Source organism: Peribacillus sp. 05N428 (genome assembly GCF_056397085.1).
Map to the genome: position 1 here is coordinate 115,343 of NZ_JBFTMS010000001.1, position 230,686 is coordinate 346,028.

The window sequence follows — 230,686 nt, forward strand, 5'->3', positions numbered from 1 at the left end:
TGTCCGTTAATGGTTTAGGCAATACGACAACACCTATGCGTAATCCTGGAAACATTATTTTAGAGAAGCTTTTTAAATAAATGACCATATTATGGGTGTCCTCGGAAAAAATAGGGTCTACCTTCATATTTTCTTCGAAATCTGCTAAATAATCATCTTCTACAATATAGACACCATACTTTACCGCAAGTTTTAGTATCTCCACTCTTTCCATTTTAGAGTAAGAAGTCCCTAACGGATTATGAAAACGTGGCATCGTATAAAAGAATTTAATTTCCTGATCACTAAAAATCCGTTCTAACTCCTCTAAATCAATACCTTCTGCTGTTCGTTCGATTCCTAGCACGGAAATCTTGTACGCTTTCAATTGCTCCACAAATAGATGATAACTAGGCTGCTCAACAAGTATATGAGTACGTTCATTTGGAAAGGGGATTAACGTTAATAAGGAAAGTGCTTGCTGCACGCCAGAAGTAATGAAAATCTGTTCTTCTTTTGCGAAAACCTGATACTGCTCTAATTGTTTTTGTATCACTTTAATTAAAGAGGGCAGTCCTTTTGGAGTACCATAGATAAACAATTCTTGCTGATAGGTATCGATGGCTTTGTTAATGCAATGTTGAAAGTCATGATACGGAAATTGATGCCAAGCGGGAGCGGAGGTAACAAAGTCGATGTCCGTTGTGGGTTCGCTTTTACCATCAAATTCTTTTTGTACGACATAATATCCGCTTTTAGGAACCGCGTAGATTAAATGCTTCTTTTCCAATTCTTGCAGGGCTTTCAAGACTGTACTTTTACTACATTGATGTTTATCGCTTAATTGACGAATAGATGGGAGTTTAAAGCCCGCTTTGAGCCGTCCATTCTGGATGAGAGATTCAAATTCATTAAACAAAGCTACGTATTTTAGCATGAATACCTCCTAAAACTGTACCGTTACAGATGCTTCATATTTGTATTGTATCGTAGTGGAACTTTTAATACGATACTAACAACCGGCCGGGTGTTGAAAAGGAGGATTACTCAATATGCCAGAAAATAAAAAAGCCTATCTTGCGGCGATACTATATGCCATTATTATTGGATTTTCATTTTTCTTTACAAAAATATCATTAATGGAAGCTAGTCCGCTAGATACATTGGCACATCGATTTACGATGGCTTTGTTGATCGCCATAATTATTAATCTATTTAGGAGGACATCAGTGAAAATGAGTGCAAAGGATTCTGTGAAAATTCTTCCGTTGGTGTTCCTTTATCCAATTTTATTCTTTACATTTCAAGTGTTTGGTCTCATTTATACCTCATCTTCAGAAGCGGGTATTATCCAAGCGACCATACCAATTTTTACGTTATTATCAGCTTCATTATTTTTGAAAGAATACGCAGGTAGAGGTCAGAAATTTTTTCTTTGTTTATCTGTGCTGGGAGTTATCTTTATCTTTGTCATGAATGACTTGCAACATGCGGCTCACAGTTTGAAAGGAACGATCCTGATCTTATTATCCTCGATTGCTGCCGCTCTCTATAATGTGATAGCGAGGAAGGTAACAAAGCAATATTCACTATTTACGTTAACGTATGTGATGACATTCTTTGGTTTTGTGACTTTTAATAGTATGGCCGTCATCAACCATATAATTAACCAATCTATCAGCAGCTTTTTATTACCCTTCACAAGTAGTGCATTCCTCATTTCAATCGTATATCTTGGGGTATTATCGTCTCTGCTTACTGCTTTTTTATCAAACTATTCATTATCTATATTACCAGCATCTAAAATGAGCGTTTTTAGTAATTTAGCGACTCTGATTACGATAATAGCCGGGGTGATTTTCTTACATGAATCGATTCATTATTATCATGTAATAGGTGCAATGATTATTCTTGCTGGGGTAATCGGCACGAATTATTTTGGTGGAATTCAATCCAAGCATAATAGTAAGACTTTTGCCGACCCATTGCTGAAAAGGGAGGGAAAGTAATGAATAAATATTTGTTGTTACTCTTGATTAGTGGTATATGGGGATCTCAATTCTTCTTTATTGCATTAGTCATAGAAAATGTTGGGGTTATTACATTGTCAGCCATCAAAGCATGCATCGGCGGTATCTGTTTACTCTTCTTTGGTTTGTTTTTATCAAAAGAAGAGCGAAAAGTACCCAGGAGTTATTATAAATGGTATATTATCATTGCTTTTTTCGAGGTTGTACTACCATTCGTCTTTATTGCACAAGGCCAGAAATCGGTGCCTAGCAGTATCGCAGCGGTGCTGATTGGAATGGTTCCCATCTTTACCATCCTTTTTTTACTAGCATTTTTCAAAAGAAAAAGCACAAGGTCGGAGATTACAAGTATCTTATTCGGATTTGCAGGTATTGTCTTCCTTTCCTGGCCGACACAAGGAATCCAAGACCTTTCTAACAGTATCCAGGGGAACATCCTCATGATATTGGCTGCTATGAGTTTTGGATTATCATTAATTTTCATGGAGAAATTAAACGAGGGATCTTCCGTCATTCATATGAGAAATGTATTACTGATTGCCAGTGCATTGCTCATACCCATGTCCCTTTTGTTAGAGCGATCTTTCAAAATGGATATAGCACGATCTCAATCTATCTACTTAGCGATTTTAGGCATTTTCCATGCAGGTGTTGTTTATGCATTATTTAACAGGCTGATTCGGCAAGAAGGCGCATTATTTACTTCATATAGTAATTATATAGTGCCTGTCATCGGAATGATTTTAGGCTTTTTCTTTTTACATGAAGCGTTGTCTATTCATCAATTGATTGGAATGGGTATAATAATGCTGTCATTAGTTTTTTTAGAAGAAAAAAAAATTATCAAATTGAAAAGAAAGTAGTATTTTATTATATGTGCTAATGTCCGTTATCTTTAATTGTACTAATATTCATATATATAACGAAACCAAATTGAAAAATGGGCAGCAGGTTTAATATTTTTTGTAAGATCATTTTTAGTTTTTTGATCAGCAAATGAATATATGGTAAAAGAAGCATCTGCTGATGTTAATGCAAATGCTTTTCTTTTAAAAGGGGTAACTGATTTATTGGCGCTACCAGTAATAAATGCATTGGCGCTACCAGTAATAAATGCTTATATTTTTAGTTATTCTGCATTAGATAGTGATGTATTTTTCTCCATCTTCATTATAATAAATCCACTCCAGGCAAACATAAGGGAGGCTATGTAAAAGATGCTGCCGATCGTTAAAAAGTCGACTAAATATCCGGTTGCAATCACCGCAGCTGCAGCACCGACGGATGGCCAAACATGGTAGTTCCCGATTTCCGCACCCGCGGTTTTCTTCGTTACATATCTTGCCAGTACCGTTTTTTCAGTGTTTCTTTGTACTGCCCCAAGTACTCCCATAATGATTTGCAGGAGATAGACATGCCAAATTTCATATGCGAGAGGAAAGGCAAGCAGGATAAGTGCCATCCCCCATGAATAGATAAGGAGAAATGCTTTGTCACCTGTTTTGTCAGTGAATTTTCCGATTAAAGGATAGCTAAGCGCTGCAGTCAATGAGAATATTCCATATGCCCACCCGAATTGCGAATAACTGGTGCCCACATTTTTGATTAGCAAAATATAAAAGGGGAAAATCATGCTGGCAGCCATTCCAACAGTGCCTTGGTAAAAAACAAAACGTTTATAATTCATGGATGATACTCCTCATAGAAAAGATTCATGAAGCGATTATCAGGATCATATTTCTTCTTTAATCGAAAGAATTCCTCAGTACGCGGATACGCTTCAAATAATTGTGTCTTGGTTGGATACCCATAATAGGGCAGATAGTAGCTGCCGTTATGGTCAAGCGTCACATCGATCATGTTACGGATGACCCTTCCTGTATTATCCTTGCTTTCGTCATCTGTCCCTTGATTGATGAGCATCACTAAAGCGAACATATCATCCTTGGCATAGGACATGAGTGATTCATCATTATGTTCCACATAACGAATTGTGATATTTAATAAATTAAAATCTTTCTCATCAGATAAGGTTCTTCTTAAGTCATCGATATAATCAGCAAATTGTTCAATCGGAACGAAGTATTCTTGCAGCACTTCCGTTTTGGTGGGGTTGCTGTAATCCATGAATGCTGAATCCGACCGCATCACATTATTCCTCGAAACCAAGTTGCCATCAATATTGGCCGTGTAGGCTTTTTGAGTTTCCCAAAACCTTTTTTTACCCCAGTCATTAAAACGTGAGAGGCCAAGAAAGAATTTAGGCACGGCAATGATCGTTTCCCGTTTGAGAGTATTGTAGTCAGATAGCCTTGTTTGGTCATTTGCCCTATAATAATCCGTTACATACATTTCATCCAAATAGGAGCCAGGAGCAACAGATATTCTTGCAAGATGCATTTTAACATCATCGTTTTGAAGAACTTCTCTTTTAAAGTACGACGTATATTCATCATAATGAAGTGATTTAGTTTTAATGTTATAAAGTTCGTCATCGGTAAGGTGGAGTGTTACATCGAGTATGACTCCAAATAATCCATACCCGCCAATAACCGTATGGAAGAGCTCCGAATTTTCTTCGCGGCTCACTGTTAGGATTTGTCCTTTTGCGTCAAGCAATCTAAAAGATTCCACGGTTTCTATCAAGGCATGATGACGGATATCCCGGCCATGGACATTAACGCTCAAAGAACCGCCAATGGTAAAAATGTTTTGAGATTGACTGACCTTCAGTGCAAGTCCATATGGGTTGATGTATTCCTGAAGAGCAGCCCAGGTTGCTCCGCTTTGGACCGTGATGCGTTTTTCTTTTACATCCAAATCAAGTATTTTATCATAGTTCTTCATATCGAGCAGGATCCCGTTTGGATATAATGTCTGCCCTCCTTGGCTATGCTGCATTCCGGCAATGGAAATGGGATCATCGTTTTTTTCGGCATCCAAAACGACTTTTTTGATTTCTTCTTCACTATCTTCTGCCTTTATCACTTTCATTTTAACTGGCATCAGACGGCTTATATCTTTGGCAATAGGGTGGTCAAGCTTGAAATTAAAAGCCTGCAGCGATAATCCAAATAATAGTGCATATAGGGTGATAAATAAAAATCGTTTCATGATATCTGGCATTCTACTCCTCGTTTACTTTGTTTGACACTTAATTGAAATAAAGAAAATGTATGAACCTTATATATTAATGGAGTTTCCCTGACTATTCAGTAAGGTTGGGGTTAATATTGAATTAAATGTCAGATTTTTAGAAATGAATCTTTTGATTTATGTATTAGTTCTTGGTTTTCAGCCCATTAATGATTGTTTTGGTTAGCGGTATGGATAGTGATTCCAAGCTTTGTTCTGAGTTGTTTAATCCCCAATGATAGATGATTCCCATCAGGCTTTGGATGATAAGTTGTGAAATTTCGTTAACTGATTGGTCAGTGCCAATGTCGTTTTGTTCTTTCGCCTCTTCAATTAATGAACGAATGATTTTGAAGAGTGAGCGGTTTGAATTTAAAAAGTAAGTATGTTCTTTCGAATCTAAAGCGGAACTGTAAATCACTTTCATTAAATCTTTGCCCATTTCTACTTCCAGAAAACGCATCAATTTGCGAATGAAAATAAACAATTTCTCGGTAGCGTCCATATCGACTGGGAACGAACGGAAGACTTCGCGATAGTAATCATCGACTTCTATGAATCTCACTAAAAAAATGTCCGATTTCGCTGAAAAGTGTTGGTAAAATGACCCTTTTGATGTGCCGCTTTTTTTCACGATTTCGTCAACGGTAACTTTATCGTAACCTTTTTCGCTAAATAGCTTTAGAGATATTTGTAAAATTTTTTCACGAGTCTTTTCTCCCCTAAGTTGTTTTTTTCTGGGTTCAATCATAAAAAACCTCCAAATGATAATTGACAGAATATTCCTATATAGTTTAATATCAGACTACAGTCTAGTTAAATGATTGCTGGTCTATTTAATCTAACGTAGATCATGAATAATCACAACGCTATTTTAAATGGTTTTCGCGCATTTGGAAAGCGCTTACAATGATTTGGGGTCAAGTATTGGGAAGGTTAATTCAGTTTAAATAGGAGGTTTTTCAAGGATTCCTATACAATCGGTTACTGTCTTGCAGAAAGGCTTATTCCTCTTTAGCCCTGAGTATATGGATTGTATTTATATAATATTGTTGGATTCAGTATATGTAAATGGAGGGTGGTGGTTTTCAGGATAAATTGAGAGCTAGGAATGAACCAGAGTGTCGGGAAGCTGGAAAAGAGTTGTAGTAAACTTTTTTGGGAAATAGTAGCATGAAAAGGGAGGAAATAATCTTGAATCATTCCAGTGGTGAAATAGAGAAACGAACGATCAGTAAGACGATGAAACGCATTCTTCCATTTATCCTGCTTTTGTATATCATCGCTTACTTGGACAGGGTCAATTTAGGCTATGCTGCTTTACAAATGAATGCAGAATTAGCCTTATCCGCTGAAGTTTTTGGATTGCTTTCTGGTATTTTCTTCATCGGCTATTTCTTTTTTGAAGTTCCTAGCAACATGATCATGCATAAAGTGGGAGCTCGGATATGGATTGCCCGTATAATGATTTCGTGGGGGCTTGTGGTAATATTAACAGGTTTTGCCCAAACAACGATGCATTTATATATTCTCCGTTTTTTATTAGGTGTTGCCGAAGCTGGTTTTTTCCCTGGTATAATTTTGTATTTAACTTATTGGTTCAGGGCCCGCGAAAGAGGACGGGCAACAGCGGTTTTGCTTTTAGCCCTTCCGATTGGCGGATTGATTGGTGCGCCTGTGTCCACCTGGATTCTTGACAATATTTCCTGGTTCGGTATGGCTGGGTGGAGATGGATGTTCATTCTTGAAGGCATTCCGGCCATTATTATAGGAATTGTTGTTGTTTTCTATTTAACTAATAGACCGTCTAACGCTAAATGGTTATCAAAGGAAGAAAGTGATTGGTTAGAAGGCGAATTGAGTGCGGAAAGAAAAGTTAGCTCGAAAATAAATAAAGTCACGAAGCTTGATATGCTGAAAGATTCGAAAATCTGGAAGTTGGCCCTTTTCTATTTTGCAGGATACACATCTATCTATGGATTGTCATTTTGGATGCCAACCATCATAAAATCTTTATCGGAAAACGCAACAACTAATTTAGAAATAGGCTGGTTAGCGATGATTCCATCTTTAGTCGGTATACCTGCGGTTATGTTTGTAGGCTGGAATTCAGATCGGACCAATGAACATAAAACACATTTGCTCGTTTGCCTCATGATAGCGGTAGTCGGATTTATCGGATGCGGCTTTTCAAATAGTGTTTTTATGATGGTGCTTATGTTAACGATTACATCTTTCGGGTTATACGGGTTCAGTGGATGTTTCTTTGCCTATATGACATTTTTCTTCACTGAGTCCACTGCCCCAGTTGGAATAGCCATAGTCAATTCATTTGCGGCTTTAGGCGGTTTTGTAGGACCGATGATTCTCGGAACTGTTGCATTTACTCAAGGGATGTTTATTTTATCTGGATTACTTATAATAGGTGTCATCACCCTATTATCATTAAAATTGACGGATGCTTCGGAAGAAAACATAGGTAAAGAAGTTGATGTCAATATTAATTGATTATAAAGGTTCTAAATGTATTGAAGATTAAAATGATAAAAAAAGAAACATCATTGGAAATCACAGCGTTTCCACGATGTTTCTTTTTTTATTTAAGCACATATATATGGGGTGAAAATATCAGTTGAGAATGTCAAAGTTTAATCTAAATCGCAGGTTCTGCCTAATAAGACTTGTTTGTAGTTTTCGGCGGGATTAGAATGGAGATGAGATGAAAGTGCTTTCGAAAAGATCAGGGATCCCTTTTCTATTCATGTGCTGACTTCATATTATTCATTAGGGGAATAACAGCAGAAATGAGGTGATGATGTGGAAATTCATTTGGTGGCAAAAGATGAGATTGAGGCTCAAGGAATTCGTTGGATCGTGGAGTCCCACCTAACGGGAGTTAGATTGATCTTATGGAAAACGATTGAAGAATTCGAAAAGGGCATACGCAATCAGCAACCTGAATTCGTTATTTTGGATATGGATATTTGGACGGATGAAAGTGAGGCGATGGGTGTTTCGTTAAAGCGGAGGGGAATTCGATGGTTAGGGATTTCATCTGAGCGAATCTTCCAAACCGCTTATCGAGCCTTACGTTTTCGTGCTGAAGATGTTTTATTCCGTCCTTTTTCTTCGGCAGATTTGGTAAAACATATCCAACAATTACGTTTTCAATTGAGAAATGGTCCAGGTCATATCTCTTCAAACACCATGGGTGATGAGAATGCTCTGGATATTGGGTATCCAGATTTCTTCTTGACAGACCGGAAGCATGAAAGCCGAATAACCATGGTCGCTTTCTTGACACCTGATAACAAGACCCTTCCATTAGTTTATGATGAACTGCAACGATATTCTTTTACTGGGAAGAATCAAATCTTCGCATTATCGGATTTTATTTTATGTGTCCAGGAAACAAAGGAAATGGAGATATATAAGGAAGAGTATCAGGCCTTCCTTGCCCATTGGAAAGAAAGAATGGATGAGCCCCTTGCCATCATAATAAAGGCGGCAACTTCAGATGAGTCTTTAAAAAGGATGTATCAGCAAACTCGTGAATTTACGAGACAAATCTTTTTCGATGGATATGATATCATCTTAGCCGAAAGTCAACAGACTTCGCATCGAGAGATGGATCCATTCCTCACACCTCTTGAACAAAGACTATGGATAGAAATGCTCGAACGACGGGATGCGAAGGCTATCAGGAACTGGATTGAACGTGAATTCCTTACCTTCGAACGACCATACCCCGACCCGGAAATCGTTCGTATCCGCCTTACAAGCGTACTTGCACAGATTCGCAGGCATATGAAATCATACAACTTGCAAAATGCTTCCCTGGAAGCCATATACTATGATGTATTTCAGCAAATTGTACATAAACCTGTCATACATCAAATAGTGAAAGAGCTGCATGCGTTCACCACCCATATGCTTCTGCAGGATCATGGACAATTACAGGAAGGGGCACGCACAATCAGCGAAAAGGCAAGGGAGCTGATCGAGTCCAACTATTGGGACGCCCAGTGGAATCTAGCGAGTTGTGCAGATACTCTGCGAATCAATAAAAGTACACTCAGCCGTCGATTTGCGGCTGAATCCGGCGAGTCTTTTCGAAATACGCTGCACCAAGTTCGAATTAGGGAAGCTAAACGTTTATTAAAGGAAACGGATTTATCATTGGAGGAAATCTCACAATTGGCCGGCTATTCACATCAAACCTATTTCAATGCCAAATTCAAATTGCTTGAAGCCTGTACACCATCAGCATATCGGTCTGGCTTATAAAAAAGGACGATTCAATAAATGAATCGTCCTTTTTTATTTATTTCATAACAATGTAATTGATGGAATTATTCATAAAAAAATAAAGTTAACTACAAAATAGTGAAACAAATTATAAAATTATCATTAAATTATAATAAATTATTCTGAATTTTTCTTATAGAATGAAAATATAACAAAAACAAGGGGGAAATGAGAATGAATACGATTACAAATAAGGTTATACGCTATAGAGGCACTGATTTGAATACGAAAGGTTGGCAACAAGAGGCAGTGCTTAGAATGCTGATGAATAATTTGGATCCTGAAGTCGCCGAACGTCCTGAGGATTTGGTGGTATACGGAGGGATTGGGAAAGCAGCACGTAACTGGGAATGCTTTGATGCAATCGTCAAATCACTAAAAGAGCTTGAAGAAGATGAAACTTTACTTGTCCAATCAGGGAAACCGGTAGCAATTTTTAAAACGCATACGGATGCACCGCGTGTCCTGATTGCCAATTCAAATATCGTCCCGGCGTATGCGAACTGGGAAACATTCCATGAACTTGATAAAAAGGGATTGATGATGTATGGGCAAATGACAGCAGGGAGCTGGATATATATTGGCTCTCAAGGCATCGTACAGGGTACATACGAGACATTTGCCGAGCTAGCAAAACAACATTTCAATAACTCGTTGAAAGGCACTATCACTCTTACGGCTGGTCTAGGCGGCATGGGTGGGGCACAGCCACTGGCAGTTACGATGAACGGCGGGGTCTGTATCGGAATTGATGTTGATGAAACAAGAATTGACCGGAGAATCGAGACTCGTTATACCGATGTGAAAACGGATTCTTTGGATGAAGCCATTCGTTTAGCCAAAGAAGCTAAACTTGCAGGAAAAGCATTATCGATTGGTTTGATTGGGAATGCTTCAGATATTCTTCCAGAAATGATTGCAAGGAACTTCATTCCGGATGTCTTGACGGATCAGACTTCCGCCCATGATCCGCTTAATGGATATACACCTTCAGGTATGTCAATGGTGGAAGCGGCAGAATTAAGGAATGCCAATCCAGAAGAGTATATTAAACTCTCTAAAGCTTCAATGGCCAAACATGTAAGAGCGATGCTTGAAATGATGGAAAAAGGAGCCGTGACGTTTGATTATGGCAATAATATCCGTCAAGTTGCGAAAGATGAAGGCGTAGAAAATGCTTTTGACTTCCCTGGCTTCGTTCCAGCATATATCCGTCCACAATTTTGTGAAGGAAAAGGTCCATTCCGTTGGGTCGCTTTATCTGGTGATCCAGAAGATATTTATAAAACAGACCAAGCCATTTTACGTGAATTCGCTGATAATGAGCATTTATGTAACTGGATTAGAATGGCTCAAGACAAAATCCAGTTCCAAGGTCTTCCTTCCCGTATTTGCTGGCTTGGTTATGGGGAGCGTGCCCGTTTTGGTAAAATCCTTAATGATATGGTTGCAAGCGGTGAATTGAAGGCTCCGATCGTGATTGGACGTGACCATTTGGATTCAGGATCTGTCGCTTCGCCGAATCGTGAAACGGAAGCCATGAAGGATGGTTCGGATGTAGTGGCTGACTGGCCGATCTTAAATGCAATGGTGAACGCAGTGGGCGGTGCAACCTGGGTATCCGTACATCATGGCGGTGGCGTAGGAATGGGATACTCCATGCATGCTGGCGTGGTAATTGTGGCAGACGGAACCGAAGAAGCAGCAGCCAGGATTGAGCGAGTGCTGACAACGGACCCTGGGATGGGCGTTGTACGCCATGTTGATGCAGGATATGAACTTGCAGAGGAAACAGCCCGTGAAAGAGGTATTAATATCCCGATGCTTGGTAAAGGAATTGATAAAAAATGACAAAGCCAATTTGGATAAAACATGCCACTCAACTTGCTACCCTTACCTCTGAAAGGAAAGGGCCGCGTTCCAAAGAGGGAATGTCGGAGCTTGGTTTGATAGAGGATGGAAGTATATGGATGGAGTCAGGGTTAATCCAAGCTGTCGGGACAACCAAGGAATTGGAAAAACTCTATGCTGATAGAATGCATGAAGCTGAAGTTTTCGATGCAACTGGCCATTTGGTGACACCAGGGCTTGTCGATCCCCATACACATGTTGTATATGGGGGAAGTCGTGAGCGTGAATTCGAAATGCGTCTGGAAGGTGCAACATATATGGACATCATGAACGGGGGAGGGGGCATTCATGCAACCACCCGCATGACAAGGGAAGCAAGTGAAGAAGAGTTGATGGAACAAACCATACGACGCCTTGATTCGTTTCTCGCTCATGGTGTGACTACAGTAGAAGGTAAAAGCGGCTATGGAATGAATTTGGAAACCGAATTGAAGCAGTTGCGGGTGATGAAGAAGTTACAGGAAGAGCATCCGATTGATCTAGTTCCTACCTTCATGGGAGCCCATGCGGTTCCAAAGGATTATAAAGGCCGTGAGGATGAATTTGTCGATCATCTGATTAATGATATGCTTCCAATCGTCGCTGAAGAAAAGCTTGCTGAATTCAATGATGTGTTTTGTGAAAAAGGGGTTTTTACCCCTGAACAATCAGAGCGGATATTAAAGGCGGGGAAAAAGTACGGCTTGATCCCTAAAATTCATGCTGATGAAATTGAGCCTTACGGGGGAGCCGAACTAGCTGCTAAAATCGGGGCTATATCAGCCGAGCATTTATTAAAGGCCTCCGAAGAGGGAATTCAATCCATGGCTAAGTCAGGAACCATTGCCTGCTTGCTTCCAGCCACAGCTTTGTATTTAAGGGAAGATGCGGCCCCAGGACGGCGAATGGTTGATGAAGGTGTAGCTGTTGCCATTTCGACCGATTGCAATCCCGGATCCTCGCCGACGACTTCCATGCCGCTTGTCATGAACCTGGCATGCATCTCGATGCGGCTGACCCCTGCTGAAGCGCTTACCGCGGCAACATACAATGCTGCTTGTGCAATCAACAGACAGGAAAAGATAGGTTCACTTGAAGTGGGAAAACAAGCGGATGTCGTTTTATGGAATGTTGAAAACTATCAGGAGTTGCAATATTTATTTGGGGTTAACCATGTTAAGACAGTATGGAAAAACGGTGTTCAAGTTGTGAATGATAAAGTGAAGTCTGATTCCAAAAGCCTTACGGGCCTTTAAAAATCAGTATTCTCAATCAATGTCTACCCATTCCATCCGCTGAAAAATTCAGGGGATGGAATGGGCTTTTGGAAGTATTAACTAATGTAATGGTGCTGAATAGTAGGATGAAATTTATCATCCTACGCATTTTCAGCATTAAACACTTTACCACTTTACAGTGAGATTTAATGAAAGGATTTTAAGGAGTTCGTGGAAATGAATCTTCCATGTGGAGGGAATTTTATGTGGATAATCACTATCCATTCGAAAAAAGGCATAAAAATGTTTGAGTTTAGCACAGAAAAGGAAGCAAGGGAAAGATTTGAGGTAATGGAAGGCTGTAAAATCCTTAGTGAAGTCATTTATTTCAATGATAAACAATTGATTGAAACTTAAACTATATTTTCATATATAAAATAGAAATTAAAAGGTAGAATGATTTGATATAGTTTATAAAAAGAGTATATTTCATAATATTCTTTGCTCAATTTTTTTATAGTATTAAGCTTATTCGTTCCATTCAATTTCAGCGCCACTCACGGAGTGTTACAGTTCTAGTGTTTTTTTTTGAATCAATATATCTGATAAATCAAAATATGGAGGGGATTCTTTGAACGAACAAAAATTCACGATTGACGATGCCCCATTTAATAGGTTTCATTTTCGAATTTCAGGACTTACATTCGGTTCCAGCTTTTGTGATGGCTATTCTCTAGGAATCATTGCGATGGCCCTGACAGTATTCGGGCCTCAGATGAATATGAATTCATTGTGGACAGGGCTGATCGGCAGCTCTGCTTTAATCGGTCTGTTTGCGGGATCTTTAATACTTGGAAGACTTTCTGACCGTGTAGGAAGACAGAAAATCTTTCTCGTAAACTTTTTACTCATCACGGTAGCTACTATTTTACAATTTTTTGTTAGCAGCCCGGAAGAGCTTTTTATTTTACGGTTGCTGATTGGTTTTGGACTTGGAGGGGATTACGCTGTAGGTACGACCTTGCTTGCCGAGTTTTCTCCCAAAAAGTATCGCTCCTCGCTCCTCGCGTCTATAAACGTAGTGTGGACGCTTGGTTATGTTGCATCAAACTTTGTTGGTCATTACTTGGGCCAGATTGGTTCAGATTCATGGCGTTGGATGCTTGTCAGCGCTGCCATTCCGGCAATTGTGGTTTTGATTTTAAGAATAGGGACGCCTGAATCACCAAGGTGGCTTGTCAGCATGGGGCGTGTCGAAGAAGCTCGCCAGATTGTAAAAAAACACCTTGGAGCGAACGTTGAAATGGGAGAAACGACGACTGGTACAGAAAACCAAAAGACTCTGGGGTTTCGTGGGCTTTTCAGTAAAAGGCTTCGTAAGCGGTTGGCTTTTGGTGGAATATTCAAATTGACTCTTGTTATTCCCTACTTTGCCATTTACACTTTCCTGCCTTCCATACTTAGTACAATGGGTTTTGAACAGAACTTTTTTGCCGATACCATGTTAAATCTATTCTTGCTTGTTGGGGCAATTATTGGTCTTTGGCTGCTTGCAAAATTTTCTCGTAGAGGATTTACCATCGGGGCTTTCACGATCCTTACTGTTTCATTGTTTTCACTCAGCATCTTACACAATGGTTCTCAATTCTTAATGTTGGTAGCCTTCTTGATCTTTACTTTTTTCATGTCAGCAGCATCGAACCTTACATTAGTATACCCAGCAGAGCTTTTTCCAACTGAAATCCGTGGCTCGGGAATAGGTATGGTTACGGCAATTAGTCGGATTGGTTCTGCAATTGGAACATTTCTGCTGCCTGTTTCTTTAAGTTCATTCGGATTAAGTGCCTCAATGGCAGGAATGGCAGCCATTCTACTGGTGGGCTTGATCGTATCGATCGCCTGGGCACCTGAAACGAAGAATCTTTCATTACATGAAGCAAGTGACCCATTGCTAGAAACGGAGAATTCTCCGAAAGGAACCGCTATTCCCTTTACAAAAAATGAAAAAATAACATAAGATAACTTCCAGTAAATAAATGAGAAGGACCAAAACTTTTTTCTCCTTCTTTGATGAGTCATAAGAGAGGAGATGTATAAGGATGACAACTGCCGATTGTTTACATCCTATGGATATTAAAGAGGTTGTACTAGGGGATGACGCCATCTCAATCCAAGAGGTAATTGCGGTTGCAAGATATGGGGCGATGGTTTCCTTTACACAAACATATTGTGATAGGGTGAATAAATCACGTAGCTTAATAGACAAGTTTTTAGATGAAAATCGATTGATTTATGGTGTAACTACGGGTTTTGGCAGTAATATGACCGAGGTGATTTCTCCAAAGGACGCAGAAACCCTTCAACGGAATATTGTTCGTTCACATGCCGTTTCTGTTGGGGAAACTCTTGAAAAAGAAGTCGTAAGGGCCATTCAATTGATGATCCTAGTAAATTTAGGCCAAGGGTATTCAGGAGTTCGTTTACAGTTATTAAATCTTATTGCTTCACTATTAAATCACGATATCATTCCGTTTGTTCCAGGTGATGGGTCAGTGGGGTATCTTTCTCCTGAAGCTCACATGGCCTTAGTGGTGATGGGAGAGGGGAAGGCATGGTATGAAGATGAGCTCATACCTGGCATGGAAGCTTTAGGGAAAGCGGGATTAGCACCTGTTACGTTGGGTGCTAAAGAAGGATTGGCACTTACAAGCGGGACTACTTCCGTCACCGCGATGGCTGTCCTGGCTTTATACAATAGCATGCAGGCGGCGAAAACCGCTGACATTACGGGAGCGATGTCCTTAGAAGTGCTGAAAGGTACTATAAAAGCATTTGATCCCCGTCCACACTCATTGAAAAAACATGAGGAACAGGCTAAGACAGCCAGAAATGTATCAAGGATTCTTGAAGGCAGCCAAATCATTGATACATACAAGGAACATAGATTACAAGATGCACTTAGCTTACGATGCATTCCACAAGTCCATGGAGCCATAAAAAGAGTATTGAAAGATGCTGCTGTATCAATCGAGAATGAAATGAACTCTGTAAGTGACAATCCTCTGATTTTTCCTGAAGAGGAAGATGGAATTGGCCTGATGGCTGGGAATTTTGATGGTTCATTTGTTGGGATTTATGCGGATGCGATATCCATAGCGTTAGCAAACTTAGCAAAAATAACAGAACGCAGAATAGATCGCCTTGTAAACCATCACCTAAGTGAATTACCTAATTTCTTAGTGGTTAATCCTGGTTTAAATAGTGGCTACATGATTCCACAATATACAGCTGCCGGGCTATTAAATGAAATCAGGGTGCTCTCGCATCCAGCGACAATAGATAATATCCCTACATGTGCAAATCAAGAAGACGTGATAAGTTTTGCCTATTTTGCTTCGAGGAAAGCATATCGGATTTCGAAGAAACTTGAATATATTTTAGCCATTGAACTGATGACGGCAACACAAGCAATGGATTTTCATCTACCTTTGAAACCGTCACCGGTTACGGAGGAGGTATATCATTTAGTTCGGAGCGAAGTCCCGATGGTTGAAGAAGATCGCTTTTTTCATCCTGACATTGAAGCGATTTATAGGCAAATTCATGAAGGGGAAATAGTGAAGCTCGTTGAAAGGGCGATTGGGGAAATAGAGTTCTAAAACCATGTTGAAGCTGTTTTACTTTATTTTATAAGGTAAAATGGCTTCCTTTTTTTAAAATGAAGGACCATATTTAAAGGAGGAGGGATGAAAGATGCATTATGATGTAATTGTAATTGGAGCTGGATCCATGGGAATGTCTTCAGGTTATTATCTATCAAAAAAAGGACAAAAAGTATTATTATTGGATTCCTTTGCTCCTCCTCATAATAAGGGGAGCCATCACGGGGAAACAAGAATTATTAGGCATGCTTATGGTGAAGGCAGGGAGTATGTTTCTTTGGCACTAAAATCACAAAAGCTTTGGGGTGAATTGGAAAGAATTTCGGGTCAACCATTATTTCTTCCAACGGGGGTCCTGAATGTTGGAAGCCAAAATTCCACTTTCATTAAACAAGTGAAAGCAGGATCAAAGGAATATGGTTTACCTATGAAAATATTGGATTACCATGAAATTCATGATAGGTGGCCAGGAATAACACTGCCGGAAGACTACATTGGGTGCTATGAATCGACTTCGGGCGTGTTGAAAAGTGAAGAGTGCTTAAGGGCGTATCAACAACTTGCGAAATCCCATGGTGCCGACATCATTGTAAACAGTGAAGTAAGGAATATAGTTGCTCATAGTAACGGGGTCACGGTTATAACGGATGAACAGACATTCCACTCGGAATCTTTAGTGGTTGCAGTTGGGGCGTGGGCACCGAAAATATTGGCGATGTTAGATTTGAATCTCCCGCTGGAACCCATCAGAAAAACATTTGCCTGGTTTCATGCAAATGAAAAATTATATAATCATAATGATTTTCCGGCTTTTACTTTTGATACTTCACTTGGTACATACTATGGCTTCCCTAGTATAAATGGTTCTGGACTGAAAATAGGGAGACATGATGGAGGACAGCGGATCAATCCTGATGGCTGTATCAAGGGTTTTGGTGAATTGGATGAGGATGAGGGAGATTTGATGAGGTTTTTAGGGCAATTTATGCCTGCTGATCAAAAAATGAAATATGGGAAAACTTGCATCTATACCATGACCCCTGATGAGCATTTTATAGTGGATAAACATCCTTATTATCCACATATTGCTATTGCGGCAGGTTTCTCTGGACACGGTTTTAAGTTCAGCAGTGTCATGGGAGAAATTTTGAGTGACTTGATTATCTCCGGTACGACCAAGGAAGATATTTCATTGTTTTCGATTAACCGATTTTGAATTAACTCCAAACTTAAAAACTGTAATCATGGCCGTTGCTTCCTTTCAAAGGAAACAACGGCTTTTTTGTATCAAACTGTAATGTTAGGTTTTCTAACAAAATATTGTCGAAATAATTAAAATATGCTAGAATGAGAATATTCCGAAATATGAAACTAAGGTTCCGAATTTCGGAACATAAGCATTTGAATGATTGAAAGAGTAATTACATATTTTTATGGTTTACTAAAATTTCCGTTATTAAAGGAGAGGGTAGTATGAACAAGGTTGATTTGAATTGTGATTTAGGAGAAAGTTTTGGCGCTTACCGGATGGGTAATGATCAAGAGATTTTAGATTATGTAACATCTGTTAATGTAGCTTGTGGATTCCACGCTGGTGATCCGACAGTCATGAGAAAAACGGTTCAGCTTGCTTTAGGGAAAGAAGTCAAAATCGGAGCCCACCCAGGTTTACAGGATTTAATAGGATTTGGCAGACGCAATATGAATATTTCTCCACAGGAAGCTTATGATATTGTCGTCTATCAAATTGGAGCATTAAATGGCTTCCTGCAATCCGAAGGCGGAAGTATGCAGCATGTGAAACCGCATGGGGCTTTGTACAATATGGCCGCAAAGAACAAAGAGTTATCCATGGCCATTGCCGAAGCGGTTTATAAAGTGAATCCCGAGCTTATCTTATTTGGTTTGTCGGGCAGTGAATTAATACGAGCCGGACAGGCTATCGGATTGCAAACAGGGAGTGAAGTATTTGCCGATCGCACCTACCAACATGATGGTTCATTGACTTCCCGATTGGAAAAGGACGCACTGATTGAAAACGATGATGTTGCAGTTGCCCAAGTCATTCGCATGGTGAAGGAAGGGAAGGTACTGTCCCGGCAAGGCTCAGATGTGGCTTTAAAAGCAGATACCATTTGTATTCACGGGGACGGGGCACATGCTTTATCCTTTGCACGGCATGTTAGGGAATCTTTACAATTATCTGAAATAACAGTCAAGTCCTTTTCTTGAAAAAAACTAAACAATCAGGAGGCAGATTCCATTGGAGCCAATCAAAAATACAACAGCACAGAAAAAGAATTTGACTAAGCCAAAAACGAACCGCACTTTATTGTTAGGTGCAGCATTCCTAATGGCAACATCGGCAATAGGACCAGGTTTTTTAATGCAAACGACCGTTTATACCCAAAGTCTTGCGGCAAGTTTCGGTTTCGTTATCCTTATTTCGGTCATTCTTGATATATTTGCCCAAACTAATGTATGGCGGATTATTGCTGTATCCGAAAAGCGGGGTCAAGAGATTGCAAACATGGTCCTTCCTGGGCTGGGTTATGTACTGGCAGCACTGATCGTCATGGGCGGGCTGGCATTTAATATTGGAAATATCGCAGGAGCCGGATTAGGTCTAAATGCGATGACGGGAATATCCCCAACTACGGGGGCGGCAATAAGCGCAGTCATCGCCGTACTGATTTTTGTAGTGAAAGAAGCAGGAAAAGCGATGGACCGTTTTACGCAAATCGCTGGATTTTTCATGATTTGTTTGATGATTTACGTTGCATGGACAACCTCTCCTCCTGTAGGGGAAGCGGTAGTGAAGACCTTTGTCCCTGATAAAATCGATATTATCGCCATCGTTACATTAGTGGGCGGATCAGTTGGCGGCTACATTACTTTTGCGGGAGGCCATCGTCTATTGGATGCAGGCGTGAAGGGCGTTGACTCATTACCACAGGTCACGAAGAGCTCGGTAATGGGGATATTGATCACGACAGTCATGCGTGTTGCATTATTTTTAGCAGTACTTGGTGTTGTATCGAAAGGTTTACAAATTGATCCGGATAACCCTGCAGCATCCGTTTTTCAGCTCGCTGCCGGTGATATAGGATATAAAATCTTTGGTGTCGTCATGTGGGCTGCAGCGATCACGTCTGTTGTTGGAGCGGCATATACTTCGGTTTCATTTGTCAGAACCTTCAGCGAAAAGATAAATAATAAGGCAAACTGGATAATCATTGGCTTTATAGCCGTATCGACCATTTGCTTTCTATTGATTGGTCAACCGGTTAAAGTATTGCTTATAGTTGGTGCCATTAATGGACTCATCTTACCAATTGCTCTTGGAACATTGCTGATTGCCGCATATAAGAAAAATATCGTGGGTGATTATAAGCATCCTTTATGGTTAACGATTTCCGGTGTATTCGTGGTAGTCATCATGGCGTTGATGGGCGTATATACATTAATGAAACAACTGCCAGCACTTTTTTAATGATCAATGAATGAAAATCCAATAAATAAAGGTGGAAGTGGCGTGCCAGTTTGTCACTTTCTGCCACTTCGTAATAGGAGATGAATACTAATGATCGACCTTTCTCAAGCTACCCCGGCTGAGTTGCGTTCAATGATTCGAAACAACGAATTGATAAAACCGACTGCTGGCATGGCTAACGGTTATGCACAAGCGAACCTAGCCATCTTAAAAAAAGAGCATGCTTTTGATTTCTTATTATTCTGTCAGCGTAACCCTAAATCCTGTCCATTGCTGGATGTTACGGAAATTGGTTCACCCATTCCCGCATTTGCAGCAAAGTCTGGGGATATCCGCACCGATATTCCGAAATATAGGGTATATAAATATGGAGAATTAGTGGAAGAAGTAACGGATATCTCAAACTACTGGGAAGACGATATGGTTGGATTTTTAATTGGGTGCAGCTTTACATTCGAACACGCCCTATTAAATAATGATATATCGATTCGTCATATTGAAGAGGGATGCAATGTACCCATGTATAAAACCAATATCCCTTGTATTGAAGCAGGGATTTTTCATGGGAAAATGGTGGCTAGCATGAGGCCGATTCCACAAAAGGATGTGGTGAGGGCAGCTCAAGTGACATCGCGGTTTCCGGCCGTTCATGGCGCTCCAATCCATATTGGCGACCCTGAAGCGATCGGTGTTTCCAGCATTCAGCATCCGGATTTTGGTGATCCAGTAACGATTCGTGAAGGGGAAGTCCCGGTATTTTGGGCATGTGGTGTAACACCTCAATCCATTGCTATGGAAACTAAACCGGAGATCATGATCACGCATGCACCTGGACATATGTTCATAACGGACATTCGTGATGAAAAATTAGGAGTTTTATAACTGACAGAAAGAGATGATTCCTATGCCGGAAAAGCTTTTGAAAAAAACTGCATGTACACTTTCTCCATTAGGCGATTCCGCAATCGTGATAACATTCGGGAATGGAATGGAATACAGCGTTCACAAAAAAATAAAATTGTTAAAGGATTTGCTGGAAAATGAACCTTTTGTAGGGTTTATAGAATGTGTACCGGCTTATACCAATTTGACGGTTTTTTATGATCCACTCGTTATTTATAAGGAACAAAATAAAAGCAATGGTAATGAAACCATATCTCCCTTTGAAGTGGTCCGTTCCATCTTGGAAATGAAATTACAGGATTTAAAAGAAGATAAGAAACTGATACATCGAACGGTTACTATTCCCGTGTGCTATGGGTATGAATATGGACCCGATTTGGAATATGTCGCCCGCTATAATGATTTGACTACTGATGAAGTCATTCATATTCATTCAACCGGTGAATATTTGGCTTATATGATCGGGTTCGCACCGGGTTTCCCGTTTCTTGGCGGACTTTCAGAGAACATCGCGACACCTAGGCGTTCCTCTCCCCGAATGACCATTCCGGCAGGGGCAGTAGGGATTGCCGGTATGCAAACGGGAGTATATCCCATATCAACGCCTGGTGGATGGCAATTGATCGGACAAACGCCAACCAAACTATTTTTACCAAATGTAAATCCTCCAAGTCTATTACAAGCAGGGGACATTGTGAAGTTCCATCCGATTACGGATCAAGAATATAAAGAAATGATTCTTAAGGAGGGGGTACAGTGAGCCTGCGCGTAATCAAACCGGGATTATTGACCAGTATACAGGATCTTGGAAGAAAAGGATTCAAGCAACATGGGGTGATTGTAAGCGGGGCGATGGATGCACATTCTTTACGAATTGCCAATATGTTGGTTGGTAATGAAGAAGGAGAAGCGGCCTTGGAAATTACATTAATGGGTCCGACCATTAAAGTAGAGAAAAATTGCCTGATTTCGATAACAGGTGGAAATTTATCACCTACACTTGATAATAAGGTGGTACCGATGTGGAAGCCCATTCTTGTGAAAAATGGATCGATTCTTCGATTTGAAGGGTGTAAATCAGGATGCAGGGCGTACTTAACTGTAGCGGGAGGCTTTGCTATTCCTGAAGTTATGGAGAGTAAAAGCACATATCTAAGGGCTGGGATTGGCGGCTATTTGGGGAGGGCACTAAAGGCTGACGATGTCTTGGAGTTGAATGAACCTTCGAAAAATCTTGGTGATCGAACGTTCAAAGGTTCATTTTACTTCCCAAAGTGGTTTGTCAATGAGAAGGAGTTCATGCCAGGAGGAAAACCTCTCATCCGTTTCATCGATGGAAGCCAATATGAATATTTCACAGACTCAAGTAAAGATAGTTTTGTAGAGAGGTTATTTAAAGTTTCCAATCAATCCGACCGCATGGGATATAGAATATCGGGCCCTGCACTGAAATTAAAGAATAATGGGGAGTTATTATCCGAAGCGGTTACAAATGGGTCCGTTCAGGTTCCTCCAGATGGAAATCCGATCATCCTCCTTTCAGATAGCCAAACAACGGGCGGATATCCTAAGATAGCTCAGGTTATTACGGCGGATTTACCAATTATCGCTCAGGTTAAACCAGGGGAATCGATTCAGTTCTCACGGGTGAATTTAAAGGAGGCTGAACGGCTGTTCCTTCAAAAAGAACGGCAATTGAAGGAATTGCAAATTTCAATTTCATTGGCCTTGAAAAAATGGCTGGATATATAATGCTTCTGCAATTATCGCAAAAGATGAGAAAGTACTCTTAAAGAGTGCTTTCTTCAGACTATAGACAAACTCGGTGAAAGTCGAGTTTGTCTACATTTTTTTATAGCTTGTACAATTTGGACGTTGATTTCCACTCCAGGCACTCGCTTTCCGCGGGCGGTCCGGGAGCCTCCTCTGCTTTCGCCTGCGGGGTCTCCCCTGGACACGCTTTTCCCGCAGGAGTCTCGTACCTTCCGTTCCAATCAACTTTGTTTTAACTTTTAGATAGAACACTTTTGCTTAGAGTCGTTTTTGTTTTAAAATAGATCTATAAAAACTTGAGGTGATCAGGATGCTTTCTAAACATGATTCTATTCAGCGAGATCAACTTAAAATGATTACTTTAGATCAACTGGTGCCACCGAACCATTTGGTTGGTAAAATTGAGGCTTCCTTGACTTCACTTTCATTTATGACTTGGTGAAAGATATGTATGCAGAGGTAGGACGCCCAATTATTGATCCTGTTATTTTTCAATCATTATACCTTCGATATTCGTTCTATGTGTAAAACGATTGAAGAAGCTGAAACACATATGGATTATCGTTGACCTTTTGTCTACAAACTGGAGAAAGTACTCTTAAAGAGTGCTTTCTTTTTTTATTTCATTAAACGAAGTCCATAATAAAGACGCTTCCTTTCTTCCACTATGTCCAATAATGTCTTCCAAAACCGGTTTGCAATTTCGAAAGAGAGGAGACGTTGAAATGCATTTTTTCTCCAAAAAATCTTGAAACCCAACATCCTCATACGTACTTATTTACATTTATTACCCCAATCCCAAATAAGAAGTTATGAAATCGGAATGATGGAAATTCGAACTAATCACCATTCTGACGTCTGAATTTCTGTTTATTTTCAAAGGTTAAGGGGATTTTTCCAATAGGATGGGGAAGTTCCCCGATATCGAACAATCAGGCAAGATCTTACAATAAGGGTATGGTAATTGTTTGTAATGAGGAGGAATAATAATGCAGGCAAAAGTCGCCGTAAATCAAAAAACAGGAAAATCGATTGATGATGCTTTTGCATCACATTTTGCCAAGTCTATGTTTCTAGCAGTTTGCGGACTTGTATTCTTATCGTTTATTGGTACGAGAATGTTTACACACGTGGATTTAAACCTTTATGGCTATATGGTGGGGACGTTTATTTTTATTGGGGGTTTCTTTTACAGATTTATCGCTTGGGGGGAAAGGCCGCCAACAAAGGTTTTTATAAAAAAAGGAATTAAAATTCTCTTAAGAAGATCAACGCCCAAAACAACAGTTGAACATTTAGCAACATACAATTTCATCTGGAACAGGGGAATTTACCGATGGACTCAGCACGTTCTAATGGGCTGGGGCTGCATTCTCTCCTGCTTCGTGACTTTTCCTCTAGTATTTGGATGGATGTACTTCACAATGGACGAGAACGGTTACTACAACATCATCGCCATGGGGATCCAGGTAATGACAGTACCAGCTGATGGGCTTATAGCGACGTTATCATATAACGCACTGAACATTACAGCAGTGATGGTCATTTCCGGTGTATGCATGGCCCTTTATCGCCGTTTGAAAAATATGCAGGCAAGGGCAGAACAACAATTCATGTATGACTTCCTTCCATTATTTATGCTGTTATTGGTCAGCGTTACAGGACTGGCACTAACCTTCATGAACATTTTTATGCATGGTGCAGGACAGCCAGCCATGTCCCTGATACACCAATGGTCAGTCATCATTACATTGATTTATCTTCCGTTCGGAAAACTTGCGCACATACCTTTTCGCCCAATGAGTGTATTCGCAAGAAATTACAGAGAGCATTATGCGGAACAATCCATGAAAGGATGCAAAGTATGCGGTAATGAGTTTGTTTCAACAGAACAATCAAAAGATGTCATTGAGGTTCTCGGCAGGAATGATATAGAATTCCAAGCGAAAGAAGGCCACCATCTCGCTGAAATGTGCCTTCCTTGTCGAAGAAAATACAGGATTGCCCAATTTTCCGGGTTCCCCATCCATGAAGTAAAAGTTAAGGAGGCAAACCAGGATGCAAAAGGATAAGTTTTTTAAAACAGAAAGTAATGTGATGCACCCGAATGAAACATTGGTCAAAACCCATTGTGCTTATTGCGGAATGCAATGCGGAATGAATTTAAGGGTAAATGTAGCGACGAATAAAATCATTGGGGTTGAACCCCGTTATGATTGGCCTGTAACCGTTGGGAAAATGTGTCCAAAAGGGGTTACAGCTTACCAGCAGACGAATCATGAAGATCGTATTTTAAAACCGCTTATTCGGGATGATGCTTCACTAAAGGGAACAAAGGAAGGCTTCCGAGAAGCAAGCTGGAATGAGGCGTATGATTTAATCGCAAATAAGTTCAGGGAACTTCAAGCTAAATATGGAAAAGATTCATTATCCGTTTTCAGCGGGGTATCAATGACAAATGAAAAATGCTATTTAACAGGGAAATTTGCACGTGTGGCTCTTGGAACTCGCTACATTGATTATAATGGCCGATTTTGCATGTCAAGTGCAGCCGGGGGATTCCTTCGTTCTTTTGGAGTTGATAGAGGTTCAACATTACCTTGGACTGATATTCATGAAACAGATTGCTTATTTATTGCAGGAAGCAACACAGCAGAATGCCATCCAACTTCTATGTTCCGTGTTTGGAACGTACAAGAAAGAGGAGGATACATTATCGTGGCAGATCCCCGTGAAACTCCTATTGCAAGAAGAGCAGATGTTCATCTTGACTTGAAACCGGGAACGGATCTTGCCCTTGCTAATGGAATCTTAAATCTATTAATTCAAAACGGGTATGCTGACGAAGATTTCATTAATAATCATACGAACGGGTTTGAAGAAACAAAAGAACTTGTAAAAGAATTTACACCGGAATATACGAGTGAGCTTACAGGTGTGGCACCGAAAAAAATCATTCGTGCAGCAGAAATTTATGGGAAATCACCAAATGCAGTTGTCATGTTTGCCCGTGGAATCGAACAGCAGCATAAGGGTGTTGACAATGTATCTGGATATACAAACTTGGCGCTTGTGACAGGTAAAATCGGACGGCCCAAGTCTGGTGTAGCGACATTCACTGGTCAAGGAAACGGGCAGGGGGGACGGGAGCATGGCCAGAAAGCCGATTTATTGCCAGGATACCGTAAAATTACAAACCCTGAACAGGTAGCAGAAGTTTGTAAAGTATGGAAAATCACTCCGGAAGAAATGCCCCAGCCGGGTGTTTCTGCATATGAAATGTTTGAATTGATGGAACAAAAAACGATTCGCGGATTGTATCTGCTATGTTCTAATCCTGCAGTGTCTGCGCCGAATCTGAATTTCGTCAGAAGTGCGATGAAAAATCTTGATTTTATGTTGTGTTCGGATTTCTATCTTTCTGAATCAGCAGAGTTTGCGGATGTGATCCTGCCATCTGTAACGTGGTCAGAAGATGAAGGAACAGTTACAAACCTTGAAGGAAGAATTATTAAGATAAATAAGGCACAAGAACCAATCGGTGAATCTAAGCCCGATTGGCAAATACAAGTAGAACTTGCAGAACGTCTTGGAAGAGGAAAATACTTTTCCCATTTGAAAACAGCAAAAGATATAGCTGATGAATTCAGACTGGCTAGTAAAGGAGGAAATGCCGATTATTATGGTGCTACATGGGATAAAATCGACAAACAGGACGGAGTATTTTGGCCTTGTAAGGATGAAAATGATATGGGAACGCCCCATATGTTCCTGGATAAGAAATTCTATCACGCAGACGGCAAAGCGAAAATTTGTGCGCTTCCTTACCGTCCCCCTGCTGAGGAGCCAGATGAAAAATATCCACTTCGTTTAACAACCGGGCGTGTCGTTTACCACTACTTATCTGGAAACCAGACGAGAAGAATCCAGTTCCTGCGTGATATGTGTCCGGAGCCATACGTCGAAGTACATCCGGAAACAGCAAAAAAATACAATATGGACCATGAGGATAAGGTCCGCCTGTACACCCGGAGAGGCGAGGCAATCTATAAAGTGAAAATTACAAAAGCAATTCGTGAGGACACTGTATTTGTTCCATACCACTTTGGGCACGAGCAATCTATCAACCTATTAACGATTGCAGCGCTTGACCCAATATCCCGTATGCCGGAGTTTAAGGTCTGTGCGGCTCAATTGGAAAAAGTCGAAATGAAGAAGGTGTAATAAATGAAAAAGAGGCTCTATTTAGAACTTGAAAACTGCATAGGATGCCGGTCATGCCTTGCTGCTTGTACACAATGCGGAGGGCATGAAGAGCGGAACAGGAACTACGTTTATGATGTAAACCCTCTGGTCAATCGGCAGACGATGCCTCTTATGTGCCTCCATTGTGTGAATCCGGCCTGTGCAAGAAGTTGTCCTGCCCAGGCAATCCAAATACATGAGACAGGGGCCGTCTTATCAGCTCTAGTTGAAAAATGTATTGGCTGCCAAAACTGTACGATCGCTTGTCCATATGGCATACCAAAATTTGACATAGAGCAAAACTTAATGTACAAATGCGATTTATGTATTGACCGGACAAAAAAAGGTATCCCGCCAATGTGTGCAAGTGTTTGTCCATCCAATACACTTCAGTGGCTCACCGATGAGGAAATTGGAAATAGAAAAAAACAATTTAATCTAGATAATGGAAAATGGGTGAGTAGCCTGCCTTATCTTGAAAGTGAAACGAACGTTAAGGTAAATTTGCCTGGTATTTTACAAGGAATTGAAAAGCTATTTTAGGAGGGATTTATATGCCGTCGGATAAAAATAATAAAATCCCCTTTAATGAAGATAATTACACCCATAATATTGAACGGGATAATGAAAGAAAGCTCGACAGACGGGGGTTCATGAAAACACTAGTGGGAGCTGCAGGAGTATTCGCGATTTCATCCCTTCCTTGGGGAGCGATTGCGGCTAAAGAATTGATGGGTCTTGGGGAAAAGGAGTATCCTCACAAAAAAATAACTAATGTAAGCGAACTTCCAATTGGTGACGCAGTGGAGTTTAAATTTCCAGGGGATCATGATGATGCCATTTTGATCAGATTGTCTGAAACGAAATACGTAGCATACCAAAATGCATGCACACATCTTCGTTGCCCGGTGTTTTGGGTGAAAGAAGAAGGTGAAATGATCTGTCCTTGCCATCATGGGAAATTTGATGTTGAAACAGGTGCTCCAACTGCTGGACCGCCAAGGAGGCCCCTGCCTGAAATTCAAGTGAAAGTTGAAAATGGCGCAGTATACGCTGTAAGGGTGAAGCGTTATGAAGTTTAAGTACATCGGTGTCGCGTTGCTTTGTGCCTTCTTTATGATGAATATTGTATTTACCCAATTTATGGTTCATCAATATTATTATGAAAATTATGTAAATGTTCTAATGTTTGGGGGATTAAACATAGTGGTGTTTCCCTTAGCGTTATTTACTTATAAAAAAACGAAAAACGAAAAGGCGTGAATCAAATGAACAGTGAAACATACTTTGATTTTTGTTTTGTAAAAGAAGCATCTGGAAATTTTGCTGCTGAAATCGATAAGCTCCTTTCAGACCTTTTTAAAGATGTCCGTCTTAACTGGTATTTAGATGAAAAGTCAATAGATGGGGCCGATATTGTAGTTGCCGAAGTAAAGGGAATGAGCAATTGGGAGTCTGTAGTGGAAACAATTGAATTTATCGAGAATCATGCAGAAGATACATTCTGGGAATATTTGCAGGGTTTTCAAATGAATGTATACAGTGCAAAGAGAGGGTGCAATACATGTGGAACACATTAATTTGGAAGGTTTACAATCATTAGTCTCGGAAAAAGCCAGAGTGGCAATCTTGGATGATGATGGGCAGGATAAAGCGCTTTTTGTTACTAAAACGATAGATAAGGTGGAGATTTGTCCTGACATGACCCATCTACGCATTTATTTTGATCACCTGAATTTTTTCGCTGTTCCCCTGACATGCAATATGGTACGAAACAAAAATGAGTGGTCAGCTTTTGACGCAAACACGGGTTTACAATATGTAATTAGAAGAGAGAGTGATCAGAATGATTAAGAAAATACAGCTTCCATTACAGACTTTAAACTTAGTAGTCGGATTTATGGTATGGGTATTAATTTCTTCCCTGATGCCCTTTATTAAAGAAGATATTGCTATACCGGAGAGTCAGCTTGCCCTGGTGACAGCCGTTCCGGTCATTTTGGGATCTGTACTTCGTATCCCCCTTGGCTTTTACGCCAATCAGTTCGGAGCCAGGAAAATTTTCCTGATTAGCTTTATGTTACTATTGTTCCCTGTTTATTATATCAGCATTGCCGATTCCCTTGTCGATTTGTTGATTGGAGGACTTTTCCTTGGTATTGGAGGAGCCGTATTCTCAGTTGGTGTAACCTCTTTACCTAAGTATTATCCAAAGGAACGTCATGGTTTTATAAACGGAATTTACGGTGCTGGAAACCTTGGTACGGCAGTATCGGCTTTTGCAGCACCCGTTGTAGCTGAGAATTTTGGCTGGTCAACAACTGTACAGCTTTACCTTGTGATTTTGGGGGTCTTTATCGCAGGTAACTTTCTGTTAGGGGATAAAAAAGAGCTGAAAGTAAAAACACCGCTATTAGAACAAGTGAAGAGTGTCTACAAAAATGAAAAACTATGGCTGCTAAGTTTATTTTACTTTATAACATTCGGTTCTTTTGTTGCATTTACTATCTATCTGCCAAATTTTCTTGTAGCTAACTTTGGATTGGATAAGGTTGATGCCGGTTTAAGGACAGCGGGCTTTATTGTACTTGCTACCCTTATGAGACCAATTGGCGGATGGCTTGCAGATCGTTTTCATTCTCTCATTCTGCTCATGTTCGTTTTTGGAGTGTATACAGTTTCAGCGATGATCCTATCCTTTGCTCCATCAATTGGCTGGTACACTATTGGCTGTTTGAGTATTGCCCTATGTGCCGGAATGGGAAATGGTGTTATTTTTAAACTGGTGCCGATGTATTTCCAAAAGCAGGCTGGTATTGTGAATGGGATCGTTTCCGCTATGGGCGGTTTGGGAGGGTTTTTTCCGCCATTAATTTTATCCTTGTTATTCAATATCACAGGACATTATGCAATCGGGTTCATGGCGTTGTCAGAAGTTGCCCTTGCAAGTTTGATTTTAGTTGTTTGGATGTATTTCCAAGGCAAAATGGGGCTTGCCAAAGAAGTGATCGATCATACAATAGAAGGGATTCTAATTACCGATACCACCGGTAAGATCATTTCAGTAAACCCGTCGTTTTGCAGTATTACGGGTTATCAGGAAAATGAAGTAATTGGTAAGAACCCTAGTATACTTAAGTCGGGTAAACAGTCTCGAACTTTTTATGAGGATTTGTGGGAATCCATTGAGATAAATGGATTTTGGCAGGGTGAAATCTGGAATAGCCGAAAGGATGGGCAGCAATATCTGCAATGGCTGACCATAAGTTCGATAAAGAATGATGCGGGGGATGTCGTTCAATATGCAGGTATGTTTAGTGACATTTCAAGTCATAGAGTGAAGAAAGCATAAAATGGACTGCGCGCATGAAATGATTGGATTTGAAGGCTGAATTGAGATTTCAAAAACAAGAAGTTCTAATGCTAGGTTTCTGGTGGGAAAGAAGGTATACGTCAGTTTTCTCACCACTTTGCCGAAAGTGTAATTGGGGGAGCATGCCGCACTTTGAATGGCCAATAATCAGCGACAATTGAAGAAGGAGGGTGGGAATGAATACTAAGCCACTTAAAAACAACATCAGTTCTTATATCATACAAACACATGAAGAAGAGATTAAAAGAATTGCGATGGAGCTTCATGAAGGTGTGGGGCAGTCCCTTTCCAGTCTCTTTTCCGGAATGCAGCTCATTGAAACGGCAATCGAACAGCCTGCCATGAAAATCTATGCAGGTGATATGAAACAGCTATTGGAGAAGGCAATTCAAGAAATCAGGCTTTTGGCTGTAGAATTGCATCCTCCTACCCTTACGACTTTTGGGCTTATTTCAGCTATTAAAAGCTACATAAAAATATACACCTCAACCTATGGAATTGAGGTTGAGATGGAGAATCTGGGAATTGAATCGCAAATCTCTGATAGAGATAGCATTACACTTTTCAGGGTCTGCCAAGAAGCATTGGTGAATATAGCAAGGTATGCTGATACAACAAAAGCAAGCATACTATTCAAATGGGAAAAAAGCATGTTATTAATTATGATAAAAGATTCAGGGAAAGGATTTGAGGTTGAAGCTGCCATGAATAAGCTGAGCGGGCTTGCTGCCATGTGTGAAAGAATGCATTTGATTGGCGGGAATTGTACCATTTTTTCAAAAATAGATCATGGGACTTCTATAGAGATTTCTCTGCCATTATATTAAAATGCTAAACAAGGGGCTTGCGAATTGTGCAATCCCCCTTGTTGTTTCATATAACGATACAAACAAGAACAATGCTAGGGGGAGCTGCTTTGATAAAAATTTTGCTTTGCGATGATCACGCCGTTGTAAGAATGGGCTTAAAGATGCTACTAAATAATCATCCTGATATGGAAGTCATAGGGGAAGCTTCAGAGGGGAATGAAGGTATACAACGAGCACTAGAGCTTCAGCCTAATGTGGTAGTCATGGATTTAAGCATGCCACATGGGAAAGATGGCTTATCGGCTACTTCCGAACTGAAGAAACTAATGCCTGAGGTAGCCATATTAATACTTACCATGCATGATGATGATGAATATTTGTTCAGAACCATTCAAGCCGGGGCTTCAGGCTGTATTTTAAAAAGTGCTCCCCATGAAGAACTATTGGTGGCCATCCGATCTTTATCAAACGGAGATGCTTACCTTCATCCATCTGCAACAAAAAGGGTAATGGAAGAATATTTAGGCAGTGTGAAGCAGGGAACCGCTGATTCTATCAATCTGTTGTCTGACCGTGAAAAAGAGGTGCTTACATTGATTGCGAAAGGGTTTTCCAATAAAGAAATTGCCGGACAGCTTGTCATAAGCGTGAAAACGGTTGAAAGCCATAAAGGAAACCTAATGGAAAAGCTCAAGATGAAAACAAGGCATGAACTTGTTGCATTCGCTTTAAAAAAGGGGTTATTAGGGTATGGAATTTAACTTGGACAGTAAATCGAAAGAGGATCAACCATTTAAAAAAGCGTGTGAACATGTATTAGAAGAAATGAACGGTGATTTTGTAGGCCTTGCCTTACAAAACAGAGAAGGTCCTGACATATGCTGGCATTATGCAGCCGGAAACAGAAATGATAAGTACAAAAGGATAACTGTTCGATATGGAAAAGGAATAGCAGGCAGGGTCATATCAACGGGGGCGCCGATGAAAATTGAAGGTTTCCCCAATAATATCCATGGCAAAGCTTTAGATTATCCCATCATGCTTGCGGAAAATCTCAGTTGCGCCTTCGCAGTTCCGATTCAATTTAAAGGTGTTCCCAAAGGGGTATTATTAGTAGGTAAACGAACAGCTCAGCCTATTTCTGAAAGCGACCAGCATAAGATCCTTGATGCAGCGAAAAAATTGGAAAAGGAATTGAACAGCTCAATTTAATGGCAACAAGGAGGATTATGTATGGACTTGAATAAACATTTGGAAATGGAAAAAGGGGTTACACCTGGAACTAGCGATGCGACAATCCTTGTCAATGAATCTGGAGTCATCTCTTTTGCGAATCAACAGGTATATGAAAACTTTGGTTATGAACATCATGAATTGAACGGGGAAAAGCTTCTTAAACTTATACCAGGGGCAAACCTGCAGCACAGCGGGGAAGGGGAGATTATCCACCAGTTGGGGATCCACCGGGATGGTCATGCTTTTTCGCTTTTTTTCAGGGTGAACTCCTTTCAGCTTGCGAAAGAGCTTTATTACTTAATTGTAGTCCATAAAGTGAAAGACCAATCACGGATTAACCAGCAGCAATCCTATCCGATCAATGAACTGGTTGATTTAATTTACGCACTTGATGAATCAACGATTGTTGCATTTACGGATGAAAAGGGCAAGATAATAAACTTTAATAAGAAATTTTGTGAGGTATCCAAATATTCGGCAACAGAGCTTATCGGGAAGGACCACCGAATTATCAATTCAGGTTATCATTCAAAGGAATTTATGCAAGAGCTTTGGAGGACAATTTCATCAGGAAGCGTTTGGCGGGGTGAAATCAAGAACAAAGCGAAGGATGGAACTTATTATTGGGTCGATACCACAATTGTCCCTTTCTTAAATGAAAAAGGGAACCCTTATAAATACCTGGCAATTCGCAAGGAAATTACCGAATATAAACGAGTTTTAGAGGAATTGGGGAAATTCGTAAATAAAATGGCCGATTTCCAATTTGCTTTGGATGCTTCCTCGATTGTAGCAATAACAGATCAAAGCGGGACGATCAAATATGTCAATGATCAATTTTGCAGGATTTCAAAGTTTTCAAAAGAAGAGCTGATCGGACAGGATCATCGAATTATTAACTCGGGATTTCACTCGAAAGAATTTTTCAACAATCTTTGGAAAACAATATCATCAGGGGAAGTATGGAAAGGCGAGGTTAAAAATAAGGCCAAGGATAATACTTATTATTGGGTGGATACGACAATCGTTCCATTTCTTGATGATTTTCAGAAACCTTACCAATATTTAGCGATTCGTTATGAAGTGACCCAGCGTAAGCTTGCGGAAGAAGAGATTCAGAAAATGACCGGGAAAATCATTGATGTGCAGGAAGAAGAAAGAAAACGCATTTCCCGAGAGCTTCATGATGATATCGGACAAAACTTATACAGCCACCTCATAACGATTAACAGACTGCAGACAGAAATGGATCATCCCTTGTTAGATCAAATGCAAGATGAAGCGACCGAAATTATCGAATCACTCCGGCATCTATCCTGGGAATTAAGGCCATCGGTACTTGATGATCTTGGACTGTTCCCTGCCATACGCTCTTTAGTGGGGCAATTTTTAGAGCATCATCATATCAAGGTCCATTTTGAATGCTATTTGAATTGCCGTTTGAATGCAAACAAAGAAATTACCATTTACCGTATTATTCAAGAGGCATTAACAAATATTAGGAAGTATGCTGAAACCGAAGAAGCTACAGTAACGATCCAGGAAATAGAGGAAGAAGTTCGTGTAGAAATAGAAGATAAAGGAAAGGGCTTTGATATCGAAAAAGTTACCCGTGGAGTTGGCTTATTCAGTATGGAGGAAAGAGCCAGAGTTTGCGGCGGAAACCTTATCCTTCATTCTCGTGAAGGGAAAGGGACAAAAGTAATATTGAAAATGCCTTTGTAGTGGATGGATGATCAAGTAACTTTATCCTTAAACGCTTCAGCATTTGACATTATTACTCGTTCTATGGGCTTGCGGGATGATAAAATGATTCGATTAATTTTAAAAAATGCCGGTAAATCAAATGAGAATACAGACAGAGCATTTCGAAAAACAATCAATACGGTTATTTTCATTACATCCTTTCTTCCATGTTTTATAATAGAATGATAGTTAAGGAAAACATGTATCATGAAAGGAGACATTGTATGCAGGCACATAACAAAACGGTCGTGAAATCCATGCAAATCCTAACCCTTTTCATAAATCATCCAAAACTGACCTTTAATGAAATGATGGAACTATCCAATTTGCCGAAAACGTCGTTACACCGTATGGTGGGATCTTTGGAGGAAATGGGGTTTTTAACAAAGGACGATGATGGGCACTATTCACTTGGATTGATATTCCTGCAGTTTGGTCAACTGGTAGGGGAGCGTTTGGATATCAGGTCAATCGCCTATCCGATCATGAGAGACCTACGGGATGAAGTTGAAGAAGCAGTGAATTTAATTGTGAGGGATAAGGATGAAGCGATGTATATTGAAAAGGTGGACACCCTGCATCCTGTTCGACTTTATACATCCATTGGAAGGCGTTCGCCATTGTACGCTGGCGATTCTCGAATCATCCTGGCATTTTTGCCACAAGAAGAGCGTGAAAATTATTTGGAAAACATCCAATTAAAACCAATCGCCATGGGAACGATTACGGATAAAACTAAACTCCGTCATGCAATGGATGAAGCGAGATCGAATGGTTACACGATAACTTCATCAGAACTTGAGGATTATACGAAAGCGGTGAGTGCACCGATACTCAATGGTAAAGGTGAAATAGTAGCTGGTATTAGTGTCGCTGGGATTGAAGCAAGATTTCAGGAAGATCGCTTGCCTGAATTGATTGACAAAGTAACGAAAGCTGCCAAAGCCATTTCCGTGAAACTTGGTTCTCAAACACATTAATGAAAATAGAAAAGTCATTTCATTTTCGGAATATATTTTTCTGAAATAAGATAACTTACATAAGATAGTCGATTCTTGCATAGGGAGTAAAGCCACCGCTTATGGTGGTTTTTTGTCATGTTTGCATGCCCAGCTGAACCAAAACGAAAAGGTGAACCATTCCGGGTTCAACTTTCAGACTGTAGACAAACTCGATGAAAATCGAGTTTGTCTACTTTTATGGCTTGTACAATTTGGACGTTGATTGGAACGTAGGGCACTCGCTTTCCGCGGGCGGTCGGGGAGCCTCCTCGGCTTTCGCCTGCGGGGTCTCCCCTAGACGCGCTTTTCCCGCAGGAGTCTCGTACCTTCCGTTCCAATCAACTTTGTCTTACCTTTTAGATAAAATCAAACAAGATCGTGAAAACCATGGAAAAAAGCCTTTTCCACCAGATAAATTTGATAAAGAAGAGACCAAAGAGATTAAAGAAAGTATAACGGATTCTGAGAGTTGCAACTATGTGAAAGATGAACGAACAAAACAGTTTGCCTATTCATTCCACGCGGCAGCAGACCGCAACGGTTTTGTATTGGGAACGATTGTAACACCTGGAAATACACATGACAGTCAGATCTTAGAGCCACTAGTTGAACAAGTGATTGAGAAAGTTGGAAAACCGGAAGCCGTTGCCGCAGATGGAGCTTATAAAACACCAGCGATTACAAGCTACCTATTTAACAAAGAAATCATACCGGCTTTACCTTATACATGTCCTCGCACCAAAGAAGGATTTTTCCGCAAACAGGACTATGTATTCGATGAACATTTTGATTGTTACCTTTGCCCTTCGGGCGAAACTTTAAAGTACTCAACAACTAATAAAGAGGGCTATCGCGAGTACAAATCGCCAAAACAAATTTGTACAACATGCTCATTTTTATCTCGGTGTACAGAAAGCAAAGACTGTCAAAAAGTGGTGACCCGGCATATCTGGCAAACACATGTGGAAGAAGCAGATCATCTGCGTTATCATCAAGATGTAAAACCTATATATGCAAAACGTAAAGAAACGATTGAGCGTGTATTCGCAGATGCAAAAGAAAAGCATGGTATGCGTTGGACWACTTTAAGGGGACTTAAAAAATTGTCRATGCAGGCGATGCTTACTTTCGCTGCCATTAATTTAAAGAAGATGGCCAATTGGACATGGCGAGGTCCAAAAATGGCCTAACATGTGGGCTCGTAGAGYCSCAATCTCTTAACTTTAGGCTAAAATTCAAAGGGAATTTCAAAAGGGGTTCAGAATTTTTTAATTCCGAACCCCTTTTGTCTACAAACTGAAAGGTGAACCATTAGGGGTTCGCCTTTTCCTATATCGTAATACTTTATCGCAAAATTGTTAGTCACCCACTTAAATACGCACAAAGTGTGATTGATTTATATTTCTTGGCACCCCGATGTCAGCCATTGTAAGTAAACCTGGTTTACGGAGGGCATCAATTTGCTTAGCGGTATTGATGATCATTGCTGCGGTTGCAGTATCTCCAAAAATGCCGTTTGGAACAATCAACCTTTGGGTTTCGTTCCCCTCAATAACGATTTCATCTTCCTGTTTAATACCTGCAGACATCGTTAAATCCAAGGAAATTTCCTTTCCGTCCACAGTCTTGCCTGTGGAAATTTGATGAAGCCCCATAACATCCCCTCGTTTTAAGGTAGTTAGCGGAACGGTCATATTTTCGCTTGCAATCGTTGGTTTAATTGTATTGATAACATTTGAAAGTTTCCAATTCAGCCCGTAAGCGATTAACCTTACAGACTCCTCAAGACCTACATGCCCAATTTCATTCCGTTGGGCCAATAATTCAAACTCTTCTCTGGTCATCCCGATTCCGACCTTTTTTTGTAAAGGGAGGCGCCTTTTCGAAACATCAACTTTACGAATGACCTTAATTTGGTTAACAGTGGTCAATACTGTTGTAAAAGAAATGGCCATAGTATCCATGATGTACCCTGGATTGATTCCGGTCCCGATGACACTAAGTCCTTTTGCTTTAGCATAATCATCTATTTCCTTTGAAAGTAAAGGGTAGCGATGCCAAGGGAAGGAAAGCTGTTCACAGGTGGATACAACTGAAAAGCCGTGATCTAGCAGCTCTTTGATTTGAGGCCATACTAGTTGTGCATTGGAACCGGTTGCATGTAGGGCGATAGGGTGGTCAGCTTCAGTATGTACTTCCTGGATATGTGGAACTACACATTTGTTCGTTTCCTTTTCATTGATCAGGAAGCCAATTTCCTTCCCTACCTTATCGGGATCAATATCGACAACACCGATAATCGATTGAGGATTCGTTTGATAAGCACTGCGTAGAATTTCAATTCCGATGGGACCGAGCCCGAATACTGCGAATTCAGAATATTGGATAGTCATTTATCTCTCATCCTTTCAAATAACTTATAACAAAATGCTAACATTGAGTGATAAATAATAAAAATAGTTAATTTTTATATATTTATAAAGAATCGTTATAAAAGGAAAGACGGCAACCGAATGAGCGGAAGAAGAATCATTCTTCAATTTTGAGTTTACCTATCTAAGGAATCGTTGGTTGGCGTCACGAATTGTATGCCTTTTTCATCTTCTACTTGAACGGAACTAGACTTAGCAGTGCTTCAGTCTCATGATGGACATTTTTATTGCTGCAGATAATGATGTTTCAAATAATTATGGAGTTATTACGAGGATTTGCAGAAACGTTATCCGGTTTTATGTGATAGATGGGCAAGGTATTGTTTCGGGTTGTTTTCATCGAAACAATACCTTATTTAGTTTTGTATATAAAACTACTTTTTCTGTTGGAAAAATATTATTCTGAATATTATTGACTATTACGAAAATTCAATATAACATTAAATATTGGTAACAATGTTTTTTATATGAAACAAGAGTTGCTGTTATCTTTTGAAAGGGGGAGTTGGTGAAGTTTGATAGCATGATAGTCATTTTCGTATCGAAAATCATGAAAGCGCATTCAAATGAGCCTATTATAAGGGGGAAATAACATGTTACAAGGTCAAAAAAGATGGTTGTACATTGCGATTCCTATTTTTTTCTTCTGGTTTTTCGGTCAGATTGATAAAGTAGGTATCTCTGTTATCCAAACCGATCCGGGATTTTTAAGTGATCTTGGTCTGACTGGTCCGGATAAAAATGCGAAAATTGGCTTGATCTCCTTTATATTCATGATTTCATACTCCTGTTCCAACATTTTTTGGGGAGTTATTATCGACAAGTTAGGGGCGCGGAAAACAGCAGTTTTAGGTTTACTGGTATGGACTGCGACAATGGTCATGGGAGGACTGTCCACTTCATACGAAATGTTTTTAATTAGTAGGGTCATCCTCGGAATCGGGGAAGGCATGATGATCCCGATATCGGGTAAATTCATATCGAATTGGTTTAATAAAAGGGAGCTTGGCAGGGCACAGTCATTCTGGATTACTGGAAACTATCTTGGCCCGGCAGTGGGTACCGTTATGCTGATCCTCATTATTTCAACATTTCATTGGCAGGCCGCGTTCTTTGCTCTCGCCGCCTTTAACTTGTTTATAAATATTCCAATGTTCTTGTATTTGGCTCGTAATACGCCAGAAGAACATCCACGCATGAGTAAAGAGGAAGTCTCCTATATTCGCCAAAAGGACGAAGCGCATGATGTGCAGTTGAAGCAATTCTTCGCAAAGGATTATCGTTATTGGATTGTCTGGTTTGGCAATTTGATGTCGTCCTTTCTTTTCTTTGGAATCAGTATTTGGCTTCCTACCTATCTCGTGGAGGCCAAAGGCTTTGAAAGAGATGCAATGACTGGGATTACCTCATTATCATGGCTATTCGCGCTAGGATTTGTCCTGGCTGGCGGATTTCTGGCGGACAAAACGAAACGCCCGAGTTTGCTTGCGACGATTCTTTTCATACTAACAGCTGTATTTTTGACAATTGCTGTCCTTGCACCTAGTCCTATTATGGCCGGGGTTTCAATGGGGCTCGCCATGGGAACTCAGGGAGGAATGTTTCATCTGACCAATTTCTTCATCATCAAATTTTCAACACCTGAAACAGCGGGACGTGCTGCCGGTTTAATGGGATTCACGAATATTATGGGTGGATTTTCAAGTTATATCATGGGGTGGAGCCGCGATATGTCTGGCGGTGATTTTGGTCCCTCCATTGCCATGCTGATTGTAGCAGCCACCCTGGGGTTTGTCGCGTACTTATTTATGATTAAACAAGAAGTTGCCGAAAATCACCTAAGTAATACGACAGGAAACAAAGTAACTTTATAGAGAGCAAAAAAGGTACTTATCATACATTTTTTAGAAAGTGTTTCTTAGTAAGAAGGGACGCTAGATTCTTACTGAGAACCACAATAAATCTTGAATAACTCATTGACGTGTACACAGGAATAAGAATGACCACAGCTTGATATAGAACAAGGCACGTATTCCCGAACGATGGTTTCAGTTTTTTTACAGCTTACATTGACAATGAAGCGATTACATTTTAGAATTGTTTATATAAAAAAACATAGTTTTATATATGAAACGTTTATTGGGGTTATGTCCTCGCTACAAGACCGTATACTTGAATTGAACCGATCTTTGGATAACCGTTCATCATGTTTGAGAGATATTAGAAGGGGTGGAGACAATGGGCATGGCCTTAAAAGATAAAGTCGTTTTGATTACAGGGGGAGCTTCTGGAATAGGAGAAGCTGTCACGCGTCGTTTTATACAAGAAGGAGCAAAAGTGAGCATTATCGGCCGCTCTAAAGAGACATTAGCGAAAATGAAAGGAGAATTTGGTGAAAATATCCTTACTTATCAGGGAGATGTAAGCAAATACGAAGACAATGAGCAAGCGGTCCAAGCTACTGTTGAGCAATTCGGAAAGTTAGATGTCTTCGTTGCGAATGCAGGCGTGTTCGATGGATTTGCCAAATTTGCCGATGTGACTCCCGAGGCGCTTTCCGAAGCGTATGATTTTCTATTCAATATTAACGTAAAAGGCTCTTTTTTCGGAGCTAAAGCTGCTCTTGAAGAACTGAAAAAAACAAATGGCAATATTATTTTTACCGTGTCCGGTGCAAGTTTTTATCCAGATGGCGGCGGTGTTTGGTATACAGCGAGCAAACACGCCCAAATTGGATTGATGCGCCAGCTTGCGTTCGAACTATCGCCTTCCATCCGGGTAAATGCCGTAGCCCCAGGGGGTACATTGACAGCACTCACGGTGATTCCACCGCTGCGTCCATTTGTGAAAATCGTAGATAATGATACGAAAGCAAGCAGCATTAAAAAACGGAATATTCTTCAACTTGCCCAGATGCCGGAAGATCACGTTGCGGCATATGTACTGTTAGCTTCTGACGAATCACGAGCAATCACCGGTGAAGTCATTTCCAGCGACGGCGGATTGTCAGTGCGGGGCCTTGGCTAAGCTGGCAAGGTATTTGAATACGTTAGCTAAATTGTAAGTCGGGAAAGAAAGCACTTTCTTTATAGGGTTTTCAAGCAAAATATAAAAATAGTAAATCATTCTCTAATTTAAGAAAGTTATATCAAGTTTGGGGGCTTTAAGAGTTAGAGACTTACCTTTAGAAGGGGACTGATCGTATGCCATTCGTAAAAGTAGAAGATTTAAGTATTCATTATGAAATAGAAGGTAATGGAGAACCTTTAGTATTATTACATGGTATGAGCAATAATTCACAGTCATGGAAGGAACAAATCCAGGAATTAAAGGAGCATTATACAGTAATCGCATGGGATGCTCCGGGTTATGGGAAAAGTTCAGATCCATCAGAAGAATATAGAAATTTTAAAGAGTTCGCACGTATTCTGAACGGTATGCTAGATCAGCTAAAGCTGGAAAAAATCGATCTGCTCGGCCATTCAATGGGAGCGGCAATTGCGATAGAGTACTGCAGCCTGTACCCTAATAAGGTTAATAAACTTATATTAGCAGATTCGACAAGGGGGGCAGCTGCTTTATCCCCAGAAGAGAACGAGACGAAATTGAAAAATCGATTATTTTCAATTGAAAACCTTTCTACTAAGGAGATAGCGGAAAAGAGGATACAAGCACTGCTATCTCCCCATGCTTCAGAAAATGTCCATACACGAGTCAAAGAGATTATGACACAGATAAGACCGGCAGGATATCGTTCGGTAGCATATTCACTTTATCATCTAAATCAAATGAGTATGTTATCTCATATAGTTGTTCCTGTTCTTGTGATTTGTGGTGAGTTGGATACTGTAACTCCCATTAAGGAATCAGAAGCCATTCATGAAAAGCTAATGAACTCCCGGCTAGTGATTATTCCAGATGGCGGTCATTTGTGTTACCAGGAAAATCCAAGGAAGTTTAATTCGAGCATATTGGAATTTTTGAACGGGAATGAGTAAGGAAAAAACAGGACTGAGATTTAAGAGGGGAATGAATAGGAAAAATGGCTAATTATACAATCGTGGATAAAGAAACGTGTATTGCTTGCGGGGCTTGTGGTGCTTCAGCTCCGGATATTTATGATTACGATGAGGAAGGGATTGCGTTCGTTTTATTGGATAATAATGTTGGGGCAGCGATTATACCTGAAGAACTCGAGGAAGATATGATAGATGCTTCAGAAGGATGTCCAACCGATTCTATAAAAGTGGCTCAAGCATCCTTTGATGGTAACCCTAATAAATTTGAATAATAATTTTAGGTGCGTTTGTGACTAGTAGCTATATAGATTTTTAATGTGGTGACATATCCAGATTGTCTTTGAAAGGGTGGATATTCAATTGCTTTTATCCATCATTTCTGAATCAAAGGAAAAGGAAGAATTACTTGTGAAAACATTACAAGTCGATCTCTTACAACCTGTAGATCATGTTCAGTATGAACAACCAACCTAGAAGAACAAGGAGTGATTGCATTGACAAAAGAAAAGAAGGTCTATGACATAACTATTATTGGCGGCGGCCCAGTTGGCTTGTTTACTGCGTTCTATGGCGGAATGAGGCAAGCGAAGGTGAAAATCCTCGAAAGTCTGCCTCAATTGGGTGGACAGCTTTCGGCTCTTTACCCCGAAAAATTCATTTATGATATAGCTGGTTTTCCAAAAGTAAGGGCGCAGGAATTGATAGAGAATTTAAAAGAACAAATGAAAGTATTCGAACCAACCATTTGTCTTGAAGAGGCAGTTGAACAAATGGAAAAGCAAGCAGACGGAACATTTAAGATCACCACAAACCTCGATACTCATTTCTCTAAATCAGTGATCATTACTGCTGGAAATGGGGCCTTTCAGCCTCGTAAACTAGAATTGGAAGATTCAACACAGTTCGAGGATAAGAATTTGCATTATTTCGTGAATGATATGAACCGATTTAAAGGAAGAAAAGTGGCGATTCTAGGCGGTGGGGATTCTGCTGTTGATTGGGCCCTTATGTTAGAGCCGATTGCTGAAAAGGTAACATTGATACACAGAAGAGATAAATTCCGTGCCCATGAGCATAGTGTAGAAAAATTAGTGAATTCCTCTGTTGAGGTCAAAACACCTTATATTCCCTCCGAATTGGTAGGAACAGATCACATTACGCAAATAGTTTTAGAACACACTAAGACTCAACAAAAAGAAGTGGTTGACGTAGATGATTTAATTATTAATTACGGCTTTGTCTCTTCTCTTGGAGCGATTAAAGAATGGGGTCTAAACATCAATAAAAATGCAATTATCGTTAATTCCAAACAAGAAACAAATATTTCAGGCATTTACGCAGCCGGGGATATTTGTACGTATGATGGAAAGGTTAAATTAATTGCTTCCGGATTCGGTGAAGGTCCTACGGCAGTTAATAATGCCAAAGCCTATATTGATCCTTTGGCGAAAGTTCAGCCGCTGCATAGTACATCATTATTTGGATGACCTCTTTCTAACAACAAAACTTCTGAAGAAAAGAATCTAAAGTACATAGGCGGGGTCCCTGAGATAAAAGTGATGGATAGTGGGTTTCGATTGTCCAGGTTTAAATCGAAAAAAAGTAAAGTTGATATATTTCGAGGCTTTACATGTTTTGTTACTTAATAAGGGAACAGGTTAATATGACTGTTAAAATTAAAAGTCGAATTCCTCCACAGTTAGGAATTCGACTTTTTAGATTGGTTTAAGTAACGCCCCTATAGCGATTTTTGGATAATGTTAATCTTTATTAAAGTTACAGGAAATACGGATCAAATAAGCACAAGGGTCCTTTGATAAGGTTTTCATAAGTTATATAAGGGTGAACGCCCCATCGCCAATAAGAAGTTTAAAAGGTGAAATGATCCAATATTAACAGCCCCGTTTCGCGGCATTTCTCCAACCAAGAATCTTATATATTGTTAAAATCATCATCATTCTCTAACGTTTCCAAAATATGCTTAGTCAGAATTGAGGCATCCGTGTTTTTCCAAACTGCCGATATCGAACTGGTTAATTCCGAGTTATCGATGTTCAAGGATTTTACTTGGCTTTTTCCCAACAAACTCACCATATCTTTCGGCATGAGGGCTACGCCTAAGTTATTGGATATTAGATTGGCAATCGTCAGTAATTCAGAGCCTTTACATAATTCTTTAGGTGAAAATCCAGCCGTCAGACAAGCCTTTTCCAAAAGGAATTGAAGGGAGTGTGCTTGAACGGCATCATAATGGATAAAAGGTTCGTCTTTTGCTTCGTATAAATGTATAGCGTCTTTTTGGGCTAGTGGATGATTCGTGGAGACGACTAATTGTAAAGGGAACCTCATGAATTCAATCATGCTTAATCCTTCATTGGCGATGATGTTACTGTGAATGGGCGTTCGGATGAAACCGATGTGATAATTTTGTTGGTTTACGAGTTTTACTGCTCTTGAAGATGTTGTTTCATGCACGTAAAACTCTGTTTCCGGGTATTGCCCCACGATCTTTTTCAATAACTTCGGGATATATATACTAGCTGCAGAGGGTACGGTAGCAATCTTCAGTTTAGGCTTGGGGATGGTTTTGTTTTCAACTATGTAATTCACTGTTTTCTCGATATCTTCAAAGGAGGGCGCAAGCTTTTTATAGATGTATTCTCCTTCTTCCGTTAATGTAATTTTTCTTGTCGTTCGATTCAATAGTTTAAAGCCTAATTGTTTTTCGAGGGATGAAATCTGTTGGCTAAGTCCGGGCTGGGATATATGCAGGGTTTTGGAAGCCTCACTGAAACTAAGATGGTTGGAAACCTCTATGAAATAGCGGAGGGATAGGTAATTCAAACAATCACCCACTTCAGTCGGATTTGAAAATACAAGGTTAAGAAAATTCCCTCTCAAACAAAAGCTGTAATTTTATAACATCTACTTATAAGTTTATAACAATAATATATTTCTAAAATGGAAGAGTCAATATTATCCTTAAAGAAAGGAAGAATAGGTAATAAACGGTAAAATATTACTATTGGATAGCAGATTTCCCCTGTTTTTAATAGGTTTTTGTACACATTTAAGCTTGGTGATTTAATTTCTATAAAACTTATTAATGTATTACTAGTTCTTATGGGTGATGTGTCTAATTTTGTAAAAAAAGGGAAAGTGAGTCGGTCGGTAGAATAATAACATAATCATCTTTTGCAGATGATGAATATACATGAGGGGGGATTTTTATGAAAAAATTTCATAAGTGCTTTTTATTGGTCATGATTTTGACGGTCACCGGTATTATCACGGCTTGTAAAGACAGTAATGAAGGTGCCTCAGGAAGCGGTAACCAAAACTTGAGCCTGTTGACTGGTGGAACGGGAGGTACATACTATCCGCTTGGAGGACAAATTGGAAAAATCATTTCCGATAAAACAAAAGCAAACATAACACCTCAGACATCTGGCGCCTCCGCTGAAAATATGGAAACGTTAAGGGTTGGAGAGGCTGAAATCGCATTTTCGCAAACGGATATCGCCGCGTATGCAATTGAAGGAACAGAAATGTTCGACGGGAAGCCCATTGACAATATAATGGCGATCAGCTCTTTATATCCTGAAACTGTTCAAATTGTAACGACTGCAAAAAGCGGAATTAAATCAATCGAGGATTTAAAGGGTAAAAAGGTATCGGTAGGTGCTCCGGGTTCAGGTGCTTACATTAATGCCATGCAAATCTTGGAGATTCATGGGTTGTCTGAAAAGGATATTAAAGGGCAGAATCTATCTTTTGATGAGTCGACCGAAGGAATCCAAGCAGGCAATATTGATGCAGCTTTCATCACGGCAGGCACGCCTACTGGTGCAGTTGAGGCGCTATCCGTCCAAAATGATATTTTGGTTCTGCCTATTGCAGATGACAAAATTCAAGCATTGGTTAAAAAGTATCCATACTATGCTGAAGATACCATTCCAAGTGGTACGTACAAAATCAAATCCGAGGTGAAGACAGTTGCTGTTAAAGCGATGTTAGTGGTTACAAAGGATCTTGATGAAGATTTAGTTTATGAAATGACTAAAGCTGTATATGAAAACACAGATCAAATCACACATGCAAAAGGCAAGTTCCTTACAGCAAAGACTGCACTTGAAGGATTAGGGGATATGGAAGTGCATCCTGGAGCAGCAAAATACTTTAAAGAAAAAGGTGTTTCCAAGTAATGCAATTGGGTCGGTAGCTCGCTTTATGTGGCCTATCGGCTTCATTTTTTTCTAAATGGGACACTGGTTGTGAAAGGGGTACCTATGATATTCAAGAAATTCATGGCTTTTGGTATACCTCTGCTCATCGCTTTTTTATTCTTTTTTCCTTATAAGCATGTAATAGCCTTTTCCTTCGAGGATCAAGGGGAATTAGTGGCATACTTTCCTTTGAAAAAAGAAAAAGAATTCAAGATTAAATATACACACTCCATCCACCTCACAGATGTTGTGGAATCATACCGGTTATCGGATAAGCAAATCGAACAAACCGAACTTGCCTATGATGATTTTGCGGTCGGTATGCCTTCCAATGCAGAGGGTGAGGAAGTGTTTGAAGTAAAAGACGATACCTACTTCATAAAAAATATGCAACGCACTTTCACCTATATAGATTTACGGGTAGGACAAGTTAAAGCCAATCATCGATTAATATATGATGAAAAAACATACACATTGGCAGACTTCATGAAACCAGGGACATGGGTCAGGATTTCATCGGAAAGGATTTCATTGTGGGAACAGTTGAAGGGAGTGAAGATTAGTGGCTGATAATGAAAAAATCAAATATTTAACCGAAGCAGAGCAGCAGGAGTTATTGGAAAAATATGATCCAGAAGCCGGGACAAGGAAATTAACTGGTGTCTTGGGCCACATTGCGTTTTTTGGACTCCTGGCTTTTTCGCTATTCCAATTATATACTGCCATATTTGGTGTTTTTACAGCACAAATCCAACGGACGATACATTTAGGGTTTGCACTCTCCTTAGTATTTTTACTATTTCCTGCAAACCGGAAGAAGCGTCAAAAAGGAAAGTTTCAAATTGCCTGGTACGATATCATATTAGCAATCCTTAGTATTGGGGTTGGTGCATATTGGCCCTTATTTTTCGAAGATATCGTCATGAATGTAGGGCGTTTAGGCGTATTGGATTTTGCTGTCGGTTTTATGGCCATTCTGCTGGTTTTGGAAGCAACCAGGCGTGCAGTTGGTCTTCCTATCATGGTCATTGCTATATTATTCATTTTCTATGGGATTTTTGGACAGTATATGCCAGGATTCCTTGCTCATCGCGGTTTGACTCTGGAGCGTCTGGTGCAAACGATGTTCTTCTCGACAGAGGGCATTTTGGGTACTCCGTTAGCGGTGTCATCGACATTCATCTTCCTATTTTTACTGTTTGGATCATTTCTGGTCCGAACAGGCGTCGGTCAATACTTTAATGATCTCTCTACCGCCATTGCCGGCAGAAGGATAGGAGGACCTGCAAAGGTTGCGATTTTTTCAAGTGCTCTTCAAGGAACGATTAGCGGGAGCTCTGTGGCTAATGTTGTCACATCAGGAGCATTTACGATACCGATGATGAAAAATCTTGGATATAAGAAGGAATTTGCCGGGGCAGTGGAGGCGGCTGCTTCAACAGGGGGGCAATTGATGCCTCCGGTAATGGGGGCAGCGGCATTCTTAATGGTTGAGTTCATTGGGAATGGAATTACGTATTGGGATATAGCAAAGGCGGCTGCGATTCCAGCTATCCTTTATTTTTCAGGAATTTGGATCATGACCCATTTTGAAGCGAAACGACTTGGGCTGCGAGGGTTAACTCAAGAAGAGATGCCAAGTAAAAAGGAAGTGTTCGGCAAGCTTTATTTATTAATACCGATCCTTGCCATTATTTTATTGCTCATGATGAATATCACGGTTACACATGCAGCATTATATTCCATTGCCATCTCGGTTCTTGTAGGTTTCATTAACAAGGATGTCCGCATGAAATTCATCGATATCATTTATGCATTGGTGGATGGAGCCCGGACAGCACTTGCGGTTGCAGCTGCAACCGCAGCAGCGGGCATTATTGTCGGTATCGTCACGAAAACTGGACTAGGACTTAAGCTGGCTAATGGCCTGATCGATTTATCTGGTGGATATTTGATTCCAACTCTGATGCTCACTATGGTAGCAGCACTTATATTAGGAATGGGTTCACCTACGACCGCCAATTATGTAATCACATCGACGATTGCAGCGCCTGCGATAATTTTGCTTGGTGTTCCCGATTTATCTGCACATTTATTCGTTTTCTATTTTGGCATTATAGCAGATATAACTCCTCCTGTTGCTTTAGCGGCATTTGCAGCGGCAGGGGTAGCGGGAGGCGAGCCAATAAAAACGGGGATTGAGTCATCGAAACTTGCCATCGCTGCATTCATCATTCCATATATTTTTGTTCTCTCCCCGCAAATGCTAATGATCGATACAACATGGATGGAGGTTGCGTGGGTAGTACTTACTGCAATGGCAGGTATGATTGCGATTGGGGCGGGTGTCATAGGTTACTGGATGAGGGGAATGAACTGGTTAGAAAGAGCCCTCGCCATAATCGTAGGTTTACTATTGATCTACCCTGAAACGGTATCGGACATCATTGGGATATCCGCTTTTATCGTGTTGCTGGCTTTACAATATCTTTGGAAAAATGACAATCACGACAGCTCCAAAATCTTGGAAAATAACCAAAGCATTGAGAAAAATTGAGCCTGCGGATATCGATCCGGAAGTAAAGGGTAGAGCTGTACCATTCAGGGGGGTGATTTCTTGAAGTGAAGCATCATTGAGAACGCAACGCCAAATGGGAATGTGCAGACTGCTTTTTATCGAGACAACCAGCATATTCCTACTAGAGACATCTGCTTGTATATCCACCCGCCTTATGATAAAACCCTAATTTGTTCTATTTTGAAAGGAGACTAATTCATGAAATTTTTAAAAAGTTTTATTTTAGTTACTTTCAGTTTCTTTTGTATGATCACACCGGCTTTTGCAAGTGTCCCTGGAGTGGATGGGTCAATGGGAAAGGGTTTTACAAATGGAATCGTCTCAGTTTCTCATCCGTTAGCAGCTGAAGCGGGTATAGAGATACTAAAACAAGGCGGAAATGCAGTCGATGCAGCAGCTGCCATTCAATTATCATTAAATGTAGTTGAGCCAATGATGTCTGGAATCGGCGGCGGTGGTTTTATCATGATTTATAATAAAAAGGAAAATAAAATAACGATGATCGAAAATCGCGAAATGGCACCTCAAAATGTTACGCCTGAACTTTTTTTAGATGAAAAGGGAAAACCTATTCCTTTTAGTAAGCGGCACACATCAGGGAAAGCGGTTGCAGTTCCTGGGACTCTGATGGGGGTGGAGACTTCTCTTGAGAAATATGGAACATTGAAATTATCACAAGTCACTGGCCCGGCCATTAAACAGGCTGAAGAAGGGGTGAAAGTCAATTGGGCAACAGCACAATATATCGATGAAAATGTAACAAAGCTTAAAAATAACCAAGCGGCTGCAAAAGTTTTTGTACCAGACGGAAAGCCATTGGAAGAGGGAGACATCCTCGTTCAGCCAGATCTGGCAAAGACTCTTAAGTTAATAAAAAAACAAGGTTCTAACGTTTTTTATAAAGGTGAAATCGGGGAAGCACTTACCCAAGAAGTTCAAAAGCGTGAAGGAACGATGACAACTGAGGATTTGGAAAACTATGAAGTGAAAGAAAGAGAGCCGATTAAAACGGAATATAGGGGATTTGAAGTGGTAGGGGCAGCTTCACCAAGCTCAGGCAGTTTGACTGTTCTGCAAATCCTGGAGCTTATGGAAGGATACGATGTGCAAAAGATGGGGGCCAACTCGCCTGAGTATCTTCATCATCTAACCGAAGCCATGCATCTGGCTTTTGCCGATCGCGCTGCCTATATGGCGGATGAAGATTTTTATGATGTACCAACAGAAGGACTATTAGATGAAGATTATATTAAAGAAAGAAGAAAACTCATCAATCCAAATAGATCAACAGCTGATGTCAAAGCAGGCGATCCATGGAAGTATGAGGGCAAAGAACCCACTGCAATGAAGATGGTAAAAGAAGAGAAAACCCCAATCGGACAAACGACTCACTTTTCTGTAATGGATAAGTGGGGAAATATGGTTGCTTATACGACTACAATCGAGCAAGTATTCGGATCAGGTATCATGGTACCTGATTATGGATTCATGCTAAATAATGAAATGACGGATTTTGATGCCACACCAGGTGGAGTTAACCAGGTGGAACCGGGAAAAAGACCGAGAAGCAGTATGTCCCCGACCTTCGTATTAAAAGATGGGAACCCCTTCATGGCCATTGGTTCACCAGGAGGAGCGACGATAATCGCATCGGTATCTGAAACGATCATGAACGTGCTTGATCATAAAATGCTCATTCAAGATGCCATATATGCGCCACGTATTTATTCTGCTGGTTATCCGACAGTAAGATGGGAACCGGGAATTGAACAAAATACAAGACTGGAGTTAATGGCTAAAGGCCATGTTTATGAAGAAAAACCGCAACATATCGGAAATGTGCAAGCTGTTATTTATGATTATGAAAAGGGGAAAATGTATGGAGGAGCCGATAATACGAGAGAAGGAACTGTTCAAGGTGTGTATAATGTTTCCCATAAATCGAAAAAGCCAAAAGAAATAAAAGAAGAAAAAAAGGGACCGTTTACCTTAAAAGTGAATGGAGCCGTTTATCCTTATACAGCTGATCAAATGAAACTGATCGATGAGAAACCCTATATCCAATCAGATAAATTGCTACTAGGTTTGGGTGTAATCCAAACAGGGGATTTAGAAACATTTAAACCAGATAAAAAATCGTATCTACCTGTGTTAGGAGTAGCGAAATCATTAGGGTATAAAACAAAATGGAACGAAAAAGACAAAGAGGCCCTATTGGAAAAAGATCCGGCGGATATTGAAGATCCGGACGAAGATGGCAGTGTCACGAATTGATTGCCTTTCTAAGTCTGCTCGGGAAATTGAATTCTAAATGAACCTAAACTTGAAAACCCCAGATTTCTCTATGTAAAGAGAGGTCTGGGGTTGTTTTTTAGTTATATGAAATAGTAGAGAGGTAGTCAGTCAGTTGAACGAAGGTTCCTGAAAAGCCCTCCTGAACCATTTCCCGCGACTCCTCGTAAGTTTTCATTTCCTCCTCGCTTGGGGATACAGGTACCCCAATCATCGTAAGTGTTGTTTTACCTTCATGCTCGGTGAATGTAAAAGTATTGAGAGTTTCCAATGGCCAGTTGTCGTTAAAAGGAGCACGTACGATGTTCCCCATTTCATCAGAAAAGAAAGAGGTGTAAACGAGTTTATCTGGGGCATTTACTTCATGATAAACAAATTTGACCCACATTACATTACCATCAGGAGATGTCTGACTGTAATGGAAGACACCTTCCTGGCGAAGCTCGAACTTAGAAATATCAAAAGCCCATCCTTTTGGGCCCCACCAGTTCTGCAGATGTTCTGATTCGGTAAAAGCCTTAAATATAAGCTCGCGAGGAGCATTGAAACTGCGGGTGATTTCGGTTTTTGGAAACATTTTATTCCTCCAATCATAATTTTTGTAGTTTCTTCAGATAAAGTTCCAAGCTGTCGAGTCTTTCTTCCCATATTTCACAATACTGTTCGAACCAAATGTTTAATGCTAAATGGCTCTGGGCGAAGCTTGTAAATTCGACGAATTGCTTCCGCATAAATTCCACCGATCCTGATTTATGAAGCCCACTTAGATGTTTGGATGCCAATGGGTGCCGAATTTGAAGTCGTTCTGCATATTCTCCCGCGGTGAAAGGGCCGTTTCTAATGAGGTCACCACCCCCACTCGAAGAGTAATTAATAATGTAGTATTCATCTTTACCCCACGTTTTATTAGAATTATAGTCCTTTGGGTGAGATATAAACAAACAGGAATATTCCCGTCAAATAATATTGGAGAAAATATTTATCTCGGATTAACTTCATGTAGCAGGGGGAGGTAGTTTTCTTGTTTTGTTGTCCTACACGAGGCGGTACCAATAATATCCTTCAAAATGAAAAATGAGCGCTGATCCTTGTTCCGGATAGTGCCACATTGTGGAAATTATTATAAGTTTTGTTGATGAAATCACGTTCAATTTTTGGAAACCGTTTATCATGCTGTACGTCGAGAATTTAACAATACTATTTTTGTGCATAATGATACAGGTTTAAGTTTTATTATAAAAAAGAATGATTTTTATTTGAAAACAGAACTAATGTTCTTGTATGCTTGTAACGATGATAATCTAGGTACCGGTTATTATTAAGGATTCCAAACTTGATTCAAAGGAGAATGAAAATGATTAAACCATATTTAATGTTTAACAGAGAATGTGAAGAGGCTTTCAAACTGTATATAGAAGCATTTGGCGGGGAACTTATTGCTATGCAAAAATATAGTGAAATCCCATCAAGCCCGGACTTTCCTGTTGAAGAGAGTGATAAAGACCTTGTTCTTTACTCGCAATTAAGATTAACAGAAGATGGAATTATAATGGGTTCTGATTCAAACCGTGAATTGAAGGATAGTGACAAAGTGGTTGTAAGTGTGGAGCTTAACTCTGAGGAACAAGCTAGAAAGGCATGGAACATATTAAAAGAAGAGGGATCTATACATATGGATCTTCGTGCAACATTCTTTGCTAAACTTCACGGTTCGTTGAAGGATAAATTTGGTGTTTCATGGATGTTTACTGTCAATTAAAACTATTCTTGAATCTAAATCCAGAAGACATCCTTCTTTGTAAAGTCGTTTAAGTACAATTATTTGGGAAGGTTAAAATTTTTAAAATCCTGATTAATACTCGGACGCTTTAATGGAGTAACCAAAAAAGCCCGATTTCTTATTAAGAAATCGGGCTTTTTACTATTGGGATTTCTGTAAGGTTGTAAATCCGTATTTCCCCTGACGCTGCAATAAATGATTGAATATCATTTATTGTGAGTGAGTTACCTTGTAAAATGGTGTTTTCTGCCATTGCATTTACTACAATTGGGGTCATGGAAATACATTGAAAAAAATGAGAAACTGTGATAAATTTATAAAGATACACTAATTTTATATTTTTGTATAGTTTATACCCTATTATAATTATACAACATAAATTCCTTCTCAGTCAATCCTTTTTTTAAAAAGGATTGACTGAGAAGGAACATGGAACTTCAGTAGGAGCAAGAACGACTGGACAGCGTGAATGGTTGATCAAATGAACAATTTTTGTCATATGATTGTCTTGGTATTGAGCGATAAATGGGAGGGAAAGAAATGAAACCATATGTACTGGAGTTTCGGGAGATCGATAAAACGAAACAAATGGTGGTCGGTGGCAAAGGGATGAATTTGGGCGAATGCTCGAGGATAGATGGAATTCTTGTACCAGAAGGATTTTGTGTTACCACTGAGGCATTTAAAAGAGTCATTGGGGAAAATGATGAGCTTCATCAATTACTCGATCAGCTTGCAGTACAAAAAGTGGACGAACGAAAAAGTATAAGTGAAATTAGCAGGAAGATTCGTGATCTGATTGAGGGAATCGAGATCGACAAGGGAATCGAAGAAGATATCGACCGATGTCTCTTAACTTTTGGCTTCGAGCATGCATATGCTGTTCGTTCTAGCGCTACAGCCGAAGATCTTCCATTTGCGTCCTTTGCAGGTCAACAGGATACCTATCTAAACATCAAAGGAAAAGATGCAATTTTACAACATATTAGTAAGTGCTGGGCTTCGCTATTTACTGATCGTGCTGTGATTTACCGAATGCAAAACGGTTTTGACCATCGCGAGGTTTATCTGTCTGTTGTTATTCAAAGGATGATTTTTCCGCAAGCTTCCGGAATACTATTTACAGCTGATCCAGTTTCCTCAAACCGCAAGGTGCTTTCGATCGATGCTAGCTTTGGGCTGGGTGAGGCACTTGTCTCTGGCTTAGTGTCTGCGGACAATTATAAAGTTCAAGAAGGTAGGATTGTGGAGAAGAAGATTTCTACCAAAAAGTTGGCTATATATGCACGAAAAGAAGGCGGAACGGTGGAAAAGGAAATTGAGCCGGGGCAGCAGGTTTTATCGACCCTGTCAGATGAGCAAGTGTTGGAGTTTGAAAGGATCGGCAGAAAGCTTGAAGCGCATTTTGGCTGTCCGCAAGATATCGAATGGTGTTTGGTTGATGATACATTTTATATTGTCCAGAGCCGTCCAATCACTACTTTATACCCCATCCCTGAAGCGAATGATCAAGAGAATCACGTCTATGTATCTGTCGGTCATCAACAAATGATGACTGACGCCATGAAACCATTGGGATTATCTTTTTGGCTGTTAACGACTCCTGCACCCATGCGTAAGGCTGGCGGAAGGCTGTTTGTTGATGTCACACATATGGTAGCTTCATCTGACAGCAGAAATATGTTAGTAGAGGCCATGGGACAACATGACCCGCTCATGAAAGACGCACTCATTAACATAATAGAGCGAGGAGATTTCATAAAATCTTTACCAAATGATAAGCAAGAACAGAGTTCCGGTAAAAGCAATAAAAGTGTGTTGTCTGCGGATTCTAGGGCACAAATTGAAAACGACCCGAAAATCGTTTCTGACTTGATTAAGCGTAGTCAAACATCGATAGAAGAATTAAAACAAAACATCCAAACGAAATCAGGATCGGATTTATTTGATTTCATTCTGGAAGATATCCAGATATTAAAGAAGATTTTATTTGACCCACAAAGTTCAGCTGTGTTTATGGCTGCTATAGATGCATCATCATGGATCAATGAAAAAATGAATAAGTGGTTAGGTGAAAAAAACGCAGCCGACACACTTTCTCAATCTGTACCAAACAATATTACTTCAGAAATGGGTCTGGCGCTATTGGATGTCGCAGATGTAATACGTCCTTATCCAGGAGTAATTGATTATTTACAACAAGTAAAAGATGATAATTTTATGGATGAACTGGTTAAGTTTGATGGTGGACAGGAAACCCAGGATGCTTTCTATGATTATCTCGGCAAATACGGAATGCGATGTACTGGAGAAATCGATATTACTAAGACTCGTTGGAGCGAAAAACCAACTACACTTGTCCCCGTGATTCTTAGTAATATCAAAAACTTTGAGCCTAATGCTAGCAATCGGAAATTTGAGCAAGGGCGACAGGAAGCTTTGAAAAAAGAACAAGAGATATTAGATCGATTGAAGCAATTACCGGATGGTGAACAAAAAGCCAAAGAAACAAAACGAATGATCAGCCTAATCCGGAATTTCATCGGTTATCGGGAATATCCAAAATACGGCATGGTTAACCGCTACTTCATTTATAAGCAGGCTTTACTCAAGGAAGCCGAACAACTCGTACAAACCAACGTTATTCATGAAAAAGAAGATATATATTATCTCACTTTTGAAGAACTTCAAGAAGTCGTACGCACAAATAAACTAGATTACCAGATGATCAGCAAACGAAAAGACGAGTACAAATTATATGAAAAACTTACTCCACCACGTGTTATCACGTCTGATGGTGAAATCATTGTAGGGGAGTATAAACGAGGAAATCTCATGGCCGAAGCTATTGTAGGTCTACCGGTTTCTTCCGGAGTTATAGAGGGCAGAGCACGTGTCATCTTAAACATGGAAGATGCAAATCTAGAAGATGGAGATATACTGGTTACAACCTTCACCGATCCTAGCTGGACACCATTATTTGTATCCATAAAAGGACTCGTCACCGAAGTTGGCGGGCTGATGACCCACGGAGCAGTCATCGCACGTGAATATGGCTTACCTGCTGTTGTCGGTGTGGTAAATGCCACCAAGCTGATAAAAGATGGGCAACGTATTCGAGTAAATGGAACAGAAGGTTATATAGAAATACTTTCGAATTAGGAGAATCAGTGAAATCATGATACTTTGCGGTTTATGGCAAAGCCCCTTGTCACTAGGTCATATAAGGGGGCAGTAACTGAAAATTGATACTAAAGTTTAGTAAGAATATCTTAAGATCGAGCCTTCTGTTAAATGTTGATTTTATATGATGCCAAAGCCCAATTTCTCGCTTACAACACCGAGAAATTGGGCTTTTTGTGGATTTTATTTATAGGCAAAATCGATTATCTCTTGCTAAATCTACTGGCTTGAGCAGCAATGTCAAACGGATAAGAGGAAGATATTCTCCAACAGATATCTCTGTCAATATCATAAATGTACGCTGAAAGCGGCTATACCTTCTATAGAAATATTAATTTTTTGTATTGGTAATTATACATTATCTCCATTATAATTTTTAAGAAAGATATTTCGGAATTTTTAAAATAAAGGAGAAATTATGTATACTCATCCGACTTTAAAATATTGGAATGGAAGAATTGATTCCCAAACTAACCTAGATAGCTTCAGATACCACCAAAGAGTGCGCTTGGCACCAATTTCAGAATTAGCCACCTCTTCCAATGCATCACGAACTTTTGGACTCATTGGCTTTAAATGTGATGAAGGAGTCAGAAGGAATAAAGGCAGGGTTGGTGCTGCCGTGGGTCCTGATCATATTAGGCAGTCGTTGGCAAAATTACCCTGTCATTTACCTTCCCAAACCGAGCTGGTGGATGCTGGCGATGTAATATGTGAAAGTACAGATATGGAAGCCGCCCAATCTCAACTGGGATCAGCTGTTGCCCGGATTTTGGAGAGTAAAGCGATTCCTATCATACTTGGGGGAGGTCACGAAACCCTGTATGGCCATTATCTTGGGATTAGGAAATCCATTGGACCAAAAGCTAGACTAGGGATTATTAATATTGACGCTCACTTTGATATGAGACCTTATGAAAATGAAACTTCATCTGGAACGATGTTTAAGCAGATTTTGGACGAAGATCAAAGTTGTGGCTATTTATGTGTCGGAATTCAGAAGCAGGGGAATACGAAGGCACTGTTTGAAACTGCAGAGAGGAGTAAGGTCGACTACATATTGGAAGAAGATTTGTCATTATACGAAATGGATGAAACGAAGCGGAGGATAAATGAATTCGCTAAGGAAAATGACTATATCATGCTTACATTATGTACGGATGTTATTGATTCAGCCTACGCACCTGGGGTAAGTGCACCATCGCCGTTTGGACTGGATCCGAAATTGGTCCGTGCCATTATTAGGCATATCGTATCGAATGAAAAGATCCTCTCATTTGATATCTCTGAAGTAAACCCTGCATTGGACGAAAATAATAAGACCGTTACATTGGCAGGGCATTTAATAAATGAGGTTTTGCTGCATTTTAAATAATGGACATGCGATGGCCGCAACTTCAATTCGGTCTTCCCGGAAAGAGCGCTTTTTTTCGTATCGACTGTTGGGGCTTTCCTTAATGTTATCTTCAGTATTGAAGCGAAAAACCTTTAAAGCGCCCAGACTGTCCATGAATCATTCATGGACAGTTTTTTACGCCTCCTTCACAAGGAATCATGGTCACAGGCATTGCTTCGTTCGACTAACCATTTAAAATATAAAGGCATGTGGATTTTCCATGACTCTGCTAAGTTCAATACTGATACTTGTGGGTTTTTGGTTTATAATAACAACCATCTAGCCTTTTGAGGAGGGATTCCATGAATGAATATAAAGTAACGGTCAGGAATGGCAGTACCTTAATTTTGTCGGAAATCATTAAAGCTGAAGATGAAAGAGAAGTCCTTGGCACTCTTTTGATTTCCAGCGAATTATTTAATCAACCATTTACTGATATCAGGATTTTAGAACGCTGATTTGTGGCTGCCCGTTCCATTTGATACACTGTAATAAATCTTAATACGGTGGCGATATTATGTGTGGACGTTTCACTCTTTTCACTGACATAGAAGAAATAAAAGAACGGTTTGATATTCGAGGGTCATTTGATGAGGAATACCAATTCAGCTACAATATTGCTCCCTCCCAATCCGTGCTCTCCGTCATTAATGACGGGGTAAGGAACCGGCTTGGATATCTTCGGTGGGGACTCATTCCTTTCTGGGCAAAAGACGAAAAAGCGGGCTACAAAATGATCAATGCCAGAGCGGAAACCATTGCTGAGAAAGCAAGCTTCAGGAATGCGTATAAGAAGAAGAGATGCTTGATAATCGCTGACTCTTTTTATGAATGGAAGAAGACACCAGAAAGAAAAATACCGATGCGAATAAAACTGAAGAATCATGCTCCATTTGGAATGGCCGGTCTCTGGGAATCCTGGAAATCTCCTGAAGGCATCAGCATCTATTCGTGCTCCGTTATAACAACCGTGCCAAATGAGCTAATGACCAGCATTCATGACCGCATGCCTGTCATCCTAAAGCCAGAAGATGAAAAAGATTGGTTGAATCCTTCCATTAATGATCCTGCATATCTGCAACAGTATTTAAAGTCATTCGATTCGGAACAGATGGAAGCATTTGAAGTATCGACAGATGTAAACTCGACTAAAAATAATACACCTAACCTAATCCAACAAATTTGCTGAGAGTTCATTAGACCTCTCAGAATGTAGACAACTTGATGAAAATCGAGTTTGTCTACATTTTTTTTATGGTTTGTACAATTTGACGTTGCCTCCAGGCACTCGCTTTTTCCGCAGAAGTCTCGTACACCCGCTCCAATCAACTTAGATTCTCTTTATGAACAGTAAGGAGTGCATGTGAAACACTTTAAAAATTAACCCTTGCGAAAATAGACAAAATGCTGTACTGTTATATTTGCTTTTCAAAACGACTTTCGATGTCACGAACTCAGGCAAGTTTCTAGCGTGGCACTTTTCTGGCAGTCATCGTAATTTTAGATAAATTATATAATGTAATCTTCTTATCAAGAGAGACGGAGGGACTGGCCCGAAGATGTCTCGGCAGCGGACTTAAATGGAGTGCTGTGCCAAATCCAGCAGGCTGATTTTCGCCTGAAAGATAAGGAGGGTGTTTTTTATAAATTAAAAGACCTCTTCTTGTTGTTAAATAGAAGGGGTCTTTTTTATGCCAGTTTTTTGCTACAGCTCCATGACTGGATAATCAGGTAGGTTCAAATTGGAGTTATTTGCGAAAACTGTTAATAGAATAGAGCTGTGACACATGTCGCGGGAAAAATAAAAAGAGGTGTACATCATGAGTGCAAACAATAAAGGGAATCCATGGGCATTGATCCCATTTGTCGTATTTTTAATTTTATTTATTGGATCCGGAATCATCACTAAAGATTTTTATTCATTTCCGGTGATTGTAGCGATATCCATTGCATCGGCAGCTGCATTGGCGATGAATCGGAAAGAGACATTCAATGAAAAGGTTGATATCTTCTGTAAAGGTGCCGGTGACGCCAATATTATGTTAATGGTAATCATTTTCCTTTTAGCCGGAGCTTTTTCCGAAGTTGCCAATGGTATGGGGGCAGTTGAATCAACAGTGAATCTTGCCTTAGCTGTTTTTCCCCAAAATCTATTAATGGTAGGAATTTTCATCATCGCTTGTTTTATTTCACTATCCATGGGGACAAGCATGGGAACGATTGTTGCCCTGGCACCTATCGGGGTTGGAATTAGTGAGCAAACAGATATTTCGCTTGCCCTTTCAATGGCGGCCGTTATTGGTGGTGCGATGTTTGGGGATAACCTTTCATTCATTTCAGATACGACAATCGCTGCTGTTCGAACTCAGGGAACGAAAATGAAGGATAAGTTTAAAGTGAATTTTTTCATCGTTTTACCTGCAGCCATCATCACATGTGCCATCCTAGGCATTTTAACGATGGGTGAACAAGCTGACATTTCCCAACAGTCTTATGATTGGGTGAAGATTCTTCCGTATCTTTGCGTATTGGTCACTGCATTGGCAGGAGTCAATGTGTTCTTGGTCCTTTCCATCGGAATCGTATTTGCCGGAATCATCGGCTTGGCTGATGGTAGTTATCAACCGTTGGGTGTCATTCAAAAAATCGGAGAAGGAATGGCGGGAATGTATGAAATCTCCTTCCTTGCCATTTTAATTGCAGGTATGGTTGCTGTAATCAAACATAATGGCGGCATCGATTATCTACTCCACCTTGTGACACGAAATAGCAAATCAAAAAAAGGGGCGGAATTCAGCATTGCGGGGCTTGTTGGTTTAACGAACCTTTCAACGGCAAATAACACGATTTCGATTATCATTGCCGGGCCACTTGCCAAAAATATTTCTGAAAAGTATGGGATTGATCCGCGGAAATCGGCGAGCGTCCTTGACATTTTTGCATGTTGTATCCAAGGGTTGATCCCATATGGAGCACAACTGCTTGTTGCAGCAGGGGTAGCAAAAATTTCTCCGTTAAGCATCTTGCCGTATTCATATTACCCAATCCTGATTGGACTTTGTGGCGTCCTTGCCATCCTGATTGGTTTTCCACGGTTGCAGCCGGGAAATGATGGATCGAAGAACTAAAAGTTAAAACAAACCCCTAAAATTTCATTGAGTTTGTCTACAGTCTGAACACCCTGAATCATTGGATGCAGGGTGTTTTCTGTATGGTAAATACATAAACATAATAAAGTTTTCTCGCACTTATATAGTATCAATCATTTTTCAATTTTTCTGCTTAATTCCGGTCCAAATTAATGATGGTTGTGTGTGAGACAACTGTCATGAATAGAGGACAACACCAACTAAACCGGAAAGAATAATTACATAGGCTGGATGCCAGCGTAATTTCATTAGGGCAAATAACGATAAACCAAAAACGAGTAATAAGCTTATCGTATGCCATGAAAAGTTCACGGCTATCATATGATTGGAAAGTGCTAAACTGATCGCTGCAAAGATGATCAAACTAGTGACAATCGGTCTTAATCCATAAAACATGGATTGAACAACTGGATAATGATTCAATTTGCTGAAAAATGTGGCTATAACGGTTACGAATATAATGGCAGGAAGCAAGATTCCTAGAGCAGATGATATGGCTCCTGCTAACCCAGCAGTCGAATAGCCAACAAGAATGGCACTATTGGCGGTGACAGGCCCTGGGGACATTCCGGAAATGGCGATTATATCGGTGAATTCCTGCGTTGTCATCCATCCATGCTGTGAGACTTCCGATTCTATTACGGGAATCATGGCGTATCCGCCTCCGAAAGATACAAAGCCGATAATAAAGAAGGTGCTAAACAACTCCCACAATTCCATCATTCCATCACATGCTTTCTTAAAAATTAGTTAGACCCTATTTTGATTCACCTATATGCCAGCACCCATGAACGGTTCGAAATCATTTTCTTCTATTTTCCTATCCTTTTTGTCCATTTTGACATCGTAACCTAATTTTCTCTTAATGGAGATGGTCACAATACCCGCTAGAGCTCCCGCTAATATAACCATCACAGGGTGAAGAAAGAAGAGGACAGGAATTCCTACTATTAAAATACAGAAAGTTGATTTGTCTACAACTGCCGATTTTCCTATCTTGATAGCCGCATATGCAATGATGGCTACTATGGAAACTCTGATCGATATGAATGCAGATTCTACCTTCGGATTATCCTGAATGAAAAAATACACAATGCCCAGGAGCAGAACAATAAAAAAGGTAGGTAATGAAACACCGATCATGGCTGCCATTGCCCCCTTCATTCCGGCAATTCGATGGCCGATAAAGGTGGCGGAGTTAATGGCGACAGCTCCCGGTACGGACTGAGATAAAGCAAAAACATCCGTAACTTCTTCGCTTTTCATCCATTTTCTCTTTTCGACCACTTCATTTTCGATTAAAGGGATCATCGCAAACCCGCCTCCGAATGTGACAGGTGCTATTTTAAAAAAGGTCCAAAATAATTGGAATAGAGTTTTCCATTGTCCTTTCATTGACATCAGTCACTTCCTTTGCATGCTTTGTTTAATTCTTATCATTAACATATCAAAGAAAAAGGGCTGGGTAAATTGCAACAAAATCATCGGGTATAACAAAACGTTATACCCAGAAGATTCATCCGTTTTATAAAGAATGCCGCCAATAATTGAATAGCCTTAGAATGTATCTCACTATTTTCATTTCACCATTTACCTAATGATGCTATCATTTTAATAAACTATCTAAAAACATGGAGGTCGTTTTCTTGAAATTGGAAAATCTGAAAATGTTTTGTTTAGTGGTGGATGAAGGAAGTATAAGCCAGGCAGCGAGGTTAAGTTTCCTATCTCAGCCCGCTGTAACACGGCAGATCCATCAACTGGAAAATTATTATAACACTTTGTTATTCGACCGTGAGGAAGGAAGGCTGAGAGTTACAGAAGCAGGAAAGCTGTTATACCCTTTTGCTAAAGCCATAGTAAATGACTTCAACCATTCAAAAGAAGTGATTCAGCAATCGACGGGTAAATACAATGCAAATCTCATTGTAGGGGCTTCCTTGACTATCGGAGAGTATTTGTTGCCTAGCTTGCTTGGGAGATTCAAAAAACAACAGCCAGAAATAAAAGTGACATTGACGATAAAAAATACGCCCCGGGTTTTGGAGGATCTTTCAAACGATGTCATTGATTTGGCCTTGGTGGAAGGACTTGTGGAAAACACAGATTTTATTGTAGACAAGTTCGCCGAAGACGAATTGATATTGGTATGTCCATCCGACCACCCATGGAAAGAAAGAAAAGAAATTCAGCTAGAGGAATTGGGAAATGAAAGGATGATTTGGCGTGAATCCATTTCCGGAACACGGCTTATCGTAGAAAATATGCTAAGGGAGCATGGGATTTTAGAAAAAATTGAAAGCTACATGGAGATTGGCAGTACACAAGCGATAAAAAGTGCGGTTGAAGCTGGACTTGGAATCAGCATTTTGCCAAGGTTGACAGTGGCCAGAGAATTGGAGCAAGGCTTTTTGCGGGAAGTGGATATATACAGAATAAATATGGCAAGAAATTTATGGCTAGTCAGGAAAAACAAGCGTTTTAATAAAATAGGAGTGTCTAAATTTGTTGATTTTCTTCAATAAGGATGGGACGCTGCCTTTGTTCACACTTATAATTGGCAGCATTTTCAGTTTCGTGGTTAACGGCGTAGCCCCGGTAGCAAGCAAAAGTCATGGTAAATTGAATATACCGCATTGATTATAAAAGCTCTTGTCTATCGGGAGGGGAATTTTGAATTTGGTTGTTAAGCCTTCGGTTAGACAAACAAAGGGATTAATGGGCATAATAAAAGATATAATGATGGTTCGGAGATGATATAGCGTGGAGTTAAAGGAAATAAAGAAGCTCGCCGAAGCATTAAATGAAAGCGGTAAACAGCAACTTGTATAATTCTTGCAGTCTCGAACGAAACCGATGTCGGCTCCTATTCGTGCTATTGATGAAATCCAGGTACAAAAGCATAAAGCTAGTCTTGTCTGCCCACATTGCGACAGCCATTTTTTTGTGCGATTTGGTTAATGCGTTATCAAAACAGGAGAGGTGAAACAGTGTTACCGCTGTAAAGCCTGCCATCAAACCTTCAACGACCTCACAAACACACCTCTTCAATGCACCAGAAGACCACATAAATCTAAACGGGCAGTTTTGTTGAACAAGTTGTAAATTTAACATTTTAAAGTAAGAGCATTTCTTTGTAATGAGAAGTGCTTTTTATTTTTGTCAAAATTAAAAAGATATTTCAATAACAATAATAATATAAATAAAAACAATATAAATTTACTGTAATACAATAAATAATATGCTAAAATCATGTTGTCATTAAATAAGTGAGGTGTTTTAAATGAATGTTAAACGAGGTTCAACGACTTTCTTAAAGGTAATTATTTTTCTGGCTGGAATTGCAGTGCTTGCTTTGTGTATCTGGTTGCCTGAGATAGCCGTTAGAGATGCAAGGGTACATCCAGATACGGCTTACTTCCTAATCCCCTTTTTAGTATGTGCATACGGATTCTGTATTGCGTTTTCTGTTGCGTTGTATCAAGCATATAAACTATTAACCTACATCGAAAAGAACAATGCTTTCTCTGAATTATCCCTTAAATCTTTGAAGATTATAAAGAAATGTACTTTTACAGTCATTTTCCTCATTTTGTTAGGAATAGTAAGCTTAAGGGTGCTTGCTAAAGTTACAGGTAGTGATGATGCAGCGGGTCCTACATCATTATGTCTAATGGGTATTTTAGCAACAAGTATCATCGCAGCCATTGTGGACGCACTTCAAAAGCCATTAAAAAATGCCCCAGATATAATGTCAAAAAATAAATGATTAACGGATATGTAAGACTTTGGATTGTCAGCCAGGTTCTTTTTGGAGTACAAAAGCGACGCAGACACTCAATAAAACAGACACAACTAATCTATTTAACTACGGGGACGATAGCTCAATGAACGGCCTTTTCACCAAGGCGGTTTTCTAATGGTCAAATATCAACATTAGAATTTAACATAGCTTTTATATAAATAAAATTGAAGTTACCATTAAAAATAGGAAATATACTTAAAGTCAAATTAATTATAAAATAAATTCATATTATTCTAAAAATTTCTAAAAAATGAGAAAGTTTACTGCTGCAAAATTCGGAATAGATACATGATATCTACTTAGAAAGGGGTATGAAATGTCCAAAATATCTTTTATAAAAGGAATTGTAACCGTTCCCATTGTTTTTGCTTTACTGGCAGGTTCTTCTGTTACAAATGCTGCTTCAGATAAGCCAATGCCGGCAACAGATGCAACAATCTCAGCAAATAAGGCTTTTTATGAACTGTTGAATTTTTCAGACAAGGAAGATTTCAAGAATGCACATAAAGGATTCATTGCGCCTTTGAATATGAATCCCATTAAAAATTCAAAAGGTGACGTGGTATGGGATAGTAATCGATATTCATTCATCAAAGAAGATCAGCCGGCAAGCTTTACTGTAAACCCAAGCTTGTGGAGGCAAGCTCAGTTACAAAATATAACAGGCTTATTTAAAGTGGTGGATGGCGTTTATCAAGTTCGGGGTCAGGATTTATCAGTGCTTACCATTGTGGAAGGAAAAACAGGATTAATAGTTTTGGATACACTTTCTACTATTGAAACAGCCAAAGCAGCCATGGAGCTTTATTTTGAACATCGGCCCAAATACCCAGTAAGTGCAATTGTTATTAGTCACAGTCATGCGGATCATTTTGGTGGTATAAAAGGCATTGCTCAATATGCTGAAAATCCAGCTAAAGTGCCGATTATTGTCCCAGCAGGTTTTAACGAAGAAGCGTTAAGTGAAAACATTCTTTTAGGCAATATAATGTCTCGCCGTGCAGGTTATATGTTTGGAAATCTCTTACCCGCAAATGAAAGGGGATTTGTTACTTCTGGTATTGGCCCTGGATTAAGTAACGGAACTTTTAGCTATTTACCTCCAACAATGGAAGTGAAGGATGATATTCAAACGGTGGAAATAGACGGAATAACATTTAAATTTTTATTGACGCCGGATTCGGAAGCTCCATCTGAAATGCATTATTATATCAATGATTACAAAACTTTAGTGGTAGCGGAAAACACCGGGCACACGTTACACAATATTTATACATTAAGGGGAGCTAAAACCAGAGATACTTTAAAATGGGTGAAAGCACTTGATGAAACAGTTGATCTGTTTGGAAACGAGGATATAGATGCTATGGTTACGGCCCATACATGGCCCATATGGGGAAGGGACAATGTTTTGGAGCAGTTGGAGAGTCAGCGTGATTTGTACAAATATATTCATGACCAAACCATACGATTAGCTAATTTAGGTCTCACACCCGACGAAATCGCGGAAAAGTTAAAGCTTCCTGAAAAGTTGGATAAAGTCTGGGCCAATCGGGGGTATTACGGAACATTGAAACATAACGTAAAGGCGGTTTACAACTTTTACTTAGGATATTTCAACGGTAATCCATCCGACTTGGATCCATTACCACAAGAGGAATCGGGCGCTAAATATGTACAATATATGGGTGGAGAAAAGAAGGTCATTAAACAGGCAAAACTTGATTATAAAAAAGGGGAATATCGCTGGGTGGCTCAAGTCTTAAAGCATGTAGTCATGGCTAACCCCAAAAATACAGAAGCAAAAAATTTACTGGCTAAAGCTTATGAGCAATTAGGATACACAGCAGAATCTTCTGTGTGGCGTAATTTCTATCTTACCGGCGCAGATGAGTTAAGGAACGGCGTGGCGGACTCGAAGGGAAGTGGCGGAATGATGAATCTCGATACGCTGCTCAATATGCCAATGGATGATTTCCTGAAATTCTTGTCCATTAAATTAAACGGAATAAAAGCGGAAAATAAAAATATGGCATTCCATTTAACATTTACAGATTCGAAAACCAATTACACGATCGATCTGAATAATTCTGTTTTAAACTTCAGAAAAGGGAAAATGGCGTCCACCCCTGATGCAACATTAACATTAGATAAAATGACCTTCTATCAGATTGCTCTGGGACGTGAAGATTTATCCAAAATGGAAGCAGCCGGTAAAGTTGCGATTTCCGGTGATAAAAATCAGTTTGAAGATTTCCTGACTTTGCTGGATCAATTCCAACCAAAGGTTAATATCGTAACTCCGTGATAATCAACCACTTCATATTCTGAAACCAGGATGGATCGGTTACCCACGAGTCTACTTAGCAGTCTCGTGGGTTTGAATGTATTAATTATTCCTGTAGGCATCCTGTTTCGTTTTTATTTTTTTATAAAACGCTCCTAATAGTTACAGAACAAAAGTCAATAACCGTAAAAAGAAAATTTCAAGTTTTGTAATTCGAAAGGAATTGTAAGCGCTTCCTATGCGATTGAGGTTTTGTGAAAATATGAAAAAATGGAGTGATGGGGAATGCAGTTATATGCAAGTAATAAACGAAAAATAATGATTAGCGGCCTTTTATTTGTTGGAATGATTTTAAGTTTTTTTGATCGCGTTGCCATAAATGTCGGGATTATTCCTATTGCAGAAGAGTTTCATCTCACTACATCCCAGACAGGTATTTTAATTAGTATATTTTTTGTTAGCTACTCACTCATGCAACCGCTTGGTGGATGGATGACCGATAAGTATGGCGCCAGGGTCATGGTTACTGTTTCTTTGTTTAGTTGGTCCTTGTTCACTGTAATGACTGGGTTTGCTTGGTCATTTATGTCTTTATTATTCATCCGTTTTCTGTTCGGGTTAGGTGAAGGGCCTTTCTATCCTGCCAGTATGTCCACTATAAGAGATAACTTCCCGGAAGAAGAACGGGGCCGGGCAAATTCGTTTTTCCTGTCTGCCCAAAATATTGGCGGGATATTAGGTACTGCACTTGCTGCTTCCATGGTGGTGGCATTCGGTTGGCGGGGCATGTTTACCATTGCCGGAATTCTAGGGATATTGGCTTCTTTCGGAATTTGGTTCATTCTCAAGCCTCAAGGAAATCAAGAGGTTAAAAAAGACAAACCGAAACAAAAAAAGGTTGCTCTGAAACTGTTATTTAAAATCGAAAATATTTGGAAACTCATAACATTCAAGTTTATATCAAATATTATCAACTATGGTTTGATCACTTGGATGCCTATATATTTGGTTAAAGAAAAAGGAGTGGATTTAATAGCCGCCGGAGGTTTATTGGCAATCCCTTATATTTTTGGTTTCTTGATGTTTAATGTAAGCGGGTGGCTTCTGGATAAACATATGGCTAACCGGGAGAAGTATCTTGCCGCTGCAGGCGCTTTATTATCGGCAATTTTTCTCTTTTTAATGTCTAACGCCACGTCTATAGGACTTATCATCACGTATCTCACCCTCAACTCCGTAGCACTGTCTTTCTTTGGAACCGTTCTATATACGATCATCATAAAATACTCACCAAAGGAACTAACGGGCTCTGCCTCCGGACTCGTAACTTTCGCCGGTCAAATTGCAGGTGCGGTATCTCCTTTAGCCCTCGGTTTGATTATCAGTCTGTTTAATGACTCCTATAATGCCGCTTTCCTGTTTTTGGTGATAATAGCGTTATTGGGAACGATTGTTGCCGTATCTATTAAAAATAATCAGGCACAACCCGCTAAAGAATACGAAAAAACATCTACCATTGTTTAAAACTGGATTCTGCTTTTGAGAATACAGCTTGAGGTGTTCTGATTCCACTTCTCTAAAATTGAAAGGGCTTTCTGTTCGAGGTATGATAGTAGTATTAGGCTAGAAGGAGAATAAACCATGAATATTGAACAATTGGAATATATCATCAAGGTAGCCGAGGTTAACTCGATTTCCACGGCATCAGAAAGCCTCCATATCTCTCAATCTGGAATCAGTATGGCCATTACGAGTTTGGAGAAGGAATTAGGTATAAAAATCTTCAAGCGGTCAAGGTTAGGAACCATACCTACAGAAGACGGAAAGGAAATCATCCAGAAAGCTCTTGAAGTATTAAGCAAATTGGAAGAAATAAGAGACAGTGCCCAAATACATTCAGATACGATGGAAAAAGAGTTGCGCCTTTCATCAACACAAGGTTTATTTCTAACGGTTTTGCCTAAATCCTTGGCCTTATTTAAGAAGAAGTATCCCGAGGTGAAAATTGTCATTGAAGAAAAAGGGGGACAAGAGATAACCGAAGAAGTACGGAATGGTAAGATAGACATCGGGCTATTGAATATCCCAAAGGTTAAACCCAAAGAAATTGAGTTGGAATTCCAACCTTTGATGGAAGCAAAAGTGATTGTGATGGTCAGTAAGAACTCCCCTTTAGTGAACCGTAAAAGCATAACCCCACAAGAGCTGATGGACCAAAATTTGGTCATTTACAATGGACCAAGAATGAAGTCGTTCATTAAAGTTTTTTTTGATCATTACGGTGAGATGAATATTTTGTTTTTCACAAATAATACAGAGATCATCAAAAAAACCGTCGCTGAGGGGTTAGCGATTGCCTTTTCTTATGATATTGGAGTTAACAGCGACCCCTATTTCCTAAGCGGGGAACTTGTGGCCATTCCTTTGGTGGAGCTGGAAAATAGTACAATGGAATTCGGTTACGTTCGCTCTAAGAAACAGTATTTTTCAAAAGCTGCCAGGGAGTTTATTAAATGTCTCGAATTTTACACCACTCTTAAATATTAGTTTCCTATGATGATAGGGAACTAATATTTTTTTTGTTTACATCAATTTTTTTTATATTTACATCATATATCCTTATTTTACTTAAATATTATTTACATTTAAAATTAATTTTATAACATTTAAAATATTTAAAAAGTAAGACGAAAATAAAAAGCGAAAGGGGAAACTTATGGTTACGACCCAGGAAGAGAAATTAGAGGTACTTCAAATAAAGTTGCAGGATTTCATCCAAAATGAACTGCTTCCATATGAACAGGAGCATGGCTTGAATGCTGAAGAGGATATTCCGATGGAAGCCATAAAATGGGCAAGGAAACGATCCAGGGAATTGGGCTTTTACGGAATTAACCTCCCTGAAAAATATGGTGGACAAGATGTAAGCTTAAAAGGATTATGCATGTTCAAGGAAGAATTGGCACGTTCCGGAGCGGTTTTATGGGGGCAGGTTATAGGGGAGATTGGCGGGCCGCTAAGAATTGGTCAGATGTTGGAAAGTTTTACACCGAAGCAAATAGAAAAATATGTGATGCCCGTTGTGACGGGAGAAGTGAGTTGCTGCTTTGCCCTTACAGAACCAAATGCCGGATCCGATGCCTTCGCTATCGAAACAACAGCCGTTAAAGACGGCAATGATTATATATTAAACGGAAAAAAACATTTTATCAGTGCTGCCCCCTATGCTGATTTCGCCATTGTCATAGCGAAAGAAATCCGGAAAGGAGAAAAAGAAAGGATCACTGCTTTCCTAGTTGATAAAAAAACACCCCAACAGCCGGGGTTTGAACTAGGAGACATCCAAGTTCCCCTATCAGGAGAGCGCATACATGCTGAATTGAATTTCAATCAATGTCGGGTACCTGCCGCCAATATAATCGGTGAACCAGGAAAAGGATTGCTGCTCGGATTAAAAAGAATAAACACAAATCGCGCATCCCATGCCGCCGGCTTCATCGGAATGGCTCAACACCTACTCGATTTATCTATTGAACATGCTAAAACGAGAGTCCAGCATGGCCGGCCCATCGGTGACTTCCAGGCAATTCAGCATATGCTCGCAGAAATGGCGACGGAAATCTATGCAGCAAAGTGCATGGTCTATGATGTGGTTGATAAAATTGATCAAGGAAAAGAGGATCGGGCCGGTACGTCCATGGCCAAGCTGTTTGCTTCAGAGGTAAATAGCCGTGTGGCTGACAAGGCCATCCAAATCTTTGGCTCCAAAGGCTTGGCAAAAGGGCATCCAGTAGAAAAAATGTACAGGAGTGCAAGGATGTATCGGATTCTGAGCGGAACCTCAGAGATTCAAAAAAATACAATTGCCAAAGCACTATTAAAAGGGTGAAAACCTTTTCGGGGGAGGAAAAAATACATGCTGCATAAGTTGACATTTCAGTCACTGATGAATAAAGGAATGAAACGATTCGGCGACCTGCCGGCTATTACCTTGTTGCCAAACGGAGAAACGATAACCTACGACGAGTTATGGAAGAAAACAGAACTTATCACTTCTTATTTACTGCGTTTAGGTGCAGGAAGGGGCGTCCGCATAGCGACCATCATTCCAAACAGTTTGGAAAGTGTGATGTTTGGTTTGGCCGTCCAGCAATGCGGGGCTACCTTGGTGCCATTAAGTGAAAAACTCGGAAAACGAGAAATACAATTCATTTTAAAGGAAGCAAAACCAGAAGTGGTCATAATTGCTACACAGACACACTTTGACACCTTCTTAGAGTATTTGGAAGAAATAAAGAAGGAGGATGTCCATGTTATTGGGCTCCCTGGCTTTAATAGTAATTATCCGGAGGAGTTTGAACTGTTTAAATGGCCTGGTGAAATAAATAATTTAGACTTGCCAATAGCTGAAGAAGATGACATTGCCCTTCTGTCCTATACAGGCGGGACGACGGGTACACCCAAAGGCGTCATGCATTCCCAGAAGGGACTCGGCGCCGCGATACTTTCTGCAGCTATCGAAGACCCGCTGGACGACCGTGACCGGGTATTGCTAAGTACGCCCATTGTGCATTCAGCCGGTTCACTACTTTGGAGATCCCTTGTTTCGGGCGTCCATGTTTATGTGATGGGCTCATTCGACGCTGCAGCATTCATACAGGCGATAAAGGAACACAAAATTACGACGACATTCATGGTACCGACCATGTTATACAGGCTTCTTGATCAGACCAAGAAGATGGAATATGATATGAGCTCCATGCGCAATATCTTCTACGGTGCGTCACCTATTTCACAGAAGCGCCTAAAAGAAGCTTTTGAAGTATTCGGGCCTATCATGCGCCAGCAATACGGCATGACAGAATGTAATATTGTCATTTCAAGACTATCGAAGAGCGCTCATGTATGGGCTTATCATAATAATCCGGAAGTTTTGAAAAGCTGTGGAAAACCGTGCATTCTTACCGAAGTTCGACTGATTGATGAGAATGGAAATGATGTAAAACCAACCGAGTTTGGAGAAATCATCGTAAAGTCACCAGCCATGATGGTTGGATATTATCAAAGACCGGATCTTACCCGTGAATACATCCGTGATGGCTGGTTCTACACGGGGGATATTGGTAAATGGGATGAAAGCGGTTACCTTTATATTGTAGACAGGAAGAAAGATATGATCATTACAGGCGGGATGAACGTATATTCTTCAGAAGTGGAGCGAGTGGTGAACCAGCACCCTTCTGTTGCATTGAGCGCATGCATTGGCGTTCCCCATCCAGATTGGGGAGAAGTAGTGTGTGTCGTGATAGCATTGCATGAAGGATTGAGCTGTACTAGTGAGGAATTAATTGATTTCTGCAAACAACGGACCTCTAAGTATATGGTTCCTAAAATTGCCTATTTTCTTGATAAGTTCCCATTAACGCCTATTGGAAAAATAGATAAAAAAGAATTAAGAAAGATGTTTTCACAAGGTATTCTAACCATTTAGCAAAATTGAGACTTATAGCAAATATAAGATAGAGCAGAGGAATGCAAATAAGCCTCGCACGTTTACCTGGAATCAGGACGTGTGAGGCTTTTATGTGCTATATCCAAGATGTGTTTGGAATATGAGTATAATTAACGTTGCAGTGAACGTTAAATGAAGTGAGGAAGTATGAGTATTATCTATAGGAAATGATACTGATATATTTTATTTTTCGATTGATTCCACCAATTCATGAATGAAAAAAATGAAGTGTTAGGATATAATATATTATTGTATTGGAGATTCATTGTGGAATTTCCTTTTTTTTACGGGCTTCTTTTGTTTATCTTCTCGATGCACGGGGAAATAAATTATAGTTGTATATGTTTTTATAATAATAATCAGAGTTAAGTAGAGGGGTTTGTTTTAATGGAATTCTTAGAAAAATTTATTAGTGAGGCTAATGGTGTGTTATGGTCTTCCATATTGATCATCATGTTGGTTGGATTGGGTCTTTATTTTAGCATCCGCACGAAGTTTGTCCAATTCAGAATGGTAGGGGAAATGTTCAGGCTTTTGGGAGAAGGGGCCACTGCGGATAAAAAAGGTGTAACATCCTTTCAGGCATTTTGCATAAGCACGGCATCGCGGGTAGGAACGGGTAACCTTGCGGGTGTTGCCATCGCGATCACGACGGGCGGACCTGGAGCCGTTTTCTGGATGTGGTTAATAGCATTGATCGGATCTGCTTCCGCATTCATTGAAAGTACACTTGCTCAAATCTATAAAGTCAAGGATGGGGATGCATTCCGCGGCGGTCCTGCTTATTATATGGAAAAGGCATTGAATGCCCGTTGGATGGGAATCACTTTCGCTGTGTTGATTTCGCTTACATTTGGATTGGCTTTCAACTCGGTACAAGCCAATACGATTACAAGCGCATTCAATGAATCGTTTGGGATTGAAAAGTGGGTTACGGCAATCATCTTGGCTATGGTCACGGCTGTCATCATTTTTGGCGGGATCAAAATGGTTGCAAAAGTCTCTGAAGTCATCGTTCCGATCATGGCAGGAGCCTATGTAATAGTGGCGTTGATTATCATCATCATGAACATTACCGAGTTACCTGGTGTTTTTGCTTTGATCTTTGAAAGTGCATTCGATGGAATAAAAGAAGTGGCTGGCGGAGTACTGGGAGCTGCCATGATGCAGGGAATCAAGCGCGGCCTATTTTCAAATGAAGCCGGGATGGGTAGTGCACCAAATGCTGGTGCGACGGCTGATGTCAGTCATCCCGTCAAACAAGGGCTCATTCAGTCTCTAGGTGTTTTTGTCGATACGCTCATCATTTGCAGCTCGACAGCCTTCATCATTTTGTTTTCCGGTCTTTATACATCGAAGGAAACGGACGGTATCGTCCTTACCCAAAATGCCCTCGGAACGGCATTGGGATCTTGGGCAGGAATTTTCCTTGCCATTATCGTACTTTTATTCGCCTTTAGTTCCATTGTGGGCAACTATTATTATGGAGAGTCGAACATCGGCTTCATCAATGAAAATAAGGTTTGGCTGAATGTCTATCGTGTCGCAGTCGTAGGGATGGTGATATTCGGTTCGCTTGCCTCACTGGATTTTGTTTGGGGACTGGCTGACTTGCTTATGGCCCTTATGGCCATTATCAACCTGATTGCCATAGCATTGCTAGGGAAAATTGCTTTTGCTGCATTGGCGGATTATCAAAAGCAAAAGAAAAGTGGGAAAAATCCAGTTTTCCATGTGAACAATATTAAAGGTTTGAAGAATGTGGAATGTTGGGGTGACCCATCCGATAATGTGGATGTGAAGAAGGAAGCCTAAATTCTCATTAAGCTTACAAGTAAGTCCTTGAAAGGGGTTTTTACTTGTAAGCTTTTTTGTCTTTTCCCTCCTTTTTTCATCATTATTGAATATTGCTTCGTTTTTTACACAAAATACCTTTGTCTTTAATACTGCAATGATAATTTAAAAACTAGGAGTGAAAAAATGGATAGCAAGCAATCAAAAAATGAATCTTCAGAAGTTGCCGGGAGAATATATGATGTCAGCGATTATAAACGGGAAGACCCTTTATCTTCTGGACTGGCTCGAACCCACGAACAAGTCTCGGATACTTATGTGGAAGGCGAGATAAAGGCAGTCATTGATGATGTAAATGGAAGAGATATTGAGATTACAAAAGAAAAGGAAGAAAAGTAATACTGGGATTTTTGTTTTAGGAAGGATTATCGCCCGCTATTTTTAAGATATATCGGTTAGATCCCCTAGCTTCAGGAAAGCAGAAGCTAGGGGATAATTAATTAATAAATCTTTTCTGTCTCCAAATTTTGAAGCAATTCTTCCTTCGTTCTTGGGAAAAGGTCCCTTTCTGCAAGATTCCTTGATTGAAGAAGGGCTTGAAACATTTCAAAAACCCACGGTTTCTCCAGATGTGCCTGCAGCAAAACGTCTTCATCATGGAAAACGGAAACAGGGTCCCCATGATATATGACCTTACCATCGTTCATGACCACGACCTCATCAGCCCATTGGTAAGCTAAATTAACATCATGAGTTGAGAGGATTATCGTTTTGTCAGGGTGGTGAATACTGTCCAGCAGATTCATGATCTGTCTTGAGAAATAAGGATCCAATCCAGCGGTAGGCTCGTCCAGGAGCCAGACATCGGGTTCCATGGCAAGTACCCCTGCGATGGCGACCCGTTTTTTTTGCCCAAGGCTCAAAAAATGGGTAGGTCTATCTTTTAGTTCGGTTACTTCCGTTTCAGCCATTGCCCAATTTACTTTCTCCTGGACTGCAATTCTATCCCATCCTAAATTCATTGGTCCAAACGATATATCCTGTTGTACATTAGCGGAAAAGAGCTGAGAGTCGGGATCTTGAAAAACGATACCGACTTGCTTTCGTAATGATAATAATGCTTTCCGGTCATATTTTATTTTCTTGCCCTTAAATCTGATCTTTCCTGCAGTAGGTTGTAATAGACCATTTAAATGGAGGAATAAAGTCGATTTGCCAGCACCATTATTTCCTAATAATGCAATTTTTTTACCTTGTTGGATCGTTAGCGAAAGTCCTTTTAAAGCGAAGGTTCCATCTGCGAATTGATGGGTGAGGCCTTCTATATGAAAAATATGCTCGTCCATTGTTGGGTTGCCTCCAATTTACAAATATCCATTAATAAGGATTAAGCTTCCTAGTATGACAATCGCGATCAGCCAATTGCGTGAGGAATAGGTGTAAGTATCCTCGATATAGGAAAGGTTCTCCTGATAGCCTCTTGCGTTCATGGCCATCGTCAACTGTCCAGAGCGCTGCAATACTCCTAAAAATAATGATGAAATTAGTAATCCGAGAGATCGAATGCCTTTCCTAAATGAACCATACCCCAGCCGTGAAGCTTGTGATTGGTGAATGGCCAGAGCCGTATCTAAAAAAATAAAGATGAATCGATAGGTCAATTCTATTAAATCGACCAATAACGAAGGCACTTTAAGTTTTCGCAGCACGGATAGGATGACGGTAATGGGTGTAGTTAAGGTAAGGAAATATAAACAGCTGATGCTGCAGAATACGACAGTGATCAAATTGGCCACCGTACCAAAGCTGTCATCGCTGATGAATATTTGCCAATTCCCGATCTTCCAGGACCACCATATATTCGAAATCGAAGTGAATTTACTAGTGAAAGAAAAAAGGATGGTAATGGTTCCTGATAGTATAAAAAATCCTGGTAATAGGAGTAATTTAAGATAATAAGAAAGCGGGATTTTTGCCGCGAAAATGATTAAAGCGCTCATCACCGTAAAAGTGATGAGCGAAACGGCCATATCCCTTACCGTTAACGAAAACAGCAAAAGGGAGAGTGCAAAAACCATCTTTTCCAACGGATGTACATCCTTTAGCCCATTGAAATAGGCATATTTATCAATGAGTAACATGCTTCGATTTTTCGGCCAATTCTTGTTTGGTTTGCTTATTCCTTTGTCTCATCACACCAATAAAGTATCCAATGAAACCGGCTCCGATTGCAGCTTGAAGCGCAAATAATAAGCTTTCGGTTTCTGCACCTGGCGGCTCCCAAATACTGTTGAACCATGGCTTGTATTCCGGATGGATCTTAGTGATGGCTTCCTCAGCTTCGCCATCGGCACCGCCAAATTCCGTTCCTTGTTGGGTGATCAACGGTATGGTAGCAAGAATGACGACCAGGAAAAGCAGCAGTAAACTTTTTTTCATATTAACGGGCCTCCTTAGATAAAACTCGCAGCAATTTCAATTCGCCTAGATTGTATTTTTTCAAGAAATTCATCACGACGACTGTCAATAACCCCTCACTGATCGCTAAGGGAATTTGGGTCAGGGCAAAAATCCCTGCAAATTTACTGAAAGAGGCCATGAATCCTCCAACCTCGGAAGGGAAAGCAAGAGCAAGTTGAACGGAAGTTACTACATAGGTGCCCAAATCCCCAAAAGCAGCTGCCAAGAATACGGCAAGTGAAAAAGACCACCCCAATTTAGTTGCGCCCTTGAAGACAAAGTAAGCAATGAACGGTCCGCAAACGGCCATGGAGAATGCATTGGCCCCTAATGTTGTCAATCCTCCGTGTGCCAGTAAAACAGCTTGAAATAACAGAACGATGGAGCCGACGACACTCATGGCCAATGGTCCGAATAGTATGGAACCTAAACCAACTCCGGTAGGGTGCGAAGAACTTCCCGTAACGGAAGGAATCTTTAGGGCCGATAATATAAATACAAATGCGCCCGATAGGCCTAGTATCATTTTTGTTTCTGGGTTTTCCCTTACTTTGGACCTAATGGACCGGTACCCCAAGATTAAAAATGGAAGCGACACGGCCCACCAGAATATAGCCCATTCTATGGGTAAAAAGCCCTCCATGATATGCATGGCCAATGCCCGTTTCGGGACAAAAAGCAGTAAAATGACAAAATAAATAATTTTCCAATTGGTTCTTTTCATTCTTTCTCCTTTCAACACTTTTAATTGTTCTGATCAATCTTGAGAAGAAAAGCGGCGCCCAAACTAAAAAGCACTTCTCTCAAAGGAAAGAAGTGCGTAATGAACAGGAATTTTGCAGCATGAACCAACCTTGGGCCATTCTGCCTGATCCGCACGCCCATCCTCGTAGGCTGAAACAGTTTCACGCTTCATGGCAGGTCTCCTGGCTTTGGTTCATCATCCCATTACATCCTTCCCATCTCATTTGACAGTGGATTAAAGTTAAAGTAATGGAACTTCCCTTTACAGTGGCGGGACCGCTCCGGATTTTCACCGGCTTCCCTTTTAAGCTGAATTCCGAGAAATTCAACACCATGAAACTTATGTAATTATTTAGAAAATTCTCGTATAGTGTACCATAAAGAAATAATTCCAGCTACACTATCTTTTTTTTTTGGTCGAAGTTTGTTGCGAGGAAAGGATTGTAACTGGTTTTACACGTTTAAACTTTTCTAAACAGTCGGAATAAACTATTGAATTTTGACAAAGTTGTTATATGATAGATTAAGTTAGTTGGAAATGTATAATAAAACCAAATATTTCATTTTAAAAGTGCCCTTGTGTGAATAAGCAAGGGATAATAGGGAAATCGGTGAAAATCCGATGCAGCCCCCGCTACTGTAAACGCTGATGAAATTGTCGATAGCCACTGGCATGATGCCGGGAAGGGACAAAGTAAAATGAAGCGTAAGCCAGGAAACCTGCTTTTAAAATTGCATGATACTTTTCGGAGGGAAAGGTAGAAGGACTATGACGATTTTGGGAGGGTTTGGCAAGCTTGCCTTTGGCTCCTCATTCATATAGTTTTTTTAAACCTTGACTCTTATGTTAAGGTTTTTTATTTTGCCTTTTCCCTGAACTCAGGAGGAAGAAAATGACTACTTGGAACTTGACGGGTACAAATACGCATCTGTTGATTTGTAATGGGAGCAGCTGCATGAAAAAGGGCGGGGAAGAAGTAACCCAAGCGATTCGCGATGAAATTGCTTCAAAAGGACTGGATCTGAAAATCCATACAACGAGGACACGCTGTAACGGGAGATGTAAGGATGCCTGCGTAGTGATTGCCTATCCCCAAGGAAACTGGTATCGAGTGGAAACGCCTGATTTCGGTCGGCAGATCGTCAGTAATATCGATGATGGTGAGTTTGTTCCACAGATGATCTATCAATACAAAGACGGGGAAATGACCCCTAATCCAGATTTTCCTGCTCATACGGGTATTTCAAAGAACAAAGCGTAAAAGGAGATGTCTTAATGAGTACAAACGGTAAATTATTCGTCGTGGGCTTTGGGCCCGGGAATTTTGAACACATTACCAAACGTGCCGTCGAAGCCCTTCAAGAAAGTGACTACATCATTGGTTATAAAACTTATGTTGAACTCATTCAGGGACTGCTAACAGATCAAACGATCATTAGTACGGGGATGACCGAAGAGGTATCACGTGCACAGGAAGCAGTGAAACAAGCGGAGCTGGGAAAGAAAGTGGCGGTGATTTCCAGTGGGGATGCCGGAGTTTACGGGATGGCAGGGTTGGTTTATGAAGTATTGATTGAAAAAGGCTGGAAAGAAGAAACTGGAGTGGGCATAGAAGTCATTCCTGGCATCTCAGCAATCAACTCATGTGCGTCTTTACTTGGGGCGCCCGTCATGCACGATTCGTGTACGATCAGCCTCAGTGATCATTTAACTCCTTGGGAACTGATCGCTAAAAGGGTTGAAGCAGCTGCAATGGCAGACTTTGTCATTGCACTGTATAATCCGCGCAGCGGCAGGCGGACCCGGCAAATTGTTGAAACACAGAAAATTCTCCTTCGCTACCGCTCGCCGGATACACCTGTCGGGTTGGTGAAAAGTGCTTATCGCGATAGGCAGGATATTGTCATTACCAATTTGAAGGATATGTTGAATCACGATATTGGAATGTTGACCACCGTCATTATCGGTAATTCATCCACCTTTTTATATGACGACAAAATCATCACACCGAGAGGCTATCAAAGAAAATATACGTTGAATTCGGAAAAGCAAACTTTGAAGCCGCATCAGCGACTGCAAAAAGAAGCGGAACCGTGGGCATTAGATCAAGAAGCCTTACCCGAGTCCGCTGGAGGAGTTGGCTTACTTACAAAAGCACCTGAAAAGAAGCAAGCTTCCTTTGAAATGGCAATGGAAGCTCTGTCCAGAGTCAAGGGTCAAGCCGTTCAGCAATCCATTAAGCCGGTTGTTCAGCAAAAAATGGAGTCGGTGTTCGAACTTGCCGTTAGTCCAGGTGTGGCGAATAAACAATTCACTCCCAAACAAATGATGACACTTGCGGAAGTTGTCGGGGAAAAGGGAACGATGGAATACACGCCAAATCATAAAATTGTCTTAAAGATTCCGACAACGGATCCGGAAGTCATTACGGGGAAATTGCAATCAGCAAACTTTCTTTTGTCGCCAATTGGAGATGTACTGACATTAAAAGCCTGTGATTTCTGTGATGGTGAAAAAGCGGAATCCATTCCTTATGCAGATGAAATACACCGGGTGCTTGGCGGAATGAGCATGCCCAAGGAACTGAACATCGGTTTTAATGGGTGTGGGATGGCTTGTTATAGTGCTGTGATGGATGATATCGGGATTGTCTTCCGAAAAGGGAAGTTCGACTTATTTCTTGGAGCTAAACCGGTTGGAAGAACAGCCCATCCGGGTCAGCCGGTAGCGGAAGGCATTGAACCGGAACAGCTTGTAGAACTGATCACGGACATTGTCGGCGAGTATAAGCAAAATGCCCATCCAAATGAGCGGCTTTTTAAATACTTCAAACGTTCGAAAAAGATACAGAATTTTTCTTATCAGGACATCGCTCCCAAAATAAACATAGAGCCTGCGCCTTGTGAAGACTAATCAAGAGGGGGAAAGTAAATGAAAGCAGTTTTGTTCGTAGGACACGGAAGCCGGTTGGCTTCGGGAAATGAAGAAGTCCGTCATTTTATTGAAAATATGATTCCGGCAATGGACGGGCGTTTCCTAGTGGAAACGTGCTTCTTGGAATTTGCGGCACCGAATATATCCAAAGGAATTGATAATTGTGTAGAACGAGGGGCTACTGAAGTTATCGTCATACCGATCATTTTGTTGCATGCAGGACATTCGAAATTACATATCCCAGCTGAAATAGAGGATGGGAAAACCAAGTATCCAGAAGTGAAATTCACATATGGCCAAACGATCGGGGTCCACCATGATGTATTGACGATCCTGACAGACCGTCTTGAGGAAGCGGGATTCGATACGACCTCTGAACATTCTGAGACAGCGATATTGCTAATTGGCCGAGGCGGCAGTGATGCTGATGCAAATAGTGATATATATAAAATTTCACGATTATTATGGGAAAAATTAAACGTTAAATGGGTCGAAACAGCCTTCATGGGTGTAACGGACCCTCACGTTGATGAAGGTATTGAACGATGCATCCGCTTAGGGGCAAAAAAAATAGTGATGCTGCCATATTTCCTCTTCACTGGGGTGTTGATGGAAAGAATGGAGGATATGCTGAAAGGCTATCAAGAGCAATATCATGATCGAGAATTCATATTGGCAAAGTATTTTGGATATCATCCAACCTTACAGAACATTCTGCAAGAACGAGTAATTGAAGCCAGTGAAGGCAAATCAAGCGGGGCGCGTGATTTGGAAAACTATCGTAAACATGTCGAGGAACATGGACATGCTCACCATCATCACCATCACGATCACGACCACGACCATGAACACCATCACGACCATGATCATCACCACGATCATGATGGGCAAGCGGTGGGGACATCAAAATGATTTTGTTCTTGGCGGGTACAAGTGATGCAAGGGAATTAGCGATTGAGATGCAGCAGGTTGGGTTCAAGGTTTTGGCAACTGTTGTAACCGAATCGGCGGCCAAGAGTTTGCAGGATGCAGGGATATCCACCCGGATTGGCCGATTATCTGCAGAAGATATGACATCTTTAATCTCTGCAAAAGGTTTTCAGGCTGTAGTCGATGCAAGTCACCCATTTGCCGAAGAAGCATCCAAAAACGCCCTTATTGGAGCAAAGGCAGCAAATGTTCCTTATATTCGTTATGAGCGTGAAAGTCAACGGTTTCAGAATGATAAATTGATAGTTGTCCGTGATTATGAGGAAGCTGCCAAGCTTGCCGCAGAAAAACGGGGAGTCATCATGCTCACGACCGGAAGTAAAACCCTAGCCGTGTTTGCAAAAGAATTGGTGGGGCTCGAGAATACCAGAGTCATAGCGAGAATGCTGCCACGAATGGACAATATGGAAAAATGTGCGCAGTTGGGCATTGAACAAAAAAATATCGTTGCGATTCAAGGGCCATTTTCCAAAGAATTAAATAAAGCTCTATATGAACAGTATGGGGTCACATTGATGATAACGAAAGAAAGTGGCAAGGTCGGTGCGGTTGATGAGAAATTGGAAGCCGCGTTGGAATGTGGAATAGAGACGATCATGATATCACGACCGGATGTTGACTATCAAAATGTTCATTCCAGTTTTGATCATGTCATTGCCGAGTTGAATAAACAGCTAATTGAAAAATAGGAGGAATGCAAGATGGATTTTAAAACAGATTTTAAACCACTAACGGTAGACCCTGACAAAATATATGATTATAGCTTTTCAATCATTGCTGAAGAAATGGGCAATCATGATTTTTCTGAAGATGAATGGAAGATTGTCCGCAGGGTCATTCATGCTTCAGCGGATTTTGAATTGGGAAGAAGTGTCATCATCCATCCAAATGCCATTCAAGCTGGTGTGGAAGCCATTCGCAAAGGAAGGCATGTCATTGCTGATGTGCAAATGATCGAGAGCGGTACAGGCAAAAAAAGATTTCAAAAACACGGCGGGGACGTTCATTGCTATATTTCAGATCCGGATGTGATGGTCGAAGCAAAACGTTTGAATACGACAAGGGCAATCATTTCGATGCAAAAAGCCGTAAAGGAAAATGAAGGGGGCATTTATGCCATTGGCAATGCACCTACCGCTTTACTTGAGCTCATTCGCCTTATTAAAGAAGGGATTGCAAAACCGGACTTAATCATTGGAATGCCTGTTGGGTTTGTTTCTGCAGCAGAATCGAAAGAGGAACTCGCTAAGATCACAGAAGTTCCATTCATTACGAATATTGGCCGAAAAGGTGGAAGTACTGTCACTGTTGCTGCATTGAACGCGATTTCCCTTTTAGCTGATAGTTAAAAAACATGGAAAAGAAAGTGAAAAAAGACCCCTCACAAATGCGTCATGGATATACGACGGGAGCATGTTCAACTGCCGTGACCAAAGCGGCATTGACCGCTTTGATCACGGGGGATGCACTTGAGGAGGCAACGATTTCCTTGCCCATCGGCCGAGATGCCACTTTCACTATTGAGAAATATGATATATCAGATAATGCGGTTAGTGCTGAAACGATCAAAGATGCCGGAGATGATCCCGATGCCACACATCTGGCCCATATTATCTCTACTGTCAGCTGGTCGGATGCACCCGGGATTATCCTGGATGGAGGGACCGGAGTTGGTCGTGTGACAAAACCCGGGCTTCCCGTTCCTGTAGGTGAAGCAGCCATTAATCCTGTACCGCGCAAGATGATTTTAACAACTGTGCAGCAAACATTGGAAGAATTCAAGATCAATAGAGGAGTGAAAATCGTCATCTCCGTACCCGCAGGTGAAGAAATAGCGAAAAAAACATTAAATGGCCGCTTAGGGATTGTGGGAGGCATTTCCATTTTGGGAACAAGGGGCACTGTCGTCCCTTTTTCCAGTTCCGCCTATATGGCAAGTATCGTCCAGGCTATCAGTGTCGCCAAAGCGAGTGGGTGTGAGCACCTTGTCTTAACGACTGGCGGGCGCAGTGAAAAATATGCAATGGGCCTACTTCCAGATTTACCTGAGGAAGCCTTTATTGAAATGGGTGATTTTGTAGGCTTCTCACTTAAGCAATGTAAGAGGCAGGGAATTAAAAAGGTCTCACTGGTCGGCATGATGGGTAAATTCTCCAAAGTGGCCCAAGGTGTGATGATGGTGCATTCAAAAAGTGCCCCGGTCGACTTCGGTTTTCTATCGGAAATAGCCCAAAGCGTTGGAGCCGATGATGACCTTGTTCTTGAAATCAAGAATGCAAACACAGCATCACAAGTCGGGGACATGATGTCAGCCATTAATAATTTTGATTTTTTTAATAAACTATGTGAATCTTGCTGTCACTCTGCGATAAACCAAGTGAAGGGCGGCATTGAAATGGAAACGGCGATTTATTCGTTGAAAGGACAATTACTGGGAAGGGCTGTTGGAATTGAGTCAATCAATTAAATTAATTGGGATAGGGGATAACGGTCAGGAAAGCTTACTGCCTCAATATGCCCAATGGATAGAAGAAAGTGAAGTGCTGGTCGGAGGTGAACGGATCTTATCCTTCTTTCCGAACTATTCTGGCAAGAAGATTGCCATAAAGGGCGGCTTGAAAAAGGTCGTGGAACAACTGCAGGATGAAACTCGTCCAACCGTTGTCTTAGCTTCCGGTGACCCACTGTTTTATGGAATGGGAGGCTATCTTTCCAGCAAAATCAACATGGAGGTTTACCCATATTTCAGTTCGATTCAGCTTGCTTTCGCAAAAATGGGGGAAAGCTGGCAAGATGCCTTCCTCGTCAGCATTCATGGCCGCAGTATGAAAGGGCTGGCCCAAAGGATTGATGGGAAAGCGAAAGTGGCCTTACTTACAGACAGTGAAAATAGTCCTAATCAACTGGCTAAATATCTCCTTTCATTCGGAATGACTGAATACCGGGCATTTGTGGCTGAAAACCTACAAGGAGAAACCGAAGACTCTGGCTGGTATGAACTAGATGAAATGACGGAGCGGGAATTCTCTCCCTTGAATGTCGTCATTTTGAAAAGAAAATCAGAAGGTCCAAGCTGGTCCTTGGGGATAGAAGATGAAGAATTTTCGCAGCGTAAGCCGGACAAAGGCCTCATAACCAAAAAGGAAATTCGAGTATTGAGTCTGCATGCGTTGAATCTAAGGAAAAACAGCATAGTTTGGGATGTTGGGACGTGTACGGGATCAATGGCAATTGAAGCGGCCAAGCTTGCATCCGAAGGTCAAATCTTCGCAATTGAAAAAAATGAGCCTGATTTAGAAAACTGTTATCAAAACCAACGTAAATTCCGTACCGATATAACGGCGATTCATGGGAAAGCCCCGCAGGGATTGGAAACTTTTCCAGATCCTGATGCGATTTTCATTGGCGGGACCGGCGGCGAAATGGGAGAGCTGATCAATACTTGCTGCAAACGGCTTAAAGTTGGCGGCAGGATCGTTCTGAATGCTGCGACGATTGAGAATCTTTACAGGGCTAATGAGGCATTTGCTGAAGCTGGTTTTCACACTTCCATCATGCATGCGCAAATCTCCAGAAGTAAGCCAATATTGGGAATGAACAGATTTGTACCGCTTAATCCGGTTTATATCATTACTGCACAACGAAAGGAAGACATGAATGAGTAATCTTGGTACATTATATGGCCTTGGCGTGGGCCCAGGCGATCCAGAACTTATTACGGTAAAGGCATTTCGCGTGATTCAGGAATCTCCGGTCATTGCGTATCCCAAAAAAAGAAAAGGGAGTAAAAGCTACGCCCATCGCATTGTTGAAGTTTACATTCGTCCTGAAGAGAAGGAGATGCTTGGCCTTGTTTTTCCGATGACGAAAGATCAAACGATCTTGGATCGGGAATGGAGCGGAACGGTTGAAAAAGTTTGGCAAAAATTAAATGAAGGTAAAGATGTAGCTTTCGTTACGGAAGGCGATCCGCTTTTATATAGTACGTTCATACATATGATGAAATTGATGCAGGAGTTGCATCCCAAAGTCGAAATCAAGACGGTCCCGGGCATTTCTTCCTTTAATGGATCAGCGTCAAGGCTGGGCATCGCTTTGGCTGATGGTGATGATCATGTTGCGATAGTTCCTGCAAGGGATGATTATGAAGCGATGAAGAAGGCGATCGAGGATCATGATGCCGTGGTGTTCATCAAAGTGGCAAAGGTCATCGATTTAATGATTTCCGTTTTAAAAGATCTGGACTTACTTGAAAAGGCCTCGGTCGTAACCAAAGTCACTTCCGATGAAGAGGTGATTTGGAAAGTGAGTGAATTGGAAGGACTTGAACTAGAATACTTAACATTGATGGTGGTGAGAAAATGAAGATATATATTGTAGGGGCCGGCCCGGGTGATCCGGATTTGATTACTGTAAAAGGATTGAACATTCTCCAAACGGCCGATGTGATTTTATATACGGATTCATTAGTGAATGAAGAATTGATTGCTAAGGCAAAACCCGATGCCGAGGTGCTAAAAACGGCAGGAATGCATTTGGAAGAAATTGTTGGAATCATGGTCGATCGTGTTAAAGAAGGAAAGATGGTTGCCAGAATCCATACAGGGGATCCTGCCATGTACGGTGCAATCATGGAACAAATTGTCCTATTGAAGAAAGAGGGTATTGGTTATGAGGTGATCCCTGGAGTGAGTTCGGTATTCGCCTCAGCAGCGGCAATAGGAGCAGAGCTGACTATCCCAGATTTAACCCAGACACTCATATTAACGAGGGCTGAAGGACGTACACCTGTTCCGGAATTTGAAAAATTACGTGATTTGGCCAGTCATCATTGTACGATTGCCCTTTTCTTGAGTGCGACCTTGACCAAAAAAATCGTTAAAGAACTCCAGGAAGCCGGTTGGAAGGATGAAACACCGGTCGCAGTCATTCAACGGGCAACATGGCCGGACCAAAAAATTGTCCGTACCACATTAGTGAACTTAGATGATGCCATGCGTCAAAACGGTATCCGGAAGCACGCGATGATTTTGGCTGGATGGGCTTTGGACCCTGACATCCATGATAAAGATGAATACCGTTCCAAACTATATGATGCGAGTTTCACCCACGGTTTCAGAAAAGGTGTTAAACCATGATCATTGAATTGAAAGAAACGGAACTTGCTCCCATTAAACGGTCCCATACTTATGCGATCGTAGCGATTACAAAGCATGGTGTCGAGCTGGCACGTAAATTACATACCGTTTTTTCGAATTCCGATCTATATTACATGAGCAAGTTTGAAAAAGGGGACGAAGAGCATAAACAGATCCAGCTTATTTCGGGCAGCGTCCGTATGCTATTGCCAGCTTTATTCAAGGAATATAAAGGAATCATACTAATTATTTCTCTCGGGGCAGTAGTCAGGATGATTGCACCCATTTTGAAGGATAAGAAAACGGATCCAGGTGTCGTAGTCATTGATGATAAAGGGGAAAATGTTATCAGTGTACTTTCAGGGCATCTGGGAGGGGCAAATGAACTGACAAAGGAAGTGGCTGCAGCGCTTGACGCAAGAGCCATAATCACGACGGCTTCGGATGTACAAAAAACGATTCCTGTCGACTTATTCGGCCAGCGCTTCGGCTGGATTTGGGATTCAGCAGAAAAATTGACGCCAGTAAGTGCTTCCGTAGTAAATGAAGAGCATGTTGCCGTTGTACAGGAGTCAGGGGAACGGAACTGGTGGCCTTATGAAACGGCATTACCTGAACGAATTATCGTATACCCATCCATTGAAGAAGCGCTTCAAGCAAAGCCGCAAGCAGCTCTGATCGTGACTCACCGCATGCTTAACCAGTCGGAAATGAGGATCCTTGAAAATGGGATCGTATATCGTCCAAAGGTCATTGCCCTCGGTATCGGATGCAATAGGGGAACGGCGGCGGCTGAAATTGAGCAGGTGATTACAGAAACACTAGCCGAATTATCATTTTCAATAAAAAGCGTTAAAGCGATTTGTACAATTTCCTTAAAGAAAGACGAAATCGGCTTGATTGAAGTAGTTGAAAAATACGGCTGGGAATTCGTACATTATGAACCCGAAGAGCTTAATCAAGCCAAAATCGAGGCGCCATCGGATACAGTGTTTAAATACACGGGTGCATATGGTGTGAGTGAACCGGCTGTGAGGATTTATACCAAAGCTGAACAATTGGAGCTTGTTAAGAAAAAATCGGGGAACGTAACCATTTCAGTTGGGGTCATTCCTTTTTAAGGAGGGAGAAGAAATATGAATGATAGAAGATTGGTAATTGCGGGTACCGGAAGCGGGGTCGGTAAAACGACATTGACCATCGGAATCATGGCAGCCCTCCAGAAGAAAGGCTATACGGTTCAAGGGTTCAAATGTGGTCCTGACTATATTGATCCTACTTATCATACTGCAGTTACAGGACGGGTTTCACGCAATCTTGACAGTTGGATGTTTGAACATGACACTGTTCGAGAAATTCTTAACAAAGCAAATGCAGGAGCTGATATATCGATCATCGAAGGGGTCATGGGCTTCTTCGATGGCAAAAGTCCGTTAGCCAATACAGGATCGACGGCTGAAATCAGCATCATCACGCAAAGCCCTGTCCTGTTGGTAGTCAACTGTGCAAGCATGGCTCGGAGTGCAGCTGCCATCGTAAAAGGATTTCAGGACTTTTCGACCGGTCCTAACATCATTGGGGTCATTGCCAATCAAGTGGGAAGTGTAGGCCATTACAAAATCGTCAAATCAGCCATTGAGCAAGAATGCGATGTACCGGTGCTGGGATATATGAAACGGGAAATGGATATTGATATTCCAAGCCGTCATTTGGGCTTGATTCCTGCGATTGAACGCGGTGAACTTAACCCTTTTTTCGATAAGCTTGCACAATTGGTCATGGAAACGATCGATATCGATCAGTTGTACCGATTGTCAAAGACAAATCCCGTTTCCAGTGGGAACTCAAATATTTTTCAACCCAAAAATGAAAGTGACGTGTGCATTGCCGTCGCAAAAGATGCAGCCTTCAATTTTTATTATCAGGAAAACCTTGAGCTGCTTGAAGCATATGGGGCGAACATCAAGTATTTTTCTCCATTAAAAGGGGAAGAAGTTCCATTGGATGCGGATGGTTTATATCTTGGAGGCGGTTTTCCTGAGGAATTTGCAGCTGAACTTTCCGGTAACGTGGATGCTATCAAATCCATCAGAACCTCCATTGAAAAGGGGATGCCGACTCTAGCGGAATGTGGAGGTTTCATGTTTTTGAGCAAATCGATTGAAACAACTTCCGGAGAAACGCATCAGATGGCAGGAATGATACCGGGCAGGATTAAAATGCAAAAAAAGCTTGCAGCACTAGGATATCGTGAAATTACAGGAACTCCAGGCAATTTTTTAATCAATGAAATCGAGCAGGCAAAAGGTCATGAATTCCACTACTCGACATTTGAAGCGGATGATGATCTTACACATGCCTATCAAGCCAAAGGCAGATTCGGTTCGAAACAAGAGGGGTGTGTATTGGGCAACCTTGTTGCTGGGTATACCCACTTTCATTTTGCTTCCAATCCAACACTTGCTAAGAACTGGATCGATGCTTGCTTAAAACAAAAAAACAGATCTGCCCATGAAACTATCAACTAGTAAAAGGTATTTTTTGAAGCTTAAGAGGAGGCGCGAGCATGAAACCGGGAAAAGTTCATCTGGTCGGTGCGGGTCCCGGAGATCCGAAATTGATTACGGTATATGGACTGGAATGTATCCAAAAGGCGGATGTCATTGCATATGACAGGCTTGTCAATCCAGAACTATTAAACTATGCAAAAGAAGATGCAGAACTGGTATATTGCGGGAAATCACCAGGGAAACATCATCTCATTCAAAATGAAATACATGAACTTTTAGTGGAAAAAGCCTTACAGGGGAAAAACGTCACCCGTCTGAAGGGTGGAGATCCGTTTGTCTTTGGGCGGGGCGGTGAGGAAGCGGAGATACTGGCAGCTAATGGGATTGAATATGATATCGTCCCAGGAATCACAGCAGGAATCGCAGCACCGGCTTATGCGGGCATCCCGGTAACACACCGTGAACATGCCTCAAGTTATGCCATTGTGACAGGCCATGGCCGTGATTACAAGGGGCAGGATAACCTGAATTGGCAGGCGTTGGCTCAAGGCATCGATACCATTGCCTTTTATATGGGAATTGGTAATATGCCGTTCATCTGTGAAAAATTGATGGAGCATGGCAGGGATGGTAAAACGCCAGTGGCCGTCATTGAATGGGGCACGACAGATAAACAAAGGACGATCACCGGTACTTTGAGTTCGATTTCTTCGAAGGCTGTAACAGAAAAAATTCAAAATCCGTCAATCTTTCTAGTAGGGGATGTCGTCCAATTAAGAGAAAAAATCCAATGGTTTGAAAGAGTGATTGAATCAGAGTCCATTAAGGAAAGGAATGAGTTGGAATGTCCATCATTCAAGAATTGAAGGAACGCCGGGCAATAAGGAATTACGAAGAAAAAGAAGTGGAAGACGAAAAAATCAGGCAGTTATTGGAAGCGGCTACCTATGCCCCTAACGACCGATTGCGTGAACCTTGGAGTTTTTATGTTATCAAGGGGGAAGCGAAGCACCGTTATGAAAGATTGGCAGAAAGGTATTTATATGAACGCTTTCCTACCAAACCAAAATTGATTGACAGTTCACTGGAAGTTGTAAAGACGACACCGCTCATCATAGTCGTGACTTCTGATATTTTACCTGACGATCCAGATTCATCCGAAGACAATGTATTCGCTTCTTGTTGCGCTGTCCATTCGATGTGGCTTGCCGCAAAAGAGCTAGGTCTTGGATTCGTTTGGCGGACTAGAGGAGTGGGTCTTGTCAGGGATGAACGCCTGCACGAATTTATCGGCTCACCGGATAACAAAAAAGTGATCGGCACCATTTTTGTCGGATACCCTAAAGGAGATCAACCGGTTCCTGCTACTAAAAGGACTTCATACATAGAAAAAACAGTTTGGTTATGAGGGTAGGTGAGTGAGTGGCACGCAGAGGATTAATGCTTATTTATACGGGAAACGGGAAAGGGAAGACGACTGCCTCATTAGGGGTGACTTTAAGGGCAATCGGCAGAGGAATGAATGTCAAATACCTTCAGTTCATAAAATCTCCAGAGCGTACATATGGGGAAGCATTGGCATTGGGGAAATTAGGAGTTAAAATGGAACAGCTAGGTATTGGTTTCACATGGACCAAAACCCCGGAAGAGCATCGCAATGCATTGGCGTTAGCTTGGGAAAAGGTGAAACTGGCCCTTGCTGATCCGGAGATTGATTTACTTGTTTTGGATGAGCTGAACAATGCTTTAGCCATTTCCAAATTCCCGATTGATGATGTCTTGCCATTGGCTGAAGTCATCGATGCAATTCGAAATCGTCCCGCTCATATGCATATAGTCATTACCGGTAGGGACGCCAAGCCAGAGCTTATGGAAATGGCGGATTTGGTTTCATCGATCGAGGCGACCAAGCATTATTATGACGAGGGTATCGGTGCAGTCAAAGGATTAGAGTTTTAGGGGGTGAGCGTAATGAAGGCACGATCCATCATGATACAAGGGACGTCATCCGATGTAGGGAAAAGTTTGATTTGTACGGCGTTTTGCCGGGTATTTTCCAATAAAGGATTCCGTGTCGTCCCTTTCAAATCACAAAACATGGCTTTGAATTCTTATGTAACCTTGGATGGCGGTGAAATCGGACGGGCTCAGGGAGTACAGGCGGAAGCAGCACGGATAACGGCAACGACTGATATGAATCCGATATTACTGAAACCAAAGCAGGATATGGTTTCGGAAGTGATCGTTCACGGAAAGCATTTTCTTGATATGAATGCAAAAAGCTATCGGTCCCAATTTGTCCAGGAAGCCATGCCCATCATCCGTAAATCGGTGGAAAAACTACAAGATGAATATGACATCATAGTACTCGAAGGGGCAGGAAGTCCTGCTGAAATTAACCTTAAGGACCGGGATATTGCAAATATGCGAATGGCTAAACTCACGGATGCGGCTGTCATTTTAGTGGCCGATATTGATCGTGGTGGAGTATTTGCGTCCATTATCGGGACACTTGCCTTATTGGATCAAGAAGAACGAGATAGTGTAAAGGGGATCATCATCAATAAATTTCGTGGCATGCGTGAATTGTTGGACGATGGCATTGAATGGGTGGAAAAGGAAACCGGGATTCCGGTCCTTGGGGTGCTGCCCTATCTAGACGTGAATATTGAAGCGGAAGATTCACTTGCCCTCTCTTCCTTACGTTTTAAAAAACCTAAAAAGGCTGAGTTTCCGATCGATGTAGCCGTCCTGAGATTTCCGCGGATCTCCAATTTTACCGATGTGGATCCTTTTTTCGATGAACCCGGAGTAGGTGTCCGACTTGTTAGCAGTGTCCATGAGTTAGGTAATCCCGATCTGCTAATTTTGCCGGGTACAAAAAACACGATGGAAGATTTAGAGTGGTTGAAACGTATGGGATTGGATGGGGCCATCGATGAACGGCGCAAACAAGGAACGATGATATTCGGCATATGCGGCGGTTTTCAAATGCTTGGGACTAAACTTTTCGATCCCGACGCAGTCGAGGGTGACGGTGAGAACGCAGAAGGGCTTTCGCTTCTTCCGGTGGAAACCGTCTTTCAAGCAGAAAAGAAGACGGTACAAATGGAAGGTGTACTTTCTGCTGGGATAATGGAAAATCAAATGAATCTTAACGGTTTCGAAATACACTTAGGCAGAACGACATTGAAGTCACAAGTAAGGCCCTTTCTATTATTGAAGGATGGAAGAGAGGATGGAGCGATTTCCAATGACAACCAAGTTATGGGAACATATCTCCATGGAATATTCCATAATCGCTTGTTCACTAGATTACTGGTTAACCAAATTCGACGGAACAAGGGGTTGGATGAAGTGAAGGAAAACGTTCAAAGCGACTCGGAGCGCAGGGAGGAAGCGTATAATCTCTTGGCTTCCCATCTGGAAGAAAACATAGATATGGATACCATCTATCAATGGCTGCAGCTCGAATCTGCAGAAAGTTGAACAAAAGTCAGACGGTGCTTAGTATGTTGATCAAGGCCCTTTTATCTGCAAGAAAGATCAATTTTGAGCTACAATTCCTTTTATTTAGCCATAATAAGTGACAGAGGCATACAAGATATGTTATGTTGTCTTCTCTACATATTTTATACAAAATAAAAGGATGAGGTGTTCATATGAATAAAACAGAATTAGTGAGCAGTGTTGCAGCACAAGCTGAACTGACAAAAGACGAAGCAAAAAAAGTAGTGGATGCATTGTTTGAAACAATCACGGCTACACTTGCTAAAGATGAAAAAATCCAATTAGTTGGTTTTGGTACATTTGAAGTGCGTGACCGTGCTGCCCGTACAGGAAGAAACCCGCAAACTGGCGAAGAAATACAAATTGCAGCTAGTAAAGTACCTGCTTTTAAAGCAGGTAAGGAATTAAAAGAAGCTGTAAAATAAAAGGTGAACGAAGAAAAAAACCTGGCGATGAAATATGCGCCAGGTTTTTTGTTTACTGACTGATTCGAAAAACAGATAATATATACCGAATGTAACTCAGAAATGGAAAAGATAAAAAATCGACTTTGTCATCTATTCGTATGTTGTAAGAGCCATTTGGAGTTTCATTAATTGAAGGGGTTTAGGGCGTTCCCATGACCAACAATGAAAAAAGCCGACTCCATGAAGCAGTAATGGACTGTAACACAAATGAAAAAAAATTATAGTACTTATTAATAAGGTTTATACTGTGACTATGTTAGGCTAAATGAATAACAGGCTTTAAAACCAAAATAAAAGAGGTGAAAGAAATGCTGAAGAAAATAATGAAAAAAATCAAACAGCTTTCCCAAGGCAGCAGTGAGCGAAGACATGGGCATTATCGCCGAGGCAGCAGTAGCAGCAGCCGGGGGTACAAAAGGTATCCCATGAGTGGAAGTGACCGCTACAAGAGAAAAGGGCGGGGCAGCAGCAGCTAATTCCAATTCTTTGACTTCAATACAGCCTGCAGGTCCATTGAGATATCTTTAATATCTGAGTAAGGTTCTTGGATGCTTAATAACCTTTTCAGTATATGCACGGTTTCTTTTTCTAACGAAAGCTCTTCTGTCCAAGGAAGTGCTTTTTTACTTTTGGAAGCGTACGTCGTATAAAGTACATATAGAAGTATTTCCCCCAAGTCGTAAAAGTCCTGCCTTTTCAGCTGCAAAATGGATTCTTTTGCGAGGTTGGCCGAATTGATCATCTTGGACAAACCAAAGTCTATCAAAATGGGCTGATGGTTCTTAAGTAAAATATTCGGTATACGTAAATCTTGATGGAAAATGTCATGCTCATGTAGATAAGATACTAAATCCACCAGCTTATTTAGAAAATATAGAGACTCTTTCTCATTGAACGTTAATTGATTCAAGAAAATATGGTCTTCTAAATTATCCCCTTCTATGAAATCCATCACAAAATAAACATTTCCATCTTGCGAAAATTCCTCGTGAAATTTAGGGATATTTCTGTGGTTTAACATTCGTAATATGGAAATTTCATTTTCAAACTGTTTCAGCTCTTTTTTGCTGCGGCGTTTACTTTTCCGGAGCTGTTTGATCACTATATTTTCATTCATTTTCAAATCATTGCAACGATAAACAATACCGTAGCTTCCTGTTCCGATTACAGCTTTTACCTCGTAGCGGTAATTCAAAACCACACTCTTTTTTAAAGGAATATCCACAATTAACTGGTAGAACTTTCTAAAGGAACGCAAAATTGAAACTTCCCTCACCACTTTCAAATATTCGAGTCAAGAACCAAAAAAAAGACCATTATTAACTATGCTGGAAATATGAATGATCATGGTTAGTTTAACACTGATTTTTGATGATGCGGTAATGAAAGTCTTTTAATCGGGGAGTTCTTTTATACAATAGTTCACAATTAAAAAGAGCTATAAAAAGTTTTTCCTTAAATTTCATAATATGAAATTATATGATTATTAAAATGATTAAGGTTTACTATAATGAATTCATAATAAAAGAGTAGGAGGTGATAAGATGGATGGGCGGAGTTGAGAAATCGCTTTGGTAAATTTCCAACCGGAGTCACGATAGTGAGCTGGTTTGATGGTAGAGTTCAAAAGGGCATCACTGTGAATTCTTTTACCTCGGTTTCCTTGGATCCCCCGCTTGCTTTAGTATCAATTCATAAAGAAGCAAAAGCCTGCACTAGCATGAAAGACAAGGCTTTTACCATTAATATTTTGTCGGATGAACAAGAATCCATTGCATGGAAATTTGCGGGAAGCAAACAGGAAATACTTGAAATCGACTGGGATAACAAGGGGATTTCACCAAAAATAAATGGTAGTGTTGCCTGGCTGGAATGCACACCATGGAAAGAGTACGGTGCTGGTGATCATGTATTATTCATCGGTGAAATCCAGGAGTTACATTTCGAAAATTTGGAAGCGCTTACTTTTTATCAAGGGAAAATGGGGTCTGCTAAACTCACGAGTAAAGCAGCTGAATTCACGAGTAAACCGGCCAAACTCACGAGTAACCATTAAATTCACGAGTAAAATTGCTAAACTCACGAGTAAAACAGCTGAATTCACGAGTAAACCGGCCAAACTCACGAGTAAAACAGCCAAATTCACGAGTAAACCGGTCAAATTCACGAGTAAAACAGCTGAATTCACGAGCAAACCGGTTAAACTCACGAGTAACCATTAAATTCACGAGTAAAATTGCTAAACTCAAGTAATGCAGCTGAATTCAAGAATAAACCAACAAAGGACCCCTTTTATGGTAATTACTTGGAAAGTTATGTATTATTAAAATTGAATATTCGGAAAAATTAAGGAGCGGTGTTATGAGTTTAACAATCACTGATTTGTTCATCGGCCAGGTTGCTAGTATGCAACGCACATTTAATGAATCTGACGTAAAATTATGTAATGAATTAACAAAAGATTACAGTCCTATTTATCAAGTGAATAAAGAAGCATGGAAAAGTAATTTCAGCAGGCCGGTTGTACCTGGTTTGTTAACGGAAGGCCTAATCACTCAAGTAATCAGTGAAAAACTCCCTGGTAGTGCCTGTATACTTTTACAAAAGGAATTGGTCTTTTATCATCCAGTACATATAGGCGATATAATTTCAGCGGAACTCGAGGTCATTGATATTAATTTGAATAGAGATTGGGTTACGCAAAAGGTGACTTGCTTTAATCAAGCAGGAATAGAAGTCATTAAGGGGCAAGTTGTCATTTTTGTTTTAAGTAATCAAGATACTAGGTGATGTGAATGGAAAATGTTAAAAACGTAATTAGGAATTGGGGATCGATTGAAGTTGACGAAAATGGAAAAGTTATAGGCGCAACAGCTGATTTTTATGAATATTTCATGATTATGCCGACTGATTTGATAGGAAAGTCCATTACGAGGATCATTCACACTTCTTCCAGCTTTTCTTTGAAAGGTCTTGACCATAAACATGTGTTTTCTGGTGTGATCAGCGGACATGCTTGTTTCATAAGGGTATTTCGTCGAGAAGCTGATACCCTTTATACCATAATCATCCGTCAAGACGAACTGGAATACAGTGATTTAGTGTATTTTACCAACTCCTTGGAGAAGAATAAAATCAAGAAAAATTCCGTGGTTCAAGGTCGATATAGCTTCGAAGAGATTGTTGGAAAGAGTAAGGAGATTGAGAGGGTAAAAGAGCTGGCCGCCAGAATAGCTACCAGCAGTTCAACAGTACTGCTTACAGGGGAAACGGGAACGGGAAAGGAACTTTTTGCCCAGGCGATCCATGGTTTGAGTACAAGAAAAGCACAGCCTTTTGTGCCAGTAAATTGTGCTGCGATTCCAGATGAATTATTTGAATCGGAGATTTTTGGTTATGAAGCTGGCGCTTTTAGCGGGGCGAAAAAAGAAGGTAAGCCTGGAAAAATAGAATTAGCTCAACATGGTACGTTGTTTTTAGATGAGATTTCTGAATTGCCTTATCAGGCTCAAGGTAAGCTATTACGAGTTTTACAGGAAAGGGAAGTGGAAAGGCTAGGCGGGACGGGAACTAAAAATGTTGATATACGTATTATTGCTGCATCGAACAGGGATTTAAGAACCCTTATTCAAGAAGGGAAATTCCGCCAAGATTTATATTATCGACTTTATGTTTTTGAATTGAAAATTCCTTCTTTAAGGGAGCGACAGGAAGATATTCTTCCTCTGGCCTATCATTTCGTCGAGTATTTCAATAACAAGTTAGGGTCCCATGTGAAGGAAATTGATCCTAAACTCCAAGATTGGTTGATCCAATATGATTGGCCTGGTAACATCCGTGAAATCAAAGCGATAATCGAACGCGGAATGAATATCGTAGATGGTGGGACTCTAACGCTGGAATCTTTATATTTTACACCTAATTTCATATTGGAGGTTCCCTCAGTTGGAATCAATAATCCTTTTTCCGGTACGTTGGATGAAGTTGTAGGTAATGCTGAAAAATCAGCCATTCAGCGAGCATTAAAAGATTCGGAAGGGGATCGTTCTTTAGCAGCTCAAAAGCTGAAAATTCATGTTGCTAGTTTATATAGAAAAATTGCCAAATACAAATTGAAATAACAGTTTCATCTAATGAAATATCATCAGGTAAACCATTAGGGCACACTTATAAAGTGTGTATTTTTTTTGAAATTCGCAACTTTGATTTGCAGTATTGCGAAAAAATGCAAACCTGCGAAAGTTTTAGGAAACTATAGCCAAATTTGTAGCCAATTCAAGTTGGCACACAAATTGCAATTATAGTTGTCAAGTAAGAGGTTTCGTGTTTAGTGGAATGTCCAAAATACAGATAAATAGTATACAAGGAGGTAATGATATGCTGAATTTTTCTTTTTCGGAAGAGCAAGATTATTTTCGTAAAATATTGAAGGAATTTGCTAAGGAAGAGCTGCTTCCACATTATACAAAATGGGATCGCGAAGAGATTACTCCAAAACATTTGTGGAAAAAGCTGGGGGACCTTGGCGTAAATGGTCTTCGGATTCCTGTGGAATATGGCGGAAGCGGTGCAGATTGTGTGACAACGGGGATAGCTGCTGAGGAGATAGGGCGTGGTGATTTCAATCTTACTTATGCGGTGATGTTGAATGCATTAATCGGTGAAATTATCAATAATCATGCTAGCGAGGAACTGAAAAAGGAATGGCTTCCCAAAATTTCAAGTGGTGAAAAAATTGTCGGCATTGCCATTACGGAGCCATCCGCAGGTACGGATGCAGGCGGAATTAAAACAACAGCAGTACATAAAGGAAATAAGTATGTGCTTAATGGAGAAAAGTCTGGAATTAGTGTAGCTATGTGTGGAGATGCATTTGTTTTATTTGCAAAGACAGAACCTGGATGGGGAAATCGAGGGATAAGTGCTTTCATGGTTCCTGCCGATATATCAGGAGTTGAATGTAGAGGGTACGCAGACATGGGGAATATCCCCATTGGAAGAGGTTCGATATATTTAACCGATGTCGAGGTTCCGGAAGAGAATATGATCGGTCTTCAAAATAAAGGGTTTTCCCAAGTGATGAATGGGTTTGATTTAAGTCGGCTGTTAATAGGGCTGCAATGTGTTGGCACCGCTTCACAAAGTATCGATGAAACCATCGAACATGTGAAAATCAGACATTCATTTGGTAAACCGTTGGCGACATATCAAGGGGTCTCCTTCCCAATTGTGACCCACTCTACCCAATTAGAACTGGTGAAGTGGCAAGCCTATCGAGGCCTTTGGCTTCGTGACCAAGGGTTGAATCATAGTAAAGAATCGGCTTCCGTTAAGTGGTTAGGGCCTAAATATAGTGTAGAAGCTATCCATGAATGTTTGCTGCTTAATGGTCATTATGCTTATACGAAGGAAATGCCTCTTGAGCAACGCTTGCGTGATGTGATTGGGTTGGAAATAGGTGATGGCACTGCACAAGCCAATATGATGGTCATAGCAAAGGACATAATAGGAAAGGAGTTTCGTTCGCATTAATCCAAGGGATTAGCATTATTACAGTCGTGTTGGGTACGAACAGAGAATTGATGTGATGCAAGGCAGATCATCCTTAATAGTCAAGAAAACGAAGGGAATGAGAACGATGGAATTAACAGATGTAATTTATGAAAAAAGAGGCGGCATTGCAAAGATAACAATGAACAGACCTAAAGTTTACAATGCTTTTCGTGCCAGAACAATTCAAGAATTAATTTGGGCTTTTCGGGACGCTTGGGATGATAATCGTGTGGGTGTAGTGATTCTGACTGGAGCTGGCGAGAAGGCATTTTGTGTAGGTGGAGATCAAAAGGAAAAGGGAGAAGAAGGAGGATATAGTCATTCTGGTGGTTTAGGTGGTGGAATGGGACTGGAAATCGAAACGCTGCATCAAACGATCCGCAACATTCCTAAGCCGGTCATTGCAGCGGTTAATGGGTTTGCCATCGGAGGCGGGCATGTCCTTCATGTCATATGTGACCTAACCATTGCATCTGATACGGCAAAATTTGGCCAGAGCGGGCCAAAGGTCGGTAGTTATGACGCAGGTTTCGGTTCAGCTTATTTAGCACGAATTGTCGGAGAAAAGAAAGCGAGGGAAATCTGGTATTTGTGTGAACAATATTCTGCACAAGAAGCAAAGGAAATGGGACTTGTGAACAAAATCGTTGCCCCAGAACAATTGCTCGAGGCAGCAGAAGAATGGGCAAGAAAGATCCTTGATAAGAGTCCAACTGCGCTAAAAATGCTCAAATATTCCTTTAATGCAGATAGTGCCAACATTCAAGGGATTTCACAACTTTCGATGGGCAGTTTAGCGATGTTTTACAATACACCAGAATCGGAAGAGGGAAAAAATGCCTTCCTGGAAAAGAGGCCTGTTGATTTTATTAAATTCAGAGGTTGATGAGGGGGAAGAAAACTAGTGAAATTGGAGACGATTTTGACTCAGCAATATGTGGAGAAATATCAAGACGTTTGGCCAAACCGAACGATTTTGGATTATTTGAATGATGCTATAGTAAAGCATCCAGAGAAGATAGCGATTATCGATAAAAAAAGTAGTTTTACTTACAAGCAGCTTGGTAAGTTGGTCGATCGAATCGCATTGGGTCTCTTGCATATAGGATTGGGTAAGGGGGATGTTGTCTCTTTTCAACTGCCTAACTGGAATGAATTTATAATCTTACACTATGCTGTTACAAGAATCGGTGCCATCAGCAATCCCTTGATACCGATTTATCGAGATAGGGAAATTGGCTATATGGTTGGGATGGCAGAATCTAAAATGATTGTTGTACCAGATTATTTCCGTGGGTTTTATTACCCTGACATGATTGAGAGACTAAGCCATCAATGGCCTTCAATGAAACATATATATGTGATTGGGGAAAATGCCCCGAATGGGATGAAACTGTTCTCCTCCCTATTTGATGAACCTTGGGAAGACCGGATGGATTCTTCCATTTTGGATGAAATCACACATGACCCCAATGATGTGACTGAAATTATCTTTACCTCGGGAACCACGGGAAGTCCAAAAGGAGTTATGCATACACATAATACCCTTTGTATATCGACAAATTATTGGATTGACCGCTTACATTTAAAATCCGATGACGTTCTTTTCATGGCGTCAACGTTCGCTCACCAAACGGGTTTTGGTTATGGAGTCAGGCTCCCAACACATATTGGAGGTACGGGAATCTATCAAGACATTTGGAATCCGAGAGAGTTTATTGAATGGGTTGAGAAGGAAAAGATAACGTTTACGGCGGGTGCCACTCCTTTTCTGCAAGATACGGTTCAGATGGAGGGGATAGAAAGGTATGACCTCAATTCGCTGCGAGTCTTCGTAGCTTTGGGTGCCCCGATTCCCAGGCATTTAGTAAAGGAGGCCGTGAAAAAAGTACCGTTCAAGATATTGTCAGGGTGGGGACAAACGGAAGATGGCTTGGTAACCTTGACGAGACTTGAAGATACAGAAGAAAAACTGACGAATACCGACGGAATCCCGTTTCCGGGTATGGAGTTAAAGATAGTGGATTTTGAAGGGGAAATCTGTGCCCCGAATATAGAAGGCTCTTTATTAGTAAGGGGTCCGGCTCTTTTTGTCGGCTATTTTAAACGAATCAATGATACGTTAGCTGAGTATAGTGACGGATGGTTCATTACCGGTGATCGAGCATTCATTGATGAAGACGGGTATATCCGGATTTCTGGAAGAAACAAAGACATAATCATACGTGGCGGTGAAAATATTCCAGTCGCTTATGTAGAAAATGTACTGTATGAACACCCGGATATTTCTAGTGCTCAGGTTATTGCGGTTCCAGATTCCCGTCTTCAGGAAAAAGCATGTGCATGTATCAGTATGAAAACGGGGAAGAGCCCGATCACGCTGGATTCCATGCAGGAATTTCTCCTGGAAAAGGGATTGGCAAAACAATATTGGCCTGAATTTATTGAAATAATGGATGACTTTCCTCGTACGGCAAGCGGGAAAATTCAGAAATTCCGGCTCCGGGAAATGATTAATGAAAGGATAACTGACAATATATAAGCAAGCAGCTTAAATAAATCCATATTGACGAAATAGTGAAAGTGGAGGGGAATATGATGACAAAAAGAATGGCATTTATCACAGGTGCTGGAAGCGGAATTGGCAGAGAAATTTCAAAAAAATTGGCTTCTCGCAATATTAACGTCATCGTGGCTGATATTAATCTTAAAAATGCAGAGGAAACGGTTTCTTTAATCGAAAAGTCGGGTTTTGAAGCCAGAGCGGTCCATTGTGATGTAACGAAATTAGAAAGTGTAAAAAAAGCCGTCGAAGAATCAGTGAACTATTATCATAGAATAGATATATTGGTTAATAATGCAGGCTGGGATAAGGTGGAACCATTTTTAAAAAGTGATCCCAGCACATGGAAAAGGATTATCGATATTAATTTACTTGGGCAGATCCATACATGCAAGGAAATTTTACCTCTCATGATTGAAAATGGATACGGTAAGGTAGTAAATATTGCATCCGATGCAGCTAGAGTCGGATCAAGTGGAGAAGCAGTTTATTCGGCTGCTAAAGGAGGGGTTATTGCCTTTACAAAAACGATAGCAAGAGAAATGGCACGTCATAAACTCAACATCAATTGTATAGCGCCAGGTCCTGCTGATACGCCCCTATTTCAAGAAATAGGCTCATATAATGAAGGTATAGCTAGCGCCTTGGAAAAAGCGATTCCATTCCGCCGGCTAGCACAACCAGAGGACATTGCCAGTGCTGTTTCCTATTTCGTTTCGGAAGAGGCAGGGTATATTACGGGGCAAACTCTTTCCGTAAATGGTGGATTAACAATGGTTTAATAGATCGTGGTTATGTGGGTATGGAAGATTGAAAGTTTAGTAACCCTAAATCAAGAAAACTTTTCTAATACGTTTGACAATTGGATTTATCGTGTTAATATAAAGGCAAATGAATTTTAATATACAATTTGTACCACTAGGGGTGCTTTATAGGTAAAAGTTGATTTTTTACCCACAAAAGCTGAGATTAAAGTATGACTTTAAGACCCTTAGAACCTGATCTGGTTTATACCAGCGTAGGGAAGTGGGGTCTGGAACTATACATTTCTGTATTATTTCTTGTACAACCACTTTCTTTACGTTTAAGAAAGTGGTTTTTTGTTTGCAAAAAAAGGGGTGATAAGTGTTTTTTTCTGTATCGTTCAATGAAAAAATACAATTTGGAGGTAATGGACATGAAGTTTTCAGAGGAAATCCGTAAGGAAGTTGATCACATTTGGGAAGCTAGTTTTAATCATCCGTTTGTAGCAGGAATAGGAGATGGCACATTGCCATTGGAGTGTTTCCGTTTTTATGTCATGCAAGATGCCTATTATTTATCTCATTTTGCTAGAGTTCAAGCCTTAGGGGCAGTCAAAGCTACAGATTTACATACAACAAGCAGGCTTGCCGGCCATGCACAAGGAACATATGAAGCGGAGTTGAAGCTTCATGAGAATTTTTCCGAGAGATTAGGCATCACAAAAGAAGAACGGGAAGATTTCAAGCCTGCCCCGACTGCCTATGCTTATACTTCCCATATGTATCGTGCGGCTTATTCGGGACATTTAGGAGATGTTATTGCAGCTATCTTGCCGTGCTACTGGCTGTATTATGAGATAGGTGAAAAGCTGCAAGGGTGCATGCCCGAAGAGCCGATTTATCAAGAATGGATAGCGGCTTACGGAGGAGAGTGGTTCCGCACTTTGGTGGAAGAACAAATTGCGAGGCTGGATGAGATTGCTGAAAAAGTAACTGAAGAAGATAAGGCGAGAATGAAAGAGCATTTTATTCTCAGCAGCCAATATGAATACTCATTTTGGGAAATGGCTTATCGTTTAGAGACATGGCCCGTTCATAAGGAAACATTAGAAGTATAAAAGGAGAATGAAACAATGAAAAAAGGATTGAAATTAACGGATATATTAGTCACGATCGTGATTGCGGTAGCATTTGGAATCGTTTATATCCTTTGGGGTTCGATTTATTATTCCGTTAAACCATTAGGATTACATCTGGATCAACTTATTTATGGAATGTGGTTTATAGCTGGCCCTGTCGCCTTTTTCATTTTACGGAAACCGGGTGTGGCACTTTTGGCGGAGATAGCTGCAGCTTCAGGGGAATTCTTTCTAGGTTCCCCATGGGGGCTGACTGTACTGTTATATGGGGTGGTCCAAGGTTTGTTCGCGGAACTGGTGTTCATGGGGTTCAAATATAAAAAATTCAATATGCCGGTGGCCGTTTTAGCTGCGATGGCTTCCTGCCTGGCATCAGTTATCATGGATTTTGCATACGGGGAAATAGGTGCGCTTTCTACTTGGAATCTATCGTTATTCATGATAGCGAGGTTTGTGGGTTCCATATTCTTTGCAGGTGTGACCGCTTATTATCTAGTTAAAGTCCTGGAAGCAACAGGGGTAACTAATCTTGTGCGTCCGGTTTCCAATAAAGATTATGCAGAACTTGATTAAAAGAAGAGGTTGAGGGCCATGGAACCAATCGTTTCTGTTGAAAAGTTAAGAATGAAATTTCCCGGTGATGAATCTTTGATATTCAAGGACCTATCACTATCATTTGATCAGGGAGAAAAAGTGTTATTGTTGGGACCATCTGGATGTGGTAAATCCACTCTGTTGCAAGTGTTAAGCGGATTGATTCCGAATTCCATCGAAGTCCCGATGAAAGCGGAGAAATTGAAATGCCCTTCTTCATGGGGGTATGTTTTTCAAGACCCTGATAGCCAGTTTTGCATGCCATTTGCCGATGAGGAAATTGCCTTTGTCCTAGAGAATCTTTCCGTCCCTAAAGAAGAAATGAAAGAGAAGATTCAAAATCATTTCCGTAAAGTAGGATTGAACCTGGACCATACAAGTATTGACACATTATCAGGCGGGATGAAACAGCGTCTGGCAATTGCTTCAGTATTGGCCCTTGAACCAGAAGTTATATTTTTAGATGAACCGACCGCCATGCTTGATCCAGAAGGAACGAAAGAAATCTGGGACTTGTTGAAGGAAGTCGGAAAAGACAAAACGGTTATTATCGTCGAACATAAAATTGACCATGTTTTAGAATTCATCGAACGAATCGTGCTTTTAAACGATGACGGTCAAATCATAGCTGATGGTCCAAGAGACACCATTCTTTCCCTATATAAAAATGAAATGAGAGAACATGGAATTTGGTTCCCTGGTGTTTGGGATGAATATATACAGAGTAATGCACCCACTAGGGAATACCATTTTACAGATGGTTTACCCCTTCTGGATGTGCAAGGATTTAGCGGTTTTCGGAATAAAGAGGAAAAAATACACGTTGAAGAGCTGAAGGTGCATTCAGGAGAATGGATTGTGATCAGGGGAGAAAATGGAGCGGGCAAGAGTACACTTTTGCATGCATTGATGCAATTCATAAAAACGAAAGGTACGTATGAATTATTGGGGAACCCCATTAAAATGGTGAAAAATCCAACGGATCATATGACGTTTGTCTTTCAAAATCCTGAGTTTCAGTTCGTTGCAAATACTGTATATGAAGAGATTGCTTATTCATTGCGTATTGATAAAAGGCCGCAACAAGAAATAGATGAGAGAGTCCGCTCATTGCTTAAAGTTTTCCGTCTTGAGGCACATCGGGATAAACATCCATTTCAATTATCAATGGGGCAAAAGCGTCGCTTAAGCGTAGCAGCCTCAATCGTAATAGACAAAAAAATCATTCTCCTGGATGAGCCGACCTTTGGTCAAGATTCGAAAAATACCTTTGCATTACTGGAATGGTTTGAGGAATATCGAAGACGTGGAATAACAGTGATCATGGTAACTCATGACGATCATATTTCAAAAAACTTTGCAACCAGGATCTGGACGGTTAAGGACGGAAATGTAATAAGTGATGAAAACATCGCGCAAGCCGGATTTGTTGAGACCAAAGTTAAAAGGAGTGTCATGTAGATGAATGTTTCAAACACGGAAACATGGCTCCATGGAATTAATCCAAGCCTTAAACTTGGTGTGCTGATTGTGTTATGCATCGTGGCGTTATTCATTCACGACCTGAATTATATGATGAATATCACCATTGGCGTATTACTTTTATTTTTGTTTTTTACCGGGCATTCGATAAAACGCATCCTGCTTTTGTCGATTCCCTTTTGTTTCATTTTTATATCCACCTCGTCTGCCATGATATTATTCGGGCAAGGTGAAAAGCTTTGGTTTGAGTGGGGACTCATATCGATTACGGAAGAAAGTTTCATGAGGGGATTACTCGTAGGCTTTCGAGCTTTGTTCTTTGCGGTCCTTGGTTTAACTTTTTCCTTAACGACGAGACCAGTGAACTTGTTTTATTCGTTAATGCAGCAAGTTAGGCTTAAACCGAAATATGCCTATAGTTTCATGGCGGCATTAAGGCTGATTCCCATCATGATGGAGGAGTTCCAAACGATACGGAACGCGATGAAGGTACGCGGTTTCGAAAGGGGAAAAGGAATAAAATCGGTATATTTTAAAATGAAAGCCTACTCCATCCCGTTGTTATCCGGAAGCATCAGACGTGCACACCGAATCGCGGTTGCGATGGAGGCAAAGCGATTTACAGACAGTCGGGATCGAACATACTATTATGAATTCGGGTTTTCAATAAAGGACCATGGTTTCATTCTGTATTTTATCATCCTGCTGTTGGCCGGCTTTTATCTATCGATTCAATTCCCGTTAGTATCCATTTGATTTTATGAGATTGTAACTTTACTAGTTGGGGGTTCTAGTATGAATGCACATGAATTGCATATTATTTCCACTGGGAAACAGCCAATTGAAAAGTTTGTGGAAATCGCTTCAAACATTCAGGAACATGTCGATTTCTTTTATCTAAGGGAAAAGCATAGGAGTGCATCGGAACTCTATCAAGCAGTGAGGCTATTACATGATAATAAGATTCCGCTTTCTAAGATCATCATTAATGACCGGGTGGATATAGCCTGGGTACACAAAGTATTTGGTGTGCAATTGGCTTTTCATAGTTTAGATGCAGAAGTCGTAAAAGGAGCTTTTCCAGGGATGAATGTTGGCTGTTCGATCCATTCCATGGATGAAGCGAAAGCTGCATTCAGCAAAGGGGCCGATTACGCAATTTATGGACATGTTTTTGAAACGGCTTCAAAAATGGGCCTTCCTCCCAGGGGAGTTGAGGAGCTTCATGCAATCTCAAGAAATGCCAATCTTCCGATAATTGCGATAGGAGGAATAACACCTTTTAATTGCCAAGTCGTGCTGGATGCGGGGGCACGCGGAATTGCGGTCATGTCAGGTGTGCTTGAAGCTGAAAATCCGATTGAAGCTGTTAAAGAATATGCGAAGTCTTTGGGAAAGGAGACATAAGATGAATTCCATATATGATGCAATCATTGTAGGGGGAGGAGTAATAGGTGGGTCCATTGCATTTCAATTAGCCAAGCGAGGTAAAAAGGTCCTTTTATTGGAAAAAGACAGACTAGCCAGTAAAGCATCCAGTGCTGCAGCCGGGATGTTAGGGGCACAAGCCGAGTTAGATGCTGATAATCCCCTTTTTACATTGGCAAGCCGAAGCAGAGGGATGTTTCCTGCACTGGCGGAAGAATTAAAAGACATAAGTGGAATAGACATCGAATTAGTGAACAAGGGCATGTTTAAGGTGGCGCTATCGAGTGATCAAGTAGCGGAGTTAAAGAACATGATCAGAGTCCAGCAAGATGCGGGGCTTGAGGCTGAATGGCTATCGACCGCCGAAATAAGGAAAACGGAACCGCTTTTATCGGATGAGATAAAAGGAGCCATGTTCATTCCGAATGATGGACAAGTTTCAGCCACGAGGCTGTCGCTCGCTTTTACTGAATCTGCAGCTGCACTTGGTGTGGATATAAAGGAATTTGTTCATGTCTCCGATTTGGTTACGGAAAACGGATGTGTAACGGGAGTTGTCACGGACATAGGTGGATTTTCAAGTGAAAATGTCATCGTGGCAGGTGGCGCTTGGAGTGCTTTCCTTCTAGAAAAATCAGGGATCAGGCTCGACAGTTATCCAGTAAAGGGAGAGTGCTTTTCCGTCCTGACCGATCGTCCATTGCTTGAAAAGACAATCTTCTCACATGGCTGCTATCTTGTGCCCAAAGTTGGCGGAAGAATCATTGTCGGGGCAACGGTTAAAGCGAACACTTTCGATCAAAAGGTAAGTCTTAACGGGATTTCTACGTTAATTGAAAGAGCAACGCAATTGCTTCCGGCGATTAAAGGAACCGAATTGGAAAAGACATGGGCAGGTATACGCCCCCAAACTGGGGACGGCTTGCCGTACTTTGGTGAACATCCGGCATGCAAAGGACTTTTCATTGCAACGGGGCACTATAGGAATGGCATCTTGCTTTCTCCGATTACAGGTGTACTTATAGCGGATATTTTGGAAAGGAAGGCAAATCCMGAATGGTCCCCTTTTCGATTGGACCGTTCGATACAGCCCCTTTTTTCTTGATGGAGGTGGATGAATTGGAATTGATTATTAACGGGGAAAAAATACGGATTCCTGCTGAAGAATCAACAGTTACAGGGCTTTTACAACACTTTAATCTACATCAAAAAGTAGTGATCGTTGAATTGAATGATGAAATATTAGCAAAAGAAAGTCTAAGTGAAACACTTTTGTCAAATGGTGACAAGGTAGAGATTGTACATTTTGTAGGAGGCGGATGATATGTTAAAGATTGGTTCTTATGAATTTTCCTCAAGATTATTATTAGGTACTGGAAAATATCCAAATTTCGATATTCAAAAACAATCAGTGGAGGTTTCGGAGACGGAAATATTAACATTCGCGGTCCGGAGAATGAACATTTTTGAAGCCAGTCAGCCCAATTTTTTGGAAAAGCTTGATTTGAAGAAATACACACTCCTTCCCAATACGGCAGGAGCTAAAACAGCCAAAGAAGCAGTGCGCATAGCCCAGCTTGCAAAAGCATCTGGCTTATGTGACATGATTAAGGTTGAAGTCATTGGCTGTCAAAAAACACTGCTGCCTGACCCGATTGAAACATTGAAAGCTGCTGAAGAATTAGTGAAGCTGGGATTCACCGTATTACCTTATACTTCGGATGATGTCTTGCTCGCTAAACGCCTGGAAGAAGTGGGGTGCCATGCAATCATGCCCGGAGCTTCACCAATTGGCTCTGGTCAAGGCATTATAAACCCACTGAACTTACGGTTCATCATGGAACAATCAGAGGTGCCGGTAATTGTTGATGCAGGGATCGGAACACCCTCTGATGCAGCAATCGCCATGGAATTAGGGGCGGATGGCGTATTACTTAACACTGCTGTTTCCGGAGCAAAAGACCCAGTCAAAATGGCGAGGGCAATGAAACTTGCCATTGAGGCAGGGCGATTGGGGTATGAAGCAGGAAGAATCGAAAAGAATGATTATGCGATTGCAAGCAGCCCGGTTGAAGGATTGAGCATTGGATGAATGAGCGTTATTCACGTCAAGAACTTTTTGGTCCTATTGGGGAAGAAGGGCAAATGAAAATTCGCAAAAAACACGTTTTGGTGATTGGAGCGGGTGCTCTCGGTACGGGAACTGCGGAAGGCCTTGTACGAGCCGGAATTGGGAAACTCACCATTGTTGACAGGGATTATGTAGAGTGGAGCAACCTTCAAAGACAACAGCTTTATTGTGAAGATGATGCACAAAAAAGAATACCGAAAGCAGTGGCAGCGAAGAATCGCCTGAATGCGCTAAATTCAGATGTAATCGTAAAATCACTTGTGGCGGATGTTTCGGTAGATGAATTGGCAAAGCTTGTTGAAGGCGTGGATTTGATATTGGATGCCACTGATAATTTCGATACAAGGATGCTTATTAACGATACTGCACAAAAATATAAAATCCCCTGGATTTACGGTGCCTGTGTAGGGAGTTATGGGATAAGTTACACGGTAATCCCAGAGATGACACCATGTTTGAATTGTTTGCTGGAAACGGTCCCGATTGGAGGACTGACTTGTGATACGGCGGGAATCATCAGCCCTGCCGTTCAAACGGTCGTTGCCCATCAAATGGCGGAAGCTTTAAAAATCCTTGTCGAAGATCATGAATCGCTGAGAAACAAAATCGTTTCATTTGATCTTTGGAAAAATGAACATTCATCCATAAATGTAGCAAAATTAAAAAAGGATACTTGTTTGTCATGTGGGGCAAATCGAACGTATCCCCACCTCTCTTATTCAAATCGAACAAAGACCGCCGTTTTATGCGGAAGGGATTCTGTCCAAATCCGGCCGGCAGTGAAGGTTGAAAGAGACTTAGCGGAACTCGAAAATAATCTTATCGCACAAGGTGGTAAGATCGACAGGAATCCGTATTTACTTTCATTTACCATTGGAACGCATCGGTTGGTCGTTTTTAAAGACGGGCGGGCGTTGATTCATGGAACAAAAGATATTGCAGAAGCAAAAACGTTATATCATCGTTATTTTGGCTGAAATGGCACCGACTTGCAATTCACGTTTATACCCGTGAAAGAGTGCCAAAAAAAGATGCCCTTATAATAGGAAGGTATCGAACATTTTCCCAATGTGACTTATTTGCTTCAGAAATATAAAACGAAAGCGGTGTCTGCCTTTTTGGGGCGGCACCGCTTTGTTATGGAACGATTATATAAGCAGCTTACATATCATGACTGCTATTATGCTTCTGACGGGAGTGCTGCCTGTTTTTCACCTTATGAGAACCGCTTAACGGTGCTGGTTGACCTGGGTTATTTCCTTTAGGAGCATTTTTTCGCATATCTTTACCATCGTTTTTGTTCATGTTCGATCCCTCCTATCTCTTAAGATAATCAGTCCGTGAAATTTTATTCACATACATATATTTGCAAACCTCGTACATGCTATTGATGGACACTATATTTAAGGAGCTGATTCCAAATGCAGGATAAACAAGATAAGCGAAGGACTTTCCAGGAAGCCCAACAAAGTTATCAACAAGTATTTGATGTTTACTCATCCATTGAGAAAAGCGCACCGAATTACGGAACGGAATTGAAACATGTGAAGCAGGAAGTGAACGAGGCCTATCAACAAATACAATCTGCTTTAGTCACCGCTTCCGAACATCAGAAAGAACAATTGAAAAAATTCGAACAGGATATCCAGGCAATCGTCAATGAGGTCAATTCTGAGGACTATTGAGTGACAGGTTCTTTCGTCATGAGTCCATGCGCATTAGTCGTGAGTTTTGCGCGTTTTACTTGTGCGTTTCCTGATTTTAGAAAGGAATAGGCTTTTTGAAAAATGCAGGACATCTGCCATTTCAAAAAGCCTATCCTATTTAAAGCCTAGAAATGAGGGGAATCATTGGTTTTTCTTTCTTTTTTTATTGTTCTGCCTTTGCATTTCCGATAATGGCGGTTCATTTCCCAGTTCATCATTGTATCCAGCCCCATTACCTTGCGCTTTTGCTGCATTCATACCTGGTATAACATGATTTGCTTTTTGTTTTGTCATTTCGACACCTCCACCCATAGAATGCGATAATGTCGAATGATTATGTATGAAGTATCAATATGTTTTGCTGGAATAATTTATCAGGCCGAAAATAGGGGTATTTTCAAGAAAATGCATATCAGCAAGGCTTCTTAAATGCACTTTAATATGTGGGGGATTTTTTTCTATAAGAGAAACTTATCAAAAACAATAACTTTCTTGTTATTTACTTATACTCATTTCTATATTAGTATTAAGTTGAAGGAAGAGTTAGGGTGGGAGAAGAGAGAGAAAATTCGACAAACTAACTTTTTTACTTATATTTATAGTAAACATGGTTTCAGTGAACCAGGTTTTACTTTCATGTGCAGAATACGTTCTGACAGTTTAATAGGGGGTAATATTCATGACGAAAAATGACGTATACCAAGCGCGTAAGTCCTTTGAAATTGATGGGCAACGCTACAACTACTACAGCCTAGACGCTATTGAAAAAGCAGGGGATGGCCAAGTATCACGCCTTCCATATTCCATTAAAGTATTACTTGAAGCGGTACTTCGCCAAGTAGACGGAAGAGTAATCACAAAAGAACACGTTGCGAACCTTGCTAAATGGGGAACAAGCGAGCAACAAGATATAGATGTTCCGTTCAAGCCTTCACGTGTAATCCTACAAGATTTCACTGGTGTTCCAGTTGTTGTTGATTTAGCTTCTTTACGTAATGCTTTCGCAGCACTTGGTGGAGATCCTGACAAAATCAACCCGGAAATCCCGGTTGACCTTGTAATTGACCACTCTGTACAAGTTGATAAAGCTGGTACAATGGATTCCCTAGATGCCAATATGGATCTTGAATTCGAACGTAATGCAGAGCGTTACCAGTTCCTAAGCTGGGCTCAAAAATCTTTCAACAACTATCGTGCAGTTCCACCGGCTACTGGTATCGTTCACCAAGTTAACCTAGAGTACCTTGCGAACGTGGTTCATGCTGTTGAAACTCCAAACGGTGACTTCGAAGTATTCCCTGATTCTGTTTTCGGTACAGATTCACATACTACAATGATCAACGGTATTGGTGTTCTTGGTTGGGGTGTCGGCGGTATCGAAGCAGAAGCAGGCATGCTTGGACAGCCTTCTTACTTCCCAGTTCCAAAAGTCGTTGGTGTTAAACTGACTGGCCAACTTCCTAAAGGTACAACAGCTACTGACCTTGCATTGAAAGTAACACAAGTTCTTCGTGCACACGGCGTAGTTGGTAAATTCGTTGAGTTCTACGGCCCAGGAGTAGGATACCTTCCACTTGCTGACCGTGCAACAATCGCTAACATGGCTCCTGAATACGGTGCTACAGTTGGTTTCTTCCCTGTTGATGCAGAAGCGATCGATTACATGCGCTTAACTGGCCGTGATGAAAAACAAATTAAAGTGGTTGAATCATACTGCAAAGAAAATGGTTTGTTCTACTCTCCTGAAAACGAAGATCCAGCATACAATGATGTTGTGGAAATCGACCTTTCAGCAATTGAACCAAACCTTTCAGGCCCTAAACGCCCGCAAGATTTGATTCCACTTTCTCAAATGAAAAAATCTTTCCATGACGCAATCAATGCACCTATGGGCAACCAAGGTTTTGGCATGGACAATTCTGAATTGGATAAAGAAGTAACTGTTAAATTTGCCGATGGAAAAGAAACGGTAATGAAAACAGGTGCGATTGCAATTGCTGCAATCACAAGCTGTACGAACACTTCTAACCCGTACGTAATGCTTGGAGCAGGTCTTATTGCTAAAAAAGCAGTTGAAAAAGGCTTGACTGTTCCGGATTATGTAAAAACATCATTGGCACCAGGTTCTAAAGTTGTTACTGGTTACCTTCGTGATGCAGGTCTTCAACCATACCTTGATCAATTAGGATTCAACGTAGTTGGTTACGGCTGTACAACATGTATCGGTAACTCAGGTCCATTGGCTGACGAAATCGAAGCAGCTGTTGCTGAGGCAGATCTTCTGGTAACTTCAGTACTTTCTGGTAACCGTAACTTTGAAGGCCGTATTCATCCACTAGTTAAAGCGAACTATCTTGCTTCTCCAACTTTGGTTGTTGCATATGCACTTGCTGGTACTGTGGACTTCGATCTTAACAATGATTCACTTGGTAAAGATAAAGATGGTAACGATGTATATCTTGCTGATATCTGGCCATCACAAGAAGAAGTTAACGCTGCTGTTAAAGCAACAGTTACACCGGAATTATTCCGTAAAGAATACGAAACAGTATTCAACGATAACAAACGTTGGAATGAAATCCAAACAAGCAACGAAGCGATTTATGCTTTCGATTCTAAATCAACATACATTCAAAATCCTCCATTCTTTGAAGGATTATCACCAGAACCGGGTTCAGTTAACCCACTTTCCGGCTTGCGTGTAGTTGGTAAATTCGGTGACTCAGTTACAACTGACCACATTTCTCCTGCAGGTGCAATCGGTAAAGATACACCAGCTGGTATCTATCTTCGTGAAAACGGTGTGAAACCGCGTGACTTTAACTCTTACGGTTCTCGTCGTGGTAACCATGAAGCGATGATGCGCGGAACATTCGCAAACATCCGTATCCGTAACCAAGTTGCTCCAGGTACAGAAGGTGGATACACTACCTACTGGCCAACAGGCGATGTAATGGCTATCTATGATGCTTGTATGAAATACAAAGCTGATGGAACAGGTCTTGCAGTAATCGCTGGTAAAGACTATGGTATGGGAAGCTCTCGTGACTGGGCTGCGAAAGGTACTAACCTTCTTGGCATCAAGACAGTCATCGCTGAAAGCTTTGAACGTATTCACCGTTCTAACCTTGCATTAATGGGTGTTCTCCCACTTCAATTCAAAGAAGGCGAAAACGCTGAAACGCTTGGATTGACTGGTAAAGAAGCGATCGCAGTTAAAATCGACGAAACAGTTAAACCGCGTGATATCGTAAAAGTTACAGCTACTGATGAAGCTGGAAACGTAAAAGAATTTGATGTACTTGTTCGTTTCGATTCCGAAATCGAAATCGACTACTACCGTCACGGTGGTATCCTTCAAATGGTATTACGTAATAAATTAAAAGGCTGATTTCAGCTTTTGGGAAGCGGTAAACCTATTATAGGTTTACCGCTTTTTTTTGTGTCAAGTTTATGAAACAATGAGATATCATGATATGATTTATAGGAATTGCACTTTTCTGCATACTCTTTTATTGTTAAGATGGAATAGGAAAGTTGTTCTAATTCTGGAAATGGACTAATATTTTTATTGTAATGGGACTAGGAGGACGAGTATGCTTAAAAAAATTATTGCTTCGGTGGCCTTACTATCACTTATTACTGTAGCGATCGTGCAGGCGATGGATAATGAATCGAAGGGAAATGGCGAAAAAGATGCTTTGGGCGGATTGAAAATTGGAGCTAAAGCACCGAATTTCTCCCTGAAAACTTTGGATGGTAAACAAGTTGAATTATCGGATTATAAGGGCAAAAAGGTAATGCTCAATTTTTGGGCAACGTGGTGCCCGCCTTGCAAGAAGGAAATGCCGGATATGGAGAAATACACACAACAAGCGGGTGATGATGTCGTCGTACTTGCAGTCAATATTGACCCTGAAAATGATGTCCAAGCATTTGTGGAGGATAATGGAATTACTTTTACCATACCGTTGGACAGTCAAAGTGCAAAAAATCCAGTGAATGAGCGCTACAAAATTCTTAGCATACCGACAACTTACTTCATCGACAAAAAAGGCATTATCAGGAATAAGGTAATTTCAGCCATGACATTAAAAGATATGGAACGAAATATAAATAGTATGCAGTAGGGTAATCTCATGAAGTTTGAAGTGATTTGCGACACACTCTGCCGAAAACCTGGCATGTTACTAGGCGACAGACGATTTCTGAAAAAAAGGAACGTTTTTTATTACAAGACGGAACCTTATGAGGTTCCGTTTTTATTGGTGTTAACAAAGTTGTCAAATTTTAATGGAAAAATCAAAAAATTTAAAAAAATATGGTTAAAGTTTATGAAAAAAGGGTTAAAGTATAGAGAGCGGCGATTATGGAGTTTTTTTCAGGTTAAAAATCTGATAATTATGACAATTTGAGGTATGGAAACCATATAGTCATAATTTTACGTTAATTTGGCAATGCTGAATAGTATATTAAAAATAAGTAGGTGAAAAGCATGAAAAAAAGAAAAAGGACATTTGAAGAATTAATTAAAGAAAACAAAAGGGAATTATTGATGGACGTTAAACAAATGGAAAGACTCGAAGAACGTCTTGAAAAAAAACATATGCAAAAGGCTGAATAGTCTTTGCTTAAAAAGAGTCAGTGCCATGAAGGTTCCTTCAAGGTGCTGGCTCTTTTTTCATAACTATTTCAAAAAATGGCATTCATGAATTTCCTCTTTTATATCCATGATAAGAGAAGGAGGCGATAGAATGGGTAATCCAAAAAAAGATTCCAAACACTTTAGACCGAGCCATCAAGGAACACAGCCAATAGCAGCGGGTGGGAACAATGGTAAGAAAATGCAGGACAAATCCGGCAAACATGCTCAGGTCATTCAAACTAAGGGCGAGTAATCAAGGGACAAGCTAATAAAGTAATCGTAATAATATTATGTAAATAATAAAACATGAGGTGAAAATAATGGGCACAAATAAGCACAATCCGGATAATCGTTTGGATAATGTTGAAAAAATTCAAGATGCAATAGAAAATACGGAAGAGAACATAACCGCTGCAAATGAAACGTTATCATTCTCTTCAGGGGAAGAAAAACAGGCAATTCAGGCTAAAAATGAACGAAGAAGAAAGAGCATTGATGGAATGAAGGAAGAAATGCAAGATGAGCAAGAAGCACGGGAAAGCGGTTATAGTAACGATAATATTTAAACAAAAAGGGGAGAAAGAGATGAGAAATCTTTCTCCCCTTTCATTTTAGTTTCAACGCAAGTCTATAAAGACAGCTTAAATGAAATTTGCACAATTGTTATGGTAAAATGTTTATTGCAAGAGAAATGAAAGTGGGGAAACAAAATGTTCATAGCTCAAAACGAAATTGAAGTGCGGTATGCAGAGACAGATCAAATGGGTGTCGTTTACCATGCGAATTATTTAATATGGATGGAACTAGGCAGGACAAAATTGATAAATGATTTAGGGTTTTATTATGCTGATATGGAAGCGGATGGCATCCTCTCACCTGTTATGGATATTCAGGCTTCTTATAAAATCCCTGTTAGATATGGTGATAAGGTAAAAATTAAAACCTGGATTGAAAAATATGATGGTTTACGCGTCGTTTATGGGTATGAGATCGTTAATGGGAAAAATGAAGTGGCGGCTACAGGTCATTCTTCCCACGTTTGCGTTAAAAAGGAGAGCTTCCGCCCGATATCCATTAAACGCATGTATCCTGAATGGCATGAGGCCTATGAGAAAAATAAAAAGCAGGATGAATTGGTTTAATTACAATTATTGAGGTGATCAAAAATGGCTTTTGGGATTAAACGGGTAGACGTGGTAGCCTGGAAGCAGAAAATCGATCAAGGCCAAATAGCTTTTTTAACTCATTATTGGCTGGATGACCGATTTCCCGGTTGCAAGACGGTAACAAAAGTCGGATGCAAGGATTTAAGGCGCTTATCGGAGTGGGGTAAGCAATACGGGCTAAAAAAAGAGTGGATTCATCACAGGAAGGATGGCTATTCTCATTTTGATCTTTTAGGGGATAAACAAGCGGAAATTCTTAGGGCGGAAGATATTGAAGAGCGCCTGCTCGATTGAACAAGAAAAAACAGCAGTTTACACCGCTGCTTTATTGTCAAGCACTCTTTTCATATTGAAATTCTGGTTCAGTCAGTTTTTCATTAAAAGTAATAAGTAAATCGTGGCCATCAAAGTACCATAAATCTTTTTCTTCTACATAAAAATTAATCTCGTTCATAGTCGTTGCGGCCGCTGCATTTTCCGGTTCTTCTTGCATGATACCTAATGAAAAGCCGCTTTGGACGGTACTATGCCCGCCATATCTTACATAAAAACGCAAATGAGAGCCTTCTTGAAGCCCTAGCTCATCAATATACCACTTAGCTGCTTGATCGGAAATGGTCAGTTTCATACTCATTCTCCTTCCTAGAGGTTGGTTATTTAAGTATAAAGTAATTATGCGGTAGATGCTAATAATGTGCGTTTAAGAAAGGAAACAACCATGAATATTATATACAATATTTGTTTCATAACTCGAAAAAGATCCAACGAAGTCGAAGTGTTGATGCTATTTCGCCAAAAGGATCCCAATCGGCATAAATGGAATGGCATAGGCGGGAAAATAGAAAAAGGTGAAACCATCGATGAATCGATGGAACGCGAAATTCTTGAAGAAACTGGTTTGAAAGTAAAGGGGATGAGCTTTCGAGGGATCGTGACATGGAATGAAACAGGTGGAATGTATGTTTACAGAGCTGAAGATGCAGGGGGAGGGCTATCTGCCTGTGATGAAGGGGAACTTGCCTGGAAGCCATTTCAATGGGTTATGGAGGCAAGTGATGTAGTGTCCAACATAAAGTATTACCTGAAAGATATATTACAGGATGAACCACCACAAGAATTTGCATGCACCTATGAAAATGAACATTTAATATCAGTCAAAAAGAAGCCTCTGCCTGATATGGCAAAAGAATTGACTTACAATTGAAAACCGCCTTTTTGATTCCTGAGCCATCTAACAAAGTGGCAGGGGAATATTCGGACTATTGATATATTTATGAGTTATACAAGACTCTGAAATTATATATTGTGAGGATAAAACGAAATGCCATCTAATTAATTTCCTCATAAAGACGGGGCCGGTAAAAGGGTATACGGAATGGTATTGCCCGTAAGATCGTTTCGTACACATATGAGCACACACAATAATAGCTGCAGATTCCTGCAGCTATTTTGTATTGCCTTTTTCTTTTGCTTCAGCCTCGGCAAGCTTTTTCAGCAAGACTGGTGTGGGCATATGCATGATTTGCTCTAAAGGCAAGTTAAGTGACTTGGATAACTTTAATGCAGTTTCCGGTGATATTTGCAGTGGCTTCATGGCACTTTCTCCTATCGATATGTAATAACTAGTTCCAGTGTAGCCTCTGTTCAACAATTATTCAATCCTTACTTGATTCTTTCTCCAATAAACGAATTCCAAACCATTCTTTCGATTTGAAGTAATGTAGAAATGGTTTAGGTCCTTTTACCTTGACAAAAGAATCGTGCAGAGTCCACAATGAAATATAAATAGTCTAAATAGTTCATTTTTTCAAGGATGGTCTGACTTCCTTTCAATTAAATGGGTATAAAGATTCACGTTTCTTTGTTTGGATATAATGGATTAGCTTTGTCGTGATTTACAAAATCAGGGGGAGTGGGATATGGGGATTTTCATAAAAGTGAAGCCAATAAAAGCAAACTGGTTTCAAAAAGCAAATGAAACAGATGGCATATTGGATGTAAGCAGTGAACAGGTGAAACTTCAGGTTAATATCATCGATTTAACGGAATACGATTTAAAGCTGATCCATGCTTTTAGAGAGGCAATCGAACCCCAGGTCGAGGGAGTTGTGGATGCCTTTTATCAATCGATTCTGCAGGTTCCTGAATTGAAAGGGATTATAACGGCGCACAGCACAGTGGGAAGATTGAGAAAAACGTTAATTACTCATATGTTATCTTTATTCAATGGTGTGATTGACGATGATTTTGTTAAATTGCGGACAAAGGTGGCGAAGACTCATTATCGTATTGGCTTACAGCCCCGGTGGTATTCATCCGGTTTTCAAAATGTACAGAATCACTTGCAAAGAATTGTCTTTGAACAAACCAAAAATGAAGATGAGCAGCGGGCATTAATATCAGCGATAGGAAAGATACTCAATCTCGAACAGCAATTAGTCCTTGAGGCATATGAAGTGGAACATTTAAAGGCTAGGGAAAATCAATATAAAGAAATAAAAGATGAAGTAAAAAGGAAAATCTCGTTGGTTAGTGAAGAAGTCTTGTATTTAAGTGAAGAAACGGATGCTTCCGTTAAGCAATTGATTGAAAACGGGCAATTTGTCAAAATGCAGATCGCAACGCGCGCTGAACAATCACTTCGTTCAAAAACAATGGCTGAAGAGGGGCAGAAGCGTATGCAGATCTTAACGGAAAAGATACAAAACCTTGTTAATTTCATGAAAAATGTTGATGAAAAGATCGTTTTATTAAACCGATCTTTCTTAAGCATCACCGAGTTTGTTAAGCTTGTACAGGGAATGGCCGACCAGACAAATTTACTATCTTTGAACTCAGCCATCGAGGCAGCACGGGCAGGTGAACATGGTAATGGATTTGCGGTTGTTTCGAAAGAGGTCAGGAAACTTGCTGAACAGACTAAAAAGTCGATAGCTGAAATAGATGCAATCGTGCAATCATCAAATGTATATATGAAAGATGTTGTTGATTCTGTCCTAAGGGTCAAAGAAGTGGTTCAAGCAGGTGAGAAGGAATCTGGATTAACGGAAAATTCCTTCAATGAAATAATCGGAGTCATCAAAGGGAATATAACGGATTCTGCAGAAATGGAAATGACAATTCAGGGATTAGTGTCAATCATCCAGGAAATCGGTAACGCTACTGAAAAGGTTTCGAGGCATGCCGGTATCCTGAATAACACGGCAAATGAATTGTAGAAAGTAAAATAGGCCCATGTACGGGCCTATCTTCACATGGTAATGCACATGTTCTTATAACCATTTTACTTTAGGTTCAGTTTTATCGATAATCCGCTTGATGTTTGCACGATGCCGGTAAAAAATGAAGATCGTTATTATACCGATTACAATAATGAGCGGCAAATCACCAGTATGAAACACTAAACTGTAGATGAGAGCAAGTAGACAAGCAATCATGGAAGAAAGCGAGACATATTTGGATATATATAAGGATATGAAGAATATGAAAACGGCAAAAACGAAAAACAATGGTTCATATGCAAGAATGACTCCAGCAGAAGTTGCAACAGCTTTACCGCCCCGAAAGTTTGCGAAAATGGGAAACATATGACCGATGACCGCAAATACTCCGGCTAGCAATGGATTCATTCCCAGGCCAAGCAGAACCGGCAGAAGAGTTGCTAGGGTACCCTTAAGAATATCCATGGTAGTAACGGTTAGTCCTGCCTTGAAACCAAGTGTCCTGAAGGTATTTGTCCCGCCTAGATTTTTACTGCCATGCTCCCGGATGTCGATTTTGTAAAATGTTTTACCGATTATTAAACCGGACGGAATCGAACCGATCAGGTAGGCAGCCAGTATAGTGATAAATGTAAGCATTCTATTACCCTTTCTTTAAGAAAAATCTTCTTTTTTTATCACGTTTAAGGAAGATTGTTCCCTTTTTCAAAAATAAACGTGTAGAAATAGCTAAAAACAGCCTGAAATACCTGTTAAGCTTCTCTTATTGTAACATTTTCGTGACAAAATGGTACGGCTGTCCAAAAAAAACCCACTAAAAAAATGAATTTTCCTTGATGGACCTACATCTTTTGATATACGTTAAGTTCATGAACGGTAAAAGGTTTAGACTTCCTTATTTTCGTAAATATAAAATGAACGATGCCTCCTTGTATAAATTGTTACAATACGTGGTAGTCTGTATGAACATAAGAAAGTTAAATGAGTCATGCCTTTTCGAAACTTATTCTTTCTTGTATAATGATTTTTCTTAATAATGGTAATAAACAGCTTTTCTCTGTAAAATACCTTTGTTAGGAATACTCTTTAATCAAATATTACATTTTATTATAAAGGGGATTGAAAAGAATGATAGAAAATCCAAGCAGAGAAGAAATGGGAAAGATGTTGAAAAAATCGAAGCGCATCGCTGTCGTTGGTTTATCTGATAACCCTGAGCGCACTTCTTATATGGTATCGAAGGCCATGCAGGATAGCGGATATGAAATCATTCCTGTAAACCCTGCTGTATCCGAAGTGCTGGGTGTAAAGGCAGTTAAGGCACTGAAAGATATTGAAGGGCACATCGATATCGTCAATGTTTTCCGCCGTTCAGAGTTCCTTCCGGAGATAGCCAAGGAATTTGCAGAAATCGATGCAGATATCTTTTGGGCGCAGCTAGGAGTGGAAAATGAAGAAGCCTATAATTTTTTGAAAGAAAAAGGACATACTGTCATCATGAATCGATGTATAAAAGTCGAACACGCCCTTACTAAGTAAAATGAAGAGCGGAACTTCCGCTCTTTTTTTAAGGTATCGCTTTATTTCTGGAGAAAAACTAAAAGGCAGCCATAGCGGGCATTGAGCGGTCGGGCAAAATTAAGCCATTAAAGCTTAATTTGATTAAAATAATAAAAGTATATTTGCCAAATGAAAATTTACCGCTACAATTAGAATGGTAGCTATGATACGTTTTGTTCCATACAAATGTGCTAACGCTAATAAAAAGGACAAAAAAATAGAACACTTGTTCTTTGTTCGTGAAAGTATTATACTTGTTATAATGATAATAACGTATTAATGGATTTGTTAAGCTAGTGAGTCATTTCATTGCAGTATGATTTGGCCCGGAAATTGTGTTTAGTAAGGAAAGGGGAATTTCTGTGGCAAAGAAAGTAAAAACAATCGAGTACAATGATGATGCAATTCAGGTACTGGAAGGACTCGAAGCGGTCAGAAAACGTCCCGGTATGTATATCGGCAGTACTGATGCACGCGGACTTCATCATTTAGTGTACGAGATTGTAGATAACTCCGTAGATGAGGCTTTAGCTGGATATGGAGACCAAATTAGTGTGAAAATACATAAAGATAACAGTGTAAGTGTGTCCGATAAAGGGCGTGGAATGCCTATTGGCATGCATAAATTAGGTAAACCGACGCCTGAGGTCATATTAACGATTCTTCATGCTGGAGGTAAATTTGGACAAGGCGGATATAAAACGAGTGGAGGCCTTCATGGAGTCGGTGCTTCGGTCGTTAACGCGTTGTCTGAATGGCTTGTCGTGACAATCAAGAGGGACGGGTTCATTTACGAACAACGTTTTTTCAATGGCGGAAAGCCAGAAACCACACTGGAGAAAATCGGCAAAACAAATCAAGCTGGGACCAAAATCCACTTCAAGCCCGATCCTAAAATATTTTCGGTGACGACTTTTAATTATGAGATTCTGTGTGAGCGTCTTCGCGAATCAGCTTTTCTTTTAAAAGGCATGAAGATAGAATTGACGGATGAGCGTAACGACCATAATGAAATTTTCCACTATGAAAATGGCATTGAAGCTTTTGTCGATTATTTAAATGAAGAGAAAGAAACACTCCATAGTGTAGTCAGCTTAGAAGGGGAACAAAATGGGATTGAAGTCGAACTTGCCTTTCAATTCAACGATGGTTATTCAGAAAATATTCTAAGCTTCGTGAATAACGTTCGTACAAAAGACGGAGGCACCCATGAGATTGGTGCAAAAACGGCCATGACAAGGGCATTTAATGATTATGCCAGAAAAATGGGGCTATTAAAGGAAAAAGATAAAAACCTCGAAGGTACCGATATACGTGAAGGCTTGTCTTCAATCATTTCAGTGCGCATCCCTGAAGAACTTCTTCAATTCGAAGGACAAACCAAAAGCAAGCTTGGAACCAGCGAAGCCCGTTCTGCAGTCGATTCCATCGTATCAGAGCACCTAGCCTACTTTTTTGAAGAAGATCCGACCACGAGTACCCTATTGGTTAAAAAAGCGATTAAAGCGTTCCAGGCAAGGGAAGCGGCACGTAAAGCCCGTGAAGACGCAAGAAGCGGGAAGAAACGGAAAAAATCCGATGCCATCCTTTCCGGGAAATTAACACCAGCCCAATCGAAAAATCCCGAACGAAATGAATTGTATCTTGTAGAAGGTGACTCTGCTGGGGGATCCGCTAAACAAGGGCGGGATCGCCGTTTCCAAGCAGTTCTACCTTTGCGGGGTAAAGTTATCAATACGGAAAAGGCAAAACTGGCGGATATTTTTAAAAACGAGGAAATAAATACGATCATCCATGCCATCGGCGGAGGTGTCGGGGCGGAGTTCAATACGCCGGACACTAACTATGATAAAGTGATCATCATGACTGATGCCGATACGGATGGGGCCCATATCCAAGTGCTGCTGCTGACTTTCTTTTACCGATATATGAAGCCGTTAATAGAGTCAGGAAAGGTTTACATTGCCTTGCCCCCTTTATATAAAGTGAGCAAAGGGACAGGGAAGAAAGAAGTCATTGAATATGCTTGGAGCGATGAGGAGCTCCAGGGAGCGATAGACAAGGTAGGGAAAGGCTATATGATTCAGCGCTATAAAGGGCTGGGTGAGATGAATGCCGATCAATTATGGGATACCACCATGAACCCGGAAACAAGGACATTGATACGTGTGAAGATCGATGATGGAGCACGTGCAGAAAGACGTGTGACAACTTTGATGGGAGATAAGGTTGAACCGCGTCGTAAGTGGATTGAAGCCAATGTCGCTTTTGGTCTCGAAGAGGAATCGAATATTTTAGATAATGAAAATATGTCGATTGAAGAGGAGGTCATTAACGATGGTATTTGAAGAAACGTTTCGGGATTTGCCGCTTGAAGAGGTAATTGGTGACCGCTTCGGCCGTTATAGTAAATATATTATCCAAGATCGGGCACTTCCTGATGCAAGGGACGGCTTAAAACCGGTGCAGCGCAGGATATTGTATGCGATGCATGTCGAAGGAAACACTCAGGAAAAAGGATTCAGGAAATCCGCAAAAACGGTCGGTAATGTAATCGGTAACTATCACCCTCACGGAGATTCATCCGTTTATGAGGCAATGGTTCGGATGAGCCAAGACTGGAAGCTGCGGAAGGTCATGGTCCAAATGCACGGAAACAATGGTAGCATTGATGGTGATCCGCCTGCTGCGATGCGGTATACGGAAGCAAGGCTTTCATCGATTGCCTCCGAGATGCTGCGGGATATTGAAAAAAGGACGGTCGATTTTGTACCGAACTTTGATGATACTTCAGAAGAGCCCATTGTATTGCCTGCAATGTTCCCTAACCTGCTTGTAAACGGCTCTACAGGAATTTCAGCCGGCTATGCCACTGAAATCCCCCCACATCAACTAGGTGAAGTCATTGATGCTGCCATTATGCGAATCGATAAGCCGGAAGCGACAGTCGCTGATTTAATGACTGTCATTAAAGGGCCGGATTTTCCTACTGGCGGTATCATTCAAGGAATTGAGGGCATTCGTAAGGCCTATGAAACAGGTAAAGGGAAAATAATCATTCGCGGGTTGGCGGAAGTGGAAACGATTCGGGGCGGCAAACAGCAAATCGTCATCACTGAAATCCCATATGAAGTCAATAAAGCAAACCTTGTTAAGAAAATGGATGAATTCCGTCTAGACCGGAAAGTGGAAGGTATCGCCGAAGTAAGGGATGAGACCGACCGTACAGGACTGCGCATTGTCATCGAACTGAAAAAAGAAGCAGATGCAAATGGAGTCCTGCATTATTTATACAAAAATTCCGATCTCCAAATTGCATACAATTTCAATATGGTTGCGATTTATAAAAAACGGCCAACATTGATGAGCCTGCCTAAAATGCTCGATGCTTATATCGAACACCGTAAAGAGGTAATCGTGAACCGTTCACGTTATGAGCTGCAAAAGGCACATGACAGGGCACATATCGTCGATGGATTAGTGAAAGCTTTATCCATATTAGATGAAGTCATCGCTGTCATCCGGGCATCTAAAGACAAACGGAACGCTAAAGATAACCTTATAGCTAAATTTGCTTTTACAGAAGCGCAAGCTGAAGCCATTGTCTCCTTGCAGTTATATAGGCTGACAAATACGGATATTACAGCACTTGAAGCAGAGGCAGCGGAATTGAAGGACAAAATTGAGGAATTGACAAAGATTCTTGGCAGTGAAAAAGTTCTTCTTCAAGTAATTAAAAAAGAACTTCGATTCATTAAAAAGGGCTTTGATGACGGACGGCGTTCCAAAATCGAAAAAGAGATTGAAGAAATCAAAATAAATCTTGAAGTCTTGATTGCGAGTGAAGACGTGATGGTTACCGTTACAAAAGAAGGCTATGTCAAACGGACATCGTTACGATCTTATGCAGCGTCAGGAGGTCTTGATTTTGGCATGAAGGATTCCGATCGCCTGCTCCAGAGGCTTGAGATGAATACAACAGATGTCCTGTTGCTGTTCACATCCAAAGGGAACTACCTCTATTGTCCAGTTCATCAGCTTCCTGATATTCGCTGGAAGGAAACCGGACAGCATATCGCGAACATCATTCCAATTGACAGGGAAGAACAAATCATAAAAGCGATTCCAATCAAAGATTTTACCATGCCGGAATTCTTAGTGTTCATCACGAAAAATGGTATGGTGAAAAAGACAGAATTAGCTTCCTATAAAGCCCAGCGTCATTCAAAACCGCTGGTTGGTGTCAATTTAAAAGGTGACGATGAACTGGTCGATGTCCATCATACCGATGGGCAGGCTGACCTTTTCCTAGTCACTCATAATGGCTATGGTTTATGGTTTGATGAAGAAGAAGTAAGTGTTGTCGGTGTCCGGGCAGCCGGAGTCAAAGGGATTAACTTGAAAGAAGATGACTATGTCATTGGCGGAAAAGTTTTGGCCAAGGATAGTAAAGAATCAATCTTTATCGTTACACAGCGCGGGGCCATAAAGAAAATGAAATTAACCGAGTTTGAAAAAACGAGCCGGGCAAAACGCGGTGTCGTGGTCTTGAGGGAATTGAAATCGAATCCTCATAGGGTCATTGGTTTCGATATCATTAACAAAACCGACAGTCTATTCATTCTATCCGAAAAGGGAACCATTGAAACGATTCATGCCGCTTCATTAAAAAATCATGATCGATATACGAATGGATCATTTGTTTTTGATGAAACGGTTAGTGGAAAAGCGAAAGAATTATGGAAAATATCATTGGAAGATGACACCGCCATAGAGCAGTGAATCATTTTTTTGAACGGGATGCTGGCCTTGATCAGCATCCCGTTTTATTTTCCTGAAAATGCAGTTATATCCACAGGCCAGCACTACAGCTGAGTCTTTTTACGAAAGCATTGTCTTAATTCAAAAATGACTTATTGAGTCAAATTTAAATCCTAGTATTATGAACCTAATATTATTAAGAACGCAGCAAATAATTCAATTTTGAATTTTAGCATTAACTGAATCAACGTATCAAAACGATTTATTTTTGGCACACTCCTTGCATATTGTTAGTATGACTTCTTTATTTTTGAATGAAGAAAGGGGAGGACCAATGGATAGACCTTGGATAAAGCATATCCCGTCCGGAAATCCAATCGAGATTGATATTCCTGAAATTTCATTGACAGAACTATTTTTTCAATCAGTCGAACAGTATTCGGATAATACAGCAGTAACGTTCATGGAGGAAAGGTATACATATTCAGAGTTGGGGAAGTTAGTGAAAAGATGTGCCCGATTGCTTGCTGATGAAGGGGTTGGAAAGGGAGATCGTGTGGCTCTCATGCTTCCTAATTGTCCCCAATATCCAATTGGTTTTTTTGGAACTCTTTTGAATGGAGCCATTGTTGTCCAAATCAACCCAATGTATAAGGCGAACGAATTAATGCATGTACTGAAGGATTCAGGTGCAAGGCACATCATTGTACTCGACGATTTATTGCCCATAGTTGAAGCCGTCATAGCTGAAACCGATGTTGAAAAGGTGTTGATTGTGTCTCTGGAAAAGGGAAAATGTGAAATGACAAAAAAACTGCTATCTGTAACAGAGGCGGATTTCACTGTGGAGATTGAACCTGCTAGAGATGTCGCCGTCCTCCAATATACTGGAGGAACGACAGGGCGTTCTAAAGGCGCGATGCTAACCCATCGTAATATCGTAGCCAATACGCTGCAAAGTGCAGCCACTTCAAGAACCAATACTCAAAAGGGGAAGGAAAGGGTACTGGGCGTTTCCCCATTATTTCATGTTTACGGCATGACTTCAGGGATGAACCTGACGTTTTATAATGGCGGGGAATTAATTCTTGTATCCCGATTTCAGGTAACGGAGATCGTCGATATTATCACTAATCTTAAACCGACTATTTTTCCAGGGGTACCGACGATGTATATTGCTTTATTACAATATTACCAGTCCCATCCATTTGATTTGCATACTTTGAAATCTTGCGTTTCGGGTTCGTCACCATTGCCATTGAATGTATTGTCAAGGTTTAACGAACTTAGTGGAACAAAGATTGCTGAGGGCTATGGACTGTCCGAGGCGTCACCAGTCACGCACCGGAATCCAGTCAGCGGCCTGCAAAAACCCGGAAGTATCGGGATTCCGATACAAAATACGGATGCAGCCATAATTGACAGCATTACAGGAGAGCCAGCCCTCTTGGTTGATACACCAGGTGAATTGGTCATTAAGGGTCCACAGGTAATGAAAGGTTATTGGGGCATGCCTGAAGAGACGCGGCAGACGATTCAAAACGGATGGCTGCATACCGGTGATATGGCCAAGATGGATGAAGATGGCTTCTTTTACATTGTGGGACGGAAGAAAGAGATGATCATCGCAGGCGGATTCAATATTTATCCAATTGAAATTGAAGATATACTATACAGCCACCCTAAGGTTCTGGAAGCTGCCGTCTTTGGCGTTCCCGATCAATATCGCGGTGAAACGGTACATGCAGCGGTAGTTCTAAAACCAAGTGAAAGAATAACTGAAAACGAATTGAAGGATTATTGCCGAAAGCAGCTCGCTGCCTTCAAGGTCCCAAAAGCAATCACATTTGAAAGTGAACTTCCGAAGACGGCGGTCGGTAAAATTTTAAAACGCAAGCTTCAAGAAAAACATATCGCTCATTCGAACTAGATATGAAAGCGTTAACAACCAATTCGCAGATAAAGGGGAATGCAAATGGACTTTCGCTTAGATGAAGACATCCTGCTACTTAAAGAAAATATACGCCAGTTTATCGAAGAACAAATCGATCCATTTTCCATGCAGATAGAGGATGAAGATCATATCCCGGAATCCATCATAAATTTATCGAAGGAAATCGGGCTATTCGGACTTAGTATCCCGGAAAGGTATGGCGGACTCGGAATCGGGATGGTGGGAAAATGTGCTTTATATGAGGAAATCGGCAAAACACATAATGGATATACCACTCTGATTGGGGCCCACACCGGTATAGGGACGGTAGGGATAGTTGAAATGGGCAATGAAATGCAAAAGGAAAAATATCTACCAGATATGGCAAGCGGTAATAGAATTGGCGCTTTTGCTTTAACTGAGCCTGCAGCGGGGTCCCATGCTACGAATCTCAAAATGACGGCGGTCAAAAATGGCGATAAATATATTTTAAATGGTACTAAGCATTATATAACGAATGCAGATGTAGCAGATATTTTTACAGTTATGGCCGTTACAGACAAAGATAAAGGGGCGAAAGGGATCACCTCATTTATAGTAGAAAAGGATTTTCCGGGTTTTAGAGTTGGTAGCCTGGAAAGGAAGATGGGTCTTCGAGGCTCACATTCGGCCGAATTATTTTTTGAAGATTGCGAGGTTCCTGCTGAAAATGTACTGGGGGACGTCGGCCAAGGGTATGTAAATGCCTTGAAAATCCTTGCAAATGGTCGGGCAGGCCTTGCTGCCCGTAATTTAGGGTCCTGTCAATACCTGCTCGATCTTTCTACCAAATATGCCACAGAACGTGAACAATTCAATGTCCCGATCATTGATCATCAAGCCGTATCCCATATGATTGCCGAGATGGCAATGGAAATAGAAGCACTTCGCTCATTCACATACAGGGTCGCATGGATGGTCGATCAGAAAGAAAAAATCATTAAAGAAGCGGCCATGCTCAAGTTGTATGGTTCGGAAGTATATAATCGTATCGCTGATAAGGCCGTTCAGATTCATGGCGGGATGGGATATATGAAGGATTATCCAGTTGAACGTTTCTATCGGGATGCCCGAATCACCAGAATATATGAAGGTACGTCCGAAATCCAAAAGAATATCATTACCGGGCAATTAAAGAGAAAATATCAAAACTAGTCTAATTGGAAAGCGGAGGGGTTAAAATGGATTTACGACTATCAGATGAACAAAAAATGGTGCAAAAAACAATACGCAAGTTCGTGGAAAATGAATTGATTCCATTGGAAAATGAAGTACTTCGCAATGAAATGGCAGGAAAACCCAGTTTACCAGAGGGGACATTGAAAGATTTACAGGAAAAAGCAAAAAAAGCCGGGTTTTGGGGCATTAATACCCCGGAGGAATTTGGCGGGGCAGACCTAGGTCAGCTCATGATGGCAATTGTCTTGATGGAAGTATCAAAAACGTTTGTACCATTCAGTTTTGGAGGTTCGGCTGATAACATCCTTTATTATGCAAATGAAGAACAGAAACAGAAATATCTGATCCCTACGATTAATGGTGATAAAAAGTCCTGTTTTGCCATGACGGAACCGGGAGCTGGGTCCGATACGAGAAATATTAAAATGACGGCAGTAAAAGAAGGGAACGAATGGGTGCTGAACGGTGAAAAAACGTTCATTACCGGAGGAAATGATGCCGATTTCGTCATGGTCATTGCCGTAACAGACAAAGAACGTCATCAAGCGACCGGAACGGAAGGGGTAACCTGTTTCATTGTAGACCGTGATATGGGCTGGAGATCAGAGTATATCAATACGATGGGAGAATGGGGACCGGCCGGTTTAGTTTTTGATAATGTCAGGGTACCCGAAGAAAACATCTTAGGGGAAGTGCATGGCGGTTATAAACTAGGCTTGGAATGGATAGGGTTTGCAAGATGGATCGTAGGCGCACGCGCTGTCGGTTCTGCAGAAAGATTGCTGCAAATGGCAATAGAATACGCTAAAGAACGAGTCACATTCGGTAAACCGATCGCTGAGCGCCAGGCCATTCAATGGCAGATAGCTGATTCGGCTGTAGAGATTGAAGCGGCAAGATGGCTTGTATTGAATGCGGCTTTTACACTTGATAATGGAGAAGACAACCGCCATTTAGCTTCAATGGCTAAACTCTATGGAGCCAATATGGGGAATCGTGTCGTGGATCGAGTATTGCAGATACATGGTGGCATGGGCTATACGAAGGAGCTTCCCATCGAACGTTGGTACCGCGAGGCAAGGCTTTGGAGGATTTATGATGGTACGGATGAAATACAGCGTATGATCATTTCCCGAAATTTGATTAAGGGTCATGTTAAATTAGGACAATTCTTATAATAGATTAGGAGGAAACGATTATGTCAGGGAGATTTTCAGGGAAAACAGCTTTAGTTACAGGTGGAAGCAGGGGGATTGGCCGGGCGATCGTCGAACTGTTTGCCAGTGAAGGCGCAAACGTGGCGATTATTGATATCAACGAAGAGGTTTTGACAGCAACAGGAAATGAATTAAGGGACAAGGGTTATACCATTTTTACCAAAGTGACCAACGTGGTCAATCCAGAAGAGGTGGAAGCATCGATAAAAGAAATAGCCGACACATTCGGATCGCTTGATATTCTCGTGAATAATGCTGGGGTCATCCGGGATAATTTACTTTTTAAAATGACCGATTCAGATTGGCAGACGGTAATGGATGTGCATTTAAAAGGTACTTTCAATGCAGTACGTGCCGCCCAGAAGCATATGGTTGCAAATAAGTACGGAAGAATCATCAATATATCATCCACTTCGGCCCTTGGGAACCGCGGGCAGGCTAATTATTCAGCCGCAAAAGCTGGGCTTCAGGGGTTAACAAAAACACTGGCGATTGAACTTGGAAAATATGGGATAACGGCTAATTCGGTCGCACCAGGCTTTATAGAAACCGAAATGACGAAAGAAACAGCTAGGCGGGTGGGAGTGAGTTTTGAACAATTCATCCAGGATAGGGCAAATAGTATTCCGGTTGCCAGAAGCGGTTTGCCAAGTGATATTGCTCATGCTGTTGCATTTTTTGCCGATGAGGCATCCTCATTCATTAGCGGGCAGGTTTTATATGTTGCGGGCGGTCCAAAAAATTAAGGGAAAAGGCGGGATGTTATGTTCAACGATAGTATTGGAAAACGATCCAAACCCGTTAAAAATATAGTTGAACGGGGAGCCGTTAAAAAATTCGCATTATCGATTGGTGATCCCCACCCGATTTTCATTGATGAAGAAACAGGCAGGCAATCAAGGTACGGTACGAATATCGCTCCACCAACTTTCCCAAGGGTCTTTGATTTTGGGACGATTGAAAGCTTAAATCTCCCGAATAAAGGCTTGATTCACGGTGAGCAGGTATATCGCTATAACAGGCCGCTGAAGGTAGGGGAAGAAATCACCTGTTATACGGAAGTGAAAGACTATTATGAGAAAAAAGGGAAACAAGGGGAAATGGGATTTCTAGCCTTTAAAAATTATGGGACGGATGCAAATGGGGAAATTGTCTTCACTGCTGAACAGCTTGTCATTTTAAATGAAACGATCAGAAGGATGGTGATGAGTAAGTGACGACATTAACCGAACTTCATATTGGTGACTCGTTACATTCTATCGAGCTTGCACCCGTAACGCGACTGGACCTCATTAAATATGCCGGCGCATCAGGTGATTTCAATCCCATTCATACCATTGATGAGGAAGCAAAAAATGCTGGTCTTCCAGGTATCATCGCACATGGGATGTGGACGATGGGAAACCTCGCAAAGCTATTCAGTAATCTTTATGAAATTGGATTTATCGAAGAATACAAGATTCGTTTCAAAGGCATGGTTTTCCTGAATGATGTCATAACTCTTCAAGCGGATCTAAAAGAAAAAAATGGGAATAGATATTTTTTCAACGTAGCGGCCACTAACCAGTCAGGTAAGGAAACGATCAGTGGAGAGGTTATTTTTAAGACTTACTGAGGTAAAGTAGTGATGAAAATTATTTCATCACTACTTTTTTTAGGAGCGAAATTCGACAATTTTAAAGGAGTTTCGAAAATTATCCAGAATTGTACTTAAAAAGAATTCTTTTTGCGGCGGTGAATAGTAATGAATCAAGTGAAACAGGATTCTCAACTTAATTTGCTCAAAGAGTGGACCTTTCCTGCACTAGTCGTGGATTCTGCAAATCGGATTAAGGATTGGGGAAACTATTTTAATCAATTGTTAAGCCAGGATGGTAATAATACATTAACCGAACAATTCGATGAGTGGCAATTTCTCGATAATAAAAGGCTTGCAGCTGCAAGGCTGCATGATAAACGGTATTTATTTTTATTAATGAAACAAATGGATGCTGACAATATTCTTTATATAGGCAGGGAAACAGAATTTTTGGACGATTTACTGATTGATGCTCATGAAACGGATAAATTGAATCGCGCACTGGATGCAATAATCGAAAATTCCTATGATGGAATATACATCACCGATCAAGATGGAATCACACTTTATACCAATTCGGCAATTGAACGGATCACAGGCATACCAAAAGAGTATTATATCGGAAAATCTGTGGACCAATTGATTAAACGAGGCATACTGAATGCGTCGGTGACTCATAAGGTAGTGAAGCTGAGACGAACGGTATCAGTCGTACAGGATAATTTTGCGGGAAAGGAAACATTGATAACAGGGAGTCCCGTTTTTAATGCAGAAGGGGAAATAGAGCAAGTCGTTACGAATATAAGGGATTTATCTGATTTAAATGAACTGATGCATGAGTTGACGAAAGCTAATGAACTGAATAATCAATATAAGCAGGAAATTGAGAAACTGCGGAAGATAACGAGCAAAGATGGAGTCGTATTCGTCAGTGATAAAATGAAAATGATTTATGAGATAGCAGAAAGAATATCGGATATTGATGCGACAGTACTCATACTGGGGGAAACGGGTGTTGGAAAGGATGTCCTTGCCCGAAATATCTATAATCGGAGCATCCGATCTAAAAAAGGTGACTTCATCAAAATAAATTGCGGGGCAATTCCCGCTGATTTATTGGAATCCGAGCTCTTTGGATATGAAGGAGGGGCATTTACCGGAGCCAATCAAAAAGGAAAACCAGGGATGTTTGAACTGGCAGAGAGTGGTATCCTATTCCTGGATGAAGTAGGTGAGCTTCCCCTGCAACTTCAGGTGAAGCTGCTCCGGGCCCTTCAGGAAAGGGAGATTCAAAGAATCGGGGGTACAAAACCAAAGAAAATCGATGTTCGCATAATAGCAGCCACGAACCGAAATCTTACGGAAATGGTCAAATCGGGTGATTTTCGAGAAGACCTCTTTTATAGGTTGAATGTCATTCCGATCACGATCCCTCCTCTAAGGGAAAGAAGAGAGGATATCTTGGCATTGACTGACTTGTTTTTAACAAAAGCAAACGAACAATATAAATTCTCAAAAGAAATAGATTCGCGGTTGAAAGAATATTTTTATCAACATGATTGGCCAGGAAATGTCCGTGAATTGATTAATATAGTGGAAAGGCTCGTCGTGCTGACGGATAATCGAATATTATCGATTAACGACCTTCCGGAAGAATATCAGCCGGAAAATCGGAATCAACCGAACCACAATGCTACCTTAACTTTAAAAGAAGCGGTGGAAAGAGCCGAAAAGGAAATATTGACGAAAGCGGCTCAAACTTACCAAACTACATATGAAATAGCAGAAGCCCTGGAATCCAGTCAGGCAACAATCGTAAGGAAACTTAAAAAATATCGATTAAAGGTCAGTGGAAAAGAATAGATGAGTTTGAACAGCACCCTCCATTGTTGGACACCATCCAACAATGGAGGGTGCTGTTTTTTGACTAAAAATTACGATAGGCGAAAAATTACATGGGGTTAAGTGCTTGGAAGGAAAAGCTTCATCATTTTATAGATTGTTATTCAGTTTATATTCATAATTTATCTTTATTATTTTTTCTAATATTCAAATAAATAAGTAGAAATATTATCGTGTTAGCAAGATCAAGTTAGGGTTTTAAATTATCCAAAATATATACAATCATGTAATCACCTTCTTTTTTTCAATAAGAAGTCTCTAACCAATATTTGTCTTTAACAACCCATGTATATACTCTTGCAACTGTCAATTTTGAATTTTCAGATGCTCTATTTTTAAATCTAACTCCCCAATATGCACTTTAAGTTAATGTCACCGTACCTCTGATTACCCCTTGAGCTTCTATTGACCAATAATGGGCTCGAGGTGGAACTTCATAAACTCATTTAAATACATGAAGTCACACCTTGTATAAGATCAATATCAATCAAAATATTACTCTACTCAAACATTCCTCGTTTTAACCCTTTACTTTTTTGTATATTTTGCATATTATTACTTATGTACCATGAAAAGTCAAAATTTTAGGGAATATGAATCATTGTTTGTTAAGGTTGTGTTGCATATGTACTATAAAAAATAAGGGGGAACATAATGTGTAAGAAATTATCGATGACTGTAATCATGCTTTTATCAGTGGTTATGCTAGTTGGAGGAATTTTACCGAGTGTGGGACATGCCCAAAAGAACAATGAATCAATAAGTACAGAAAGTACAGAAAGTACAGTATTAACTTTAGACGATACCATGACAGTTAGTGAACAAAACTCAATAATTAATGAGTATCTAAGTGATCCAAATATAGATGAGTTAATTGTTCTTGATGAGTCGTTATTAATAGAGAGTAATGTTATAGAGAATGGCCCTAGCACTAACGCACGTGCTATAATTAATAAGTATAAAGTTCAAAATGTACGGGGAGGGTCTGATGCAACAGGATCTAGCGGACTTGCCACTGCTATTGGTGGTCCAGGAGTAGTATTAAATATTAGCCAGAATAAATCAGTAGCTACCACAGTTAGTGCGAATTTTGGTGCTAGTAATGCTGCACTATCAGGGGCTCTAGGGTATAGTGTAACGGGTACAACAACTATAACGATTTCTGGTACATTTAAAGTTCCGAGTAAGGTAAATGGGAAAAGTGTTAAATCATTAAAATTCACAGCATATCCTGTATATAAAACTAAACTATATGATGTATATAAAATGCCATGGAATTCCTATAGTTGGACTAAACAAGGAACAGGCACAGCAAAAAAAGCTTATGGTGTATCTTATAAAAAAGTTTATACCTATAAATAAAGGATTGAAGCTTAAATGAAAAAAAAATATATAATTATAATTTTTATGCTTATAATAATTATTGGAAGTTTGCAAATTCCTAGTCTGCTAGAATCAATATATCCATTGGCTAAAGAAGATAGAACGGAAGCTTTTTATAATATTAGATATTTATTGCAAGGGATTTTTTCTTTGGCAGGTATAATATTTGTTAATATTATATTGTTAATATATTTCATGAATGGTGATGTTGATAAAAAAAACTAGTTGAATAAGTAATGAAAGCCCTCTTCGACGAGGGCTTTTCTTTGTTTTTTCCTTGACTTTTATTTTCCTATTTAGCTTTCCTACACTTTTCATAATCCTTTTTTTGTACGTAAGCAATTCATTTCGATATATTTGCAACCGAGTCCACACCATCTTTGACTTTTAAAAAGACCCCCTTTTTCGACGTAAAAAAAAGCGTCAGCCCACAAACTTATTTTATAACGGAAGTGTTGAAACCTCCCTCTCCCAGTAGATAGGTTATTTTACATTCTTCTACTAATCAGGAGAGAAAGAAAACTGATATATCAGTGTTTCTAGGGTTTGAGTTATTCTCTTAAGAGATATAGAGCCCATTACTAAAGAACGAAGTAATACTTTTTTATGATTAAATCACCTCATCTTGGTAGGTAGCCTTCTTTACAAACAGTACAGATAGAGTTACCTAATCTTTAAAGAATTTTTAAGATATTATGGGTTGTAAAGTTGTTTTTTTGTACATGATTAACTGCTATTGCATGAAAACATTGTAGTTATGAAGGGGATTTTTGAATCCTTTTCATTTTATGTCTTCATTTAATTCTTTATTGATTCAAAAATGATTTTTTCAGTCAATAGTGAATGACGGACATCCCGTATGGAATCGTTACTTTTGATTTTTACAATTCAATAATGAATTCACTTAATGATGAATAGCCTTATTGTCGGTGAGTTAATGTTGGCACGGCACTTGCATTTATATACAGGAAATAATCTACATACAGGAAATTAATCTACGTAATGGTCCTTTAGTGGTGTGGAAGGGGTGAAAGAACCAGACGTTTACCATAGGTATAGGTAAACCGTTATTAAAGAGAAGATGGATCATTTGCTATCCCTAAAAACAGCATATGCTTGTCTACACAATCGTACCGCCTAGAATCCAGATAGAATGAGGAAAAAACGTAAGGTGCATGTATTTAATAAGTTGTTATTATAAATGAAAGCGCTAACAACCAATCGAGTGTTTTTTTCGCTACACCTAAGCTATATCTGTAGGCGGAGAATGTAGGGAAATAAAACTTACTGTTCCACCCCGGGAGTTTGAGCCTGTGAGGAAAAAATTGAAAGTGTTTTTCATCGCAGAGGTGTGCTTTCAAAATATGGACAGGATGTGAGCCAGGGAATGAACAGCAAAGTGAAATTCATTAATTTTCAAGGAGGAAGTAAATGGAGATTTTGATCCAGCAGCTTTTTAATGGTTTGACGATTGGCAGCGTATATAGTCTTGTTGCACTGGGATTGACGCTAGTATATGGAATTTTGCATATTCCGAATTTTGCACACGGTGCCCTATATATGTTGGGAGGATATATCACGTTGTCAATGATGACATTATATGGGGTCAATTACTGGATTGCCATGTTCGTATCCATTATCGTTGTTGGTTTGTTGGGAGTCCTTTTGGAACGTTTCGTGTTCCGCCTGTTAAGGGAGGCACCTCCGTTGCACGATAAGATTGCAGCAATCGGGATTCTCCTTTTTCTTGAAGCTTTTGCCCAATTTGTCTGGGGTGCCGACTTCCATACTATGACTTCTCCATATGGTCAAGTCGTCAATATCCTGGGACTGACGTTCACACTTCAGCGATTATTGATCATCGTGTCAGCTATCGCAGTGATGGTTTTACTTTACCTTTTCCTAAAGAGAACTTATGCCGGTTCGACGATAATTGCAATGTCCCAAAGCCGTGAAGGGGCGTCATTAGTAGGAATCAACATTAATAAAGTCGCGATGCTTACCTTCATGATATCGGGGGGATTAGCAGCCATCGCTTCATCCCTTGCATCACCGATTAATCTTGTTTTTCCCGGCATGGGGCATTTAGTCATCCTAAAAGCCTTCGTCATTATCATATTGGGTGGGATGGGCAGCATCCCGGGGGCGATCGTAGGTGGATATATCCTAGGTTTCAGTGAGAGCCTAGGTGCAACTTATATTTCAAATGATTATAAAGACATCATTGCATTCATACTTTTAGTCATCATATTAACGGTGAAACCAACAGGTCTTTTTGCAAAGGGGGAGAGGTAGTGTGAAGATATTAACGAAAAGAAATGGGATTATCGCTCTTATCGTCTTTGCTTTTTCATTCCCCTATATCGCGCAAAACGATTATTATCTCCATATGCTGACACTTTCGTTCATCTGGGCGATAGCTGTTTATGGAATCAATTTATTATCAGGCTATACTGGATATCTCTCGCTTGCACATGCTGGATTTTTTGCGATTGGAGCATATTCTCTTGGCCTGCTCACAGTAAAAGCGGGAATGAACTTTTGGCTGGCACTAATATGTGCATGTTTAATCACATGTGCCATTGGGTTTTTAATCGGTTTGATTGCGCTGAGGACAAAGGAACACTTTTTCGCGATTTATACCCTATGTGTGGGTTACATCATATATCTGGTGATCGATAAATGGGAGGGACTTACAGAGGGGGTTAGGGGATTAATCGGGATCCCTGCTCCTGGAAATATAGGGCCGGTCACATTTGATACTGCAGCATCCCAATATTATCTCGTTCTCATTTTCCTGCTTGCAGTGATTTTAATCGTGTATCGAATTATTCGCTCGTTGACCGGCAGAACGTATATAGCCATCAGGAACAGCGAGGACCTTGCACAAACGATTGGTATATCCACAATGAAGAATAAGTTAACCGCATTTGTCCTATCCACATTCTTCGCAGGTTTGGCAGGTGCCTTGTATGCTTCATTCATTCGTTTCATTGGACCTGATATCGGATCAACTGCCATCATGTTCGATCTATTGATGTATTTATTGGTTGGTGGAATCGGGACACTTTCAGGTCCATTGGTAGGAACATTATTATTAGTAATCCTGTCGCAGAATCTGCAATTCCTTCAAGAATATCGAATGTTGATATTCGGACCATTACTTACGGTGATCATTATCTTTTATCCGCGCGGAATAGCAGGTGCCTTCTTTGATTGGCAAAGAAAGCGAAAAGATAATGCGCTGTCCGGGGTTAGGGGCGAATTGCACATAAAAGCTGAGGAGGGATGAATTTGCTAATCGAAACTAAGAATTTGACAAAGCGTTTCGGAGGATTGGCGGCCGTCAATAATGTGGATTTTTCAATTGAAAAAGGTAGAATCAATGCAATAATCGGGCCAAATGGTGCAGGGAAATCCACTTTTTTTAACTTGATCAGTGGCTTTCATCGACCAACTTCCGGGACGGTCCTTTTTAAAGGGATTGATATCACCAAACTTCCTGCCAATGAAATTGCGGGGCTCGGAATTTCAAGAACCTTTCAAACGACAAGCCTTTTCGATCAATCGACCGTGTTGGATAATGTCATTGTCGGTCATAGACTGCGAACAAAATCCAATTTGGTGGATGCCATTCTAAGAACAAAACGTTTAAAACGGGAGGAAGCGGCTTGCAGGGATAAGGCTATGGAGGTGCTTGATATTGTCGGATTAACGGAATCGGCTGACAGAATGGTCTCGAGCATCTCGCAGGAGGAAAAGAAACGGACAGCCATTGCCCTAGCCCTAGCGACAGAACCGGAAATCATCTTTCTTGATGAACCTGCTGCGGGAATCAACCCGGATGAAACGGAAGGTTTGACAGAACTGATTAAAAAATTGAATCGATCGGGACTGACCGTTTGTTTAATCGAGCACAAAATGCATATGATCATGAACTTGGCAGACCACATCATGGTCCTTAATTACGGAGAAAAAATTGCCGAGGGCACACCTAAGGAAATCCGCGGAAATGAAGCGGTCATTAAAGCCTATTTGGGAGGGAGTGCCAGTGCTTAAGTTAACAGATGTCGCCGTGAATTATGGAAGTTTCACTGCGATAAACCATGTGAATATCGAAGTTGCCGAGGGAGAGATCGTTGTTTTGCTAGGAGCTAATGGGGCAGGAAAAAGCACGACTTTTCGTTCCATAAGCGGAATCAGTAAGCTTTCCAAGGGGGAAATCCATTTTCTGGGCATGCCGATAGGGGGCCGTGCCCCGGATAAGAATGTCCGGGAGGGGATCGTTCAGTGTGCCGAAGGACGTAAACTGTTTCCACAGATGACCGTTCAGGAAAATCTGCGGATGGGTGCCTATGTGCATCGAAAGAAAAAAGCGGAGATCAAGGATTCCTTGGAATACGTCTATCACTTATTCCCGATTTTAAAAGAAAAGCATCATGATGAAGCGGGAAGCCTGAGCGGCGGCCAACAGCAAATGCTCGCAATTGGAAGGGCTTTGATGTCAAAACCGAAATTGTTGATGCTTGATGAGCCTTCGGTGGGACTCGCTCCACTCATTGTCGAACAAATGTTTCAAGTCATTGAAGAAATAAACCGCGAAGGAATCACAATCCTGCTTGCTGAACAAAACGCGAATGCTGCCCTAAGCATTGCAGATAAAGGATATGTTTTTGAAAATGGGGAAATTGTCGTTCAAGGGACAGCAAGTGAGTTATTAGCCAATGATGAAGTAAGGAAAGCGTATATTGGGGCCTGAATAAATTGAATGGGGGATTTTTATGAAAAAACTGAAAGTATTATTTGTCTTTCTCCTGCTTACCATCACTGTTTTGACCGGGTGCAATAAAGGGGATAGCCCTGTGTCTAGCAGTGGCAGTAAAGGAAAAAATGACAATGTCGTAAACATCGGTTTTAGCGGTCCTTTAAGCGGGGCAGCAGCGTTATATGGGAAACGGACATTGAATGGTGTCGAAATGGCCGTCAATGAAATTAATGATGCTGGTGGTTTTGAAGTAGATGGTAAGAAATACACGTTGAACTTAGTATCGTTGGACGATAAATACTTACCTAATGAAACCGGGTCGAATGCTAAACGTTTAATTCAGGAATATGATACGCCGATCATTTTCACGCCTCACAGCGGAGGCGTGCTGGCACTTCAGGTTTTTAATGAACAAGAGGAATTCATCATTAGTGCATATACGAGTGAACCGGCAGTGACCGAGAGCGGAAATTCATTAACTGTTCGAATTCCACCGAATTACGAGGGGTATATCGAGCCTTTTACAACATATGCGATGGAAAATTTCGGCAAGAAAATTGCCGCTTTGCCAACATCTTCGCAATACGGTAAAGACTGGACGGAAGCCGTGCTCCCACATTGGGAAAAGCAAGGCGGAAAAGTCGTTTATAATTCTTCGATTGATTTCGCCAAAGAAACCGATTTCTTTACGATTGTCACAAATGCCTTGAAAAAAGATCCTGATGTGCTATTCATCGGTGGAGCTTCGGAACCTACGGCAAAAGTGGCGAAGCAAGCTCGGGAGCTGGGATTTAAAGGCGGTTTCATCATCATGGATCAAGCAAAGCTGGATCAAATGAAGCCGATTGCAGGTTCATATGAAACATTGGAAGGCTCGATTGGCGTTCTGCCATTGATGGACTCAGATGAAGAAGCAGTGCCTGCATTCGTCGAGAAATATCAAAAGAATTATAAGGAAGATCCAAGCTCCGAAGTAGGATTGAATTATATTGCCATGTATGCGTTTGTGGAAGCCATGAAATCTGCAGGCAGCGTTGATGATGCCAAGGCCATCCGTAAACATATGCAAGACGGACTTTCAAATATAGGGCCAGATCAAAAAATATACGATATTCCCTCGATTGATGAAAATGGAGGATTTGCATCAACTATTGTCGTCGGTGCAGTAGAAAACGGGAAAGTGGTCCCTATCCGTTAACTGGGTAAAGGAGTGCAGGTGTACCGGGTCTGGCGTAGTATACTAGTTTAGCATTTTGCAAAATTGCGTGTATCGTTCCTAATAAGGTGACGGTACACGTTTTTTTGTTGAAAAAATCCACACTAAAAATAGTAGGCTCCTATGGGTAAATTAAGCCACTCTGAAAGGGATAGATGCAAGTCCGCCAGCATCGGGGTTTTGAAGAACGGAGATTGCCGGTTAACAAATTTTACAAAAATATCTTGTCTCCGAGTAATGAAAACGCTATCATTGAATATAATATGAAATATAATTTCATTATTTTTTATTAAAAAATGAAATTATATTTAAGTGATTGTTTATAGGAGGATTTAATTGTCTATGGAAGAACATTTGCGTTCGTTAACGACTGAATTACGGAACGAAAAGACGATGAATATCGACAGTGTCAATACAATGGACATCATTTCTGCAATCAATAAAGAAGATTTTAAAGTGGCAGCAGCAGTTCAGGCGGTATTGCCAGAGATAGAAACGGCAGTTGAATGGGCTTGCGAATCGTTAAAAAAAGGAGGGAGACTCATATACATCGGAGCAGGAACGAGCGGAAGGCTCGGAGTGCTGGATGCCGTGGAATGTCCCCCTACTTTCAGCACTCCGCCTGATAGGGTGCTGGGAATAATCGCAGGAGGGGAAAAGGCATTCGTTCGGGCTGTTGAAGGTGCAGAGGATAAAGAAGAGTTTGGGGAAAATGACCTGATTGACGTGGCGCTTACAGCAAATGATACGGTTATTGGCATTGCGGCAAGCGGGCGCACTCCTTATGTGAAGGGCGCTTTACGTTATGCAAGAAAGGTCGGGGCTAAAGCGGTCGCTTTATCATGCAATAATAACGCGAGCATCACGAAAGAAGCTGATATAGGGATTGAAGTGGTGGTCGGGCCGGAAGTGTTAACAGGATCCACGAGAATGAAAGCGGCAACCGCACATAAAATGGTACTCAATATGATTTCAACGGCAACCATGATCCGATTGGGCAAAGTCTATGAAAATCTGATGGTCGATGTAAATGTCAGTAATCAAAAACTGAAGGACCGTGCAGTAAACATCATAGAAACAGTAACGAATGCTGACTATGATCAAGCTTTGAATACGCTTGAAAAGGCAAATAATCAAGTTAAGCCAGCGATTGTCATGATAAAAACGGCAACAGATTATGAAAAAGCAATGGAGTTACTGGAAAAAGCGGATGGAGATGTCAGAAAAGCCATCTCGATTTATGAAGATTAGGAGGGAAGCAATGGCTACAGGAGGATTATCCATCATACAGACGATGTTGAGCAAGCTGCCGCAATCAGAACAAAAACTAGCGGAATATATTCTACAGAATCCTCATGAAGTTGTGAACAGCACTGTACAGGAATTAAGTACGTCTGCCCAAACAAGCGGGGCTGCTGTTATTAGGTTGTGTAAATCGCTTGGAATAAAAGGATTTCAAGATCTGAAAATAAGGATTGCTGGAGATTTGATGAAGACGGTTGAACAGGGCTACCGGGATATCGAGCCTTCCGAATCACTGTACCGGATTGTGGAAAAAACAACGAGTAATTCGATTCAGACCATCCGGGACACATCTGAAATAATCGATCATGATAATCTCAAACATGCCATAACGCTGATGCTGAATGCAAAAACCGTCCACTTTTGCGGTGTGGGTGCTTCGAATATAGTTGCTGCGGATGCTCAGCAAAAATTACTTCGCATCAATAAAGGAGCAACGGCTTTTACAGATATGCATTTAGTTGCAACCCTGATTGCAAATGCTGATGAGAATGACATCGTTTTTGCCATTTCATTCTCTGGGGAAACACCTGAAGTTGTCAATATATTGAAGCTGGCAAAGGAACGTGGGGTCAAGACAATCGGGCTGACTCATTATGGCCAAACAACGGTATCCTCTTTGTGTGATGCCACTTTGTTTACATCCTATTCGAATGAAGCACCATTTCGAAGTGCAGCAACATCCTCACGATTGGCGCAATTATATATGATTGACATTTTGTTTTTGGGGATGGCCTCAGAGCAATATGAAGAAACTGTCCAATATATTGATAATACCAGGACTGCCATTAAATCGATGACAGATCGATATAAATGATTAATGCGAGATTTGACAAAGGGGGATTATGAATGGGTAAGGGGGATAAGTACGCCAGTTTAGCAGAAGAGTTATTGGGGAAATTAGGTGGGGCATCTAATGTTGCCGATGCTGCACATTGTATGACCAGACTGAGGGTATTGCCAATCGATCGATCGAAAGTAAAAATGGAAGATATAAAAAATACGGAAGGCGTTTTTGGCGTCATTGAAGAGGAAACGATACAAATCGTCCTCGGGCCAGGCGTGGTGAACAAGGTTCATACAGAATTTGAAAAGCTTCTGGAGGAAGCTTCGGGAAATTTGAACTTAAAAGAAGTAGCCTCGAAGAATAAATCAGAGATTGATAGGAAAAACGCAAAACCGTTTAAACTTTTTTTACGCAGGATTGCAAGTATTTTCATCCCTTTAATTCCCGCCTTAGTGGCATCTGGTTTGATTACCGGTATTACAAAGGCAATCGTTCAAGCGGGCTGGCTTGCAGCAGAATCACAATTAGCCATCATTTTAACCGTTATCGGATCCGGTCTGTTTGCCTACTTGGGGATTTTGGTTGGGACCAATGCTGCAAAAGAATACGGCGGATCACCTGCACTTGGTGCCCTTGCTGGTATCTTGGTCATAAACCCGGCCGTCGGCGACATTTCATTGTTCGGTGAAAATTTGCTCCCTGGCCGCGGTGGATTGATAGGAGTACTCTTTGCAGCTATTTTCATAGCCTTGGTGGAAAAACAGGTCAGGAAATTCATTCCTCAATCACTGGATATCATTTTGACGCCAACCATCGCTTTACTCATTACCGGGATTGTCACTTACATTGTATTTATGCCGGTAGGAGGGTTTTTATCGGATGCCATTACGAATGGGTTATTGAATGTATTGGATTTCGGTGGTGTTGTAGCTGGATTCGTGCTTGGGGCGGCCTTCCTCCCACTCGTCATTACTGGTTTACATCAAGGTTTAACGCCTGTCCATCTAGAATTGATAAATTCGATTGGTGATGATCCACTGCTTCCCATTTTGGCGATGGGTGGCGCGGGCCAAGTGGGAGCGGCATTTGCCATCTATATGAAAACGAAGAAAGCAAGTTTGAAGAGAGCTATCGGAGGAGGCCTTCCTTCAGGAATGCTAGGTATTGGTGAACCCCTTATATTTGGAGTGACCCTGCCATTGGGCCGGCCCTTCTTAACTGCATGTTTAGGTGCAGGAGTAGGCGGAGCATTCCAAGCTCAATTCGGGATCGCCACGTCTTCCATCGGTGTGTCCGGACTGCCGCTTACCTTTCTAGTTCATCCAAACCAAATCGCCCTGTTCCTTGCTGGGTTGTTCATTTCCTATATAGCAGGGTTTATTTTTACGTATCTGTTCGGATTTAAAGATGAAATGGCGGTTGAATTTAAGTGATCGGAATTTCTTTTTATCTACAGGACCCGCATGCAGAAACACAAATTATACATGCTGCTAACCTAGGAGTGAAGAGAGCATTTACCTCGCTCCATATTCCTGAAGAAAAGGGAGACCTCGTGAAGAGGATGATCAGGCTTTTAAAGCTTGCAGAGGACTATGGAATGGAAATCCATGCAGATGTCTCATTAAATACGCTTGATCATTTGGGGATTAACAAATTTACGGATTTATGTCCATTAGGTATTAAAGGGATTCGCCTTGATGATGGGTTCGATAAAGAAACGGTCATATCTTTATCTAAGGTGTTTTCACTCTCACTAAATGCAAGTACGTTGAATGAAGAGGAACTTTTAGCCGTGCTTGGGGGCGGAGTGGAACCGGAAAGTCTGATAGCTTGGCACAACTTTTATCCAAGGCCTGAAACGGGCCTTGAAGAAGAGTTCTTTCATGAACAAAATGGAATGTTCAAGAAATACGGCATACCGATCTTTGCTTTCATCCCGGGTGCAGGAAGTAAACGCGGTCCTCTTCATGAGGGTCTTCCAACGCTTGAAAAACACAGGTTGATGAATCCTTACGCCGCCGGAATTGAGCTGATCCAGCATGTGGAAGGAGTTTACCTAGGAGATCAAGGAACGGAGGGTAATTTGCTTGAGAATCTAACCGCATATAAAAATCTGAACATTCTAACTGTTAGAGTGGAATCCCGACTTTTGCAAAGCGGTCAGTATAAATTGAGGCCAGATGTATCTCAAGATGTTTTCCGGCTTCAGAATACCCGGGTCACCGCAAATGTTGAGCCGAGTAATACAGCTGCACGAAGCCTTGGATCCATAACGATGGACAATGATGCTTATGGAAGGTATCGGGGAGAGGTTCAAATTTGCAAAAGAGACCTAGGGGCAGACCACCGAGTCAACGTTATAGGAAGAGTTATAGAAGAAGATATTCCCTTGCTGTCCCTTCTAAAGCCTGGTCAAACAATAAAACTTATAATTGAGTAAACAATTGGACTCAAAGAATCCAGGGATAAATGGATACATTTCATGAAGGCTTTTTAAAGAGGCGGCTGCTGGGATCCCGATGCTGCCTTGATTTCTTTATAGGATCTATATAGTTCATTTCCATTCATTTTTTATCCCTTCACGGCAGTGGTTTGGAATTGTTGCTAACAGAACTAAAAAGAATACAAGGGAGGAAGCCTGAATGATAAAAAGGATATGTGCCCCAGCTGGAATCGCATTATGTTTGGTTTTATCCATTATGGGAGGGAATGCGACAGCAAAGGGGTACGAAAATGAAAAAACGGTATCTGATATTCAGGAAATCGTAGAAAACATGACAATCGATGAAAAAGTCGGTCAAATGCTCATGCCGGATTTTCGAAATTGGCAAAAACAAGGAGAAACAAAGGCGACCGGGTTTATTGAAATGAACTCGGAAGTTGCAAGCATCATCAAAAAATATCATCTGGGCGGTGTGATTCTGTTTGCTGAGAATGTAGTCGATACCGAACAAACGGTTCGGCTCACGGATGGTTTGCAGATGGCAAGCCCGGACCTTCCGCTGTTCATAACGATTGATCAGGAAGGAGGAATCGTAACTCGTCTTCAAACTGGAACGAACCTTCCTGGTAATATGGCACTTGGTGCAGCCAGAAAAGAGAGTTACGCTTATCAATCTGGAGAAATTATTGGCAAGGAACTGTCGGCACTTGGCATAAATGTCAATTTCGGACCGTCTGTCGATGTCAATAATAATCCCGGAAATCCTGTTATTGGCGTTCGTTCCTTCAGTTCCGATCCGGAACTTGTATCAAAGCTTGGCATTCAGATGATAAAAGGATTGCAAAATCAGAACATGATAGCGACGACCAAGCATTTCCCTGGCCATGGAGATACAGCAGTCGACAGTCATTATGGTCTTCCCCTTGTTTCTCATGATAAAGAGCGTTTGCGCTCCATCGAGCTGCTTCCTTTCCAAAGAGCCATCGATGCTGGAGTTGATATGATGATGACTGCACATGTTCAATTTCCTGCATTCGATGACACTACCTATATCAGTAAAAAAGACGGTCAAGAAATTATGGTTCCTGCAACGCTGTCACAAAAGGTCATCACGGGTCTATTACGTGAAGAAATGGGATTTGACGGTGTTGTGGTTACAGATGCTTTGAATATGAAAGCCATCGCGGACAACTTCGGACAGGAAGAAGCTGTGGTCCTTGCCCTGAAATCTGGTGTTGATATTGCTTTGATGCCGGCACAGGTTAATTCGCTTCAAATGGAAAAGAATATAACCTCTGTATTCAATGCAGTGAAGGCGGCAGTGGCAGGCGGGGAAATTCCTCTAAATCAAGTCAATCAATCTGTAACAAGGATACTTGAACTAAAAGTGAAAAGAGGGATATTAAACCCGGATGATACACCGATAGATAAAAAAATCGAAACCGCGCTTCAAGTGGTCGGTAACGAAGATCATTTGAAAAAAGAAAGGAAAATGGCGGAAGATGCCATCACTCTTTTGAAAAATGAACACAAAACATTGCCTTTCAAACCTAAGAAAAATGATAAAGTTTTAATTCTTGCTCCTTTTGATGACCAAGTTGAATCCATGTCCAGGAGCATCAGCGAATTAGCTGATAAAAAGAAAATAAAGAAAGTCCAAATAACGGGTATGAGTTTTTCAGGAAAGTCATTTACAGATCAAGTGGCCAGACTCATTGATGAATCGGATTTTGTCATAACTGGTTCCTATATTGTCAAAAACGATCCGGCTGTCAATGATGGAGTGATAGATGATAGCATTCAAGATTCGTCGAAGTGGGCAACAGCCTTCCCTAGAGCGGTCATGAATCATGCAAAGAAAAAAGATAAAGAATTTGTTTTAATGAGCTTAAGAAACCCTTATGATGTTGCAAACTTTGAAGAAGCGAAAGCGGTTCTAGCTGTTTACGGGTTTAAAGGGTATTCGAATGGGCGTTATAGACAGCCAAATATCCCGGCAGGCATCTCGACCATTTTTGGAGAATCAAGACCTAAAGGCACGTTGCCGGTCGCTATACCTTCAGTAACTAACCCCTCTGAAAGCCTTTATAAATATGGATATGGATTAGATATTAAATCTGGAAGACCCATTAAAAAATAAGGAGAGAAGCAATTTGAAAAGAATGATAATCCTATTTGCCATTTGCATGCTTTCTTTCGGCATCGTTTCCTCAAAAAGTGTAACAGCTGTTAAAGAGAAGAAAAAACAAAAGGTCAGTCCTGGTATTGAAGTTCTTTTAAAAGAAGAAAAGAACGTTTTAAGCGGAAAGAAAGTCGGCTTGATTACGAATCCAACTGGCATCGACTCTAAATTAACCAGCATCGTCGATCTCCTTCATGATGATCCGGATATTAATTTAACGGCTTTATTTGGTCCTGAACATGGAGTGCGTGGAGATGCGCAAGCTGGTGCAAGCGTTGAATATTATATTGATGAAAAAACAGGATTGCCCGTTTATAGTTTATATGGAAAAACGAAAAAACCGACGCCTGAAATGTTAAAGGATGTTGAGGTCCTTGTTTTTGATATCCAGGATGTCGGAACACGCTATTACACTTATATCTACACGATGGCTTATGCAATGGAAGCAGCCAGAGAAAATGATATCCCCTTTATCGTGCTGGACCGGCCGAACCCACAAGGCGGGGAGTCGGTAGATGGGCCGGTCCTTGAACCTGAATTCTCATCGTTTGTTGGGTTGTATCCAATCCCGCTTAAGCATGGGATGACGGTTGGGGAACTCGCGACTTTGTTCAATAAGGAATTTAAAATTGGAGCAGATCTCAAGGTCATCAAGATGAAAGGCTGGAAGCGAGATATGGATTATGACGATACTGGTCTCCCTTTTGTCTTGCCGTCACCGAATATGCCGACAGTTTCCACTACTTTCGTATATCCGGCTACAGGCTTGATCGAGGGAACAAATGTCTCAGAAGGCAGAGGAACGACCAAACCATTCGAGTTGATAGGTGCTCCATATATAAACAGTGATGAGCTTGCTGGGAAATTAAATGCATTAAGGTTACCCGGTGTGAAATTCAGGGCAGCGTCCTTTACACCTACATTTTCAAAACATGCAGGTAAACTTAGCCACGGAGTGGAAATTTATATAACGGATAGAGAAGAGTTCAAGGCTGTCCCTACTGGACTTCACATCATCAAGACCATTCAGGATCTATATCCTGGTGATTTCGAATTCCTTGCGGCCAACAATTTCAATTTATTAATTGGCAATGGCTGGATAATGTCAAGAATTAAAGCAGGTTCAACAGTAAATGAAATCTTGAAAGAATATCAAGTAAGGCAGGATGCCTTTAAAAAGGTTCGCAAAAATTACTTGCTCTATAAATAAGTGAAAAAAGAAAAGTCCGGGTTGGACTTTTCTTTTTTTATGGGCTTTCGAAGGAGGAGTAAATCGCTAAGACTTTATTCCTGAATATAGTCAAATTTATAAATGAAATGAAGTTCTAAAATGGAAGGAACCGTTGTCTAATAGAATATGGGGTTTCCCCTAAATCAGTATTGTCAGGAGGAAAGCGGAATGAAAAAATATCTTCAAAAAATTGGGCGTTCCTTGATGCTGCCAGTAGCCGTATTGCCGGCAGCCGCCATTTTAATGGGGATCGGTTACTGGATAGACCCAGCAGGATGGGGAGCGGGAAGTCCGTTAGCAGCTTTCTTAATCAAAGCAGGTTCTTCGATCATTGACAATATGGCTATCTTGTTTGCTGTTGGAGTGGCGTTGGGGATGTCGAAAGGAAAAGATGGAGCTGCCGCTTTGAGCGGGCTCGTAGCCTATCTAGTCGTAACGACATTGCTTTCCACGGACTCGGTGGCGATGCTGCAAGGAATTGAGGCAAAAGATGTAAATCCAGCATTTGTGAAAATAGAGAATGCATTTGTCGGAATCCTTTCGGGCCTTATAGCGGCAGCTATGTATAATCGGTTCAGTAAGGTCGAGCTGCCTGATGCACTCGCCTTCTTTAGCGGTAAACGCCTAGTCCCGATCCTTACTGCGGTTATCATGTTACTGGTTTCCCTTATATTATTCTTCGTATGGCCACTCATCTACTCCTGGTTAGTTATATTCGGGGAAGGAATAAGTGAATTAGGTGCTGCTGGAGCAGGACTCTATGGATTCTTTAATCGGCTTTTGATACCAACAGGTTTACATCATGCGTTAAACTCCGTATTCTGGTTCGATGTAATAGGACTTAACGATATCGGTAAATTCTGGGCTGGAACAGGAATAAAAGGAACCACAGGCATGTATCAAGCCGGATTCTTTCCCGTGATGATGTTCGGTTTGCCGGCAGCAGCTCTTGCCATGTACCATACGGCAAAATCACGGAAGAAAAAACAAGTGGCCTCATTAATGCTCGCAGCCGGCTTCGCTTCATTTTTCACAGGCGTTACTGAACCTTTGGAATTTGCTTTCATGTTTGTTGCACCAGCCCTATTCGTTGTGCATGCCTTATTAACAGGAATATCGTTGGCTATTGCTGCGACTTTCCAATGGACAGCAGGGTTCGGTTTTAGTGCAGGATTCATTGACTTTGTTTTAAGCTCAAGATTGCCAATGGCAAATGAACCTTATATGCTGCTTCTTCAAGGACTGGCTTTTGCAGTCATCTACTATTTCTTATTCCGATTCTTGATAACTAGGTTCAATTTAATGACTCCCGGCAGAGAAGATAATACAGAAGATGAGCTTGATGGCGGAGGAGCGATTGCGGGAGCAGACAGCGGTCAAGGCGGGAATAATGAGAGCAAATTCTTTGGAATGGCTTCCGCTATTTACGAGGGATTAGGCGGAGACGCTAACGTAACATCTGTAGATAACTGTGTTACCCGTTTAAGGGTGGAAGTGGAAAATATGGGAGCTGTCGATCAGAATAAAATCAAATCAGCAGGGGTTGCCGGAATCAATATTGTGGGTCCACAAAGCATTCAAGTCATCGTAGGGACACAGGTACAATTCATAGCTGATGAAATAGAAAAGATCAGGCGGCAATAGATCTAGTAAAACTGCATTTTGCCTTTTAATGAAAAAATCTACGATCAGAATAATAATTTCTGATCGTAGAGATTATTATGGTAAAGTAATGATTTTTAAAGCGTGAAAGATTTACTTAATAAACTCTGCTCTTAAAATAGAATAAAACGAATCAATGTTCTATAATATATAAGGGTATAATGAAGGATTTGCCATGAAGCTTAGAGAAATAGTAAAGGAGCTCATCCGTCAATCATTGATACATCGCTGATGAAGGCTGCATACATACATAACACCTTTAAAACACGATTGAACAGGGTACTAAGATGCTGAGCAAGCGATATCTTATGAATTTTTTCTGCCTTTTAATATAAGGGAGGTTCCGGTCATGTATAAACAAAAAACCAAAGAGACGGACAGTAGTGTCATTGAGTTCATCGAAAACGTCGATAATCCGAAAAAACGTGAAGATGCCTATGAATTGTTGAATGTTTTTACCGAAACGACAGGTTATGAGGCAAAGATGTGGGGACCGAGCATAATTGGGTTCGGAACCTATCATTATAAATATGAATCAGGTCACGAAGGCGATGCCCCCCTGGTAGGCTTTTCACCTCGAAAAGCAAAAATCAGTTTATACTTTGCTCCAGGGGATAAAAAAAGAGAAGAATTATTACAGGCATTTGGAAAACACACTTCCGGAAAAGCGTGTGTGTACATCAATAAAGTGGCAGATATCAATATTAATGTATTGAAAGAATTGATTAATCAATCTGTCAAGTTTTTGAGAGATACATACCCGGACAATGAAATATAATAAAATGTTTGTTTAAGAGGAACAAGAAAGCGAGTGGGATTGAAAATGAGAAAAATTAAAGTTGGCATAGTTGGGTACGGATTGTCAGGAGCTACTTTCCACGCGCCATTACTAAGTGTTTTAGAGCAGTTTCAAATAGCGAAAGTTGTGAGCTCCAATAAGGAAAAAGTCCAAAAAGATTTGAAAGATGTGGAAGTGGTAGGCAGCTTAGAGGAAATTCTTGAAGACCCATCCATTGATTTGGCTGTTATTACGACACCGAGTGGTTTGCATTATGAAATGGCCAAGCAAAGCTTGTTAGCCGGGAAGCATGTCATCCTCGAAAAGCCGATGGTTGTGGAAGCTTGGGAGGCGGAGGAGCTCATCAAGATTGCCGAGGAAAAGAATCTGCTATTAAGTGTCTATCATAACCGGAGATGGGATAATGACTTTTTGACCGTGAAAAAACTTATGGATGATGGAGTGCTTGGGGAAATCAATACATACCAAGTCCATTATGATCGATACCGGCCTGTGGTCAGGGATAGATGGAGGGAAAAACCGGGCCCGGGATCAGGCATGCTTTATGATCTAGGATCACATCTCATCGATCAAGCACTTCATTTGTTTGGATTGCCGCAATTCGTTTGGGCAGATGTATTTTCCCAAAAAGAAAATGCAGAAACGGATGATTACTTCCATGTGATATTAGGATATGAAAAGCTGAGGGTTATCTTGCATTCAGGCTCAATCGTTCCGTATAATGGACCGCGGTATCAGGTGCATGGAAGTAAAGGATCATTTATCAAATACGGTCTTGATTGCCAAGAGGCAGACTTAAGTGAGGGGAAAAAACCATTGGATGACTCTTGGGGTGCAGATGATCCCGAATTCTATGGTAAGCTGGTTACGGTTGAAGGAGAAAATGAGATACATGAAACCATTGAAACACTGCATGGTTCTTATTTAACGTTTTACCAGGCAGTTGCCGATAGTATATTGAACGGGAAAAAAGCTCCAGTCACTGCCCAAGAGGGGGTAGCGGTCATTAAAATCATTGATGCGGCTTTTGAAAGCAGTAAAGGAAAGAAAGCCATTTATATTAAATGAAATTAATTTCCCTTTATAACAAGATGAAATGAGAAAACTGAATGAAAAGCGGCCTTATTCTAAAAATAAGGTCGCTTTTTATTTTGGTGAAATAAAAGCTTCAACTTTAGTAAAGAATGGAGCAAATACTCGTGAATACAAATATTACGCATGATTTTGAGCAGTTTCCGCATGAAACTGGAGCAGAAATCCGAGAGTTGGGGACGTTACTCGTGAAATTGACGCATTTACTCGTGAGTTTGAAGCAATTACTCGTGAATTTGAGTGTTACACAAAAATATGAGCAGTTTCCGCAAGAAACTGGAGCTAGTTCTCAAGAGATTGAAATGTTACTCGTTATTAAACTGTTTTGGAGGATTTCAATTAAAAGAAGAATGGATAAAAAAATCATAATGAAAACCCCCGGATAGCGGATGCTACTGGGGGTTTCGTTAAGGAATAAATTTTGAAATGCCATTTAAGCTCTAAGATAAGGCCTTTGCATGAAGAGATCGCTTTTGCCAAGCCATAGTAATCATTAAAGTAATGAATAAGAGGATAAGGCCCAACATGAACGGATAGGTAATGTGGACATCATACATCATTCCCGCAAGTGTTGGTCCGAGCACATTTCCGATGCTCATATACGCATTATTCATACCCATTGCAAAGCCTTGCTCATTCCCTGCCATCTTGGAAATCAGTGTGTTAAGAACTGGACGTAAGATGGAAGTGGAAAGGAAGATGATAAGTGAAATTAAAAAGAAAATCAGGTAATTCGATGCAAAAAGTGATAGAAGGAAACCGATGGCTGCCACACTGATAAAGATATTCAGCACATTCACTTCCCCGAAACGCTGTACGATCCGGTCGACGACAAACAATTGAACTATTACACTGACGATACCGGTGGCTGTAACCATTACGGCGATGTCCTTTGGAGTTGAATTGAATTGATTATCAAGATAAAGACCAATTACAGATTCATACGCCATTAAGCCAAAGCTCATTACAAGAGTAATGATGAGTGGGATGAAATAGGGCTTTTTCACGGATAAAGCAATCTTCCGAAGCATCGTTTCAGTTTTTGCATCCATGGATTGAGTAACCTGTGCCGTTTCGCTTTCTTTTAAAACAAAAATCGAAAATACGACTGCTGATAGGGATACCAGCGCAGAAATCAAAAAAGGAAACTTCAAGCCAAAGTCAGCTAAAAAACCTCCAATTCCTGGACCGACTACAATTCCCAGGGACATGGCGGCAGATACTAAACTATTGCCTTTAGCGCGTTGATCAAATGTGGTGATATCAGCAACATAAGCAAAAATTGCGGGTATAAGCAAAGCTGCCCCGATTCCGCCAATGATACGTGAAGCATATAATAACCAAATGGAATTGACTGCATAAAAAATGAACATGGATAATGTCAAACCGACCAATCCATAAATAATCATTTTTCTGCGCCCGAATTGGTCAGTCCATTTTCCGGCAATTGGCGAAAAGATAAGTTGTGCACCTGCGAAAATGGCAATCATTAGACCAGCGGCGGTTCCACCTTGATTAATGGAGGCCAGGTATGCTGGTAAAATGGGAATGATGATCCCGAAACTCCCTATTGCGATAAACATATTGATCATGAGGATAATGATCTTTTTGCGTTGTTCTGCTGACATGGACAGCCTCTCTCTCTCTTTAAAAATCAATAACCAATTTAATTCGCATGGTTAATTTTTTGATACGTTAATTATGTTATAGTTTTAGATAGATAGTGTCAATAAGAAAGGATTGTCAAACATGCATTCAAGTGAATTGTATAATTTACATCTAGAGATCAGGGAATTAAGCAGCCTATCACAGGAATTGGTGGAACCGTTATTGGTTAAATATGATTTAACTACTGTGCAGTATCGCGCATTGCAATTAATAGTCTTGAATGAATCCATAGCTGTTAAAGATGTTTCGAATCATTTGAAAATTAAACCTGCAGCAGGGACTGCACTAATTGATCGGCTTGAACGGAAGAAGTTGATTGAGAGGGTACACAGTGAGGATGACCGGCGGGTCGTTTTTATCCAATCCACCGAAAGTGGAAGGAATACCTATCATTCCATCAATAAGTGTTTTACCAAAACCTTTCGTGACTTTTATAGCGTCCTGAATGAAGAGGAAACGGAACGACTCAAACAAATCGTTGGGAAACTTACCGAACATCTGTCGGCATGCATAGATAATAAAATATAATCTTCCTGACGTGTACAGTTTCCATTATAATAGAAAGAAGAAGCACTATATAACATTAAAACAGTGAATTTCACTGTTTTTTAGGAGGTTAAATTATCAGAATAATTAAAAAACGTTCGGATTATTAATCCCCTTGAGTAAAGCGGATAGGTCATTCAAAAATCTTTATATGCAAATCCATTAAAGAAGATATGACGGCTGGAAAATGAATATGTATTAAAAGGATACGAAGTTTTTTTCTCAGGATCCATCATGACGAACCCAGCAGGGTGCTGTATACAGTGAATCTGTAAAGAAGGAGATGGTAAAAATGTTTTCCCCATTAACTCCAATTGATTGGAAGCGCAGGGCCGTAAAATATTATCCTCATAAAGTGGCAGTCATCGATGAAGAGAAAAAGTTTACATATAAGGAATTCGGGCAGCGAACAGATCAACTTTCCAAAGCTTTGTATTCTTCGGGAATTGAAAAAGGTGACCATATTGCAGTTATGTTGCCAAATACGCATTATATGTTGGAATGTTTTTATGGCATTTGTCAAATGGGAGCGGTAATGGTTCCTTTGAATTATAGGCTTGCTGCAGAGGATTTGGAATTTATCATCAAGCATAGCGATTCAAAAATGTTGATAGTCGATGAAGAATTCACCGCTCCGATCGAAAAGATCATTACTAAACTTTCCTTGGAAAAGATCATCATCGTGCCTGTTGAAGGATATGAAACCACTTTACCTGGAATAGATTATGAGAATTTCATTTTGCATGCAAATGATTATGGACTGCCAGATGTTAAAATCGATGAAAATCAACTTTTGACTATAAATTACACGAGTGGAACGACTTCAAAACCCAAAGGGGTCATGTTAACTCATCGCGGGAATTACATGAACGCCGCTAATTTCATTTATCACCTAGGAGTGAAGCATGACGATGTATACTTACATACCTTGCCAATGTTTCACGCTAATGGCTGGGGAGGGGTATGGTCGGTAACGGCTACTGGCGGGACTCATGTATGTTTAAGGAAAGTCGATCCCCCTCTTATCCTCAAATTATTCGCCCTTCATAATATTACATTATTATGTGGAGCGCCTACTGTCGTCAATATGCTGGTAAATGATCCTAAAGCAAAAGGAACAAATATCAAAGTGCGTCCAAGAATGGCAACAGCAGGGGCTCCTCCAGCAGCAGCGCTTATACAAAAGGCACAAGAAATCCTTGGTTTGAATATGATCCACGTATATGGATTAACAGAAACTTCCCCATTCATCCTATATAACGAGTGGAAGGATGAGTTTGAAGCTAAATCGGCGGACGAACAAGCAATAATAAAGGCAAGACAAGGGATTGAATTGGTTTTCAATGGGGAAACGATGGTAGTCAATAAAGAAGGGAAAGAAGTCGCTTGGGATGGAAAGGAACTGGGGGAAATCATTACTCGCGGCAATGTTGTAATGGAAGGATATTATAAGGATCCGGAAAAGACGGCTGAAGCCATTAGGGATGGCTGGTTTCATACCGGGGATCTGGCAGTTACCTATCCTGATGGATATATTGAGATACAGGACAGGGCTAAGGATTTAATCATTTCCGGCGGGGAAAATATTTCTTCAACAGAGGTAGAAGGGGTATTGTATAAACATCCAGATGTTTTGGAGGCTGCGATCATTGCCATTCCAGACGATAAATGGGGAGAAACGCCTAAGGCAATCATTGTGCTGCAGCCAAATGCAAAAGTGACAGAAAATGAGATCATCACCTTTTGCCGCTCAAAAATGGCTCACTTTAAAGCACCGACAAAAGTTGAATTCGTAGAGTCTTTACCGAAAACGGCAACAGGTAAGCTACAAAAATACCGATTGAGGGAAATCCATTGGAAAGGATCGAAAAAGGTAAATTAACGGCTTTCATTGGAACGGGATATATATATTAAGTGAATGTCATGAAAAGGAAAAACGAATGAAGTACGGAAATTAATAAGACCAAGAATGCTTTTAAATAAGCATTCTTGGTTTTTATATTATGGAAAGCAACATTTCCTCTGTAATATTAGGAGCAGGAAGGATTAATTAACGAGGGCTTCTAAATGAAAGATTTGACTTAGTGTAATATATATACGTTATTTTAGATAAACTTGGTTTTTTACCACTAGCATAGACAGATACATGATAAGCGTGTTTTCCGGAATAATATGCTGCTATTAAACTATTAGGACTGCCAGCAAGTGCTGATGCCAGTGCAGTAGCTACTCCTGCTGGTGCGGTTGGGCCACCTGCAAACACAAGAGTACTTACGATGCTTAACCATGTTGTTCCCTTTTGATGAGCCTTTACCATCTTTCCTAATTGGGTATTTGTTAGTTTAGCTTGATGAGCAATAGGTTTGCTCATTTCAATGATGCTTGCTGTTGGTTGTATTTGTATAACATCATCACTAATTAATTTGACTTCCACAATGGGGTTGACAGTTGATGAAGGTATTGTTTCATTTTTCTCTTCGGCCAATGTATTGGGGACATGTGATAATACTAATAAACTGATTATTAGTATTGAAAATAAGGACTTTTTCTTCATTTTCATAACACTCCCTTATATTTTTTTGAAAATTTGGTTTAATATCATACTATATAACTATATGCAGGAGGTCGAGATAAATATGGAAACTAAGGAAAAAAGACTTAAAACAGTAATAATTGTACTTATTTCTATATGTCTAGGTTTTATAATCAGGATGTCCTCAGTAATAATATCTGATCGAAATTTATTTTCTATGTACAACATAGACCTATTAATTTTGTTTATAGCGATAATTGGATTAATTATATGGTTGAATAAAAAGAAAAAAAGGATCTAATTCTTCAGTTTGGAGACAAAAGGGGTTCTATAGCGAGTGTATTGGAGGAACCGTTCAAACCCTCTAAACCCATTAGTCTTTATTCTGACTTAGAGTTAGTTTTTTAAAAAAAAGCATTATTTCCGGATAATTAGAGTAGAAACTTTCATCAATGGATTTTGTGAATTCGTAAAAAAAAGGCGGGAAGAAAAACAGATTGTTTTTCTTCCCGCCTTTTTTTTCATGGGTAGTATGAAAAATTTAAAAAAACCTAATGAGATTATATTATATGAAGAAACTAAGAAGCACAAAGAAAAAATAGCCTTGATCTTATAAAAATTCTGTAAATTTAAATCAAACATTATAACGTTATATTGATTAGTTCGACAAAATATGATAATCTACTTTTGTAAAGAGAAATTAATGAATTCTTATACAATTCAGTGTAACCGTATACAAAGTACTTTCAATCGATAGGATGTACCGAAAAGGATGAGGGAAATGACAGATACGTTAGTTCTGAAGAATGTAAAAATGGTAGAGGGAAAAGCAGCGGATATCATCCTGGAAAATGGGATGATTAAGGAAATTGCACGACCCGGAACTGCAACAGGAGATAAGATAATAGATTATGATCAAAAAGTTTTTGTTTCGAGCGGTTGGATTGATATGCATGTACATGCTTTCCCGGAATTCGATCCTTATGGTGATGAGGTTGATGAGATTGGATATAAAACTGGTGTAACAACGGTCATAGATGCAGGAAGCACGGGGGCAGATAGGATAACCGATCTGGTTAGAAGTTGTGAAAATTCCAAAACGAATGTTTTCGCCTTTCTGAATATTTCGCGGATTGGATTGAAAAGGGTTGATGAGTTATCGGATATTTCATGGCTGGACGAAAGGGAAATAATGAAGGCAATTTCCAAGTACGGGGATTTTGTCGTTGGACTTAAAGCGAGAATAAGTAAAAGTGTAGTTGGTCCAAATGGTGTCAAGCCATTAAAAATCGCTAGGAATTTCTCGGCTGAAACGGGTTTACCATTAATGGTTCATATCGGTTCAGGGCCGCCTGATATTAAGGAAGTCCTTCAATTACTTGAGGAAAAGGACATTATTACTCATTTTCTAAATGGTAAAGCGAATAATTTATTTGATGAAAGAGAAGTGCCGCTGCCTGAGTTGATTAAGGCGATTGAACGTGGTGTACATTTGGATGTAGGTCATGGAACGGCAAGCTTTTCTTTTAAAACTGCAGAAATGGCTAAAAAGCGGGGAATCGGCTTCAATACGATCAGTACGGATATATATCGGAAAAACAGAGAGAATGGGCCAGTTTTTAATATGGCAAATGTGCTTACAAAATTTTTGTACCTCGGTTATCCATTAAAAGAAGTAATAGATGCGGTTACGGTCAATGCAGCAGCTTGGTTGAATAAACCAGAGCTTGGAAGGATTTCAGCTGGGGATATTGCGAACCTAACTTTATTCTCGATCGAGAATGAGCCGACCCTTTTATTGGATTCCGAAGGCGAAAAAAGGATGGCAGAAAAAAGAGTTGTTGTAAAAGGAGTGGTTATAAATGGAGAATTCATTGAATGCTAAATACGGTTTGAAAAGAGTCATCAATGCAAGCGGAAGAATGAGCATATTGGGAGTCTCTGCCCCAACTGACACAGTGATGGACGCGATGAAAAAAGGTGGGCAAAATTATGTTGAAATTTCTGATTTAGTCGATAAGTCAGGCCAGCATATAGCGAATTTGCTTCATTCTGAAGCAGCGGTGGTCGTAAACTCAGCATCAAGCGGAATTGCGCTTTCAGTAGCGGCAATCGTTACTGAAGGAAACAGAAGGAAAAGCGAAAGGCTTCATCAAGATCGTATTCAAAAGAATGAAATCATCATGCTGAAAGGCCATAACGTTCAGTATGGTGCACCGGTTGAAACCATGATTTATCTTGGCGGCGGAAAATTGGTTGAAGTTGGATATGCAAATGAAGGGAAAGCAGAACATATTGCGGAGGCCATAAATGAAAATACTTCCGCTATTTTATATGTGAAATCGCATCATGCTGTCCAGAAAAATATGATATCGGTCGAAGAAGCATGGGAAGTGGCCAAAACGAATAATATCCCTCTGATTGTCGATGCAGCAGCGGAAGAAGATTTGGAAAAATATGTACAATTCTCCGACCTGGCGATTTATAGTGGTTCAAAAGCCATTGAAGGACCCACATCCGGTATCGTTGCTGGCAGAAAAAAATATATCGAATGGGTAAAGGTTCAATTGCACTGTATAGGAAGGAGCATGAAGGTTGGAAAGGAAACGACCTTTGGGCTGCTTCAGGCATTGGATGAGTATTTTGTCAAGACGGATAATAGCGAAAAAGAAAAAGCTAGTTTACAAGTTCTCACATCACTTGACTCGATTGATGGCGTAAAAGTAACGATAGTTCAGGATGAAGCCGGACGTGCCATATATAGAGCACGTATTTCCATAGATCCTTTGACGGAAACGACGGCGAAAGAAGTGAACGAGCAGCTCAAAAATGGGGATATCGCCATTTATACACGGGATTATGGGATACGGCAAGGCTTTTTCGATATAGATCCGCGTCCATTGCAAGGTGATGATATAAATGTTATTGAATCACGATTAAGAACCATATTAGGAGGAAAACAAGGATGACAAACATAAACAAACGGTTATTGAATGATCGCGTAGCCTTAAATGTACTTGCAAATAGTGTGGAAAATGCAGTGGAAGTCTTTGAAGCAGCTGAAGGACATGTATTGGTTGGTGTACTCTCAAAGGATTATCCAACTGTCGAAGCAGGTGTTACAGCAATGAAAGAATACGGGGAAGCCATTGATGAGGCCGTTTCAATTGGATTGGGCGCAGGCGATAATAGACAGGCTGCAGTTGTCGCAGAAATAGCAAAATACTATCCAGGCAGTCATATTAACCAGGTTTTTCCGGCTGTTGGTGCTACGAGGGCCAATTTAGGCGAGAAGGATAGCTGGATAAATTCACTTGTTTCTCCAACTGGGAAAGTCGGTTATGTGAATATCTCCACTGGTCCAGTAAGTGCAGGCGCAAGTGAAACTGCCATTGTGCCAATCAAAGCTGCCATTGCGCTCGTTCGCGATATGGGAGGAAATGCTTTGAAATATTTCCCTATGAAAGGACTGAAGCATGAAGATGAATATCGTGCTGTAGCAAAAGCTTGTGGTGAAGAGGGATTTGCTTTGGAACCAACAGGTGGAATCGACTTAAATAATTTCGAGACGATATTAGAAATTGCATTAGAAGCAAAAGTGCCTAAAGTCATTCCCCACGTATATTCTTCCATCATTGATGAAGCGACTGGTAAAACGAATGGGGAGGATGTACGGAAATTATTGGCCATGACGAAAAAATTGGTTGAAAAATATGCCTAAAAGAATTGTGGCATTCGGGGAAGTAATGATGCGTTTGCAGGTACCAGGGCATGAATTGCTATCACAGGCTAACACGCTGCAATACTCCTTTTCAGGCACGGGAGTAAATGTGGCTTCTGCGATGACAAAACTTGGACATGATGGGTATCTTGTGACAATGTTACCGGATAACCCCCTTGGTGATTCAGCAATTTCAGCATTGCAGGGCTTAGGAATCGGCAGGAACTACATCTCTAGAGGCGGCAAATACATGGGGATGTACTTTTTGGAAAATGGATTTGGACAGCGGGCGAGCCGTGTCACATATTCCAATCGACTGGAAAGCAGTTTTAATACTGCAACCTTATCCGATTATGATATGGATATGATTTCGGAAAAGACGGATATCATCCATTTTTGCGGAATCACGCTTGCAATGGCGGAAAATGTACGGGAAAGCATGAAGGTGCTGGCTAGAAAAGTCAAAGAAAAGGGCGGTACAGTCTGTTTCGACTGCAATTACCGACCTTCCTTATGGGAGGGAGGTTACGCTGACGCAAAGCCTCATTATGAAGAAATGCTTTCTTTGGCTGATATCGTCATGATGAATGAAAAAGACGCGCTTTATATTTTAGGAATGAAGTCAGAAGGCTCCACAAGGGAAGAACAGCTTGTTGAGTTGATCCCTGAAGTGGCCAAGCGATTCAAAATTCAATCGATAGCGGGGACACATCGTTCGATCAACAGTAATAATAGCCATACCTTGAGGGGGTATATATACAAAGAAGAAACATTTTACTTTTCCGATATCCTATCATTTTCCGTATATGATAGAATAGGTTCAGGCGATGCTTACACCAGCGGAATCTTACATGGCGAATTGCTAGGATATTCCCCTGAAAAGACAGTACGATTTGCTGCTGTATCAGGAATGCTGGCATGTACTGTCGTTGGAGATACTCCTTTGGCAACCGAAAAGGAGATACTCTCGGCAATGGAAGGTAAAATGGAAGATATTAAAAGATAAGGCAGGAGATTAGGAATGAATGTGAACAGAAAAAATGGACCGATGTATTTACAGATAAAAGAAATATTAAAGGATCGTATTTTACATGGGGTTTATGCCATTGACACAAACATTCCCTCCGAGCCTCTTTTAGAAGAAGAATTTAACGTAAGTAAGGTTACTGTCCGTAATGCAATCAAAGAACTCGTGCAAGAGGGGTATGTTGAAAAGAAAAGCGGCAAAGGCACTAGAGTCATAGCTAATGGTTCGATTGTCAAACTTTCCAAAGGGAAGCGTTTCACAGAGCTGTTGGTGGAGGAAGGGCACTCCATTTTAAAAAAGGTGTTAAACATAAGTCAGATTGACCTTTCTTCAGACTCTAAGCTGCATTCTTTATTTGGTGCCCGTTGCATAAGTATCGAACGGATATATTTATTGGACAATGAACCTTATATTTACTTTACACATTATATTTCACTTGATTTAAACCAAGAAGAGATTAAAGAGGTCCAAATCAATTCTTTGTACCGCTTTTTGGAAGAGCAAAACGTCAAACTTGAAACATTCAGAGATGAGTTTGCCGTTGCTATCGCTCCGGATCACATTTGCGAAACACTGAAAATCGAAAACAATAGTCCAGTACTAAAGAGGATTAGGATTTCCAGTGATGGGGACGGAAATGTTACGGAATACAGTGAAGGTTATTACAACACGGCTAAACAGAACTACATTGTGACATATAACGAGCCGGTACAATAATCCCATTTATTGTATTGGTTTGAATGTAAGCGATTTCTTGGGAATGGGGAGAATATATGGATCTATATTTATTAGGAATCACGCTGATAGCAATCGTAATCGTCATTTTGGGGGTATCATTGTGGAAATGGCATGCGTTCATCAGCCTGACTGTTGCCAGTTTATTTTTAGCGATTTTTTCCGGACTGCCAATGGACAAGATCGTTGGTGCTTATGAAACGGGTGTCGGAGCGGTCCTTGGGCACCTTATTGGAATATTGGCCTTAGGGACCATCCTAGGAAAGATGATGTCCGACTCTGGAGCTGGAATGCAGGTTGCTGACTTTTTCATTAATAAATTCGGTGTGAAAAACCTGCCATGGGCCATGCTTTTATCTGGTTTCATCATCGGCATTCCGGTATTTTTCGAGGTTGGTTTAGTAATATTGCTTCCTTTGGTCATTTCCATTCGGAAATCAACCAAAGTGAACATCTTGTTAATTGGCATTCCAGTACTTGCTGGTTTATCGATCGTACATGGGCTGGTGCCTCCGCATCCTGGAGCCATGACAGCTATTGGAATTTATAATGCTAACATGGGGCAGGTACTTCTGTACTCATTGATCATCGCATTCCCGACGGCTGTAATTGCGGGACCGCTATTCGCAAAATGGATTCATAAACGGGTTATTCCTGTTGGAGAACCGGAATTGATCCGTGTCGAAACAAAGTCAAGTGGATTACCCGGCACTGGAGTATCGTTCTTCATCATCCTTTTGCCAGTATTGTTGATGGTTTTAACTGTAGTGGCGCCTTATCTGCCGCTACCGGGTTCGATTGAAAAATTCTTATTGTTTATCGGAAGTCCAGTGATCGCCCTATTAATCTCCTGTTTTGCAGCTTACTATTTCTTGGGCTACAGACAGGGAATGGACAAATCACTAATTAAAAAGTTGACGGAAGAATGCTTATTGCCATTAGCATCCATAATTCTAATTATCGGTGCTGGGGGAGGGTTCAAGCAAATTTTAATTGATAGTGGCGTAGGGACTGCAATCGCTTCCATGTCTGAAGAAATTTCTTTATCACCGATCGTTCTTGCATTCCTTGTGGCCGGATTGATTCGGATTGCCACAGGTTCTGCAACCGTCGCTTTGACCACGGCAGCAGGGATCGTTTCACCGGTCGTTGCCAATATGACGGGTGTTAATCTAGAATTGCTCGTAATTGCCACGGGAGCAGGCTCACTCATGTTCTCCCATGTTAATGACGCCGGTTTCTGGTTAGTAAAAGAATACATGGGACTAACCGTTAAAGAAACTTTCAAAACTTGGACAGTGATGGAAACATTACTTTCCTTCGTTGCATTCGGTTTGGTTTTAATTTTCGATATATTCATTTAATTAAAATGAATTTCTGCAATGTCTGATTAAGTAACATTTACCTCCGTGAACTGTCTTGGGGTGACAGATCACGGAGGCTTTTATATATTTATGAACATACTGGGGATGAGAAAATGACCGGCTGTATTTTTAAAGTAGGTCGTTGCGGAAAAACAGAAACAAAAGTCATCCACAATGGGGAGTAGTTAGTCTAGTGACAAGGGTGTAGCTTCATCCAGGAGATGTTTGTTTGGCTCCTCGAAGATATAAGTCCTGACAGAGACTTCTATATTGCAAGATTGACAGCTTCCCGTTTACATATTCATTCTGAATATAATCCAATAAATCATTGGCATGGTTAGGCTTTTGACGTTTTTCCTGAATATAATGGAGAATTAAAACTTCTATATTCACACACTCACCTTACTTGACAAGTATTTTTTTCCATAAATAATATAACATAGGCATTCAAAAAAATATCATTTTTTGAATATTTTAACTATCGACATATTTATACAAATAAAGGAGTGATTCGGAGTAACCGGTGGGAAATTTTATCGGGTAATGCAAAAAATGAGCGATATTATTTCGACTCACTTTTAAGTCGGCACAAGAAAAACCCCTGATAAATCAAGGGTTGGAGGTATAAAACTGATTTTAAAAGGACTTCATGCTTGTATCTTTTGTACATGTATAGGTGATAAGCGCAGTTCTGCGGATTCTCTCTTAATGGAGAATAAATAAGCTGCCAAACCTAAGAGGGCTGTAAAAATCAGCATGGCGATCGATGAACTGAAGTCCCCGCCAGACAAGTCACGAAGCCATCCCATGATATAGCTCGAAAAGCCGCCCATGATATTCGTGAATCCAATTAGACCTGCGGCTCGTCCTGCCGTTTCAGGTGTTGAATATTTTACCATGAGCATATTGCTTAGGTGGAACACACCGCCTTGACATCCCATTGCCAGTCCCATACATAGTCCGGCCAAAATAGGATTGGGGATGAAGACAGCTACAGTCAAAAAGACAGCCGTCAATGAAAATAGAATCGTGGCCATCAAACTTGGACGTCTGGTTTTGTCAGCCAGAAAACCGCATGCCAAGACAAATCCTAAAGCGAATAGCCAGGAAAGTGAAGTAATGCTTGACATTCCTTCCTTTTCGAATCCTTTTGCTTCAATGAGATATGTAGGAAGCCAAATGCTGATTCCGAAAAATAAGAAGGAGCATACGAGCATGCCGAACCAAACGATCCAGAAACGATAATCTTGGGCGAAACTTTTCTTATTCTCGGAATGGGCGGTTTCTTTTATTTCATCATCCGTTTGGCGAATGAATGCCAATTCCTCCTTACTTATACGGGGGTGCTCTTCTGGTGTATTCCTCGTCATTAAGATGAACATCGGGATATTTATAAATAAGTTGAAAGCTGCAAGCATAAAGAAAGCTGCTTGCCAGTGAAGTAAAGATATCACAAGCACCAAAACAACGGCTCCCATTGCCGGTCCTAAATAGTTTCCGGTAAGCCAAGATGCCTGGGCCCTCCCCAGTTCGCGTTTATTAAACCAGTTAGAAATGAGCTTTCCGGAAACCGGAATCATCATCCCTTCACCAAAACCAAGAATGATCCTGCTAATTAAAAATATTTCATATGAATTTGCCAGTCCTGACATAATCATCGTGATTGTCCAAACGAATAAACCGGCGATGGCTGTTTTTCGGGCACCTAATTTATCAATGATGAAGCCCCAAAAAAGATTTGAAACTCCATAAGCAATGGTGAATACAAAAGATAGAAGACCGATCTTTGCATTTTTGTCAGCACCTGTCATACCGAGTGCATGCAAGAATTCTGGATCTGTTTGAATGATGGAAATGCCAACCTTATCAATTTGTCCAAAAAACCAAAAGAAAAAAATTGGTACGGCAATATACAACCATCTTTTTTGCCCATTTAACATAATACCATCTCCCTATTGCTTTTTAACATTCCTTAAAACGCTTACATTTGAGAATAAGTGTTTTTTCGGTTATCCCTTTAGAAAGGTACTAGTTTGTTTTGATTTTTCCCGCCTTTCTTTAAAATTTTGATAGAAAAAAAGAAACAGAAGTGTTTTGTAAGGAAAACAAAGTTTTACTTTCTTAACGATAAATTAAAATAATTTGATTGTCAATTTAATATTTTGACAATTTTCTATTTTTAGAATATAAGTACTTTCGGTTATAAAACGAACTTTGTTTCATCCTATTGGGTAGATGGAGCTCTATCAACCAGGACTTAAAATGGAAGTAATACTGATTCTTTGTGTCCAAAAAACAAATTATTTACAAATTATTAAAAATTCTGACTCGTTGATATTGAATTTAAAATCAGGAAAATCTATAATTCATTTATATTGTTTTGTATATGAAATGCTTAATATGGAAAATTTCGCGATTTGACAGAGAATATCAATGTATGAAAATTCTTTATTTGTTTTTACTGCTATAATTGGTTATATTTGGTCATATAACAACGAGCTTTTCTATTGAAACGTCAATTATGCTAGGCCTTCCAAATAGTTTTATATATGTAAATATGCTTTAATTGACACTAAACACTATTCTATTTATACATGAAGAGTAAAGGGTTGTGAGGTAGTAATGGTTGCCATTTTGCGGTACTGATTCTTTAACAGGAATAGGGATAATGAATAGCGCTCGAAGACACCAGCTCGGTTAAAGGTTCCTGGCTTTTACTAGCCGTTTTCCGGAAGCGGTGAAAGCGTTGAGTATATCTGATATGACTCATAGACACCAGCTGTTGTTAGCATGAAAGAAAGTAAACGGAAACTTCTGAATTGATTACAATCCATCGAAATATGATTGGAAGAACTTGCAAAGTAAAGGCCGGTGCGCGCTACTGGCGCCAAAGTACCTGTCTAGTTAAGGAAGCAAAAGAAAATAGGCAACCATTGAAGTATGCATCATAAACATTCACCAAAAGAACGATCATAAAAAAATGTATATATATGTTGCATTTTCTTCTTTCTAGGTATGAAGAAAGCTTTACTGAACGGGTTATAGTCAGGGAAAATGAGATTTATTCACAACGGGGGGAATACTTGAATGGCAAGCGAAGAAAAAGAGAAAGAGAAATATAGTGCTAATTCATTGGTTAGGGGCTTGGAAATCATTAAGCTCTTTAATGAAGTACAGCCGAGCTTGTCTCTTTCAGAAATAGCAAAACAACTGGGAGTAAGCAGAACCGTACCATATCGTTTATTATTCACATTACAAAATATTGGTTACTTGTCTCAGGATGAACATACCAAACGTTATAGTTTAACTCCTAAAGTTCTTGAATTGGGGTTCAGCTATTTGAATAGCTTGAAATTCCAAGAAATTGTCCAACCTTATATGGAGACCTTGCGTGATGAAATCGGAGCCTCCTGCCATCTTTCCATTTTGGATGGACAGGAAGTTGTTTATGTTGGAAGTGCCCCGATCAGAGGTGTATCCGCTGTCAATGTGAACATAGGCTTGCGGCTGCCGGCGCATGCTTTGGCCAATGGAAAATTACTTTTGGCATATCAACCGAAAGAATTGCTCATGCAAATGTTCAAAATATCGAACCTTACTCCTTATACAGACAAAACACTCACCGCGCCTGGTGAATTTCAAAAACAGCTGGATTCGATTCGGCAAAATGGTTATTCGATGACAAGCGGGGAATTCCACCCTGGCATCCGTTCGGTTGCCGCCCCGATCTTTGATAGGACTGGGAAAGTATTGGCTGCCTTGAATGTCGTAGCAACAGAGTCTGCTTATCAAGAGGATTTCATCGATAAAATTGCCTTGCCGAAACTGTTGGAAGTTTCTCGTCAGTTATCCGTTTATATGGGATACAGCGGGGTTAAGCCTTATCAACACGAAGATGTCTGAACGATTTAAAATCGATTAATAAGTGAATAACCTCTTTCGAAAGTGTGGATCTCCCATTAGGGAAATCCACACTTTTTTGTGTTAAGAAAAGCAAATCGTTACAAGTTTATCTCATAGTGGTGAACGTTCGGATTATAGAAATAGTTTTAAATATTCTAAAAACTAATTGACAATGAAGCGGTTTCATTTTAGACTTAATTCATAGACAAAACAATGTTTTGCTTATGAAACATAATTCGGTTTAGAAACAACAAATAAGGGAGGAATTTTAAAATGACAAAAGAAACTTTTTCAGTGAAGGATTTTGAAAAAAAATATGTTGCCCGATTGAAAGACCGTACTCTTGATTGGAATGTCTTGAAGTTCCAAGAAGAAATTGATCCCGCTTATAGACGCGCACAGATGAGATATATCGGACGTGGTGCCACTGCCAATAACGATACGAATGTAATTGCAGGTGAACATTTCACTTTAAGTACGATGGTGCTTCCTCCGGGATGTATCGGTCCTTTGCACCTTCATGACGATGTTGAAGAAGTGTTTTTCATTCTTGAGGGTGAAGTCACGGCATTAATTCAAGAGGACAGCTACAGTGAAGTGCATGAAATCAAATTAAGTGCGAGAGACTGCATAAGCAGCCCGCCGGGGGTTTATCGGGGAATTAGGAATGACGGGGATGTAGAGGCGCGCATGCTAGTGATGCTTGGGGCAGTGAAGCCTAACTTACCGACATATCCTGAAGGCAGTGAACTGGAAGAACTGCGTAAACAACGCTCTAAAGAAAGAGAAGCCATCATTAAAGATTGATCATTTAGCCGAAAGGGCACCTGCATTATGAAAATTAATGAGGCGCCCTTTTCGATTAGATTGTTAAATATGGCCAATGCGAATGATCAAAAGGGCAATCTAAATTATGGGAGGTATAAAAAATGCTTGGGATTACTCATTTACGGCATATAAGCATGATAACTCCGAATTTCGACGATCAAGCAGCGTTTTATGAAAAGGTTTGGGGTCTGGATAGAGTGGATGTTCCGGAAGAGGAGAATACGGTTTATTTCCGGGGGGCTGGACCGGAACATCATATTCTTAGTCTTCACAGGGGAGAAAAACGAGGATTGCACCATATAGCTTTTGGCATGGTCGATAAAAATGCGGTGGACCGTGCAGCAGGGATATTACAATCGAAGGGCGTTCGAATCATTGAACCGCCAGGATATTTGGATGAAGCAGGTGCCGGTTATGGCCTGCGGTTTATTGATCCGGAAAACCGCGTAATCGAGCTTTCGGCTTGGGTGGAAGTGCAAACGTCCATTTGGAGCAAGAAAAATGTTGATCCAGTGAAATTGAATCATGTTGTAATGAACACGAAGAACTTAGATATGATCGTTGAGTTTTATACGGATGTACTTGGTTTTAAAGTCACTGATTGGAGTGAGCATCAAATGTCATTCCTACGGTGCAACAGAAAGCATCACTCCATCGCCTTCAATCAAGATGAACATGCGTCAGTCAATCATATCGCATACGAAGTCGATTCCGTGGATGAATTGATGCGAGGAATAAGCAATGTCCGAAAAGCGGGCTTGTCTGAACTTTGGGGACCTGGACGTCATGGGCCGGGAGACAATATTTTCTGTTATTTTCAAGACCCAGGCGGTTTTGTAATGGAGTATACATGTTATCTGGAAACGATCGAAGATGAATCTGAGTGGAGAGCACGTGTATGGAAACGGGTTCCGCATTTAATGGATCAGTGGGGGATTGCAGGGCCGCCGAAACCTGAAGCGCGCAAAGCAATGGGAGGAGATCCCGATCCAGGCTGGGTTGATTCTCATATAGGTGGTTCTGTCATGGCGAAAAAATGAGGAGGAGTTTGATTTCCTCCCATGATTCTTGCGCTAGTTAGCTTCTTGTTGATTAAAGGACAGCATTTGAGGAAAATGGCTTTGAAAAGGAGTGAAGAGAGTGGATTTAGGATTGCAAGGAAAAGTGGCTGTCATTATGGGCGGCACGTCGGGCGTGGGATTAAAAACAGCAGAAATGTTTTTAGCTGAAGGAGCGAAAGTGGCTATTTGCGGCAGAAGTGCTGAGCGTATGGAAAGTGCACAAAGTCAATTGCTCTCATTTGGTGAAGAGGAAGATATTTTTGCATCAACATGTGATGTCACCTCAAAATCGGATGTGGATTCTTTCATTAATGGTACCGCTGAGAGGTTTGGCGGAATCGATATTTTGGTGAATGCAGCCGGTCAAAGCGTGATGGGTCACTTTTTTGACATAACGGATGAGCAGTGGGAAGAACAGATTCAGTTAAAGTTCTTTGCCATCATATATGCCGTTCGTGCTTCGCATCCTCATTTAGTGAAAAGGGGGGGAGGGCGCATCATTAATATTAATGCAACGCTTGCCAAAGAACCTGAACGTCATATGGTAGCGACTGCAGCAGCAAGGGCTGGCCTCCTTAATTTAAGCAAAACCTTGTCCCAGGAATTGGCCTTTGACAATATATTGGTGAATTCAGTGAGTCTTGGATTGATCCGGACCGATCAATGGGAGCGAAGAAGGTTGAAAAATGCGCCTGATATGGACCCTGAAGAGTATTACGGGGACCTAGCGAAAAAACGGAATATCCCTCTCGGCCGCGTAGGGGAAGCGGAAGAAGTGGCCAGTGTCATTGTTTTCCTTGCTTCAGACAAAGCAAGTTATGTAGCGGGTTCGACGATTGAGACGGCAGGAGCGATCGGAAAGGCAATATAAATATATTACTGAAAAAGGTAGGATAACGCGATGAAAATACAAGAAGAAATAGAGTTTACGACCGCCGATTCCATCGTAAAGGAGCTTGTTCAAGCAGGTGTGGAAGCTGCTTTCGGGATTGTCAGCATTCACAATATGCCCATCTATGATGCAATTCTTAGGGAAGGGAGCATCAAACTCATTTGTTCACGCGGTGAGAGCGGTGCCGTAAATATGGCTGATGGATATGCACGCGCCACCGGGAAATTGGGTGTAGTGATTACCAGTACTGGAACAGGGGCAGGAAATGCAGCTGGTTCACTAGTGGAAGCTTGGGCAGCTGGTGTCCCCCTTCTTCATCTAACAGGTGAGGTGGCTTCTTCTTATCTTGGCACAGGCAAAGGATACATACATGAGTGTAAAGACCAGCTTTCAATGATGAGCGGAGCTTGTAAAAATGCAGTGAGGCTTAGAAACCCTGACCAAACCGCAGCAGTAGTAAGGAAGGCAATCCAGGAAGCTTTAACTGCACCAACGGGTCCGGTTACATTGGAAATTCCAATTGACTATCAATCGGTGATCATAGAGGATCTTTCACTCGAAGGGCTGCGAACTTCACCCACTGAAACAAATTCAATGCAAATTATTCCTGAACTAGCCGTTCAAAAAATGGTAAGCGCAAGCCGTCCTGTCATATGGGCCGGTGGTGGAGTCATCAGTGCCAATGCTTCGCAAGAGCTGCAAAAATTGGCGGAAATCCTTGGTGCAGCGGTAATAACCAGTCAGTCAGGAAAAGGTTCGATTCCAGAAAACCATGAACAATGCATCGGACATTTTGCGGCATATGAAACTACAAAAGAGTTTTTAAGAAATGCAGATTTATTGATTAGCGTAGGTGTAAGGTTTAGGGGGAATGAAACATCCAACTGGAAAGTGCCGGTGCCACAAGAACATATAGCGATCGATGCGGATTGGCAGGCCATTAACCGGAACTATAAAGCCACGTTAGGTTTGGTTGGCGATGCAAAAGATATGCTTGCTGCCATCATTCAAAAGCTTGAAGAACATTCAGTTCATGCAGAGCCATCTTATTTACAAGAAGTTCTTTCACTTAGAAATGAAGTGCGCGCTCAACTCAGGGAAACGCTTGGACCGTATGAGCAATTTGTAGATGGCATGAGGGAGATATTACCAGAGGATACCATTCTAGTTCGTGATGTGACCGTACAGGCAAATGTTTGGGGCAGCCGTTTATTTGAAATCTATGAACCGAGAACATCGATTCATGCATCAGGCGGCGGAATTGGTCAAGGTCTTCCAACAGCAATCGGTGCCCAAATGGGATGTCAAGATAAAACCGTCGTTCTTATGGCTGGAGATGGTGGGTTTATGGTGAACGTCGGGGAAATGGTTACGGCAGCCGAAGAAAACTTACCAGTTATCATCGTATTGTTTGATGACTCAGGCTATGGAGTTCTTCGCAATATTCAAACAGCCGCATATGGTCGGCAGGTAGCTGTGGACTTATTGAGCCCTGATTTTGTGAAACTGGCTGAGTCCATGCATTTTGATGCAGTGCGTATTGGTTCTGGAGATGAGTTCATATCCGAACTGAAAAAGGCTAAGGAAAGACGTAAACCTTCAATGATCGTCGTTGATATGGAAGCTGTGGGGCCAATGGCCAAACCATTTGGCGGACCACCGGGAGCTGCGGAAGCATTCAAGCCCAAAAAACTATAAGGAGGATTGAGAATGATTTCGACATACCCATTTGTTTCAGGAAAATATCTAGTTAATGGAGAATGGATAGAATTACCGGAAAAAGTCGATGTTGTAAATCCGGCAAATACATCGGAAGTAGTTGGCCAGGTGGCAAAATGCTCTGAAGAAATCGTGAATGGCGCTATTGAAGCGGCAGAAAATGCTTTTCAAACGTGGTCTCGCTCTGATATCGGGGAACGGGCAAACAGGATGAACACTGCGGCAGAAGAACTATCAAAAGTTATCGAGGAAAATGTTACCGTGTTTGTACGTGAGAATGGCAAAACACTTGTTGAAGCTAAAAAGGATTTACTGCGCTGTGTTGAAGTAATGAAGGGCTGTGCAGCAGAGTTACTTGATTGGTGGAAGCCTGAAGTGCTTCCAGGAAAACAAAAAGTCCAAATCCGAAGAAGGGCAAGAGGTGTCACGGCAATAATCACACCGTGGAATTCTCCGATGATATTAACATTTAAAAGGGTCATACCTGCTGTTTTGGCAGGCAATGCCGTTGTCGTAAAACCTGCAACGAATTGTCCTTTAACGATCATGACCTGTTTAAAAGTAGTTGCTGAACATTTTCCTCCAGGAGTCATCAATATAGTCTCAGGATCAGGAAAAGCAATCGGTGACACACTATGTTCCGATTCACGCGTACGGACATTGGCGTTTGTCGGAAGTACGGAAACCGGGAAAGATATCATGCAGAAATCAGCTGGAAATCTGCAAAAAGTATATATGGAACTTGGCGGCAATGATCCTGCCATCATTTTGGAAGATGCCAATATGGATGAAGCGGCTATCAAACGTTTGAGGATGGGGATTTTACGAGCAGCGGGTCAGGTTTGTTCTGCTGTAAAAAGAGTGTACGTCCAAGAATCACGATATGATGAAGTTGTGGAGAAGCTGACCAAAGAGTTCAGCCGGATGGTGATCGGTGATGGAATTCAGCCTGATGTAACCATGGGTCCATTGAATAATAAAACACAATATGACTTTGTGAATGGCTTGATCGAACGTACCGCTAAGTCAGGAGGAAATATAATCACAACCGGCATCCAGCTGAATCCGGAAACTTGGGATAAAGGTTATTATATGCTTCCTTCCATTATTACTGGCGTCGATCAGCAGAGCGAATTGGTTCGAGTGGAACAATTCGGACCGATCATTCCAATTTTACCTTTCAATGATATCGATGAAGCTGTAAAATTAGCGAATGATAGTGAGTTTGCGCTGCGTGCATCTGTTTGGACCGAGAATGAAGATATCGCTGTCGAAATGGCAGATCGCCTTCAAGCTGGTGCGGTATTCCATAATAATCATACCGTTTTCAGCGACTTGGCCCTGGACTTCCCTGGCTTAAAAGAAAGCGGTGTTTCGCGGGAAACAAGACATTGCGGGTTGGAATTCTTTGCGGACTCATACGGGTTTGCTGATTGAGGAAGGATGAAACTACATGAAGTTAGGTTTAATCGGGTGCGGTAATATCGGAAAATTTTTGCTTCAGGCCATTAATAACGACGGACTTCTTCCAGGTGGAAGAATCGTTGCGATTTATGCCCGCCGTGAAGAAGTTGCGGCACAATTAGCTGAAGAATTCAGGACACAGCCATATCGTGATGTCGACGAACTTCTTAAATCCGATGTTGATTTAGTCATAGAGGCTGCAACGATAGAAGCAGCTGAAGAGTATGCATTGAAAGTGCTTAAAAGCGGGAAGGATCTCTTGCTAAGCAGCATTGGCGTGATGGCGAATTCCGCCTTTGAAGAACAATCAAACCAGATTTGTAAATTGAATAACGTGAATATTCTCCTTCCGTCTGGTGCGATTGGAGGTCTAGATGTACTTAAATCGGCAAAAGCGGTGAATGGCCTTGAATCTGTTTGCATCACCACAAGAAAACCGCCAAACGCATTGCCGGCAGGGTCTTCAGTGACAGAAGAAACGGTATTATTTGAAGGAACTGCTGCAGAAGCGATCAAGCAGTTTCCGAGAAACATTAATGTTGCGATTGTGCTGTCTATGGCTGGTCTTGGATCAGAAAAGACGAAAGTGAAAATCATTGCCGATCCAAATGTGTTAAAAAACAATCACCTGATAGAAGCGTCAGGTTCGTTCGGGAAACTGAAACTGGAAGTGGAAAATGATCCGATGCCAAATAACCCGAAAACGAGTTATCTAGCGGCATTAAGCGTTTTGGCGACTCTGCAAAACAAGGAAAAAAGCGTTCAGATCGGGTAATGCATAATGATGTAAAGCTTGGAAGGGAGAGAAAAAGTATGCTTAAAACTGAAAAATCCTTAGAAGAAATGTCGAAACAGCAAGTTGTTGACTATTTGAACGAAACGGTTAAACCAGAGGAAGGCGTTATACCTGCATACCTCCTTGGAGACCCAAAGGTTTATGATATAGAACATGAAAAAGTGTTTTTGAAAACATGGGTTTTTATCGGCCATGATTCTGAAGTACCGAACAAAGGAGACTTCATGACCCGTGAACTTGCTGGCTACTCGCTCATCATTACTCGTGATGCTGAAGGGGAAATCAGGGCGTTTTATAATATGTGCACCCATCGCGGAATGAAACTATGCCGTGCAGATAAAGGGAACAAGTCATTATTTACTTGCCCCTACCATGGTTTTAATTTTAAAAACACTGGTGAACTCGTAGGAGTGCCATTACAAAAGGATATATATGGGGGGAACCTTGACCGCTCGGAAATGGGCCTTCACAAAGTAAAGCTTGAATCCTATAAAGGTCTTTTATTTGGAACTTGGAATGAAGATGCAGAGCCGCTTGAAGAGTTTCTTGGAGACATTAAATGGTATTTGGATATCCTTGTAGGACGTGCAGAAATGGAAGTAATCGGAGTTCCGCAAAGATTCGTTGTTAATTCAAACTGGAAAGTTGGTTCCGATAACTTTGTTGGTGATTCCTATCACACGATGGTCACACACGGATCCATTGCCAAACTGGGCATGGTGCCCAATGCTACCTATTCAAAGCGCGGTTTTCAAATCCATACGGATAACGGGCATGGACTAAACTTAGGGACTCCTAATCCTGACTTCGCTTTCCCGGAAGAATTGAAAGATGAATTTAAAACTAATTTGTCTGAAGAACAATATGGAGTGTTATCAAACTTAAAGAATATGATTGGGAATGTCTTCCCTAACTTATCATTTTTAATATCCCATACAAAAATCAAAGACCAATTCATCTCCAACACTTCCATAAGGATGTGGCGGCCAATCGGTCACAATAAAATGGAAGTGATTGCTTGGATGCTCGTGGAAAAGAACGCCTCCCAAGATTGGAAAGATAGATCAAGAGATTCATTTATCTTGACCTTTAGCCCATCCGGTATTTTCGAACAGGATGATACGGAAGTTTTTACTGATATCACTGAAGCAGCCCAAGGACCAATGCCTTTCCTAAAGAATCTAACCTACAATTATACAATGGGTCTTCATCGTGAACCAGTTGATTTTATAGGTCCTGGTGTTGCTTACGATGATAAATTCACTGAAGCGAGCCAAAGGAATTTTTACAAGTACTGGCTTGAATTGATGACGAAATGATAAACGGGAGGGGGAACGGAAATGAATGTGGAGAAAATGTTGCTCAAATGTCAATTTGAACAATGGCTGTATGATGAAGCTCAATTACTGGATGATATTGAATTTGATGATTGGTTCGATTTAATGCACTCGAGCTTACGCTATCAAATGCCTGTACGTGTTAATAAAGAAGGGGTGGAACGCCCGGATTATTCAACGGAAATGTTTACATTTAATGATGATATTGAGCTGCTGAAACTGCGAGTGGATCGTTTGAAAACGGATTATGCATGGGCGGAAATACCGCCATCAAGAACACGGCGTTTTGTCTCAAATGTACGCGTTAAAGACTATGTTGAAGGTGAAAAGGCAGTCGTCAAGAGCTACCTGCTCATCTATCGTAGCCGCAGCACGGATATTCAACATGATCTGATTTCGGGGGAACGAAATGATGAATTTATTTTCGAAGAAGGTAAATGGAAACTTTCCAAACGAATATTCATTGTTGATCAATCAACGATAAATACCAGAAATCTTGCTATCTTCGTATAATGTTGACTTGGTTAAAAAGAGGAGGCTGGTTACAATGGCAATGGCGTTAAAGGATAAAGTAGTGTTGATTACCGGTGGCAATTCAGGTATCGGGGAGGCTGTCACTAGACGTTTCATACAAGAAGGGGCAAAAGTCAGCATCATCGGCCGCTCGATAGAAACGCTAAAGAAAATGAAAGCGGAATTTGGTGAAGAGATTCTCATTAACCAAGGCGATGTAAGCAAATATGAAGACAATGAGAGGGCTGTCCAGGCCACTGTCGAGCAATTTGGAAAGCTGGATGTTTTCGTTGCCAATGCAGGAGTCTTTGATGGATTTGCTAAATTTGCCGACGTAACTCCCGATGCACTTTCCGATGCATATGATTTTCTGATCGATATTAACGTTAAAGGATCCTTCTTCGGTGCTAAAGCCGCTCTTGAAGAACTGCAAAAATCGAATGGCAATATTATTTTCACCGTGTCCGGTGCCAGTTTTTATCCGGATGGCGGCGGGGTGTGGTACACAGCAAGCAAGCATGCCCAAATAGGGCTGATGCGCCAACTTGCCTTTGAACTCGCTCCTAACATCAGGGTGAATGCTGTAGCGCCTGGTGGCACTCTGACCGCATTATCGGTCATTCCTCCCCTTCGTCCATTCGTTAAAATCGTGGATAATGAAACGAAGGCAAATAGCATAAAAAAAAGAAACCCTCTTCAGCTTGCACAGCTGCCCGAAGATCATGTAGCTGCATATGTCCTATTGGCATCAGACGCAGCGCGTGCAATTACCGGTGAAGTCATCTCCAGTGATGGAGGATTGTCCGTTCGCGGACTGGGTTGAGTTCATAATAAAATAAACTATGGGAAGTAGGTTTATTAGTATGGCTGAATCACTATTGGGCAATAGGAATATTAATCAACTCGCATTTGTTGTAAAAGATATTGAAGCTGCTAATCTAGCTTTCACAAGACTGCTGGGCATTAAGAAGGCAGAACCATTTCTAACTGGTGACAGTTCTGTTTCGAAAGTCACTTTTAGAGGTGTACCAACGGAATCGCAATCCAAACTGGCTTTCCTGAATACGCCGACCGTCCAATTTGAACTCATAGAACCCGATAAAAATCCAGGAACGATGCGTGAGTTCCTGGATGAAGTAGGTGAAGGGATCCACCATATAGCTTTTGATGTAGACTCTATCCATAAGAGGCTGCCAATCATGGAGAAAAATGGTTACCCAGCTTTGCAAACGGGTGAATTCACTTCAAGTGACGGCCGATATGTATATGTGGATACACTAGATGATCACAAAACGTTAGTTGAATTGCTTGAAAGTGCGGAGCCAAGAGAAACGGCATGGGAAAGACCGGAAGATGACAGCATTCAGCCGCTACTAGGGACTAACAAAGTGGAACAGCTTGCGTTTGTTGTCAAAGACCTTGATGCGGCTTCAGATGCATATTGTAAGTTGTTGGGTGTTGAAAAACCTCCCATCATCCATTCTAGTTCATCCGATATTACAAACGTGATTTACAAAGGGAAGCCCACTGAAGGCAAATCAAAATATATGTTCATCAATACTCCGTTCATTCAAATTGAATTGATCGAGCCTGGCGAATCACCCAGTACGTGGAAAGATCATCTTGAAACATATGGTGAGGGTGTTCACCACATCTCTTTTGTCGTTAAAGACATGGAGGCTAAAATGAAGATGCTGGAAGAAATGGGCTATCCGGTCATACAGTCTGGAAACTTTTTTAACGGAAAAGGCCGGTATGCCTATATGGATACAAAAGCGACCTTTAAAGTGATTATTGAATTGCTGGAACGTTTTGATGAGTAAACAAGTAACAATGATCATCAAAAGGTGTTTGGATGAATTGTCTGGGCAATTGGAACTTACATAATTAGAAATAAGAACCCCAAGGGTCATTCAATCGAAAAACCTAACCGTTTTCCCACCTAATCAGCTGATTAACTACCTAGAAGCGCAACCGTAAAAAGCATACAAGGCAATGGTCGGGAAGGGGACTTCAACCATGGCCTTGTACGGTTCGAATAAAAGTGAAAAATTTAACATCAATATGGATCGTATTGACCTTTATTGATTTTTCTACATCTTTGTCACGAATTGCCTGGATTAACTGTAAGTGCTCGTTGTTTCGTTTCTCATATCAAGAATTATCAACCAATGTAACATCCTCGTTACGGGCCGATAAAAAGGAAATTGAAAAGAAAGCCATGATGAATCTGTAGTCGTTTGGAGAAAGGTATTTCTCGAGTAGGAATAAAATAAGCGGTGAAATTCAATGTTTGCACGAATTTCCGCTATTCGGTCATTTTTATTTATTGCTTGTTGCAGTTTACCCGTTGCCCATTCCAGTCTTTTTCTCCTCTTCCGTAATTCCTTCACAGTCTTTTTGTATAGAATGGTTTTCGAGCATTTTACTGATTTCCAATTCCTCCTGCAAAAGTTCAATATCCACATTGGATATGACCATCCCTATGCACAGTTTTCACCTGAAGCAAATTTTCCTGTTCCAATTTCCCCAAAGCTTCACAAACCGGTGTACGGCTACAATTGAATTGCTGGGCGATATCATCTTCCGTTAAACGGACTCCGGGTAAAAATATCCCTTCAATGATCGCATTTATAATAACAAAAAATATAGCTTCCCTTAAGGGCTTAGAATAATAATGTTCTATTTGTTCTGTACTATATTGATAGTGACTGGTTTCCATGGTGTTTCTTGAAAAATATAAAAGTATATTTATTTATCTTAAAAAACGAGTGAAGTCATTTCAACGCTTCATACTTTTTATTATTTATAAAATTCAATGGGATGGATGAAACTACTATTACTAAAGACGCTCAAAAGGCTATCTGTCCATATTGGCAGGGGATAAATCAGGGAAGCCCCCACCCATGCTGTAACTGGGAAACTGCCTGATACTTTTGCGGAAAAAAGGTGGTCATAGAATAAGCGGAAGCACTAATAGTAGGTTTTGATATCATTTTGCCCTGACGAATGATGGATATGAAAATTCTTTTTTACAGATAACCATGCTAGAAGGGAGATTCATGTTGCTCGATTACATAAAGATGCTATGATTGAAATCGAAGCTTATTTTAAATGAAAGAGAATATCAGATTGATATTTTCTTTCATTAATATACATAGAGGAAGCAGGAGGAGTTATTAATGAACTTAGCACAATTCCCCAGGAAGCGATATACACCGACATATACACCAGTTGAGAGACTAGATCATTTTTCTGAAGTTCTCGGGGGCCCATCCATTTACGTTAAACGAGACGATATGCTTGGTCTGACGGCAGGCGGAAATAAAACAAGGAAACTGGAATTCCTTGTTGCCGATGCTTTGGACAAAGGCGCGGATACATTGATTACATGTGGAGGCATTCAATCCAATCATTGCCGCTTGACACTAGCTGCTGCGGTTAAAGAGAAAATGAAATGCATCCTTGTGTTGGAAGAGGGCCTTTCAAATTCTGAACCGGATTTTAACGGTAACTATTTTCTCTACCATTTATTAGGCGCTGAACAAATCAAAGTAGTGCCTAATGGAGCTGACTTAATGCAAGAAATGCAAAAAGTGGCTAAAGAGGTGACAGAGAAAGGAAATCAACCTTACATCATCCCTGTTGGGGGATCCAATGTCATTGGTGCGACGGGATACGTTGCATGTGCTCAGGAGATCTTGGCCCAGTCCTTTGAGCAAGGAATTGATTTGAAAGCAGTTATTTGTGTAAGCGGCAGTGGAGGAATGCATGCTGGTTTGGTGGCAGGATTTCATGGAAATCACAGTGGAGTATCGGTAATTGGAATAAACGTAAGCAGAGGGAAAGCTGAACAAGAAGAGAAAGTTTTTCAGCTTGTTAAGGAAACTTTAACACATATCGGCATTCCGAATTCAATTCCTCGTGAGGCTGTTACGTGTTTTGATGAGTATGTCGGCCCGGGTTATGCTTTGCCTACACCTGAAATGGTGGAAGCAGTCAAGCTAATGGCAAGAACGGAAGGGATATTGCTGGATCCGGTATATACGGGGAAAGCGGCAGCGGGACTCATCGATTTAATACAAAAAGGCACCTTTAAGCCGGAGGATAACATTCTATTTGTTCACTCTGGCGGTGCTTCATCGCTATACGCCAATACGTCTCTCTTTAATTGAGATTTTACGAACCAACTGGTTCGCCGGCACCAGCTGGTCTAAAGTAATCATTTCAAGTTGATCTCGTTGAATAGAATGATGTTCCGAAAGCATCCTCATCCCCTCAAATTTTTTAATAGATCTATTTTAAAACAAGGCTCTTTTCGTAAAGATTGATGTTTTTAAAACGAAACTATTAAAGGTTGATTGGAGCGGAAGTGCGAGACTCCTGCGGGAGCAGCGGGACAGGTGAGACCCCACAGGCGTTTACGCCGAGGAGGCTCACCGCCCGCCCCGCGGAAAGCGAGCATTTGGAGGGGAAATCAACCACAACTCACTACCTGGTAAATAGCAACAAAGTATGTGAAAATAGCCTAAAACAAAAAAGACTGTAGGGAAAAGTGTTCTATCTAAAAGGTAAGTCAAAGTTGATTGGAGCGGGTGTACGAGACTCCTGCGGGAAAAGCGTGTCTAGGGGAAGACCCCACAGGCGAAAGCCGAGGAGGCTCCCCGACCGCCCGCGGAAAGCGAGTGCCCTACGTTCCAATCAACGTCCAAATTGTACTAGTCATAAAAAAGGACAAACTCGATTTGGAGTTTGTCTACAGTCTGAGAGGATTCTACAGTTGTAGAATCCTCCTTTAATGGTACTTTTCGATTAAAGATGTCGTATGATCAAAAACAACTTTTCCATCAACGATCGTTAGCTGTACCTTTGTATTGGGAATTTCTTCTACTGGTATTTCAAAGAGATTTCGTTCTAATACTACGATATCAGCAAGTTTTCCTACTTCTAATGTTCCCAATTCCTTCTCCCTAAAGGAACCATAAGCTGATCCGGCTGTATAAGCTTTCAATGCTTCGGCAAGTGTGATGCGCTCATGTGGATGCCATACCGTTTTTCCGCTGCTGTCGATTCTCGTTACTGCCCGATAGATTTGCAGAAGCGGATCAAGGGTATCGATTGGGAAGTCCGTTCCGAATGCCAATTTCGCTCCGGCTTCTTGCAGTGTATTAATCGAGAAAACATACTTTTCTCGTTCTGTACCAATCCGCTCGGTATAAACACCTCTTTCAGACATCGCAAAGTGATCCGGCTGCATTGAAGCGGTCACGCCTAGCTCTTTGAAACGATGAATATCATCAGGGTGGATCACTTCAATGTGTTCAACAGAATGACGCGAATCTCGTTTACCGTTTGTCTTTTGCGCTTCCTCATAGGCATCTAAAGCAAGGCGAATCGCTCCGTCGCCAATTGCATGAAAACGAATGCTGAAGCCTTCTTTATCAGCATCAACGACCCATTTTTTGATTGTTTCAGGAGGGAACGATGATTCACCTCGTGTATTCGGTTGATCAGCATAAGGTTCAAGTAAATAAGCGGTACGGGCTGTAATGACGCCATCGATAAATTGTTTAAGTCCTGACACACGAAGTTTGTCCGATTGATACGTATCTCGTAATTTTTTGACACGTTCAAGATTGCCATTTAAAGCTGGCCATAAATGAATACGGGCAGTTAAATCTCCATTGTCTTCAAATTCTTTGAAAACATCATAATCATTAAGCATTTCCAATGCTTCTATTGCGAATAAGTCGTGGACGGATGTTACTCCTAAACCAGCCGCATGAGTGAGGAAATTCGTGAAAAGTTCTCTCTTTTGTTCTTTTGTAAAATCATAGGCATGGAGGATAACCGCTTCCATTGCTTTTTCGTATAAAAGACCATTAGGTTCCCCATTTTCGTCTTTTCCAATCATTCCATACGAAGGGTTTTCCGTATGACGGGTAATATTAGCGATTTCAAGTGCCTTTGAATTTACCCATGCGTAATGACCTTCGGCGTGAAACATAAGCACCGGACGGTCGGGGAGAATGCGGTCCAATGAAGACCGATTCGGTAATTGCTGCGTATCCCAATATCCTGCATCCCATGAAGCGCCGATTAACCAAGGATCTTGCGGGCGCGATTCGGCAAATTCACGAATCATTTCCAACGCTTCTTCTTCTGAACGGGCTGGGAATAAATTGGCACTATTCATCGAAACAGCCCCATCCATCATGTGAAGATGGAAATCATGAAAACCCGGTAGAATTAATTGGTCATTAAATTGATGGATTTTGGTATTCTCGCCTGAATAAGGTTTAACCTCCTCTTCAGAACCAACCGCAATAATTTTATTGTCCTTAATCGCAATCGAGGCGGGCTCCGGTTGATCAGAAAGTCCTGTAAATACAGCATTACTTGAAATAATTACATCAGCTAGTTGTTGATTCATTATCTATCATTCCTTTCAATTCTATAGAATGGCTTCTATTATTAAGCTTGTTCAATGGCAAGCTCAGGAGGCGGCTGTCTAAACATTTTTGTAAGGTTAAGAAGGTACACAAATCCGATCGCAAACCAAGTTCCTCCCAGTATTAACGAATAGATGTCTAACTTTATCCAAAAGAAACCTGTAAGAGAAGCACCAATTAACGGAATGATAAGGTACCGAATGGTCCCCATTAAGGAACGCTGCTTTTTTCGGAAATAATAGTGAGCGATAACCGAAATATTAACGAAAGTAAAAGCGAATAATGCACCAAAATTTATAAGAGATACGGCAGTTGTAAGGCTTAAGAAAAGTGCGCTTAGAGCAACGCCTCCTATAATTAATATGTTGAAGACAGGTGTACGATATTTAGGAGAAAGATATCCAAATATTTTGGCAGGAAGTACACGTTCACGTCCCATTGCAAATAAAATACGTGAAGCACTTGTTCCTGACGCAATAGCTGATGAAAAACTTGACATGATTCCTTCAGCGAGCATATAACTTATCAAAAAGTTACCCCCGATATACATTGCAATTTCCATATAGGCAGCTTCCGGGGCTTTAAATGATTGGTAGTCAGGCCAGACAAGCTGTAAAAAGTACGAACCGATAAAATAATATAATCCACCAATGATTGTTACAAGATAAATGGCCCTAGGTATGGATTTTCGCGGGTTTTTCGTTTCTTCAGAAAGAGTTGTTACTGCATCAAATCCTAAAAAGGAAAAGCATAAAATAGGGATGATGGATAGGAAGCCCGGCATATTTATATTTGAATCAATAAACGGGAGGGTCGAAAAAAGCGTTCCTGCACCTTGACCATTTAAAAGCCCCTTTATTGAAAAAATGATGAACAACGCAAGTGTTCCGAATTGCAAGAATAGAAGCCCCATATTAAGCTTAGCCGCTACCTTAATACCGAGAATATTTATAATCGTAACCGTGACGATAAAGAGAATAATCCAGACGTACATAGGAATTAAAGGGAAATAGGCTTTCATTGCAATTCCTAACAATAGAGCACTGATCATTGGACTGAACATATAATCCAGTATAATGGTCCAACCTACGAGAAAACCAATGTGAGGACTTAGGGGTTTTTGCGTAAACGTATAGGCTGCACCCGCATTTGGAAAGGCTTTGACCATTTGCGCATAGCTGTAGGCTGTAAATAGCATAACGATAAAGGCAACGATATAAGCAGTAGTGATCATCCCGTTCGTGCTATGAACAGCAACTCCGTATGTTGAAAACAAAGTAGTTGGGGCCATAAAGGCCAAACCAAAAAACACAACATATTTTAATGGAAGTGAGCGTTTAAGAGTTGGTGAGTTTGAATTATTCATATATCAGTCCCCCTATTTAAATGGCCATCATAGTCATTCTTTATTCCAATGCCATACTGATTCTGCAAAGCAGACCGATCTCCATGCCCAACTTTTCTATAGTTTTTATTTTCCATAGAATGGTCTATTTTCGTATTGAATTTCTAAAAATAATAAGTTGCATATTAAGTAAACGTTTGATGACAAAGATGTACATCCGCTAGTTGATCCTCTTATTCCGAATCGTTTACTTATCTTACTAAAGACCCGGCATAATCATAAACTACTTGACCGTCAACCATTGTTAACAGTACCTTTATATCTGGTATTTCTTCCACAAGCACTTCAAAGAGATTTCGTTCCAAGACGATAATATCAGCAAGTTTACCTGCTTCCAATGTCCCTAATTCCTGCTCTCTAAATGTACCGTAGGCTGGGCCACTGGTATAAGCTTTCAATGCTTCGGCAAGTGTGATGCACTCATGTGGATGCCATACCGTTTTTCCGCTGCTGTCGATTCTCGTTACTGCACGATAAATTTGGAGGAGCGGATTCAAAATATCAATTGGGAAGTCCGTTCCAAAAGCCAGTTTCGCACCGTTTTTTTGTAAAGTATTAATCGAGAAGACATACTTTTCTCGTTCAGCACCAACTTGTTCGGTGTAAACACCTCTTTCAGACATCGCTAAGTGATCTGGCTGCATTGAGACCGTAACACCCAGCTCACTAAAACGATGAATATCATCTGGATGAATAACTTCAATGTGTTCGACGGAATGTCGTGAATCTCGTTTACCATTTGTCTTTTGCGCTTCCTCATAGGCATCTAAGGCAAGACGGATTGCTCCATCTCCAATCGCATGAAAACGAATGCTGAAGCCCTCTTTATCTGCATCAACGACCCATTTTTTGATCGTTTCAGGAGGGAAAGACGTCTCACCGCGTGTTTCTGGTTGATCCGCATAAGGCTCGAGTAGATAAGCTGTACGGGCGGTAATGACACCATCGATAAATTGTTTAAGTCCCGACACACGGAGCTTATCCGATAGATATGTCTCTCGCAATTGTTTGGAGTGCCCAAGATCGCCATTTAATGCAGGCCATAAATGAATACGCGTTGTTAATTTACCGTTGTCTTCGAATTCTTTGAAAACATCTAGTGATTCTATTGTTTTTAAACCATGTAAGTCATTGACAGAAGTCACCCCTAAGCTTGCTGCGTGTGCCAAGAAATTAGAGAAGATTTCATTTTTTTGTGAATTTGAAAAATTAAAGGCATGGCGGATAACCGCATCCATTGCTTTTTCATATAAAATACCATTGGGTTCGCCATTTTCATCTTTTCCTATAATGCCATAGAAAGGATTTTCCGAATGACGAGTAATATTAGCAATCTCCAAAGCTTTCGTATTCACCCATGCATAATGGCCTTCAGCGTGAAACATGAGTGCCGGACGGTCTGGAAGAATATGATCCAATGAATGGCGAGTCGGTAATTGTTGTGTATCCCAATAACCTGCATCCCAAGTAAATCCGATTACCCATTGATTTTCCGGTTTTGATTCGGCGAATTCGCCAATCATTTCCAGCGCTTCATCTTCTGAGCGAGCGGCGAACAGATTGACACTATTGAGGGCAACGGCACCTTGCATGATATGAAGGTGGAAATCATGGAATCCCGGCATAATTAATTGGTCTTTAAACTGATAGATTTTCGTGTGCTCACCTGCGCAGTGTTTAATTTCTTCCTCAGTACCAATCGCAACAATTTTGTTGTCCTTAATTGCAATGGAGGCGGGTTCAGGTTGGTCGGAAAGACCAGTAAATACAGTATTACTTGATATAATTACGTCAGCTACTTGTTGACTCATCATCAATCATTCCCTTCTTTTATAGCTCTATTATTAAGCTTCCTCAAAGGCAAGCTCAGGAGGCGGCTGCCTAAACATTTTCGTTAAGTTTAATAGATAAATAAATCCGATAAGAAGCCAAGTTCCACCTAGTATTAGTGAATGTTTATCTAGATTTATGAAAAACAATCCAATTAGTGCTGCTCCAATAAGCGGGATAATCAAATATTGAATCGTTCCTTTAAAAGATCTCTGTTTCTTTTGAAAAAAATAGTAAGAAACAACTGAAAGATTCACAAAGAAAAAGGCGAATAACGCACCAAAACTAATAAGTGATACAGCTGTCGTTAGATTTAAGAAAAGAGCGCTTAATGCAATCCCGCCAATGAGTAAAATATTGAACACAGGTGTCCGGTATTTCGGTGATAGATAGCCAAAGATTTTTTTCGGCAATACATTTTCCCTTCCCATCGCATACAAAATACGAGAGGCGCTCGTTCCCGATGCAACGGCTGAAGCAGTGGTGGAAGTTAGCCCCACAGCTACAAAGAAGCTCACAAAAATGTTTCCGCCTATATACATCGCGATCTCTAAATAGGCGGATTCAGGGTTAGTGAAAGAATGGAACTCTGGAAAAATTAGTTGTGCAAAATAAGAACTTGTGATAAATAAAAATCCGCCAATCATCGTTATGAAATAGATCGCTTTTGGCAAAGTTCTCGTAGGATCCTTCGTCTCCTCTGACAGAGTAGTTACTGCATCAAAGCCTAAAAAGCTAAAACATAGAATTGGGATAACAGATAGGAGAGCCGGTGCACTAATTTCAGGATCATAAAAGGGAACGGTGGAAAATAATGTCCCTGTTCCTTTTCCTTCAAGAAGACCTTTAATGGACAAAATAAAAAATAGTGCAAACAATAAAAATTGTAAGAAAAGCATATACGTATTAAGTTTCGCTGCTAATTTAATGCCAAGGATGTTGACAGCAGTAATAATCACAATAAATAAAATAATCCAAACAAACATCGGAATGGATGGAAAATAAGCTTTCAATGAAATTCCGACGATTAGGGCGCTGATCATCGGGCTAAATATATAATCAATGATGATTGTCCAACCAACGATAAACCCTATATGTGGACTTATAGATTTTTGCGTAAACGTATATGCTGCTCCTGCTTTTGGGAACGCTTTCACTAATTGGGCATAGCTATAAGCTGTAAATAACATGACAACTAAAGCAATGGCATAAGCCGTTGGCATCATCCCGCTGGTGCTGTCTACAGCAACCCCATATGTTGAGAAAAACGTTTTTGGAGCCATGAATGCCAATCCGAAAAAGACGACATACTTCAAAGTAAGAGTACGTTTAAGAGTTGGTGAATTCGTATTTTCCATTAATCAATCCTCCTTGTGAATTTTTTACTAACGATCGTACACATTCATTAATGTGCACTTAGTGAATAAGCGGATTATTCGGATTATTTAATTTAAAATTCCGTAAATTCAGTCAATGGAAAGGTTATTTGTCTGGATTCATTTAAGGATAACCAATATAAATAGTAACTACTTGTGAACGGATACAACTTGAGCTCTGACTGAATGCTTTTAACCATTTTTTCATAATTGCCTGTCCTCCAATCGGCCGCACAGAGGAGTTGGTAAAGAAGAGTAGCATAATGCAAGGAACAACATGGCCTTGTCTTTTTGATTTCACACTTTTTAATAAAAGGTATCACTCCTTAGAACAAAATGATTTTTCAAAATAAAAGTTTGCTGTTTTCATTTAGGAATGCATCACTCCATTCAATATGTATAAATCCATTATAAAGTCTCGTCTAACACGAGAGTAAATAGCTTCGATACAAAAAAACAGCCTTCGAAATGATAATACTTTCATTTCGAAGGCTGTTCACTTGTTACTTTTTCTTGAATCGGAATTTGTATTTCATAATAAGCTTCATCATATTGATCGGTCAGAGAAACGTCAACCTGCATAATTCGAAAGGCGTCACCGGTAATAATATAGTCATGAGTATCGCAATAATGGAGTTGCTTTTTTAGCTGGGTTAGCATTTTCTCCCTTGTGAGTCCTCCATAATAGGAACATAAAAATAGCCCATTTTCAATTTTTTGGGTTGGTTGCTCTGACTCCTCACCCTGAACAAGAATGAATGATTGAGATTGATAGTCACTTAGGTTAGCGGAAAAGTCAGATGATTGACGAATTTCATCAAAATACTCTTTCTTGATGAAATCTCCAAATTTATTGCTGGCCAAAGCAGGGATGATTCCACCAATCTTGTTTTCGAGCTCCAAATATCCAAAATAAAGATTTTCTGTATCCGCCCAACTTACCGATCTGTCTAGCTGGATGTATTCCCGTTCTTCAAATTGTTTTATCACGATATCCGAATTGCTGTAACTGTTTGTGAAATGTTCAATATTGTATAATCGTGTCATCAAAATATTATGGATACCTTGCAATTTCTTAATTTCTTCCTGTATATTAGCCATTGATTTTTGAAGTGATTGAACCGACTTTTTGACATTGCGATCCGTAAGAAACTGCTTGATTTCTTCTAAGGAAAACCCGATGCTCCTTAACTCTTTGATCGTTCCGAGAACCTCATACTGGGAAATGGAGTAATAACGATAGCCAGTTTCGGGGTCAATATGAAAAGGCTTTAGCAATCCAATTTTATCGTAATGGCGCAACGTATCTACGGTTACACCTCGCAACTTCGCCATTTCTCCTATACTAAGCTTATTTTGCATGGCTTTTCTCCTAACCAATACTGAATTTATATATATTAATTTATATATATTAATAACATGATTTCCCCCTATTATAAAGTAGCGATTCCTGTTGTGTATAGCTAGTGGCAGGAATATTTGTAGAGTACCGCATTCATAAAATTGCAGTCACAAACTTAGACGTCAAGTATTCGATTTAAACAGGGTTAACCATTTCAGCTCTTGAAATGAGTATACTTTTTTGGACTTAAAGGATTAAAATGCAGAAGAGGTAGTACAGTTCAACAGTTTTTCTTGGAAACTTGTAACCGAAACTTCCAGGCGGCCAGTACAAAGCAAAAGCAATGGTTTTCCAATTAGAATGGATATTATTTATTGCATGTTTAATGAGGAATTTGTAATGAGGGAACATATGTTTTATAATGTACTTTAAGTAATTATCAATCGAAATAGGGGAGGTATTATATGTATATTTCAATTTCAGATTTTATTAAAGAATGGAATAAAGAAGCCATACTCACTCAAAATGTCTTGGATAGTTTGACTGATAAATCCTTAGAACAACAAGTTTATCCTGAAGGTCGCACTTTAGGAAGGATTGTGTGGCATTTCACGACGAACATTCCAGATTATCTAGCTCATTTCGGGTTAAAGATAGACCGGATAGAAAGTTCGGAAAATGTTCCATCTTCAGCCCGCGAAATTGCCATCACTTTTAAAAATGTAAGTTCTCATGCAGCCAAAATTATTGAACAACAATGGACAGACGAATCCCTGGGACAAATACAAGAAGCGTTCGGAAGACAGGAAACAAATGCTTCCATCCTTATGGGGCTAATCAAGCATATTGTTCATCATCGCGGACAAGTTACGGTTCTGATGCGTCAAGCAGGAATTAAACCTTCTGGGGTTTATGGACCGCCAAAAGAAGATTGGATTCATTTAGGAGTGGAAAATCCACCGCTTTAAGGACTTATGAATGCTTAAGTTAGGATCTTCTACATACCGGGACATTGGCGAATAATTAAATCCAGTACTCCATTTTATGACTGAGTTAATAATATGTTTTAGCATCCTTTGAAGGGTGCTTTTTTATTTTGCGAAAGAAGGGTTTAAATGAAATCAGCTAATTTAGAGACGATGTTTTAAATGAAACCCTTATTTTTCCATCTAAAGCTAATGAAGGTAGGATAGATTCTTTCATCTCCTTTTGATTAGGCTCTATTAAATCATTAGTGCAGAATAGTACTTTAAGATTATTATTATAATCATGCTATTTGTAAGCCGCCATATGCTGAACCCCCACCATAATTACCACAACCACCGGTACAACTATATCCGTCAATGATAAAGGAGTTAAACAAAACGACTATAATGACGAAATCTTTACCCAATCAATTAAAGCTGACTGAAAGTTTCTAGTTATAAATATCTGGATTTTGTTGAAAAATGTCGTTATTTGCGAATATCATTATCGTCATTTCTGAGATATTATAATATTGAATGCACTTTAATACATTGAAGTAATAATGCGTTCTTTATATCGGGGCTCAATTAAGTGAGTGGAGGAAAATAAATGAGTGTAATCATCGAGAAGAAACGTATGGAAAACTATACTCATATGGAAGATGCAATGTTGGTAGGGAAAATCCATAATGGTGATGAGGATGCACTGGACTTTTTAATCAATAAATACAGATGTGTCGTTCAATCAAATGCATTGAAGTATTTTTTAACGGGTGGAGATAAGGAAGACGTCTTTCAGGAAGGGATGATTGGGCTATATAAGGCCATTCGAGACTACAAAAATTGCAAAAAGGCGTCTTTCAGATCATTTGCGGAACTGTGCATTACAAGACAAATCATAACGGCCGTTAAAGCGGCTATTCGCCAAAAGCATTCTCCCTTAAATAATTATGTTTCATTGTATATGCCTATCCATCAAGGGGAGTCGGAACAGGGTCTAATTGATCTAATCCCTGAACAGAGACAAAATGACCCAGTCACGATCTTAATAAAATCAGAAGAAATTTGTGATATTGAGCTAATTTTAACCGAAGTCCTTAGTGAGTTGGAAAGCAGTGTTGTGGACTTGTACCTGGAAGGAAAAACTTATTTAGAAATATCAAAGGAACTGAATGTTCAAAAAAAGACGATCGATAATGCACTTCAGCGGGTAAAAAGGAAGCTGGAGCGGCACCTCGAGTCCAGAAGAGTGGAAGAATAATAACAATCATTCTTTAAACTTTCGGTCAGTATTAATTTGTAAAATAACAGTGAAACAATTAATAGAATAGATAAAAGTACTTGTTAAAGCATTTTCCTGGTAATGGAGCAGTTAGTGCAGTGCTATCCTATGGGAAATAAAATCCCTCTAGGTAAATGCCGATAAAAAATTCTCTAAGTATGACCAAAAAAAGCCCTACTGAAACAGAAGGGCTTTTTACTATATTCATTTTTTTAATTCACTCTCTTCAATTGGAGATTATACCTCAATGTTTCATCGTCTGAATATAATTTATATCCAAGTCCGTCACTGTAATTGAGGAAGACTTTATCCGGAAGATGCTTTTTAGACTCACTTGAAATTAATATGGGGACTCCAGCAATTATAAATCTCTCATCATCTTCGTTCTTATTATCAATTTTCAATTCATGTTCCACATAAATTGAACAGCTCCCAACATAAATGGCTTCGATACGAATACCTTCATTCTCCTTATAATTCACTTTTAATAGTTGTTCAATCGCTGCTTCTTTAATCTCAATATTCATAAAACCCGCTCCCATATTATTTTTTATCTATACAATCTTCTATTTATTCGTATACCCAATTGTTTATAAGTTAATGTACATGAGAATGACAAGTTTGGATTTACTGAGACTTCTTATTAAGTATAATAAAGCCGATGTTCCCGGTCATCAGGCTTATGATTGTTTAATAAAATCACAAATTAGATCAAAAAACATGTGTTAGTAACTCCATCTTTGGAATAGCTTTCTTTGCAATGATCATCCTATCGGCTTTGCTTTCATGGGCCACTTTTTGTTTAATTCAGTTATAAAAGTCTTTACATTTTTTTTATCTTTCATAATGGGGGAATAGACGTAAGAAAGTGTCCTGTTAAAGGATTCATCTTTTACCTGAATGATAGAAAGGATTTTATTTTGTACATCCCTTTCAATGACACTTCGGGAAAGCAGGGCCAGCCCTGATCCGTTTTTTATAAGTGTTTCTTTAATTCCTTGATTGCTGCTTATCGTGAGTATCGATTTAATTTTCAAACCATTTGAACGTATGACATGATTAAGGTATTCTCTTGTACCAGATCCAACTTCCCTCGTTACCCATGCTTGGTCATGTAAATCAGTAATCTCCACATCGTCTTTATTAGCAAGTCCATGATTGTTAGAAGACACAATGAATAGCTCATCTTGCATGAATGGGTGAACAGAAAGCTCTTTTTCGTTCGTTTGACCTTCGATTAAACCAATATCCACTTTGTATAGCCGAACGGCTTGAACGATTTCTTCCGTGTTCCCAATTACCACTTGAAGTTCAAGTTCAGGATATTCCTCTTGAAGGTCGATGAGTAAAGAAGGAAGGATATACTCTCCTATTGTAAAACTTGCACCTATCTTTAATTCGCCCTTGATGGACCTATCGTGTTCCTGTATGTCTTGTCTGGTCTGTTCATAGATTGTAATCATTTGCTTCGCCCGGTCGTAAAGAATTTCTCCCGTTAAGGTGACTTTCAAAAATTTAGGAGAACGGAGGAATAATTTGGTTTGGAACTCTTCTTCTAATTTTTTAATATGTAAACTAACACTTGGTTGCGACATAAGAAGAATTTCTGCTGTTTTTGTAAAATTCTTGACTTCCACAAGGGTCACAAATGTTTTTAAAGCATCATAGTACATAGAAATTTCTCCTTATTATTAATATTCTTAATAGTTATAATAAATTATATATATTTTACTAATGATGTACCTTCCAGTAAAGTTTTAATGAGAAACTTATTTTAGGAAGAGTATAGGCTGGGAAAGCTATTGTCCTTTGTTGCGTGCTATGAACCTATATAACTGTATTTTTCATTTTTTTTGCAGTTAAAACCGACTTGGTCTATAGGAGTAAACGAGTTAATTAATTTATGGATCGAAATAAAATTTTTAAACCCACTCGTTATACATAATAATCAACTAAGATAAGTTAATATTCCTTTGTGAGGTGGAAATCGTGCAACTTCAGGTAAGTAACAGTCCCTTTAATCAAGAGCAAGCAGAACTCCTTAACAGCCTGCTGCCAAGCTTGACCGAAACACAAAAAATTTGGTTGAGCGGTTATCTGACTGCATCTTTGTCAGTTTCGAACTCAAGTTCAGCCGACGCCCCGGTATTGGAAGCTCAAGGCGGCGGGAAGACAATATCAAAAGAAGTGACCATCCTGTATGGTTCACAGACGGGCAATGCTCAAGGGCTGGCAGAAAATGCGGCGAGTAAGCTTGAGGGTAATGGCTTTCAGGTTACCATTTCTTCCATGAGTGACTTTAAAGTCAACAATTTGAAAAAAATCGAAAATCTTCTGATTGCCGTTAGCACGCATGGAGAAGGTGATCCGCCGGATAATACATTGTCTTTCCATGAGTACCTTCATGGCAGGAGGGCACCAAGCCTTGAGGGTCTCCGCTATTCGGTATTGGCGCTTGGGGACAGCTCATATGAGTTTTTCTGTGAAACGGGAAAACAATTCGATAAACGCTTGGAGGAACTTGGGGGGACACGGTTATTTCCGCGAATGGACTGTGACCTTGATTATGATGAGCCTGCTTCCGAATGGCTGGAAGGAGTCATTTCCAGTTTAAGTGAAGGGCAAGTCGGTTCTGCTGCTGCAGTTCCCGCAGCAAAAGCTTCTGTAGGTGAACAAACTTCTTATTCGAGAACAAATCCGATTAAAGCGGAAGTGTTGGAAAATATAAATTTGAACGGCCGTGGCTCCAATAAAGAAACTCATCATCTTGAGTTATCTCTTGAGGGCTCAGGCCTTACATTCGAACCTGGTGACAGCCTTGGCATTTATCCGAAAAACGATTCGGATTTAGTGGATATGCTTCTTATGGAACTGGATTGGGATCCTGAAGAAACCGTGAAGGTCAATAAGCAGGGGGAACTTCGTCAGCTTAGGGAATCGCTCATCTCCGACTTTGAAATAACGGTATTGACCAAATCGCTCATTGAACAAGCGGCACAGCTTTCTGGTAACGAGGATTTAAAGGAGCTTTTAAAGCCTGGTAATGAAGAAGGGTTGAAAGAATATCGAGAAGGCCGTGATTTGCTTGATTTTGTCCGTGATTTTGGTTCATGGGGTGAATCGGCGCAAGAGTTTGTATCGATCCTTCGGAAAATGCCAGCCCGTCTGTATTCGATTGCGAGTAGCTTATCCGCCTATCCGGACGAAGTGCATTTGACAATCGGAGCTGTCCGGTATGAAAGTCATGGTCGGGAAAGAAAAGGGGTCTGCTCGATTTTATGTGCGGACAGATTACAGCCAGGGGACTTGCTGCCCATTTACATTCAGCATAACCAGAACTTTAAGCAGCCAAAGAACCCAGACACGCCAATTATCATGGTTGGACCGGGAACGGGCATTGCCCCGTTTAGATCCTTTATCCAGGATCGCGAAGAATCGGAAGCGAAAGGGAAAACGTGGCTCTTTTTCGGCGATCAGCATTTCGTGACGGATTTCCTATATCAAACTGAATGGCAAAAGTGGTTGAAAACAGGTGTACTTACGAAAATGGATGTGGCCTTTTCCCGCGATACGGATGAAAAAGTGTATGTTCAAGACCGGATGCGCGAGCAAAGCGCGGAATTATACGAATGGCTTCAAAAAGGGGCAGCTGTATACATTTGCGGTGACGAGAAAAACATGGCACATGATGTCCATAATACGCTTATTGAGATCATTGAAAAAGAAGGCAATATGAGCCATGCTGATGCGCAAGCTTATCTTGAAGATATGCAACAGAATAAACGCTATCAACGTGATGTGTATTGAAATTTGGAAGAAAAGGAGATAACAACATGGTGAACCCACTATTGAAAGCACCAGCAGGCCCGCCAAGTGATGTTGAGCAAATTAAAGAAAGAAGCGATTATTTGCGAGGTACACTTGGAGAAGTGATGCAGGATCGGATTAGCGCCGGTATTCCGGATGATGACAATCGACTGATGAAACACCACGGCAGCTATTTGCAGGATGATCGGGATCTACGTAATGAGCGTCAAAAACAAAAACTGGAGCCTGCCTATCAATTTATGTTGCGTGTCCGCATGGCCGGCGGGGTTGCACAGCCTTCTCAATGGCTTGTTATGGATGACCTTGCCCAGAAATACGGTAACGGAACCTTGAAATTGACAACAAGGCAGACGTTTCAAATGCATGGTATTTTAAAATGGAATATGAAAAAAACCATTCAGGAAATCCATGCTTCCATGTTGGATACAATCGCTGCATGCGGGGATGTAAACCGAAACGTAATGTGCAATTCGATTCCATTTCAATCCGAAATCCATTCCGAAGTATATGAATGGTCGAAAAAATTGAGTGATTATCTATTGCCGCGTACAAGGGCGTACCATGAAATCTGGCTGGATGAAGAAAAAGTTGTCGCTACTCCGGAATTGGAGGAAGTCGAACCAATGTACGGAAAGCTTTATTTGCCAAGGAAGTTTAAAATAGGCATTGCGGTCCCGCCATCCAATGACATTGATGTCTACTCCCAAGATCTTGGCTTCATAGCAATTGTTGAAAATGGAAAACTTGTTGGTTTTAATGTGGCGATCGGCGGCGGTATGGGAATGACCCACGGTGACAAGGCGACATATCCTCAACTAGCCAAGGTAATCGGCTTTTGCCAGCCAGACAAAATACTGGATGTGGCTGAAAAAATCATTACGATTCAGCGTGATTACGGAAACCGATCCGTACGGAAAAATGCCCGGTTCAAGTATACGGTTGACAGGCTTGGGCTCGAACCGGTAAAAGCTGAACTGGAAAATCGTCTAGGATGGAAGCTAGGGGAAGCAAGAACTTACCATTTTGATAATAATGGCGACCGCTATGGATGGGTAAAAGGCATGCAGGGTAAATGGCATTTTACACTATTTGTCGAGGGTGGCCGAATTGCCGATATCAATGATTACAAGCTGATGACCGGTTTGCGCGAAATCGCAAAGATCCATACGGGTGATTTCCGATTGACTGCCAATCAAAACCTGATCATTGCAGATGTGTCAAGCCAGAAAAAGAAAAAAATCATAGAATTGCTTGAAACATACGTTTTGACGGATGGTGCACATCATTCGGCGCTCAGACGCAGCTCGATTGCATGCGTGGCGCTTCCGACATGCGGGTTGGCAATGGCCGAAGCAGAGCGTTATTTGCCGGTTCTGATTGATAAAATCGAGGCCATCGTTGATGAAAACGGCCTGAGGAATGAAGAAATCACGATACGTATGACTGGTTGCCCGAATGGCTGTGCCCGGCATGCACTCGGTGAAATTGGTTTTATCGGTAAGGCACCTGGTAAATATAATATGTATCTCGGTGCGGCATTCGACGGAAGCCGATTAAGTAAAATGTACCGTGAAAACATCGGTGAAGAAGAGATATTAAAAGAGTTGCGTGTACTTCTTTCCCGTTATGCAAAAGACCGTCAGCAAGGAGAGCATTTCGGCGACTTCGTCATCAATGCAGGCATTGTCAAAGAAGTGACGGATGGAACGAATTTTCATGATTGATTAAAACAAATGAGAGACAGGAATAATTTCCTGTCTCTTTGGGTATTCAAAGGTTTTCCGGAGTGGCTGGAACACCAATATGTTGATTCATGACCATACACATCTATCTTCTATTTATTTGACTTGCTGTTATTTTTATAGGCTACTTCTGCTTCAATCTCAATTAGGAAATCCGGCGAAACCAAACTTTCAACGCCTACTGTTGAACGAGCTGTTTTCACTGGATTTTCTTTTGTATTAAAGAAAAGAGCGTAAGCATCGAACCAACCTTGATAGTCTGGCGTACTTCCCTTGTTTGGATCTGGCGCGACATACACACGCAGATAGGTTACATCAGCGAGGGAAAGTCCTTTTGTTTTCAAATCTGCTTTTAATTTCTCTAAGATTCCGATTGCCTGCTTTTCTGTATTGCCATATCTCTCATAAGTGGTTTTCCCATCCTTGTTTAAAAGAGGAGCTACCGTTCCGCTAAACAATAACCGGTTATAACTTTGAGGCACAGCAACTGAACTGGAAATCGCAGAAGTTGGGGACCCAAAAAAGGTCACTTTATCCGATTTTAATTCATCTTGTTCGTTACCTGCGGAAGCAAATGAGTATCCTGCGATTAAACTTATACTTAATACTAAGGCAGTGATGATCGATTTCATAGGTGTTTTCATATAGTCAGCTCCTGTTATTTATGTAACGACGATAGGTAGATAATCAGATTCATTTATCCGGCTAACCACAATTCTTGCTGTTTCAAAAGCATCTGCTAGCCATGCAGTTAAATAACTGAGCTGTTCACCAGCAATTTAATATGAATGTAGTTTTTCCAATCGGATGAAGATTTCTAAATGGCATATCGATAATTCATCATTCTGAGACCCCGGTTTGGATGATGTTAACTTTGGTTTCTATATTAATGTCCATTGTCGGATAAATCTTTTTCCAATGTTCATAGGTCAATTTTTTATTTTTGGCGTGATATTTTTCCTTCAGCCCAATCGGATCAAGGGATTTTTCCTGAAAATCTTTCATAAGACGGTTTGCTTGCTTGGTTATATCAGCTTCCATTTCCTTTTCAATTTTTTTTATCATCTTTCTATTGGTAAGGTTTTCACTTCGCATGGATTCCTTGATTTGTCCTTTAATTTTAATCTTGATCGTGATCGAGGGATTTCTCTCTGAGCTGGATACCTCATAACTTGAACCGCTTCGGATACTTTCCACTACAATATCGCTTTTTCTCTTGTCTTTTAATTTGAATTTATATATTCCCCGCCTATGATGTTGAACTAATGTTTTGAAGATGAACATATCATCCGTGGGGACTTTGCTGACCATCTTATTTTCATGAAATAGGGCGGCTCCAGAAACCGAAACTTCATTATTGATTAATTTAAATAAAGGAAGAAACGAATCGCCGCCATCTTCTAGAGAGTTTCTTAAAAAAAGATGGAGGTTAGTATCCGGTCCATTACCTGTTTCAATTTGTTGATTGATCAAACCTGATAAAAAAATTCCAATATTCACATTCGTATTTGATGGTTTCGAATTTATGACATTCTTGACCTTTCCTTCAACGATGGCCAAAATGACCCTGTTTCCAAGTTGTGGTTCACGGTAGAGATAATCGGTCAGTTCTGTCATTCCGATTTCCCGAACCATTTTCTCACTGAATAAAATGATGCGTGTCTGTCCAAGCAATACCGGCTTATCCGCTTTTTTGGAAACGACAGCCTGGACATCACTTGTTGTCGTCGATGTTCCGCTTAAGATTTGATATTTACCCATCATGTCCTGCTGGAAGATAGGGATGACGAACATTCCTTCGACATTATCATTCTTCAGTATGTCGTAGCCAATGGCCTGGGACATATTGACTTCATCCACCACTCTTGGCTCGGCACAGCTGCAAAGGAGGGGCAAAGCCAAGATAACAAGAAATAATTTTCTCATATACGTTTCCTCATTTTCTTTATATAGATGATGGCCAAAAGAAGAGGCAAGTATAAAGCAATAAAGAGTACGCCGTATGGATCGATTATTTTATTCAATATATAGAGGGAATCGATATCAAAAATAAATATATTGGTAAGCAGGATAATAATCGACATCCCCCATAATGGATATTTTTGCTGAACATTGAACAAGCGCTTGAAACCTCTGCTTGCTGACCACAAGGCGATGGTCATGTTGGGTATGATAATGATGGCCCACCAAGAAACATCTATATACTCAAATCGCTGGATAAAGGGCAATTCGACAACGCTGGTCATTGACAATGTCGGCCATATAGTCAGTTCCAACTGTTTTTGTGAATAAAAAACAAGTGAAACCAAATAAACGAATACGGTTATTAAGGTTGTCGTTAAGGCCCCCCAATGGGCATATTTTTGTGAAGTTTTAGCATTTTTGATGAACGGATAATACATCACGATCATTTCAAAACCAAGCAGCGTCAATGAAGTACCTCTGGTTCCTTTCAATATGTCCAATAGAGTGTGATGGAAAACAGGAAGCAAATTGGTGAATTCAGAGTATTTCATGGCATAGAATAGGACAAATAAAAGCCAGTATGTCAAAAGGACGCTTAAAAAGGCAATACCTGTAATTGTTCGGAATCCTCCCGTATGAATATAATAAATCAAAACTAGGAAGACCACTGAAAAAGCCCAAGATGGTACCTCTTCAAACATCCATACATGTATGACATTTATATAGCTAATCATGACTGTCATCCCGAGGAAAAAAAAGTAAAGAATGAATAATAGGCTGAAGAAATTTCCCATCCATTTCCCGAATGCTTGATTATTTGCAGAAATGATATCACCAGGAACGATACTGAAGATTTTATATATGACCCAAATCATTATATGGACGATCAGGCCGGCCAGTAGGATCGAAATCCAGCCATCTGTTCCCGTTGTCTTCGCTAAAACTCTTTGAAAACTTAAAACGCCTACTCCCGTTTGCATGGAATGCACTAAAAAAAACGCATAGAACGGTGACACTTTATACTTTTCATTAACACCAGCTTGGTTCATATGGGACCCTCATTTAGATCATTCATTAAAATCATTTTTTTTGATTCTTGCTTTTTTTGGTTGAGGCTGTCTGGATTTATCATCTGGTCGTAAATTTACAGGACGTGATTTGAAAAGATTGAAAGGAAGCCGAACAAAGCTGTCTTTCCAATCTGGCATGCGAAATGGGTATATCGGTTCAAGGTACGGGTGTCCCATTGACGTTAATTTGATAAGGTGGGTCATCAAAAACACGGCTGATATGGTAATGCCGAGCAGCCCCCAAATTTGGGCACCGATTAAAAAGGGGAACCGCAGCAGCCGAATGGCATTCCCCATTTTATAAATGGGAGTAACAAATGATGCCAATGCCGAGAGGGCAACGATGATCAATAAGATATTACTGGTCAAACCAGCTACTACAGCGGCTTGACCGATAACGATACCGCCGACGATACCTAATGTCTGACCTACCTTTATTGGCAGCCTGGCAGCCGCTTCCCGTAATAACTCAATGGAAATCTCCAGGAATAATGCTTCGATTAAAGGCAGAAAAGGTATTAAGTTCCTTGAAGTTACGATCGTTTCCAAAAGATCTTTAGGAATCAGTTCATAATGATACGTCAGCACGGCTACATAAATGGGAGTGGCAAATATAGAAAAAGCGACGGCGTATATCCTTAATAAACGGAATGCCGATGCCGGAATCCAAGGCATATTATAATCTTCCATCGTGATAAAGTATTCCAACAAAATGGTTGGAGTAATAAGTACAGAGGACGACCTATCGACTAACAGGGCTACCTTGCCTTCAGCCAAGGCACTTGCGATGCGATCAGGCCTTTCCGTATTAAGGAAAAGGGGAAACAAGGTATTTGAATTATCATATAGCATTTGCGCCAGATAGGACCCGTCCAATATTTCATCAAACTCTACGTCATTGATCCTTTGGATAACATTATCAACATTTTCCTGATCAACGATCCCTTCTATCGATAAAACGGCCACTTTCGTTTTAGACAGAGAGCCCACAGTCATTTCATTTACTTGCAATTCAGGGATAGGAAGCCTTTTTCTGACTAAATTAAGATTGATATCAAGATCCTCGACAAATGCTTCTTGTGCACTTATGATGCCAAATTCAAGTTCAGGTTTCTCAACTTGTCTTCCTTGTTGGGCCGCAACATTGATTAATAGGCATTCATCAAGATTTCCATCTAACCGAAGTGCAATTTCGCCTCTCATGATCCTTTTTTCGATTACAACCTTGGTACTGGTGATCAGTGTGTTTTCAATAGGTACGTTTTCTTTAATTTGCTCCAAGTTTATCGTTTCCAGAGTAGGTATGACGGAAAGAACACTTTCATGAAGTACCTGTGCATCAATCAACGAGCGATAAAAAGAGACCCAATAGCCAATGCCATTATATGTTCCTTGATGGTTTATGAAATCATTGGATAAAGATAGGGTATTGAATAGGTCCCTTACTTCTGAAACGTTATTTAATTCATCATTTTTTTCGTTGGGTTTATGGGGCTTTTTTTTGAACGTTCTGCGGTTAAACAATGTTGTCACCTCTACACTAAAGCTTATTATCCTAGCATTTGCAATTTAATTACAAATTAACCCTTTTGGATGTTAATGTTGCTCGCTTCAGAAAGGAAATTCATTAAATAAATTGGTGTAAAAGCTACCTTCATTTCCTGTCGCATAAAAAAATTGTAAATAGAGGAAACTGAATAAATAAAAACCTATTTAACCAAAGGAGTTCACCATGAAAAGTAAACCCTTGCATATTAAATTGGATCAAAAGCAGGAAGAATTGAAATCTGAATTGGATATGCAGGATGATGTAGTATTTAAACAGATATTCATTCCCGATTATGAAGTTTCGGGTTTATTCGTATTTGTCAATGGAACGATGGATTATCGTGCATTCAATGAGATTGTCCTGGATCTATCGGCTGCCCAGGTTGAAACCAGGCATCGGGTTTCTATCGAACAGCTGGTCATTTCCAAAATCTGTTCAGTCAGGGAACAGGATGATGTTGAAACATATGAAACAGCTAAAGAGCATATTTTTGACGGGAAAACGCTTTTATTTTTAGATGGAATTGTAAATGGCTATGTCTTGAATCTGGAAAAGGAAAAAGTTCGTACACTGGGTGAACCTTCAACAGAGAGGGTTGTCAGGGGACCGAAGCTTGGGTTTATCGAAAGTCTTCAAGAAAATATCGGTTTGATAAGGCAATATTCGAACCATCCCAACCTTATCGTCCAACAACAGAAGTTCGGGACGATGGAAAAACGGGAAGTTGCGTTGATTTATTATGAAGGAAAAGCTAGCGATTCTTTGCTAAAAGAAGTGAATAAACGGATAAATGAAGTGAAAGCTACTGATCTTCAAGACTCGGGGATGCTTGAGGAATTAATTGAAGATACAGCGTTAACCCCTTTCCCGCAAATCCAAAATACGGAGCGTCCGGATAAAGTATTGGCTGCATTGCAGGAGGGAAGGGTGGTCATCATGGTTGACGGATCGCCATTTGCTTTGATGGCACCAACGACGATCACGATGCTGCTGCAGTCACCGGATGATTATTATGAAAGGTGGGTAGCGGGTTCTTTTTTACGTATACTTCGCTATTTATCTTTATTTGTTACCGTATTTCTTTCAGGGATTTATATCTCCTTGGTTTCGTTCAACCCTGGATTGCTTCCGTCAGAACTGGCGATGACGATCGCGGGTACAAGGGAGAACGTGCCATTTCCGCCGTTTGTTGAAGCTATCATCATGGAATTGACGATTGAACTGCTTCGCGAAGCAGGTATTCGGCTCCCATCGCCCATTGGTCAAACGGTTGGATTGGTTGGCGGAGTCATTATTGGACAAGCGGCAGTTCAAGCCAATATTGTAAGTTCCCTGATGGTCATAATCGTTTCGATCACGACGATTACCTCTTTTACGGTCCCGCAATATAGCTTTGGACTGGCGTTCAGGGCATTAAGGTTCGGGGCGATGATTTTTGCCGCCGTTTTAGGTTTATACGGAACTACATTATTCTTTATCATCGTTATCAGCCATTTGTCAAAATTGACGAGCTTCCAAGAACCTTATTTTCAACCAATGGATTTTATCGGTAAAAAGACCTGGAGGGATGCTTTCATACGGTTACCGAAACGGAAAAAGGGGAGGAATTCTCTTGGGTCAATCCGAAGGCAAAATTCTTAGTGGCGAATTGGCTGTGATCATTTCTTGCAGCATGTTAGGAATTGGAATGCTGACGCTTCCAAGGACGATAACGGAAAAAATCCAATTGAGCGATGGATGGATCGTCTTGATCTTAAATGGGATCGCTATTGCCCTTTTGATATGCTTATTGGTTGTTCTGTTAAAAAAACATAAGGTCGCTAACTATTACACATACATGGAGGAGGCCTATGGAAAATGGCTCTCCAAACTTATTGGGTTGGTCGTGGTGGTGTACTTTATAGGCGTGGCCAGCTTTGAAGTTCTTGCGATGAGTGAAATGGTCCGCTTTTATTTGTTGGAGGAAACCCCGGTTGAGATCGTGATACTTACCATGATTTTAGCGAGTGTCCATCTTTTGACAGGCAAAATAAAAGCCATAGCAAAGGCATGTGTCTTTTTTCTCCCTTTGACAATCGTCATCGTCTTGCTCATTTATTTGTTCAGTCTGAGGGTAGTAGAATTAAAAAACCTCCAGCCTGTTCTTGCGAAAGGATTTCTCCCTATCATGAAAGGAATGGGTTCCGGAACTTTGTCTTTTTTTGGAATTGAACTTTTCATCTTTTTGTTTGGCGTCGTTAAAAATCAAAACAAAGTAAGAAGTGGCGTTTTAATCGGGTTTTTCATCCCGCTTATTTTGTATGTGATTACATATATATTGGTAGTAGCTACATTGACTGTCCCGGAAGTCAAAGCAGTTACTTGGCCAACCATTTCTTTTATTCAGTCCTTTGAAGTAACAGGGATATTTTTAGAGCGTATGGAGTTATTTCTCTTAATCACCTGGATTCTTCAGTTTTTTTTAACACATGCGATTTACTATTACTTCGCAGCAGAAGGGATGACGAAAATATTTAGCAATTCATATACAACGAACCTCATTGTTTTGGTTCCTATCGTTTTTTTTCTGGCCAAAATCCCTAAAGATATAATTGACATTTTTAAAATGAGTGATTTACTTGGATATCTTTTTCCGGTTATATTGATTGGCTTGCCAATTATTACATTCATAATCGTTCAAGTGAAAAGGAGTAGAAGAAGCGGATGAAAAGATTATGGTTGATCTTGCTTATTCCTTTGCTTACAGGCTGTTGGGACAGTGAAAATATAGAAGAATTATCCCTTGTGGTGGGAGTGGGGATCGATAAAGGCAAAAAGGATGACGAAATCATGTTAACACAGCAAATTCTGGTGCCTCCAGGAAATAGTGGTCAGGAGAATCAGGCCCAACTAAAATATAAAAATGTTACCGTCAGTGCCAAAACACTTCATGAAGCAATTAGGGATTCTTTACTCATAACCAATACGGTATTAACCAATCATCAGCGTATTATCCTCATTAATGAAGATGTATTAAGGAAAATCCCGATGGAAGCGATCATTAATCAGTCAATACGCGATAATAATACAAGGAGAAGCTGTCATGTTTATTTAACGAAGAGACCGACGAAAGAATATTGGGACGATCCGAAGATGGGGAGATCCCTTCGAATGTAATCTATGAATTGAAAGATAATGAGCACAGAACGAATAAGATACTTCCGCCTTTAACACTGGGCAAAGCATCCTCAAATTTACAGTCAGATGGAAGCTTTGCCATTCAGGCCGTTGATATTAGGGGTGGAAAATTAATTTTGGAGGGTGCAGGGGTGATCAACAATTCAAAGTTGGTCGGGGTCATGAATGATGAAGATATTGCTGCATTAAATTGGCTGAACGGAGAGGTAAAGGGTGGAGTAATCGAAGCGGTCCAACACGATGAGCCTTTAAGTGTTGAAGTGATCAATAGGACAAGGAGGAAAATCACGACGGAATTGAACGGTGATCATTTGACGATCAATATTAAGGTCGGGTATACAGCAAGACTTTCGGAAGATTGGTATGGTAAGGAGGATTCTTTTGAAAAAGCCTATATAAAAGAGATTGAGCGTATTGCCGAGGATGAAGTGAAAAAGGATGTAAAGAAAATCGTATATAAATTACAGCATGATTATAAAACAGGGGTAGCAGGTTTGTATCGGTATGTGGAAAATCAGCATCCAAAGTTTTGGGAGAAAAATAAGAATAAATGGGACGAAGTTTTCAGTAAAGCCGATATTAATTATGAAGTGGACATAAGGATCGTAGACTTTGGTTCAAAAGGAGGGATAAAGTGAAGTTTGACTACTTTAAGGGGACTTAATAAATTGTCGATGCTGGCGATGCTTACTTTCGCTGGAAGAAGATGGCCAATTGGACATTAGAATAAAAACCTTCCAAATGGAAGGTTTTTTTGTCAAGTGTTCTTTGTTGATGAGGTTACTTATAGCCAAGGAAATGGTCCATTCAAGGCCCACCGAAAGTTCTAGGCAGATTCGTCACTTCATGTGCAACCCTGATTCCGGATTGAATGGCTCCTTCAATCCATGCTGGTACGGTTGATGTATGCTCACCAGCGAAGTGGACCCTTCCTTCAGGAGTTGGGATGTATGGAAACAAGTCCGTTTCCTGACCAGGCTTAAACATGGAGAAAGCGCCGTAGGAATACTGATTCAATGTCCAGCTATAAGAAGCTCCTGATAAAAAATGATCATATACTTGATTACCATGGATTACTGCCAAGTTTTTCAATGCGTGTTGTATTCTATCTTTTTCCGGTAGGATATCCCATAAAGTGGCATCATCTTCCCATGTATAACTTGCTAAGATGAGACCCGATTCACGCTGGTTGCTCGTTTGGCTGGGGTAATAAGAAAATCTAATGGGTAGATCGGTAGTCAATTTACCGCCGAAGATTCCTTCCTTTTCCCAAAACCTATGAGTGAATTGAAGTCCAATTTTTGTGGAAGCAGCATAATGGAGTTCTCTTATTGCCTTCCATTTATTATGGGAAAAGGAATTCCGGGGTTCTATATCTATAAATTGCAGCAATTGAAGAGGGATCGTCACGATGGCAAGATCACCGGTAACCGTTAAGGGGTTTTGACTTTGAGTATGTTTGGAATGGATGGTAACTTGATTATCATGTTGGATGATCTTTGTCACTTCATATCTGAAGATTAAATTATCCTTCAATTCCGGTAGAAAGGCATAAGGAAGCCGGTCGTTTCCTCCTTCGATTGAAAAAAATTTCACGTCTGGATTAAAGAGAGGCATAAGCTCCCTAAGTATGGCCGGAAAAGAAAGTTCCGGGAATCCTTCTAAACCCATCAGGACTTTGATGCTTTCAATCGCACCTGTTGATAGACTGATTCCGACTGGATTGTACTGCAAAAAGAAGCTCATGGAGTATTTATCAAACTCTTTAATGACTATTTCCCAATTTCTGCTTGGATTTTGAATGATGAAGTCAGTCACAGGCTTGATTGCCATGTTAAGTAATTCTTCAGCTGTTTTACCTCTTTCATGGGGAGCTACAGGGTACCTCAGTATATCCGGGTTCTGCTGATATATGGCAGCGGTCGTCTTGATTCCATTGGCATAAATGGGATCATTAGGAGTCGCATTCACAAAAGTGTTGACACGTAAACCATACTTCTTGATGTATTCAGCAACTAAATAATGATAATTCGGAATGCGCATGGCACCGGCTTCAAGGTAGGAACCTTCTGAAAATGGCTCCCGTATCGTCAAAACACGCCCTCCGACCCTCCCGGTTGCTTCCAATATCGTAACATCGTGCCCCGCTTGTTTTAAAAGGGATGCTGCAACCAACCCAGACATGCCGGCACCAATGATAATGATTTTTTTGGGGATCTGAGAAGGCCCCAGGCCATTTCTGATAACAGCCAGCATTTGATCTGGTGATAGCGGATCTTTGAAAAGGGACAAAGTGTTTTTCTCCTCTCTTGTTACACTTTCTATATGGGATTTACGCTATCTTATTCCTATTGGGTTACCATTTATGAAGGATTTCAATAATTTGTCATCTAAATGCTTAGTAACAAATTTTTTTAGTGCATTGGTGAATTCCACGTAAAATATATACCAAAAATAACCTCGATAGAATATATTCTAAACAATCATCCAAAAACATCATTAAGTAAATACCTACCTACTGCAAAACCCTATGAAAAATTAGTTTGTGGAATATTATTAAATATTTTCCTTTACAGAGGAGATACTACCAAGAGACAAAGGGTAGAAAGGAAGACAGTATGGATCATATACAAATGGCCCGCGCAATGTTCGGGACGAATATGGCTGTACATATCATATTTGCAACGATCGGCGTCGGGTTGCCGATGATGATGTTGGCAGCGGAATTGATGTATCAAAGGACTAAGGATTTACAGTATGTCGTCATGGCTAAACGCTGGACCAAAACATTAGGGGTTTTGCTTGGGGTCGGGATTCCGACCGGTACGATTGCGGGTGTGCAGCTTTCACTATTATGGCCTGGGTTCATGGAAGTAATTGGACGCGTCATGGCGCTCCCATTCCAGATCGAGATTTATGCATTCATGGTTGAAGCGCTGTTCATGTCAATCTATGTGTATGCTGCTGAAAAAATCAAGCCATGGGCCCGAATCGTGAGTTTATTTTTTGTTGCATTCGGAGCATTGGCTTCGGCTGTTTTGATTTCGAATGTCCATGCTTTTGAAGGGACACCTGCTGGGTTCCGGTTTGAAAATGGGGAAATCGTCGATGTCGATCCTTGGGCGGCATTTTTCAACCCAAGTTTCTTGGTGACGGCTGGACATACGGCCCTGACTGCTTATACAACAGGCGCTTTTGTCGTGGCATCCGTCGCAGCCTATAAGATGCTGAAAAATAAATATGGCACTGCTGAATTTAATTTTCACCAAAAAGCACTGAGGCTCAGTATTGTCTTGGGCTTGGTTTTTTCGTTTTTGACGGCATTGAATGGTCATGCGACTACGCAGCATTTATATAGGGAACAGCCGGAAAAACTGGCAGCGGCAGAAGGGTTGTTTGAAACACAGGACCATGCCGGACTTACCTTGTTCGGCTATACCGATAGGGAAGCCCAGGAAGTGAAGTATGGGATTGAATTCCCATGGTTATTAAGCTTTCTATCTGGTAATAGCTTCGATACGGTTGTGACCGGTTTGAACGATTTTCCGGAAGAGTATTGGCCGCCGCTTTATGTCCATATCTTATTCAACGCCATGGTCATGATTGGTTCAGGCTTAATCGCGTTGGCACTGTTTGCATTGGTATGGAATAAATGGCTGAAAAAGGAGACATATCCAAAATGGATTCTTTGGCTGTTTGTTGCATCAGGGCCGCTTTCGGTGATTTCGATAGAATGCGGTTGGATTTTTGCCTGTACCGGCAGGCAGCCATGGACGATATACAGGATGCTGACAACTGAGGATTCAGTCACTTCGTACGAAAACCTTGGATTCTTATTCACGATGTTCATTATTGTATATATCATTTTATGCGTTTCTGTCGTGTTTACACTTTTGTATTATTTCAAACGTCATTCCGTAATGGATGATATATATAAAGCCGAACAGAAAGATGTAAGACTTTTCGATTCGAATTCATAAAAGGGGGGAAGGCGAATGAGTGATGCTCTTCTTGCAATAACACTGGTCTGGGGCTTTATTTTTCTTTATGCCATCATGGCCTCTATGGATTTCGGCGCGGGCTTCTGGGCAATGACTTACATTAAAAAGGAAGAGACGAATGCTACCAAGATAGCGAATAGCTATTTATCACCAACTTGGGAAGTGACGAATACTTTTGTGGTTGGTCTTGTCATTGCAATTTACAGTTTATTTCCAGGAGCGGTATTCCCGATTGGGGTAGCCTTGATCGTTCCCGCGAGCCTGATATTGGTTCTGCTATGTATTAGGAGTGCTTTCTTGGTTTTCTCGCATAGCGTTGACAAATATGAAAAAGCGTTAACGTATATCTCAGGATTGACAGGATTGATCATACCGGGGCTATTAATCAGCGTATTGCCAATCACTCATCTTGGGTTTGTCGAAGGCGTGAGAGGAAATGAAGAATTGAATTTATCTAAACTTTTCACGAGTCCGAATGAGTATGCATTTGTGGGGTTCGGGATTATGAGCACGCTTTTTCTATCATCTTTGCTCCTGTCCGATTACTCAAAACAGGCCGACGAAATGAAAGCATACAAAATATATCGCAGGGATGCGATGATAACGGGACCGCTTATGTTGGTCATGGCTCTGTTGGTCATGCTCACGTTAAGAAACGAAGCGAATTGGATTTACCAAGGAATGATGAAAAACTCTCCATTGTTATTCGTCTCGCTCATTTTTTTCATCATTAGCGGGATAGCACTGTACCTACCCTATTTTTCTAAGCAGGAGGTTAAAGGGATGCCACGCCTCGCTGTCATTGCGATTATCATACAGTATTTAATCGGCAGTTATGTTTATGGTATCGCTCATTTACCTTATATCATCTATCCAAATGTCACGATTCTATCAGGATTTACCGATCCAACCTCATTCCGGGCCGTGTTTGCCACGTATATCGTGGGCTTTGCGATATTAGTCCCAGGGTTCTATTATTTCTGGTCCATCTTCATGAAAGATCAGCGTAGAAAGTTCAAACGGCGACAAATGTCAAATTAGTTCATCTTTGAAAAGAGAGGTTATCACTATGAAAAAGTTAGATCTGCTAAAATATGCGGTTTTAGTCATCTCACTATTTTTGAGCTATCAAGCGGTTGAAGCGCATGATAAAAATTTTCAGGTGGATGGCACATATATATCAACAAAAAGAGATGTAACAGGTGACCAGAAAATAGACATCATCCAGGTTCAGGGACTGCCTTATGAGGAAGGTAGCAAGTTTCTGAAGAAAATTGAGTTAAGTGTGGAAAGCAATCGCCGTACAATCGACGTCCCGCTTGAAGCTGGGTATAATCCAGATCTAAAGGTTGCCGACTTGAATGATGATGGGGTCCAGGATGTATTGGTTACGGTTTTGATGGAAGGTAGAGAGCGGCTGATATCCAGTTGCGCCTATACATTCAAGGATGGAAAAGTGAAGGAGCTGGAAGTACCGCCATCCGTTCCCGTAATGGCACAATTTCTTGACGGATACAAAGCGGAAATCATTATTGAAGGTCAAAAACCTGTGGTGATGGATGTCAGTTCCAGAAAACAAGCTTATGATAAATTGGGCATTTATCAAAATGGAAAACTAAATGAACCGACAGAGCTTTTGGTTGATCCTTACTCTTCACTGGATTTCAAGACCGTTTTTGGAAAAGGAAAAGCGCTTATTGGAATCCAAAATGTAAAAGGGTCCGATGAACGTGATCCGATACTGGAGATCAAATCAGTATGGAAATATAATAATGGATGGCAGCTTGTAAAAGCACAGGTTAAACCGGTCAAGGGTAGTAAATGACATGGTATCGACTGCTTCTTAAATAAACTGGATTGACAGCTCTTGGTTTTGAGGGCTGTTTTTTTGTAATAATTAAAAATTGACAATTTTTAATTATTTGGTAAAATCTAAATAAATCCAGTTTATACATAATCAAACTCTTTCTTCTGGATGGAATGTAAGCGGATACAAAGGGGGTGCAGTCTTACGGAGTTAAAAGAAAAAATAATTGAAACATCGTTGACGCTCTTCGATCAGCATGGTTTTCATGGTGTCTCCGTCAACGAAATCGTTAAGGCATGCGGAACTAGCAAAGGTGGTTTTTATCACCATTTCTCTTCCAAAGATGAACTCTTATTTGTCATCCATGATTACTTTATTTCATATGTTTTAATAAAAGCACAGGAAGCCATTTCAGAAAGTACCCATCCAACAGAAAAAATGCAAAAGATCATTCAATCATTTGTTAAAGTTTTTGACCTCTATAAACCACACATCTCAGTTTTCTATCAAGAAAGCATTTACTTAAAACCACCTTATGTTGAAGCAATCAAAAAAAAGCGTCAAACGTATAAAGAAATCATTTTTTCCGTTATCAAAGAAGGTATTGACAAGGGAGTATTCCGCAGCGAATTGCCAGTGGAAATTACCGGAATGTCAATTCTGGGCATGGTGAACTGGTCCTACAAATGGTACAAAAGGGACGGCGGAAAAACGATCGACGAAATCGGTGATATTTACGTGGATTTAATTCTGAATGCCCTATTGATAGATAAACAAAAAGAAGCGAAAATCACTCAGCCATTTTTACTGAAGAACCAAGTTGTTGTGGATTGAACAATCAACTTGATTTGTACAGACCAACTAGTCGGTCTCAATAGAAAGGGGAATGAACATATGGATTTTTCACTTACAAAAGAACAGCAGATGATTAAGGAAATGGTTAGGGAGTTTGCCGAAAAGGAAATTAAACCCATTGCGATAGAGTTGGACGCAAAGTCCATGTTTGCGGAGGATGTATTCAAAAAAATGGGGAAACTCGGATTGCTTGGAATTCCGTTTCCTGAAGAATATGGCGGTTCGGGCGGAGATACGATTTCGTATGCCATTGCCGTTGAAGAGGTTGGCAAGGCGTGCGGGGGAACCGGCTTAAGTTATGCCGCAGCCGTTTCGCTCGGGGCAAGTCCAATTTACTATTTTGGAACCGAAGAACAGAAGCAAAAATATCTGGTTCCAATCACGACCGGTGAAACCCTGGCAGCTTTCGGGTTGACAGAGCCTAATGCGGGTTCCGATGCTGGCGGTACGAGAACGACTGCCGTGTTGGATGGTGATGAATATGTGATTAATGGCGAGAAAACATGGATAACAAATGCCAGCTATTCAAGAACGGTTACGGTCACTGCTGTATCGGGAAAAGATTCAAAGGGCAAAAATATCATCTCGGCATTCATCGTGCCAACCGATACCAAAGGGCTAACGATCAATAGCAATTATGAAAAAATGGGAGTCCGGGCTTCCAATACTTGTGAAATCATTCTGGATAATGTCCGGGTGCCAAAGGAAAATTTATTGGGAGATCCAGACAAAGGGTTCAAACAATTCTTATTCACGCTTGATGGAGGACGGATTTCCATTGCAGCTTTGGCCGTCGGTATCGCTCAGGCTGCCTTTGACAGAGCTTTAGCTTTTTCAAAAGAGCGAATTCAATTCGGTAAAACCATATCAAATTTCCAGGCCATTCAATTCAAGCTGGCAGACATGGCGATGGAAATCGAATTGGCGAGGAATATGGTATATAAGGCTGCGTGGTTAAAAGACAATAAAAAACCTTTTGCAAAGGAAGCGGCATACGCCAAGCTTTTTGCAAGTGAGACCGCGTTCCGCGCCAGCAATCAAGCGATTCAAATTCACGGCGGCTCTGGTTACATGCGCGAATATGAAGTTGAACGCTATTTAAGAGATGCTAAGTTATTGGAAATTGGTGAAGGCACATCCGAAATTCAAAGACTCGTTATCGCCAGGCAATTAGGCTGTTAATCTTTACGGAACGTAAAATGAACTTGATGCTTGGGGTTCATTTGGGTGAAAAGCAGATGTTATCTATACAGCAAAAAGCGTTCATTCTTACCTTTATTTGATTAGGAGGAGTTTGATGTCTGATTTGCTAGATGTTACAGTCGGGAAACTGCTTGAAAGGACAGCTGGACAATATGGTGATAATGAAGCGGTTGTATACCATGAACTAGGCCTGCGCCATTCTTATCGCGAATTTGAAAAGATTTGCCGAAAGGCTGCCAGGGGGTTCATGTCACTGGATATAAAAAAAGGGGAACATATCGCCATTTGGGCATCCAATAAACCGGAATGGCTTATATCCCAATTTTCCACCGCAAAAATGGGCGGGGTGCTGGTAACGGTCAATACTAATTACCGCACAAGTGAACTGGAATACCTGCTAAAGCAATCCGATTCGACGACGATCATCCTGATGGAACAATATAAGGATCATTCTTATATAGATACGCTGTATGAAATCGTACCTGAATTGAAAAATGCAGAACCAGGAAAATTACAATCTGAGAAACTGCCAAAATTAAAAAATATCATCGTTTTAGGTGAAAAACGTTATCCCGGTACGTTTTCGTGGGATGAAGTCATTGGCGGGAGCGAATCCGTTTCGGAGGAGTCGCTGGACATGAGGATGGAGGAATTAACTCCAGGTGATGTGATTAATATGCAATATACATCAGGGACGACAGGATTTCCAAAAGGAGTGATGCTGACGCATTCCAACTTGGTCAATAACGGATTGAATGTCGCGGAATGCATGAAGCTTACCGAAGCTGACCGGCTTTGCATCCCGGTTCCGTTTTTTCATTGTTTCGGCTGTTCCCTTGGTACGATGGCATCTGTTTCAGTAGGGGCAACAATGGTGCCGGTCGTGGAGTTTAATCCGCGCATTGTCCTTCAGACAGTTGAAGCCGAAAAATGTACGGGGCTTCATGGTGTACCGACGATGTTCATTGCTGAACTTAATCTCGATGACTTTGACGATTATGATTTAAGTTCGTTACGGACTGGCATCATGGCAGGCTCCACATGTCCGATCGAAGTCATGAAAAGCGTGGTGAATAAGATGGGCATCTCGGAAATTACAATAACTTATGGTCAAACGGAATCTTCTCCAGGAATTACGATGACGAGAACGGATGATCCGATCGAACTTCGTGTTTCTTCAGTGGGAAGGGCGTTGCCGAAAGTGGAAGTGAAAATTGTCGATCCGGCTACAGGGGATGAAGTCCCGCGTGGCACACAGGGTGAACTCTGTTCGAGGGGATACCATGTAATGAAGGGATATTATAATAACGCGGAAGCCACTGAGCAGGCGATTGACCGGGAAGGCTGGCTTCATACGGGAGATTTAGCGGTGATGGATGAAAGGGGTTATTGCAAGATTACTGGACGGCTGAAAGATATGATCATCCGTGGAGGGGAAAATATTTATCCCCGTGAGATTGAAGAATTCCTCTATCAACATCCTGCAATTGTCGATGTCCAGGTACTCGGCGTTCCAGATCAGAAGTATGGGGAAGAGGTAGCCGCATGGATCATTTTGAAAGCAGGAGAAACCCTTACGGAGAAAGAATTGATAGAGTATTGCAAAGGGAAAATATCTTTTCATAAAATTCCGCGTTACATTCAATTTACCGATGCTTATCCAATGACTGCATCCGGAAAAATCCAAAAGTATAAGCTTCGGCAACAAACTCTTGACCTACTAACGGAACGCACTAAATAAGGAGGATATCGAATGATTCGAAAAATTCTTATCGCAAACAGGGGAGAAATAGCATCTCGCATTATTCGTACATGCAAGAAGCTGGGAATACTTACTGTCGCTGTCCATTCGGAAGCAGATTCGGATTCGCCTTTTGTGGGATTGGCGGATGAGGCATATTTATTGGGTGGTCCGAGAGTGCAAGAAAGCTATTTAAACGTCAATAAGATTTTGGAAATAGCTAAGGAAACCGGAGCGGATGCCATTCATCCTGGTTATGGTTTTCTTAGTGAAAATGCAGATTTTGCACGTTCATGCGAAGAAGCCGGCTTGATATTCATTGGTCCCAAACCAGAGATCATCCAGCAAATGGGCAATAAAGTCGAGGCGAGGAAAAAGATGGAGCAAGCCGGTCTTCCATTGGTGCCTGGATTTTCACGTCCGTTAATTGATAGTGCAGAAGCGGCAGCCGTTGCTGAAAAGATTGGCTATCCAGTCATGTTAAAAGCAGCAGCAGGCGGCGGGGGAATCGGCATGCAAGCCGTTGCTAATGAAGATGAACTAACCAAAGCCTTCGAAGGGAATCAAAAACGTGCCCAATTATTTTTTGGAAATGGAGATATGTTCATAGAAAAATTGATTGAGAAGCCTCGTCATATCGAAATTCAGGTATTGGCGGATTCCTTTGGGAATGCTGTTTACTTATGGGAAAGGGAATGCTCCGTTCAAAGGCGCCACCAGAAGGTCGTGGAAGAGGCTCCATCTTCTTTCCTTGACGAAGAAACAAGAAACAGGATGGGAATGGCTGCAGTGAAAGCGGTAAAATCCATCGGTTATAGCAATGCGGGCACTCTCGAATTTTTAGTAGATGCAGATAAAAACTTTTATTTCCTGGAAATGAATACACGCCTTCAGGTAGAGCATCCTGTCACTGAAGAAATTACGGGACTGGACTTAGTCGAACAGCAAATTAAAATTGCATCGGGCAACAAATTGGATTTCACCCAAAGTGAGATTAAACAGGACGGACATTCCATTGAAGTGCGCATTTATGCTGAAGATCCGAAAACCTTTTATCCAGCACCGGGGAGAATCACCACCATGGAACTTCCGGAAGGTGAAGGGATTCGTCATGAATTGGCGGTTCATGGAACATCGGTCGTATCCCACTTTTATGATCCGATGATCGCCAAATTGGTGGTGAGCGGCGACTCAAGGGATAAAGCGATTGAGAGATTAAGAGAAGCGCTGGCATGCTATAAAATAGAAGGAATTAAAACAAACCTTCCTTTGTTGATGGAAATAATTTCTCATGAAGCTTTTTCCCAAGGAGATACGACTACGGATTTCATTGCGAAATATATTCAAAAATTGACTGTATAACTTAAAACACAATGTTCGGGAGGAAAATAAAATGGCAGAATTAAAGGCAAGCATGGCAGGAAGCGTTTGGAAAATCGTAGCAAATGAGGGGCAAAGTGTAACCGACGGACAGGATATCATTATCTTGGAATCGATGAAAATGGAAATCCCCATTGCAGCCGAGGAAGCTGGCACCATTAAAGAACTAAAAGTGAATGAAGGGGATTTCGTAAATGAAGGCGACGTTTTGGCCGTCATTGAATAAAGGGACGGAGGGGTATGATGAATTGGCCAGAAAAAGTGACAATTAAGGAAGTTGGACCCCGTGACGGGCTGCAAAATGAAAAGGTCATAATACCTGCACAAAGCAAAATGGAGTGGATCGATCAGCTCTCTGATACAGGATTATCTTATATAGAAGTGACTTCTTTCGTACACCCAAAGTGGATTCCCCAATTGAGTGATGCCGCCCTGGTGGCTAAGGGAATAAAGCGCAAGCCTGGTATCACTTATGCGGCCCTTGTACCGAATCAAAGGGGTCTGGAGTCGGCCCTTGAAGCCAATATCGATGATATTTCCGTGTTCATGTCATCTAGTGAAACGCATAATCTAAAAAATATCAATAAGTCGATTTCCGATACCTTTCCAATATTGAAGGATGTCATCAGGACAGCAGCAAATAGCGGGAAAACGGTTAGGGGCTATGTTTCAACCGTTTTCGGCTGTCCGTATGAAGGGGAAGTTTCGACTGATCAGGTTTTCCGTGTTTGTGATCAACTTTTTGAATATGGCATCGACGAAGTCTCATTGGGTGATACCATTGGGGTCGCGTCTCCAAGGCAGGTTGCACTGTTCCTTGAACAGGCTGTAAAAAGATATGATATGAGCCAAATTGCCCTCCATTTTCATGATACAAGGGGAATGGCACTCGCAAATATTCTTGAATCACTGAATTATGGTATTGACACTTTCGACTCTTCGCTCGGAGGTTTAGGGGGATGCCCGTATGCACCAGGCGCGAGCGGAAATGTGGCTACGGATGACCTGGTTCATATGCTACATAAAATGGGGATTCACACAGGAATCAATCCCGAAAAGCTTATGAAGGCTGCGGCCATGGTTCAAAGCTTTTTGGAAAAACCATTGCCTAGCCATCAGATGGCTGTAAATAACGCACAATAAGCGAAATCGAGGTGAAGGTATGACTTCATTAGTTGATATAAGGTATGAAGAAAAGGGAATTGCCCTCGTGACCTTGAATCGGCCGGATGCTGCTAATGCTTTATCCACAGAATTGCTTCATTGCTTAGTCGAAGGGCTGGATGAATTGAAGAGAGATTCCAATTTACGAACAGTCATTATAACCGGAGCAGGTGAAAAGGCGTTTTGTGCAGGTGCGGATCTTAAGGAAAGAGCGGGTATGAATGATGATAAAGTCAAGGAGACAGTCAAGTTGATCGGAGACACGATTACGGCTGTAGAAAACCTTCCAGTACCGGTCATCGCCGCGATTAACGGTTCGGCTTTTGGCGGTGGGCTGGAATTGGCACTCGCTTGTGACATACGCATCGCATCGGATACGGCAAAGGTGGGGCTGACTGAAACGTCATTAGGCATCATCCCTGGTGCAGGCGGTACACAGCGACTGCCCCGGATAGTCGGAATGCCGACAGCGAAAGAACTGATTTATACGGCAAGGAGATTGGATGCAAAAACGGCACATGCCTTGAAAATCATCAGTCATGTATATTCACCCCAACAATTACTTGAGGAAGCGAAAAAATTGGCTAAGGAGATTGCGGTCAATGCCCCATTAGCACTCAGGGCTGCAAAAGCGGCGATCAATCAAGGGGCTGAGACTGACTTGAAAACAGGATTGCAAATTGAAAATGACTGCTATCAGACAACTTTAAAAACCCTTGACCGACTGGAGGGTCTGTCAGCATTCAAGGAAAAACGCAAACCGGTATATAGAGGCCAATGATTTCTTTGAAGGAGGAACAGGGATGGTAACGACGGATAAACTAACCGAAACGGTTGAAACGATTAAAAAAGGCGGTTTAGAAAAGTATCATCAAAAAAACGCTGAAAAAGGAAAGCTTTTCGTACGTGAACGTCTAGAGCTGCTTTTCGATGAAGGGGTAGAAATAGAGGACGCTTTCTTTGCCAATTGTGCAAGTGTTGGTCTGCCTGCTGATGGTGTGGTTACGGGCATCGGAAAAATCAATGGTCAAAGGGTCTGTGTTATGGCCAATGATTCGACTGTAAAAGCTGGATCCTGGGGAGCAAGGACCGTCGAGAAAATCATTCGCATTCAGGAAACAGCCGAAAAGTTACAGCTGCCCCTTCTTTATTTAGTCGATTCTGCCGGGGCACGAATTACGGATCAAGTAGAAATGTTTCCGGGCCGCCGAGGAGCGGGCCGCATCTTTTACAACCAAGTGAAGTTATCAGGAAAAGTCCCGCAAATTTGTCTATTGTTCGGTCCGTCCGCCGCCGGCGGGGCATATATCCCAGCTTTTTGTGATATTGTCGTAATGGTTGATGGCAATGCATCCATGTATTTAGGTTCACCGAGAATGGCAGAAATGGTCATTGGCGAAAAGGTGAGCGAAGAGGAAATGGGCGGGGCGAAGATGCATTGTTCCGTTTCAGGCTGCGGCGATGTACTTGTCAAGTCGGAGGAAGAATCGATCGCGTTTGCGCGCAGGTACTTAAGCTATTTTCCAGGAAATTATCAAGAAAGACCTAAAAGCGTAAAACCTGAGCTGCCTGCGGATTTCGAAAAAACATTGGAAGAACTGATTCCAAAAAATCAGAATGCAGCCTTCAATATGTACGACCTGATCGATAGGGTTATAGACAGGCAATCATTTTGTGAAATCAAAAAGCTATTTGCCCCTGAATTAATCACTGGGCTTGCAAGGCTGAATGGACAAACGATAGGGATCATAGCCAATCAGCCGCGAGTCAAGGGCGGCGTCCTGTTCCATGATTCAGCTGATAAGGCTGCCAAGTTCATCAACTTATGTGATGCTTTCCATATACCGCTGTTGTTCCTAGTGGATATTCCAGGATTCATGATTGGGACGAAGGTCGAACGGGCAGGAATCATTCGCCATGGTGCGAAAATGATCTCGGCCATGAGTGAAGCCACTGTTCCCAAGATTTCCGTCATCGTCCGTAAAGCTTATGGTGCCGGACTATACGCGATGGCCGGTCCCGCTTTTGAACCGGACTGCGTTCTTGCCTTACCGACGGCATTGATAGCGGTCATGGGTGCTGAAGCTGCGGTCAATGCAGTCTATGCCAATAAAATCAATGCGATGGAACCAGAAGAGCGCCCTAAATTCATCGAACAGAAGCGCAATGAGTATAATGAGGATATCGATATTTACCGCTTAGCCTCTGAAATGATCGTTGATGGCATCATCCAGCCGAATGACCTGCGTGATGAATTGAGCGCGCGCTTTGAAGCGTATAGCAGTAAGCAATTGACATTTACCGATCGTAAGCATGGGGTCTATCCCGTATAAAATGTTCAATAAAAAAGCCCGGTTCATCATGACCGGGTTTTTTTCATGGAATAAAATGAATGGTTATTTAAATAATTAGAAAATTTTTCTGATTTAGAGTTGCTAAATCACACAAGGAAGAGTACTATAATTAGTAATTAAAGATTTACTAATTACTTAATTCCATACTTAGTGAAAGAAAGTGAGAGTTGCCATGGCTCAGCAGGAAAAAAAGAAATATATTACTCCAGATGGATACACAGCAGATATTGCGATTTTTACTATTACTACGAAGAAAACGGCAGAGAAAGCCCCGCCTGAAATGTTTTTGAAGCTATTATTAATCAAACGTGCCTCAAAAGATAAGGAAGGAAGCCCCAATGTTGAAGGAGATAAATGGGCTTTACCCGGAGGCTTTGTCAATGCTGCCGAGACTGCCTATGAAGCAGCTAAACGAGAATTGAAAGAAGAAACGGGCGTAGCTGGATTCCATGTCAAGCATTTCGGGGTTTATGACCGCCCAGGGCGCGATCCCAGGGGATGGATCATATCCAATGCTTTTTATGCAATTGTCCAGGAAGAGTTTCTTCATCAAAGAAAAGCGAATGACGACGCAGCTGAGGTTGAATTGTTCACGATTCAGGAAGCCTTACAATTAGATCTTGCATTTGATCACTATACAATTATTAACGATGCGATGAATGTATTGAAAAAAGAAATGGTGCAAACGACGATAGCCCAAAAATTCCTGCCGGATGAATTTACACTTTCTGAACTGCAACGGGTTTTGCTGACAGCCAGAGATGATGCAAAAATCAGTGCAGACTCACTTTTTTATGCAAAAGCCCCGAAACTTCCGTTTTTGGAGAAAGTGTTGGATGAAAAGGGAATGCAAAAGAAAACGAAACGTAATTCGTATCGGCCTTCACAGCTTTACCGGTTTAATGCAGAGGTTGTCATGGACTCTATTTACTATTAAGGGGGAATTGGTGAAATGGGAAAAAAGGCATTGATCAATATAGATTATACGTATGACTTCGTGGCAGACGGGGGTTCATTGACCTGCGGGAAGCCAGGTCAGGATATCGAGAAGGAACTTGTCAGTATAACCAAGGAATTTATCAAACAAGGCGAATATACGGTATTCGCGATTGATTTACATGAAGAAGGAGACCGCTTACATCCCGAATCGAATTTGTTTCCACCGCATAATATTAGCGGTACAATGGGTAGAGACCTATACGGGGCGTTAAAAGAGGAATATGAAACAAATAAAAATCAAAAGAATGTTCATTATATAGATAAAACACGTTATTCGGCCTTTGCAGGAACTGACCTTGATATCCGCCTGCGGGAACGTCACATTACCGATGTATATTTAGTCGGAGTTTGTACAGATATTTGTATTTTGCATACGGCAATCGACGCTTATAATTTAGGCTATAAAATTTTTGTATATGAACATGCAGTGGCCTCGTTCAATGATGCCGGTCACCATTGGGCGCTTGGACATTTTAAAGGATCTCTTGGAGCAACCATTCTATAATTTCGATTCAAGCAACAGAATAGAAGGGAAGCGAATGCTTCTCTTTTGGGAGGAACTATCCATGGAAAAAAAATACAACGATGACAGTTACGCATTACACACTGACCTATACCAAATTAATATGGCCCAAACCTATTGGCAGGACAAAACACATAACCGCAAGGCAGTTTTCGAGATATTTTTCAGAAAGCTTCCATTTAATAGCGGATATGCGATCTTTGCAGGACTTGAAAAAATTGTCCATTACCTTCAAAACTTTTCCTTCTCGGAAAGTGATATCGACTATTTAAAAAATGATCTGCACTATGATGAAGAATTTTTGAAATATTTGAAGAACATTCGTTTCACGGGAGAAATCCGCTGCATGAAAGAGGGGGAGCTCGTCTTCGGCAATGAACCGATATTACGGGTGGAAGCACCGCTTGGTGAGGCTCAACTCATAGAAACTGCGTTGCTTAACATTGTGAACTATCACACACTCGTGGCAACAAAGGCATCACGCATCAAGCAGGTCATCGGTGAAGAATCTGCCCTAGAATTCGGTTCAAGGCGGGCGCAAGAAATGGATGCCGCAATTTGGGGAGCGAGAGCGGCCTATATTGCTGGCTTTGATTCCACTAGTAATGTACGGGCTGGAAAGCTGTTCGGCATTCCGGTTTCAGGGACGCATGCACATTCCATGATCCAAGCTTATAAAGATGAATATACGGCTTTTCATAAATATGCTGTTTCCCATAAAGACTGTGTATTCTTGGTTGATACGTATGATACATTGCGTTCTGGCATCCCGAATGCAATCCGTGTTGCCAAGGAATTGGGTGATAAAATCAATTTCATTGGCGTCCGTCTTGACAGTGGTGATTTAGCTTACTTATCAAAAGAAGCAAGACGTATGCTTGATGCTGCAGGGTTCCATGATGCGAAGATTGTCGCTTCCAATGACCTTGATGAATATACAATCATCAATCTGAAACAACAAGGAGCAAGAATTGACATTTGGGGCATCGGAACCAAATTGATTACGGCTTATGACCAGCCAGCGCTGGGTGCTGTTTATAAAATGGTTTCAATAGAGGGCGAAGATGGGAATATGAGAGATACCATCAAAATTTCTTCTAACCCTGAAAAGGTTACGACACCTGGCTTAAAACGAGTATATCGAATCATCAATAAAGTGAACCATCATGCTGAAGGTGATTATTTGGCGATGGAATATGAGAAGCCGCAGGAACAGGAAAAATTAAAAATGTTTCATCCTGTCCATACATTCCTAAGTAAATTCGTCACGGATTTCGATGCGGTTGATCTACATGTGGATATTTTCAAGGATGGAAGTTTGATTTATGAATTGCCGACCATAGATGAGATCAAGGCCTTCACGCAAAAAAATCTCCAAGTATTATGGCCGGAGTACCTTCGTGCACTTAATCCTGAAGAATATCCGGTAGATCTAAGCCAGGATTGTTGGGATAATAAAATGAGGAATATAGATGAAGTTAAAGCCAAAGTTGAAAGAATGCTAACGAAATGACCAATCTATTTTATTAGAAAGCGGGGAAATGCCAATGCGTCCATTACAAAAAGAAATCGTAAAAAAATTACTTGTCCAGCCAACGATCGATCCCGAAGCCGAATTCAGGAAAAGTGTTGATCTATTAAAAGGGTATATGAAGAAAAATACGTTTCTGAAAAGCTTTGTACTTGGAATTTCCGGAGGTCAAGATTCAACACTGGCGGGCTATATTGCCCAAACCGCTGTCAATGAATTAAATGAAGAAACGAATGGCAGTGACTATAAGTTTGTTGCTGTAAGCTTGCCATATGGAGTACAGGCAGATGAAGATGATAGGCAGCTGGCTTTAAAATTCATTAAGCCAAGCCAAACGGTTACAGTCAACATCAAGGAAGCGGTGGATGCATCTGTCAAAGCTGTGGAAGAAGCAGTTTCTGAAAAGCTATCGAATTTCTTAAGGGGAAATGTTAAAGCACGAGAGCGAATGAAGGTGCAATATGATTTAGCCGGGCTGTATAAAGGCGTTGTGCTTGGTACGGACCATGCAGCTGAAGCGATCACAGGTTTCTTTACGAAACATGGTGACGGTGCAGCGGATATCATTCCATTATACCGCTTAAATAAAAGGCAAGGAAAAGAAATCCTGAAATTCGTCGGTGCTCCTGAGCGCCTTTATACGAAAATACCAACGGCCGATTTAGAAGATGACAAACCGTTACTTCCTGATGAAGTGGCTTTAGGCGTTAGCTATGATGAAATCGATGATTATCTTGAAGGCAAGGAAATCAGAACGGAAGCAGCTGAAATCATCGAAGGATGGTATACTAAAACCGAACATAAACGCAATGAAGCCATTAATGTTTATGATACTTGGTGGAAATAACGAGTGAAAACTAAGATAAGTTATCCCGCATCACATAAGATGCGGGTTTTTTTGCAAGACCAAACAAGCACCTTAGCCAATACATCAGTAATGAAAATTTTACCGGCAAAGGGGGACTCTTACATATGGATATATCCAGGAATATTGAAGCAACGAGCAAGGAAATTGAATTCTCGGGTGTAATCAGTGTGAAAGCGGGAGATGATTTGATCCATAGTTCAGCACATGGCTATTCCAATCGAGCGGACGAAATCTTGAATACGACCGAAACAAGGTTCGGTATTGCTTCCGGTTGTAAACTGTTTACCGCGATAGCCATTTGCCAGTTAATACAAAAAGGAAAACTTAGGTTCGATTCTAAGCTTAAAGACTGTGTTCGGATCATGTTTCCTAATTTCAATCAAAATGTGACCATACATCACCTCTTAACACACACTTCGGGCATCCCTGATTACTTTGATGAAGAAGTGATGGATGATTTTGAGGAGCTATGGAAGAATAATCCGATGTACCATGTAAAAGGATTAAAAGATTTACTGCCAATGTTTCAAGATGAGGGGATGATGTTTCAACCCGGGGAAAGGTTTCATTACAATAATGCAGGCTATATTTTATTAGGATTGATTGTTGAGGAACTAACCGGACTTGAATTTACCGAATATATCGACAAGAACATCTTTCTGCCTTGTGAAATGAAAAATTCCGGTTATTTTTCCATGGATCAGCTACCTAAAAATACTGCATTAGGGTACATAGACGAAGAAAATGGAGCATGGAGAACCAACGTTTATTCCCTTCCCATCAAAGGCAGTGCGGATGGAGGGGCGTATATTACCACATCAGATATGTTCAGGTTTTGGGATGGGTTATTTTCCAATCAGTTACTGAATCAAGAATATACCAATCTCTTATTGGAATCCCATATTGCTACAGAAGATGAAGGGGAATACTATGGCTATGGTATATGGATCCGTAAAAAAAATGACGCGATTTTCAAATACCACCTTATGGGGTATGACCCGGGGGTAAGTTTCAATTCTGCGGTATATCCGGCAAAGCGATTGAGAACCGTCATTACTTCAAATAAAGGCATGGGTCCATACCATATTACTAGAGCGATCGAGAAGGAAGTATAAAAATAAATGGAACCTTTCCACTAATGGAGGGTTCCATTGTTTATAGTCAATCCGAATTCATTCAAGTATTTTTTAAGAAAGGGACGATTTCGCATTTAATTGCTAAATTGGTTCCAGAACTTCTGGAGTTTCAAGGGAAGAACCCCTTCTGTACCCTTATTCAAGAACGAATCTTTTATGATGCGGCACACCAATTTTTTATTGTCGGAAATCTTTAAGGAGGTAGCTTTCTTAGGTTTCAAGGCTTTTCCAAACAAAGAATTTGTATATTTAAATATCTTGAAGTAGAGTATATTTAATATACTTTATTTTATCCGGTATTTTCCGATGGAGGTTCTTTTTACATTATGAAGGCAAGATATGAACTAGCGAACATGAACTTAACAGTAAGCAATGTGACTTTACGTAATGCTGCGGATAGCTATGTCCTCTTGAAAGCTGCAGATGATCAAAATAATGAAATCACGATCAAGCTTTCCCACGAACAAGCAGAATTTCTGGAAGCGGAATTAAGGGAAGTAAATCGCCGCCGCAGGGAAAATAGTCCTGATATAACAGGAAATGATCAGGAACGTATTAATGACGACGATTCTTTTAATCTGTTCAGCATTGATTTATTCAATGAAAATGAATCGAAGTAATTCCCCGAATCATATTTGCTTCTCTGTAACCTTGCTTTCGATTTAAGATAATGCTGCAGAGAATTTATCATTCCCGCCAATACAAAACCCAAATTTCCAGTTATTGAAAGGCATTAGGAATGTTTTAAGCAAGGTGACCTATAGTTACCTTTATTTTGATTGCTTGAAAAAATTCTTCACCAATAGGAATAAGGATGATAGTACAGCAAAAACCAGGAAAAATACGATGAACCCCCATAGGCCTATCGCCGCATCTTGAAACTCCATATTTCCTCTGCTGGTAAGGGCTTGCTGTATCTCAATGGCAAATACCAAAACAACCATGACTGTAAAGGTATAAAGGAAAGAGAGTATCGTTATCCCAAAACGCATCCGGGCAATTAAATTAGATAAAAATAACACGAACAAAAATATGATGATACCGATGATTCCCATTATCCAAAAATGCAAATCTTTGTCGGTTGCATTTGAATTTAATGTGTCACTTACAAAGAATAGTATGAAATCGTGAAGATTATTGACGATTTCAGCTAATATCTGGATGATTTCTTTCATTTCTCACACCTCCAATCCTTAGATTATAGCAGGTTATAAATCTATATAGAAGGGGGAAGGTCCTCGAGGCTGCCTGATTGTCCTTCGGTGGAAGTAATGGGAAATCATAAACATGCTTGGAAACGAAAAAAAACATAAATGAATGAAGAAATCAGTTCATGTAACTTCAGCTAAATAAGGGTAGACTGAACAAAATACATAGAAAAATAAAGTAATTCATGGAAAGCAGGAGTGCCTATTTCCAATGTTTTAACACCTTAGCGATCTAAACCATAATTGTTTTAATCGGAATGCTAGAAAAAAATATTTTTACTTAATGATTTCATGGTTGGAGGAAAAAGTATGAATGATATACATAATCATGTGTTAACAGTAATTGATTTTATGAAAACCGGACACAAAACTTGCTTTGTGAAGGTCATCGGTTTTGATGCTGAATCCGGACAGGACTTTGAAGGTGAAGTTAAATTTGTCGGTGATTTGCCTTTTGGTGATTTGATACATCCCGAGCGGTCACATTTATCTTCCTCTTGCAGGGAATTTGTTCGGCATGACCTGCTGCATAGATACAGGCAAGGACAATTTGAATGAAGTGCCGAAAATACTTATAGAGAATCTAATAAAATGATATTCTGTTAACTTGTTTAAAATTGGTAAAATGCCGGGTATAAAGAATATGGTATGTAGGAACTTTTTTATGCCAATCTTCTCTTTCAACTGACAAAATAGCATATTTCTCCCTATTTAACTCTCGGACTATAATCCTTATAATATTAAATAGGAAAATATGACATTTAGTGTAGGATTATACTGTTTCTGAGGTGAGTTTCATGGTATATGCAGATATTTTGAGTAATATACACTCTGCTATCTCCAGTAAAAAAGCTGATTTAAATGTGAAAATTGAACGATTAGAAAATGCAAAAAACGATATTATAAAAGAACAAAGTATGTGTCTTAACGAGATTAGGAAAATAAAAGAGCCTGAGCTTGGTGGCAGCTGGACCGGGAACCGTTCGGATCACTTTCAGGATGCCCGTCATGATGCCTATAATGTGATGTTTAGTATCATTCATGACGATTATGATGATTACCAATGGAAAATCGAAGCGATGATTACAAAGCTGAATGCCGAGAATACGCTTCTTAGCATAGCGGGGAATATAGCCCAAGAAGCCGACTCCCTTTTGAGCAAAGGTGAAGAGGCATTTGATCAGCTGGAAAGTAAAATATCCGATTTAAAAAGGCGGTTGTTTTAATGACGACAATCAAACTGAATCATCCTGCCGTAACGAAGCAAGTCGATCAAGTAAAGACGGCACTTGGTACAGTCACGCTTGGAAATTTGCCGGCAGGCGAGCTTGGCAACAATAAATTGGAATTCACTTCGAAATGGATCGATCGCGAAACGAACCTGGAGAAGGTCTTCGAGCAATATATCAAAATCGTCCAGAAAAATGTGGAAGATACCCGTGCCAACATTGACTTATTAAAAGAACAGGATGAAGCCATCGCTCATACGTCTTCACATGGGTATCCTGTGAGATGAAAATATATGAAGCCGAGACATTGACGGCCGCAACCCAGTCGCGTGCCAAGCAATATGAAGACCTAAAGAAGGAAGTCGCAGCCCTGAAAAAGGAATTTCAGGGCATTGTCGGCCTGGATAACGAGTTTCAGGGAGCCGGTGCTACCGCCATCAAAAGCTTCTATGAAGCGCAAATCGAGGTGGCGGACGCCTGGATGGAACTATTCACGACCCAAATCAGTTTTTTGGAAGGCATACCGGCCAGTCTGGAAGAGGCGGACCTCTCCGGAAATACGGTGGTCGAGGTTCCCTTTTTAGATGGCGAAGTGACGAACGGCATCAACCAAGCGAAATCGCTTGTCGATGAACAAGCGAACGATCTCCAAAGAATCCTGAACAGCATTGATGATATCCTGCCTCTTGATATGTTCGATCAAAAGGACTTTAATGAAAAAATCACGCTGGCCGGGTATAGACTGGATGACACCGTGACAAAGGTCGAGAATGTCGACCGGCAATTGGTCGAGGAATATGATGTGTCCGTCGGGCAGGAAAACGTGGCCGTTGGCCTCTTCCGTGCCTTGCTTGATGCCACCAAACAGGACGGCAACGTTTCGCCGATGACGTTCAACCAATCGGCATTCAAGAGCAGTGACGTCTATCAAGTGAAGGATGAAGTCGCCGGTCAGATGAAAGACTATCAAACCTTCAAAAAGCAGCAAGCCGAAGCCCGGAAAATCGAACAGGAAATGGAAGAACTCGAAAACCGCCCATGGTACGAAAAAGCCTGGGATACGACAAAAACCTTTACAGGGGAATTCACGGGATATTATGATTCTATCAGGGCCTCAACCGGAGTCGATCCAGTAACGGGCCGCAAGCTGTCCGATGCCGAACGAATCGCCGCAGGCGCCATGGCAGCCGCTGGATTCATCCCCGTCGTCGGCTGGGCCGGCCGGGCCATCAAAGGCGGCAGCGCCCTATACAAAACGGCCAAAGGACTCAACGCAGCGGACCACGCGCTCGATGCCTATAAAACGACAAAAGGCTTTAGCCTCCTCCAGAAAACCGAATACGGGATATACGGACTCCTCGCAGCCAACGGCCTCGGCGAAGCGGCCACAGGCAAAGACATGTTCGGCAACCAGCTAACCGAGGAACAGCGCCAGAACGGGCTGTTGATGGCACTAGGCATCGGCGGTGTGGCAGGTGCGGCCAAAGTGGCCGATAAAGTAGCGAATGGTACAAAGTTCATCCCTTACAGCAAGGAATTTGCACAAAAACAGGTTCAGAAGGTTCAGGCCTTCGGCAGGGAAATTGGCAAGGTGGAAGTGCCTCTCCGGATTAGGGTAGAAGAATTAGCGACGGCGTATGGAAACAACTATAAACATGTCACCTTTGATAAAACGACGATAAATGATATCGTGCAGAGGTTTGCGGTGAAGAGTGATGGTGGTAAGGGTAAAGGCAAAGTAGTGCTTGCAAAGGGCTCCATTGAAATTACAAAAGTGGAGTATGGAAAGCATTATATAAGAGAGCGAATGAAGAAAGTTTTAAAACCGAATATTGAATATACATCCCCTGGTGGTCATGTATATAAAACAGACGAAAAGGGTCGGATAACAAGTGTAGAAGGTTCTCTCGACTTAGGCAGTGGTAAACGAAACAATTATGCTCAGCGGATTGCTGGAAGGGAAGACCGCTTGCCAGATGATCAAGGGGGCCACTTAATCGCCAGCATATTTAAAGGATCTGGTCATCTAGACAATCTTGTTCCTATGAATGCAAACCTGAATATGGGAGAATGGAAAAAACTCGAAATATCTTGGGCAAAAGCTTTAGACAGTAATCCTCCTAAAACAGTAGAAGTGAAAATATATCCTGTGTATGAGGGAAATTCAACTCGACCTACAAGTTTCGACATAGAGTATAAAATTGACGATGGCCGTTGGGATTTAAGAACATTCGAAAATAGAGCAGGGGGATAAAAATGAATGAATCAAAACTAAATGAATATTACCTGAAAATAGCTCAAACTGTAAATGAGATGATTCCAGAAGAATGGAGTAAAGTAATTTTATATGGAGAAGTTAAAGAGGGGACAGGGACTGCGTTCTTTTTCTATCAGTCTAATATTAATGATAAACTCATATATAGTCACGATATCCCTGAATTACATAGTATTAGTAGAATAGAGTATAGAGATACATGGCGGAGGTTAATAAAGGTTTTAAAAGAATTATCAGATGAATTTAAAGATAATAATCAAGAACAATGGACCAATTTAACTTTTACTTTAGAAAGTACAGGAAAATTTAAGGTTGACTATGATTATGAAGATTTATCAGATGCAGATGATCACGAAAGAAGGGTTATTTGGGAATATACTCGTTTGGGTCTTTTACCTGAAACTGAATATGATAAGAGTATTTTAGAAGAATACCTCAAGAAAGAATAATGGAGGATAAAAAAAGCTTGTTTTTTTGTATGACCTTAACGGTAAAGTTAAGGTCTTTTCATTGTAGAAATAGAATATGTATCGTTTTAAGGTATATCGGGCTTCTCAGATAAAAGGCCGTTAGGTCTAAAAAAGATATATAGATGAGGATATGGATTTACTGACCTCAGACATCGTGATTAAATACAAGTGGTACAAAGTTCATCCCTTACAGCAAGGAATTTGCACAAAAACAGGTTCAGAAGGTTCAAGCTACAATAACAGACATCGCGAAATCAGGAAAAAACACGTTAAAAAAAATATGTGACGAACTAGGTAAAAAAGAAATACCTAAACGGATAAGTGTGGAACAAGTTTCCCTCGCAGGAGGACCAACCCTTCCCCAAGTTATGATGGAAAAACAGACAATTAAGGAAGCCTATCAGAAATTCACGGTGAAGGATAGAAAAGTAGAGGCTGTTTCAGGGGAGAGTGTTCCTAAGGGTACGGGTAAAAAAGTTAAAAGGCTTATTCCTGGTAGTCCTGGAAAGGTGACAGGAGGTAGTTCTACAAAATTAGGGAAAAATATGTTTGAAGAAATGGGTCTACCTAAAACTACAAAAAGAACGCCCTATCAAGCACAACATATTATTCCAAAGGAATTTAGAAGTCATCCTGTATTAATAAAAATAGGAATGGATATGGACGATGCCTCAAATGGATTTTTTCTTCGAGTACCTGATGCTGATATTAGTACAACTTCTAGACATAAAGGATATCACTCAGTTTATAGTAATTTTGTAAGAAAAAAATTAGACGAAATAGATGCTAGTCAAGATATATCTAAAATAGAAATGCAAGTTTTTGAATTGCAACAAAAGTTAAGAACACTTCAAGAAAAGGGATTACCATTATACATGAAAGATGCTTATCTTGAAATTGAGCTTAAGAGGATAAAAGAAATTGGGTTGGAACAGTATAAAATTGAAAGAATGGAAAAGGAGATTGGAACCCCTGTATGGAAAAGAGGAGGGGGAGCAACAGTCGACCTATGGGAAAGGTGGTATAATAAGTAATGAATTATGGTATATATAATAATTTTGTTGAAGAAGTGATACAATTTTCGAAAAACTTTCAAGGAAAACTTTCTAATAATATTTCAGATAAAATTGTTTTTATTAATGATATAAAAACAGCAGAGCACTTAGCTTATGATGAAATATTTGGTGAAGACGAATATAATTGGAAAGATATCAGGGAATTAGAAATGAGTGAAGTTTGGGGTAGTTATTATGCAATGCCAGAAGATGAAAAGCCGGAGGGATTGGAAGCATTATTAGAAATAATCTCTAAGAATGTAAGAGAAAGCCCTTTTGAATATAATATATTTTATAACGATGTTTTGGCTGATCTTACTAATTGTGCTATCAATAGAGCAATAAATGGAAAGAATAGTTCCTTTTTTGAAGAATTATTTGACATATATCAATTTGGTGCTTTTCCTTGCGGTTGGAATGGTGATTATCCAGATGGGAAAATTGTTGCGTATAAATTGAAAAAATGAATTGAGTATTTTAGAAGAATACCTTAAGAAAGAATAACGGTGGACAAGAAAAGCTTGTTCTTTTGTATGACCTTAACGCAAAAGTTAAGGTCTTTTCATTGTTGATATGAATATGTACTCTATTATGCCCTATCTGGCACCTTAGATATGAGGGCGTGAGGACTAAAGAAAAAAAGAAGCTTAGCTTTCTGTCTACAGAACTATAATTCTGAAATCTCCTTATATCGAATAAAATGTTTGTTTTTAAGGATGTAATTATTAGGTGGATAATTTTAGGATGCAATTAAATTTCAAAATGATAGTGTGGCATGCTGAAGAAGGAGTTTTAAATGAATTTGATTCTGTCGTCAAAAAAGCAGAAATCGAACCAAGCGATATTACAGGAACTTTAAGAATTACCAATCTAATCCGAGTGGTGTTTGTAATAAGTGCAGTAAAGGATTGCTGAAACCCTATCCAATTGAAAAAAGCGGTATATTTTATCAAGCTAGCAAGAAATATCCCAACCTAACAATAGTCGTAACATCGGAGATTAATGACAGTGTTAAAACTAATGGTTTGCTCTCTTTCGTTTTAAAAGATGGGAAAATCGAATAAATACAAGGAGGAACTTATGGAAAATAAATTATTTGATAATATACAAAGTGAAGTAAAAGTGGGCTTTGTTTTAACTGTTGCTGAAAGAGTATTTTCTGTTATCAGTAAAGATGATGAAAGATATCCAGAAGGGAGAGAAGCATTGGATCAATGTTGGTTATGGGTAGAATCCCATGCTGTAACTGGGGATGAACTGTATGAGCTTATTGATAATGCAGACTATACAGGAATCTCAGAATTTGCTGAGGAAGAAGAAGAAATGAATATTGCTAAACTATGGTCACTACTAGTTGATGCTGTTGCTTATACATCATGGGAAGCTT

General features: G+C 40.7%; 214 protein-coding genes, 2 pseudogenes and 4 riboswitches (2 of these 220 cut by a window edge). Of the genes and pseudogenes, 176 read left to right on the plus strand and 40 right to left on the minus strand.

Annotated elements, in window-relative coordinates; genetic code table 11:
* On the minus strand, positions 1-916 hold the 5' portion of the coding sequence (locus AC1DIV_RS00500; RefSeq protein WP_477575601.1) for an aminotransferase-like domain-containing protein. The gene continues 428 nt to the left of window position 1, outside the view; 916 of the gene's 1,344 nt are visible here — the first part of the coding sequence; it begins with the start codon at positions 914-916; its stop codon lies beyond the left edge, outside the window.
* 115 nt (positions 917-1,031) lie between these two features.
* Here AC1DIV_RS00500 and AC1DIV_RS00505 point away from each other — a divergent pair, with 115 nt between their 5' ends.
* Both AC1DIV_RS00505 and AC1DIV_RS00510 read left to right on the plus strand, forming a co-directional pair.
* Positions 1,032-1,988, plus strand: coding sequence for a DMT family transporter (locus AC1DIV_RS00505; protein WP_477575602.1), 957 nt, complete (start codon positions 1,032-1,034; stop codon positions 1,986-1,988).
* Positions 1,988-2,872, plus strand: coding sequence for a DMT family transporter (locus AC1DIV_RS00510; RefSeq protein WP_477575603.1), 885 nt, complete (start codon positions 1,988-1,990; stop codon positions 2,870-2,872). Before AC1DIV_RS00505 ends, AC1DIV_RS00510 begins: the two co-directional genes overlap by 1 nt.
* Before the next feature lie 266 nt (positions 2,873-3,138).
* Here AC1DIV_RS00510 and AC1DIV_RS00515 read toward each other — a convergent pair whose 3' ends face one another.
* From AC1DIV_RS00515 to AC1DIV_RS00525, 3 genes are all read right to left on the minus strand, one after another.
* Positions 3,139-3,696, minus strand: a complete 558-nt coding sequence (locus tag AC1DIV_RS00515) for an MFS transporter (RefSeq protein WP_477575605.1) — start codon at positions 3,694-3,696, stop codon at positions 3,139-3,141.
* Complete coding sequence (locus tag AC1DIV_RS00520) at positions 3,693-5,135, minus strand: FAD-binding protein (RefSeq protein ID WP_477575607.1); 1,443 nt, start codon at positions 5,133-5,135, stop codon at positions 3,693-3,695. The genes AC1DIV_RS00515 and AC1DIV_RS00520 overlap by 4 nt, the downstream gene beginning before the upstream one ends.
* A 154-nt stretch (positions 5,136-5,289) precedes the next feature.
* Positions 5,290-5,895 (minus strand): TetR/AcrR family transcriptional regulator, encoded by a 606-nt coding sequence (locus AC1DIV_RS00525; protein WP_034312657.1) that lies wholly within the window; start codon positions 5,893-5,895, stop codon positions 5,290-5,292.
* A gap of 443 nt (positions 5,896-6,338) precedes the next feature.
* Between AC1DIV_RS00525 and AC1DIV_RS00530 the strand changes: the two genes are divergently transcribed.
* The 26 genes and pseudogenes from AC1DIV_RS00530 to AC1DIV_RS00655 all read left to right on the plus strand — a co-directional run.
* Entirely contained in the window at positions 6,339-7,652 is a 1,314-nt protein-coding gene (locus tag AC1DIV_RS00530; protein WP_048682352.1) for an MFS transporter, read from the plus strand.
* Between the two features lie 309 nt (positions 7,653-7,961).
* The gene (locus AC1DIV_RS00535) at positions 7,962-9,431 is read left to right on the plus strand and encodes a helix-turn-helix transcriptional regulator (RefSeq protein ID WP_477575609.1); all 1,470 of its coding nucleotides are present in this window, start codon (positions 7,962-7,964) and stop codon (positions 9,429-9,431) included.
* A gap of 195 nt (positions 9,432-9,626) precedes the next feature.
* On the plus strand, positions 9,627-11,303 hold the full coding sequence (gene hutU, locus AC1DIV_RS00540; RefSeq protein ID WP_048677985.1) for a urocanate hydratase: 1,677 nt from the start codon (positions 9,627-9,629) through the stop codon (positions 11,301-11,303).
* The gene (gene hutI / locus AC1DIV_RS00545; RefSeq protein ID WP_251539157.1) at positions 11,300-12,598 is read left to right on the plus strand and encodes an imidazolonepropionase; all 1,299 of its coding nucleotides are present in this window, start codon (positions 11,300-11,302) and stop codon (positions 12,596-12,598) included. Before hutU ends, hutI begins: the two co-directional genes overlap by 4 nt.
* A gap of 225 nt (positions 12,599-12,823) precedes the next feature.
* Complete coding sequence (locus AC1DIV_RS00550; RefSeq protein ID WP_174878728.1) at positions 12,824-12,976, plus strand: hypothetical protein; 153 nt, start codon at positions 12,824-12,826, stop codon at positions 12,974-12,976.
* A 214-nt stretch (positions 12,977-13,190) separates the two neighbouring features.
* Entirely contained in the window at positions 13,191-14,576 is a 1,386-nt protein-coding gene (locus AC1DIV_RS00555) for an MFS transporter (protein ID WP_251539159.1), read from the plus strand.
* Positions 14,577-14,658: 82 nt separating this feature from the next.
* Positions 14,659-16,218: a histidine ammonia-lyase gene (gene hutH, locus AC1DIV_RS00560; protein ID WP_477575611.1), complete on the plus strand. Its 1,560-nt coding sequence runs from the start codon at positions 14,659-14,661 to the stop codon at positions 16,216-16,218.
* A 94-nt stretch (positions 16,219-16,312) separates the two neighbouring features.
* Entirely contained in the window at positions 16,313-17,437 is a 1,125-nt protein-coding gene (gene solA, locus AC1DIV_RS00565) for an N-methyl-L-tryptophan oxidase (RefSeq protein WP_340876178.1), read from the plus strand.
* A 257-nt stretch (positions 17,438-17,694) separates the two neighbouring features.
* Entirely contained in the window at positions 17,695-18,453 is a 759-nt protein-coding gene (gene pxpA / locus AC1DIV_RS00570) for a 5-oxoprolinase subunit PxpA (RefSeq protein ID WP_340876179.1), read from the plus strand.
* A 121-nt stretch (positions 18,454-18,574) separates the two neighbouring features.
* The gene (locus AC1DIV_RS00575; RefSeq protein WP_323598155.1) at positions 18,575-19,714 is read left to right on the plus strand and encodes an NRAMP family divalent metal transporter; all 1,140 of its coding nucleotides are present in this window, start codon (positions 18,575-18,577) and stop codon (positions 19,712-19,714) included.
* Positions 19,715-19,804: 90 nt separating this feature from the next.
* Entirely contained in the window at positions 19,805-20,596 is a 792-nt protein-coding gene (locus tag AC1DIV_RS00580) for a putative hydro-lyase (protein WP_048677978.1), read from the plus strand.
* A 22-nt stretch (positions 20,597-20,618) separates the two neighbouring features.
* Positions 20,619-21,377, plus strand: coding sequence for a 5-oxoprolinase subunit PxpB (pxpB, locus tag AC1DIV_RS00585; protein WP_340876182.1), 759 nt, complete (start codon positions 20,619-20,621; stop codon positions 21,375-21,377).
* The gene (locus tag AC1DIV_RS00590) at positions 21,374-22,369 is read left to right on the plus strand and encodes a 5-oxoprolinase subunit C family protein (RefSeq protein WP_340876183.1); all 996 of its coding nucleotides are present in this window, start codon (positions 21,374-21,376) and stop codon (positions 22,367-22,369) included. Before pxpB ends, AC1DIV_RS00590 begins: the two co-directional genes overlap by 4 nt.
* A gap of 1,010 nt (positions 22,370-23,379) precedes the next feature.
* The gene (locus AC1DIV_RS00595) at positions 23,380-24,462 is read left to right on the plus strand and encodes a hypothetical protein (RefSeq protein WP_134781365.1); all 1,083 of its coding nucleotides are present in this window, start codon (positions 23,380-23,382) and stop codon (positions 24,460-24,462) included.
* The gene (locus tag AC1DIV_RS00600; RefSeq protein WP_340876185.1) at positions 24,449-26,614 is read left to right on the plus strand and encodes a molybdopterin oxidoreductase family protein; all 2,166 of its coding nucleotides are present in this window, start codon (positions 24,449-24,451) and stop codon (positions 26,612-26,614) included. Before AC1DIV_RS00595 ends, AC1DIV_RS00600 begins: the two co-directional genes overlap by 14 nt.
* Positions 26,615-26,617: 3 nt before the next feature.
* Complete coding sequence (locus tag AC1DIV_RS00605; RefSeq protein ID WP_340876186.1) at positions 26,618-27,178, plus strand: 4Fe-4S dicluster domain-containing protein; 561 nt, start codon at positions 26,618-26,620, stop codon at positions 27,176-27,178.
* Between the two features lie 11 nt (positions 27,179-27,189).
* Entirely contained in the window at positions 27,190-27,717 is a 528-nt protein-coding gene (locus tag AC1DIV_RS00610) for a Rieske (2Fe-2S) protein (RefSeq protein WP_063593202.1), read from the plus strand.
* A gap of 186 nt (positions 27,718-27,903) precedes the next feature.
* On the plus strand, positions 27,904-28,215 hold the full coding sequence (locus AC1DIV_RS00615; RefSeq protein WP_034312618.1) for a hypothetical protein: 312 nt from the start codon (positions 27,904-27,906) through the stop codon (positions 28,213-28,215).
* Positions 28,202-28,489 (plus strand): hypothetical protein, encoded by a 288-nt coding sequence (locus AC1DIV_RS00620; RefSeq protein ID WP_249593811.1) that lies wholly within the window; start codon positions 28,202-28,204, stop codon positions 28,487-28,489. Before AC1DIV_RS00615 ends, AC1DIV_RS00620 begins: the two co-directional genes overlap by 14 nt.
* Positions 28,482-29,987, plus strand: coding sequence for an MFS transporter (locus tag AC1DIV_RS00625; RefSeq protein ID WP_323598059.1), 1,506 nt, complete (start codon positions 28,482-28,484; stop codon positions 29,985-29,987). The genes AC1DIV_RS00620 and AC1DIV_RS00625 overlap by 8 nt, the downstream gene beginning before the upstream one ends.
* Positions 29,988-30,184: 197 nt before the next feature.
* Positions 30,185-30,835 carry a sensor histidine kinase gene (locus tag AC1DIV_RS00630; RefSeq protein WP_340876190.1) on the plus strand — a complete coding sequence of 217 codons (651 nt, stop codon included), beginning with the start codon at positions 30,185-30,187 and terminating at the stop codon, positions 30,833-30,835.
* An 89-nt stretch (positions 30,836-30,924) separates the two neighbouring features.
* The gene (locus AC1DIV_RS00635; protein ID WP_283778898.1) at positions 30,925-31,578 is read left to right on the plus strand and encodes a response regulator transcription factor; all 654 of its coding nucleotides are present in this window, start codon (positions 30,925-30,927) and stop codon (positions 31,576-31,578) included.
* A complete protein-coding gene (locus tag AC1DIV_RS00640) occupies positions 31,568-32,029 on the plus strand; it encodes a GAF domain-containing protein (protein WP_340876191.1) in 462 nt (153 codons plus the stop codon). The genes AC1DIV_RS00635 and AC1DIV_RS00640 overlap by 11 nt, the downstream gene beginning before the upstream one ends.
* A 21-nt stretch (positions 32,030-32,050) precedes the next feature.
* The gene (locus AC1DIV_RS00645) at positions 32,051-33,778 is read left to right on the plus strand and encodes a sensor histidine kinase (protein WP_340876192.1); all 1,728 of its coding nucleotides are present in this window, start codon (positions 32,051-32,053) and stop codon (positions 33,776-33,778) included.
* Between the two features lie 245 nt (positions 33,779-34,023).
* Positions 34,024-34,779 (plus strand): IclR family transcriptional regulator, encoded by a 756-nt coding sequence (locus AC1DIV_RS00650; RefSeq protein WP_340876193.1) that lies wholly within the window; start codon positions 34,024-34,026, stop codon positions 34,777-34,779.
* A 395-nt stretch (positions 34,780-35,174) separates the two neighbouring features.
* Positions 35,175-35,990: pseudogene (locus AC1DIV_RS00655) on the plus strand (transposase); the annotation flags it as partial.
* 180 nt (positions 35,991-36,170) lie between these two features.
* Here the strand turns inward: AC1DIV_RS00655 and AC1DIV_RS00660 are convergent.
* Positions 36,171-37,193, minus strand: coding sequence for a hypothetical protein (locus AC1DIV_RS00660; RefSeq protein ID WP_340876194.1), 1,023 nt, complete (start codon positions 37,191-37,193; stop codon positions 36,171-36,173).
* Between the two features lie 632 nt (positions 37,194-37,825).
* On the opposite strand from AC1DIV_RS00660, the gene AC1DIV_RS00665 reads away from it, so the two are divergent.
* From AC1DIV_RS00665 to AC1DIV_RS00685, 5 genes are all read left to right on the plus strand, one after another.
* Positions 37,826-39,106: an MFS transporter gene (locus tag AC1DIV_RS00665; protein WP_340876196.1), complete on the plus strand. Its 1,281-nt coding sequence runs from the start codon at positions 37,826-37,828 to the stop codon at positions 39,104-39,106.
* A gap of 364 nt (positions 39,107-39,470) precedes the next feature.
* Positions 39,471-40,259: an SDR family NAD(P)-dependent oxidoreductase gene (locus AC1DIV_RS00670; protein ID WP_244889683.1), complete on the plus strand. Its 789-nt coding sequence runs from the start codon at positions 39,471-39,473 to the stop codon at positions 40,257-40,259.
* Positions 40,260-40,435: 176 nt separating this feature from the next.
* Positions 40,436-41,230, plus strand: coding sequence for an alpha/beta fold hydrolase (locus AC1DIV_RS00675; RefSeq protein WP_072272885.1), 795 nt, complete (start codon positions 40,436-40,438; stop codon positions 41,228-41,230).
* 44 nt (positions 41,231-41,274) lie between these two features.
* On the plus strand, positions 41,275-41,523 hold the full coding sequence (locus AC1DIV_RS00680; RefSeq protein WP_048679242.1) for a ferredoxin: 249 nt from the start codon (positions 41,275-41,277) through the stop codon (positions 41,521-41,523).
* Between the two features lie 222 nt (positions 41,524-41,745).
* Positions 41,746-42,738 carry an NAD(P)/FAD-dependent oxidoreductase gene (locus tag AC1DIV_RS00685; RefSeq protein ID WP_340876199.1) on the plus strand — a complete coding sequence of 331 codons (993 nt, stop codon included), beginning with the start codon at positions 41,746-41,748 and terminating at the stop codon, positions 42,736-42,738.
* Between the two features lie 445 nt (positions 42,739-43,183).
* Here AC1DIV_RS00685 and AC1DIV_RS00690 read toward each other — a convergent pair whose 3' ends face one another.
* On the minus strand, positions 43,184-44,095 hold the full coding sequence (locus AC1DIV_RS00690) for a LysR family transcriptional regulator (RefSeq protein ID WP_340876200.1): 912 nt from the start codon (positions 44,093-44,095) through the stop codon (positions 43,184-43,186).
* Between the two features lie 386 nt (positions 44,096-44,481).
* Here AC1DIV_RS00690 and AC1DIV_RS00695 point away from each other — a divergent pair, with 386 nt between their 5' ends.
* From AC1DIV_RS00695 to ggt, 4 genes are all read left to right on the plus strand, one after another.
* Entirely contained in the window at positions 44,482-45,456 is a 975-nt protein-coding gene (locus AC1DIV_RS00695) for a TAXI family TRAP transporter solute-binding subunit (RefSeq protein ID WP_048679174.1), read from the plus strand.
* An 84-nt stretch (positions 45,457-45,540) separates the two neighbouring features.
* Positions 45,541-46,047, plus strand: coding sequence for a DUF1850 domain-containing protein (locus AC1DIV_RS00700; RefSeq protein WP_072272887.1), 507 nt, complete (start codon positions 45,541-45,543; stop codon positions 46,045-46,047).
* The gene (locus AC1DIV_RS00705; RefSeq protein WP_340876201.1) at positions 46,040-48,034 is read left to right on the plus strand and encodes a TRAP transporter permease; all 1,995 of its coding nucleotides are present in this window, start codon (positions 46,040-46,042) and stop codon (positions 48,032-48,034) included. The genes AC1DIV_RS00700 and AC1DIV_RS00705 overlap by 8 nt, the downstream gene beginning before the upstream one ends.
* 219 nt (positions 48,035-48,253) lie before the next feature.
* A complete protein-coding gene (ggt, locus tag AC1DIV_RS00710) occupies positions 48,254-50,329 on the plus strand; it encodes a gamma-glutamyltransferase (protein ID WP_340876203.1) in 2,076 nt (691 codons plus the stop codon).
* 97 nt (positions 50,330-50,426) lie between these two features.
* Here the strand turns inward: ggt and AC1DIV_RS00715 are convergent, their stop codons facing one another.
* Complete coding sequence (locus AC1DIV_RS00715; RefSeq protein ID WP_340876204.1) at positions 50,427-50,924, minus strand: SRPBCC domain-containing protein; 498 nt, start codon at positions 50,922-50,924, stop codon at positions 50,427-50,429.
* A gap of 777 nt (positions 50,925-51,701) precedes the next feature.
* Here AC1DIV_RS00715 and AC1DIV_RS00720 point away from each other — a divergent pair.
* The 6 genes from AC1DIV_RS00720 (at position 51,702) to AC1DIV_RS00745 (ending at position 59,834) form a co-directional block, all read left to right on the plus strand.
* On the plus strand, positions 51,702-52,106 hold the full coding sequence (locus AC1DIV_RS00720) for a VOC family protein (protein ID WP_340876205.1): 405 nt from the start codon (positions 51,702-51,704) through the stop codon (positions 52,104-52,106).
* A gap of 561 nt (positions 52,107-52,667) precedes the next feature.
* Entirely contained in the window at positions 52,668-55,289 is a 2,622-nt protein-coding gene (gene ppsA / locus AC1DIV_RS00725; RefSeq protein WP_477575613.1) for a phosphoenolpyruvate synthase, read from the plus strand.
* A 439-nt stretch (positions 55,290-55,728) separates the two neighbouring features.
* A complete protein-coding gene (gene hutG / locus AC1DIV_RS00730) occupies positions 55,729-56,685 on the plus strand; it encodes a formimidoylglutamase (protein WP_340876207.1) in 957 nt (318 codons plus the stop codon).
* Positions 56,686-57,008: 323 nt separating this feature from the next.
* Positions 57,009-57,164: a hypothetical protein gene (locus AC1DIV_RS00735; RefSeq protein WP_153246094.1), complete on the plus strand. Its 156-nt coding sequence runs from the start codon at positions 57,009-57,011 to the stop codon at positions 57,162-57,164.
* Positions 57,165-57,223: 59 nt separating this feature from the next.
* Positions 57,224-57,895: an SOS response-associated peptidase gene (locus AC1DIV_RS00740; protein WP_340876208.1), complete on the plus strand. Its 672-nt coding sequence runs from the start codon at positions 57,224-57,226 to the stop codon at positions 57,893-57,895.
* 335 nt (positions 57,896-58,230) lie between these two features.
* Positions 58,231-58,338, plus strand: a riboswitch (SAM riboswitch).
* A gap of 188 nt (positions 58,339-58,526) precedes the next feature.
* A complete protein-coding gene (locus tag AC1DIV_RS00745; RefSeq protein ID WP_340876209.1) occupies positions 58,527-59,834 on the plus strand; it encodes a Na+/H+ antiporter NhaC family protein in 1,308 nt (435 codons plus the stop codon).
* A 198-nt stretch (positions 59,835-60,032) separates the two neighbouring features.
* Here AC1DIV_RS00745 and AC1DIV_RS00750 read toward each other — a convergent pair whose 3' ends face one another.
* Both AC1DIV_RS00750 and AC1DIV_RS00755 read right to left on the minus strand, forming a co-directional pair.
* Positions 60,033-60,578, minus strand: coding sequence for a chromate transporter (locus AC1DIV_RS00750; protein ID WP_226990396.1), 546 nt, complete (start codon positions 60,576-60,578; stop codon positions 60,033-60,035).
* 48 nt (positions 60,579-60,626) lie between these two features.
* Positions 60,627-61,256: a chromate transporter gene (locus AC1DIV_RS00755; RefSeq protein ID WP_340876210.1), complete on the minus strand. Its 630-nt coding sequence runs from the start codon at positions 61,254-61,256 to the stop codon at positions 60,627-60,629.
* Positions 61,257-61,501: 245 nt separating this feature from the next.
* On the opposite strand from AC1DIV_RS00755, the gene AC1DIV_RS00760 reads away from it, so the two are divergent.
* From AC1DIV_RS00760 to AC1DIV_RS00805, 10 genes and pseudogenes are all read left to right on the plus strand, one after another.
* A complete protein-coding gene (locus tag AC1DIV_RS00760; protein ID WP_252269780.1) occupies positions 61,502-62,380 on the plus strand; it encodes a LysR family transcriptional regulator in 879 nt (292 codons plus the stop codon).
* Positions 62,381-62,618: 238 nt separating this feature from the next.
* Positions 62,619-62,924: pseudogene (locus AC1DIV_RS00765) on the plus strand (transposase); the annotation flags it as partial.
* 214 nt (positions 62,925-63,138) lie between these two features.
* Complete coding sequence (locus tag AC1DIV_RS00770; RefSeq protein WP_323598039.1) at positions 63,139-63,624, plus strand: DUF2975 domain-containing protein; 486 nt, start codon at positions 63,139-63,141, stop codon at positions 63,622-63,624.
* 352 nt (positions 63,625-63,976) lie between these two features.
* The gene (locus AC1DIV_RS00775; RefSeq protein ID WP_477575614.1) at positions 63,977-65,968 is read left to right on the plus strand and encodes an alkyl/aryl-sulfatase; all 1,992 of its coding nucleotides are present in this window, start codon (positions 63,977-63,979) and stop codon (positions 65,966-65,968) included.
* A 264-nt stretch (positions 65,969-66,232) separates the two neighbouring features.
* Positions 66,233-67,471, plus strand: a complete 1,239-nt coding sequence (locus AC1DIV_RS00780; protein ID WP_048679211.1) for an MFS transporter — start codon at positions 66,233-66,235, stop codon at positions 67,469-67,471.
* 117 nt (positions 67,472-67,588) lie between these two features.
* Complete coding sequence (locus AC1DIV_RS00785) at positions 67,589-68,494, plus strand: LysR family transcriptional regulator (protein WP_323598037.1); 906 nt, start codon at positions 67,589-67,591, stop codon at positions 68,492-68,494.
* Positions 68,495-68,663: 169 nt separating this feature from the next.
* Positions 68,664-69,836, plus strand: a complete 1,173-nt coding sequence (locus AC1DIV_RS00790) for an acyl-CoA dehydrogenase family protein (protein WP_340876214.1) — start codon at positions 68,664-68,666, stop codon at positions 69,834-69,836.
* 27 nt (positions 69,837-69,863) lie between these two features.
* Positions 69,864-71,438: a class I adenylate-forming enzyme family protein gene (locus tag AC1DIV_RS00795; RefSeq protein WP_340876216.1), complete on the plus strand. Its 1,575-nt coding sequence runs from the start codon at positions 69,864-69,866 to the stop codon at positions 71,436-71,438.
* Between the two features lie 408 nt (positions 71,439-71,846).
* Positions 71,847-73,274 (plus strand): alanine/glycine:cation symporter family protein, encoded by a 1,428-nt coding sequence (locus AC1DIV_RS00800; protein ID WP_034312526.1) that lies wholly within the window; start codon positions 71,847-71,849, stop codon positions 73,272-73,274.
* A 165-nt stretch (positions 73,275-73,439) separates the two neighbouring features.
* On the plus strand, positions 73,440-73,652 hold the full coding sequence (locus AC1DIV_RS00805; RefSeq protein WP_289351859.1) for a YozQ family protein: 213 nt from the start codon (positions 73,440-73,442) through the stop codon (positions 73,650-73,652).
* Between the two features lie 101 nt (positions 73,653-73,753).
* Here the strand turns inward: AC1DIV_RS00805 and AC1DIV_RS00810 are convergent, their stop codons facing one another.
* From AC1DIV_RS00810 to AC1DIV_RS00830, 5 genes are all read right to left on the minus strand, one after another.
* On the minus strand, positions 73,754-74,599 hold the full coding sequence (locus tag AC1DIV_RS00810; protein WP_340876220.1) for an energy-coupling factor ABC transporter ATP-binding protein: 846 nt from the start codon (positions 74,597-74,599) through the stop codon (positions 73,754-73,756).
* Positions 74,600-74,617: 18 nt separating this feature from the next.
* On the minus strand, positions 74,618-75,394 hold the full coding sequence (cbiQ, locus tag AC1DIV_RS00815) for a cobalt ECF transporter T component CbiQ (protein ID WP_034312519.1): 777 nt from the start codon (positions 75,392-75,394) through the stop codon (positions 74,618-74,620).
* Positions 75,381-75,692: an energy-coupling factor ABC transporter substrate-binding protein gene (locus tag AC1DIV_RS00820; RefSeq protein WP_137018444.1), complete on the minus strand. Its 312-nt coding sequence runs from the start codon at positions 75,690-75,692 to the stop codon at positions 75,381-75,383. The genes cbiQ and AC1DIV_RS00820 overlap by 14 nt, the downstream gene beginning before the upstream one ends.
* 1 nt (position 75,693) lies before the next feature.
* Complete coding sequence (locus AC1DIV_RS00825; protein WP_048679235.1) at positions 75,694-76,437, minus strand: energy-coupling factor ABC transporter permease; 744 nt, start codon at positions 76,435-76,437, stop codon at positions 75,694-75,696.
* Positions 76,438-76,500: 63 nt separating this feature from the next.
* Positions 76,501-76,629 carry a hypothetical protein gene (locus tag AC1DIV_RS00830; RefSeq protein WP_260088844.1) on the minus strand — a complete coding sequence of 43 codons (129 nt, stop codon included), beginning with the start codon at positions 76,627-76,629 and terminating at the stop codon, positions 76,501-76,503.
* Positions 76,613-76,808: riboswitch (cobalamin riboswitch) on the minus strand. Its footprint overlaps the gene before it by 17 nt.
* 201 nt (positions 76,809-77,009) lie before the next feature.
* Positions 77,010-77,199, plus strand: a riboswitch (cobalamin riboswitch).
* A 151-nt stretch (positions 77,200-77,350) separates the two neighbouring features.
* On the opposite strand from AC1DIV_RS00830, the gene AC1DIV_RS00835 reads away from it, so the two are divergent.
* The 16 genes from AC1DIV_RS00835 to AC1DIV_RS00910 all read left to right on the plus strand — a co-directional run bounded on the left by AC1DIV_RS00835 (position 77,351) and on the right by AC1DIV_RS00910 (position 91,965).
* Positions 77,351-77,719 carry a (2Fe-2S) ferredoxin domain-containing protein gene (locus AC1DIV_RS00835; RefSeq protein ID WP_048678453.1) on the plus strand — a complete coding sequence of 123 codons (369 nt, stop codon included), beginning with the start codon at positions 77,351-77,353 and terminating at the stop codon, positions 77,717-77,719.
* Positions 77,720-77,733: 14 nt separating this feature from the next.
* A complete protein-coding gene (gene cobJ, locus AC1DIV_RS00840) occupies positions 77,734-79,371 on the plus strand; it encodes a precorrin-3B C(17)-methyltransferase (RefSeq protein ID WP_048678454.1) in 1,638 nt (545 codons plus the stop codon).
* An 18-nt stretch (positions 79,372-79,389) separates the two neighbouring features.
* Positions 79,390-80,304: a sirohydrochlorin chelatase gene (locus AC1DIV_RS00845; protein ID WP_323598029.1), complete on the plus strand. Its 915-nt coding sequence runs from the start codon at positions 79,390-79,392 to the stop codon at positions 80,302-80,304.
* Entirely contained in the window at positions 80,301-81,071 is a 771-nt protein-coding gene (gene cobK / locus AC1DIV_RS00850) for a precorrin-6A reductase (RefSeq protein ID WP_252297846.1), read from the plus strand. Before AC1DIV_RS00845 ends, cobK begins: the two co-directional genes overlap by 4 nt.
* A 12-nt stretch (positions 81,072-81,083) precedes the next feature.
* On the plus strand, positions 81,084-81,731 hold the full coding sequence (locus AC1DIV_RS00855) for a precorrin-8X methylmutase (protein ID WP_034312499.1): 648 nt from the start codon (positions 81,084-81,086) through the stop codon (positions 81,729-81,731).
* A 5-nt stretch (positions 81,732-81,736) separates the two neighbouring features.
* Positions 81,737-82,849: a cobalt-precorrin-5B (C(1))-methyltransferase gene (locus AC1DIV_RS00860; protein ID WP_477575616.1), complete on the plus strand. Its 1,113-nt coding sequence runs from the start codon at positions 81,737-81,739 to the stop codon at positions 82,847-82,849.
* On the plus strand, positions 82,833-84,047 hold the full coding sequence (gene cbiE / locus AC1DIV_RS00865; protein WP_477575618.1) for a precorrin-6y C5,15-methyltransferase (decarboxylating) subunit CbiE: 1,215 nt from the start codon (positions 82,833-82,835) through the stop codon (positions 84,045-84,047). The genes AC1DIV_RS00860 and cbiE overlap by 17 nt, the downstream gene beginning before the upstream one ends.
* Entirely contained in the window at positions 84,040-84,747 is a 708-nt protein-coding gene (gene cobI / locus AC1DIV_RS00870) for a precorrin-2 C(20)-methyltransferase (protein ID WP_477575619.1), read from the plus strand. Before cbiE ends, cobI begins: the two co-directional genes overlap by 8 nt.
* The gene (cobM, locus tag AC1DIV_RS00875) at positions 84,744-85,520 is read left to right on the plus strand and encodes a precorrin-4 C(11)-methyltransferase (protein WP_048678465.1); all 777 of its coding nucleotides are present in this window, start codon (positions 84,744-84,746) and stop codon (positions 85,518-85,520) included. The genes cobI and cobM overlap by 4 nt, the downstream gene beginning before the upstream one ends.
* Entirely contained in the window at positions 85,517-86,641 is a 1,125-nt protein-coding gene (locus AC1DIV_RS00880) for a cobalt-precorrin 5A hydrolase (RefSeq protein WP_477575621.1), read from the plus strand. The genes cobM and AC1DIV_RS00880 overlap by 4 nt, the downstream gene beginning before the upstream one ends.
* A gap of 15 nt (positions 86,642-86,656) precedes the next feature.
* Positions 86,657-88,048 carry a cobyrinate a,c-diamide synthase gene (locus tag AC1DIV_RS00885; protein ID WP_477575623.1) on the plus strand — a complete coding sequence of 464 codons (1,392 nt, stop codon included), beginning with the start codon at positions 86,657-86,659 and terminating at the stop codon, positions 88,046-88,048.
* A 38-nt stretch (positions 88,049-88,086) separates the two neighbouring features.
* Positions 88,087-88,896, plus strand: coding sequence for a uroporphyrinogen-III C-methyltransferase (cobA, locus tag AC1DIV_RS00890; protein ID WP_048678472.1), 810 nt, complete (start codon positions 88,087-88,089; stop codon positions 88,894-88,896).
* Positions 88,875-89,438, plus strand: a complete 564-nt coding sequence (locus AC1DIV_RS00895; RefSeq protein WP_048678474.1) for a nitroreductase family protein — start codon at positions 88,875-88,877, stop codon at positions 89,436-89,438. Before cobA ends, AC1DIV_RS00895 begins: the two co-directional genes overlap by 22 nt.
* A 14-nt stretch (positions 89,439-89,452) precedes the next feature.
* Positions 89,453-89,989 (plus strand): cob(I)yrinic acid a,c-diamide adenosyltransferase, encoded by a 537-nt coding sequence (locus AC1DIV_RS00900; protein WP_251539245.1) that lies wholly within the window; start codon positions 89,453-89,455, stop codon positions 89,987-89,989.
* Positions 89,990-90,001: 12 nt separating this feature from the next.
* Positions 90,002-91,519 (plus strand): cobyric acid synthase, encoded by a 1,518-nt coding sequence (locus AC1DIV_RS00905; RefSeq protein WP_477575625.1) that lies wholly within the window; start codon positions 90,002-90,004, stop codon positions 91,517-91,519.
* 173 nt (positions 91,520-91,692) lie between these two features.
* Complete coding sequence (locus AC1DIV_RS00910) at positions 91,693-91,965, plus strand: HU family DNA-binding protein (RefSeq protein ID WP_034312477.1); 273 nt, start codon at positions 91,693-91,695, stop codon at positions 91,963-91,965.
* Between the two features lie 514 nt (positions 91,966-92,479).
* Here AC1DIV_RS00910 and AC1DIV_RS00915 read toward each other — a convergent pair.
* Complete coding sequence (locus AC1DIV_RS00915) at positions 92,480-93,265, minus strand: protein kinase domain-containing protein (protein WP_406593695.1); 786 nt, start codon at positions 93,263-93,265, stop codon at positions 92,480-92,482.
* Between the two features lie 300 nt (positions 93,266-93,565).
* Between AC1DIV_RS00915 and AC1DIV_RS00920 the strand changes: the two genes are divergently transcribed.
* The 16 genes from AC1DIV_RS00920 to AC1DIV_RS00995 all read left to right on the plus strand — a co-directional run bounded on the left by AC1DIV_RS00920 (position 93,566) and on the right by AC1DIV_RS00995 (position 108,617).
* Positions 93,566-94,063 (plus strand): flavin reductase family protein, encoded by a 498-nt coding sequence (locus AC1DIV_RS00920; protein ID WP_477575626.1) that lies wholly within the window; start codon positions 93,566-93,568, stop codon positions 94,061-94,063.
* Between the two features lie 305 nt (positions 94,064-94,368).
* The gene (locus tag AC1DIV_RS00925) at positions 94,369-94,797 is read left to right on the plus strand and encodes a MaoC/PaaZ C-terminal domain-containing protein (protein ID WP_318291668.1); all 429 of its coding nucleotides are present in this window, start codon (positions 94,369-94,371) and stop codon (positions 94,795-94,797) included.
* A gap of 5 nt (positions 94,798-94,802) precedes the next feature.
* Positions 94,803-96,128 carry a sigma-54 interaction domain-containing protein gene (locus AC1DIV_RS00930; RefSeq protein WP_318291669.1) on the plus strand — a complete coding sequence of 442 codons (1,326 nt, stop codon included), beginning with the start codon at positions 94,803-94,805 and terminating at the stop codon, positions 96,126-96,128.
* Between the two features lie 256 nt (positions 96,129-96,384).
* Entirely contained in the window at positions 96,385-97,539 is a 1,155-nt protein-coding gene (locus AC1DIV_RS00935) for an acyl-CoA dehydrogenase family protein (protein ID WP_340876233.1), read from the plus strand.
* Between the two features lie 106 nt (positions 97,540-97,645).
* Positions 97,646-98,446 (plus strand): 1,4-dihydroxy-2-naphthoyl-CoA synthase, encoded by an 801-nt coding sequence (menB, locus tag AC1DIV_RS00940; protein ID WP_477575628.1) that lies wholly within the window; start codon positions 97,646-97,648, stop codon positions 98,444-98,446.
* An 18-nt stretch (positions 98,447-98,464) separates the two neighbouring features.
* Positions 98,465-100,102 carry an AMP-binding protein gene (locus AC1DIV_RS00945; RefSeq protein ID WP_340876235.1) on the plus strand — a complete coding sequence of 546 codons (1,638 nt, stop codon included), beginning with the start codon at positions 98,465-98,467 and terminating at the stop codon, positions 100,100-100,102.
* Positions 100,103-100,158: 56 nt separating this feature from the next.
* Positions 100,159-100,905: an SDR family NAD(P)-dependent oxidoreductase gene (locus AC1DIV_RS00950; protein ID WP_340876236.1), complete on the plus strand. Its 747-nt coding sequence runs from the start codon at positions 100,159-100,161 to the stop codon at positions 100,903-100,905.
* 128 nt (positions 100,906-101,033) lie between these two features.
* A riboswitch (TPP riboswitch) is annotated at positions 101,034-101,165 on the plus strand.
* 135 nt (positions 101,166-101,300) lie between these two features.
* Positions 101,301-101,984: a thiaminase II gene (gene tenA / locus AC1DIV_RS00955; RefSeq protein WP_063593338.1), complete on the plus strand. Its 684-nt coding sequence runs from the start codon at positions 101,301-101,303 to the stop codon at positions 101,982-101,984.
* 15 nt (positions 101,985-101,999) lie between these two features.
* A complete protein-coding gene (locus tag AC1DIV_RS00960; protein WP_034312445.1) occupies positions 102,000-102,578 on the plus strand; it encodes an ECF transporter S component in 579 nt (192 codons plus the stop codon).
* 18 nt (positions 102,579-102,596) lie between these two features.
* A complete protein-coding gene (locus AC1DIV_RS00965; RefSeq protein ID WP_477575629.1) occupies positions 102,597-104,060 on the plus strand; it encodes an ABC transporter ATP-binding protein in 1,464 nt (487 codons plus the stop codon).
* Positions 104,061-104,837 (plus strand): energy-coupling factor transporter transmembrane component T family protein, encoded by a 777-nt coding sequence (locus AC1DIV_RS00970; RefSeq protein ID WP_477575630.1) that lies wholly within the window; start codon positions 104,061-104,063, stop codon positions 104,835-104,837.
* A gap of 39 nt (positions 104,838-104,876) precedes the next feature.
* A complete protein-coding gene (tenI, locus tag AC1DIV_RS00975; protein WP_477575632.1) occupies positions 104,877-105,488 on the plus strand; it encodes a thiazole tautomerase TenI in 612 nt (203 codons plus the stop codon).
* Position 105,489: 1 nt separating this feature from the next.
* Positions 105,490-106,614: a glycine oxidase ThiO gene (thiO, locus tag AC1DIV_RS00980; protein ID WP_477575634.1), complete on the plus strand. Its 1,125-nt coding sequence runs from the start codon at positions 105,490-105,492 to the stop codon at positions 106,612-106,614.
* A gap of 14 nt (positions 106,615-106,628) precedes the next feature.
* A complete protein-coding gene (gene thiS / locus AC1DIV_RS00985; RefSeq protein ID WP_034312438.1) occupies positions 106,629-106,832 on the plus strand; it encodes a sulfur carrier protein ThiS in 204 nt (67 codons plus the stop codon).
* 1 nt (position 106,833) lies between these two features.
* Positions 106,834-107,601, plus strand: a complete 768-nt coding sequence (locus tag AC1DIV_RS00990; protein WP_048678633.1) for a thiazole synthase — start codon at positions 106,834-106,836, stop codon at positions 107,599-107,601.
* Positions 107,598-108,617, plus strand: a complete 1,020-nt coding sequence (locus tag AC1DIV_RS00995) for a thiazole biosynthesis adenylyltransferase ThiF (protein WP_477575635.1) — start codon at positions 107,598-107,600, stop codon at positions 108,615-108,617. Before AC1DIV_RS00990 ends, AC1DIV_RS00995 begins: the two co-directional genes overlap by 4 nt.
* Positions 108,618-108,801: 184 nt before the next feature.
* Here AC1DIV_RS00995 and AC1DIV_RS01000 read toward each other — a convergent pair whose 3' ends face one another.
* Positions 108,802-108,945: a small acid-soluble spore protein P gene (locus tag AC1DIV_RS01000; protein ID WP_063576391.1), complete on the minus strand. Its 144-nt coding sequence runs from the start codon at positions 108,943-108,945 to the stop codon at positions 108,802-108,804.
* A gap of 116 nt (positions 108,946-109,061) precedes the next feature.
* On the opposite strand from AC1DIV_RS01000, the gene AC1DIV_RS01005 reads away from it, so the two are divergent.
* Positions 109,062-109,325 carry a hypothetical protein gene (locus tag AC1DIV_RS01005; protein ID WP_048678629.1) on the plus strand — a complete coding sequence of 88 codons (264 nt, stop codon included), beginning with the start codon at positions 109,062-109,064 and terminating at the stop codon, positions 109,323-109,325.
* 162 nt (positions 109,326-109,487) lie between these two features.
* On the opposite strand, the gene sspO is transcribed toward AC1DIV_RS01005, so the two are convergent.
* On the minus strand, positions 109,488-109,640 hold the full coding sequence (gene sspO, locus AC1DIV_RS01010; protein ID WP_034312428.1) for a small acid-soluble spore protein O: 153 nt from the start codon (positions 109,638-109,640) through the stop codon (positions 109,488-109,490).
* 385 nt (positions 109,641-110,025) lie between these two features.
* On the opposite strand from sspO, the gene acnA reads away from it, so the two are divergent.
* The 7 genes from acnA (at position 110,026) to AC1DIV_RS01045 (ending at position 115,451) form a co-directional block, all read left to right on the plus strand.
* Positions 110,026-112,737 (plus strand): aconitate hydratase AcnA, encoded by a 2,712-nt coding sequence (acnA, locus tag AC1DIV_RS01015; RefSeq protein ID WP_048678624.1) that lies wholly within the window; start codon positions 110,026-110,028, stop codon positions 112,735-112,737.
* A gap of 205 nt (positions 112,738-112,942) precedes the next feature.
* Positions 112,943-113,476: a redoxin domain-containing protein gene (locus AC1DIV_RS01020; protein WP_477575637.1), complete on the plus strand. Its 534-nt coding sequence runs from the start codon at positions 112,943-112,945 to the stop codon at positions 113,474-113,476.
* A 365-nt stretch (positions 113,477-113,841) separates the two neighbouring features.
* A complete protein-coding gene (locus tag AC1DIV_RS01025; protein WP_072272906.1) occupies positions 113,842-113,970 on the plus strand; it encodes an FbpB family small basic protein in 129 nt (42 codons plus the stop codon).
* Between the two features lie 130 nt (positions 113,971-114,100).
* The gene (locus AC1DIV_RS01030) at positions 114,101-114,244 is read left to right on the plus strand and encodes an acid-soluble spore protein N (protein ID WP_048678620.1); all 144 of its coding nucleotides are present in this window, start codon (positions 114,101-114,103) and stop codon (positions 114,242-114,244) included.
* Positions 114,245-114,311: 67 nt separating this feature from the next.
* Entirely contained in the window at positions 114,312-114,557 is a 246-nt protein-coding gene (gene tlp, locus AC1DIV_RS01035) for a small acid-soluble spore protein Tlp (protein ID WP_048678618.1), read from the plus strand.
* A gap of 144 nt (positions 114,558-114,701) precedes the next feature.
* On the plus strand, positions 114,702-115,133 hold the full coding sequence (locus AC1DIV_RS01040) for an acyl-CoA thioesterase (RefSeq protein WP_340876243.1): 432 nt from the start codon (positions 114,702-114,704) through the stop codon (positions 115,131-115,133).
* A 24-nt stretch (positions 115,134-115,157) separates the two neighbouring features.
* Positions 115,158-115,451 (plus strand): hypothetical protein, encoded by a 294-nt coding sequence (locus tag AC1DIV_RS01045; protein WP_054396157.1) that lies wholly within the window; start codon positions 115,158-115,160, stop codon positions 115,449-115,451.
* A 37-nt stretch (positions 115,452-115,488) separates the two neighbouring features.
* Here AC1DIV_RS01045 and AC1DIV_RS01050 read toward each other — a convergent pair whose 3' ends face one another.
* Entirely contained in the window at positions 115,489-115,785 is a 297-nt protein-coding gene (locus AC1DIV_RS01050; RefSeq protein WP_034312410.1) for a HesB/YadR/YfhF family protein, read from the minus strand.
* A gap of 90 nt (positions 115,786-115,875) precedes the next feature.
* Here AC1DIV_RS01050 and AC1DIV_RS01055 point away from each other — a divergent pair, with 90 nt between their 5' ends.
* Positions 115,876-116,361: an NUDIX hydrolase gene (locus AC1DIV_RS01055; RefSeq protein ID WP_048678614.1), complete on the plus strand. Its 486-nt coding sequence runs from the start codon at positions 115,876-115,878 to the stop codon at positions 116,359-116,361.
* A gap of 240 nt (positions 116,362-116,601) precedes the next feature.
* On the opposite strand, the gene AC1DIV_RS01060 is transcribed toward AC1DIV_RS01055, so the two are convergent.
* Complete coding sequence (locus tag AC1DIV_RS01060) at positions 116,602-116,751, minus strand: YycC family protein (RefSeq protein WP_082609358.1); 150 nt, start codon at positions 116,749-116,751, stop codon at positions 116,602-116,604.
* Between the two features lie 325 nt (positions 116,752-117,076).
* Here AC1DIV_RS01060 and AC1DIV_RS01065 point away from each other — a divergent pair, with 325 nt between their 5' ends.
* Complete coding sequence (locus AC1DIV_RS01065) at positions 117,077-118,375, plus strand: protoglobin domain-containing protein (RefSeq protein ID WP_477575639.1); 1,299 nt, start codon at positions 117,077-117,079, stop codon at positions 118,373-118,375.
* A 54-nt stretch (positions 118,376-118,429) separates the two neighbouring features.
* On the opposite strand, the gene plsY is transcribed toward AC1DIV_RS01065, so the two are convergent.
* Positions 118,430-119,017 carry a glycerol-3-phosphate 1-O-acyltransferase PlsY gene (plsY, locus tag AC1DIV_RS01070; protein WP_048678604.1) on the minus strand — a complete coding sequence of 196 codons (588 nt, stop codon included), beginning with the start codon at positions 119,015-119,017 and terminating at the stop codon, positions 118,430-118,432.
* Between the two features lie 489 nt (positions 119,018-119,506).
* Between plsY and AC1DIV_RS01075 the strand changes: the two genes are divergently transcribed.
* The 27 genes from AC1DIV_RS01075 (at position 119,507) to AC1DIV_RS01205 (ending at position 151,796) form a co-directional block, all read left to right on the plus strand.
* On the plus strand, positions 119,507-119,917 hold the full coding sequence (locus AC1DIV_RS01075) for a CoA-binding protein (RefSeq protein WP_289349827.1): 411 nt from the start codon (positions 119,507-119,509) through the stop codon (positions 119,915-119,917).
* A 383-nt stretch (positions 119,918-120,300) separates the two neighbouring features.
* A complete protein-coding gene (gene parE, locus AC1DIV_RS01080; RefSeq protein WP_048678600.1) occupies positions 120,301-122,286 on the plus strand; it encodes a DNA topoisomerase IV subunit B in 1,986 nt (661 codons plus the stop codon).
* On the plus strand, positions 122,276-124,720 hold the full coding sequence (gene parC, locus AC1DIV_RS01085; RefSeq protein ID WP_048678599.1) for a DNA topoisomerase IV subunit A: 2,445 nt from the start codon (positions 122,276-122,278) through the stop codon (positions 124,718-124,720). Before parE ends, parC begins: the two co-directional genes overlap by 11 nt.
* A gap of 313 nt (positions 124,721-125,033) precedes the next feature.
* Positions 125,034-126,629 carry a long-chain-fatty-acid--CoA ligase gene (locus tag AC1DIV_RS01090; RefSeq protein ID WP_340876247.1) on the plus strand — a complete coding sequence of 532 codons (1,596 nt, stop codon included), beginning with the start codon at positions 125,034-125,036 and terminating at the stop codon, positions 126,627-126,629.
* A gap of 45 nt (positions 126,630-126,674) precedes the next feature.
* Positions 126,675-127,826, plus strand: a complete 1,152-nt coding sequence (locus AC1DIV_RS01095; protein ID WP_034312386.1) for an acyl-CoA dehydrogenase family protein — start codon at positions 126,675-126,677, stop codon at positions 127,824-127,826.
* A gap of 26 nt (positions 127,827-127,852) precedes the next feature.
* A complete protein-coding gene (locus AC1DIV_RS01100) occupies positions 127,853-129,028 on the plus strand; it encodes an acyl-CoA dehydrogenase family protein (RefSeq protein ID WP_323598001.1) in 1,176 nt (391 codons plus the stop codon).
* Positions 129,029-129,048: 20 nt separating this feature from the next.
* The gene (locus AC1DIV_RS01105) at positions 129,049-129,813 is read left to right on the plus strand and encodes an SDR family oxidoreductase (protein ID WP_048678590.1); all 765 of its coding nucleotides are present in this window, start codon (positions 129,049-129,051) and stop codon (positions 129,811-129,813) included.
* A gap of 18 nt (positions 129,814-129,831) precedes the next feature.
* Entirely contained in the window at positions 129,832-130,284 is a 453-nt protein-coding gene (locus AC1DIV_RS01110) for a MaoC family dehydratase N-terminal domain-containing protein (RefSeq protein ID WP_252269861.1), read from the plus strand.
* Positions 130,281-130,682 carry a MaoC/PaaZ C-terminal domain-containing protein gene (locus AC1DIV_RS01115; protein ID WP_323597999.1) on the plus strand — a complete coding sequence of 134 codons (402 nt, stop codon included), beginning with the start codon at positions 130,281-130,283 and terminating at the stop codon, positions 130,680-130,682. The genes AC1DIV_RS01110 and AC1DIV_RS01115 overlap by 4 nt, the downstream gene beginning before the upstream one ends.
* Before the next feature lie 129 nt (positions 130,683-130,811).
* Positions 130,812-132,509: a sigma-54 interaction domain-containing protein gene (locus AC1DIV_RS01120; protein ID WP_323597998.1), complete on the plus strand. Its 1,698-nt coding sequence runs from the start codon at positions 130,812-130,814 to the stop codon at positions 132,507-132,509.
* 693 nt (positions 132,510-133,202) lie between these two features.
* Positions 133,203-133,910, plus strand: a complete 708-nt coding sequence (locus tag AC1DIV_RS01125) for a hypothetical protein (RefSeq protein ID WP_477575641.1) — start codon at positions 133,203-133,205, stop codon at positions 133,908-133,910.
* A 15-nt stretch (positions 133,911-133,925) separates the two neighbouring features.
* Positions 133,926-134,156, plus strand: coding sequence for a hypothetical protein (locus AC1DIV_RS01130; RefSeq protein WP_034312370.1), 231 nt, complete (start codon positions 133,926-133,928; stop codon positions 134,154-134,156).
* A 1,206-nt stretch (positions 134,157-135,362) separates the two neighbouring features.
* Positions 135,363-136,226: a branched-chain amino acid ABC transporter permease gene (locus AC1DIV_RS01135; protein WP_477575643.1), complete on the plus strand. Its 864-nt coding sequence runs from the start codon at positions 135,363-135,365 to the stop codon at positions 136,224-136,226.
* A 1-nt stretch (position 136,227) separates the two neighbouring features.
* On the plus strand, positions 136,228-137,223 hold the full coding sequence (locus tag AC1DIV_RS01140) for a branched-chain amino acid ABC transporter permease (protein ID WP_048678571.1): 996 nt from the start codon (positions 136,228-136,230) through the stop codon (positions 137,221-137,223).
* Positions 137,220-137,990, plus strand: a complete 771-nt coding sequence (locus AC1DIV_RS01145) for an ABC transporter ATP-binding protein (protein WP_375564063.1) — start codon at positions 137,220-137,222, stop codon at positions 137,988-137,990. The genes AC1DIV_RS01140 and AC1DIV_RS01145 overlap by 4 nt, the downstream gene beginning before the upstream one ends.
* Positions 137,983-138,690: an ABC transporter ATP-binding protein gene (locus AC1DIV_RS01150; protein ID WP_318291685.1), complete on the plus strand. Its 708-nt coding sequence runs from the start codon at positions 137,983-137,985 to the stop codon at positions 138,688-138,690. Before AC1DIV_RS01145 ends, AC1DIV_RS01150 begins: the two co-directional genes overlap by 8 nt.
* 22 nt (positions 138,691-138,712) lie before the next feature.
* Complete coding sequence (locus AC1DIV_RS01155; RefSeq protein WP_340876252.1) at positions 138,713-139,894, plus strand: ABC transporter substrate-binding protein; 1,182 nt, start codon at positions 138,713-138,715, stop codon at positions 139,892-139,894.
* A 360-nt stretch (positions 139,895-140,254) separates the two neighbouring features.
* On the plus strand, positions 140,255-141,163 hold the full coding sequence (murQ, locus tag AC1DIV_RS01160) for an N-acetylmuramic acid 6-phosphate etherase (protein ID WP_477575663.1): 909 nt from the start codon (positions 140,255-140,257) through the stop codon (positions 141,161-141,163).
* Positions 141,164-141,173: 10 nt separating this feature from the next.
* Positions 141,174-142,031 (plus strand): MurR/RpiR family transcriptional regulator, encoded by an 858-nt coding sequence (locus AC1DIV_RS01165; protein ID WP_063593364.1) that lies wholly within the window; start codon positions 141,174-141,176, stop codon positions 142,029-142,031.
* Between the two features lie 32 nt (positions 142,032-142,063).
* Positions 142,064-143,434 carry a PTS transporter subunit EIIC gene (locus AC1DIV_RS01170; RefSeq protein WP_340876253.1) on the plus strand — a complete coding sequence of 457 codons (1,371 nt, stop codon included), beginning with the start codon at positions 142,064-142,066 and terminating at the stop codon, positions 143,432-143,434.
* Positions 143,431-144,441, plus strand: coding sequence for a MupG family TIM beta-alpha barrel fold protein (locus AC1DIV_RS01175; protein ID WP_477575645.1), 1,011 nt, complete (start codon positions 143,431-143,433; stop codon positions 144,439-144,441). Before AC1DIV_RS01170 ends, AC1DIV_RS01175 begins: the two co-directional genes overlap by 4 nt.
* 259 nt (positions 144,442-144,700) lie before the next feature.
* The gene (locus AC1DIV_RS01180) at positions 144,701-146,584 is read left to right on the plus strand and encodes a glycoside hydrolase family 3 protein (RefSeq protein ID WP_477575665.1); all 1,884 of its coding nucleotides are present in this window, start codon (positions 144,701-144,703) and stop codon (positions 146,582-146,584) included.
* A gap of 46 nt (positions 146,585-146,630) precedes the next feature.
* The gene (locus AC1DIV_RS01185; protein WP_251539621.1) at positions 146,631-147,836 is read left to right on the plus strand and encodes an exo-beta-N-acetylmuramidase NamZ family protein; all 1,206 of its coding nucleotides are present in this window, start codon (positions 146,631-146,633) and stop codon (positions 147,834-147,836) included.
* Between the two features lie 189 nt (positions 147,837-148,025).
* On the plus strand, positions 148,026-149,501 hold the full coding sequence (gene nagE, locus AC1DIV_RS01190) for an N-acetylglucosamine-specific PTS transporter subunit IIBC (RefSeq protein ID WP_340876255.1): 1,476 nt from the start codon (positions 148,026-148,028) through the stop codon (positions 149,499-149,501).
* A gap of 367 nt (positions 149,502-149,868) precedes the next feature.
* Positions 149,869-150,297 (plus strand): DUF1801 domain-containing protein, encoded by a 429-nt coding sequence (locus tag AC1DIV_RS01195; RefSeq protein WP_063593369.1) that lies wholly within the window; start codon positions 149,869-149,871, stop codon positions 150,295-150,297.
* A gap of 45 nt (positions 150,298-150,342) precedes the next feature.
* Positions 150,343-151,386, plus strand: coding sequence for an oxidoreductase (locus tag AC1DIV_RS01200; RefSeq protein ID WP_477575647.1), 1,044 nt, complete (start codon positions 150,343-150,345; stop codon positions 151,384-151,386).
* Between the two features lie 131 nt (positions 151,387-151,517).
* Positions 151,518-151,796, plus strand: a complete 279-nt coding sequence (locus tag AC1DIV_RS01205; RefSeq protein WP_477575649.1) for a hypothetical protein — start codon at positions 151,518-151,520, stop codon at positions 151,794-151,796.
* A gap of 54 nt (positions 151,797-151,850) precedes the next feature.
* Here AC1DIV_RS01205 and AC1DIV_RS01210 read toward each other — a convergent pair whose 3' ends face one another.
* The gene (locus tag AC1DIV_RS01210) at positions 151,851-153,038 is read right to left on the minus strand and encodes an MFS transporter (protein WP_034312334.1); all 1,188 of its coding nucleotides are present in this window, start codon (positions 153,036-153,038) and stop codon (positions 151,851-151,853) included.
* Positions 153,039-153,159: 121 nt separating this feature from the next.
* On the opposite strand from AC1DIV_RS01210, the gene AC1DIV_RS01215 reads away from it, so the two are divergent.
* Positions 153,160-153,606, plus strand: coding sequence for a MarR family winged helix-turn-helix transcriptional regulator (locus tag AC1DIV_RS01215; protein WP_048678868.1), 447 nt, complete (start codon positions 153,160-153,162; stop codon positions 153,604-153,606).
* A gap of 310 nt (positions 153,607-153,916) precedes the next feature.
* The gene (locus AC1DIV_RS01220; protein ID WP_340876262.1) at positions 153,917-155,506 is read left to right on the plus strand and encodes a long-chain-fatty-acid--CoA ligase; all 1,590 of its coding nucleotides are present in this window, start codon (positions 153,917-153,919) and stop codon (positions 155,504-155,506) included.
* A gap of 168 nt (positions 155,507-155,674) precedes the next feature.
* Here AC1DIV_RS01220 and AC1DIV_RS01225 read toward each other — a convergent pair whose 3' ends face one another.
* Entirely contained in the window at positions 155,675-156,178 is a 504-nt protein-coding gene (locus tag AC1DIV_RS01225) for a hypothetical protein (RefSeq protein ID WP_340876265.1), read from the minus strand.
* Between the two features lie 760 nt (positions 156,179-156,938).
* On the opposite strand from AC1DIV_RS01225, the gene AC1DIV_RS01230 reads away from it, so the two are divergent.
* The 6 genes from AC1DIV_RS01230 to AC1DIV_RS01255 are packed head-to-tail and all read left to right on the plus strand — an operon-like array spanning position 156,939 to position 163,004.
* Positions 156,939-158,042: an amidohydrolase/deacetylase family metallohydrolase gene (locus tag AC1DIV_RS01230; RefSeq protein WP_340876267.1), complete on the plus strand. Its 1,104-nt coding sequence runs from the start codon at positions 156,939-156,941 to the stop codon at positions 158,040-158,042.
* A complete protein-coding gene (locus AC1DIV_RS01235; protein WP_048678861.1) occupies positions 158,020-159,126 on the plus strand; it encodes a DgaE family pyridoxal phosphate-dependent ammonia lyase in 1,107 nt (368 codons plus the stop codon). Before AC1DIV_RS01230 ends, AC1DIV_RS01235 begins: the two co-directional genes overlap by 23 nt.
* On the plus strand, positions 159,123-159,878 hold the full coding sequence (gene dagF, locus AC1DIV_RS01240; protein ID WP_034312316.1) for a 2-dehydro-3-deoxy-phosphogluconate aldolase: 756 nt from the start codon (positions 159,123-159,125) through the stop codon (positions 159,876-159,878). The genes AC1DIV_RS01235 and dagF overlap by 4 nt, the downstream gene beginning before the upstream one ends.
* Positions 159,871-160,884, plus strand: a complete 1,014-nt coding sequence (locus tag AC1DIV_RS01245; RefSeq protein ID WP_340876270.1) for a sugar kinase — start codon at positions 159,871-159,873, stop codon at positions 160,882-160,884. The genes dagF and AC1DIV_RS01245 overlap by 8 nt, the downstream gene beginning before the upstream one ends.
* A 15-nt stretch (positions 160,885-160,899) precedes the next feature.
* Entirely contained in the window at positions 160,900-161,622 is a 723-nt protein-coding gene (locus tag AC1DIV_RS01250; RefSeq protein WP_048678855.1) for a GntR family transcriptional regulator, read from the plus strand.
* Between the two features lie 56 nt (positions 161,623-161,678).
* Positions 161,679-163,004, plus strand: a complete 1,326-nt coding sequence (locus AC1DIV_RS01255) for a GntT/GntP/DsdX family permease (RefSeq protein WP_054396071.1) — start codon at positions 161,679-161,681, stop codon at positions 163,002-163,004.
* A 210-nt stretch (positions 163,005-163,214) separates the two neighbouring features.
* On the opposite strand, the gene yppF is transcribed toward AC1DIV_RS01255, so the two are convergent.
* A complete protein-coding gene (gene yppF, locus AC1DIV_RS01260; protein WP_055348417.1) occupies positions 163,215-163,397 on the minus strand; it encodes a YppF family protein in 183 nt (60 codons plus the stop codon).
* 254 nt (positions 163,398-163,651) lie between these two features.
* Positions 163,652-164,944, minus strand: a complete 1,293-nt coding sequence (locus AC1DIV_RS01265) for an MFS transporter (RefSeq protein ID WP_048678849.1) — start codon at positions 164,942-164,944, stop codon at positions 163,652-163,654.
* Between the two features lie 1,147 nt (positions 164,945-166,091).
* Here AC1DIV_RS01265 and AC1DIV_RS01270 point away from each other — a divergent pair.
* The 11 genes from AC1DIV_RS01270 (at position 166,092) to AC1DIV_RS01320 (ending at position 177,340) form a co-directional block, all read left to right on the plus strand.
* Positions 166,092-166,907, plus strand: a complete 816-nt coding sequence (locus AC1DIV_RS01270) for an IclR family transcriptional regulator (protein WP_048678846.1) — start codon at positions 166,092-166,094, stop codon at positions 166,905-166,907.
* Between the two features lie 273 nt (positions 166,908-167,180).
* The gene (locus AC1DIV_RS01275; RefSeq protein ID WP_034312308.1) at positions 167,181-167,714 is read left to right on the plus strand and encodes a cupin domain-containing protein; all 534 of its coding nucleotides are present in this window, start codon (positions 167,181-167,183) and stop codon (positions 167,712-167,714) included.
* A 122-nt stretch (positions 167,715-167,836) separates the two neighbouring features.
* Positions 167,837-168,775: a VOC family protein gene (locus AC1DIV_RS01280; protein WP_323597985.1), complete on the plus strand. Its 939-nt coding sequence runs from the start codon at positions 167,837-167,839 to the stop codon at positions 168,773-168,775.
* Positions 168,776-168,875: 100 nt separating this feature from the next.
* Entirely contained in the window at positions 168,876-169,667 is a 792-nt protein-coding gene (locus AC1DIV_RS01285; RefSeq protein ID WP_323597984.1) for an SDR family oxidoreductase, read from the plus strand.
* Between the two features lie 30 nt (positions 169,668-169,697).
* Positions 169,698-171,386, plus strand: coding sequence for a thiamine pyrophosphate-binding protein (locus AC1DIV_RS01290; RefSeq protein WP_340876274.1), 1,689 nt, complete (start codon positions 169,698-169,700; stop codon positions 171,384-171,386).
* Between the two features lie 12 nt (positions 171,387-171,398).
* A complete protein-coding gene (locus AC1DIV_RS01295) occupies positions 171,399-172,844 on the plus strand; it encodes an aldehyde dehydrogenase family protein (RefSeq protein ID WP_340876275.1) in 1,446 nt (481 codons plus the stop codon).
* Between the two features lie 16 nt (positions 172,845-172,860).
* Positions 172,861-173,646: an aspartate dehydrogenase gene (nadX, locus tag AC1DIV_RS01300; RefSeq protein WP_034312299.1), complete on the plus strand. Its 786-nt coding sequence runs from the start codon at positions 172,861-172,863 to the stop codon at positions 173,644-173,646.
* A gap of 38 nt (positions 173,647-173,684) precedes the next feature.
* Complete coding sequence (locus AC1DIV_RS01305; RefSeq protein WP_034312297.1) at positions 173,685-174,986, plus strand: aromatic ring-hydroxylating oxygenase subunit alpha; 1,302 nt, start codon at positions 173,685-173,687, stop codon at positions 174,984-174,986.
* A gap of 21 nt (positions 174,987-175,007) precedes the next feature.
* Positions 175,008-175,517 (plus strand): aromatic-ring-hydroxylating dioxygenase subunit beta, encoded by a 510-nt coding sequence (locus tag AC1DIV_RS01310; RefSeq protein ID WP_048678819.1) that lies wholly within the window; start codon positions 175,008-175,010, stop codon positions 175,515-175,517.
* 34 nt (positions 175,518-175,551) lie between these two features.
* Positions 175,552-176,340 (plus strand): SDR family NAD(P)-dependent oxidoreductase, encoded by a 789-nt coding sequence (locus AC1DIV_RS01315; RefSeq protein WP_222619771.1) that lies wholly within the window; start codon positions 175,552-175,554, stop codon positions 176,338-176,340.
* 40 nt (positions 176,341-176,380) lie between these two features.
* Complete coding sequence (locus tag AC1DIV_RS01320) at positions 176,381-177,340, plus strand: VOC family protein (protein ID WP_340876277.1); 960 nt, start codon at positions 176,381-176,383, stop codon at positions 177,338-177,340.
* A 297-nt stretch (positions 177,341-177,637) separates the two neighbouring features.
* On the opposite strand, the gene AC1DIV_RS01325 is transcribed toward AC1DIV_RS01320, so the two are convergent.
* From AC1DIV_RS01325 to AC1DIV_RS01335, 3 genes are read right to left on the minus strand one after another with little or no spacing between them, the layout of a single operon-like run.
* On the minus strand, positions 177,638-177,910 hold the full coding sequence (locus AC1DIV_RS01325; protein WP_445670160.1) for an FCD domain-containing protein: 273 nt from the start codon (positions 177,908-177,910) through the stop codon (positions 177,638-177,640).
* On the minus strand, positions 177,861-177,983 hold the full coding sequence (locus AC1DIV_RS01330; RefSeq protein WP_262868817.1) for a hypothetical protein: 123 nt from the start codon (positions 177,981-177,983) through the stop codon (positions 177,861-177,863). Before AC1DIV_RS01330 ends, AC1DIV_RS01325 begins: the two co-directional genes overlap by 50 nt.
* Positions 177,973-178,239, minus strand: coding sequence for a GntR family transcriptional regulator (locus AC1DIV_RS01335; RefSeq protein ID WP_262868818.1), 267 nt, complete (start codon positions 178,237-178,239; stop codon positions 177,973-177,975). The genes AC1DIV_RS01330 and AC1DIV_RS01335 overlap by 11 nt, the downstream gene beginning before the upstream one ends.
* A 460-nt stretch (positions 178,240-178,699) precedes the next feature.
* On the opposite strand from AC1DIV_RS01335, the gene cuyA reads away from it, so the two are divergent.
* Positions 178,700-179,692 carry a D-cysteate sulfo-lyase gene (gene cuyA / locus AC1DIV_RS01340; protein ID WP_262868819.1) on the plus strand — a complete coding sequence of 331 codons (993 nt, stop codon included), beginning with the start codon at positions 178,700-178,702 and terminating at the stop codon, positions 179,690-179,692.
* A 620-nt stretch (positions 179,693-180,312) separates the two neighbouring features.
* Here cuyA and AC1DIV_RS01345 read toward each other — a convergent pair.
* From AC1DIV_RS01345 to AC1DIV_RS01365, 5 genes are all read right to left on the minus strand, one after another.
* Complete coding sequence (locus AC1DIV_RS01345; RefSeq protein ID WP_340876279.1) at positions 180,313-181,950, minus strand: amidohydrolase; 1,638 nt, start codon at positions 181,948-181,950, stop codon at positions 180,313-180,315.
* A gap of 41 nt (positions 181,951-181,991) precedes the next feature.
* Entirely contained in the window at positions 181,992-183,335 is a 1,344-nt protein-coding gene (locus AC1DIV_RS01350; RefSeq protein WP_477575651.1) for an APC family permease, read from the minus strand.
* A gap of 230 nt (positions 183,336-183,565) precedes the next feature.
* On the minus strand, positions 183,566-185,185 hold the full coding sequence (locus AC1DIV_RS01355; protein ID WP_340878514.1) for an amidohydrolase: 1,620 nt from the start codon (positions 185,183-185,185) through the stop codon (positions 183,566-183,568).
* 33 nt (positions 185,186-185,218) lie between these two features.
* Positions 185,219-186,562: an APC family permease gene (locus tag AC1DIV_RS01360; protein ID WP_340876283.1), complete on the minus strand. Its 1,344-nt coding sequence runs from the start codon at positions 186,560-186,562 to the stop codon at positions 185,219-185,221.
* A 498-nt stretch (positions 186,563-187,060) separates the two neighbouring features.
* Positions 187,061-187,942, minus strand: coding sequence for a MerR family transcriptional regulator (locus tag AC1DIV_RS01365; protein ID WP_323599527.1), 882 nt, complete (start codon positions 187,940-187,942; stop codon positions 187,061-187,063).
* A gap of 444 nt (positions 187,943-188,386) precedes the next feature.
* Between AC1DIV_RS01365 and AC1DIV_RS01370 the strand changes: the two genes are divergently transcribed.
* Both AC1DIV_RS01370 and sigH read left to right on the plus strand, forming a co-directional pair.
* Positions 188,387-188,890: a DinB family protein gene (locus tag AC1DIV_RS01370; protein ID WP_340876286.1), complete on the plus strand. Its 504-nt coding sequence runs from the start codon at positions 188,387-188,389 to the stop codon at positions 188,888-188,890.
* 607 nt (positions 188,891-189,497) lie between these two features.
* Complete coding sequence (gene sigH, locus AC1DIV_RS01375) at positions 189,498-190,148, plus strand: RNA polymerase sporulation sigma factor SigH (protein WP_063591239.1); 651 nt, start codon at positions 189,498-189,500, stop codon at positions 190,146-190,148.
* 233 nt (positions 190,149-190,381) lie between these two features.
* Here sigH and AC1DIV_RS01380 read toward each other — a convergent pair whose 3' ends face one another.
* Both AC1DIV_RS01380 and AC1DIV_RS01385 read right to left on the minus strand, forming a co-directional pair.
* On the minus strand, positions 190,382-190,696 hold the full coding sequence (locus tag AC1DIV_RS01380; RefSeq protein ID WP_048681548.1) for an iron-sulfur cluster biosynthesis family protein: 315 nt from the start codon (positions 190,694-190,696) through the stop codon (positions 190,382-190,384).
* A gap of 237 nt (positions 190,697-190,933) precedes the next feature.
* Positions 190,934-191,842 (minus strand): LysR family transcriptional regulator, encoded by a 909-nt coding sequence (locus AC1DIV_RS01385; protein ID WP_048681546.1) that lies wholly within the window; start codon positions 191,840-191,842, stop codon positions 190,934-190,936.
* Positions 191,843-192,158: 316 nt separating this feature from the next.
* Here AC1DIV_RS01385 and AC1DIV_RS01390 point away from each other — a divergent pair, with 316 nt between their 5' ends.
* Positions 192,159-193,976 carry an assimilatory sulfite reductase (NADPH) flavoprotein subunit gene (locus AC1DIV_RS01390; RefSeq protein ID WP_340876289.1) on the plus strand — a complete coding sequence of 606 codons (1,818 nt, stop codon included), beginning with the start codon at positions 192,159-192,161 and terminating at the stop codon, positions 193,974-193,976.
* A gap of 26 nt (positions 193,977-194,002) precedes the next feature.
* On the plus strand, positions 194,003-195,721 hold the full coding sequence (gene cysI / locus AC1DIV_RS01395; protein WP_477575653.1) for an assimilatory sulfite reductase (NADPH) hemoprotein subunit: 1,719 nt from the start codon (positions 194,003-194,005) through the stop codon (positions 195,719-195,721).
* A 110-nt stretch (positions 195,722-195,831) separates the two neighbouring features.
* On the opposite strand, the gene AC1DIV_RS01400 is transcribed toward cysI, so the two are convergent.
* The 4 genes from AC1DIV_RS01400 to AC1DIV_RS01415 form a co-directional block, all read right to left on the minus strand.
* A complete protein-coding gene (locus tag AC1DIV_RS01400; protein WP_340876292.1) occupies positions 195,832-196,383 on the minus strand; it encodes a RidA family protein in 552 nt (183 codons plus the stop codon).
* A gap of 196 nt (positions 196,384-196,579) precedes the next feature.
* Positions 196,580-197,665 (minus strand): Ger(x)C family spore germination protein, encoded by a 1,086-nt coding sequence (locus tag AC1DIV_RS01405; protein ID WP_340876293.1) that lies wholly within the window; start codon positions 197,663-197,665, stop codon positions 196,580-196,582.
* Positions 197,662-198,753: a GerAB/ArcD/ProY family transporter gene (locus tag AC1DIV_RS01410; protein WP_048680650.1), complete on the minus strand. Its 1,092-nt coding sequence runs from the start codon at positions 198,751-198,753 to the stop codon at positions 197,662-197,664. The genes AC1DIV_RS01405 and AC1DIV_RS01410 overlap by 4 nt, the downstream gene beginning before the upstream one ends.
* An 18-nt stretch (positions 198,754-198,771) precedes the next feature.
* Positions 198,772-200,298, minus strand: coding sequence for a spore germination protein (locus tag AC1DIV_RS01415; protein WP_477575655.1), 1,527 nt, complete (start codon positions 200,296-200,298; stop codon positions 198,772-198,774).
* Positions 200,299-200,506: 208 nt separating this feature from the next.
* Between AC1DIV_RS01415 and AC1DIV_RS01420 the strand changes: the two genes are divergently transcribed.
* Genes AC1DIV_RS01420 through AC1DIV_RS01435 form a run of 4 tightly spaced genes read left to right on the plus strand, consistent with a single transcriptional unit; the run spans position 200,507 to position 204,138 of the window.
* On the plus strand, positions 200,507-201,964 hold the full coding sequence (locus AC1DIV_RS01420) for a spore germination protein (protein WP_340876296.1): 1,458 nt from the start codon (positions 200,507-200,509) through the stop codon (positions 201,962-201,964).
* Complete coding sequence (locus AC1DIV_RS01425; protein WP_340876297.1) at positions 201,936-203,030, plus strand: GerAB/ArcD/ProY family transporter; 1,095 nt, start codon at positions 201,936-201,938, stop codon at positions 203,028-203,030. The genes AC1DIV_RS01420 and AC1DIV_RS01425 overlap by 29 nt, the downstream gene beginning before the upstream one ends.
* Positions 203,027-203,479 (plus strand): Ger(x)C family spore germination protein, encoded by a 453-nt coding sequence (locus AC1DIV_RS01430; RefSeq protein WP_477575657.1) that lies wholly within the window; start codon positions 203,027-203,029, stop codon positions 203,477-203,479. The genes AC1DIV_RS01425 and AC1DIV_RS01430 overlap by 4 nt, the downstream gene beginning before the upstream one ends.
* Complete coding sequence (locus AC1DIV_RS01435; protein WP_477575659.1) at positions 203,440-204,138, plus strand: Ger(x)C family spore germination protein; 699 nt, start codon at positions 203,440-203,442, stop codon at positions 204,136-204,138. The genes AC1DIV_RS01430 and AC1DIV_RS01435 overlap by 40 nt, the downstream gene beginning before the upstream one ends.
* A gap of 169 nt (positions 204,139-204,307) precedes the next feature.
* On the opposite strand, the gene AC1DIV_RS01440 is transcribed toward AC1DIV_RS01435, so the two are convergent.
* Positions 204,308-205,756: a flavin monoamine oxidase family protein gene (locus tag AC1DIV_RS01440; RefSeq protein WP_445670161.1), complete on the minus strand. Its 1,449-nt coding sequence runs from the start codon at positions 205,754-205,756 to the stop codon at positions 204,308-204,310.
* 362 nt (positions 205,757-206,118) lie between these two features.
* On the opposite strand from AC1DIV_RS01440, the gene AC1DIV_RS01445 reads away from it, so the two are divergent.
* From AC1DIV_RS01445 to AC1DIV_RS01525, 17 genes are all read left to right on the plus strand, one after another.
* Positions 206,119-207,480: a cytochrome ubiquinol oxidase subunit I gene (locus AC1DIV_RS01445; RefSeq protein ID WP_054396021.1), complete on the plus strand. Its 1,362-nt coding sequence runs from the start codon at positions 206,119-206,121 to the stop codon at positions 207,478-207,480.
* Between the two features lie 15 nt (positions 207,481-207,495).
* Positions 207,496-208,542, plus strand: coding sequence for a cytochrome d ubiquinol oxidase subunit II (locus tag AC1DIV_RS01450; protein ID WP_063593400.1), 1,047 nt, complete (start codon positions 207,496-207,498; stop codon positions 208,540-208,542).
* Between the two features lie 28 nt (positions 208,543-208,570).
* The gene (locus AC1DIV_RS01455; protein WP_340876301.1) at positions 208,571-209,326 is read left to right on the plus strand and encodes a hypothetical protein; all 756 of its coding nucleotides are present in this window, start codon (positions 208,571-208,573) and stop codon (positions 209,324-209,326) included.
* 150 nt (positions 209,327-209,476) lie between these two features.
* Positions 209,477-210,142, plus strand: coding sequence for a TetR/AcrR family transcriptional regulator (locus AC1DIV_RS01460; protein ID WP_318291718.1), 666 nt, complete (start codon positions 209,477-209,479; stop codon positions 210,140-210,142).
* Positions 210,143-210,202: 60 nt separating this feature from the next.
* Positions 210,203-211,345, plus strand: coding sequence for an acyl-CoA dehydrogenase (locus AC1DIV_RS01465; protein WP_252269911.1), 1,143 nt, complete (start codon positions 210,203-210,205; stop codon positions 211,343-211,345).
* A 124-nt stretch (positions 211,346-211,469) separates the two neighbouring features.
* Positions 211,470-213,107, plus strand: a complete 1,638-nt coding sequence (locus AC1DIV_RS01470; RefSeq protein ID WP_251539624.1) for an AMP-binding protein — start codon at positions 211,470-211,472, stop codon at positions 213,105-213,107.
* A gap of 12 nt (positions 213,108-213,119) precedes the next feature.
* The gene (locus tag AC1DIV_RS01475) at positions 213,120-214,469 is read left to right on the plus strand and encodes an acetyl-CoA carboxylase biotin carboxylase subunit (RefSeq protein WP_048680678.1); all 1,350 of its coding nucleotides are present in this window, start codon (positions 213,120-213,122) and stop codon (positions 214,467-214,469) included.
* 31 nt (positions 214,470-214,500) lie between these two features.
* On the plus strand, positions 214,501-214,713 hold the full coding sequence (locus tag AC1DIV_RS01480) for an acetyl-CoA carboxylase biotin carboxyl carrier protein subunit (RefSeq protein WP_034312225.1): 213 nt from the start codon (positions 214,501-214,503) through the stop codon (positions 214,711-214,713).
* Positions 214,714-214,727: 14 nt separating this feature from the next.
* Positions 214,728-215,630 carry a hydroxymethylglutaryl-CoA lyase gene (locus AC1DIV_RS01485; protein ID WP_063593405.1) on the plus strand — a complete coding sequence of 301 codons (903 nt, stop codon included), beginning with the start codon at positions 214,728-214,730 and terminating at the stop codon, positions 215,628-215,630.
* A gap of 19 nt (positions 215,631-215,649) precedes the next feature.
* The gene (locus AC1DIV_RS01490) at positions 215,650-216,432 is read left to right on the plus strand and encodes an enoyl-CoA hydratase (protein ID WP_318291721.1); all 783 of its coding nucleotides are present in this window, start codon (positions 215,650-215,652) and stop codon (positions 216,430-216,432) included.
* Between the two features lie 22 nt (positions 216,433-216,454).
* Positions 216,455-217,984 carry an acyl-CoA carboxylase subunit beta gene (locus tag AC1DIV_RS01495; RefSeq protein WP_063593407.1) on the plus strand — a complete coding sequence of 510 codons (1,530 nt, stop codon included), beginning with the start codon at positions 216,455-216,457 and terminating at the stop codon, positions 217,982-217,984.
* A 193-nt stretch (positions 217,985-218,177) separates the two neighbouring features.
* A complete protein-coding gene (locus AC1DIV_RS01500) occupies positions 218,178-218,942 on the plus strand; it encodes an NUDIX domain-containing protein (protein ID WP_054396004.1) in 765 nt (254 codons plus the stop codon).
* Positions 218,943-218,957: 15 nt separating this feature from the next.
* The gene (locus AC1DIV_RS01505; protein WP_034312211.1) at positions 218,958-219,509 is read left to right on the plus strand and encodes a cysteine hydrolase family protein; all 552 of its coding nucleotides are present in this window, start codon (positions 218,958-218,960) and stop codon (positions 219,507-219,509) included.
* 61 nt (positions 219,510-219,570) lie between these two features.
* On the plus strand, positions 219,571-221,040 hold the full coding sequence (locus tag AC1DIV_RS01510; protein ID WP_034312208.1) for a nicotinate phosphoribosyltransferase: 1,470 nt from the start codon (positions 219,571-219,573) through the stop codon (positions 221,038-221,040).
* A gap of 34 nt (positions 221,041-221,074) precedes the next feature.
* On the plus strand, positions 221,075-221,905 hold the full coding sequence (gene nadE, locus AC1DIV_RS01515) for an ammonia-dependent NAD(+) synthetase (protein ID WP_063593412.1): 831 nt from the start codon (positions 221,075-221,077) through the stop codon (positions 221,903-221,905).
* Between the two features lie 125 nt (positions 221,906-222,030).
* Complete coding sequence (locus AC1DIV_RS01520; RefSeq protein ID WP_340876303.1) at positions 222,031-223,041, plus strand: serine hydrolase domain-containing protein; 1,011 nt, start codon at positions 222,031-222,033, stop codon at positions 223,039-223,041.
* A gap of 347 nt (positions 223,042-223,388) precedes the next feature.
* A complete protein-coding gene (locus tag AC1DIV_RS01525) occupies positions 223,389-223,682 on the plus strand; it encodes a hypothetical protein (RefSeq protein WP_063593415.1) in 294 nt (97 codons plus the stop codon).
* A 150-nt stretch (positions 223,683-223,832) separates the two neighbouring features.
* Here AC1DIV_RS01525 and AC1DIV_RS01530 read toward each other — a convergent pair whose 3' ends face one another.
* Positions 223,833-224,237, minus strand: a complete 405-nt coding sequence (locus tag AC1DIV_RS01530; protein WP_340876304.1) for a hypothetical protein — start codon at positions 224,235-224,237, stop codon at positions 223,833-223,835.
* A gap of 342 nt (positions 224,238-224,579) precedes the next feature.
* On the opposite strand from AC1DIV_RS01530, the gene AC1DIV_RS01535 reads away from it, so the two are divergent.
* The 9 genes from AC1DIV_RS01535 to AC1DIV_RS01575 all read left to right on the plus strand — a co-directional run.
* Positions 224,580-224,828: a hypothetical protein gene (locus AC1DIV_RS01535; RefSeq protein ID WP_063591217.1), complete on the plus strand. Its 249-nt coding sequence runs from the start codon at positions 224,580-224,582 to the stop codon at positions 224,826-224,828.
* Between the two features lie 239 nt (positions 224,829-225,067).
* The gene (locus tag AC1DIV_RS01540) at positions 225,068-225,496 is read left to right on the plus strand and encodes a YwqH-like family protein (RefSeq protein WP_309078806.1); all 429 of its coding nucleotides are present in this window, start codon (positions 225,068-225,070) and stop codon (positions 225,494-225,496) included.
* Positions 225,496-225,786, plus strand: a complete 291-nt coding sequence (locus AC1DIV_RS01545) for a YwqI/YxiC family protein (protein WP_063576321.1) — start codon at positions 225,496-225,498, stop codon at positions 225,784-225,786. Before AC1DIV_RS01540 ends, AC1DIV_RS01545 begins: the two co-directional genes overlap by 1 nt.
* Positions 225,783-227,753 carry a DNA/RNA non-specific endonuclease gene (locus AC1DIV_RS01550; protein WP_340876305.1) on the plus strand — a complete coding sequence of 657 codons (1,971 nt, stop codon included), beginning with the start codon at positions 225,783-225,785 and terminating at the stop codon, positions 227,751-227,753. Before AC1DIV_RS01545 ends, AC1DIV_RS01550 begins: the two co-directional genes overlap by 4 nt.
* Before the next feature lie 2 nt (positions 227,754-227,755).
* Complete coding sequence (locus tag AC1DIV_RS01555; RefSeq protein WP_340876307.1) at positions 227,756-228,223, plus strand: immunity protein YezG family protein; 468 nt, start codon at positions 227,756-227,758, stop codon at positions 228,221-228,223.
* 344 nt (positions 228,224-228,567) lie between these two features.
* Positions 228,568-229,278 carry an AHH domain-containing protein gene (locus tag AC1DIV_RS01560; protein WP_340876308.1) on the plus strand — a complete coding sequence of 237 codons (711 nt, stop codon included), beginning with the start codon at positions 228,568-228,570 and terminating at the stop codon, positions 229,276-229,278.
* On the plus strand, positions 229,278-229,766 hold the full coding sequence (locus AC1DIV_RS01565) for a hypothetical protein (protein WP_340876309.1): 489 nt from the start codon (positions 229,278-229,280) through the stop codon (positions 229,764-229,766). The genes AC1DIV_RS01560 and AC1DIV_RS01565 overlap by 1 nt, the downstream gene beginning before the upstream one ends.
* A gap of 277 nt (positions 229,767-230,043) precedes the next feature.
* Positions 230,044-230,214: a hypothetical protein gene (locus tag AC1DIV_RS01570; protein ID WP_340876311.1), complete on the plus strand. Its 171-nt coding sequence runs from the start codon at positions 230,044-230,046 to the stop codon at positions 230,212-230,214.
* Between the two features lie 165 nt (positions 230,215-230,379).
* Positions 230,380-230,686, plus strand: the 5' portion of a protein-coding gene (locus AC1DIV_RS01575) for an Imm6 family immunity protein (RefSeq protein ID WP_340876312.1). 203 nt of this gene lie beyond the right edge of the window; 307 of the gene's 510 nt are visible here — the first part of the coding sequence; its start codon is at positions 230,380-230,382; its stop codon lies beyond the right edge, outside the window.

Excerpts from the sequence above, each read along its gene's own strand:
- AC1DIV_RS00830 (WP_260088844.1), bottom strand. The coding sequence starts at position 76,629 with ATGAAGCGTGAAACTGTTTCAGCCTACGAGGATGGGCGTGCGGATCAG.
- AC1DIV_RS01430 (WP_477575657.1), top strand. The coding sequence starts at position 203,027 with ATGAAAAGATTATGGTTGATCTTGCTTATTCCTTTGCTTACAGGCTGT.
- hutH (WP_477575611.1), top strand. The coding sequence starts at position 14,659 with ATGACAACTGCCGATTGTTTACATCCTATGGATATTAAAGAGGTTGTA.
- AC1DIV_RS00775 (WP_477575614.1), top strand. The coding sequence starts at position 63,977 with ATGTCCAAAATATCTTTTATAAAAGGAATTGTAACCGTTCCCATTGTT.
- AC1DIV_RS01145 (WP_375564063.1), top strand. The coding sequence starts at position 137,220 with ATGAATTTGCTAATCGAAACTAAGAATTTGACAAAGCGTTTCGGAGGA.
- AC1DIV_RS00605 (WP_340876186.1), top strand. The coding sequence starts at position 26,618 with ATGAAAAAGAGGCTCTATTTAGAACTTGAAAACTGCATAGGATGCCGG.
- AC1DIV_RS01055 (WP_048678614.1), top strand. The coding sequence starts at position 115,876 with ATGAATATTATATACAATATTTGTTTCATAACTCGAAAAAGATCCAAC.
- AC1DIV_RS01060 (WP_082609358.1), bottom strand. The coding sequence starts at position 116,751 with ATGAAGCCACTGCAAATATCACCGGAAACTGCATTAAAGTTATCCAAG.
- AC1DIV_RS01485 (WP_063593405.1), top strand. The coding sequence starts at position 214,728 with ATGATGAATTGGCCAGAAAAAGTGACAATTAAGGAAGTTGGACCCCGT.
- AC1DIV_RS01475 (WP_048680678.1), top strand. The coding sequence starts at position 213,120 with ATGATTCGAAAAATTCTTATCGCAAACAGGGGAGAAATAGCATCTCGC.
- AC1DIV_RS00665 (WP_340876196.1), top strand. The coding sequence starts at position 37,826 with ATGTTACAAGGTCAAAAAAGATGGTTGTACATTGCGATTCCTATTTTT.
- nadX (WP_034312299.1), top strand. The coding sequence starts at position 172,861 with ATGAAGTTAGGTTTAATCGGGTGCGGTAATATCGGAAAATTTTTGCTT.
- AC1DIV_RS00895 (WP_048678474.1), top strand. The coding sequence starts at position 88,875 with ATGTCCATCATTCAAGAATTGAAGGAACGCCGGGCAATAAGGAATTAC.
- AC1DIV_RS01030 (WP_048678620.1), top strand. The coding sequence starts at position 114,101 with ATGGGTAATCCAAAAAAAGATTCCAAACACTTTAGACCGAGCCATCAA.
- nagE (WP_340876255.1), top strand. The coding sequence starts at position 148,026 with ATGAAAAAATATCTTCAAAAAATTGGGCGTTCCTTGATGCTGCCAGTA.
- AC1DIV_RS01365 (WP_323599527.1), bottom strand. The coding sequence starts at position 187,942 with ATGCAAAATAAGCTTAGTATAGGAGAAATGGCGAAGTTGCGAGGTGTA.
- AC1DIV_RS00820 (WP_137018444.1), bottom strand. The coding sequence starts at position 75,692 with ATGAAAAAAAGTTTACTGCTGCTTTTCCTGGTCGTCATTCTTGCTACC.
- AC1DIV_RS01215 (WP_048678868.1), top strand. The coding sequence starts at position 153,160 with ATGCATTCAAGTGAATTGTATAATTTACATCTAGAGATCAGGGAATTA.
- AC1DIV_RS01525 (WP_063593415.1), top strand. The coding sequence starts at position 223,389 with ATGAAGGCAAGATATGAACTAGCGAACATGAACTTAACAGTAAGCAAT.
- AC1DIV_RS01250 (WP_048678855.1), top strand. The coding sequence starts at position 160,900 with ATGAATGTGAACAGAAAAAATGGACCGATGTATTTACAGATAAAAGAA.
- AC1DIV_RS01565 (WP_340876309.1), top strand. The coding sequence starts at position 229,278 with ATGAATTATGGTATATATAATAATTTTGTTGAAGAAGTGATACAATTT.
- AC1DIV_RS01460 (WP_318291718.1), top strand. The coding sequence starts at position 209,477 with ATGGAATGTAAGCGGATACAAAGGGGGTGCAGTCTTACGGAGTTAAAA.
- AC1DIV_RS00520 (WP_477575607.1), bottom strand. The coding sequence starts at position 5,135 with ATGCCAGATATCATGAAACGATTTTTATTTATCACCCTATATGCACTA.
- parC (WP_048678599.1), top strand. The coding sequence starts at position 122,276 with ATGGTATTTGAAGAAACGTTTCGGGATTTGCCGCTTGAAGAGGTAATT.
- AC1DIV_RS01025 (WP_072272906.1), top strand. The coding sequence starts at position 113,842 with ATGAAAAAAAGAAAAAGGACATTTGAAGAATTAATTAAAGAAAACAAA.
- AC1DIV_RS01185 (WP_251539621.1), top strand. The coding sequence starts at position 146,631 with ATGCTTTCTTTCGGCATCGTTTCCTCAAAAAGTGTAACAGCTGTTAAA.
- AC1DIV_RS01265 (WP_048678849.1), bottom strand. The coding sequence starts at position 164,944 with ATGTTAAATGGGCAAAAAAGATGGTTGTATATTGCCGTACCAATTTTT.
- AC1DIV_RS01570 (WP_340876311.1), top strand. The coding sequence starts at position 230,044 with ATGCAATTAAATTTCAAAATGATAGTGTGGCATGCTGAAGAAGGAGTT.
- AC1DIV_RS01350 (WP_477575651.1), bottom strand. The coding sequence starts at position 183,335 with ATGAATAATTCAAACTCACCAACTCTTAAACGCTCACTTCCATTAAAA.
- AC1DIV_RS00800 (WP_034312526.1), top strand. The coding sequence starts at position 71,847 with ATGGAATTCTTAGAAAAATTTATTAGTGAGGCTAATGGTGTGTTATGG.
- acnA (WP_048678624.1), top strand. The coding sequence starts at position 110,026 with ATGACGAAAAATGACGTATACCAAGCGCGTAAGTCCTTTGAAATTGAT.
- AC1DIV_RS01450 (WP_063593400.1), top strand. The coding sequence starts at position 207,496 with ATGAGTGATGCTCTTCTTGCAATAACACTGGTCTGGGGCTTTATTTTT.
- AC1DIV_RS00645 (WP_340876192.1), top strand. The coding sequence starts at position 32,051 with ATGGACTTGAATAAACATTTGGAAATGGAAAAAGGGGTTACACCTGGA.
- menB (WP_477575628.1), top strand. The coding sequence starts at position 97,646 with ATGGAATTAACAGATGTAATTTATGAAAAAAGAGGCGGCATTGCAAAG.
- cbiQ (WP_034312519.1), bottom strand. The coding sequence starts at position 75,394 with ATGTTACTCATTGATAAATATGCCTATTTCAATGGGCTAAAGGATGTA.
- AC1DIV_RS01110 (WP_252269861.1), top strand. The coding sequence starts at position 129,832 with ATGTTCAACGATAGTATTGGAAAACGATCCAAACCCGTTAAAAATATA.
- cuyA (WP_262868819.1), top strand. The coding sequence starts at position 178,700 with ATGAACTTAGCACAATTCCCCAGGAAGCGATATACACCGACATATACA.
- AC1DIV_RS00550 (WP_174878728.1), top strand. The coding sequence starts at position 12,824 with ATGTGGATAATCACTATCCATTCGAAAAAAGGCATAAAAATGTTTGAG.
- AC1DIV_RS00650 (WP_340876193.1), top strand. The coding sequence starts at position 34,024 with ATGCAGGCACATAACAAAACGGTCGTGAAATCCATGCAAATCCTAACC.
- AC1DIV_RS01465 (WP_252269911.1), top strand. The coding sequence starts at position 210,203 with ATGGATTTTTCACTTACAAAAGAACAGCAGATGATTAAGGAAATGGTT.
- AC1DIV_RS00580 (WP_048677978.1), top strand. The coding sequence starts at position 19,805 with ATGATCGACCTTTCTCAAGCTACCCCGGCTGAGTTGCGTTCAATGATT.
- AC1DIV_RS00740 (WP_340876208.1), top strand. The coding sequence starts at position 57,224 with ATGTGTGGACGTTTCACTCTTTTCACTGACATAGAAGAAATAAAAGAA.
- AC1DIV_RS01505 (WP_034312211.1), top strand. The coding sequence starts at position 218,958 with ATGGGAAAAAAGGCATTGATCAATATAGATTATACGTATGACTTCGTG.
- AC1DIV_RS01490 (WP_318291721.1), top strand. The coding sequence starts at position 215,650 with ATGACTTCATTAGTTGATATAAGGTATGAAGAAAAGGGAATTGCCCTC.
- AC1DIV_RS01225 (WP_340876265.1), bottom strand. The coding sequence starts at position 156,178 with ATGAAGAAAAAGTCCTTATTTTCAATACTAATAATCAGTTTATTAGTA.
- hutG (WP_340876207.1), top strand. The coding sequence starts at position 55,729 with ATGTATACTCATCCGACTTTAAAATATTGGAATGGAAGAATTGATTCC.
- AC1DIV_RS01200 (WP_477575647.1), top strand. The coding sequence starts at position 150,343 with ATGAGAAAAATTAAAGTTGGCATAGTTGGGTACGGATTGTCAGGAGCT.
- AC1DIV_RS01540 (WP_309078806.1), top strand. The coding sequence starts at position 225,068 with ATGGTATATGCAGATATTTTGAGTAATATACACTCTGCTATCTCCAGT.
- AC1DIV_RS01305 (WP_034312297.1), top strand. The coding sequence starts at position 173,685 with ATGCTTAAAACTGAAAAATCCTTAGAAGAAATGTCGAAACAGCAAGTT.
- AC1DIV_RS00625 (WP_323598059.1), top strand. The coding sequence starts at position 28,482 with ATGATTAAGAAAATACAGCTTCCATTACAGACTTTAAACTTAGTAGTC.
- AC1DIV_RS00790 (WP_340876214.1), top strand. The coding sequence starts at position 68,664 with ATGGTTACGACCCAGGAAGAGAAATTAGAGGTACTTCAAATAAAGTTG.
- AC1DIV_RS01235 (WP_048678861.1), top strand. The coding sequence starts at position 158,020 with ATGGAGAATTCATTGAATGCTAAATACGGTTTGAAAAGAGTCATCAAT.
- AC1DIV_RS01480 (WP_034312225.1), top strand. The coding sequence starts at position 214,501 with ATGGCAGAATTAAAGGCAAGCATGGCAGGAAGCGTTTGGAAAATCGTA.
- AC1DIV_RS01125 (WP_477575641.1), top strand. The coding sequence starts at position 133,203 with ATGTGTAAGAAATTATCGATGACTGTAATCATGCTTTTATCAGTGGTT.
- AC1DIV_RS00885 (WP_477575623.1), top strand. The coding sequence starts at position 86,657 with ATGAATGATAGAAGATTGGTAATTGCGGGTACCGGAAGCGGGGTCGGT.
- AC1DIV_RS01120 (WP_323597998.1), top strand. The coding sequence starts at position 130,812 with ATGAATCAAGTGAAACAGGATTCTCAACTTAATTTGCTCAAAGAGTGG.
- AC1DIV_RS00750 (WP_226990396.1), bottom strand. The coding sequence starts at position 60,578 with ATGATGGAATTGTGGGAGTTGTTTAGCACCTTCTTTATTATCGGCTTT.
- AC1DIV_RS01410 (WP_048680650.1), bottom strand. The coding sequence starts at position 198,753 with ATGAACCAAGCTGGTGTTAATGAAAAGTATAAAGTGTCACCGTTCTAT.
- ppsA (WP_477575613.1), top strand. The coding sequence starts at position 52,668 with ATGAAACCATATGTACTGGAGTTTCGGGAGATCGATAAAACGAAACAA.
- AC1DIV_RS00675 (WP_072272885.1), top strand. The coding sequence starts at position 40,436 with ATGCCATTCGTAAAAGTAGAAGATTTAAGTATTCATTATGAAATAGAA.
- cobJ (WP_048678454.1), top strand. The coding sequence starts at position 77,734 with ATGAGTACAAACGGTAAATTATTCGTCGTGGGCTTTGGGCCCGGGAAT.
- AC1DIV_RS01455 (WP_340876301.1), top strand. The coding sequence starts at position 208,571 with ATGAAAAAGTTAGATCTGCTAAAATATGCGGTTTTAGTCATCTCACTA.
- AC1DIV_RS00835 (WP_048678453.1), top strand. The coding sequence starts at position 77,351 with ATGACTACTTGGAACTTGACGGGTACAAATACGCATCTGTTGATTTGT.
- AC1DIV_RS01535 (WP_063591217.1), top strand. The coding sequence starts at position 224,580 with ATGAATGATATACATAATCATGTGTTAACAGTAATTGATTTTATGAAA.
- hutU (WP_048677985.1), top strand. The coding sequence starts at position 9,627 with ATGAATACGATTACAAATAAGGTTATACGCTATAGAGGCACTGATTTG.
- AC1DIV_RS00960 (WP_034312445.1), top strand. The coding sequence starts at position 102,000 with ATGAAAAAAGGATTGAAATTAACGGATATATTAGTCACGATCGTGATT.
- AC1DIV_RS00965 (WP_477575629.1), top strand. The coding sequence starts at position 102,597 with ATGGAACCAATCGTTTCTGTTGAAAAGTTAAGAATGAAATTTCCCGGT.
- AC1DIV_RS00910 (WP_034312477.1), top strand. The coding sequence starts at position 91,693 with ATGAATAAAACAGAATTAGTGAGCAGTGTTGCAGCACAAGCTGAACTG.
- hutI (WP_251539157.1), top strand. The coding sequence starts at position 11,300 with ATGACAAAGCCAATTTGGATAAAACATGCCACTCAACTTGCTACCCTT.
- AC1DIV_RS01295 (WP_340876275.1), top strand. The coding sequence starts at position 171,399 with ATGATTTCGACATACCCATTTGTTTCAGGAAAATATCTAGTTAATGGA.
- AC1DIV_RS01380 (WP_048681548.1), bottom strand. The coding sequence starts at position 190,696 with ATGAATATTGAGATTAAAGAAGCAGCGATTGAACAACTATTAAAAGTG.
- AC1DIV_RS01230 (WP_340876267.1), top strand. The coding sequence starts at position 156,939 with ATGACAGATACGTTAGTTCTGAAGAATGTAAAAATGGTAGAGGGAAAA.
- AC1DIV_RS00930 (WP_318291669.1), top strand. The coding sequence starts at position 94,803 with ATGGAAAATGTTAAAAACGTAATTAGGAATTGGGGATCGATTGAAGTT.
- AC1DIV_RS01130 (WP_034312370.1), top strand. The coding sequence starts at position 133,926 with ATGAAAAAAAAATATATAATTATAATTTTTATGCTTATAATAATTATT.
- AC1DIV_RS01105 (WP_048678590.1), top strand. The coding sequence starts at position 129,049 with ATGTCAGGGAGATTTTCAGGGAAAACAGCTTTAGTTACAGGTGGAAGC.
- AC1DIV_RS00700 (WP_072272887.1), top strand. The coding sequence starts at position 45,541 with ATGATATTCAAGAAATTCATGGCTTTTGGTATACCTCTGCTCATCGCT.
- AC1DIV_RS01355 (WP_340878514.1), bottom strand. The coding sequence starts at position 185,185 with ATGAGTCAACAAGTAGCTGACGTAATTATATCAAGTAATACTGTATTT.
- AC1DIV_RS01075 (WP_289349827.1), top strand. The coding sequence starts at position 119,507 with ATGATAGAAAATCCAAGCAGAGAAGAAATGGGAAAGATGTTGAAAAAA.
- AC1DIV_RS01510 (WP_034312208.1), top strand. The coding sequence starts at position 219,571 with ATGGAAAAAAAATACAACGATGACAGTTACGCATTACACACTGACCTA.
- AC1DIV_RS01005 (WP_048678629.1), top strand. The coding sequence starts at position 109,062 with ATGCAGGATAAACAAGATAAGCGAAGGACTTTCCAGGAAGCCCAACAA.
- sspO (WP_034312428.1), bottom strand. The coding sequence starts at position 109,640 with ATGACAAAACAAAAAGCAAATCATGTTATACCAGGTATGAATGCAGCA.
- AC1DIV_RS00575 (WP_323598155.1), top strand. The coding sequence starts at position 18,575 with ATGGCAACATCGGCAATAGGACCAGGTTTTTTAATGCAAACGACCGTT.
- AC1DIV_RS00670 (WP_244889683.1), top strand. The coding sequence starts at position 39,471 with ATGGGCATGGCCTTAAAAGATAAAGTCGTTTTGATTACAGGGGGAGCT.
- AC1DIV_RS00855 (WP_034312499.1), top strand. The coding sequence starts at position 81,084 with ATGGATTTTAAAACAGATTTTAAACCACTAACGGTAGACCCTGACAAA.
- AC1DIV_RS01385 (WP_048681546.1), bottom strand. The coding sequence starts at position 191,842 with ATGTACTATGATGCTTTAAAAACATTTGTGACCCTTGTGGAAGTCAAG.
- AC1DIV_RS00935 (WP_340876233.1), top strand. The coding sequence starts at position 96,385 with ATGCTGAATTTTTCTTTTTCGGAAGAGCAAGATTATTTTCGTAAAATA.
- AC1DIV_RS01045 (WP_054396157.1), top strand. The coding sequence starts at position 115,158 with ATGGCTTTTGGGATTAAACGGGTAGACGTGGTAGCCTGGAAGCAGAAA.
- AC1DIV_RS00640 (WP_340876191.1), top strand. The coding sequence starts at position 31,568 with ATGGAATTTAACTTGGACAGTAAATCGAAAGAGGATCAACCATTTAAA.
- AC1DIV_RS00755 (WP_340876210.1), bottom strand. The coding sequence starts at position 61,256 with ATGTCAATGAAAGGACAATGGAAAACTCTATTCCAATTATTTTGGACC.
- AC1DIV_RS01095 (WP_034312386.1), top strand. The coding sequence starts at position 126,675 with ATGGACTTTCGCTTAGATGAAGACATCCTGCTACTTAAAGAAAATATA.
- AC1DIV_RS01245 (WP_340876270.1), top strand. The coding sequence starts at position 159,871 with ATGCCTAAAAGAATTGTGGCATTCGGGGAAGTAATGATGCGTTTGCAG.
- solA (WP_340876178.1), top strand. The coding sequence starts at position 16,313 with ATGCATTATGATGTAATTGTAATTGGAGCTGGATCCATGGGAATGTCT.
- AC1DIV_RS01020 (WP_477575637.1), top strand. The coding sequence starts at position 112,943 with ATGCTTAAAAAAATTATTGCTTCGGTGGCCTTACTATCACTTATTACT.
- AC1DIV_RS00600 (WP_340876185.1), top strand. The coding sequence starts at position 24,449 with ATGCAAAAGGATAAGTTTTTTAAAACAGAAAGTAATGTGATGCACCCG.
- AC1DIV_RS01545 (WP_063576321.1), top strand. The coding sequence starts at position 225,496 with ATGACGACAATCAAACTGAATCATCCTGCCGTAACGAAGCAAGTCGAT.
- murQ (WP_477575663.1), top strand. The coding sequence starts at position 140,255 with ATGGAAGAACATTTGCGTTCGTTAACGACTGAATTACGGAACGAAAAG.
- AC1DIV_RS00715 (WP_340876204.1), bottom strand. The coding sequence starts at position 50,924 with ATGTTTCCAAAAACCGAAATCACCCGCAGTTTCAATGCTCCTCGCGAG.
- tlp (WP_048678618.1), top strand. The coding sequence starts at position 114,312 with ATGGGCACAAATAAGCACAATCCGGATAATCGTTTGGATAATGTTGAA.
- AC1DIV_RS01040 (WP_340876243.1), top strand. The coding sequence starts at position 114,702 with ATGTTCATAGCTCAAAACGAAATTGAAGTGCGGTATGCAGAGACAGAT.
- tenA (WP_063593338.1), top strand. The coding sequence starts at position 101,301 with ATGAAGTTTTCAGAGGAAATCCGTAAGGAAGTTGATCACATTTGGGAA.
- tenI (WP_477575632.1), top strand. The coding sequence starts at position 104,877 with ATGAATGCACATGAATTGCATATTATTTCCACTGGGAAACAGCCAATT.
- AC1DIV_RS00525 (WP_034312657.1), bottom strand. The coding sequence starts at position 5,895 with ATGATTGAACCCAGAAAAAAACAACTTAGGGGAGAAAAGACTCGTGAA.
- AC1DIV_RS00680 (WP_048679242.1), top strand. The coding sequence starts at position 41,275 with ATGGCTAATTATACAATCGTGGATAAAGAAACGTGTATTGCTTGCGGG.
- cysI (WP_477575653.1), top strand. The coding sequence starts at position 194,003 with ATGGTGAACCCACTATTGAAAGCACCAGCAGGCCCGCCAAGTGATGTT.
- AC1DIV_RS01280 (WP_323597985.1), top strand. The coding sequence starts at position 167,837 with ATGCTTGGGATTACTCATTTACGGCATATAAGCATGATAACTCCGAAT.
- AC1DIV_RS00810 (WP_340876220.1), bottom strand. The coding sequence starts at position 74,599 with ATGGACGAGCATATTTTTCATATAGAAGGCCTCACCCATCAATTCGCA.
- AC1DIV_RS01405 (WP_340876293.1), bottom strand. The coding sequence starts at position 197,665 with ATGAGAAAATTATTTCTTGTTATCTTGGCTTTGCCCCTCCTTTGCAGC.
- AC1DIV_RS01255 (WP_054396071.1), top strand. The coding sequence starts at position 161,679 with ATGGATCTATATTTATTAGGAATCACGCTGATAGCAATCGTAATCGTC.
- AC1DIV_RS01315 (WP_222619771.1), top strand. The coding sequence starts at position 175,552 with ATGGCAATGGCGTTAAAGGATAAAGTAGTGTTGATTACCGGTGGCAAT.
- AC1DIV_RS01290 (WP_340876274.1), top strand. The coding sequence starts at position 169,698 with ATGAAAATACAAGAAGAAATAGAGTTTACGACCGCCGATTCCATCGTA.
- AC1DIV_RS01065 (WP_477575639.1), top strand. The coding sequence starts at position 117,077 with ATGGGGATTTTCATAAAAGTGAAGCCAATAAAAGCAAACTGGTTTCAA.
- AC1DIV_RS00510 (WP_477575603.1), top strand. The coding sequence starts at position 1,988 with ATGAATAAATATTTGTTGTTACTCTTGATTAGTGGTATATGGGGATCT.
- AC1DIV_RS00610 (WP_063593202.1), top strand. The coding sequence starts at position 27,190 with ATGCCGTCGGATAAAAATAATAAAATCCCCTTTAATGAAGATAATTAC.
- AC1DIV_RS01530 (WP_340876304.1), bottom strand. The coding sequence starts at position 224,237 with ATGAAAGAAATCATCCAGATATTAGCTGAAATCGTCAATAATCTTCAC.
- AC1DIV_RS01170 (WP_340876253.1), top strand. The coding sequence starts at position 142,064 with ATGGGTAAGGGGGATAAGTACGCCAGTTTAGCAGAAGAGTTATTGGGG.
- AC1DIV_RS00925 (WP_318291668.1), top strand. The coding sequence starts at position 94,369 with ATGAGTTTAACAATCACTGATTTGTTCATCGGCCAGGTTGCTAGTATG.
- cobK (WP_252297846.1), top strand. The coding sequence starts at position 80,301 with ATGATTTTGTTCTTGGCGGGTACAAGTGATGCAAGGGAATTAGCGATT.
- AC1DIV_RS01100 (WP_323598001.1), top strand. The coding sequence starts at position 127,853 with ATGGATTTACGACTATCAGATGAACAAAAAATGGTGCAAAAAACAATA.
- pxpB (WP_340876182.1), top strand. The coding sequence starts at position 20,619 with ATGCCGGAAAAGCTTTTGAAAAAAACTGCATGTACACTTTCTCCATTA.
- AC1DIV_RS01500 (WP_054396004.1), top strand. The coding sequence starts at position 218,178 with ATGGCTCAGCAGGAAAAAAAGAAATATATTACTCCAGATGGATACACA.
- AC1DIV_RS00780 (WP_048679211.1), top strand. The coding sequence starts at position 66,233 with ATGCAGTTATATGCAAGTAATAAACGAAAAATAATGATTAGCGGCCTT.
- AC1DIV_RS00905 (WP_477575625.1), top strand. The coding sequence starts at position 90,002 with ATGAAGGCACGATCCATCATGATACAAGGGACGTCATCCGATGTAGGG.
- dagF (WP_034312316.1), top strand. The coding sequence starts at position 159,123 with ATGACAAACATAAACAAACGGTTATTGAATGATCGCGTAGCCTTAAAT.
- AC1DIV_RS00880 (WP_477575621.1), top strand. The coding sequence starts at position 85,517 with ATGATCATTGAATTGAAAGAAACGGAACTTGCTCCCATTAAACGGTCC.
- AC1DIV_RS00505 (WP_477575602.1), top strand. The coding sequence starts at position 1,032 with ATGCCAGAAAATAAAAAAGCCTATCTTGCGGCGATACTATATGCCATT.
- AC1DIV_RS01555 (WP_340876307.1), top strand. The coding sequence starts at position 227,756 with ATGAATGAATCAAAACTAAATGAATATTACCTGAAAATAGCTCAAACT.
- AC1DIV_RS01195 (WP_063593369.1), top strand. The coding sequence starts at position 149,869 with ATGTATAAACAAAAAACCAAAGAGACGGACAGTAGTGTCATTGAGTTC.
- cobI (WP_477575619.1), top strand. The coding sequence starts at position 84,040 with ATGAGTAATCTTGGTACATTATATGGCCTTGGCGTGGGCCCAGGCGAT.
- AC1DIV_RS01050 (WP_034312410.1), bottom strand. The coding sequence starts at position 115,785 with ATGAAACTGACCATTTCCGATCAAGCAGCTAAGTGGTATATTGATGAG.
- AC1DIV_RS01320 (WP_340876277.1), top strand. The coding sequence starts at position 176,381 with ATGGCTGAATCACTATTGGGCAATAGGAATATTAATCAACTCGCATTT.
- ggt (WP_340876203.1), top strand. The coding sequence starts at position 48,254 with ATGAAATTTTTAAAAAGTTTTATTTTAGTTACTTTCAGTTTCTTTTGT.
- AC1DIV_RS00970 (WP_477575630.1), top strand. The coding sequence starts at position 104,061 with ATGAATGTTTCAAACACGGAAACATGGCTCCATGGAATTAATCCAAGC.
- AC1DIV_RS00735 (WP_153246094.1), top strand. The coding sequence starts at position 57,009 with ATGAATGAATATAAAGTAACGGTCAGGAATGGCAGTACCTTAATTTTG.
- AC1DIV_RS01210 (WP_034312334.1), bottom strand. The coding sequence starts at position 153,038 with ATGTCAGCAGAACAACGCAAAAAGATCATTATCCTCATGATCAATATG.
- AC1DIV_RS01370 (WP_340876286.1), top strand. The coding sequence starts at position 188,387 with ATGTATATTTCAATTTCAGATTTTATTAAAGAATGGAATAAAGAAGCC.
- AC1DIV_RS00770 (WP_323598039.1), top strand. The coding sequence starts at position 63,139 with ATGAATGTTAAACGAGGTTCAACGACTTTCTTAAAGGTAATTATTTTT.
- AC1DIV_RS00950 (WP_340876236.1), top strand. The coding sequence starts at position 100,159 with ATGACAAAAAGAATGGCATTTATCACAGGTGCTGGAAGCGGAATTGGC.
- AC1DIV_RS00825 (WP_048679235.1), bottom strand. The coding sequence starts at position 76,437 with ATGAAAAGAACCAATTGGAAAATTATTTATTTTGTCATTTTACTGCTT.
- AC1DIV_RS00515 (WP_477575605.1), bottom strand. The coding sequence starts at position 3,696 with ATGAATTATAAACGTTTTGTTTTTTACCAAGGCACTGTTGGAATGGCT.
- AC1DIV_RS00990 (WP_048678633.1), top strand. The coding sequence starts at position 106,834 with ATGTTAAAGATTGGTTCTTATGAATTTTCCTCAAGATTATTATTAGGT.
- AC1DIV_RS00695 (WP_048679174.1), top strand. The coding sequence starts at position 44,482 with ATGAAAAAATTTCATAAGTGCTTTTTATTGGTCATGATTTTGACGGTC.
- AC1DIV_RS01155 (WP_340876252.1), top strand. The coding sequence starts at position 138,713 with ATGAAAAAACTGAAAGTATTATTTGTCTTTCTCCTGCTTACCATCACT.
- AC1DIV_RS01550 (WP_340876305.1), top strand. The coding sequence starts at position 225,783 with ATGAAAATATATGAAGCCGAGACATTGACGGCCGCAACCCAGTCGCGT.
- AC1DIV_RS01420 (WP_340876296.1), top strand. The coding sequence starts at position 200,507 with ATGAAAAGTAAACCCTTGCATATTAAATTGGATCAAAAGCAGGAAGAA.
- AC1DIV_RS00720 (WP_340876205.1), top strand. The coding sequence starts at position 51,702 with ATGATTAAACCATATTTAATGTTTAACAGAGAATGTGAAGAGGCTTTC.
- AC1DIV_RS01310 (WP_048678819.1), top strand. The coding sequence starts at position 175,008 with ATGAATGTGGAGAAAATGTTGCTCAAATGTCAATTTGAACAATGGCTG.
- AC1DIV_RS00845 (WP_323598029.1), top strand. The coding sequence starts at position 79,390 with ATGAAAGCAGTTTTGTTCGTAGGACACGGAAGCCGGTTGGCTTCGGGA.
- plsY (WP_048678604.1), bottom strand. The coding sequence starts at position 119,017 with ATGCTTACATTTATCACTATACTGGCTGCCTACCTGATCGGTTCGATT.
- AC1DIV_RS00660 (WP_340876194.1), bottom strand. The coding sequence starts at position 37,193 with ATGACTATCCAATATTCTGAATTCGCAGTATTCGGGCTCGGTCCCATC.
- cobA (WP_048678472.1), top strand. The coding sequence starts at position 88,087 with ATGAAACCGGGAAAAGTTCATCTGGTCGGTGCGGGTCCCGGAGATCCG.
- AC1DIV_RS01520 (WP_340876303.1), top strand. The coding sequence starts at position 222,031 with ATGGATATATCCAGGAATATTGAAGCAACGAGCAAGGAAATTGAATTC.
- AC1DIV_RS00630 (WP_340876190.1), top strand. The coding sequence starts at position 30,185 with ATGAATACTAAGCCACTTAAAAACAACATCAGTTCTTATATCATACAA.
- pxpA (WP_340876179.1), top strand. The coding sequence starts at position 17,695 with ATGAACAAGGTTGATTTGAATTGTGATTTAGGAGAAAGTTTTGGCGCT.
- AC1DIV_RS01000 (WP_063576391.1), bottom strand. The coding sequence starts at position 108,945 with ATGAACAAAAACGATGGTAAAGATATGCGAAAAAATGCTCCTAAAGGA.
- AC1DIV_RS01495 (WP_063593407.1), top strand. The coding sequence starts at position 216,455 with ATGGTAACGACGGATAAACTAACCGAAACGGTTGAAACGATTAAAAAA.
- AC1DIV_RS00795 (WP_340876216.1), top strand. The coding sequence starts at position 69,864 with ATGCTGCATAAGTTGACATTTCAGTCACTGATGAATAAAGGAATGAAA.
- AC1DIV_RS01335 (WP_262868818.1), bottom strand. The coding sequence starts at position 178,239 with ATGGAAACCAGTCACTATCAATATAGTACAGAACAAATAGAACATTAT.
- AC1DIV_RS01270 (WP_048678846.1), top strand. The coding sequence starts at position 166,092 with ATGGCAAGCGAAGAAAAAGAGAAAGAGAAATATAGTGCTAATTCATTG.
- AC1DIV_RS00995 (WP_477575635.1), top strand. The coding sequence starts at position 107,598 with ATGAATGAGCGTTATTCACGTCAAGAACTTTTTGGTCCTATTGGGGAA.
- AC1DIV_RS01090 (WP_340876247.1), top strand. The coding sequence starts at position 125,034 with ATGGATAGACCTTGGATAAAGCATATCCCGTCCGGAAATCCAATCGAG.
- AC1DIV_RS00805 (WP_289351859.1), top strand. The coding sequence starts at position 73,440 with ATGGATAGCAAGCAATCAAAAAATGAATCTTCAGAAGTTGCCGGGAGA.
- AC1DIV_RS01165 (WP_063593364.1), top strand. The coding sequence starts at position 141,174 with ATGGCTACAGGAGGATTATCCATCATACAGACGATGTTGAGCAAGCTG.
- nadE (WP_063593412.1), top strand. The coding sequence starts at position 221,075 with ATGCGTCCATTACAAAAAGAAATCGTAAAAAAATTACTTGTCCAGCCA.
- sigH (WP_063591239.1), top strand. The coding sequence starts at position 189,498 with ATGAGTGTAATCATCGAGAAGAAACGTATGGAAAACTATACTCATATG.
- AC1DIV_RS01220 (WP_340876262.1), top strand. The coding sequence starts at position 153,917 with ATGTTTTCCCCATTAACTCCAATTGATTGGAAGCGCAGGGCCGTAAAA.
- AC1DIV_RS01440 (WP_445670161.1), bottom strand. The coding sequence starts at position 205,756 with ATGCTGGCTGTTATCAGAAATGGCCTGGGGCCTTCTCAGATCCCCAAA.
- AC1DIV_RS00860 (WP_477575616.1), top strand. The coding sequence starts at position 81,737 with ATGGAAAAGAAAGTGAAAAAAGACCCCTCACAAATGCGTCATGGATAT.
- AC1DIV_RS01360 (WP_340876283.1), bottom strand. The coding sequence starts at position 186,562 with ATGGAAAATACGAATTCACCAACTCTTAAACGTACTCTTACTTTGAAG.
- AC1DIV_RS01135 (WP_477575643.1), top strand. The coding sequence starts at position 135,363 with ATGGAGATTTTGATCCAGCAGCTTTTTAATGGTTTGACGATTGGCAGC.
- AC1DIV_RS00595 (WP_134781365.1), top strand. The coding sequence starts at position 23,380 with ATGCAGGCAAAAGTCGCCGTAAATCAAAAAACAGGAAAATCGATTGAT.
- AC1DIV_RS01400 (WP_340876292.1), bottom strand. The coding sequence starts at position 196,383 with ATGAAAACACCTATGAAATCGATCATCACTGCCTTAGTATTAAGTATA.
- AC1DIV_RS01180 (WP_477575665.1), top strand. The coding sequence starts at position 144,701 with ATGGGAGGGAATGCGACAGCAAAGGGGTACGAAAATGAAAAAACGGTA.
- AC1DIV_RS00745 (WP_340876209.1), top strand. The coding sequence starts at position 58,527 with ATGAGTGCAAACAATAAAGGGAATCCATGGGCATTGATCCCATTTGTC.
- AC1DIV_RS01445 (WP_054396021.1), top strand. The coding sequence starts at position 206,119 with ATGGATCATATACAAATGGCCCGCGCAATGTTCGGGACGAATATGGCT.
- AC1DIV_RS00615 (WP_034312618.1), top strand. The coding sequence starts at position 27,904 with ATGAACAGTGAAACATACTTTGATTTTTGTTTTGTAAAAGAAGCATCT.
- AC1DIV_RS01345 (WP_340876279.1), bottom strand. The coding sequence starts at position 181,950 with ATGAATCAACAACTAGCTGATGTAATTATTTCAAGTAATGCTGTATTT.
- cobM (WP_048678465.1), top strand. The coding sequence starts at position 84,744 with ATGAAGATATATATTGTAGGGGCCGGCCCGGGTGATCCGGATTTGATT.
- AC1DIV_RS01275 (WP_034312308.1), top strand. The coding sequence starts at position 167,181 with ATGACAAAAGAAACTTTTTCAGTGAAGGATTTTGAAAAAAAATATGTT.
- AC1DIV_RS00785 (WP_323598037.1), top strand. The coding sequence starts at position 67,589 with ATGAATATTGAACAATTGGAATATATCATCAAGGTAGCCGAGGTTAAC.